The sequence below is a fragment of the Sorangium sp. So ce131 genome, from assembly GCF_051519095.1.
GTDB lineage: Bacteria > Myxococcota_A > Polyangia > Polyangiales > Polyangiaceae > Sorangium.
In genome coordinates, this window is record NZ_CP150455.1 from 4,015,515 (window position 1) to 4,246,200 (window position 230,686).

General features: G+C 72.9%; 154 protein-coding genes, 2 tRNA genes and 2 pseudogenes (2 of these 158 only partly in view). 78 read left to right on the forward strand and 80 right to left on the reverse strand.

Annotation, left to right across the window (positions count from 1 at the left end):
* The 3 genes from WMF43_RS14870 to WMF43_RS14880 form a co-directional block, all read left to right on the forward strand.
* Positions 1 to 1,064, forward strand: partial view of a hypothetical protein gene (locus tag WMF43_RS14870; RefSeq protein ID WP_437680861.1) — the 3' portion only. Its footprint begins 154 nt before the window's first position; 1,064 of the gene's 1,218 nt are visible here — the last part of the coding sequence; the start codon falls outside the window, past its left edge; its stop codon occupies positions 1,062 to 1,064.
* A complete protein-coding gene (locus WMF43_RS14875) occupies positions 1,061 to 3,808 on the forward strand; it encodes a hypothetical protein (protein ID WP_437680863.1) in 2,748 nt (915 codons plus the stop codon). The genes WMF43_RS14870 and WMF43_RS14875 overlap by 4 nt, the downstream gene beginning before the upstream one ends.
* Positions 3,809 to 4,227: 419 nt before the next feature.
* A complete protein-coding gene (locus WMF43_RS14880) occupies positions 4,228 to 6,246 on the forward strand; it encodes a hypothetical protein (protein ID WP_437680864.1) in 2,019 nt (672 codons plus the stop codon).
* A 32-nt stretch (positions 6,247 to 6,278) separates the two neighbouring features.
* Here WMF43_RS14880 and WMF43_RS14885 read toward each other — a convergent pair whose 3' ends face one another.
* The 3 genes from WMF43_RS14885 to WMF43_RS14895 all read right to left on the reverse strand — a co-directional run bounded on the left by WMF43_RS14885 (position 6,279) and on the right by WMF43_RS14895 (position 8,023).
* On the reverse strand, positions 6,279 to 6,983 hold the full coding sequence (locus tag WMF43_RS14885) for a TetR/AcrR family transcriptional regulator C-terminal domain-containing protein (RefSeq protein ID WP_437680866.1): 705 nt from the start codon (positions 6,981 to 6,983) through the stop codon (positions 6,279 to 6,281).
* Between the two features lie 127 nt (positions 6,984 to 7,110).
* Positions 7,111 to 7,458: an antibiotic biosynthesis monooxygenase family protein gene (locus WMF43_RS14890; protein WP_437680868.1), complete on the reverse strand. Its 348-nt coding sequence runs from the start codon at positions 7,456 to 7,458 to the stop codon at positions 7,111 to 7,113.
* Positions 7,459 to 7,543: 85 nt separating this feature from the next.
* Entirely contained in the window at positions 7,544 to 8,023 is a 480-nt protein-coding gene (locus WMF43_RS14895; RefSeq protein WP_437680870.1) for a hypothetical protein, read from the reverse strand.
* Between the two features lie 562 nt (positions 8,024 to 8,585).
* On the opposite strand from WMF43_RS14895, the gene WMF43_RS14900 reads away from it, so the two are divergent.
* Positions 8,586 to 10,043 carry a choice-of-anchor Q domain-containing protein gene (locus WMF43_RS14900; RefSeq protein ID WP_437680871.1) on the forward strand — a complete coding sequence of 486 codons (1,458 nt, stop codon included), beginning with the start codon at positions 8,586 to 8,588 and terminating at the stop codon, positions 10,041 to 10,043.
* A 109-nt stretch (positions 10,044 to 10,152) separates the two neighbouring features.
* On the opposite strand, the gene WMF43_RS14905 is transcribed toward WMF43_RS14900, so the two are convergent.
* The 3 genes from WMF43_RS14905 to WMF43_RS14915 all read right to left on the reverse strand — a co-directional run bounded on the left by WMF43_RS14905 (position 10,153) and on the right by WMF43_RS14915 (position 20,907).
* Positions 10,153 to 12,093 carry a metallophosphoesterase gene (locus tag WMF43_RS14905; RefSeq protein WP_437680873.1) on the reverse strand — a complete coding sequence of 647 codons (1,941 nt, stop codon included), beginning with the start codon at positions 12,091 to 12,093 and terminating at the stop codon, positions 10,153 to 10,155.
* Positions 12,093 to 19,046, reverse strand: a complete 6,954-nt coding sequence (locus tag WMF43_RS14910) for a pentapeptide repeat-containing protein (protein ID WP_437680875.1) — start codon at positions 19,044 to 19,046, stop codon at positions 12,093 to 12,095. Before WMF43_RS14910 ends, WMF43_RS14905 begins: the two co-directional genes overlap by 1 nt.
* 205 nt (positions 19,047 to 19,251) lie before the next feature.
* Positions 19,252 to 20,907 carry a metallophosphoesterase gene (locus WMF43_RS14915; protein ID WP_437680877.1) on the reverse strand — a complete coding sequence of 552 codons (1,656 nt, stop codon included), beginning with the start codon at positions 20,905 to 20,907 and terminating at the stop codon, positions 19,252 to 19,254.
* 412 nt (positions 20,908 to 21,319) lie between these two features.
* On the opposite strand from WMF43_RS14915, the gene WMF43_RS14920 reads away from it, so the two are divergent.
* Entirely contained in the window at positions 21,320 to 22,204 is an 885-nt protein-coding gene (locus tag WMF43_RS14920; protein WP_437680878.1) for a hypothetical protein, read from the forward strand.
* A gap of 327 nt (positions 22,205 to 22,531) precedes the next feature.
* On the opposite strand, the gene WMF43_RS14925 is transcribed toward WMF43_RS14920, so the two are convergent.
* Positions 22,532 to 24,127: a DUF4214 domain-containing protein gene (locus tag WMF43_RS14925; protein ID WP_437680880.1), complete on the reverse strand. Its 1,596-nt coding sequence runs from the start codon at positions 24,125 to 24,127 to the stop codon at positions 22,532 to 22,534.
* A 442-nt stretch (positions 24,128 to 24,569) separates the two neighbouring features.
* On the opposite strand from WMF43_RS14925, the gene WMF43_RS14930 reads away from it, so the two are divergent.
* Entirely contained in the window at positions 24,570 to 25,316 is a 747-nt protein-coding gene (locus WMF43_RS14930) for an RNA polymerase sigma factor (RefSeq protein ID WP_437680882.1), read from the forward strand.
* On the forward strand, positions 25,313 to 26,239 hold the full coding sequence (locus tag WMF43_RS14935; RefSeq protein WP_437680884.1) for a hypothetical protein: 927 nt from the start codon (positions 25,313 to 25,315) through the stop codon (positions 26,237 to 26,239). Before WMF43_RS14930 ends, WMF43_RS14935 begins: the two co-directional genes overlap by 4 nt.
* 31 nt (positions 26,240 to 26,270) lie before the next feature.
* Here WMF43_RS14935 and WMF43_RS14940 read toward each other — a convergent pair whose 3' ends face one another.
* From WMF43_RS14940 to WMF43_RS14950, 3 genes are all read right to left on the reverse strand, one after another.
* Positions 26,271 to 26,732, reverse strand: coding sequence for a hypothetical protein (locus tag WMF43_RS14940; protein WP_437680886.1), 462 nt, complete (start codon positions 26,730 to 26,732; stop codon positions 26,271 to 26,273).
* Positions 26,733 to 27,298: 566 nt separating this feature from the next.
* Complete coding sequence (locus tag WMF43_RS14945) at positions 27,299 to 28,354, reverse strand: phosphotransferase family protein (RefSeq protein WP_437680888.1); 1,056 nt, start codon at positions 28,352 to 28,354, stop codon at positions 27,299 to 27,301.
* A 38-nt stretch (positions 28,355 to 28,392) separates the two neighbouring features.
* Positions 28,393 to 29,073, reverse strand: a complete 681-nt coding sequence (locus tag WMF43_RS14950; protein ID WP_437680889.1) for a hypothetical protein — start codon at positions 29,071 to 29,073, stop codon at positions 28,393 to 28,395.
* Positions 29,074 to 29,181: 108 nt separating this feature from the next.
* On the opposite strand from WMF43_RS14950, the gene WMF43_RS14955 reads away from it, so the two are divergent.
* A complete protein-coding gene (locus WMF43_RS14955; RefSeq protein ID WP_437680891.1) occupies positions 29,182 to 30,147 on the forward strand; it encodes a DUF4423 domain-containing protein in 966 nt (321 codons plus the stop codon).
* Between the two features lie 58 nt (positions 30,148 to 30,205).
* On the opposite strand, the gene WMF43_RS14960 is transcribed toward WMF43_RS14955, so the two are convergent.
* The 4 genes from WMF43_RS14960 to WMF43_RS14975 all read right to left on the reverse strand — a co-directional run bounded on the left by WMF43_RS14960 (position 30,206) and on the right by WMF43_RS14975 (position 36,320).
* Positions 30,206 to 30,673 carry a hypothetical protein gene (locus tag WMF43_RS14960; protein ID WP_437680893.1) on the reverse strand — a complete coding sequence of 156 codons (468 nt, stop codon included), beginning with the start codon at positions 30,671 to 30,673 and terminating at the stop codon, positions 30,206 to 30,208.
* A gap of 61 nt (positions 30,674 to 30,734) precedes the next feature.
* Complete coding sequence (locus tag WMF43_RS14965) at positions 30,735 to 32,396, reverse strand: LamG-like jellyroll fold domain-containing protein (RefSeq protein WP_437680895.1); 1,662 nt, start codon at positions 32,394 to 32,396, stop codon at positions 30,735 to 30,737.
* A 255-nt stretch (positions 32,397 to 32,651) separates the two neighbouring features.
* Positions 32,652 to 34,697: a protein kinase domain-containing protein gene (locus tag WMF43_RS14970; RefSeq protein ID WP_437680897.1), complete on the reverse strand. Its 2,046-nt coding sequence runs from the start codon at positions 34,695 to 34,697 to the stop codon at positions 32,652 to 32,654.
* 57 nt (positions 34,698 to 34,754) lie between these two features.
* Entirely contained in the window at positions 34,755 to 36,320 is a 1,566-nt protein-coding gene (locus WMF43_RS14975) for an amidase family protein (RefSeq protein WP_437680899.1), read from the reverse strand.
* Between the two features lie 106 nt (positions 36,321 to 36,426).
* On the opposite strand from WMF43_RS14975, the gene WMF43_RS14980 reads away from it, so the two are divergent.
* On the forward strand, positions 36,427 to 37,392 hold the full coding sequence (locus tag WMF43_RS14980) for a matrixin family metalloprotease (RefSeq protein WP_437680900.1): 966 nt from the start codon (positions 36,427 to 36,429) through the stop codon (positions 37,390 to 37,392).
* A gap of 580 nt (positions 37,393 to 37,972) precedes the next feature.
* Positions 37,973 to 39,313 carry a cytochrome B6 gene (locus tag WMF43_RS14985; protein ID WP_437684012.1) on the forward strand — a complete coding sequence of 447 codons (1,341 nt, stop codon included), beginning with the start codon at positions 37,973 to 37,975 and terminating at the stop codon, positions 39,311 to 39,313.
* 196 nt (positions 39,314 to 39,509) lie between these two features.
* Here WMF43_RS14985 and WMF43_RS14990 read toward each other — a convergent pair whose 3' ends face one another.
* A complete protein-coding gene (locus WMF43_RS14990) occupies positions 39,510 to 39,875 on the reverse strand; it encodes a DUF1428 domain-containing protein (RefSeq protein WP_437680902.1) in 366 nt (121 codons plus the stop codon).
* Between the two features lie 624 nt (positions 39,876 to 40,499).
* On the opposite strand from WMF43_RS14990, the gene WMF43_RS14995 reads away from it, so the two are divergent.
* Both WMF43_RS14995 and WMF43_RS15000 read left to right on the forward strand, forming a co-directional pair.
* Positions 40,500 to 42,068: a hypothetical protein gene (locus WMF43_RS14995; RefSeq protein ID WP_437680904.1), complete on the forward strand. Its 1,569-nt coding sequence runs from the start codon at positions 40,500 to 40,502 to the stop codon at positions 42,066 to 42,068.
* 385 nt (positions 42,069 to 42,453) lie between these two features.
* On the forward strand, positions 42,454 to 43,860 hold the full coding sequence (locus WMF43_RS15000) for an ATP-binding protein (protein WP_437680906.1): 1,407 nt from the start codon (positions 42,454 to 42,456) through the stop codon (positions 43,858 to 43,860).
* Positions 43,861 to 44,055: 195 nt separating this feature from the next.
* Here the strand turns inward: WMF43_RS15000 and WMF43_RS15005 are convergent, their stop codons facing one another.
* Complete coding sequence (locus WMF43_RS15005) at positions 44,056 to 44,463, reverse strand: hypothetical protein (RefSeq protein WP_437680908.1); 408 nt, start codon at positions 44,461 to 44,463, stop codon at positions 44,056 to 44,058.
* Positions 44,464 to 44,670: 207 nt separating this feature from the next.
* Between WMF43_RS15005 and WMF43_RS15010 the strand changes: the two genes are divergently transcribed.
* A complete protein-coding gene (locus WMF43_RS15010) occupies positions 44,671 to 45,609 on the forward strand; it encodes a YkgJ family cysteine cluster protein (protein WP_437680910.1) in 939 nt (312 codons plus the stop codon).
* 4 nt (positions 45,610 to 45,613) lie between these two features.
* Here WMF43_RS15010 and WMF43_RS15015 read toward each other — a convergent pair whose 3' ends face one another.
* The 4 genes and pseudogenes from WMF43_RS15015 to WMF43_RS15030 all read right to left on the reverse strand — a co-directional run bounded on the left by WMF43_RS15015 (position 45,614) and on the right by WMF43_RS15030 (position 50,982).
* The gene (locus WMF43_RS15015) at positions 45,614 to 47,116 is read right to left on the reverse strand and encodes a DUF1552 domain-containing protein (RefSeq protein WP_437680912.1); all 1,503 of its coding nucleotides are present in this window, start codon (positions 47,114 to 47,116) and stop codon (positions 45,614 to 45,616) included.
* Between the two features lie 4 nt (positions 47,117 to 47,120).
* Positions 47,121 to 48,785: a DUF1592 domain-containing protein gene (locus WMF43_RS15020; RefSeq protein WP_437680913.1), complete on the reverse strand. Its 1,665-nt coding sequence runs from the start codon at positions 48,783 to 48,785 to the stop codon at positions 47,121 to 47,123.
* Positions 48,786 to 49,215: 430 nt separating this feature from the next.
* Positions 49,216 to 49,359 (reverse strand): annotated as a pseudogene (locus tag WMF43_RS15025) (PhzF family phenazine biosynthesis protein); the annotation flags it as partial.
* A gap of 69 nt (positions 49,360 to 49,428) precedes the next feature.
* Positions 49,429 to 50,982, reverse strand: a complete 1,554-nt coding sequence (locus WMF43_RS15030; protein ID WP_437680915.1) for a xylulokinase — start codon at positions 50,980 to 50,982, stop codon at positions 49,429 to 49,431.
* A gap of 98 nt (positions 50,983 to 51,080) precedes the next feature.
* On the opposite strand from WMF43_RS15030, the gene WMF43_RS15035 reads away from it, so the two are divergent.
* A complete protein-coding gene (locus tag WMF43_RS15035; protein ID WP_437680917.1) occupies positions 51,081 to 52,115 on the forward strand; it encodes a zinc-dependent alcohol dehydrogenase in 1,035 nt (344 codons plus the stop codon).
* Between the two features lie 60 nt (positions 52,116 to 52,175).
* Here the strand turns inward: WMF43_RS15035 and WMF43_RS15040 are convergent, their stop codons facing one another.
* Positions 52,176 to 53,723 (reverse strand): glucose/sorbosone family PQQ-dependent dehydrogenase, encoded by a 1,548-nt coding sequence (locus tag WMF43_RS15040; RefSeq protein ID WP_437680919.1) that lies wholly within the window; start codon positions 53,721 to 53,723, stop codon positions 52,176 to 52,178.
* 640 nt (positions 53,724 to 54,363) lie between these two features.
* Positions 54,364 to 54,747, reverse strand: coding sequence for a hypothetical protein (locus WMF43_RS15045; RefSeq protein WP_437680921.1), 384 nt, complete (start codon positions 54,745 to 54,747; stop codon positions 54,364 to 54,366).
* A gap of 196 nt (positions 54,748 to 54,943) precedes the next feature.
* Here WMF43_RS15045 and WMF43_RS15050 point away from each other — a divergent pair, with 196 nt between their 5' ends.
* Positions 54,944 to 56,146, forward strand: coding sequence for a DTW domain-containing protein (locus WMF43_RS15050; protein ID WP_437680923.1), 1,203 nt, complete (start codon positions 54,944 to 54,946; stop codon positions 56,144 to 56,146).
* A gap of 153 nt (positions 56,147 to 56,299) precedes the next feature.
* Here the strand turns inward: WMF43_RS15050 and WMF43_RS15055 are convergent, their stop codons facing one another.
* The 5 genes from WMF43_RS15055 to WMF43_RS15075 all read right to left on the reverse strand — a co-directional run bounded on the left by WMF43_RS15055 (position 56,300) and on the right by WMF43_RS15075 (position 61,047).
* Positions 56,300 to 58,114 (reverse strand): hypothetical protein, encoded by a 1,815-nt coding sequence (locus WMF43_RS15055; protein ID WP_437680924.1) that lies wholly within the window; start codon positions 58,112 to 58,114, stop codon positions 56,300 to 56,302.
* Positions 58,115 to 58,189: 75 nt separating this feature from the next.
* The gene (locus WMF43_RS15060) at positions 58,190 to 58,831 is read right to left on the reverse strand and encodes a DUF4382 domain-containing protein (RefSeq protein WP_437680926.1); all 642 of its coding nucleotides are present in this window, start codon (positions 58,829 to 58,831) and stop codon (positions 58,190 to 58,192) included.
* Positions 58,832 to 59,098: 267 nt separating this feature from the next.
* Positions 59,099 to 59,863: a hypothetical protein gene (locus WMF43_RS15065; RefSeq protein WP_437680928.1), complete on the reverse strand. Its 765-nt coding sequence runs from the start codon at positions 59,861 to 59,863 to the stop codon at positions 59,099 to 59,101.
* A 95-nt stretch (positions 59,864 to 59,958) separates the two neighbouring features.
* Entirely contained in the window at positions 59,959 to 60,387 is a 429-nt protein-coding gene (locus WMF43_RS15070; protein ID WP_437680930.1) for a hypothetical protein, read from the reverse strand.
* Between the two features lie 354 nt (positions 60,388 to 60,741).
* On the reverse strand, positions 60,742 to 61,047 hold the full coding sequence (locus WMF43_RS15075) for a hypothetical protein (RefSeq protein WP_437684289.1): 306 nt from the start codon (positions 61,045 to 61,047) through the stop codon (positions 60,742 to 60,744).
* Here WMF43_RS15075 and WMF43_RS15080 point away from each other — a divergent pair.
* From WMF43_RS15080 to WMF43_RS15090, 3 genes are all read left to right on the forward strand, one after another.
* Complete coding sequence (locus tag WMF43_RS15080) at positions 60,956 to 61,228, forward strand: FHA domain-containing protein (protein ID WP_437684013.1); 273 nt, start codon at positions 60,956 to 60,958, stop codon at positions 61,226 to 61,228. The two genes, WMF43_RS15075 and WMF43_RS15080, sit on opposite strands and share 92 nt — an antisense overlap.
* On the forward strand, positions 61,228 to 61,353 hold the full coding sequence (locus WMF43_RS15085) for a helix-turn-helix domain-containing protein (RefSeq protein ID WP_437680932.1): 126 nt from the start codon (positions 61,228 to 61,230) through the stop codon (positions 61,351 to 61,353). The genes WMF43_RS15080 and WMF43_RS15085 overlap by 1 nt, the downstream gene beginning before the upstream one ends.
* Before the next feature lie 477 nt (positions 61,354 to 61,830).
* On the forward strand, positions 61,831 to 62,754 hold the full coding sequence (locus WMF43_RS15090; protein ID WP_437680934.1) for a hypothetical protein: 924 nt from the start codon (positions 61,831 to 61,833) through the stop codon (positions 62,752 to 62,754).
* Here the strand turns inward: WMF43_RS15090 and WMF43_RS15095 are convergent.
* Positions 62,685 to 65,270 carry a polynucleotide kinase-phosphatase gene (locus WMF43_RS15095; protein ID WP_437680935.1) on the reverse strand — a complete coding sequence of 862 codons (2,586 nt, stop codon included), beginning with the start codon at positions 65,268 to 65,270 and terminating at the stop codon, positions 62,685 to 62,687. The genes WMF43_RS15090 and WMF43_RS15095 overlap by 70 nt on opposite strands.
* Positions 65,267 to 66,832 carry a 3' terminal RNA ribose 2'-O-methyltransferase Hen1 gene (locus WMF43_RS15100; protein ID WP_437680936.1) on the reverse strand — a complete coding sequence of 522 codons (1,566 nt, stop codon included), beginning with the start codon at positions 66,830 to 66,832 and terminating at the stop codon, positions 65,267 to 65,269. The genes WMF43_RS15095 and WMF43_RS15100 overlap by 4 nt, the downstream gene beginning before the upstream one ends.
* 512 nt (positions 66,833 to 67,344) lie before the next feature.
* On the opposite strand from WMF43_RS15100, the gene WMF43_RS15105 reads away from it, so the two are divergent.
* The gene (locus tag WMF43_RS15105) at positions 67,345 to 68,622 is read left to right on the forward strand and encodes an expansin EXLX1 family cellulose-binding protein (RefSeq protein ID WP_437680938.1); all 1,278 of its coding nucleotides are present in this window, start codon (positions 67,345 to 67,347) and stop codon (positions 68,620 to 68,622) included.
* Positions 68,623 to 68,712: 90 nt separating this feature from the next.
* Here the strand turns inward: WMF43_RS15105 and WMF43_RS15110 are convergent, their stop codons facing one another.
* The 7 genes from WMF43_RS15110 to WMF43_RS15140 all read right to left on the reverse strand — a co-directional run bounded on the left by WMF43_RS15110 (position 68,713) and on the right by WMF43_RS15140 (position 87,493).
* The gene (locus tag WMF43_RS15110; protein WP_437680939.1) at positions 68,713 to 70,608 is read right to left on the reverse strand and encodes a vanadium-dependent haloperoxidase; all 1,896 of its coding nucleotides are present in this window, start codon (positions 70,606 to 70,608) and stop codon (positions 68,713 to 68,715) included.
* A gap of 452 nt (positions 70,609 to 71,060) precedes the next feature.
* Entirely contained in the window at positions 71,061 to 76,706 is a 5,646-nt protein-coding gene (locus tag WMF43_RS15115; RefSeq protein WP_437680941.1) for a kelch repeat-containing protein, read from the reverse strand.
* 43 nt (positions 76,707 to 76,749) lie between these two features.
* Complete coding sequence (locus WMF43_RS15120) at positions 76,750 to 78,552, reverse strand: PEGA domain-containing protein (protein WP_437680943.1); 1,803 nt, start codon at positions 78,550 to 78,552, stop codon at positions 76,750 to 76,752.
* Positions 78,553 to 78,592: 40 nt separating this feature from the next.
* Entirely contained in the window at positions 78,593 to 80,221 is a 1,629-nt protein-coding gene (locus tag WMF43_RS15125; RefSeq protein WP_437680945.1) for a protein kinase domain-containing protein, read from the reverse strand.
* Between the two features lie 433 nt (positions 80,222 to 80,654).
* Positions 80,655 to 81,830: a hypothetical protein gene (locus tag WMF43_RS15130; RefSeq protein WP_437680947.1), complete on the reverse strand. Its 1,176-nt coding sequence runs from the start codon at positions 81,828 to 81,830 to the stop codon at positions 80,655 to 80,657.
* A 171-nt stretch (positions 81,831 to 82,001) separates the two neighbouring features.
* A complete protein-coding gene (locus WMF43_RS15135) occupies positions 82,002 to 84,563 on the reverse strand; it encodes an RCC1 domain-containing protein (RefSeq protein ID WP_437680949.1) in 2,562 nt (853 codons plus the stop codon).
* Between the two features lie 338 nt (positions 84,564 to 84,901).
* Complete coding sequence (locus WMF43_RS15140) at positions 84,902 to 87,493, reverse strand: RTX toxin (RefSeq protein ID WP_437680951.1); 2,592 nt, start codon at positions 87,491 to 87,493, stop codon at positions 84,902 to 84,904.
* A gap of 1,030 nt (positions 87,494 to 88,523) precedes the next feature.
* Between WMF43_RS15140 and WMF43_RS15145 the strand changes: the two genes are divergently transcribed.
* From WMF43_RS15145 to WMF43_RS15190, 10 genes are all read left to right on the forward strand, one after another.
* On the forward strand, positions 88,524 to 89,696 hold the full coding sequence (locus WMF43_RS15145) for an STAS domain-containing protein (protein WP_437680953.1): 1,173 nt from the start codon (positions 88,524 to 88,526) through the stop codon (positions 89,694 to 89,696).
* Positions 89,697 to 89,940: 244 nt separating this feature from the next.
* Entirely contained in the window at positions 89,941 to 90,402 is a 462-nt protein-coding gene (locus WMF43_RS15150) for a hypothetical protein (RefSeq protein ID WP_437680954.1), read from the forward strand.
* A gap of 384 nt (positions 90,403 to 90,786) precedes the next feature.
* Entirely contained in the window at positions 90,787 to 93,513 is a 2,727-nt protein-coding gene (locus tag WMF43_RS15155) for a protein kinase domain-containing protein (protein WP_437680956.1), read from the forward strand.
* A 119-nt stretch (positions 93,514 to 93,632) separates the two neighbouring features.
* Positions 93,633 to 95,144: a pyridoxal phosphate-dependent decarboxylase family protein gene (locus tag WMF43_RS15160; RefSeq protein WP_437680958.1), complete on the forward strand. Its 1,512-nt coding sequence runs from the start codon at positions 93,633 to 93,635 to the stop codon at positions 95,142 to 95,144.
* A 255-nt stretch (positions 95,145 to 95,399) separates the two neighbouring features.
* On the forward strand, positions 95,400 to 96,263 hold the full coding sequence (locus WMF43_RS15165; RefSeq protein WP_437680960.1) for a hotdog fold thioesterase: 864 nt from the start codon (positions 95,400 to 95,402) through the stop codon (positions 96,261 to 96,263).
* A gap of 47 nt (positions 96,264 to 96,310) precedes the next feature.
* Positions 96,311 to 96,448 carry a hypothetical protein gene (locus WMF43_RS15170; protein ID WP_437680962.1) on the forward strand — a complete coding sequence of 46 codons (138 nt, stop codon included), beginning with the start codon at positions 96,311 to 96,313 and terminating at the stop codon, positions 96,446 to 96,448.
* Between the two features lie 136 nt (positions 96,449 to 96,584).
* The gene (locus WMF43_RS15175) at positions 96,585 to 97,028 is read left to right on the forward strand and encodes a hypothetical protein (RefSeq protein WP_437680964.1); all 444 of its coding nucleotides are present in this window, start codon (positions 96,585 to 96,587) and stop codon (positions 97,026 to 97,028) included.
* Between the two features lie 25 nt (positions 97,029 to 97,053).
* Positions 97,054 to 97,158 (forward strand): helix-turn-helix domain-containing protein, encoded by a 105-nt coding sequence (locus WMF43_RS15180; protein ID WP_437684015.1) that lies wholly within the window; start codon positions 97,054 to 97,056, stop codon positions 97,156 to 97,158.
* A gap of 5 nt (positions 97,159 to 97,163) precedes the next feature.
* Positions 97,164 to 97,598: a hypothetical protein gene (locus tag WMF43_RS15185; protein ID WP_437680966.1), complete on the forward strand. Its 435-nt coding sequence runs from the start codon at positions 97,164 to 97,166 to the stop codon at positions 97,596 to 97,598.
* A gap of 239 nt (positions 97,599 to 97,837) precedes the next feature.
* Complete coding sequence (locus WMF43_RS15190) at positions 97,838 to 98,845, forward strand: endo alpha-1,4 polygalactosaminidase (RefSeq protein WP_437680968.1); 1,008 nt, start codon at positions 97,838 to 97,840, stop codon at positions 98,843 to 98,845.
* A gap of 160 nt (positions 98,846 to 99,005) precedes the next feature.
* Here the strand turns inward: WMF43_RS15190 and WMF43_RS15195 are convergent, their stop codons facing one another.
* Positions 99,006 to 99,788 carry an alpha/beta fold hydrolase gene (locus tag WMF43_RS15195; protein ID WP_437680970.1) on the reverse strand — a complete coding sequence of 261 codons (783 nt, stop codon included), beginning with the start codon at positions 99,786 to 99,788 and terminating at the stop codon, positions 99,006 to 99,008.
* Between the two features lie 401 nt (positions 99,789 to 100,189).
* Between WMF43_RS15195 and WMF43_RS15200 the strand changes: the two genes are divergently transcribed.
* On the forward strand, positions 100,190 to 101,668 hold the full coding sequence (locus WMF43_RS15200; protein ID WP_437680972.1) for a glycosyl hydrolase family 8: 1,479 nt from the start codon (positions 100,190 to 100,192) through the stop codon (positions 101,666 to 101,668).
* A 204-nt stretch (positions 101,669 to 101,872) separates the two neighbouring features.
* Here WMF43_RS15200 and WMF43_RS15205 read toward each other — a convergent pair whose 3' ends face one another.
* Both WMF43_RS15205 and WMF43_RS15210 read right to left on the reverse strand, forming a co-directional pair.
* Entirely contained in the window at positions 101,873 to 103,474 is a 1,602-nt protein-coding gene (locus WMF43_RS15205) for a PAS domain-containing protein (RefSeq protein WP_437680974.1), read from the reverse strand.
* 150 nt (positions 103,475 to 103,624) lie between these two features.
* On the reverse strand, positions 103,625 to 104,182 hold the full coding sequence (locus WMF43_RS15210) for an N-acetyltransferase family protein (protein WP_437680975.1): 558 nt from the start codon (positions 104,180 to 104,182) through the stop codon (positions 103,625 to 103,627).
* 47 nt (positions 104,183 to 104,229) lie between these two features.
* Here WMF43_RS15210 and WMF43_RS15215 point away from each other — a divergent pair, with 47 nt between their 5' ends.
* Positions 104,230 to 105,039, forward strand: coding sequence for a protease inhibitor I42 family protein (locus WMF43_RS15215; protein ID WP_437680977.1), 810 nt, complete (start codon positions 104,230 to 104,232; stop codon positions 105,037 to 105,039).
* 327 nt (positions 105,040 to 105,366) lie between these two features.
* Here WMF43_RS15215 and WMF43_RS15220 read toward each other — a convergent pair whose 3' ends face one another.
* Together WMF43_RS15220 and WMF43_RS15225 are read right to left on the reverse strand one after the other, a co-directional pair.
* Complete coding sequence (locus tag WMF43_RS15220) at positions 105,367 to 106,710, reverse strand: FecR domain-containing protein (RefSeq protein WP_437680979.1); 1,344 nt, start codon at positions 106,708 to 106,710, stop codon at positions 105,367 to 105,369.
* On the reverse strand, positions 106,703 to 107,341 hold the full coding sequence (locus WMF43_RS15225) for an RNA polymerase sigma factor (RefSeq protein ID WP_437680981.1): 639 nt from the start codon (positions 107,339 to 107,341) through the stop codon (positions 106,703 to 106,705). Before WMF43_RS15225 ends, WMF43_RS15220 begins: the two co-directional genes overlap by 8 nt.
* Before the next feature lie 409 nt (positions 107,342 to 107,750).
* Here WMF43_RS15225 and WMF43_RS15230 point away from each other — a divergent pair, with 409 nt between their 5' ends.
* Positions 107,751 to 112,913 (forward strand): AAA family ATPase, encoded by a 5,163-nt coding sequence (locus WMF43_RS15230; RefSeq protein ID WP_437680983.1) that lies wholly within the window; start codon positions 107,751 to 107,753, stop codon positions 112,911 to 112,913.
* Between the two features lie 53 nt (positions 112,914 to 112,966).
* On the opposite strand, the gene WMF43_RS15235 is transcribed toward WMF43_RS15230, so the two are convergent.
* Together WMF43_RS15235 and WMF43_RS15240 are read right to left on the reverse strand one after the other, a co-directional pair.
* On the reverse strand, positions 112,967 to 113,851 hold the full coding sequence (locus tag WMF43_RS15235; protein ID WP_437680985.1) for a hypothetical protein: 885 nt from the start codon (positions 113,849 to 113,851) through the stop codon (positions 112,967 to 112,969).
* Between the two features lie 391 nt (positions 113,852 to 114,242).
* On the reverse strand, positions 114,243 to 114,608 hold the full coding sequence (locus WMF43_RS15240) for a hypothetical protein (RefSeq protein WP_437680987.1): 366 nt from the start codon (positions 114,606 to 114,608) through the stop codon (positions 114,243 to 114,245).
* Between the two features lie 283 nt (positions 114,609 to 114,891).
* Between WMF43_RS15240 and WMF43_RS15245 the strand changes: the two genes are divergently transcribed.
* Complete coding sequence (locus tag WMF43_RS15245) at positions 114,892 to 117,174, forward strand: PilZ domain-containing protein (RefSeq protein WP_437680989.1); 2,283 nt, start codon at positions 114,892 to 114,894, stop codon at positions 117,172 to 117,174.
* A 668-nt stretch (positions 117,175 to 117,842) separates the two neighbouring features.
* On the opposite strand, the gene WMF43_RS15250 is transcribed toward WMF43_RS15245, so the two are convergent.
* From WMF43_RS15250 to WMF43_RS15260, 3 genes are all read right to left on the reverse strand, one after another.
* Positions 117,843 to 119,231 carry a PAS domain S-box protein gene (locus WMF43_RS15250; protein ID WP_437680990.1) on the reverse strand — a complete coding sequence of 463 codons (1,389 nt, stop codon included), beginning with the start codon at positions 119,229 to 119,231 and terminating at the stop codon, positions 117,843 to 117,845.
* A 395-nt stretch (positions 119,232 to 119,626) separates the two neighbouring features.
* Positions 119,627 to 120,268, reverse strand: coding sequence for a LysE family translocator (locus WMF43_RS15255; RefSeq protein WP_437680992.1), 642 nt, complete (start codon positions 120,266 to 120,268; stop codon positions 119,627 to 119,629).
* A 92-nt stretch (positions 120,269 to 120,360) separates the two neighbouring features.
* Complete coding sequence (locus tag WMF43_RS15260) at positions 120,361 to 120,729, reverse strand: cytochrome P450 (protein ID WP_437680994.1); 369 nt, start codon at positions 120,727 to 120,729, stop codon at positions 120,361 to 120,363.
* Between the two features lie 26 nt (positions 120,730 to 120,755).
* On the opposite strand from WMF43_RS15260, the gene WMF43_RS15265 reads away from it, so the two are divergent.
* From WMF43_RS15265 to WMF43_RS15275, 3 genes and pseudogenes are all read left to right on the forward strand, one after another.
* Positions 120,756 to 121,379, forward strand: a complete 624-nt coding sequence (locus tag WMF43_RS15265; protein WP_437680996.1) for an acyltransferase domain-containing protein — start codon at positions 120,756 to 120,758, stop codon at positions 121,377 to 121,379.
* Complete coding sequence (locus tag WMF43_RS15270; protein ID WP_437680998.1) at positions 121,376 to 121,966, forward strand: phosphopantetheine-binding protein; 591 nt, start codon at positions 121,376 to 121,378, stop codon at positions 121,964 to 121,966. The genes WMF43_RS15265 and WMF43_RS15270 overlap by 4 nt, the downstream gene beginning before the upstream one ends.
* Before the next feature lie 448 nt (positions 121,967 to 122,414).
* A pseudogene (locus tag WMF43_RS15275) lies at positions 122,415 to 122,903 on the forward strand (zinc-binding dehydrogenase); the annotation flags it as partial.
* A gap of 241 nt (positions 122,904 to 123,144) precedes the next feature.
* On the opposite strand, the gene WMF43_RS15280 reads toward WMF43_RS15275, so the two are convergent.
* Entirely contained in the window at positions 123,145 to 124,431 is a 1,287-nt protein-coding gene (locus WMF43_RS15280) for a patatin-like phospholipase family protein (RefSeq protein WP_437681000.1), read from the reverse strand.
* Positions 124,428 to 128,867, reverse strand: a complete 4,440-nt coding sequence (locus WMF43_RS15285; RefSeq protein WP_437681002.1) for a serine/threonine-protein kinase — start codon at positions 128,865 to 128,867, stop codon at positions 124,428 to 124,430. Before WMF43_RS15285 ends, WMF43_RS15280 begins: the two co-directional genes overlap by 4 nt.
* 570 nt (positions 128,868 to 129,437) lie before the next feature.
* Between WMF43_RS15285 and WMF43_RS15290 the strand changes: the two genes are divergently transcribed.
* From WMF43_RS15290 to WMF43_RS15335, 10 genes are all read left to right on the forward strand, one after another.
* Positions 129,438 to 131,171 carry a fumarate reductase/succinate dehydrogenase flavoprotein subunit gene (locus WMF43_RS15290; protein WP_437681003.1) on the forward strand — a complete coding sequence of 578 codons (1,734 nt, stop codon included), beginning with the start codon at positions 129,438 to 129,440 and terminating at the stop codon, positions 131,169 to 131,171.
* A 29-nt stretch (positions 131,172 to 131,200) separates the two neighbouring features.
* Positions 131,201 to 131,485 (forward strand): 4Fe-4S dicluster domain-containing protein, encoded by a 285-nt coding sequence (locus WMF43_RS15295; RefSeq protein ID WP_159396972.1) that lies wholly within the window; start codon positions 131,201 to 131,203, stop codon positions 131,483 to 131,485.
* A 20-nt stretch (positions 131,486 to 131,505) separates the two neighbouring features.
* A complete protein-coding gene (locus WMF43_RS15300; RefSeq protein ID WP_437681006.1) occupies positions 131,506 to 132,489 on the forward strand; it encodes a HEAT repeat domain-containing protein in 984 nt (327 codons plus the stop codon).
* Between the two features lie 4 nt (positions 132,490 to 132,493).
* Positions 132,494 to 133,954, forward strand: coding sequence for an ABC transporter substrate-binding protein (locus WMF43_RS15305; RefSeq protein ID WP_437681008.1), 1,461 nt, complete (start codon positions 132,494 to 132,496; stop codon positions 133,952 to 133,954).
* Positions 133,951 to 134,889, forward strand: coding sequence for an ABC transporter permease (locus WMF43_RS15310; RefSeq protein ID WP_437681010.1), 939 nt, complete (start codon positions 133,951 to 133,953; stop codon positions 134,887 to 134,889). The genes WMF43_RS15305 and WMF43_RS15310 overlap by 4 nt, the downstream gene beginning before the upstream one ends.
* Entirely contained in the window at positions 134,886 to 135,722 is an 837-nt protein-coding gene (locus WMF43_RS15315; RefSeq protein WP_437681012.1) for an ABC transporter ATP-binding protein, read from the forward strand. Before WMF43_RS15310 ends, WMF43_RS15315 begins: the two co-directional genes overlap by 4 nt.
* 164 nt (positions 135,723 to 135,886) lie before the next feature.
* On the forward strand, positions 135,887 to 136,318 hold the full coding sequence (locus WMF43_RS15320) for a DoxX family protein (RefSeq protein WP_437681014.1): 432 nt from the start codon (positions 135,887 to 135,889) through the stop codon (positions 136,316 to 136,318).
* Between the two features lie 466 nt (positions 136,319 to 136,784).
* Positions 136,785 to 138,512: an ATP-dependent zinc metalloprotease FtsH gene (gene ftsH, locus WMF43_RS15325; protein ID WP_437681016.1), complete on the forward strand. Its 1,728-nt coding sequence runs from the start codon at positions 136,785 to 136,787 to the stop codon at positions 138,510 to 138,512.
* Between the two features lie 553 nt (positions 138,513 to 139,065).
* Positions 139,066 to 140,211, forward strand: coding sequence for a D-alanine--D-alanine ligase family protein (locus tag WMF43_RS15330; RefSeq protein ID WP_437681018.1), 1,146 nt, complete (start codon positions 139,066 to 139,068; stop codon positions 140,209 to 140,211).
* Entirely contained in the window at positions 140,208 to 141,542 is a 1,335-nt protein-coding gene (locus tag WMF43_RS15335) for a methyltransferase domain-containing protein (protein ID WP_437681020.1), read from the forward strand. The genes WMF43_RS15330 and WMF43_RS15335 overlap by 4 nt, the downstream gene beginning before the upstream one ends.
* 128 nt (positions 141,543 to 141,670) lie before the next feature.
* On the opposite strand, the gene WMF43_RS15340 is transcribed toward WMF43_RS15335, so the two are convergent.
* Positions 141,671 to 142,711, reverse strand: a complete 1,041-nt coding sequence (locus WMF43_RS15340; protein ID WP_437681022.1) for a serine/threonine protein kinase — start codon at positions 142,709 to 142,711, stop codon at positions 141,671 to 141,673.
* A gap of 161 nt (positions 142,712 to 142,872) precedes the next feature.
* Between WMF43_RS15340 and WMF43_RS15345 the strand changes: the two genes are divergently transcribed.
* From WMF43_RS15345 to WMF43_RS15355, 3 genes are all read left to right on the forward strand, one after another.
* Positions 142,873 to 143,292: a tellurite resistance TerB family protein gene (locus tag WMF43_RS15345; protein WP_437681024.1), complete on the forward strand. Its 420-nt coding sequence runs from the start codon at positions 142,873 to 142,875 to the stop codon at positions 143,290 to 143,292.
* A gap of 92 nt (positions 143,293 to 143,384) precedes the next feature.
* A complete protein-coding gene (locus WMF43_RS15350; protein ID WP_437681026.1) occupies positions 143,385 to 144,308 on the forward strand; it encodes a diacylglycerol/lipid kinase family protein in 924 nt (307 codons plus the stop codon).
* 486 nt (positions 144,309 to 144,794) lie between these two features.
* A complete protein-coding gene (locus WMF43_RS15355) occupies positions 144,795 to 145,814 on the forward strand; it encodes a serine/threonine-protein kinase (RefSeq protein WP_437681028.1) in 1,020 nt (339 codons plus the stop codon).
* Positions 145,815 to 146,239: 425 nt separating this feature from the next.
* Here WMF43_RS15355 and WMF43_RS15360 read toward each other — a convergent pair whose 3' ends face one another.
* On the reverse strand, positions 146,240 to 147,445 hold the full coding sequence (locus tag WMF43_RS15360) for a hypothetical protein (RefSeq protein ID WP_437681029.1): 1,206 nt from the start codon (positions 147,443 to 147,445) through the stop codon (positions 146,240 to 146,242).
* A gap of 573 nt (positions 147,446 to 148,018) precedes the next feature.
* Here WMF43_RS15360 and WMF43_RS15365 point away from each other — a divergent pair.
* The 3 genes from WMF43_RS15365 to WMF43_RS15375 all read left to right on the forward strand — a co-directional run bounded on the left by WMF43_RS15365 (position 148,019) and on the right by WMF43_RS15375 (position 151,929).
* Positions 148,019 to 149,131 carry an S-(hydroxymethyl)glutathione dehydrogenase/class III alcohol dehydrogenase gene (locus WMF43_RS15365; protein ID WP_437681030.1) on the forward strand — a complete coding sequence of 371 codons (1,113 nt, stop codon included), beginning with the start codon at positions 148,019 to 148,021 and terminating at the stop codon, positions 149,129 to 149,131.
* 202 nt (positions 149,132 to 149,333) lie between these two features.
* Positions 149,334 to 150,890: an aminopeptidase gene (locus WMF43_RS15370; protein ID WP_437681032.1), complete on the forward strand. Its 1,557-nt coding sequence runs from the start codon at positions 149,334 to 149,336 to the stop codon at positions 150,888 to 150,890.
* A gap of 379 nt (positions 150,891 to 151,269) precedes the next feature.
* Positions 151,270 to 151,929, forward strand: a complete 660-nt coding sequence (locus WMF43_RS15375; RefSeq protein ID WP_437681034.1) for a type II toxin-antitoxin system RatA family toxin — start codon at positions 151,270 to 151,272, stop codon at positions 151,927 to 151,929.
* 67 nt (positions 151,930 to 151,996) lie between these two features.
* Here WMF43_RS15375 and WMF43_RS15380 read toward each other — a convergent pair whose 3' ends face one another.
* The 4 genes from WMF43_RS15380 to WMF43_RS15395 form a co-directional block, all read right to left on the reverse strand.
* On the reverse strand, positions 151,997 to 153,697 hold the full coding sequence (locus tag WMF43_RS15380; RefSeq protein WP_437681036.1) for a right-handed parallel beta-helix repeat-containing protein: 1,701 nt from the start codon (positions 153,695 to 153,697) through the stop codon (positions 151,997 to 151,999).
* A gap of 45 nt (positions 153,698 to 153,742) precedes the next feature.
* Positions 153,743 to 154,636, reverse strand: coding sequence for a LysR family transcriptional regulator (locus WMF43_RS15385; RefSeq protein WP_437681038.1), 894 nt, complete (start codon positions 154,634 to 154,636; stop codon positions 153,743 to 153,745).
* 77 nt (positions 154,637 to 154,713) lie between these two features.
* A complete protein-coding gene (locus tag WMF43_RS15390) occupies positions 154,714 to 155,919 on the reverse strand; it encodes a choice-of-anchor L domain-containing protein (RefSeq protein ID WP_437681040.1) in 1,206 nt (401 codons plus the stop codon).
* A 115-nt stretch (positions 155,920 to 156,034) separates the two neighbouring features.
* On the reverse strand, positions 156,035 to 160,669 hold the full coding sequence (locus WMF43_RS15395; RefSeq protein ID WP_437681042.1) for a DUF2339 domain-containing protein: 4,635 nt from the start codon (positions 160,667 to 160,669) through the stop codon (positions 156,035 to 156,037).
* A gap of 311 nt (positions 160,670 to 160,980) precedes the next feature.
* Here WMF43_RS15395 and WMF43_RS15400 point away from each other — a divergent pair, with 311 nt between their 5' ends.
* Complete coding sequence (locus WMF43_RS15400; RefSeq protein WP_104980416.1) at positions 160,981 to 161,247, forward strand: hypothetical protein; 267 nt, start codon at positions 160,981 to 160,983, stop codon at positions 161,245 to 161,247.
* Positions 161,248 to 161,308: 61 nt separating this feature from the next.
* Here WMF43_RS15400 and WMF43_RS15405 read toward each other — a convergent pair whose 3' ends face one another.
* The gene (locus WMF43_RS15405) at positions 161,309 to 162,196 is read right to left on the reverse strand and encodes a DNA adenine methylase (RefSeq protein ID WP_437681044.1); all 888 of its coding nucleotides are present in this window, start codon (positions 162,194 to 162,196) and stop codon (positions 161,309 to 161,311) included.
* Positions 162,197 to 162,740: 544 nt separating this feature from the next.
* Between WMF43_RS15405 and WMF43_RS15410 the strand changes: the two genes are divergently transcribed.
* A complete protein-coding gene (locus tag WMF43_RS15410) occupies positions 162,741 to 163,709 on the forward strand; it encodes a hypothetical protein (RefSeq protein ID WP_437681046.1) in 969 nt (322 codons plus the stop codon).
* Here the strand turns inward: WMF43_RS15410 and WMF43_RS15415 are convergent.
* The 5 genes from WMF43_RS15415 to WMF43_RS15435 form a co-directional block, all read right to left on the reverse strand.
* Positions 163,701 to 164,075, reverse strand: a complete 375-nt coding sequence (locus tag WMF43_RS15415; protein ID WP_437681048.1) for a hypothetical protein — start codon at positions 164,073 to 164,075, stop codon at positions 163,701 to 163,703. The genes WMF43_RS15410 and WMF43_RS15415 overlap by 9 nt on opposite strands.
* 67 nt (positions 164,076 to 164,142) lie before the next feature.
* Entirely contained in the window at positions 164,143 to 164,838 is a 696-nt protein-coding gene (locus WMF43_RS15420) for an NUDIX hydrolase (protein ID WP_437681050.1), read from the reverse strand.
* A gap of 42 nt (positions 164,839 to 164,880) precedes the next feature.
* Complete coding sequence (locus tag WMF43_RS15425) at positions 164,881 to 166,572, reverse strand: glycosyltransferase family 4 protein (RefSeq protein WP_437681052.1); 1,692 nt, start codon at positions 166,570 to 166,572, stop codon at positions 164,881 to 164,883.
* Between the two features lie 306 nt (positions 166,573 to 166,878).
* Positions 166,879 to 166,953: transfer RNA gene (locus tag WMF43_RS15430), tRNA-Glu, on the reverse strand.
* Between the two features lie 39 nt (positions 166,954 to 166,992).
* Positions 166,993 to 167,066, reverse strand: a tRNA-Gln gene (locus WMF43_RS15435).
* A 549-nt stretch (positions 167,067 to 167,615) separates the two neighbouring features.
* Here WMF43_RS15435 and groES point away from each other — a divergent pair.
* From groES to WMF43_RS15455, 4 genes are all read left to right on the forward strand, one after another.
* Positions 167,616 to 167,921 (forward strand): co-chaperone GroES, encoded by a 306-nt coding sequence (gene groES, locus WMF43_RS15440; protein ID WP_436617414.1) that lies wholly within the window; start codon positions 167,616 to 167,618, stop codon positions 167,919 to 167,921.
* Positions 167,922 to 167,989: 68 nt separating this feature from the next.
* A complete protein-coding gene (gene groL, locus WMF43_RS15445; protein WP_437681054.1) occupies positions 167,990 to 169,681 on the forward strand; it encodes a chaperonin GroEL in 1,692 nt (563 codons plus the stop codon).
* A gap of 222 nt (positions 169,682 to 169,903) precedes the next feature.
* On the forward strand, positions 169,904 to 170,560 hold the full coding sequence (locus WMF43_RS15450; RefSeq protein WP_437681056.1) for a Crp/Fnr family transcriptional regulator: 657 nt from the start codon (positions 169,904 to 169,906) through the stop codon (positions 170,558 to 170,560).
* Between the two features lie 16 nt (positions 170,561 to 170,576).
* Positions 170,577 to 171,332: an MBL fold metallo-hydrolase gene (locus WMF43_RS15455; protein ID WP_437681057.1), complete on the forward strand. Its 756-nt coding sequence runs from the start codon at positions 170,577 to 170,579 to the stop codon at positions 171,330 to 171,332.
* A 279-nt stretch (positions 171,333 to 171,611) separates the two neighbouring features.
* Here WMF43_RS15455 and WMF43_RS15460 read toward each other — a convergent pair whose 3' ends face one another.
* The 3 genes from WMF43_RS15460 to WMF43_RS15470 form a co-directional block, all read right to left on the reverse strand.
* Complete coding sequence (locus WMF43_RS15460; protein ID WP_437681059.1) at positions 171,612 to 172,430, reverse strand: PP2C family protein-serine/threonine phosphatase; 819 nt, start codon at positions 172,428 to 172,430, stop codon at positions 171,612 to 171,614.
* A gap of 230 nt (positions 172,431 to 172,660) precedes the next feature.
* Positions 172,661 to 174,301 carry an FAD-dependent oxidoreductase gene (locus tag WMF43_RS15465; RefSeq protein WP_437681061.1) on the reverse strand — a complete coding sequence of 547 codons (1,641 nt, stop codon included), beginning with the start codon at positions 174,299 to 174,301 and terminating at the stop codon, positions 172,661 to 172,663.
* A gap of 4 nt (positions 174,302 to 174,305) precedes the next feature.
* The gene (locus WMF43_RS15470) at positions 174,306 to 175,898 is read right to left on the reverse strand and encodes a polyamine aminopropyltransferase (RefSeq protein ID WP_437681063.1); all 1,593 of its coding nucleotides are present in this window, start codon (positions 175,896 to 175,898) and stop codon (positions 174,306 to 174,308) included.
* Between the two features lie 76 nt (positions 175,899 to 175,974).
* Between WMF43_RS15470 and WMF43_RS15475 the strand changes: the two genes are divergently transcribed.
* The 6 genes from WMF43_RS15475 to WMF43_RS15500 all read left to right on the forward strand — a co-directional run bounded on the left by WMF43_RS15475 (position 175,975) and on the right by WMF43_RS15500 (position 185,497).
* On the forward strand, positions 175,975 to 177,444 hold the full coding sequence (locus WMF43_RS15475) for a DUF4178 domain-containing protein (RefSeq protein WP_437681065.1): 1,470 nt from the start codon (positions 175,975 to 175,977) through the stop codon (positions 177,442 to 177,444).
* Between the two features lie 301 nt (positions 177,445 to 177,745).
* On the forward strand, positions 177,746 to 178,054 hold the full coding sequence (locus WMF43_RS15480) for a hypothetical protein (protein ID WP_437681067.1): 309 nt from the start codon (positions 177,746 to 177,748) through the stop codon (positions 178,052 to 178,054).
* Positions 178,055 to 178,294: 240 nt separating this feature from the next.
* On the forward strand, positions 178,295 to 179,395 hold the full coding sequence (locus WMF43_RS15485) for a hypothetical protein (protein ID WP_437681068.1): 1,101 nt from the start codon (positions 178,295 to 178,297) through the stop codon (positions 179,393 to 179,395).
* Positions 179,392 to 181,404 (forward strand): hypothetical protein, encoded by a 2,013-nt coding sequence (locus WMF43_RS15490; protein WP_437681070.1) that lies wholly within the window; start codon positions 179,392 to 179,394, stop codon positions 181,402 to 181,404. The genes WMF43_RS15485 and WMF43_RS15490 overlap by 4 nt, the downstream gene beginning before the upstream one ends.
* A gap of 263 nt (positions 181,405 to 181,667) precedes the next feature.
* Complete coding sequence (locus WMF43_RS15495; protein WP_437681072.1) at positions 181,668 to 184,007, forward strand: ATP-binding protein; 2,340 nt, start codon at positions 181,668 to 181,670, stop codon at positions 184,005 to 184,007.
* Complete coding sequence (locus tag WMF43_RS15500) at positions 184,004 to 185,497, forward strand: sigma-54-dependent transcriptional regulator (RefSeq protein ID WP_437681073.1); 1,494 nt, start codon at positions 184,004 to 184,006, stop codon at positions 185,495 to 185,497. Before WMF43_RS15495 ends, WMF43_RS15500 begins: the two co-directional genes overlap by 4 nt.
* A gap of 27 nt (positions 185,498 to 185,524) precedes the next feature.
* On the opposite strand, the gene WMF43_RS15505 is transcribed toward WMF43_RS15500, so the two are convergent.
* The 4 genes from WMF43_RS15505 to WMF43_RS15520 form a co-directional block, all read right to left on the reverse strand.
* Positions 185,525 to 186,826, reverse strand: coding sequence for a UDP-glucose dehydrogenase family protein (locus WMF43_RS15505; RefSeq protein ID WP_437681075.1), 1,302 nt, complete (start codon positions 186,824 to 186,826; stop codon positions 185,525 to 185,527).
* A gap of 201 nt (positions 186,827 to 187,027) precedes the next feature.
* Positions 187,028 to 188,734: a L,D-transpeptidase gene (locus WMF43_RS15510; protein ID WP_437681077.1), complete on the reverse strand. Its 1,707-nt coding sequence runs from the start codon at positions 188,732 to 188,734 to the stop codon at positions 187,028 to 187,030.
* Between the two features lie 326 nt (positions 188,735 to 189,060).
* A complete protein-coding gene (locus WMF43_RS15515; protein ID WP_437681079.1) occupies positions 189,061 to 189,819 on the reverse strand; it encodes a CDP-alcohol phosphatidyltransferase family protein in 759 nt (252 codons plus the stop codon).
* A 96-nt stretch (positions 189,820 to 189,915) separates the two neighbouring features.
* Positions 189,916 to 190,596 (reverse strand): Uma2 family endonuclease, encoded by a 681-nt coding sequence (locus WMF43_RS15520; RefSeq protein WP_437681081.1) that lies wholly within the window; start codon positions 190,594 to 190,596, stop codon positions 189,916 to 189,918.
* 238 nt (positions 190,597 to 190,834) lie between these two features.
* On the opposite strand from WMF43_RS15520, the gene WMF43_RS15525 reads away from it, so the two are divergent.
* Entirely contained in the window at positions 190,835 to 194,731 is a 3,897-nt protein-coding gene (locus WMF43_RS15525) for a M36 family metallopeptidase (protein WP_437681083.1), read from the forward strand.
* On the opposite strand, the gene WMF43_RS15530 is transcribed toward WMF43_RS15525, so the two are convergent.
* Positions 194,728 to 195,999, reverse strand: coding sequence for a serine/threonine-protein kinase (locus WMF43_RS15530; RefSeq protein ID WP_437681085.1), 1,272 nt, complete (start codon positions 195,997 to 195,999; stop codon positions 194,728 to 194,730). The two genes, WMF43_RS15525 and WMF43_RS15530, sit on opposite strands and share 4 nt — an antisense overlap.
* Positions 196,000 to 196,657: 658 nt before the next feature.
* The gene (locus WMF43_RS15535) at positions 196,658 to 197,860 is read right to left on the reverse strand and encodes a hypothetical protein (RefSeq protein WP_437681087.1); all 1,203 of its coding nucleotides are present in this window, start codon (positions 197,858 to 197,860) and stop codon (positions 196,658 to 196,660) included.
* 324 nt (positions 197,861 to 198,184) lie between these two features.
* Here WMF43_RS15535 and WMF43_RS15540 point away from each other — a divergent pair, with 324 nt between their 5' ends.
* The 3 genes from WMF43_RS15540 (at position 198,185) to WMF43_RS15550 (ending at position 207,577) form a co-directional block, all read left to right on the forward strand.
* Positions 198,185 to 202,573: a DEAD/DEAH box helicase gene (locus tag WMF43_RS15540; protein WP_437681089.1), complete on the forward strand. Its 4,389-nt coding sequence runs from the start codon at positions 198,185 to 198,187 to the stop codon at positions 202,571 to 202,573.
* Between the two features lie 390 nt (positions 202,574 to 202,963).
* Positions 202,964 to 204,268, forward strand: coding sequence for an efflux RND transporter periplasmic adaptor subunit (locus tag WMF43_RS15545; protein WP_437681091.1), 1,305 nt, complete (start codon positions 202,964 to 202,966; stop codon positions 204,266 to 204,268).
* Positions 204,269 to 207,577, forward strand: coding sequence for an efflux RND transporter permease subunit (locus WMF43_RS15550; protein ID WP_437681092.1), 3,309 nt, complete (start codon positions 204,269 to 204,271; stop codon positions 207,575 to 207,577).
* A gap of 67 nt (positions 207,578 to 207,644) precedes the next feature.
* On the opposite strand, the gene WMF43_RS15555 is transcribed toward WMF43_RS15550, so the two are convergent.
* Positions 207,645 to 208,037 (reverse strand): DUF423 domain-containing protein, encoded by a 393-nt coding sequence (locus tag WMF43_RS15555; RefSeq protein WP_437681094.1) that lies wholly within the window; start codon positions 208,035 to 208,037, stop codon positions 207,645 to 207,647.
* A gap of 81 nt (positions 208,038 to 208,118) precedes the next feature.
* Here WMF43_RS15555 and WMF43_RS15560 point away from each other — a divergent pair, with 81 nt between their 5' ends.
* Both WMF43_RS15560 and WMF43_RS15565 read left to right on the forward strand, forming a co-directional pair.
* Positions 208,119 to 208,505 carry a hypothetical protein gene (locus WMF43_RS15560; RefSeq protein WP_437681096.1) on the forward strand — a complete coding sequence of 129 codons (387 nt, stop codon included), beginning with the start codon at positions 208,119 to 208,121 and terminating at the stop codon, positions 208,503 to 208,505.
* Between the two features lie 89 nt (positions 208,506 to 208,594).
* On the forward strand, positions 208,595 to 209,788 hold the full coding sequence (locus tag WMF43_RS15565) for a DivIVA domain-containing protein (protein WP_437681098.1): 1,194 nt from the start codon (positions 208,595 to 208,597) through the stop codon (positions 209,786 to 209,788).
* An 85-nt stretch (positions 209,789 to 209,873) separates the two neighbouring features.
* Here the strand turns inward: WMF43_RS15565 and WMF43_RS15570 are convergent, their stop codons facing one another.
* Positions 209,874 to 210,428: a hypothetical protein gene (locus tag WMF43_RS15570; RefSeq protein WP_437681100.1), complete on the reverse strand. Its 555-nt coding sequence runs from the start codon at positions 210,426 to 210,428 to the stop codon at positions 209,874 to 209,876.
* A complete protein-coding gene (gene epmA / locus WMF43_RS15575; protein ID WP_437681102.1) occupies positions 210,425 to 211,690 on the reverse strand; it encodes an EF-P lysine aminoacylase EpmA in 1,266 nt (421 codons plus the stop codon). Before epmA ends, WMF43_RS15570 begins: the two co-directional genes overlap by 4 nt.
* Before the next feature lie 249 nt (positions 211,691 to 211,939).
* Between epmA and WMF43_RS15580 the strand changes: the two genes are divergently transcribed.
* Complete coding sequence (locus WMF43_RS15580) at positions 211,940 to 214,174, forward strand: MYXO-CTERM sorting domain-containing protein (protein WP_437681104.1); 2,235 nt, start codon at positions 211,940 to 211,942, stop codon at positions 214,172 to 214,174.
* Here WMF43_RS15580 and WMF43_RS15585 read toward each other — a convergent pair.
* The 7 genes from WMF43_RS15585 to WMF43_RS15615 form a co-directional block, all read right to left on the reverse strand.
* The gene (locus WMF43_RS15585) at positions 214,171 to 214,605 is read right to left on the reverse strand and encodes a hypothetical protein (protein WP_437681106.1); all 435 of its coding nucleotides are present in this window, start codon (positions 214,603 to 214,605) and stop codon (positions 214,171 to 214,173) included. The genes WMF43_RS15580 and WMF43_RS15585 overlap by 4 nt on opposite strands.
* Positions 214,606 to 214,649: 44 nt before the next feature.
* Positions 214,650 to 215,306: a CDP-diacylglycerol--glycerol-3-phosphate 3-phosphatidyltransferase gene (gene pgsA, locus WMF43_RS15590; protein WP_437681108.1), complete on the reverse strand. Its 657-nt coding sequence runs from the start codon at positions 215,304 to 215,306 to the stop codon at positions 214,650 to 214,652.
* Positions 215,296 to 217,038: a tetratricopeptide repeat protein gene (locus WMF43_RS15595; protein ID WP_437681110.1), complete on the reverse strand. Its 1,743-nt coding sequence runs from the start codon at positions 217,036 to 217,038 to the stop codon at positions 215,296 to 215,298. The genes pgsA and WMF43_RS15595 overlap by 11 nt, the downstream gene beginning before the upstream one ends.
* A gap of 18 nt (positions 217,039 to 217,056) precedes the next feature.
* Complete coding sequence (gene hisA / locus WMF43_RS15600; RefSeq protein WP_437684017.1) at positions 217,057 to 217,782, reverse strand: 1-(5-phosphoribosyl)-5-[(5-phosphoribosylamino)methylideneamino]imidazole-4-carboxamide isomerase; 726 nt, start codon at positions 217,780 to 217,782, stop codon at positions 217,057 to 217,059.
* A gap of 71 nt (positions 217,783 to 217,853) precedes the next feature.
* Entirely contained in the window at positions 217,854 to 218,849 is a 996-nt protein-coding gene (locus WMF43_RS15605) for a tetratricopeptide repeat protein (protein WP_437681112.1), read from the reverse strand.
* Between the two features lie 65 nt (positions 218,850 to 218,914).
* The gene (locus WMF43_RS15610) at positions 218,915 to 220,729 is read right to left on the reverse strand and encodes a protein kinase domain-containing protein (protein ID WP_437681114.1); all 1,815 of its coding nucleotides are present in this window, start codon (positions 220,727 to 220,729) and stop codon (positions 218,915 to 218,917) included.
* 103 nt (positions 220,730 to 220,832) lie between these two features.
* Positions 220,833 to 221,933 carry a formylglycine-generating enzyme family protein gene (locus tag WMF43_RS15615; protein ID WP_437684019.1) on the reverse strand — a complete coding sequence of 367 codons (1,101 nt, stop codon included), beginning with the start codon at positions 221,931 to 221,933 and terminating at the stop codon, positions 220,833 to 220,835.
* A gap of 600 nt (positions 221,934 to 222,533) precedes the next feature.
* On the opposite strand from WMF43_RS15615, the gene WMF43_RS15620 reads away from it, so the two are divergent.
* Together WMF43_RS15620 and WMF43_RS15625 are read left to right on the forward strand one after the other, a co-directional pair.
* Positions 222,534 to 224,459: a response regulator gene (locus WMF43_RS15620; RefSeq protein ID WP_437681116.1), complete on the forward strand. Its 1,926-nt coding sequence runs from the start codon at positions 222,534 to 222,536 to the stop codon at positions 224,457 to 224,459.
* A 117-nt stretch (positions 224,460 to 224,576) separates the two neighbouring features.
* Positions 224,577 to 225,995 (forward strand): STAS domain-containing protein, encoded by a 1,419-nt coding sequence (locus tag WMF43_RS15625; RefSeq protein ID WP_437681118.1) that lies wholly within the window; start codon positions 224,577 to 224,579, stop codon positions 225,993 to 225,995.
* A gap of 37 nt (positions 225,996 to 226,032) precedes the next feature.
* Here WMF43_RS15625 and WMF43_RS15630 read toward each other — a convergent pair whose 3' ends face one another.
* Positions 226,033 to 226,455, reverse strand: a complete 423-nt coding sequence (locus tag WMF43_RS15630; protein ID WP_437681120.1) for a MarR family winged helix-turn-helix transcriptional regulator — start codon at positions 226,453 to 226,455, stop codon at positions 226,033 to 226,035.
* 163 nt (positions 226,456 to 226,618) lie between these two features.
* Here WMF43_RS15630 and WMF43_RS15635 point away from each other — a divergent pair, with 163 nt between their 5' ends.
* From WMF43_RS15635 to WMF43_RS15655, 5 genes are all read left to right on the forward strand, one after another.
* Positions 226,619 to 227,386 carry an SDR family NAD(P)-dependent oxidoreductase gene (locus WMF43_RS15635; RefSeq protein ID WP_437681122.1) on the forward strand — a complete coding sequence of 256 codons (768 nt, stop codon included), beginning with the start codon at positions 226,619 to 226,621 and terminating at the stop codon, positions 227,384 to 227,386.
* Between the two features lie 107 nt (positions 227,387 to 227,493).
* Positions 227,494 to 228,336, forward strand: a complete 843-nt coding sequence (locus WMF43_RS15640) for an SIR2 family NAD-dependent protein deacylase (RefSeq protein WP_437681124.1) — start codon at positions 227,494 to 227,496, stop codon at positions 228,334 to 228,336.
* A gap of 12 nt (positions 228,337 to 228,348) precedes the next feature.
* The gene (locus WMF43_RS15645; protein WP_437681126.1) at positions 228,349 to 228,891 is read left to right on the forward strand and encodes a non-canonical purine NTP pyrophosphatase; all 543 of its coding nucleotides are present in this window, start codon (positions 228,349 to 228,351) and stop codon (positions 228,889 to 228,891) included.
* A gap of 125 nt (positions 228,892 to 229,016) precedes the next feature.
* Positions 229,017 to 229,736: a SanA/YdcF family protein gene (locus WMF43_RS15650; RefSeq protein WP_437681127.1), complete on the forward strand. Its 720-nt coding sequence runs from the start codon at positions 229,017 to 229,019 to the stop codon at positions 229,734 to 229,736.
* Between the two features lie 167 nt (positions 229,737 to 229,903).
* A protein-coding gene (locus tag WMF43_RS15655; RefSeq protein WP_437681129.1) for an aldo/keto reductase crosses the window boundary here: on the forward strand, positions 229,904 to 230,686 show its 5' portion. It continues 255 nt past the right edge of the window; 783 of the gene's 1,038 nt are visible here — the first part of the coding sequence; its start codon is at positions 229,904 to 229,906; its stop codon lies beyond the right edge, outside the window.

The window sequence follows — 230,686 nt, forward strand, 5'->3', positions numbered from 1 at the left end:
AGCGCCTCGAGTCTGCGGAGGGCGGGGTGACTCCGGTCACAACGCTCTTCCTCGACGCGGATGCGGTCCTCGACCGGACCGACGTGGATCTCGAGGACATCCTTGTTGCTCTCTGGGGCCTCGTTTACCAGAAGGCGCCGGCCGCCGCCGCGAAGACCCTCGGTGTGGTGTGGAAGAAGCAGATCTCTGACACCATCAGCGCGGTGATCAAGAACCTTCCGGATACAGCGCCAGAAGCGGTGAGCAAGTTGCTCGGCGACGTCCGCCTCGCGGGACTGGAGCAGAAGCAGAAGGTGCGGGCTGCCCTGGGCTCGGTGACCACCGCGCTGATCGAGGGGCTGAATCTTGCGTTCGAGGCAATTCGGAGCACGCCACCGAACGATCCTGCCGGCCCCCTCGTGGTGCTGATCGACAACCTGGAGAAGCTGAGCGAGGGCCAGCGCGCCAACGTCGAGCGCCTGTACCTGGACCGTATGGTGGCGTTGAAGCGGCTCGAGGCGCACCTCGTGATCACGGTGCCGCTCTACCTTTGCTATGCGGCAGCGGGGGCCAGCCTCATCGGCTTGTACGGGGGCAAGGTCGTCGTCCTGCCGATGATCGAGGTGCGAAAGCGCGCTGCAGAGGGCGACGGCGACAACGCCGCCGGGCTTGCTGCGCTGGCCCACCTTCTCCAGAGGCGAGTGCAGTTCGACCTCCTCTTCGAGGAAGGGCCCGTCGCCGCAGAGCGGATCGCGCGGTACAGCGGCGGGTGCATCCGCCACGCGCTGCGCCTCGTGCTCGACGCCGTGAATGAGCACGACCAGCCTAAGGTGACCACCGCCTCGATCGAGCGTGCGGCCGGCGGCATCCAGGCCGACTTCGAGCGGGCGCTCCCGGAGGCCTATGTACCGATCCTCAAGCAGGTGGCGCGGGACAACCGCTTCCCTGATAGCTGCGACGATCAGGTGAAGCGGGAGCTGCTCCGGCATCTCTACGTGCTCGAATACCAGAACGGCGCGCCTGATCCCTGGTGGGCTGTCCATCCGCTCGTGGAGCGGTGCCGCAAGTACCGCGAGCTTACGTGATCCAGGAGGGCCACGGACCGCTCGCGCTGCTCACTGCCGAGTCGGAGCACAACCTCGATGTGCTCCGGCGTGGGCTGCGCCGGTCAACGACATTCTCGCTGTACGTTGTCCTCGCCGCAGATGCGGCGCGGGCCGAGGTGTTGCGGCGCCTTCGTGCGTGGAGGGGCGCGGAGGGTGTTCCGGAGTTGCACTTCTTCGCGGATGGGGTGGCAGGGGCGGCGGAGATCGAGCGGTTCCTCGCCGTCTCGGAGCGGAGCCGGCCGCTCGCTGGCGCGGTGATCCCGGACGGCGCTGTGCTGCTGGACGCGAACGGCGGCGCCGCGCTCGCGTCGCTCAACATGGCGCGCGATGTCCTGGGAAAGCTCATCAGGGGGCCGCTCGTGGTGGTGATCGCGGCGGCGCGGGCGGCAGACCTCTCGCGGATGGCCCCGGATCTGTTCGACGTGCGTGCAGCAACGCTGGAGATCGCGTCGGTGCTGATCAGTCCTCCTCCGCTGGCGGCTCCAGAGCCTGGCGAGACTGAGGAGATGCTCCGCCGTTCGCGCGCGGAGCTTCAGGCCGAGGCCGCGCGATTGCGTGCTCTTGCTGACGACGATATTCCTGACGGCGCGCTCGCCGACGCTTGGATACGGCTTGGTGGTGCATTCTTTGACCATGCAGAGCTGGGCGAAGCCAGGGCAGCCGCAAAAGAGGCACGCCGGCTCGCGGAGCGCGCCGGCTACACCAGCGGCGTTGGCGATGCGCTAGTGCTTGAGGCGCGCGTTCTGGAGGAGACGGGACCAGCCACGCCGTGGGAGGAAGCTCTACGATCGGCTCTCGCGCTGCATCGTGAGGCAGGGGATCTCGGGAGGGTCTCGAGCGATCTGTTCTGGCTTGGCAAGGCTGTGGCGCGTCTGGGTCGCCCGCAGGAGGCCGAGCAACTCTTCCACGAGGCGATTCATCTGGATGAGCAGCTGGGCGATGTGCGGTCCCGTGCTGTGACGTTTGGCCAGGTGGCCGACATCCTTCAGGCCCGCGGCGAGCTGGACGAAGCGCTGAGGATTCGTCAGCAGGAACAGCTGCCCGTGTACGAGCGGCTGGGTGATGTGCGGTCCCGTGCCGTGACGCTGGGCAAGGTGGCCGACATCCTTCAGGCCCGCGGCGAGCTGGACGAAGCGCTGAGGATTCATCAGCAGGAAGAGCTGCCTGTGTATGAGCGGCTGGGCGACGTGCGGTCCCGTGCCGTGACGCTGGGCCAGGTGGCCGACATCCTTCAGGCCCGCGGCGAGTTTGACGAAGCGCTGAGGATTCGTCAGCAGGAAGAGCTGCCCGTGTATGAGCGGCTGGGCGATGTGCGGGCCCGTGCCGTGACGCTGGGCCAGGTGGCCGACATCCTTCAGGCCCGCGGCGAGCTGGATGAAGCGCTGAGGATTCGTCAGCAGGAACAGCTGCCCGTGTATGAGCGGCTGGGCGATGTGCGTTCCCGTGCCGTGACGCTGGGCAAGGTGGCCGACATCCTTCAGGCCCGGGGCGAGCTGGACGAAGCGCTGAGGATTCGTCAGCAGGAACAGCTGCCCGTGTACGAGCGGCTGGGCGACGTGCAGTCCCGCGCCTTGGCGCTGGGCAAGGTGGCCGACATCCTTGAGGCCCGAGGCGAGCTGGACGAAGCGCTGAGGATTCGTCAGCAGGAACAGCTGCCCGTGTACGAGCGGCTGGGCGATGTGCGTTCCCGTGCCGTGACGCTGGGCCAGGTGGCCGACATCCTTCAGACCCGCGGCGAGCTGGACGAGGCGCTGAGGATTCGTCAGCAGGAAGAGCTGCCCGTGTACGAGCGGCTGGGCGATGTGCGGTCCCGTGCCGTGACGCTGGGCAAGGTGGCCGATATCCTTGAGGCCCGGGGCGAGCTGGACGAGGCGCTGAGGATTCGTCAGCAGGAAGAGCTGCCCGTGTACGAGCGGCTGGGCGATGTGCGGGCCCGTGCCGTGACGCTGGGCAAGGTGGCCGACATCCTTCAGACCCGTGGCGAGCTGGACGAAGCGCTGAGGATTCGTCAGCGGGATGAGCTGCCCGTGTATGAGCGGCTGGGCGATGTGTGGTCTCGTGCCGTGACGCTGGGCAAGGTGGCCGACATCCTTCAGACCCGCGGCGAGCTGGACGAGGCGCTGAGGATTCGTCAGCAGGAAGAGCTGCCCGTGTATGAGCGGCTGGGCGATGTGTGGTCCCGTGCCGTGACGCTAGGCAAGGTGGCCGACATCCTTCAGGCCCGCGGCGAGCTCGACGAAGCGCTGAGGATTCGTTGGCAGGAAGAGCTGCCCGTGTATGAGCGGCTGGGCGATGTGCGGTCCCGTGCCGTGACGCTGGGCAAGGTGGCCGACATCCTTCAGGCCCGCGGCGAACTGGACGAGGCGCTGAGGATTCGTCAGCAGGAAGAGCTGCCCGTGTACGAGCGGCTGGGCGATGTGCGGTCCCGTGCCGTGACGCTGGGCAAGGTGGCCGACATCCTTCAGGCCCGCGGCGAGCTGGACGAAGCGCTGAGGATTCGTCAGCGGGAAGAGCTGCCCGTGTATGAGCGGCTGGGCGATGCTCGCAACCGACTCGTGTGCCAGGCCAATATGGCCCTAAGCCATCTCGTACGTGCTGCCCCTGGCGATCGCGAGGCCGCTGCCGAGCTTCTCCGTACCGCCCTCCGCAACGCCGAGCGCCTTCAGATCTCGGAGGCTGAGACGATCCGCCGAATCCAGCAGAAAGCTGGCCTGGAATCTTGACTCTACACTCCCGTTGTTGCTGTCCGTGACCAGATGCCTGGCTGCGCTGGCGCCGCTCGTGGCGCTTGCTCGAACACGTGCAACACCCGCTGTCGATGCACTCGTTGTTTGCCCCCTCCCCACCGATCCTGCGCGCGGCGCTGTCCTCCTGGTAGGCACCCACGACGACCGTCTCGCCGGAGACCGACGCCGCGAACCCGAAGAGGTCGTCGGCGTCGCCGTTGAACAGCTTGAGGTTCCTCGTCCCATCAAGCATCGGCGGTCGGCGATCGCCTTTCAACGGCCAGGCTCATGAGGTCGAATCCGGCGTTATTGGGCCCCTCAGGGGCCTACCCCGTCCACCTCGTCGCCACGGCAAACACTATGGAGGCGTCGCTCCACGGCGTGATCCGGTCGGCGGGGCCTGATAAAGGTGAAGCATGCGCCTCTCCCTTGATGTGGCTCATCGGCTCTGGCCCATGGCGCTCGCGCTGCTCACGGCCTCGTGTGTCGCTGCGTCCGAGCCGGCCCCGGCGGCGCGCGCGCCGGCCTCTGTTGTCGCTATCGCGCCTATCCCGCTACAGGCGCCAGCGCCCGCCGCCGCGCCCCCCGTCGACCCCTCGGCCCCGCTGGAGCTGCCGGCCGCCGCGATCCCGCCGGCCGCCTGGATCGAAGCGCCCCTCGAGAACCACCAGCGCGCGCTGGTCGATCGGAGCCTGTTCGGCGAGCACCGGGAGATCGCCCTCGGCACGCGCGTCGCGGTCCTCGCCGCGGAGGGAGCCGGCGCCGGCGCCGCGGGCGAGGCCGGCATCGGCGCCTTCGCGGTCCACGAGGAGCTCGGCGTCGTCGGCCCATTGAAGCTGCCGGCGCGCTTCGCGTGGGTCGGTATCGCCGGCCCGCAGGACGATGCCCTCTACGTCGCCACGCCGGAGGGCGCGCTTCACCGCGCCGCCGGCGTCCACGGCGCGCTGAGGCCGGATGGCTTCGAGCCGCGCGGCAGCGTCCCCGGGGCGACGGCCTGGGACGCCGCCGGCGGTCTCGTCGCGGCGGCGGCGGGGGAGCGCGTGAGCGTCTCCGCGGATGAAGGGCGCAGCTTCACCTCGACCGTCGTCGCGCCCGGCAAGACGGTGCGCGCCGTGCTCGTGCGGCCCGACGGCGCGCTCGCGGCCGCGGTCGAGGGGCCGGCGCGCGGTGGGCGCCCGGCGGCGCTGGAGACGTTCCTCTCGTCGGATCGCGGCCAGACCTGGAAGCGATCCCCGTTCCAGCCGCGCACGATCGAGCGCGCGGGCTCCTGGATCTGGAACGGCGACGCGGCCTGCCCCGCCGTGCTGAGCCGCAACGGCCGGGACTGGACCCGAGCCGCGGCCGCCAATGCGCTGTACCGCGCGCCGCCCCTCGGCGACGCGCTGTACCTCTCCACGTCGATCCGGGCCACCGCGGCCGGCTCGTTCCGCTCGGCCATCGTCCCGCCGGCGCCCGAGCCGCCTGCGCGTGGCGCCGCGGCCGTGGGACGGGAGCCGCCGTGCAAGGACGACGACACGTCCGGCGGCGTCCTGGGCGGCATCATGGGCGGATACGGCCCCTCCTGCGAGGGCGCGCTCTGCCTGCTCGCGGGCGCCCCGCCGCGGCCGCCGCCGACGCGCACGTGGATCGCGACGTTCGGCGACGGCCTCTGCACTCCGGCGAGCGCGCGGCCGACCGGCAGCGCCTGCGCCGCGCACCTCACGCGGCCGCCCACGTTCGCGGTCGTCGACCACGTCGCGAGCACGGTGACGCCCGTAGCGGCGCCGGCGGGGTGCCCGCAGCCCGTCGCGCTCTACAACGCGGCCGGCATCGGCGTGCTGCTCTGCCGCGGCGCCAGCGGGAGCGCGGCGATCTTCACGCGCGGCGCGCAGGGCCCGTGGCACGCCGAAGGGAGCCAGGTGATGCCGGCGGAGGGGCTCGAGCCGATCGCGGCGTCCGACGGCACGCTGGTCCTGCTCGGGCGGACGCTGGCCGCGAGCGCCCAGCAACACGCGCCGCTGCTGGCGCTCGTGCGCAGCCCGCTGCCGCTCGGCACGGCGCAGGCGTGGCGGCGCGTCGTGGTGCCGGCAGGCGTCGCGGTGCTGCCGGCTCCCGGCGGCGCGGCGCTCCTCGCGAGCTCGCCGGCGGCCTCGGCGGGCTGGCGCCTCGATCTCGCGCTCGATCGCCCAGGCCACCCGGCGCTCGCCCTGGCGCGCGGCGTGGAGGTCGACCAGCACCTGATGCGGATGGAGGTGCGGGACCGGCGCGTTCGGTTCCGCGTGCTCCCGAAGCCCGCACCGGAGGTCCCGGGCCGGCCCAGGCCCGCGCCGCCCGAGCCGCGCGACGCGCGCTGGCATGTGCTGACCCACGGCGGCAAGCTCGTCCCGGAGGCCCCCGCCGCGGCGACGACGCCAGCCGAGGAGCGCCGGTACGGGTTCGGCTCGGCGGGGCGCTAGCCCATCGCCGCCGAAGGGCGATTTCCCCGGCGTCAGCCGCTCCGGCGAGACGCGCGGCGCTTGTCGTCGGCCTGCGTCGGCCTCGTGCGCGCCTTTGCCGGCGGCGTCGCTTCAGGCTCCGCTTCCAGCCCCTTGAGGAGGAGCTGAAGCCCGTACCGGAACCGCGCGTCGAGATCGGCGCTCACGAGGTGCGGAAGCGTCGCCCCGAGGTGCGGGTAGGCCCCTCGCTCCAGCGCCTCGCGGAAGCGCTCTGGATCGCCCTTGCCAGGGCCCTTGCCCGGGCGCCCGGCCAGCGCCTGCTCCTCCAGGGTGAAGCCGATCACGTAATAGACGATCGTCCAGCACCCCCACGCGGCGGCGCGCGCCGAGAGCCCGCCATCCCTCAAGGCGCCGACCAGCGTGTCCGAGAACCGCAACGTGTTGTCCTGCGCGACGTAGGTGCCCGCGAAGACCCGCGCCCCGTCACGGTGCGCGAGGAGCGCCCGGCGGAGCCGCTCGGCGAGCTCGGCCGCGCGTTCCACCCACGAGAGCCCCTCCGGCGCGCCGTCCGCACAACCCGCCAGCATGGCCTCGGCCATCGCGTCGAGCAGCTCCTCCTTGTTCTGGACGTGCCAGTAGAGCGTCGCTGCCTGGACGTCCAGCTCCTGGCCGAGCCGGCGCATCGTCAGCGCATCGAGACCGACATCGTCCAAGAGACGCAGCGCCGTCGCGACGATCTGCTCGCGTCGTAGTCGCATCGCCGATTCTTCCCTTCTTCGCGCCCGGAAGGCGAGTCACGACGTTGACTCTAACACGGTTCAATTGACTCTACCGGCGCTGCGGGGAGGGGAGGCCCGCGCCGTCGGGGGCGAGGCGTCTCGTTCGTCAGCCCCCGGCCACGGGCCGACCGAGGCTCGCGCTCTCCTGGACCTCGCGGAGCTCGTAGTGCTGCGAACGGGCGTCATAACGCGCGAGGACCTCGCGCGCCTTCGCCGGCACGTACGCGGTCTCGTGGTCCTCGCCGGCGAACGCCTTCACGGCCTCGATCGAGTCGAACCACATGATCGTGACGAACTCGACCTCAGCGCCCAGCGGGCGCCGGAGCAGCTCGATGCGGCGGAAGCCCTGCACCCGCTTCGCCAGGATCGCCGGGAAGATCTCCGTCTTCAACAGGGCCTCGTAGGTGTCTGCGTCCTCGGGTGTCGTCCAGCCGTGCCAGATACGTCGGATCATGGGACCTCCTGCGACCGCGCGAGCAGGGCGCCGGATCCACGCGCCGCGCTGCGAGGCGTACGAAACCCGAGGACGTTCGCTGATGTCAAGCGCGCGGCCGAGCCCTCGCGAACATCGCGACGATCCTCGCCCCGTCCCCCGACATCGTGATGTACGCCGCCTCGGCGCCGAGCACGTCCCCCTGCTGCGCGAGCCCGTGCACGGCGCTCGCCGCGTTCCGGAGCTGCAGGCCCACGGCGCCGCCGCCGATCCGCACCGGCATCCCGCGCTTCAGCTCGATCACGTAGGAACGCCGCCGCGCCGGCCAGGGACTCGACATGTCGACGGCGAGGAAATCGCCGCAGTAGGCGCGCTGGTTGGAGCGGAAGAGCCAGAGCTCGGTCCGGCGGTCCATGAGCTCGCGCGCGAATCCATCCTCGTCAGCCTTGAACGCGAACGCATGAAAGGCGAAGGCGGCGTCAGCCTGGCACGGCCGGACGGCCTTCTGCACGAGCTCGCAGAAGAGGTCCCGCCGCGCGACGGCGCGGCGGGTGAGCTTGATGGAGAGCGGAAGACGGGGCGCCATGAGGCACGGCTCCGGGGCCACGCGCGGCTCGTCCGAGCGTCGCCCGAGCAATGAAGGTCGAGCACACGCCGCTCCGCCGGCGCCAGGAGAGCGCGGGACGGAGGGCGACGGAGCGCCCGGACGCGAGCAACGCGGGCGGCGAGGAGGACCCGCCCGGCGCAGGGGACCGCGTTGCTACCGGAAGACCTTCATGGCGCCACCTCGGCAGGCCAAGGGTTACACGAGCGCCCGGACCTCGCCAGGGAGATCGAAAGGTGCGCGCCGCTCGCCCGGACCTCGCCGCGCGCCCGCCGCTCGTCCGGACCTCGCCAACGGAGATCGAAAGGCGCGCGCACGCTCGCGGGCCGAGCTGCCGTCCGTACGCTGCGCAGCTGTACGATCGTTGCGCAAGGCCTCGCGATGGACCCGAAGCCTCGAGGGGCTTTTGCGGCCTTCGCCCCGGCGCCCTCGCGCGACAGGCGGCGTGGCCGCGAGCTTGCAATGTCCTCGCGTCGAAGCACCCAGCGCTCGCGCCGGGGCCGCGACTTCAACGTGACAATCCACCCATCGAGGACAACGAACCATGAACCGATCGCGCAGAGACCGAACGCCGCATACGACGCCTCGCCTCGCCACGCCGAGCCTCCTGCTGCTCGCCGTCGGGCTGTTCCCCGCGTGCGCCGCGCAGCCCGGTCCGGACGACTCCGGCGTGGACGCGCTGGAGGCCGAGCTCACCGCGGCGCCCGGGCCGTGCGGTGAGCGCTCGAGCGGCAAGATCATCACCGTCGCCCCCTCGGGCGGCGACCACAGGACGATCCAGGCCGGCCTCAACGCGGCGGCCGCGGGCGACACCGTGCTCGTGAAGGCGGGCACCTACAACGAGAACGTGTCGTTCAAGAGGGGCGGCTCGGCCGCCGCCGGCTGCCTCACCCTGAAGGGCGAGGCAGGCGCCATCCTCGACGGGACCGGCAAGAACGGCGCCGGGATCGACATCTCCAGCAAGAGCTACGTCAGGGTCGCCGGCATGACGGTGCAAAATTTCAAGGGCGCTGATACGCCGATCGGCATCAGCGTGAGCGGGAGCTCGAGCGTCCTCGAGATCCGCGACAACGTCGTGCACCACATCGAGAGCTCCGACGACGCCCACGGCATCGCCCTCTACGGCACGTCCGCGACGCCGATGACGGACATCCTCGTCGACGGCAACGAGATCCGAGACTGCAAGCTCGGATCGAGCGAGTCGCTGGTCCTCAACGGCAACATCACGAACTTCGTGGTCTCGCGCAACACGGTTCACGACAACGACAACATCGGCATCGACTTCATCGGCTTCGAGGGCGTCGGCCCCTCGGGCTCGGATCAGGCGAGGAACGGCGTGTGCGTGGACAACGTCGTCTACAACATCACCTCGGCCCGGAACCCCGCGTACGACGGCGAGCGGTCCGCCGACGGCATCTACGTCGACGGCGGCAGGGACATCGTCATCGAGCGGAACAGGGTCGACACGAGCGACATCGGGATCGAGATCGCCAGCGAGCACCGGGGCAGGACGACCAGCAACATCACCGTGCGGAACAACTTCGTGTCGCGGAGCTACCAGGGCAACATCATGATCGGCGGCTACGCGACCAACGTGGGCAACGCGGCCAACATCTCGGTGCTCAACAACACGCTCTACCAGGCCACCGGCGGCGAGATCATCATCCAGAACAACTCGGACGGGGTGTCCATCCAGAACAACATCCTCTATGGCAAGACGGGGAACGACTATGTGAGCAGCGGCAGCAACAACAGGAACGTGCGCGTCGACAACAATATCTTCTTCGGCGCGAGCCGCAGCTCGGCAGGCGCGTTCGCCGACCCGCGCGGGAGGTTCGTCGATCCGCTGCTCGTCGGGCCCCCGTCCGACCTCCACCTGGCGAGCGGCTCGCCGGCCGTCGACGCGGGCGTCGATCTGGGCAACCAGAGCGGGACGTCCGATATCGACGGCGCCGCGCGGACGAGCGGGGCGAGCATCGACATCGGCGCCGACGAGCGCTGAGCGGCGCCCCTCGGGCTGCTCGGCGCGGGGAGCTCGGTCGGGAGGAGGCGTCCGGGCGTCCCACCGCGGCGGCGCCCGTGACGCGCGGCCGGAGGGGGCCGGTCCGCCGCTACTTCCCCGGCGCGAACGGCCCCATCGACGCCCTGCGGGTCCAGACCCCGCCCTCCCTCACCACCCGCTTCACCTCGATCCCGTAGGTGACCTCGCCGCCCACCCCGTCGCGCGCGATCTCGATCTCGTTGAAGCCGTTGTGCTCCTGCACCTCGCGGCTCGAGAGCGACGGCGCCGCGGCGATCCGGAACGTCCAGCCGTCGTGCCGCTCAAGCCATTGCTCCTTGCCGAACCAGCCCGCGTGGCCGTGGCCGTGGAGCACCAGACAGAACCTCTTGTGGGCGAGCACGTCCTTCACCTCACCGGCATTGATCAGGCCGCCGAAGCGGGCGACCTCGGTGGACGGGAGCGGGGACACCGGGTGATGGAGGACCGCGATCCGGATCGGCGCCAGCCACTGCGCCTTGCGCACGCGCTGGAGATCCGCGTCGTGGACCAGCCCCGGGTCGATGCGCGCCACGTGGTCGCGCAGCACCGCCGCCCGCTCGGCGTCCGGCTCCGCCATGGCGTCCCGGCGCAGGCGGCCGATCAGGGCGAGCAGCTCGTCCCGCACCGGATCCGCCTCGATCTGGCCGCCGAACTCCGCCGAGCCGAGCAGCGCGAACTCGACCCCGAGATCCGGATACCGCGCCACCGCGAGCGCCCGCGTCTCCGGCGGCTCGTCGAGCCGCGGCCGCGCGCAGCGCGGGTGGTCGTCGAACGCCCGCGCGAAAGGCAGGTGGCGCGCGCGCAGGCCGGCCTCCGCCGGGGCGCTCGCCTGCCGCCAGTCGACGTCGTGGTTGCCGCCGACGAGCAGCACGTGAGGCTCGTCAGGGCGGAGGCGCGGGTGATCCGCGAGCAGGCCGGAGAGCTCGGAGAGCCAGGCGCGCGCGTCGGCGTACTGCGCGTCGTCGGCCCACTCGGCGACGTCCCCCGAGATGACCAGCAGGTGCGGCGCCCGGCCGGCCGCGGCCAGCGCGGCGACGTGCCCGAGGTAGTGATCGCAGACGCGCGCGCGGCCGAGGCCCTTCTTGATGATCTCGCCGTGCTCGCCCCGCTCCTTGGCGTCGATGCGCTCGGCGGACTTGGGGCCGAAGTGCAGATCGGAGACATGGTGGATCCGCAGCGGGCACAGGTTCGCCTCGAGGATCGGATCGGCGAGCACGGGGCGGCCGCCGCGCTGCTGGACCAGGCCGCAGCGCTCGAGCAGATCCACGTCCTCGCCGTGCGGCGACGCGCCGCGCGCGATCTCGCGGAGCACGCCCCGCTGCCCGTCGGTCAGCCCGTCGTCGAACACGGCCCGGTGGTAGGCGAACTCCCGGAGCTCGCTGCGCACGCGCGTGATCCGGAGCAGCGTCCACGGGTCGCGCGCCAGATCGGGGGACTGCTCCGCGAGCTCGAAGACCAGCTCGAGCAAGAAGGGGTTCCGGCGCCAGATCTCCGGCAGATCCGGCAGCAGCGCCCGGGCCGCGTCGGTGCGCGCGAGCCGCTCCGCTTCGGCGGACGTGAGGGGATCCAGGAAGCGCATGTCCCGCGGGGACAGGAGCCAGGCGTCCGCGGCGGCCGCGCGCTCGAGCGCGATCCACTCGGCGGGGCTCATCGCCAGGAGGACCTTCGTGCCCGACCGGTAGAGGTCGTCGCACCACCTCAGGAACGCGACGGCGTCGCGCGGGGCGCCGCCCGTGTCGGCGAGCTGCGGCTCGTCGAGCAAGAGCGTGGTCCCCGGCGGCACGCTCGGCAGCGCGGGGCCGCACCGGCGGAGATCCATGTACACGGCGCGGGCGCCGCCGAGGTGGTGCTCGATCGACCGGAGCGTCCACGTCTTGCCGGCCCGCCGCGCGCCGACGAGCGGCCAGAGGACGCCGTGCGCGGGGAGCGACTGGAGCATGTCCAGGAGGTGCCCGTGGCTCCGGACGTCGCGATCCGGCGAGTAGGGTCTCTTCACATTGAACGCGCCCATCACGATTCCTTCCCTGATCCCTTGGCCACCCGCCTGATCCAGTCGAAGAACGGCGGGTCCGCGAGCCACGTCCCGAGCGCGTCGCAGAGCCCCGCGTCGCAGAGGACGGCGACGTCCTCGGAAGGCAGCCGGCGCACCTCGGGCAGCGCCGCCTCGGGCGCGCCGCGCAGCCCGCCGAGCACCACCCGCGCGCGCTCCGGCAGCTCGGCCCAGCGCGCCCGGAAGAACGCGGCGTCGCGGTCGAGCAGCAGCCGCTGCTCGTAGAGCTCGCGCACGCCGGCGCGCTCGACCAGGGCGCGGCGCTGGCCGGCGCGGACCGCCTGGACGAGCGCGTAGCCCATCACCTGGAGGTAAAACGGCCACGGGCCGCAGAGCTCCACGATCCAGCGGGCCGTGCGCTCCGCCTCCACCGGGACGTCGGCAGGGGCGGTGTCGACGAGGAAGCGGACCGCGTCCGCCTCGCTGAGCGGGCCGAGGTTCACCGGGGTGACGTCGTTGCCGAACGACGAGCCCGGGGCCGTGGCGAAGGCGAGCTCGACGACCGAGACCCAGTCCCAGTGCGAGCCGACGAGCACCACGCTCGTCTGCTCCTGGCCCACGGCGCGCAGCCACGCGAAGAGCGTGGCGTCGGCCTCGTGGAGGTTCGCCACCTCGTCGAGGAGCAGGACGGCGTTGCGCGCGCGGGCGAGGCGCTCGCGCAGGGTGAGCGCCGGGGCGGCGTCGGCCGCGAGCGACGGATCGAGCAAGACCGCGAGATCGTCCGCCGTGCGGATCGGCTCGGCGCGGCCCTCGAGCGTCTTGTGGTGGACCTCGCGGGTAGGGGAGAGGCGCGCGGCGAGGTGGTGGAGGATCGACGTCTTGCCCGAGCGGCGCGGCCCGCGGAGGATCGCCGGGCTGCGGCTCTCGATCAGGGCGAAGAGCTCCGCGAGCACGGGATCGCGGCCCGGCAGGGAGGGGGCGTCGATGAGCGCGGGGCCGGGGCGGAAGGGGTTCGGGAGGTCGCCCGGGGACCCCCCCTCGAAGCTCGGCGGGGAATCCAGGCTCGGCGGGGGATCCGTGTTCGCCTTCTCGGCCGGGTGGACGTCGCTCCGGAGCGCCCGCGCCCCGGGGTCGCCAGGGAGGAAGTGCTCCTCGCCGTCCCAGGGGACCCCGCCCGCGTACCCGTGCTGCGCGAGCTCCTCCTCGACGTCGTCGCCGCCGAGATCCCCGCCGAGGGCCGCGGCGACCTTGGAGGGGCGGCAGAGGACGTCGCGGAAGCCGCCGAGCGGCAGGTAGAGCGTCGTCCTCGAGTCGGGGCGGCGCAGGGCGAGGCGCGCGCGATCGGGCTCGGCGTCGTCGAGCAGGCAGAAACCGCCGGGCGTGCGGGCGAGGGCGGTCAGGCCGGCGGACACGAAGGAGGCGAGGAGCCTGCGCTGCGCCGCGCTCCAGATCCGCACCGCGCCGTCGTGCCCCGCGCTCGCCAGGCGGTCGCCGCCGGGCTGCCAGGCCATGGCCATCACCCCGCGCGAGTGGCCCTCGAGCCGCGCGAGCTCCGCGCCCGTGGCCGCGTCCCAGAGGCGCACCGTGCCGTCGTGCCCCGCGCTCGCCAGGTGGTCGCGGTCCGAGGACCACGCCACCGCCGTGATTCCGCGCGCGTGGCCCTCGAGCCGGGCGAGCTCCGCGCCCGCGACCACGTCCCAGATCCGCACCGTGGCGTCGTCGCCCGCGCTCGCGAGGCGCCGGCCGTCCGGGTGGAAGGCCAGCGCCTTGACGTCGCGCGCGTGGCCCGCGAGCCGCGCGAGCTGGCCGCCGGTGTCCACGTCCCAGATCCGCACCATCGTGTCGTGGCCGGCGCTCGCGAGGCGCCGGCCGTCCGGGTGGAAGGCCAGGGCCAGGACCCAGTTCGAGTGGCCCTCGAGCCGCGCGAGCTCCGCGCCCCTGGCCGCGTCCCAGAGGCGCACGGTGCCGTCGTGGCCGGCGCTCGCGAGGCGCTCGCCGTCCGGGTGCCAGGCCAGGGCGAGGACGCCGTTCAGGTGGCCCTCGAGCCGGGCGAGCTCCTTGCCGCCGCCCGCGTCCCAGATGCGCACCGTCTGGTCGTCGCCGGCGCTCGCGAGGCGCCGGCCGTCCGGGTGGAAGGCCAGGGCCAGGACCCAGTTCGAGTGGCCCTCGAGCCGGGCGAGCTCCTTGCCGGCGCGCGCGTCCCAGATCCGCACCTTCGGGTCGTGCCCCGCGCTCGCCAGGCGCTCGCCGCCGGGGCTCCAGGCCACGGCCAGCACGGCGTTCGCGTGGCCCTCGAGCCGCGCGATCTCGTTGGCGGTGCCCGCGTCCCAGATCCGCACCGTGTTCACGTCGCCCGCGCTGGCGAGGCGCCGGCCGTCCGGGTGCCAGGCCACGGCCCGCACCCAGTTCGTGTGGCCCTCGAGCCGGGTGATCTCGCTGCAGGCGTCGACGTCCCAGATCCGCACCGTGCTCCCGGCGCTCGCGCTGGCGAGGCGCTTGCCGTCCGGGCGCCAGGCCACCGCCCGGACCCCGTTGGCGTGGCCCGCGAGCCGCGCGAGCTCCTGGCCGGTGCCGACGTCCCAGATCCGCACCGTGGTCCCGTCGCCCGCGCTGGCGAGGCGCTTGCCGTCCGGGTGCCAGGCGACGGCCGTGACCCCGCGCGCGTGGCCCTCGAGCCGGGCGAGCTCCTTGCCCGTGTCCGCGTCCCAGATCCGCACCGTGTTGCCGTCGCCCGCGCTGGCGAGGCGCCGGCCGTCCGGGTGCCAGGCGACGGCCGTGACCCCGCGCGCGTGGCCCTCGAGCTGGGCGAGCTCCTCGCCGGTGTCGGCGCGCCAGATCCGCACGGTCTGGTCGTACCCCGCGCTGGCGAGGCGCTCACCGCTCGGGTGCCAGGCGACGGCCCTCACCCAGTCGGTGTGGCCCTCGAGCCGCGCGAGCTCCTTGCCCGTGCCGGCGTGCCAGATCCGCACGGTCTGGTCGTACCCCGCGCTCGCGAGGCGCGCGCCGTCGGGGCGGAAGGCCACGGCGAGCACCCAGTCGGTGTGGCCCTCGAGCCGGGCGAGCTCCTGGCCGGTGTCGGCGTGCCAGAGGCGCACCGTCTGGTCGTAGCCCGCGGTGGCCAGGCGCCTGCCGTCCGGGGACCACGCGAGCGCGTTGATCGTGCCGGTGTGCCCGGAGACGAGCTCCGGGTGCACGAGGGGCGGGGCCGCGGCGATCGGCTGGGCGCGCTCCAGGGGCGCGCCCTTGCCCACGATCACGCAGGCGCTCAGGTCGGCCCCCTCGGCCTTCGCGCCCTTCCAGTGGCACCCGGTCCAGGTCGATTGCCGGAGGACGGCGCCGGTGAGGTCCGCGTGGCCGAGCGCGGCCCCCTTCGCCTCGGCCTGGGTGAAGTCCGCCCGGTGCGCGGCGGCGCCCCGGAGGATCGTCCCGTCGAGCTTCGCGCCCGAGAGCGTCGCGCCGCTCAGCGCGGCGCCGGAGAGGTTGGCGCCGGAGAGGTCGGCGCCGGCGAGGTTCGCGTCGCCGAGGTTCGTGTTCCTCAGGACCGCGCCGCGCAGGTCCTCCCCGGGCAGCTGCACGCCGTGGAGGTCGGCGCCGTCGGGGATCCACCCGGCCGCGTCCTCGGCCCACCGCCCGAGGCCGAGCAGCAGCCGGAGGGCGTTCTCGGCCGGCTCCCGCGTCGAGTCGGCGAGCTGCCGGTCCATCTCGAGGAACGACTGGACCGCGCGCACCGCGGCCGCGCGCCGCGGCTCGCCCCGGGTCCTCAGGATCTCGCCCACGAACGCGGCGACCTCCTGGGTGATCGGCTTGGTGCGGAGCGCCTCGAGCGGGCGCTCGGCGAGCGTCGCGACGAGGGCGCGGGCGAGGAAGTACTCGAGGAACGACTTGTGCGCGAAGCGGTACCCGTCGCCGCCCTCGTGGACGAAGAACGTGCCGCCCTGGACCTCGAGGAAGGCGGCGCCCGCCGGCATGCCCTCGGGCAGGAAGCGGAAGAGCCGCGCGCGCACCGACTGCTGGAGCTCCTGCCACGTGCAGGCCGGCCGCCCCGAGCGCCAGAGCTGCTCGGCGAGCGCCTCGGCGAACTCCTTCTTCTGCTCGTCGGTGAAGCACTCGGGGTCGGCGGTGCGCGTGTTGTCGAGCCACCGCTTCAGGTACGCCTCGTAGAGGTCGGCGCGCCCGACCTTCGCCCCCGAGGCGATGTCGTCCAGCGTGGCGAGCACCATCCCGAGCAAGAGCGGCCGGTGCACGAGGTCCTTGAGGTCGTAGATGCCGGCGATGCGCGCGAGCGCCGCCGCGGCGCCGCCCTCGCCCCGGATCTGGCGCACGAGGTCGCGCACCTGGGCGTCGTTGAACGGCTGGACCGCGAGGCGCCGGATGCCCGCGGACGCGCCGAGCGCCTGCGAGAGCGCGTGCTCGGTGGTCGTCGTGAGGTGCGCCTCGGTCGGGAAGTAGTTGTCCCGCGACGAGACGACGACCTTCCCGCCGCCGGCCGCGACCTCGAGCAGGCCGGAGAGCCGCCCGGCGAGCTCCGAGGCCTCCAGGCGCGTCGCCATCTCGTCGAAGCCGTCGAAGCACGGGACGAGGTGCCGGAGCCGGACGAGCAGGCGCAGGGCGGCGCGGTTCGCGGGGAGGTCCTCGAGGCCGGCCGCCTGGAGCAGGAGCTGCTCCGGGCTGACGTACGGCGAGGCGCCCGCGAGGTTGACGAGCAGGGGCATCGGGCCCTCGCCGGAGGTCCATCGCCGGTCGGCCCACGCGGCGAGCGCGGTGGACTTCCCGAGGCCGAACTCGCCGAGCACGAGCGCGGTCTGCTCGCCGGAGGAGAGCCAGCCGTCGAGGGCGCCGAGCAGGGGCGTCGGCGCGTCGCGCCCGTCGACGCAGGCGTCGGGCTCCACGAACTTGCCGGCGACCTCGCGCAGCCGCTGGTCGCGGAGCGCCGCGACGATCGCGCGCGCGCCGCCGAAGCGGGGCGGCAGGCGCGCGATCCGCGCGGCCAGCGCGTCCTGCGAGATCGGCTCGAGGGCGGCGCCCTTGAGCCCCGCCTCGGCGGCGGCGGAGAGGATGGCGTCCGGGGCGCGCCGCTCCCCGGCCCAGCGCTCCTGGCCGTCGATCCACGAGAGGCACCACGCTTCGTTCCGGAGGGACACGACGAGCAGCGTGGCCGCGCCCGGGCGGCCCTCGGGCCAGGCGCCGACCGCGGCGGCGTGCTCTCTCCCCTCCGCGATCGCGAGGAGGAAGGTGGTCTCCGCGGCGGCGATCTGCTGCTCGGAGAAGCGCGGGGCGCTCCCGTCCTGGTCCAGCGCGGCGAGCGGGCCCTGCGCCTCGGCGGCGGCGCCGCCGCGCTCCTTTCGGTCCTCCAGGCCGGCGCGGAAGTCAGCCGGCTGCCTCCGGAACGAGAGCGCCCACCCCGCGTGCCGGCGCGCGCCCAGCGCCGCCGGGTCGAGCCGCTTCGGCACCTCGACCCGCACCTCGGGCGGCCTGGAGATCTCGCGCGCCTCGCCGTGCTCCTGCGCGCCGCGCACGGCCTGCGCCACGGCGCCGAGCGCCGCCATGCCGCCGCTCGTCCACTCGCCGTCGCCGCGCTTCGCGTCGACGGCCTTCCGGAGCCGCGCCTCGATCTCCGCGAACCCGGACTCGCGGGCGGCCCGCTGGGTCATCCAGGCGAACACCACGTCGGCGGCCGCGCCCGCGGTGGCGGCCCGCAGCGCCTCGAGCGGCAGCGCCTCGGCCGGGACGACCACCTCGCGCGTGAACTGCCGGATCTCCTCGACGCGGGTCACCTTGTCGAGCTCGCCGTAGAGCCGCCGGAGCCGCCGCCCGCGCGCGGCGGCCCCGGACAGGGCGCCGGCGTTCAGCAGGACGTCGCGCGCCTCCTCGAGCCGCGCGACGAGCGCCTCCAGGGCCTCGTCGTCGTCGCGGGCGAGCAGGTCCCGCGCCCCGTCGAGCCACCGCGCGTAGGTCTCGCCGGCGGGGTGCCCCCGGTAGACGAGCGTCGCCTCGGCGATCGGCACCACCGGCCGCGGCGCCGCGCGGCGCGCCGATCGCGCGGCGCCGGCCCGGTCGTGCCCGAGGTCGACGTCCGCGACGATCACGCCCTCGTCGCCCGGCTCGAGGTACCCCGCCCGGTCCGGGAACCTCCGCAGCTCGTGGGCCTGCGCCTCGTCGACGTACACCGAGGTGCCGCCGCCCTCGGCGCCGTCGCAATAGAGCACGGGCCGGCCGTGGCGGCGGGCCTCCTCCCAGGCCTTGCCTGAGAGCTCCGGCGGGGTGGTGTGCGGGGACGCGCTCGGCACGGCGAGGAAGCGGCACTCCCCGAGCCGCTCGGCGACGCGCGCGCGCGCGCGGTGGGGCTCGGCGTCCCGGAGCAGGAAGTCGAGGCAGGGCAGGACGCCCATGGGCCCCGGGATGCCGTCCGGCATGTCCACGGGCGCCCACGCCTCGCCCGCGCGCATCGAGCCCCGCTCCACGGGCGCCGGGTTCAGCTTGGCTTGCAGCGCGAGCAGCCGGCCGCCGTGGAGGACCGGGCACACCGACTGTCCGACGGCGGGGAGGGCGGGGGCGGCGAGGCGCTCGTAGGCCCCGGAGCGGCGCGCGGCGCGCTCCACGGTGTGTGTCCCTGCGACGACGACCATGTCGCCGGCGGCGTCGGCGACGCCGCCGAGGATCTCCCACGGGACGCTGTACTCGGGGAGGACGACGATCCGCGCGCCGTACTCCCGGCAGGCCGAGAGCACGGCCCGGATGCGCGCGAGCAGCTGCGCGTCGTAGGCCTCGCGGATGCGGCGGCGGAGCGCGTCGAGCTTCGGCTTGATCGCCTCCGGCACCTCGCCGCGCGGCGGGAGCAGCGAGTCCGACGGCACCTTCGGGTCGAAGAGCGGGTCTTCGAGGGGCGACCTCCGATCGAGGATGATCGCCGGGTAATAGGCAAGCTGCACGACGGCGACCCGGGTGTACGTGGGCAGGACCGACGGGGCTCTCATCGCCTCTTTCTCTTACGCACCTGGACCGGCAAGGTTATCGTGCGACCGCGGCGCGTGGAAGCGAAAGCTGCGCGCCAGGCCGTGCGTGGGCAGACGTCTGGCCGTGCGTGGCCGGACATCGGGTTCGTCGCTGTCGCGGGCGAGCGAGGTGTCCGTCTCGCTTCGAGCTCTCATCGCACAAGCGAGCTCGCCGCCGCGGCCCCGGCTACTTCTTGCCGAGCCGCTCGATGGCCATGCGCAGCTCCCGCGCGACCTCGGTGAAGGCGCTGTCGAGATCGCGCCCCGACACCGGCTTTCCGTCGCGCGGCAGCCCCTGGAATGCGGAGATCGGGTTGTTGTCCCAGAGGGGATTGTCCGTCCGGTCGAACGGCTTGAGATAGATGGGGATCATCATCGCCTCGCGCTGGGCGACGCGCTCGAGGGCCCGCGTCATCTCCGGGCCGTCGAAGTGATCGGACGCGATGAACGACGGGCTGAGCAAGGCGAGGAAGATGCGGGTCGTCTCGATGCGCGCGAGCACCTCCTCCCGCACGGTCGCGCCGACCTCCACGGACTGTCCGCTGAAGTCGCGGATGACCTTGGTCTTGCGCAGGAGCGCGAGGTGGGTCTCGAGCTTCTTGCGAAGATCGTCGTCCTCCGGCGAGTAGAAATAGAAGAGCTCGACCGGGCCCGTCGCCGCCGCGGCGGGGCGCCCTGCCGCGGCCGCGGCCGGCCGCCCCGCCGCGGCGGTGACGCCCGCTGTGCCGCCCGGAGGAGGCGCCGCGCCGGCGGCGCTCGCCGCGCCGGCGCCTCCGATCGGCGGCGCCGGCGGGAGCGCCACGTCGAGCGTGTTGTCCACCGAGACCGCGCCGTCGTCGAGCAGGTCCGCGTCGACCCGGAACACCTTGCTCGAGTGGGCCCACCGGCGCGGCCAGACGCGCAGGATCGCCTCGCCGCCCGCCCCGCGGACCACGGCGGCGAAGTTGTACCCGTGGCTCGCGGGGATGTCGCGCGGCAGCTTGTCGGAGTGCGCGGCGCCCGCGGTGATCCGAAGTGCATTTCTGCCGGCGCCGCGGCGCGCCAGCTCGAAGTTCGCCTCGTGCACGTGCCCGGACAGGTGCACCTGCGCGCCGCTCTGGAGGTACCGCTCGGCCTCGGCGCCGTCGGAGAGCCACCCCGCGAGCGGGTGATGGCTGAGCGCCACGATGACCTCGTTCGGCTGCCGGCTCGGGTGCAGCGCGAGGTGGAGCTGCTGTTTGCCGAGCTGGAGCCTGCCCTGGTCCTGGTCGTCCGCGGCGAGCAGGGCGGTGTTCAGCCCGACGAACCGGACGAGGAGGCCGCCCCGCGCGGCGATCGTCTCCTTCCAGAAGAGGCGCTCCTCGGGCGGCGGCAGCGGCGTGCGGCCGCACCACGGGGCGAACTCGGCGGCGAGCTTCAGGTACCCCTGCATGCGTCCGGCGAGCAGCGCCCGGTCGCCGGCGTCCTTCAGGGCCTCATCGATCGCGGCGTCCGGCGATTGCCCGCCCGACCGCAGCGCGGCGAGCAGGCGCGCCACCTGGCGCCCCTTGTCGCCCGCGCGGCTCACGTCGTGATTGCCGGGCACGAGGAAGATCCGTTCGGGGCCCAGCCCCACCGCCGCGCCGGCGGAGAGCAGCCACGCCTTGGCCTCGTCGTACTCGGTCGGCGAGCGCGAGGCCCCGCTGAAGGCGATGTCGCCGGTGACGACGATGGCGTCAGGGCGCGGCGCGCCGAGCGCCATCGCCTTGGGCAGATCCTCCCTCAGCCGGTCGAGCACGAGCTTCTGATCCCACCGGTGCTCCTCGTCCCCGTGGCCGATGTGGATATCCGATAGCTGGACCCAGCTGAACAGGACGTCCGTCATGCAAGCCGGAGGATAGCAGGATCGCCGTCATGCAGGTCGAGGGATATGACGGCCCGAGGAGGCGCGTCCGCGTCGAGGAGCGGGCGCGAGGGGCCCGCGCGGGTCAAGCGGCGTGGCGGCGACGTGGTGGGGCGCGATGCGACGCGGCGACGCGGCGACGCGGTGACGCGGTGGTGGGCGGCGGCCAGACATCTGGTTGTGTCCGCAGGGCTGACGTCTGGCTGTCCGTGGCCAGACGTCTGGCCATCGGACGAGCAGCGGCGCGCTGGCAGATGATTCGTATGCAGAAAGTGAGCACGTCGAGGCGCGATGCACGTAATGGCGAAGTCGCTCTCATGCAGGTGAGCCCGTGTCACCGAAGAGTGCTTTTTCTTTTCATGTTCCCCGCGCGACGTGCCAGTCTGCGTCCGCGATGCGAAACCGATTCGACCGGCTGGCAAAGGACATCGCCCAGGAGGGGCTGGGGCCGACTGGCAAGGTCGTGACGGATGCGGAGGTCGCCCCGGAGACGCAGCGCGCGGACGTGTGGTATGAGCCCGACCCGGCGTGTGCATCGGGCCGGGCGCGGCTCGGCTTGCTCGGGCGCATGGCCGAGACGGCCTGCATCATCGAGGCGTACAGCGACACGCCGAGCGCGGAGGAGGCGCGAGCGTGCTTGCAGAAGCACCTCGGCGTATGGCGGAGCCGCGTGGCCCGGGACGGCGCGGCCGAGGCCCCGTTCCTGTGGATCCTCTCGACCGGCCGCCCCGCGGCCGTGCTCGACGGGCTGCGTACCGAGCCGATGGCGGGCTGGCCGCCGGGGGTGTACGAAGGCCCCGGCCTGCTGCGGACCACGGTCGTGGTGCTCGGGGAGCTGCCCCGCGACCGCTCCACGCTCCTGCTCCGCCTGATGGGCGGCGGGCGCGTGTTGCGCGAGGCGATCGAAGAGCTCCGCCGGCTGCCGGAGGATGCGCCGGAGCGCGCCATCGCGCTCGGCCCTCTGCTACGCTTCCGTGCGGCGATCGCGGAGCCGGGGCCGGCGACGCCGGAGGAAGAGGAGTTCGTGATGACCACCCAGGAACTCGTCGAGCAGTTCATCGAGCAGGGACGCAAGCAGGGGATGGCGAAGGGGATGGCGCAGGTGACGATCGAGCTGTACGAGGCTCGTTTCGGGGCCATGCCGCCGGCGCTGCGGTCCGTCGTGGAAGCCATGCTCGATCTGCCGACGCTCCGGAAGTGGCACCTGCTCGTTGGTACCGGCACGCGCGAAGAGGTGGACGAGGCCCTCTCCGCCGAGCCTGTCGGCAACTCGTCCTGAGCCCAGGACCGAGCACGCTGCCGGAAGCTGGCCCGCAAGCTCGATGCTTCCCCGGCACCACGACCCGCAGCGAAGGTTAGCGTCGGAGGAAGAGGAGTTCGTGATGACCACCCAGGAGCTCGTCGAGCAGTTCATCGAGCAGGGACGCAAGCAGGAGGTCGCGCTACGGACCATCGAGCTGTACGAAGTGCGGTTCGGCCCCATGCCGCCCGCGCTGCGATCCGTCGTTCTGCCCTGTCCTGGTAGAGAGGCCCGCAGGCGAGCGTCGCCTCGGAGGAGACCAGCCCGTGCACTTCGATCCAGCGGCGCCGCCCGGCGCAGCGATCCTTACCACGGCGGCGGCCACGCGAACGGCGGCACGCAGCCGTCGGCGGGGAAGTGGACCCGCACGAAGCTGCCCCCTTGCACGGAGGCCGGAGCATACGCGCTATCATCATCCATCGCCGTGCCCGCCACTGGACACGTCCGCGGATCGACGCTCGACGGGCGCGCAAACGGGACGCCGTAGAACGCATTGTCCTCGACCACCGTCGGATCGCTCAGGCCGGCCGCGGCGATCAGGATGTTCGCGTTGGTGACCAGCGCCGAGCTGCCCGTCCCGTTGCGCTGGACCGTCGCGCCGTCGGCGTAGTTGGCGTAATCGCCGAACCACGGGCGTGTCCCGACCGAGAGCGCCACCTTGATGTAACCACGGCTGCTGGTCCAGATCGTGTTGCCTTCCACCAGCGTGCCCGCGAAGGAATAAAACACGCGCTCGGCCGGCGTGGGCGCCGGGAGCGGATCGAGGACGATCCCGCCTCCGGCGGCATTGCCGCCGCTGAACACGGTGTTGTCCGTGATCTGCGAGCGCTGGGCCTTCCCGGCCTCCGCCCTGAAGAGGACCATGTGCACGTCCGTCAGGTCGACCAAGGTGTTCGCCGTGATCCGGGTGTTCTGGAAGGCGGCGCTGATCCCGTCCTGCGTATAACTCGTGTCGGGGCTGGCATAACCCGTGATCAGGTTGCCGGCGATGGTGGCGCGGGTCGTGTCCGACGCGCAGCCGGCGGCCGGGTAGGAGGCGCCCGCGACGTACATGTTGGTCCAGCCCGCCGCGTCCCCGATGCGCGTCTCGGAGATGGTCACGTCGCAGACGGCCTGGACGTTGTACCCGGCGGCATCCCGGATCCCGGTCGGAGGTACGATGTACCCGATCTCCGAGCGGCGGCCGTCGATCCAGACGTGCTCGAGGGCGCCCCGCGACGCGACGGACACGAGCGGCGCATTGAAGCCGGAGGCGCGCACGATCCGCCCCATCTCGGCATACCGGCGAGGGCCGGGGTTGCCCTCGGTCATCAAGGTCACCCCGCCGGGGATCGTCAACGTGGCGGTCGCCCTGACCACCGCGCGCTTCTTCAAGAACACGACGCCGCCGCCCGCCGCCGCCCGCTCGTCCAGGAGCCTCTGCAGCGCGGCGCCGCTGCCGCCGCCGAAACCGACGGCGCCTTCCGTCGGCACGTCCAGCACCGGCGCGGCGGACCAGCCATACCTCGCGCTGCAGGCGCGGCCGACGTTCGCCGCGAACTCGCCGCTGGAAAAGACGCTCTCGACGACGGTCGCCCAGGGCGCGCCGCGGTCGAGCTCGCGCTTCCACGACGCGAAGCCGGCGCTGTCCGGCTCGCGGCTCAGCGCGCCGCGGTAGAGCGTGATCAGCCGGGCCTCGTTGCTGTATCCGAGGCTCGTGTACTCGCCGGAGGTGTAGAACGACACGCCGAGGCGCTTCAAGCTCTCGACGGTGCACCCGCCGGCGAACGCGCCGACGACCGCCGGCCACGACGCTTGATCCGGGGCGCGGCCCAGCGCTTCCGTGTAGAGCTTCGTGATGTACTGGGTCGGGACGCTCCCCGTCGCCTGCGCTCTCGCGCCGGACGGGGCGAGGGCGCCCATCGCTATCAGAAGAAACGCAAATGTCCGTCGCATCACCATGAAGGCTCCTGGGGAAGGGGACAGTCGACCGTGGGAGAGGACAGTCGCTGCCGGCGTTCTCAGGGTGGTTCGCCGCGCGCGCCGGGCGCCTGACAGGACCTCCCGAAAAAAGATCGCATGGAAGCGGCGACGGCGCCGATCGATCCGGCCGCAGGAGCGCTGTCAGAGACCGGGGCCGCGCGGCGTAGGGATCTGGAACGAGATGACGCCCGCACCGCAGACCGCCTGCCGTATGCCCCCGAGTCCCGTCCAGCGGGCCCGTCCAGCGGCGCGGCCCGAGCCTCGGCGCCGGGACAGCGGGATCGCGGGGCTCGACCCGCGCGGCGGGATCGCGGGGCTCGGCCCGCGCGGCGAATCCCTGCCTCGATTGACGGGCGTGCCGAGCGCATCTATCTGTGCGCCGATGCCGCCCAGCTCTCCCTCGCCAGCGCAGCCGCGGACGACCTCCGACGACGCGCGGCGGGAGCCGTCAGGCGCCGCGGCCCCGGGGCGCGACGCCGCGCTCATCGCGCGCGCCGTGGCCGGGGAGCCGGCGGCGGTCCGAGCGCTCGTCGACCTGCTCACGCCCACCATCCAGGAGCGGGTGATGCGGCCGCTGCTCCGCCGCCGCCGGGCCGCGGGGCACCGCGACGTCAGGCAGGAGGTCGAGGACCTGACCCAGAGCGTGTTCCTCGCGCTCTTCGCGGACCGGGGGCGCACGCTGCGCCAGTGGGACGCCGGCCGGGGGCTCTCCCTCGCGAGCTTCGTGGGGCTCGTGGCCGAGCGCGAGGCGTGCTCGATCCTGCGCAGCCGCCGCCGGAACCCCTGGACCGAGCAGCCCACCGAGGACGACGCCCTCGAGCGCGTCGACGGCGCGTCCGTCTCGCCGGAGCCCGCGGCGATCTCGCGCGAGCTGCTCGCGGCCATCGCCCGCCGGCTCCGCGACCGGCTGAGCGAGCGCGGGCTGGAGCTCTTCTATCTCCTGCTCGTGGACGAGCGATCCACCGAGGACGCCTGCGCGATCACCGGCATGACGGCGGACGCCGTGTATGCGTGGCGGAGCCGCATCGCCCGGCTGGTCCGGCAGATCGCCGCCGAGCTCGCGGCGGAGGCCGAGCCGCTGGGGCGCGGCGCGCCGCCCCGCGCGACGAGCCCGGAGGGAGGACAATGACGGACGACGAGCTGCTGAAGGCGCTGGGGCGCGCCGCGCGCGAGGAGGATCGGGCGAGCGATCCGCGCTGGTCCGCGCGGGCGCAGGGGACGCTCGCGCCGGGCGACCGCGACGCGCTGGAGGCGCAGGCGCAGCGCTCCGCGGAGGACCAAGGAGCCTGGGAGGCGTCGCGCCCGCTGGACAGCGAGGCGCGGTCGCGGATCGCGGACCGGATCCTGGCCGGGCTGGAGGCGGACGCAGGCGAGCGAGGCGCGGAGACGACCGGATCACCCTCGCGGGCGCAGGGCACCTCGGCGGCGGGTGAAGGCCGCGTGATCCCGCTGCCGGCGAAGCGGGGCCGGGCGCCCTGGATGATCGCCGCGGCGGCCCTCGCCGCGGCGGCCGCGGCGCTCGTGTTCGTGCGGCTGTCCCCGGAAGGGGACGGCGATCGCCCGCGCGGCTTGCTCGGCGATCCGGGCGCGCTGGCCCTGCTGCCGGTGCCCGCCTACTCCGTGGAGGTGGCCGGCGGCGAGCTCGAACAACGGACCACGAACCACGGCGCCGGAGCGCCCGGGATCGCGCGGCTCGGCCCTGGATCGCGGCTCGAGATCGCCCTGCGGCCCACGACCCGGGTCGAAGGCCCCGTCGCGGTGCGAGGCTTCTTGATCCAGGGCGGCACGGCGCGCCCGTGGGACGTGCGAGCCGACGTGTCGGAGCAGGGCGCGGCCCGCATCGAGGGCGACACGGAGACGCTCTTCCGAGGAGTGCCCGCGGGCGAGTGGGAGATCGCGCTCGCGATCGGGCGGCCGGAGGCCCTGCCGAGCGAGCCGGCCGACGTCCTGCGCGCGCAGCAGCAGGAGGCCCCGAGGGCGAGCGCGCTCCGCCTGATTCGCCTCAAGGTGCTCCTCCTGCCGCGGTCTGCCCCGCCGCCGGCGACGACGTGACGCGCCGCCGGGCGCGCGGGGTCAGCCGGCCTCAGGAGACCAGACAGCTCAGGTAGTTCGCGAGGCATACGGCGTCTCGCGCGCGCTGGGGGCGCTCGCACTCCGCGTAGCAGACGGAGACGTCGACATAACACACCCCGGTGGTGGGGTTGCAGAACCGCCGCTCGCAGTCCAGGCGGCATGCGCGGAAGGCTGCCTGGTTCGCGGCCCGGCACACAGCGAGCGTGGCGTCACACACCGCCACGCTCCGGTTCGCGGCGGACGTGTCCTCGCCGGGCAGCTCGCCTGGCCCGTCCGACGCCTCGACGGGGGTGCCCAGCGCGACGGCCTGCGCAGCAGGATCGCCCGCGTGCGAGATCTCCTCCTCGAGGGCGTCCGGCTCCAGGTCCGTCGATGGTCCGGCCTCCGCCATGCAGCCGGCGAGCGTGGCAGGGACGATGCCCGTGAGCGCGACCGCGATGAGGCCCGTGGCCTTGTACAGATGCGAGAACATGTACTCCTCCTGTGGTTTCCGTGGTTGTGCAATCAACGGTGCAGTAGCCGAGCGGTTGCGCGCGCGTCCGTGTTCCGTGAGCGCGCGCGTCCCGAGCGGCGCCCGTCCTCCCGTCTCGCGTGAGCGCGCGGCGGTACGGACGTGCGCAGACGCGCACGGCGACGGAACACCGGACATCGAAGGCAGAGGAGGGGTCGCCCCTCGCTGTGGTTCTGCCTGCCACCTATTGTTTCGCCGCGACCACCCGGCTCCTGACATCGCGCGCGAACAAAGAAGCGCGAGCAGCCACGGCGCAGGGCGCCCGGGCCGACCATGCCCCGGCTCGGCGCGCGCTCATGCCGCGAGGTGAGGTGACGCCGCGCCGCCGGAACACACCGCGGCTCCGCGGCGCGCCCTGCTAGGACACCGATCATGTTGATCGAGCGAGAAATCAAGCGCCAAGGACGCCAAGGCGCCAAGGACGCCAAGATATTCTCTTCTTGGCGTCCTTGGCGTCCTTGGCGTCCTTGGCGTCCTTGGCGCTTCGAATTCTGCTCGTTTCAGGCTGGTTCAACCCGTTTGTCGCTTTAGCGCCGCAGCCGCTGCAGGGCCTCGACCGCCTCCCGCAGCTCGCGCTTGCCCCGGAGCACCATGTCGTCGTGGCCGTGGCGCGCGGCCCAGGGCAGCGCGATGCCCACGTTCATCACCTCGTAGACGGCCGCCCGGAATGTGCTCGCCCGCGTCGGCTCCGGCCGGCCGTAGGCTCGCCAGAAGCGGTCGTAGAGAGGCTGCGTGTCCGGAGACGCCGACTTCGACAGCACGAACATCGTCCAGTCGGCCATCGGGTCGCCCCAGGAGGCCCGATCCGCGTCGATGACGCCGACGATCGAGGCCCCGCCCGGCCCGCGCTCGATCAGGAGGTTGAACAGCCAAAGATCGCCGTGCAAGAGCCGCGGCTCCCGGATCTCGTCGAGCACGGCCGTGTGCGCCCGGATGATCTCCAGCGCCGCCGTCATGTCCGTCACGTCGAGCTTCCGCCCGGCCATCGTCTCCAGCGAGCGCTCGAGGCGGTACAGCACCGCCCCGCTCCACGCCGGAAACTCGGGCGCCGGGTGCGGACCGCCGAACGCGGCGCCGGCCGTGTCGTGGATCGCCCTCGTGACGAGGCCGAACTGCTCCCAGAGCGCGCCGGCCTCCTCCGGCGACAGCACGTCCGCCGTGTGGTCCCAGCGCTCGCCGGGGAGGTAGGTCTGGAACATGTAGTCGCGGTCGATCAGCTGGCGCGTGAAGTCCGCCGCGAGGATCCGCGGCATGCGCGCCGCGAGCGCGGCGAAGTAAGGCTGGATGTGGAGCTCGCGGCGCATGAGCGCCGCCTCGTCCCACGAGAGATCAGCCCCCGGCGGCGGGGCGACGCGCAGGACGACCCGCTGATCGGCGAGCGCGACGAGGTAGGTCGTGTTGAACGTGCCGCCGCCGAGCTCCCGGGCGGACGTGACGACGACGCGCTCTCCGAACACGCGCCGGCACAGGGCGAGGATCTGATCGGCCGTCAGCGAGCGACGCGCGGAGTCCGGCCCCCGCTCGATCGTGATGAGCTCCATGGGGTGGTCCTCGCGCTCGTACACCACGCCGGCGCCCGCCATCAAGGCGTCCGCGCGCGCCGGCGCGGCCCGGCGCTGCCTCAGAACGCCGCGACGTCGAAAGGCCGCGCGGAGACCGACGCGTCCGGTCCGCTCCCGACCGGGTGGCTCTCGGCGATTCCGCTGATGTCGCCGGCGACGGCGTCGCCGGTCAGCGTGCCGCTCAGGTAGACGTACACCTCCCTGAACTCCGAGGGATCGACCTCGGTGACCTCGTACGTGCCCTCGAGCGCGTCGAGGTCGAGCCTGTGGTGAATCGTCGCGAGGTCCGCCTGCGAGGCCGTGAGCGTCGCCGGGAGCAGCTCGGCGAACGCGCCGTCCCCCGTCAAGAAGCCGAGCGGGACGTCGATCTCGAGGTGATCGGGGCATTGCTCGACAGGGAGCTCGGTGATGCCCGGTCCGCCCATCTCTGGCTCCGTGGATCGGACGAAGCGCGCGGCGAGCGGCGCGCCGACCGAGAAGGTCGCCGTCGTGCTGCCGCCCTTCGCCCACTCGAGCTCCGCGGAGCGCTCGCCGGCGACGGTGGCCAGCACGTCGTTCGCCGAGATGCCGAGCGGCGAGGCCTCATCGAGCGCGATGTCCTTCTTCTCATAGTCGCATCCCTCCTCCCCCTGGCTGACTCCGCCGATCTGGCCGCCCGCCGCGGCGCCGTCGTCGCACCCGGCCAGCGCCGCGCACATCGCGGCCGCGATCACCCAAGAAAGCCACCGTCGCTCGCTCATTGCAGGACCTCCTGCGGCCCACCTTGGGTCCGCCCCCGGGGGCGCGCCAGCTCGGATTCGCACATTCCATACCGCGTAAAGACCCTCGGATGTGCGAACCTGCGCTACGTGGACCATGAATCCCTCGCAAAGGACCTGATCCGCGCCCTGCGCGGGCGGCGCTCGCAGGTCGCCTTCAGCCGCCGGCTCGGCTTCCGCACGAACGTGCTTTACACGTGGGAGTCGGGGCGACGCTGGCCGACCGCGGCCACCTTCCTCGTCGCGGCGCGGCGCGCGGGGCGCGACGTCGCGGCCGCGGTGGGGCGCTTCTTCCCCTCGCTGCCCGCCTGGCTCGCGCGCACGGATCCGGCGTCCGCCGAGGGCGTCGCGGCGCTGTTGACGGAGCTGCGCGGGATGTCGCCCATCGTCGACGTGGCCCGGCGCGCGGGCAGGAGCCGCTACGCGGTCGCGCGCTGGCTCTCGGGGGCGGCCGAGCCGCGGCTGCCGGATTTTTTGCGCATGGTCGACGCGTGCTCGCTGCGCCTGCTCGACTTCGTCGCGCTCTTCGCGGACCCGGCGGCGCTCCCGGCGGCGAGCGCGGCGTGGCGCACGCTCGAGGCCCAGCGCCGCGCCGTCTACGAGGAGCCGCTGCTCCCCGCGATCCTGCTCGCCCTGGAGCTGCCGGCGTACCAGGCGCTCCCGCGGCACGAGCCGGGGTGGATCGCGCGGCGGCTCGGCTTCCCGGTCGAGGACGAGGCGCGCTGCCTGCACCGGCTCGCGGAGGCCGGCCAGATCCGGAAGCGCCGCGGGCGGTGGAGCGTCGCGCCGATCCGGACGGTGGACACGCGCCCCGACCAGGACGCGGAGCACCGGCTCAAGTGCTTCTGGGCCGGCGTGGGCCTGGAGCGGCTCACGCGCAAGGCGGAGGGGCGCTTCTCGTTCAACGTCTTCACGATCTCCGAGGCCGATCTCGCGAAGCTCTCGGAGCTCCACGTGAGCTATTTCGAGAGCATGCGCGCGGTGATCTCCGAGTCGTGGCCCCCCGAGCGTGTGGTGGCGGTGAACCTGCAGCTCTTCCCGCTGGACGGGGGCTGAGCCGCGCCGCCGCCCGCGGCCTCCGGGGCGCGGGCGGCGGCGCGGCTCACCGGGCGGCTCACTGGGCGGCGCGCGGGACGCGCTCGGCGACGCACTGCCCTGCCGAGCAGCGAGCGATGGAGTCCTCCTTCGGCGCCATGCACTTGGCGACCGGGCAGCTCGCGGCCGCGCAGCGCTCGGCGCGCCATGACTCGAGCGCCTTGAGCGCCTCGCGGTGGAACGCCTGGTCGCACGGCGGGCAGAGCTGGTCGCAGCAATCCCCCTCCCGGGCGCAGGAGACGACGCAATCGGCGTCCGTCGCGCAACGGGGCCCTTGCGCGGCGTTGCTGCCGCTGCCGCTGCTGGTGTCGCTGCCGCCGGCGGTGTCGTCGGCGCCGCTCCTGCTGTCGCCGCCGCTGGGTGTGCTGCCGTCGCTCGGGGCGGGCCCCGGCGCCGGCGGCGCCTGCGCCGGCGCCTCCTTGTGACAGCCGGCGAGGGCGAAGGCGGCGGCGAGCACGAGCGAGCGTGTGATCCACGAGGTCTTCATGCGCGCGATGGTGGCACGGAACGCGCCGGCGATCTCGCCCCGTCTTCAGGGATCTCCGTCTTCAGGGATGGAAGTTCACGGGGACCTTGTTGCTCGCGCCCGCGCCGTTGCGCACGCGGATGTACCCGGGGCCGAGGCCGCTCGGGACCTGCACCGTGAGGCTCGTGGCGCCGACGCTGATCGCGCTGCGGACGGTGGTTTGCGCGGCGTCCACGAACTCGACCTGCGCGCCGGACCCGAAGCCGGAGCCCGTGAGGGTCACCGTCGTGTTCCAGTGCATGACGTCGGCGTTGCCGAAGTCGAGCCAGAGGCCGCTGCGCACGAGGACGCCGGACGACAGCATCGGGCTCTCCTGGAGGATCATCTGCTCGTGATCGAGGAAATCGGTCTCCGGGTAATCGCCGTGCCAGGCCATGATGGTGGTGCCGGAATACCCGTCCGGGTGGTGCAGGCCGAACGAGTGCCCGAGCTCGTGCGCGACGGTCCCCTTCGGCACGCCGCCGCTGCACTGCCAGGTGGCGTATCCGCAGTGGATCGCGAGCGGCTCCCGCACGCCGGAGAGGGGCTCCAGCACCCAGTCGCCCACGAGGGCGAATCCGGTGTAGTCGCCCTGGAGGTTGGCGCCGGCCCAGCCGCCGCCGCCCTGCGCGAAGACCAGCGTGGATTGCCGCGCCGGGAAGCCGCCGACGGCCTGGGACACCGCGCCCAGCCAGTTCGGGAGATCCTGCGGGTTGGTCCGGCAGGCGGTCGTCGGCGCCGCGCCGCAGCGCATGGTCAGGTAATCCTGGGACGAGCGCACCGGCTGGACGAAGCCCACGAGGTGGAACGAAGCGCCCGACTCCTGGCGATACCAGCCGCGCAGCTCGTCCAGGTAGGTGTTGATCGCGTCGACGTACTCCTGGTGATACGGCTGGTCGCTCGGATAGACGTAATAAGCCCTCACCGGGTAGACCTCGCCTGCGGCCAGCTGCGCGACCTGCGCGGCGCTCAGGGCGTTCTGGTAGAGGCGGACCTCGTCGATCAGGCCGTTGTAAGCGTTCCAGGTCGGGTGCCCGCCGATGACGATCGGCCGCGTCGACTGCTGCAGCGCGCCCGACGCGGGGGTGGACGCGCGGAGCACGCCGTCGACGTAGAGCTTGAGCGCCGCGCCGTCGTACACGCCGGCGACGTGCGCCCAGGCGTTCGCGACGGCGGGGGCCTCGACGGTCACGTGCCGGCCGAAGCCGCCGTCGGGGAAGGCCACGGAGAAGAAGTAACGGCCGTTGTAAATGCCGAGCAGGAACGAGTCCTTGGCGTACCACTGGTTCACGATGGTGCGGTTCCCCGTCACGCTCCGCGGGTTGACCCAGGCCGCCGCCGTGATCTGGTCCTGAAAGTGGAGGTAGCTCCGCCCCTCGCTGCTGATCTCGACCTGATCCGCGACCCCGTCGAAGTCGCCGGCCGAGAGGAAACGTCCCGGGCTGCAGAGGCGGCGGCCGGACATCACCCCGAACGCCCCGCGGCCCGAGTCCTCCCGGACGCGCGTGAGCGCGCCGGCCGCGCAGGTGTCGAAGCTCCAGTAGGCCGCCGGCGTGGGAAGGCTGGCGCGGTCCGCCACGAGCGCGCCGGGCGCCGCGCCGACGGCTTCGTCCTGAGCTTCGGGCTCCTCCGCGAGGTCGGTCGCGACGCAGCCGGCGAGGCTCGCCGCCAGGGCGAGCACGAGGGAACGAGAGGACGTGTGCATGGGAGTCCGCATGGAAGTAATCCCTTTCTTGCCTGGCGCGCGCTCGAGAGCGCGCCGGCAGGCCAGCGCCGTGGATGCGGCAGCGCCCAGGGGGTGGTCCCGAGCTGTCTGCCTGCCTCTTTCTTCGCCGCGATCCCCCGGCGCCTGACACGGGCCGCGAGAAAAAACGCCGGGCCGGGCTGGCGTGTGTGGCCAGACGCCTGGCTGCGCGTGGACAGACGTCTGGCCACGCCGCGGGAGTCCCCGCTGACCGGCTCAGGCCATCCCGCCGGCCTCGTCCAGCGTCCGCGCCCACACCCGCTTGCCGTCGAACGCGATCGCGATCTCGTGGACCAGCGACGCCCCCGCCGCGCGGAGGTCCTCCAGGACGAGCACGACCGGGCGCGCCGCGCACTCGGCCTGCAGGAAGTCCACCCACGCGCGCCGCGTCTGGGCGCCCATCAGGATGGGGTCCTGCCGCGCCGCGCGCAGGTGCGCGCTCTCCTCGTCCGGGAACGGCGTGCCGACGAGCTCGCCGAGGAACTCGGTCACGCGCTCCCGGGCCGCGGCGTCCACGACCCGCGCGACCCGCGCGGCGAGCTTCTCCCGGCGGCGCGACACGGGCTCGCCGTCGGCGAGCTGCGCCGCGCGCCGCACCATCTGGCCGAGCAGCGTGAGCGGCGCGCCCGCCCGCAGCGCGTCGCCGTGCGCGATCCAGATCTCGGGCGGCGACGCGCCCTCCCGGAGCCGCCGGACGAAGTCCTGGCGCAGGCGCGACTTGCCCACGCCGGCCGCCGCGGTCACCAGCACCGCGTGGGCGCACGGCTCGGCGACGCAGTCGTCGAACAGCTCGCGCAGGGTGCGGAGCTCCCGATCCCGCCCCACGCAGGGGATCGGCCGGCCGAGCAGCGTGCGCGCCTCCTCGAGCGGCTCGCGCTCGCCGAGCAGCAACGGGAACCGCTCGTCCTCCCGGACCTCGAAGCGGGGCCCGAGCAGGGCAGCGGTCATGGGGTCGAGCAGGACCGGGCGCGGGGCGGCGTCTTCCGGCATCGCGGCGAGCTGCACGCCGGCGCGGTCGATGACCTGCCCGAGCGGCTGCGTCCCGTCGAGCTCGTCCCAGCCGGTCGCGAGCGCGACGCACGAGTCGAAGAGCAGCTCGCGGACCGCCAGCGCGCAGCGGGCGGCCCGCGCGGTCAGGTCGGTGACCGCGCCCGCGCCCGCGAGGATGGCGACGACGGAGCCGTCCCGCAGGACCTCGAGGCGCGCGCCGTGGGCCTGCGCCGCGTCCCGCAGGCCTTCCAGCCGCTGGGCCGCCCACGCGACCTGCACGGTGTCGCTCCCGGCATCCATCGTGGCTTCCTGGTCGCGCGGCGTGGAGGCCCGGAAGCGCTCGGCGCGGACGCCCTCGCCGCCCCCCTTGGCCCGGGCCAGGACGACGCAGGCGAGCCGCCGCTCGCCCTTCGTCAGGGCCTGCGCCCGCGACGTCGCCGGGCCGCTCGCGCCCGCGCCCTGCGCGCGCAGCAGGGCCACGACCTCTGCGGCGTCCGCGGGGCGCAGGGCGCGGTCCTTCGCGAGCAGGAGCTCCACGAGCGCGTCCACCCAGACCGGCAACCCCGGGCGCAGCGCGCTCGGGCGCGGCGGCTCCTCGAAGACGACCTTCGCCAGCACGGCGACGAGCTGGTCGGCGACGAACGGCGGCCGGGCCGTGAGGCACTCGAGCAGGAGGCAGCCGAGCGCGTACACGTCGGCGCGCGCGTCGATGTCCGGCTTGCTCCGGACCTGCTCGGGCGCCATGTACGCCGGCGTCCCGAGCGGCACGCCGGGGCTCGTCAGCGCGGAGGTGGCGTTCGCCAGCCGCACGATCCCGAAATCGAGCACCTTGACCTGCGCCAGGCTGCCGCCCACGAGCAGCAGGTTGTCCGGCTTGAGGTCCCGGTGGACCGACCCGCGCGCGTGCACGACCGCGAGCGCCTCGGCGACCCGACCCACGAGCGAGAGGCTGTCCTGGACGCCGAGCGGCCCGCGCGCGAGCCGGGCCGCGAGGGTCTCCCCCTCGAGCCACTCCATCGCGAGGTAGTACCGGCCGTCGTCCGTCGCGCCGTGGTCCACGTACCGCGCGATGCCGGGGTGCTGGAGGTCGGCGAGGACCCTCGCCTCGCGCTGGAACCGCGCGATGTAGTAGTCGCTCTGGCGGCGGATGACCTTCAGCGCGACCGGCTCGCTGGTCCGGCGGTCCAGCGCGCGCCAGACGACGCCCATCCCGCCCTCGCCGACCAGACGCTCGAGCTCGAAGCGGTTGGCGAAGAGGTCGCCAGGCAGCATCGAGCGCGAGTATCCCGGCACGGGGGCGGTCGCGTCCAGGGGGAGCGGGCCCGCGGCTCAGCGCGCCGCGCGCGCCTTCTGGAGCGCGGGCGACAGCGCCCGCTCGATCGCCGCGCCCGCGGTGAGCACACGCCGCTCGCCGAAGCGGCGGCCGACCACCTGCACGGACGTGGGCAAACCGTCGCGGCCGAGTCCGCTGGGGACGGCGAGCGCCGGGTGGCCGGACGCGTTCACGGGGCAGGCGGCGATCGTCTCGGGGAAGGCGCGTGACATCAGCTCGGCCTGCGTGACGCGGCCTTCGGCGAGCGGGACCGCGACGCGGGGGGTCGTCGGCGTGAGCAGCACGTCGCGGCGCTCTAGGGCCTCGTCGATCGCGCGCCGCAGCGCGAGCCGCTGGTTGTGCGCGCGCGCGACGGGCACGCCCATGTAGCGGTCGTCGAGGTAGCTGCTCGCGAGCAGCAGCATCTTGATGGTGGGCGGCAGGAGGTGCGCCTCGGCCCGCCGCGCGACGCCGGCCGCGTGCACGCGCCCGACGTCGATGTACCCGAGGTGGGGGTAGCCGGCGCCGTTCGAGCGCAGCATCAGCGGCAGCCCGCTCAGCAGCACGCCCGCCCAGATCGCGAAGCCGTGCCGCCAGAGCGGGATCGACGCCTCGTCGACGTGCGCGCCCGCGCGCTCCAGCGCGTCCGCGGCGGCGTACACGCCGTCGAGGACCTCCGGCTCGCAGAGCGCCGGGTCGAGCGACTCGCGGAGCACGCCGACCCGCAGGCCCCGCGCCCCGTCCTCGACGCCGGCCAGGTAGTCGTCCAGCGCGATCTCGCCGCGGACCCACTGCGGATCGCGCCAGTCGTCGCCCGCGAGCACGGCGAGGAGCTCCGCGACCTCGCGCACCGTCCGCGCGATCGGCCCGATCGAGTCGAGCGTGTGGTCCATGTACGTGACCCCGAACGACGGGATGAGGCCGCTCGTCGCCTTGAGGCCGACGACGCCGTTCGCCGCCGCCGGCATGCGGACGCTGCCGCCCTGATCGACGCCCACGGCGAGGTCGACGAGGCCGCCGGCGACCGCGGCGCCCGAGCCGCCGGACGAGCCGCCGGGCGAGTGCGTCGGCCGCAGCGCGTTCCGCGGCGCGCCGAAGGCGCTCGTGTCGCCGTAGTCCGACGCCGAGAGGTCGTCGAGGTTCGTCTTGCCCACGATCGTGGCGCCCGCGTCGAGGATCCGCTCGACCACGACGGCGTCGACGCCCGGCGTGTAGGAGAGGGCGCGCGAGCCGTTCGAGATCGGGATGCCGGCGACGGCGATGTTGTCCTTGATCCCGACGGTGCGCCCGGCGAGCGGGCCTCCCGGCGCGCCCTCGATCCTGCAGACGCGGACGAACGCGTTGAGCGGATCCTCTTCCCTGGTCGGCCGCCGCCCGGGGTCGCGCGCGCCGTGCCGCACCGGCGGCAGGAGCTCGGGCAGGTCCTCGACCTCGTCGAGCGTCTGGAGCATCCCGGCGATGCCGGCGGCGAGGATCTCGGCCTCCTCCCGCGAGAGGTCCAGGAAGTCGCGCGGCGCGAGCCGCCGCAGGTCCTCCGGCGTCGGCGGCTCGAGGTAGCCCATGTTCCGCGGGTAACGGGGCACCGGGCGAGGAATATCTGCTCTCCGGAGGCGCGTCGAGCGGCGGGGCGCCCCGCCCGCCGCGGGCGCTGGTACCGTCGCGTGCTGTCGCGTGACCGTGGAGGAGTCGATGTCGATCAACGCTGGTAGGTCTCTCTGCGCCGCCCTCGCCCTCGCCGTCCTCGCCGGCGCGCCAGAGGCCTCGGCCTACTGCCGCTCCACGACGTGCACCCAGAACGGCCCGTGCCTGGAGGGCGATCAGCCGATCGGCGACTGCAAGCCGCTCCGCTGGCCGGGCGACTGCATCGGCTTCGCCGTCCAGGAGGACGCGTCGGATGAGGTCACGTACAAGCAGATCTCCGACGCGCTCGACACCGCGTTCAGGACGTGGACGGAGGCGCCCTGCGGCGCCGGGACTCCGGGCATCCGCGTGCAGAACCTCGGCCCCGCGTCGTGCGACAAGGTGGAGATGAACGTGAGGGACAAGAAGACCAGGATCGTCGACGGGCTTGTGCCGGGCAACGTCAACGTGATCACGTTCCGCGACATGGGCTGGCTCGCGCTGGGCGGCAGGCACGAGGCCGACCAGCTCGCGCTCACCACGGTGCATTTCGACCCGAAGACCGGCGATATCTGGGGCGCCGACATGGAGATCAACACCGACCTTTACGATTACTCCACCGAGGAGACCGTCCCCGCGCCGAAGAACGATCTGCACTCCGTCGTCACGCACGAGGTCGGGCACTTCCTCGGGCTCGACCACACGCCGGTCAGCCCGGAGGCGACGATGTTCGCGACGTACGACTGGAATGACCCGATGGCCTTCCGGACGCTGCACGCCGACGATATCGCGGGGATCTGCCAGATCTACCCGCCTCGGGATCTCTCGACGTCGGCGTGCAACCCGCTGCCTCGGTATGGGTTCGCGCCGGACTGCGCGGCGGACCAGAGGGTCCGTTGCAGCGCGGCGCCGCTCGCGGGCGGGGGGCCGGGGTGGGGCGGCAGAACGGGGTGGGGCGCGCCGCTCGCGGCCGTCGCGGCGCTGGGCGCGGCCGCCGCGCGCCGCGCCCGGCGCCGCGGGGGTTCAGGCCGCTAACGCCTTCGGAAAGTTTCCGGTGTCCACATCGATGCGTGATGCCACGGCGCGTGGCGATTTGCCTCATCTTCGGGCTTCAGGACGCGACGGTCCGAGCTGGTGCGACCGGCCCGCCGCGGTCGGCCGCACGGCCCGCGAGCCGCGTACCTCGGCGGCGCGCATGCGCCCGGCGTGCCCGTCCTGACGAAGGCTGCGAGGTCTCCCGCGCCCGGCGCCTCGCTCCGCGCCTCGGCGAGATCGAGCGCGCAGCGAGCGCGACCGTTGGCACGGGACTGGCCTGGCCGCGAGCCGAACTGCGCAACACGCCAAGCGTCTGCGCTCGGCGAGCTGACATCTTGAATGGCCGGACAGGAGCTTACTTGCCGAACAGGAGCGGCCCCTGGCTGGCCACGCCAAAGGAGCCGCTTGTATGTCTGGAAAAAGGATGGATATCTCGTGCCTCGTCGCGTGCACCGCGGCGCTCTCGCTCGGCCTCGTGCATTGCGGCTCGGCGCCTCCCGCGGGGCCCGAAGCGCCGACCGGCCCGCAGGGGGCGCCGCCCGCGGCCGCGTCCCCCGCGCCGGCGGGCCCGCGCGAGGCGATGAACGCGAACCCGCCGCCCGGACCGGAGACGCCGCGCACGAGTTACCTGCCGGTGGTCGACAAGGAGCCGTTCGCCGCGATGCTCGCGCGGATGAAGGCGGACAAACCCGCGGTGATGAAGCGCCACCAGGCGCTGCTCGAGGAGCGGTACGACCTCGCCGACCGCCCGGCCAAAGGCGTCAGCATGTCGCGCGGCAAGCCCGTGCAGGCCGGCGTCCGGGTGAAGCTCCCGAAGGGCACGACGTGGGAGGCGCTCGCCGCGCTCTCGCCCGACGCCATCCAGGCGCAGGGGCTCTGGCCGAGGGGCTTCCTGCCGCTGCCGCACCCGAACCACCCGGAAGGAGGGATGGTCTTCCCGAAGTTCCACATCGACGAGCTGAAGCGCCAGACCGGGCGCGATCTCACCCGCTTCGACCTGGACTTCGATCTGCCGGACCACATCGTCTCCGAGTTCCCGGCGCCCATCTACCTCACCACGCGGCCCGACCTGGGCGACGTCTCCAAGGGGCAGCTCGTCACGATCGACAACTTCTACGAGCTCTTCAACGGCATCCTGACCCCGAAGCAGCTCGAGGGGCTCCGGCTGCTCGTCACGCCGTTCCCGCAGATGCAGTTCAACGCGACGTCGGACCGGCGCTCGGAGCGGGCGAGCCTCGGCGTCGCTTGCTTCGACTGCCACGCGAACGGGCACACCAACAACGCGACCCACCTCGTCGGCGACGTGAGGCCGCAGGAGTTCCGGCACCGGGTCGACACGCCGACGCTGCGGGGCGTGAACATCCAGCGCCTCTTCGGCTCGCAGCGCGCGCTCAAGACCGTCGAGGACTTCACCGAGTTCGAGCAGCGCGCGGCGTACTTCGACGGCGATATCGTCATCGCCGTGAAGAAGGGGGTCAACGTCCTGGAGCGCGGCACCCAGGTGCACGCGATGTCCGAGTTCCAGGAGATCCTCGACTTCCCCCCGGCGCCGAAGCTCGGCATCGACGGGCGGCTCGACCCGGCCAAGGCGACGCCCGAGGAGCTCCGCGGCGAGCAGGTGTTCCACGGCAAGGGCCGCTGCGCGACGTGCCATGTGCCGCCGTATTACACCGACAACCTGATGCACAACCTGCGGACGGAGCGCTTCTTCAAGCCCGAGCTCATCGCCGGCCGGATGGCCACCGCCGACGGGCCGATCAAGAGCTTCCCGCTGCGCGGCATCAAGGACAGCCCGCCTTACCTGCACGACGGGCGGCTGCTCACGCTGGAGGACACGGTGGAGTTCTTCAACCTCGTGCTCGGCGTGAAGCTGACGGCGCAGGAGAAGGCCGATCTCACGGCCTTCCTGCGCGCGCTCTAGAGCGGCGGTCACCCGCTTCGGATACGGGCCCACCTCGACGTTTTCGGTGCTCAGCGCACAGGAGCGCGCTTCCGCGCCGAAAACGCCGATCTGGGCCCGTCTCCTGTGCGGGTGACCGTCGCTCTGTGTTGTGTTGCGCGTGTAGCAGAGGCGGAGGAGAAGCGCTCCAGGCAGCGCTCGCGGCCTCCGCGCTCGCTCAGCCCTGCTCTCCGTCCGTGTCCATGAGGACCTCGAAGCCGCCCCAGATCATGCGTTTGCCGTCGAACGGCGCATCCTCGCCCATCTGCATGCGCGGGTCGTTCCTCATCTTCTCGTTCGCCTGGTCGCGCACCTCCTTCGAGGGCCACACGATCCACGAGAACACGATGTTCTCGCCGGGCTCGGCCTTCACCGCGCCCTTGAAGTCGGTGACCTTGCCATCCGGGACGTCGTCGCCCCAACACTCGACGACGCGCGTCGCGCCGTACTCCTTGAAGATCTGGGCGGCCTGCGCGCAAACCTCACGATAGGCTGCCTTCTTGCCCACGGGCACCGGAACAACGAATCCGTCGATGTAGCTCATGGGCGCGATTATGCGGACCCGCCGCGCGCGGCGTCAAGCGCGGCGGCCCCGGGGCGAACGGCGGCGCGACGGGCGGAGCGACGTTGTTCGCCTCACGAGATCCCTGCTGAGCGGGCCGGGGGGCGATCTGACTCACCTGCGCGCGGCGGAGGCTCGCCGCCGACCCCTCGGCCCGCCGCGCCTGCGCCCCGCCGCCGAGAGAGGACGGTCATCTGCCTTGTCAAGAGCAGTGTGGTCATGCGCGCGTTAAGAAGATGAGCAGCATCGTTAAGAACTATTGAGTTGGTCCGCGCCTCATGGCGCGATCAGGGCGTCGCGCCTTCCGCGCGTGGACATCGTGCTCTACGGGCATGGCTTTTTACAAAGTAGGTTGACGCTGAGGGAAGCCCTGATAACCCTCCTGGGCACACCGGACTTCCACGCTCCGGCGCTGTGCGCCGGCGGCGATCCCGCCGCGCCTGCAGCGGCGAGCGCGATCGGCGACGTGTGCCCGGCGGCCGGGGCTGACCCGCCTGCCGGGCGCGCGGCGCGCCGGCGGCGGCCTGCACGCGCGCCGCGCGCGGTGACGCGCAGAGAACAACCAACGAGGGAGAGAACGACATGCCTATGAATTGGTCCAGGCTCTTGGGCCTAACCCCCGCTCTGGCGACCGCATTCCTCACCGCGTGCGGCGAGCCCGCGCCGGGCGGCGACGCCGAGGCCGTGGAGCGCGCGTCGAGCGCGCTCACCGCGCAGGATCGGCTCAACCTCTGCGCCCAGGATCCGCGCGTGATCGCGGGGCTCGTCTCCGCGCAGGTCTGCGCGGGCGCGGACATCTTCTTCCGGGAGACGTTCGAGGGCAACGGCCGCTCCTGCGGCACCTGCCACCCCGTCGCGAACAACTTCACGATCGACGTCCCCTTCATCAACGCGCTCGACGCGAGCAACCCGGACGATCCCCTGTTCGTGGCCGACAACGACGCCGACCTCGCGGGGCTCGAGACGCCCAGCCTGAGGGCGTTCGGCCTGATCCTGGAGAACGTCGACGGGTTCGAGGATCTCGACAAGAAGTTCTCGCTGCGCAGCGTCCCGCACACGTTGTCCCTGGCGCTCACCATCACGCCCGATCCGGCGGACGGCTCGTCCAATCCGCCCGTGCACCGCACGGGCTGGTCGGGAGACGGCGCCCCGGGCGACGGCTCGCTCCGCTCGTTCCTCACCGGGGCGATCAAGCAGCACTACCCGACCGATCTCGCGAGGGATCCCGGGGTGGCGTTCCGGCTCCCGACCTCGCAGGAGCTCGACCTCGTGGATAGCTTTCAGCGGAGCCTCGGCCGGCTGAACGAGCTCAATCTGCAGCAGGTCAACCTCGCGGATCCCGACGCGAACGACGGGCGGCTGGCGTTCATGGACCCGGCGCGGGGCCGCTGCAACGTGTGCCATTTCAACGGGGGCGCCAACCACCAGACCTCGGGCTTGAACCGCAATTTCGACACGGGGACGCGGCTCGCCCCGCTCTCCCCGTTCGACCCGGAGGGGGACGGGGTCTTCGACGGCGGGTTCGGCGACCAGAACCTGACCACGCCCACCTTCGACGTCCTCGGCGATCTGGACCCCGCGACCCTCACCGGCTTCGGCAACGGCGAGTTCAACACGCCGCCGGTCATCGAGGCCATCGACAACCCGCCGTTCTTCCACACGAACGCCTTCGGGTCCGTCGAGGCGGCGATCGCCTTCTACACCGGGCCGCAGTTCCTCGCCTCGCCGGCGTCGGACGAGCTCATCGCGCAGTTCGGCACCCCGATCACGTTCGGCTTCAACGACATCAACAACATGGGGCGGTTCCTCCGCGTCCTCAGCGCCGCGTTCAACCTCGACATCGCGAAGCAGCGCCTGCAGGCGGCCCACACGCTGGTCAACCAGTTCCACGACACGAGGGCCGACGTCCAGTACGGCCTGCTCAATCTCGCCCGGGTCGAGATCGACGACGTGCTGGAGCTCTTCAGCGCGCCCGAGCTGGCGACCCCGCTGCACCCCGTCGCCGCGACCCGGCTCCAGGAGGCGAAGAGCGAGATCGCGGCGGGCCTCGCCGCGACGAGCTGGTCGCAGCGCCAGAGCCGGATCTCGACGGCCCTCTCGCGGGTCCAGAACGCGCGGGATCAGTTCGGGTCCAACATCAACTTCCAGCTCGGACAGGGCAACCTGATGTATTGACGCCGCGCCTGCCGCGCTCGCGGCGGGGAACTTACGGTCTCTCCGCGGTCCTCACGATCTCGCGGCGCTGACACGCTCCGGCCCGCCGCCGGGCGCGCTCGACGGTATTCGGCGCGCTCCGGCGGCGCCTTGCTCTCCACGCCACGCGGCGTAGTCTTCGAGAGAGGGGCGCTCATGGTGGGGCGAGGTTCATCACGTCAGCATTCCGGCGTCCGAGCTCGGCGCCGAGGGGCGCGACTGGTCATGCAGGGCAAGCGCTCGGGCGCTCACGAGGGCGCCCGGGCGACGCGCGCTCGTCTCGTCGGCTCGACCGGCGCTGCAGCTCGGAGGCCGCGGCGCCGGCTCGACCGCTCCGGTCGTTGACCGCGGGGGAGGGACCTCGGCGATGCCGACGCGGACGCGCTTCGAGGCCACGGCGAGGATAGGTTACGCCGCGCTCACCCTGCTCCTCGCGGTCGGCATGGCGTTCTCGATTCGACGGTTCTCGTCCGTGACCGACGAGCAGATCGCCTGGATCCGCAACAAGGAGAACGATATCTCGCTCGTGGAGCGCCTCCGGTGGAGCGGCGAGCTCATCGTGTCTCATGGCAGGGGCTATCTCCTCTCCGGAGATCGCGAGCTCCTCGCGGAGGCCCACGGAGCGCGGGCGCAGTTCGAGGAGAACGTCCGCGCGCTCCGCGGCAGGGCGCTCAGCCCGACGTCTCTGGAGCTCGTGGGGGAGATCGAGCGGGAGGCCAGGAATTTCATCCGGCTCCAGGACGAGCTGTTCGCCGCCCGGCAGCGGTCCGAGGACATGCGTCCGCTCGTGCGTCGGTTCGACGCGGAGCTGCGGCCGCGTCGCGGCGAGCTCGACGTTCACGTCGCGCGCCTCGTCGAGCACAAGCAGGACGTCGTTGAGCAATGTTATGACATCGCGAAGAGCGAGCGGGTCCGGCTGGAGAGGCGGCTGTACGGCGTGCTGGGCTTGCTCGTGCTCACCGGCGTCGGGATCGCGTGGTACTTCACGAGGCGGCTCGGCGGCTTGTACCACCAGGTGCGGGAGGCGCGCGAGGCGGCGCGCAGGGCGGTGGCCGCCCGCGACGAGCTCATGGGCATCCTGGCGCATGACCTGCGCAACCCGCTCGGCGCCATCACGGTGAAGGCCGCGATGATGCGGAGGGGAGCCGACTCCGAGCGGACACGGCAGCACGCGGCGTCGATCGAGAACGTCGCGATGCGCATGGAGCGCCTCATCAGGACCATGCTCGACGTGGCGATCATGGAATCTTCCAGGTTCTCCGTGACGCCGGCGCCGTGCGCGGTGGACGACCTCGTGCGCGAGACCGTCGAGATCTTCGGGCCCCTCTCCGAATCCAAGCAGATCCGGTTCGAGCAGCGCGTGAGCGAGCCCGGGCTCGCAATCCACGCGGAGCGGGAGCGGGTGCTCCAGGTGCTGTCGAACCTGCTCGGGAACGCGCTGAAGTTCACGCCGCAGGGAGGTCACGTGACCCTCTCGGTGGATCGGGAGGAGGCCATGGTCCGCTTCTCCGTCGCCGACACGGGGCCCGGGATCCCTCGCGAGAACCTCGCGAGCCTCTTCGAGCGGTTCTGGAAGGACGAGGCGCCCGGGGAGAAGGGCACCGGGCTCGGGCTCTACATCGCGAAGGGGATCGTCGACGCGCACGGCGGCCGCATCTGGGTGGAGAGCGAGGTCGGGCGCGGCACCCGGTTCTACTTCACGCTCCCGATCGCCGATCCTGCCGCGCGCGAGGCTCCCGCCGCGGAGGTCGGCGCGCCGCTGCACCCGGCGTGAGGGCGCGTTGTCCTGGTTCCGCCTGTCAGGATTCTTGGCAGGGATCACGGTGAGAGAAGAGAGATTTCAACCCGAAGGCGCAAAGACGCAAACCAGAATTTTCTCTGTATTTTTGCGCCTTTGCGCCTTTGCGTTGAAATCTCTCGAGATCCCTGGCCAAGCTTGTGAGCCACGGAACTCCACCCGAGACCGCGACTAGCCGAGGCGCAGCGGCGCGGCGGTGACGTAGGCGAGCAGCTCGTCCTCGTCGTCGCTGACCAAGCGATGGACGCCGTCCTCGCGGCCGTGGCGCTGGACCTGCAGCGCGCCGGCGGAGGTCCGCACGAGGACGGCCACGCGCGCGAAGCCGCGCACCGCGGCCGTCCGGAGCCGCAGCGTCGCGTCTTCGAACCTCCGATCGTTTCGCCCCGGGGCCGCTCGAATGTCCAGGAGCAGCGACAGCGCGCTCCGATCGAAGAAGGCGAGCGCCTCGGCGATCTCCTGGCACTCCTGCTCGATCTGCTCGATAGAATCGAACGGCTCCGCGGTCCGCGCGACCCTCACGAACCTCGCCGTGTGATCGACGGTCACGACGAAATGAGCGTTGCGCAGGACCTCGGACATGAGCGCTGCACCATTGTAGCGTGGATCCCGGGCGCTCGGGATGACCACGCACGAGAAGACCCCGTGAACCTGGAGGCGCCCGCGTGCAGGTCGCTCTGAAAGGGGCGGCTGCGGACCGCGGCGGTGCGCGGCCTCAATGGCCGATGGGCGTCAACGATCCCCACCCAGTTCGCTCTCGATGTTGGTATGCTCCAGGAAGTCGCGACCATGAGCCAGAGGAACAGCAAGGCGCGCCCAGCTCGCCCCGCGGCCGGAAAGAAGGGCCGACGAGACGCCCACAAGGACGCCGCGGGGCGCGTGCACCTCGCGGTGCATCGCGACCCCGCGAGCGGGAACGAGCGCGTGGCGCTCAGGAGTCCGGTGTTCCGGGAGGCGTGGCAGAACGACGTCGCGACGGCCGCGGCCAATACTGCCTATGCCGTCCTGCGCGGGGAGCCGAGCGTGGAGGGCGCGATCGAGCTGGCGCGGAACGCGATGGAGGCGACGTCGCGGCTCGCCGCGGGGCTCCTGGCGCGCGCGCCCGGCGGCTCGGTGGCGTGCAGGGCGGGATGTGACCATTGTTGCCATCAAGCGGTCGGGGTCACGCCGCCGGAGGCGCTCGCGATCGTCGACCACCTGAGGACAACCTTGTCGAACGCAGCGCTCGCGCATGTGGCTCGTCGCGTGGCCGAGCGTCACGAACGGACGCGAGGTTTGCCGTCGGCAGAGCGGTTTTCTCCGGACCACCCTTGCCCTTTCCTGGAGTCGGGGCGGTGCTCGATCTACGAGGTTCGACCGCTCGCCTGTCGAGGAATGAACTCGCTCGACGCGGCGGAGTGCGCGACCAGGCTGCGGGACCCCGAGGCGCGGGCGGCGTTCCTGGCGGGCGGCGCGGGGAGCCGCTCGTTCATGGAGCCCATCCGCGCTTTCCACGCCATCAGCGCCGGTCTGCAGCTCAGCCTCTCCGAGCTCTTCCGCCTCGACATGCGCCCCTTGGAGCTGACGGCGGCCGTACACCTGCTCCTGACCGGGCCGGGCTCGCTCGCCGACGCGTGGATGCGCGGGCAGCGGCCCTTCGAGCCGGCGCGCGGCGCCGACCAGGGAAAGGATCCCGGCCTGGGCGAGCCCAGCGGAGCGCTGGGCCTCGCGCCCGGCCGGGATCCGTGAGCGCTCAGGCTTTGAGCTCGGTGAACTCACCCGGCTTGGTGATGCCGGCGTCCGCGTTCCTGCTGTCGAACTGCCCCCACCTCTCGACAGGCCCGCCGCCTGGAGCCGTGCACCCGACGGCGTTCATCAGCGTCACGTAGAGCTTGTTGATGGGGACGTTGCCGGTGTTCGAGCCCGTGCCGAAGCCGACGCTGGTGTCGTTGCCCGTGCAGTCCGCCTCGCTGTTGCCGGTGCCGAGCCTCCCGCCCTCGAGATTCACGACCTGGCCCTGCTTGAGGTAACCCCCCGCGCTGCCCGCGATCACGATCGGCAGGTTGTTCGTGTTGTGGGCGTTGCCGTCGGCCAGCTCCGGGAGCCACATCGTGGCGGTGTTGTCGAGCAGCGTGCCGTCGCCCTCCACGATGCTGTCGAGCAGGGTGACGAGCCGCACATACTTGCGCGCGTACCAGGCGTCGATCTCCGCGATCATGTCGAGCACGCCGTTCTTGCAGGTCCCGCCCACCTCGAACGACCCGTTCCGGTGCGAGAGGCCGTGGTGGTCGGCGTCGTGCTCGATGCCGTCCCACCCGAAGGTCACGTAGCCGGGATATGCGAGGATGATCGACCGGTTGATGTCGCAGATCATGCTCAGCGCGATGAGGTTCATCATCATGTCCCCGCCGGCCGTGAACGAGGTCGCCTGGCCGCCGCCGAACCCGCCGCCCGAGCTGGCGGCGTCGACCGCGCTGGCCGTGACGCCGTTCGCGACCGCGGTCGCGTCGTTGCACGCCGCGGGCGTGAGCTTCTGCTCGGTGTCGCGGAGCAGATCGAGCCAGTCGCTGATCCGGCGCTGGTCGGCCTGGCTCATGTTGAGCGACTGGTAGCTCCGGAGATCTTCCCGGACGAGATCGATGGCGCTCTGCCCGCGGCGGACGCGGTAGTCGCCCTCGGTCATCGCCCCGCCCCCGAACAACCCGGTGAGCTGGTTGTAAACCGTCTTCGGGTTGACCACGGCCGGGAAGGCGGTGTTCGGCGCCGAGAAGGACAGCACCTCCTTGATGCTGGTGCTCGCCCGGCCTACCGAGAGCACCAGCGGGCTCGCCCCGCCGGGGTTGATCTGCTTCGCGATCTCGTGGTCGAGCGAGTGGGACGTCGCGTACCGCGTCGTGTCGTCGTTGATGAGCGCGCAGGTGAGCTTCGAGCCCATGGCCTGATCGTGCGGGTCGATGGTCTGGATCTCCGCGTAGGAGTTGAACATCTTCAGGCCGCGCGGGAACAGCAGCTTCGACACGAACGGGGTCAGCCCCGCGAGCGTGGTGCCCGCGAGGTGCTCGGCCGCGAGGGGGCCGTTCTCGATGGTCGGGAACCAGCGGTTCGTGAGGCACCCGTTGTGCGTGTAGAAGATCACGAGGCGCCTGGGCGCCGGCGGCGCGGACTGCGCCTTCACCTCCCGCTCGTGCACCGAGCTCAGGAACGGAGCCGCGAGCGCGGCGCCTGCGACACCCTTCAGAAAGACTCTGCGCTTCATTGGCTTACTCCAGTTCGACGGCTCGGGTTCGGAACGACGGAGACTGCGTGAGGTCCGTGACGAGATCGAGCACCGTGTATCCTCCGGCGGTGATCCTCTCGGCCAGGTCGTTCACGGTGCACGAGTCCAGCGGGTGACCGTCGCGCTCGTAGGCATACGAGACCCACTTCTGCGCGTAACGGCGCTGCGCGTTCGGGGAGGCCGCGAGCCTCGCCATCAGGTCGGCCGGGCTCGCGACCTTCACGGGCTCCCCGTCGATGCGCACGTCCGCGACCGTGTCGATCGGCGCGCCGGTGGACGCTTCGTGCGTCTGCCACCGCCCCACGGCGTCGTACGCCTCCATCACGAAGCCCGGCGGGTTGATGTAGGTGTGATGGCACCCGGCGCAGCTGGCGCCCGCCGTCTGCGCGTCCACGCGCTTGCGGTTCGTGTCGAGATCTGCGCCTTCCGGCAGCGGTGTCTCGAGCGCGCCGGGAGGTGGGGTGCCCGGGTCGATGCCGAGCACGTCCTTGGTGATGAACACCCCGCGGAGGATCGGCGAGGTGCGGTTGTACGACGAGTACGCGTTGAGGAAGCCCACCCGCGTGAGGAACCCCGGCCGCTGCGTCGCGTCGAGCTTGACCTCCTGGAGATCGGACCCGAACTCCGCGGGGTTGAGCCCGTAGAGCGGCGCCGTCGCGGCGTTCACGAAGGCGATCGGGCTGAGGAAGAGCTCCTGGAATGTTCCGCCGCGCGCAAAGACCACGTGATCGAAGAACCGCTCGGTCTCTTCCGCCATGATCGGGATGAGCGAGCGATCGAACACGGGGAAGAGCGCCGTGTCCCTCTGCGCCGAGTCCCAGCGCGTGTCCGCCCCCAGCTCCAGGTAGTATCGATGGAAGGCAGCCACCATCTGCCGGGCCCTGGGGTCGTCCAGCATCCGCTGGGCCTGCGCGAGGATCTGCTCCGGGGTCGACAGCTGCCCCTGATCGGCGGCCTGGTCCAGGGCCTCGTCCGGGATCGTCCCCCAGAGCATGTACGAGAGGCGAGACGCGACCTCGTGGCTCGAGAGGACGAAACGCCCGGCGCCGTCCGATGTCTCCGTGATCTCCGCGCGCTGGATGAACGAGGGGGAGATCAGGAACATGTACAGCAGCGCCTCCGCGACCTCCTCCGGAGCTCCGCTCGGGGTGATCTGGGGGCCCTTCGCCACGATCGCGTCGAACCTCGCCACCTCCGCTTGCGTCAGCGGCCGTCGGAACGCGCGCCGCCCGAACTCGAGGATCGTGTCGTGCAAACACGCGGCGCCGTCACCGCTGGGCGTGCACTTCAGGAATTTCCTCTTGAGCGCGGGGTCGGCCATCACCTGCGCGGCGATCATCTCGGCCACGGACCTGTAGGCGCTCCAGCCCAGATCCGTGAGGCTGCCTGCCTGGTCGGTCGCCAGCAGCGTCGAAGGCGCCACGTTGCCAGAGGCGGTCAGCGCCGTGACGCCCAGGAGATCGCGGATCGTCCTGTCGTACTGCGCGTTCGTCAGGCGCCGGATCTGAGAGGTCGACGCAAGCCCAGACGTGCACTCCGTGCCTCCGCCTGGAGCGCCGGGAGAGCCGCCCGGCGTGTCGCCCGTACCGCCGGTGGGACCGTCTCCGCCCGGCCCCCTGTCGGCCGGATCGTCTCCCATGGAACCCATACAGCCAGCCGCGAACATCGCGGCGACAATGATGCCGCTCCTCCAGGTGTACATCGCGCTCACCTCGGGTGTTTATGTCCAGCTCAAAGAACCCAGACGGAAGCAGCGAGGGCGGTATTTGCGGCCATCACGCGAAGGCCGAACGACGCCATGCTCCTCGCGTCAAGGTTATCTCATGCCTGCGCGATGAATGGCAATCCCGTGTCGGGGGCTGTTCTCCTCTTTCCTGCGTTCAGCACTCGAATTTTCCATCGAGGCATCCGGGGACGTTTACGCGTTCAGCCTCGGAAGACATCCGGGGACATTCCGACGTTCAGCCTCGAAGGCAGCCGGGGACATTTCGACGTTCAGACTCATGAGTGGACCCCCCTCTGCGACCGCGCAGCGCCGCCCCGCGCGCGCTGTTGTAGACGACGCAATCGCAGCTCGACGTCTCGGACAGGTTCATCTCGCGCGCCAGCGCCTGCATCGCCGCGGAGCCCAGCCAGGCAGCCTCGGTGAACACCGCGAGCGGATTGCCAGCGAAGGGCCGGTCCGTGAACACATCACAGAGCCGGTAGCGCAGCGTGCGCATGCTCAGGAGGGTTGTTGTCGTGGGGCCGCGGAGTGAATGCGGCGCCTTCAATGCGTGAATCAGGCCGCGCTACGCCTTGGCGAAGGCCGACAGGCGGCGCAGCAGCCCGGAGAGCTGGGGATACATGTCCCGGTAGATCCCGAGGAGCGCCGCGTAGCGCCGCCGGCGCTCGGGATCCGGCTGGAAGGTCGCGGTGGCAGCCCCGCGCATCGCCTTCGCGGCCGCCTCGATGCTCCCGGCCAGCCCGGCGCCCGCGGCCGCGCACATGGCGGCGCCCAGGCAGGCCGCCTCGACCGTCTCCGACCGCTTCAGGGCGACGCCCGTCGCGTCGGCCATGACGGCGCACCAGAGGTCGCTCTCGGCGACGCCCCCGACCGCGGCGAGCTCCGCGACCTCGACCCCCGCCGCGCCGCGCATCAGATCCAGCACCAAGGCCTGCTCCAGCGCCACGCCCTCGATCAGGGCGCGGTAGACGTGCCCGCGCCCGTGCGCGTCGGACAGGCCCAGGATCGCGCCGCGGGCGTCGGGGTCCCAATAAGGGTTCATGGCGCCCTCCCAGTAGGGCAAGAGCAGCAGGCCTTCGCTGCCGGGCGGCAACGACGCCGCCTCCGCCTCGATGGCGGCCATCGCGGCCCGATCGCGCGGGTCGACGCCGAGCTGGCGGCGCAGGTACCAGTCCGAGAGCAGGGCCCCGCTGCGCAGGCTGCTCTCCAGCACGTAGCCGCGGCCGGAGGCGCTGATCATCGTGCGCCACGCCGGGTCCTGCCGCGGCTCCGGGCTGAAGACGCCGAAGACCACGGCCGTGCCGAGGTTCAGGTAAGCGCGCCGCGGGTCCAGGGCGTCGACGCCGAGCCCGGCCACCTGGCCGTCGCCGCCGCCGGCGAGCACCGGCGTGCCCGCGCAGAGCCCGGTGGCCGCCGCCGCGGCCGCCGACACCACGCCGAGCGGCGCGCCGGGGGGAAGCGCCTCCGGCAGCCGGTCGGGCGTGACGCCGACGGCCCCGCAGAGCTCCTCCGACCAGCGGTGCGCGACGATGTCGAAGAGCGCGAGCGGGTCGGCGCTCGCCCAGCTGGTGCGGGCGCGCCCGGTCAGGGCCAACACGAGGTAGGCCTGCACGTCGCAGAAGAGCGCGGTGCGGCGGTGCGTCTCCGGCTCCTCCTCGGCAAGCCAGGCGATCTTGGGCAGCGCCGGGCCAAAATCCGCGGCCTTCCCGGACAGCGCCCTCAGCCGGCCCTCCCCGATGCGGCGCACCAGGGCGCCGAGCTGCCCCCGCGCGCGCCCGTCCAGCCAGAGCATGGCGGGGCGGAGCGGCGCGCCGTCCGCGTCGAGGCAGGCGAACGTCTCGCGCTGGTGTGCGATCGCGAGGCCCGCGATGCGGCCCGGGTCCACCGCGGCGGTGACGTCCGCGACCGCCCGGCACAGGGCGCCCCACCAGTCCCGGGGATCCTGCTCGAACCGGTCGGGCGCCGGCCGCGCCAGCGAGAGCGGCGCCCGGCCGGCGGCGTGCAGGCGCCCCCGCGCGTCGAAGGCGACCGCCTTGGCGGCGGTGGTGCTCAGGTCGATGCCGAGGACGAGATCGGCCCGCATGGCGCCCGTCAGCGACCCGGAAGGTGTGATTGACAAGCGATCACCGGCGCAGCTTACATGCGGCGTCGCGCCGGCACAATCTTCGGTCCGGCGCGACGGACAGCGGCGGGGCGGCGAGAAGAGGAGCATCCAAGGTGCGCGCAACGTTCATTCACGGCATCCGCGACGTCCGGCTCGGCGAGATCGAACCTCCCGCGCCGCGCGACGGCATGGTGACGATCAAGGTCGCAGGCTGCGGGATCTGCGGCAGCGACCTGCATTATTATCTCGAGGGCGGGATCGGCGCGGCGCAGGTCCGGGACCCCTTCGTGCCGGGGCACGAGTTCGCCGGCTGGGTCGCCCAGGACTACCCGGCGCTGGGCCTGTCCAGGGGGCAGCTGGTCGCCGTCGACCCCGCGCACGCCTGCGGCGGCTGCGAGTGGTGCCAGCGCGGCCACATGAACCTGTGCCCCTTCGTGGAGTTTCTCGGCGCGCCGCCGCTCCATGGCGCCATGGCGGAGCGGCTGTCGGTGCACCCCGAGCAGGTCGTGCCGCTCCCCCCCGGCTTCTCGGTGCGCCGGGCCGTGATGCTGGAGCCGCTGGGCGTCGCGGTCCACGCCATCGACCTGGCGCGGCCGCGCCTGCAGGAGACGGTGGTGGTGCTGGGCTGCGGCCCGATCGGCCTGTGCCTGGTGCAACTCGCGCGCCTCTCGGGGGCCGACCGCGTCTTCGCGGTCGACCCCGTCGCGTACCGGGCGGAGGCGGCGCGCCGGCTGGGCGCACACGACGTGGCGCCGACGTTCGCGGCCGTCATGGGGTGGACCGGCGGCCGGGGCGTCGACCTCGTGCTCGAGGCGACGAACTCGCCCGACGGCTTCCACCACGCGGCCGAGGCCGCGCGCATCGGCGGGCGCATCCTGCTCGCGGGCATCCCCGAGGGCGACCGCTACGCGCTGCCGGCGGCGCTGTGCCGGCGCAAGGGGCTGAAGGTGAAGTTCTCCCGGCGCATGGGGCACGTGTACCCGCGGGCGATCCGGCTGGTCGCCGAGGGGGCGGTGGACGTCGACTCCATCGTCACCCACCGCTTCGACCTGTCGGACGCCGCGAAGGGCTTCAGCCTGCAGGCGGACTGCCAGGATGGCGCGCTGAAGTCGATCATCGTTCCGGAGGACGGCGACACGCCGTTCTGATCCGGGCCGCCCCGGGGCGCAGCGCCCCGGGGCGACAGGCCCGGATCATCGGGCGCTGGCTCAGGGCGTTCCGGTGTACGTGAACTCGAGGATCGCTCCCGGGTTCTCCAGGGCCGTCGTGGCCCCGCCGGTCGGTCCGCTCGTGTTCCCCGCGGTGTCGGTGATCACATAGAGTGTCTTGCGGTCCGGGCTCATCGCGAGGTCGCGGTACCGGTTCGTGCTCTTGAAGAGGACGGCGGGCTCACCGACCACGGACTTCCCGTTCGGGCTCAGCTTCACCCGGTACAGCGCGCCCTTCTTGAGGGTGGTCATCAGGAGAGAGTTCCCCCACCCGGGGATGCCGTTCCCGGCGCGGTAGTAGTGGAGCGAGGAGGGCGCGATCGTCGGCCAGCAGATGTACTGGAGGAACCCGCACGCCGGATCGAAGTACTCGTAGTCGTTCGGGACCGTGAAGAACGTGATGAGCGGCTCCTTGAAGGGGAGGGTGAAGGCGCTCTCCAGCTGGCGCGGGACCGAGGGAGGGGGCGAGTAGTCGTCCCACACGAGCGACTCGCAGGACTCCGGGCTCGAGGCCGACCAGTTGTCGTACGTGTAGGCCTGGTCGTCCTGGTAGCCTGCCACGTGGGGCCAGCCGTAGTTCTTGCCGGGCTTGATCAGGTTCAGCTCGTCGTCGCTCTTCGGCCCGTGCTCGTTCGCATAGAGCTTGCCACCCCGGCCGAACGTGAGCCCCTGCGGGTTGCGATGGCCGTACGAATAAATGTGGCTGCGGACGCCGTCGATCCGCGGGTTGTCGTACGGGATCGAGCCGTCGAGGTTCAAGCGCAGGATCTTGCCCTGGTACGTCTGCCAGTCCTGCGCCGCGACCTGGGCCGCCGTGGGCAGGTCCTGCGCGCGGATGGGCAGGCACTTCCTGCCGAACTGGTTGTTCCCCTGGTCCCCGATCGTGTAATAAAGCTTGCGATCAGGGCCGAACAGGAGCCGCGCGGAGTTGTGATCGTCGCTCCCCGGCAGGCCGGTGATGATGTCGACAGGGCTGCCCAGGCTCTGGGTCGCCGCGCTGTACGTATAGCGGCGGATCTTCGTCCTGCGGTCCACGGCCGCGCTGGGATCGACGTCGTAGGTGAAGGAGACGTACACGTAGTCTCTGCCCTTGCCCTCGAGCAGATCCGGGTGCAGCGCCAGGCCCAGCACCCCGTCCTGTCCGCCGGACTGGAACGCATCCGCGATGGCGACCGCGGGCGTCAGCGCGCCGCTCGTCGGGTTCACGCGAACGATCCGCTTCGCCGTGCGCTCGGTCAGCCACAGGTGGCCGTCCGGCCCCCAGATGATCCGCATCGGATACGACAGGTCTCGCAGGATCTCGCGCGAGGTAAAGGCCTCCTCGCCGGCCGGGCTCGCGGGCCCCTCGTCGTCGAGCTCTCCGGTGTCGAGGTCTTCCGCGTCTTCCGCGTCTTCCGCGTCTTCCGCGTCGAGCGCCTCGCCGTGGGCGTCGACCGGCTCGACCAGGGGATCGACGGGGGCGCACCCGGCGAAACACCACGAAGCCGCGGTGAGCAGACCAACCTGAGCCAGGAAAACAGCTGGGTCGCGTGAGATGAAGAGAGACATAGGACTACCTCACTGTTTCTTTCAAATGACGGCCGTGGACGAGCCCCACCGATCCAGGGCACGGCGGGCGTGCTGGAAGAGCTCTCAGACTAAAACCGAGGATCACATGGCATCCCGGTAAGTTGTGTCCTGGTTAGGCCAAGGTCTTAACTATAACAAACACGGAGGGGGGCCGTACTGTCAAGTTGAATCGGTGTTGGAGCACGGATGACACGGCGCGAGCGAGGCGCTCATTTCATGGCACATCGTGGCACGGACATTGCGGCGGTTACGGGCGCCTGTGGAGCGTCGTTGGTCGGGTGCGTCGGTGCGTCGAGTGCGTGAGGTGCGTCAGGTGCTCCGCGCCAGGGCGCGAGCGGGCCGGCGTCGCCCGGCGCGTGGGTGAACGTGTGCGCTTTGGGGGAGCCCGGCCAGGCGACGCAGCCACTCCCGAAAGCTGTCGCCGGCCCGCGGGGGCGCGCTATGGCGGCGCAGCAGCTCGTCAGAGAGCCTAGAGCGACAAACGGGTTGAACCAGCCTGAAACGAGCAGAATTCGAAGCGCCAAGGACGCCAAGGACGCCAAGGACGCCAAGAAGAAGAGAATATCTTGGCGTCCTTGGCGCCTTGGCGTCCTTGGCGCTTGAGCTCGCGATCGGTGCCCTAGGAGGCGACCGAGCCGCGGCGCGCCCCTGGGTTGCCCCGCCACAGGGAGGTGGCCTCGGTCTCGAGGCCTTGCAGGTTCCGCTCCTGATCGCGGAGGTCAGCGCGCATCGCGGCGACGTTCCTGGGAAGCTGATCCAGCGGCGCCGGCACCTGATCGGCGGGGCCGAGCCGGCGGAGCCGCTCCTCGGACTCGTCGAGGTAGGCGCCGGCGCGCCGGTGCGCCGCGCGGGCCGCGGCCAGGAACTGGAAGCGCCAGGTGGACGAGGAGGCGGTCCGGGCGCTGGCGAGCCACGTCTTCATCGCGGCGAGCTGGCTCGATCCGCCGCGGATCGCCGCGAAGATGGCGTCCAGGTAGTCGGTACCCGGCATGTCGAAGCTCACCGCCGAGCTCCCCGCACGCGAACGCCGCTGTTCGGTATCCTGGCTCTCATCCGGGGGCTCCGCCCATGGTCAGGGGGCGCTCGCTCCGGCCCGGGGGGCGGGAGGAGTCGAGCGCTGGACGAGCCTAGCATGGCGTGTGGCCCCTGCGCCGCGGGGGCGGCGTGGATCCCGCGGCCAGCGCGGCTAAGGTGCCCCCATGCGCGACGTCTGCTGGCGCTGCCGGCGCCCCCGCCCGGTCTGCTACTGCGCGCTCCTGCCCTCGCTCCCGACGAGGACGCGGGTCGTGCTCCTCCAGCACCCGCGCGAGCGCCGGGTGGGCATCGGCACCGCGCGCATGACGCACCTCGCGCTGCCGAACTCCGAGCTGCACGAGGGGGTGGTGTTCGAGGACGACGCGCGCATCGCCGCGCTCGCCGGCGATCCGACGACGGCGGTGCTCTTCCCCGGCGGAGACGCGCCCCCGGCGGGCCGCGCGCCGGCGCCGCCGGTGCGGTCGCTCATCGTCATCGACGGCACGTGGTGGCAGGCGAAGAAGATGCTCGCGCGGAACCCGCGCCTGGCCTCGGCGCGCCGCATGGGCGTGATCCCGCGGGCGCCGGGCAACTACCGCATCCGCAAGGAGCCCCGGCCCGAGTGCCTCGCCACGGTCGAGGCCGTGGCGAGCGCGCTGGCCGCGCTGGAGGACGAGCCCGCGCGCTTCGAGCAGATGCTGCGGGCCTTCGTGTTCATGGTCGACCGGCAGATCGACTACCAGGCGAAGAACGACGCCCCCCGGCGGCGGCGCGCGAAGGCGACCTCGCCGCTGTCGCCGCTGCGCCCGTATCTCGACGGCCCGGCCGAGGTGGTGCTGGTCGAGGGCGCGGCCAACCTCGGGCCGCCGGCGGCCGGCGGCGCGGCGCGGCCCGAGCTCGTGCACCTCGTGGCCAGCCGCGCGTCGGGGGAGCGCTTCGAGGCGTTCCTCCGCCCGCGCCGGCCGCTGGGGCAGGGGGTTTGCCACCAGATCGAGGTGCCCGCGCCGCGTTTGATGGAGGAGGGCGAGGACGCGGGCGCGGCGCTCTCGCGCTTCCGCGCGTTCGTCGGCGAGGGGAGCGCGCTCGGCGTGTGGGGCTCGTTCGTGGTCGAGCTGCTCGATCAAGAGGGCTTTTTTCAGGGGGGCTCCGCGCGTGTGCCCCTCCTCGACCTGCGCACGCTGGCGGCGCGGCACCTCGGGCGGCGGCCCGGCGGCATCGACAACGGGGCGCGGGCGCTCGGGGCGCCCGGGGGCGACGCGCCGCCGGCGCGGGGGAGCGGGCGGGCCGGGCGCACGGTGGGGTGGCTGGAGGTCGTCCTCGCGCGGCTTATCGCGCTCGCGCGGGAAGAGGTGGTATCAGCCGGCCACGAGGGGGCGGGAGGAGGCTGAAGGGGGAAGAGGCGGTATCGGCCGGCCACGAGGGGGCGGGAGGTGGGCTGAAGGGGAGCTCGCTGTGCGCGGCCCGACGGTCTCGCCTTGGACGTGTCCGACGTACGGACAGAGCCTCACGCCCCGCGGGCCCGGTCGATGAGGACGTGGTCGCTACTGGCCTGCGACGTAGAACACGCCCCGCAGATCCTCGGTCGCCGAGATGGGTCCGGGGTTGCCACCCGGGGAGCGCCAGGAGGTGACGCGGAACTGATAGTACATCCCAGGATCGAGGGGACCGCCGTACTCGACCGAGACCTCCTCGACGCCGCTCGCGCCCGGGATGCTCGGGCCGTCGCACTGCTCGTCGTCCGCCAGACACCACACGAGGTCGCCGTAGGCGTTGTAGACGACGACCGTATAGAAGTCCTCGCTGGAGTCGTCACCCCACCGGAGCGTGGGCGCGCTCGTCACCGGCTCGGGATCGGTCGCGCCTGGGCCGATCACCGGGAGCGCCTCGGTGATCTTGAATGCGTCCGGCAGCGATGTCTCCTTGCCGGGGCTGGGCATCTCCACGGTGACGAGCTGCGTGCCGGCGATGTTCGGATCGGGATCGCGGACGAGATCGTCGTCCTCGAACGCCGCCAGCACCACGTAGTTCCCTGCGGGGACGCCCGTGATGCTGAACTCGCCGCTCACGCTGGGCGGCCCGCTGAGCGGCGTGCGCAGCCCTCGCGGCACCTCGCCGCGCACGAAGGTGTCGTTGAAGGTGGACGCCACCACGAGCACGACGCTGGTGGTCGCGCCGCCTTGCGCGTTGACGATGTTGATCATGCCCGACACGGCGCCCAGCGCGGCCTCCGAGCGCGCCAGATCCACGCCCGAGAGCGCCGCGCCGCTCACCTCCGCGCTCGCCGGATCGAGCGAGAGCCCTGCCGCATAGCCGCTCACCGTGTAGCTGCCGGCGGGCACGTTGAAGATGGTGTAGGCTCCGCCGCGATCGGTCACCGCGCTGAACCCGGCGCCGCCGTCGTCCTCGGCGACGACGAGCACGCCGCCGGACGACCCGCTCGCGAGCACGGTGCCCGAGATGCTCGGCAGTCCTCGCTGCTCCTCGGGCAACGCGATCAGCGCGATGTCCGTCAGCGTGGTCTCGATGCTCCACCCCTCATCGCCGGAGGTCGCCTCGCTCGACGCGATCGGGAGCGCGGTGCGGAGCCCACCGGGGAAGGGCTGGTAATCCTGCGCGCTCGCCCGCAAGGTGAAGACGAGGTCCTCGATCGGCGCTCCGTCCTCCGCGCGGGGCACCGGCACCTCGAGCACGTAGCTCCCCGCGGCGTCGGTGATCGTCACGTCGGTGAGGGCTGACGCTTGATCGTCGAGCGCGAGCACGCGCGCGCCCTCGACGCCCGCGGTGGTCCCGGAGTCGAAGACCTTCCCCTTCGCCAGCACGGGCGGGTAACACGCATGGCCGCCCGCGACCAGCTCGGCGCAGGTGAGCCCGCCGGCGCACAGCGGCTGCTCCGGATCACACGCGCCGCCTTCGGCGATGCCGCAGAGCCCCGCGCCGTCCCGCGTCTTGCCGCAGACCGCGTCGTCGAGGCAATGGTCCGGGCCCGCCGGATCACACGCGCCGCCGGGCGGGATCTGGCAGGTGCCGTCGGCGCCGCACACCGCGTCGGTCGCACAGAAGTCCTTCGCGTCCCCGGCGCACGAGCCGCCGGGCGGAACTCGGCAGGCGCCGTCCTCGCCGCAGACGGCATCGTCGAGGCAGTAGTCGGTGCCGGCCGCATCGCAGGCGGCGCCGGGCGGCGCGTAACAGATGTGGTCTTCGCCCCCCGGCGCACACACGAGGCCGCTCGGGCAGCCGTCGTCCGGATCACACGCATCGCCGACCTTCTCCGGGTCAGGCCCGCAGCCAGACGCCCCCAGCGGGAGGGCAACGGCGACGAGCTGCGCAGCCAGCCGGGCGAACTTGGCAATCTTCATCGATGTGTACTCCATTCCGTGAAGAGATCGGTGGTCTGGTCTGAACACGACGCGCGGCGCGGCCGCCAGCGCGGCTCAGCGCTCCTCGGCCGCGATGATCTTGATCACGGGATCGAGGCGATAGCCGCTCTCCTCCTCGGTCAACGACCCCGCCTGATCGAAATCGAGCGTGAGGTGCAGCGTGTCGCCGGGGCTCACCTCGACTGCGCCCCGGGTGACGATCTTGAGCCCCGACTCCGAGCAGGAGGGGCAGGCGACCGGGCTCGTGACGTCGCCGTCGACGAGCTCGACGTCGGCGAGCACGAGCCGCACCTGCGTGATCTTGCCGGCGGGGATCTCGCCGGAGCCGAGGAGCTGCTCGGTCGCCGCAGCGTCGAAGAGATCCACCTTGGTCGCGCCGCTGAAGACCGTGACCCAGCCCTGCTCGTCCGCGAGCGTTTCCTCGGCAGGCTCGCCGTCGTCCGCCGGCGATCCCTCGTCGGCGTCGTCTTCGGCTTCCGCTCCGTCCCCCGCGACGTGGACGTTCACCTCGGTGACCGTGACCGAGAGGCGCCGCTGTGCGGCCGTGTCCGTGGTCCCCTCGGGCTCGGACGGGGCGGCGACCTCGAGGGGCTGCGCAGTGACGCCCACTTCGACGGTCGCATCGCCGCCGCCGCACCCCGTGATGGCGAGCGCGAAGAAGCCGAAGAGGACCACGTGCGATGAGAGAGCTCGCATACCAATCTCCTTGAGTAAGGGCGAAGACCGTGATTGTCGGCATCGCCTCTTCAGAGCAGCCGTTCCCCGAGCGGCCGCGGTTGCCCCCTACAGTGCTCGGGCGATTCCCCGACGGCTCAAGTTTCTTCAGGACCTCAGCCGCTCGCTCCCACGGCCCTGCCCGCCCGGTTTATTCCACTCTCGGCGGTGATGGGCAGCACGGTGCTCCACTGTGCTCAAGGCAAGGTAGGCGGTCTCCACCGTGGGGCCCCAGCCCCCGTGGGCTGCTCAAGGATCGAGATCGATGATCTCTGGACCGAGCGGGGTGCCCTGGCACGTGTTGTAGCCCTTGCGCAGGTCTCTCAGGCACTCGAGCCCTGGCTCACACTCGACGTCGCTCCTGCAAGGACCTTCGCCCGGGCCACACGAGTGCAAGACGACGCAGCGCAGGTCGAAGTCGGGGTCCGGCTGGCAGACGCCGTGGCCGTGCGCGGCGGAGAACGTGCAGATGCCGCCGCGGCACTCGAAGTCGTTGTCGCACGGGCCCCCGCCCACGCCGCAAGGGTTCGTGCTCGTGCAGATGTCCGAGGGGCGCATGCAGACGCTGACGGACTGAGGGAATCCGAACAGCGGCCCCGCGTTGCGCGCGCACGAGAGGCCGGCGCTGCACTCGCTCGTGGAGTCGCAGTGGCCCTCGCCGCGGTTGCAGAGGAAGTCGGTCGAGCAGAAGCTCGCGTGGCCCGGCGGGGGCAGGCAGACGTCCATCGCCGGGCTGAAGCCGAGGCGCGCACCCACGTCGGCCGTACAGAGCAGGCCGGACGCGCACTGCGCATTGCCATCGCAGTCGCCCACGCGGGCAGGGCACGAGCCCCCGTCGCAACGCTCCGCGCGGCCATCGCGAGGAGCACCGATGGTGTCCAGGATCCAGGTCGCGCCGTGGGACACGCGGGCGAACACGGTGATGCCCCCGCACCCGGTCTGCCCCCAGCTCGTCACGCCGGCGAGCGCCGCCGGCTTGTTTCCGAGCGGGAGCCGCAGGCTCGCGACGTTCACCCGGCGTCAGGGAGCGAGACCGCTCGTGGTCGACTCATGGGCTCGGGAAGGGGAACGGACGAGGAAGACCAGCTTGCGGCTCCCCGCCGGCGCCGTCACGGATCCGGCCACTCGAGCCGCATCTCTCCCCGGTAGGGCGTCGCCTTCCAGTGCCCGAGCAGGCGGCGCATGTGCTCCTGCACGCGCTCGACGAGCTCCACCGTCAACCAGCCGGGGGGCGTCCAGCCCGTCGCGGGCGCGTAACTCACGAGCTGCGCGACGAGCTTCTCCGCCGTCATTCCCTTCACGGCGCCGGTCAGCACCGAGACGACCCGCTCGACGAGCGCGGCCTCCTCGCTCTCGGCCGCCATCATGGCCTCGCCGGTGCGGTCGTTCAGCTCCGCGAGCGTCTTGCCCTTCGCCAGGTTCCCCCAGAACCCGCCGTGGAGCCCCGCCTCGGACTCGACGGCGAAGTGCAGGAGATCGTGGACGAGGAAGCTCCGCGTCTCGCACTCCACGCGGTCGCGCTGCCCGTTGTTTCGCACGATTTCGAGCTCATGCCGAGCATCAGAGATCTTCCGGAGCACGATCTGCATGCGCCATGGATACCACGCTGGGAGACGGGGACCCCTCGCCGGCAAGCCTTCGTCGGCCACCGGCGCGCGGACCCCGCGGGGCGCACGCCGCGCCGCACGTGCCGCTCTTGCCGGCCCCATCGGAGCGCTCCGCGAGCGGGCGCGCGCGGAGCGGTGCCGATCTCGACAGTGGAGCGGAGCAGGGTTGAGGCGACGTGGGCCTCGGGCGCGGGTGAGCGCCTGTAGGAAGGCGGGGCGCGGCGGGAGGGCCGGCTCCCCCTTGGAGCGCACGGTGAAGCCTGGTATCCAGTGCGCGGCGGTCCCTCACATGCTTCCAGGTCGAGCGTCGTCCAGCGTCGAGGCCAGGACCGTGACCGGCTCGGGCCTCGTGGACTCGGCCTGGCACAAGCGCACGCAGCTCCACGTGGCCCTCGTCGCCAGCCACCGCGAGAAGGCCGTGGTGTTCGTCCTTTCGCCGGACACGCCGATCGTCGTGGGCCGCGCGCCCCCCGCGGACCGCTGCATCGAGGACCCGACGATGTCGCGCGAGCACGCCCGCTTCACCCTCTCCGAGGGGCAGGTCTGGGTCGAGGACCTCGGCTCGAAGAACGGCACGATCGTCGGCGGCATCGCGTCGCGCGCGCCTCGCTCCAGATGGGCGACGAGGTGGTGCTGGGGAGCGTCGTGGTCCGGGTGCAGGTGCTCGGGGCGCAGGGGCAATCGCTCGGGCTCGTGGGAGAGGAGGCGTTCCGGCGCCAGGTGGCCGAGGAGCTCGCGCGCGCCCGGCAGTTCCGCCGTCGGTTCGCCCTGATGCTGGTGGACACACTCGAGGCGGCGGGCTGGAACCGGACCGAGGCGGCGAAGAAGCTGGGCATTCCGGTGCGGACGCTGTCGTACCGGATGCAGGTGCTGGGAGTGAAGAAGCCGGAGCCTTAGCCGGCGCCTGCGAGCAAGGCGGACGAGGAGGCGACCGGCCGAAGCTCCGGGATCGCCGGCAAGCGCTTGCCCGCCCTCGATGGCTCCGCGCCGGCAATCCTTTGCCCATCGGCAAGATCTTGCCGTGACCGCGACCGCTGATCTGGCTGCGTAGCCCGAAGCTGCGTGAGCCCGACCTCCCTGTGGTACCTGTCTACGCCTCCGATCTGCGCCCGTCGTTCCACGCATCTCGACGTGGGCGGTCGCCCGCACAGGCATGAACGGTGCAATGGCCCTCGGGTGCCGTTCAGCGTCGCGACCGTCGCGAGCCGGTGCGCCGGGACCTGCTCCCCGGAGACTTGCTCTTCGTCGCGTCACCGCCTCCCGATCGAAAGAGTCGAGGCCGCGGGGGGCCTTGAAGAGGCGGCCCACAGGAGCCTCGGTGTCGCCATCCGCCATGCGCGCGTCAGCGCATATCTACAATAGATCAGGAGAACCATGAATCGACAGCCTTTCCGCCAATCAGTGCTGCCCTCCCTGATCGCCGTGGGGCTGGTTACAGCACCGCTGGCATGCACGGGACGAACCCAGGAGCAGCGGCTCGCCGCGCCGTCCTCCGTGTCCTCGCAGCCGTCGCCTCGGCCGCGAGCCCTGGGTGACCGCTGCGAGAGAACGCAAAACAGCTGGATCTCGGAGGACGTCGCGAAGAAGATCCCGCTGCAGGAGGATCCCAGTAACCCGTACATCAAGATGACCATCCTCACGAGCGCGAACGACAACAACCGCAAAATCTTCAAGCCCGGAGTGTACTGGCTCGTCGCATTCCATGTCTCCTCGAAGGACACGCCGAACTGGGTCTGGGCCACCGTCGAGCACGTCAATAACCCGGGCCGCTGCGACTACACCGGCTGCAACGACTCGTACGGCTATACGACCCCCGACGGAGTGGAGCCTCATCAGGCCAAGAACTACACCGAGCCCCACACCACGTGCGACGACCTCCCTATACCGAGCTACACCTTCGACAACGGCAAACCTTACCCGGGCGGGGCGATCACCCCACAGCTGAAGGAGCTCCTCGACGGGCTCGGCATCGGGGGCGGCCAGCCGACGAGGTGCGCCCCGCAGCTCGGCGGGCATCCCCCGCGCTGCACGCCGTCCCCGGCGGACAGCGGCTGGCGCAGTTACCGGCTCAAGGGGTCGCAGGTGAACTTCACCGACTCCATGGGTCAGCCGACCAGGTTGGGCAACTCGGTGACGGAAGGTCGCACCGGGGCGGTGAGCTCGCGGCCATCCCCCGCTGCTCCCCGGGCACGTGTAGCGGACGGCCCGCCGGGAGTCGGGCCGCGCCGTCACAGCCGTGGATCGATGGGCTCGCTCTCCAGCGCGAGCACGCCGAACACGCACTCGTGCACCCGGTAGAGCGGCTCGCCCTCGACGAAGCGGTGGAGCGCCTCCAGCCCGAGCGCGTACTCCCGGAGCGCGAGCGCGCGCTTCGCCCCGAGCGCGCGGCTGCGCAGGCGCGCGACGTGCTCCGGCATCAGGTACTCCGGGCCGTAGATGATGCGCAGGTACTCCGGCCCGCGGCACTTGATCGCCGGCTGCACGAGCCCGCGCGGGCCGCGCACGACCCACTCCCACGACTTCACCACCATCCCCTCGCCGCCGCGCTCGACGAGCTCCGTCCAGAAGGCCACCGCCTGGGCCTCGCTCGCGGGATCCGACAGGTCGACCACGCGGTGAGGCGTCGGCGCGAAGAGCGCCGGATCCACCTCGCAGAGGCGCCCGAGCAGCCGCAGGTGGAAGCCGTGGTCCCGCGCCGCGTGCACCGCGCCCTCGCTCGCGAGCAGGTGGAACGGCGCGACCCGGATGTCGGCCAGCGACCGCACCGGCCAGCAGTAGCGCCGGTAGGCCGCGACATACCCCTCCATCGCCGCCCTGCGCGCGGCGTGCCGTTGCAACAGCGGCCGCGCGGACTCGTCCCGCGCCGCCGCCTGCTCGAGCGCCCGCACCGCCGCGCCGAGCGACGCGCGGCCCGACGCGCCCACGGCGGCGTACTGCCCGCGCAAGAGGTCCTGCGCCTTCGCCGACCAGGGCAGGATCTCCGCGTCGAGGCACGCCCAGTCCGTGTTGAGCTCGGCCCACAGGTCCGCGCGGTCCATCGCCGCGCGCACCCGGTCGACGAGCTCCCGGGTCCGCGCCTCGTCCGCGAAGAACGGCCTGCCCATGCGCGTCACGCACGCGCCGAGCGGCCCCTCGGCCACGCGGAAGCGCCTCGCTCGCGCCGCCTCGTCGCGGCACACGACCAGCACCGCGCGCGAGCCCATGTGCTTCTCCTCGCACACGACGCGGCCCACGCCGTTCTGCCGGAAGTAAGCGAACGCCTCCCGCGGGTGCTCGAGCAGCCCGCCGTCCTTCGCCGTCTCGCTCGGCGACATCGTCGGCGGCAGGTAGATGAGCCACCGCGGATCCACCGCGAACCGGCTCATCGCCTCGAGCGCCGCCGCCGCGTTCTCCTCGCGGATCGTCACCATGCCGTGCACCCGCGTCCGGATCGCGCGCCGGCCCCGGACGTCGTCGATGTCGAGCTCGTCGTGCGCCCGCGCCTCGGTCAACGCCCCGCTCCCCCCGCTCGCCCCGCGCGCGGGCGCGAGCGGCCGCTGCGGCTCGTAGTACACCCGGCGCGCCTTGACCTCGACGAGCTCGCGCTCCGGGTAGCGCAGCGCCGTCAGCGCGCCGCCGAACACGCACCCGGTGTCGATGCAGATCGTGCGGTTCTCCCACTCGGCCACGGTCGTCGGCGTGTGGCCGTAGACCACCATCGCCTGGCCGCGGTACTCCGAGGCCCAGTTGAAGCGCACCGGCAAGCCGTACTCGTCCGTCTCGCCCGTGGTCTCGCCGTACAGGCAGAAGTCGCGCACCGCCGACGAGCCGCGGCCCTGGTAGGCCTCCTTCACCCCCGCGTGCGCGACCGCGAGCTTGCCGTCGTCGAGCACGTAATGGCTGACGAGCCCGTCGATGAACTCCGCCGCCTTCGCCTTGAACGTGTCGGTCTCCACCTCGAGCTGCGCCAGCGTCAGCTCGAGCCCGTGGCTCACCCGCACGTCGCGGCCGCGCAGCTTCTTCAGCAGCTTCACCTCGTGGTTGCCGGGCACGCAGATCGCCGCGCCCGCCTCGACCATCGCCATCGCGAGGCGCAGCACGTCGGGCGAGCGCGGCCCGCGGTCGACGAGGTCGCCGAGGAAGATGACGCGCCGGCCCTCGGGGTGCGCCGCGCGCGGCGCGTCGGGCAGCCCCGAGAGCCGGTAGCCGAGCGCCTCGAGCAGCTCCACGAGCTCGTCGAAGCAGCCGTGGACGTCGCCGATGATGTCGAACGGCCCGTGGTCGTCGCGGCGATCGGTCCACAGGCGCTGCCGCTCGATCGTGGCCGCCGCCACCTCCTCGGGCGAGGAGAGCACGTGCACGTAGCGGAAGCCCTCGCGCCGGAGCTCCCGCAGCGAGCGGCGCATGTCCCGGGTCTGGTTCCGCACGACGTGGGGGCCGAACTGCCGGTCCGGCCGGGCCGCGTTGCGCGCGTGGCAGAGCTTCTCCGGCAGGTCGAGCACGATCGCCACCGGCAGCACGTGGTGCTGGCGCGCGAGCTCCACGAGCGGCCGCCGCGCGTCCGCCTGCACGTTGGTCGCGTCGACGACCGCGAGCCGCCCGGCCGCGAGCCGCTTGCCCGCGATGTACCGCAGCACGTCGAACGCGTCGGCCGTGGCCGACTGGTCGTTCTCGTCGTCCGCGACGACGCCGCGGTAGTGGTCGGACGAGAGGATCTCGGACGGCTTGAAGTGCGCCCTCGCGAACGTGCTCTTGCCGGAGCCGGACGCGCCGACGAGCACCACGAGCGACAGCGCCGGCACGACGAGGGGCTTCTGCTCGCGCGGCTCGCTCACGACGCCACCTCCGCCGCGCCCGGCCCATCCGCCGCGCCGGGCCCATCCGCCGCGCCCGGCCCATCCGCCGCGCCGGGCCCATCCGCCGCGCCGGGCCCATCCGCCGGCCCAGGCGCTCCCGCCGCGCCTGGCCCCTCCGCCGCGCCTCCCCCGGGCGCCTCCGCGTCGCTTCGCGTGAAGACCGCCATCTGCGTCGGCGCGCCGACCGCCGGATCCATCGGGCCGACGGGCAGGTGCTCGACGGCGTAGCCGTGCGCGGCCGCGACCTCGCTGCAGAAGGCGTGGAACTCGGCGCGCGTCCACTCGAAGCGGTGGTCGCCGTGGCGGAGCGCGCCGGCCGGCATCCCCTCGAACCGGACGTTGTACTCGGCGTTCGGCGTGGTCACGACGACGACCCGCGGCCGCGCGCTCCCGAAGACGGTGCGCGCGAGCGCGCCGAGGCGCGGCGGGTCCACGTGCTCGATGACCTCGACCAGGGTCGCGGCGTCGTAGCCCGCGAAGCGCGCGTCGCGGTACGTGACCGACGCCTGGAAGAGCTGGATGCGCCGCTTCTGCTTGTCCGGCAGGTCGTCCAGGCGGAGCCTCTCCTTCGCGATCTCGAGGCTGCGCACGGACACGTCCGCGCCGGCCACGCGCTCGAACACGCGCTCGTCGACGAGGCGCTTCAGCAGCTTGCCCTCGCCGCAGCCGAGGTCGATCACGCTCCGCGCCTCCGCCCGGCGGAGCGCCGCGACCACGGCCGCGCGCCGCGCCTCGTCGAGGCTCATCCGGGCCTCGACCTTGTCCTCGGGGGCCGCCTTCTCGTCCTCGGCCTCCTCGGGGCTCGGGTCCTCGTCGGCGACGAGCCGGGCGAGCGCCGCGCGGAAGAGCGGCCGGCTGTGCTTCAGGTACCTGAGCGCGATCGCCTCGCGCTCCGGGTGCGCCGCGAGCCAGCCCTCGCCCTTGTGGAGGAGGTTCTCGACCTCGGCGTCGCCCACGTAGTAGTGCTTCTTGTCGTCGAGCACGGGCACGAGCACGTAGAGGTGCGCGAGCAGCTCCCGGAGCCGGCACGTCCGCGCGAGCGCGACGCGCAGGTACACGCTCTGCCCCCACTCCGGGAACACCTCGTCGAGCGGGAGGCGCTCGGCCGCGACCTCGTAGCCGAGCGGCTCGAACAGCCGCCGGAGCAGCGCCTCGCCGCCGCGGCACGGCAGCGCCTCGATCGTCGCGACGAGCGGCAGCGGCTCGTCGGCGAGCTCCGGGCGGTCGCGGCACTTGCCGCCGAGCGCCGAGCCGAAGACCTGCGCGATCGCCACCGAGAGGAACGACGACGCGACGTAGGGCCGGTCGTTCACGTACTGCGCGAGCGTGCCCGGATCGCCCGGCCCGCGCCCGCGCACGAGGTCCACCGGGTCGACGTCGAGCAGGAGCGCCGCGGTGCACCGCGCCTCGGTCGCCTCGGGGTAGAACACGTGCGCCTTGCCGAACGAGAGCGGGAACGACTGCGTGTGCGCAGGGTTCTTGACGAGGAGGTAGCCGAGATCGGTCGCCGGCCGGCGCGTGGTGGTGAGCGTGAGCAGCATCGGGGAGCGGCAGTCTACGTGAACGGGCCCAGCCGCCACAATCCGCGCTCCTCCGCGCGCGCCCGGCCAGCGCGACCGGCGCGCGCCCGAGGCGGCCATTGCGCCGCTCGCGCACGGCGTCGCACTCCCCATGTGACAGGCCCTCTCTCTCGTCGACTGCGCGCGCGTCGCGCGGCGCGCGGCGGGCTCGCTCAGCGCCGGGATCACGAGGCGCGCCGGTGGTGGCAGATGCCCCCGCGGAGCTTCATGTGGTCAATCCACCCCGGGGCGCGAGCTCGTGTGTTCCTGGTGGAAAGTTCGATGAGGGCAGGGCTCCGCTCCGGCCAGGGGCGAACATTCCAGAGTCCTTGTCTGTCAAAAAGCGCTGTCTCTCACATGAGCGATGGCCAGATTGCGACTCTGCGTATACTTAGTACTCGGGCGCGCCCTCTCGGCGCGCCCCTAACTTGGAGATCATGATGCCTGGAGCTTATCGATCCGCTGTTGCGCTGTCTTTCCTTGGCTTATTCGCCGTGGCGTGTACGGTCGCGATGGAGGGCGAGGAGGACCTCGGCGCGCTGTCCAGCGCCGCCACGGCCGACGGGGTCGTGTCCGCCGCGCTGACGCTCCAATCGGAATGGTCGAGCGGCTACTGCGCGAACGTGAACGTCACGAACCTGAGCACGACGCAGGTGACGTCGTGGAGCGTCGTGCTCGACCTTCACCAGTCCTCCGTGAGCAGCCTGTGGGAGGCCAACCGAGGCGGGACCGGCTCGGTCCTGATCGCGGGATCGGTGAGGCCTCTGGCCGGGAGAGGCTCGGCGACCTTCGGGTTCTGCGCGAACAAGACCGGGACCAACTACCGGCCGGAGATCACGTCGGTGAGCCATACGGGCGGGAGCAGCACGTCGTCGAGCAGCACGTCGTCGAGCAGCTCGTCGTCGAGCAGCTCCGCGAGCAGCTCGTCGTCGAGCAGCTCGGGCGCTGGCGGCGCTGGCGGCGCGGGCGGCGCTGGCGGCGCTGGCGGCGCGGGCGGCGCGGGCGGCGCGGGCGGCGCGACCTCCAGCAGCAGCGCCAGCTCGGGGACCGGCGGGGGCGGCGCCACGTGCCCGATCCCCCTCCCGAGCTACGAGAACGGCAACGGGTCGGCGACCTGGTACACGTTCAGCCAGGGCTCCGCCGAGGTGAACTGCAGCTATGCGATCCAGCAGCGCAACCCGGACCGCGTCGCGCACGTCGCGACCGGCGGCGGGCGGTATTTCGCGGCCATGAACACGACGGATTACAATAACGCGGCCGCGTGCGGCGCCTGCATCGAGGTGAGCCGCGACGACGGGCGCAAGGTCGTGGCGACGGTCGTCGACCAGTGCCCGCAGGCGAGCAACCCGAAGTGCAGGGCCGGGCACGTGGACCTCAGCCAGGAGGCCTTCCGGCAGATCGGGACCACCGAGGAGGGGTATCTCGGGACGGGCAACGGCGGCGCCCGGGGCAGGATCTCCTGGAAGTACGTCCCGTGCCCGGTCGCGGAGGACGTGTCCATCCGCCCGAAGGAGTCGAACCCCAACTGGAACGAGTTCCTCGTGCAGGGCCATCGCAACCCGATCAAGCGGGTCGAGGTCCTGGTCGGCGGGCGGTGGCAGGCCGCCACGCGGCGGCCGTACAACTACTGGGGAATCGACGGCGGCACCGGCGTGGGGCGGGCGCCGTGGACCGTGCGCGTGACCGACATCTTCGACGAGACGATCCAGCTCACGGTCCAGAACAACGTGGCCGACCAGTCCACGTCCGCGCAGTTCCCCGTCTGCGAGTGACGCCGCGGCGGCCGCCGGCGGTGCAGGTCGCCGGCGGCCGCCTCCCGCGTCACCGCGCCTGCCGGCGCGAGGACGCCCCTCCGGGGCGGCTCAGATCGTGATCCTCGTGCCGTCGAACCGGGTGAACGTGAACCCGCCGAACGGCTCGCGGAACGTCCGGCGCTCGTCCCGGAGGATGCTGATCGCCACCTCCTCGCCGAGCGCCAGCGACGCGGCGGCGTCCGTGCGCCAGTGGATGCCCGCCCAGTTGCGCCCGAAGGCGGCGTTGGTCGCCAGCTTGTTCAGCTCACCGCCCACGGTCAGGGGCGGTCCGACGTAGGGGATGAGCCGGGTCGGATCGGCCGGATCGGGGACGAACGGATCCTGGATGACGTGGTCCTCGTCGAAGAACGCCTTGATGAGCGTCACGTTGATCCCGGCGATGGCGGCGGCGCCGCCCGGGTACGACCCGTGGAGCGGGGCGCCCTCCGGGTAAGCCTGCGGCAAGAGGTAGCTGCCGAACAGGTCGTACGTCAGCTCGACCACCTGCGACTCCAGGATATCGCGGTGCAGCGGGTAATCGCGCGCGTCGTTCGCGAGGCGGTGGTGCACCAGCCCGCCGTACGCCTCGGGGCGGAGGTTGTTGTGCACGAACCACTTCTGCCAGTAGGCGGCGCGGATCTCGCGCGACGTCCCGTAGGGGAGCAGGCTCTGCAGGTAGCCGAGCGAGAAGGTCGCGGCGGCGGAGGCCTGCGTGCGCGACGTGAGGTAGGGGTTGGTCGGGCTCAGGGGGGCCGCGATGCCCCCCGGCACGGCCGGGTTCCTGCTGCGCGCCGCGGCGAGGAGCAGCGCCGCGCCCCAGTAGAGGGGCGCGCCGCCGTGAACGAGCTCCGCCAGATCGCGCCCCGTCGAGACGTAGCGGGGGACCGGGTCGTACGCGATCGACCGGGTGGGGCTGATCCCGTTTTGCACCGCGAGCCACTCGTCGTACTCGGTCTGGAAGTCGTTGCCCGGCAGCGCCGTGCGGATCTTGCCCCCGAGCACCTGCGGGCCATAGGGGATGTCTCGCAGGAGGAACTGCGAGATGTAAGGGCCATTGAGCACGCCGGGAGGAATCACGTGCTTGGCCGTCCTGCCCGAGCGATCCCGGGGATCGGCGTAGGTGACGCTGCCGCGGAACAGCGTCCCCAGCGTCACGCGGCCGCGAGAGCGCGGGCCCGTGAAGCCGGAGAGCCGGTTGATCTCGTCGACGGCGTCCGCCACATCGCTGCTGTCCGCGTAGCTCTCGAACGGCAGGTCCCGCAGCAGCGCCTGCCAGTAGACCTCGACCGCCTCGGCGGCCTTCTCGGCGCTCGCCAGCGCGGGGGCCGGGGGCAAGCCGATCTGGGCCGGGGTCGTGCCGATGAGGCTGACCGCGAGCGTGCCGATCGGACTGACGAGCTTGCGGTCGCCGCCGAGCGGGATGGCCTCGAAATCGTCCCATTCGCGCGACGCGAAGGCCCTCGCCGCGACGCGGTACGCCGCCGGATCCACCTCGCCTCGCTCGTCGTGCGGCAGGCCGCGCGTGTTCGTCCCGATCTTGTTGGGATAACGCTCCTCGTCGCCGTTGTTCGGGTGCGGCGCGATCGGCTCCTCGAACTGGTCGACCGCGGCCTCCACGCGCACGCGCAGGGCGCGCAGGCGGAGCTCGTGATCGAGCGGCGAGGCGCGCGGATCGCGGCGCAGCGACCCGAGGCCGTCGAGCAGATCGTCGACGCCCCCCCGGCCGGGCGCCGCGTTGGCGGCGCCGGGGTCCGCGGCGAGCACGCCTCCGACGGCGAGCGTGCTGGCCGCGCCGAGGAAGACGCGCCGCCCCGCCGCCTTCTCGCGGCTCGCGCGCGGCGTGGACGACGACGACGACGACGACGACGACGACGACGACGACGCGGCCTCGGGCCCCTGCGGGTTCTGGGCGTCGTTGGCCTCCGCGGCGCTCGGGCGGTCGGGATGATGGGAATCGATGGTCATGGCGTTCAGCTCCGTGGGTTGCGCAGGCCGTCGCCTCCGGCTCGCTCGCGGTCTCGGCGGCGGAGCCAGCGATGGAGTCCTGCTGGTGAGCTCTCGTGTCGTCTCGTCTCTCGCTCTCGCCTCTCGCGCAGCCTGCGGCCCTCCGCGCGGGAGCCGCGGCGCCCTTTTCGCCGGCGCGGCGGCGCGCAGCGTCAGCCCACGTCGCGATGTCGCCCCGCGCGATCATCGATGCGACGAACGCGAGGAGACGGCGCTTCGGAGAGCCGCGCGTCGAGGGGTAGGGGGCGCGAGGGAGAGAGGAGAGGAACGATATCCGTTATGTTAGATACGTATCTACTATAGCGGATGAGGCCGAGCAAGCGATTTGTTTCGCGGCAACGTCGGCGGCATCTCCGGTGCACGTGCGCCGGGTTCAGCGCGTTATCGCGATCGCGAGAGAGCGATACCGAGGTTCACGAGGTGGGACAGGAGCGCCGCTGTCGCGGTCCGGCGAGCGCTCGCCGCCGGCGCCGCCGGCGCCGCGGCCGCCGCAGCGCCAGCGCGCCCGCGGCGAGCAGCGCCGCCGTCCACCGGCCGGCGGCTCCGCCGGCGCGGCTCGCGGCGGCGCTGCAGCCCGGGTCGCTTCCCACGGCGATCTCCGGCGGCTGCACGCAGCGGCCTCCAGGATCGCAGGCCCACCCCGGCGCACACTCGGCGACCGAGCGGCAGCTCGAGTAACAGGCCCCGAGGGCCGGCGCGCAGCGGTAGCTCCCGCAGTCGAAGGCGACCCGGTCGGCGGTGGCGCACGCCGCGCCGTGGCTCGGGCAGTACGCGGGCCCCTCGCCGTGGCTCTCGTCGGTGCAGCGCGACGCGGTGCACTGCGTCCCCGGCCCCGCCCCGATGCAGCGGCCCCCCGGCCCGCAGGTGCTCAGGCACGTCCCTTCCGCGCCGCAGTCCTGGTGCAGGTCCACGCCGGTCGGCTCCGGCATGCACCGGCCGATGTGCCCCGGCAGCACGCACGAGGTGCAGCGGTCGGCGCACGGGGCGTCGCAGCAGACGCCGGACACGCAGAACGAGCCCTCCGCGCAGTCCGCGGCGACGGCGCAGGTCTGGACCCACGCCGGGATGCTCGCCGGTGCGGCCGGGGGGTCGCTGTCGACCTCGCCCGGGTCGCAGTCCGGGGTGACCGGGAACAGGCACTCGCCGGTCGCCGGGTCGCAGACGCCGTCGTGGCAGGCGTCGGGGGCGGCGCAGAGGACGGGATCGCTGCCCACGCAGGCGCCGTCCTGGCAGGTGTCGCTCCGGGTGCACGTGTTGTGATCGTCGCAGGCGGCGCCGTCGACGACCGGGCCGCAGACGCCGGCCGCGCGGCCGAGCTCCGCTGTTGTGCAGACCTCGCAGGGGCCTGTGCAGGCGGTCGTGCAGCAGATGCCGTCGGCGCAGAAGCCGGTCTGGCACTCGCCGGGCTCTGCGCAAGCGGCGCCGAGGGGCAGGGGGCGGAAGAGCTCCGTGGTCGCGAGGGGAACGAACGGATCCTCGTTCCCGCCGCCGGCGATGAGCACCCGCCCGTCGCCCAGCAGCGTCGCGGCGTGGGCGCCGCGCGCCTCGGCCATCGCGCCGGCGGGGATCCAGGTGTCGGTCGCCGGATCGTAGAGCTCCGCGCTCGCGAGGTACCCGTCGCCCTCGGTCCGGCCGCCGACGACGAGCACGCGCCCGTTCGCCAGAAGCGTCGCGGTGTGCTGGCGGCGAGGCTCGAGCATCGGGGCGGCAGGTCGCCAGCTGCCCGTCGCCGGATCGTAGAGCTCCGCGCTGCCGAGGGCCGTCTGCGCGAAGCCGCCCGCGACGAGCACGCGCCCGTTCACCAGCCGCGTCGCGGTGTGCTCGCTGCGACCCTCGTTCATCTCGGTAGGGAGCCAGGCGTCGTTCGCCGGGTCGTACACCTCCGCGGCGGAGAGGAAGACGTCCTCGCCCCCCCCGCCGCCGGTGACGAGGCCGCCCGCGACGAGCACGTGCCCGTTCGCCAGCCGCGTCGCGGTGTGTTTTCTGCGGCCCTCGGGCATCGAGGCCACCTCGAGCCAGGAGTCGCTCTCCGGATCGTAGACCTCCGCCGTGTCGAAGTTCTCACCGGCGTTGTACCCGCCGGCGGCCAGCACCCGCCCGTCGCCCAGCAGCGTCGCGGTGTGGTCCATGCGAGGCCAGCCCATGGGGGCGGCGTCGGCCCAGGTATCGGTCGCCGGATCGTACCGCTCCACGGTGATGTCGATCCCGCCCGTCACGAGCACCTGGCCGTCGCCCAGCCGCACCGCGGCGGCGGCGAAGCGCGCCGTGCGCATCGAGGCGGCAGGGGTCCACGCGCCGCTCTCCGGGTCGTACAGGTCCGACGTATCGTTGATTCCGCTCTGTTCGGCGCCCGCGACGAGCACCCGCCCGTCGCCCAGCAGCGTCGCGGTCTGGGCGACGTGCCCCGTGCGCAGCATCCCGGCGGCCGTCCACGCCGGGTCCACGAGCACCACCTCGCCGTCCACGTCGACCCAGAGCTCGATGTGATCGCCGCGCGCCGCGAGCCGCGCCGCGACCGGCCGGCCGTCCGCCGCGTAAGCCCGCGGCGCCGTGACGCGCAGCCGGGCCGACCCGCCCTCGTCGCAGAGCTCCACCGCCGCGCCGCGCTGCCGCAGCGCCGCGCCCTCGATCGCCCACGCCGCGGCCGGGCGATCGCGAAAGGCGACCCCCGCCTCGAGCAGCAGCCACTCCTCGTAGCCGCCCGCCGTGGCCGTCCAGTACGACGTGCCCCCTGGCCGCGCGTACGCGACGGTGCTGCCGGCGACGGTCCCCTCGCCCGAGGCGCCGAGCTCGCGCACGTGGACCTCGAAGCCGGCCGAACCCGCGGCGCCGCGGCCCGCCGCGTCGGCGCCGCCGGCGAGGCGGAAGCGCAGCGCGTCCTCGCCGCGCCTCGGCAGATCGGCGCGGAGGCCGCCCCGCCGTCGCAGGGAGAACGCCTCCCCGCGGGCGTCCGGCCGCGCGCCGAAGCCCTCGCCGGTGGCGACCAGGGCCTCGTGCCGCTCGAGGATCTCGGCCTCCTGCGCCGGGAAGCGGCCGCGCAGGGCAGCGGCGCCGGGCGGCGCGGGCTCGGCGCCGCAGCCGAGGAGGACGCTGGCGGCGACGGCGAGCACGGGCCGCAGGAGGCGCCCCGCGCCCCGCGACGCCGCGCGCCGGGACCTCCGCAGCGCCGCGCGCCGGGACCTCCGCAGCGCCGCCGCCGCGGCCACGAGGCCCGCCGCGAGCCACCCCGCGCCGCGCCCGCCCGGCGCCCGCGCGGACAGGCTGCACCCGGGGTCCTCGCCCGGCGTCCGGTCCGGCGGCCGCACGCACGCGCCCTCGGGATCGCAGACCGACCCCGGCGCGCAGTCGTGCACCGACTGGCAGCGCGTGAGGCACGCGCCGAAGGCCGGCGCGCAGCGGTAGCGCCCGCAGTCGAACGGCAGGCTGTCGCCGCTCGGGCAGGGGAAGCCCACGTCCAGGCAGTAGGCCGGGCCCACGCCCTCGCTCGCGCCGGTGCACCGGCTCGCGGCGCACTGCGCGCCCTTGTGCGCGCCGATGCACGCGCCGTCCGGCCCGCACGTCTGCAGGCAGTCCTCGGCCGCTCCGCAGTCCCCGCGCAGATCGACGCCCAGGGGCTCGAGCGTGCACACGCCCAGGTGGCCGGGCAGCGCGCACGAATGGCACGGCGCGGCGCACGCGCTGTCGCAGCAGACCGAGTCGACGCAGAACTGGCCGTCCGGGCAGTCGCCCGGCCCGGCGCAGAGGCGCACGCCGGGCGGGACGGTCGGCGCGGCGCTGGCGACGCCGGTCTCGTTCGGCTCACACTCGGGCTTGAGCGGCGTGGAGCACCGGCCGGTCCGCGGGTCGCACGTGCCGGGCTCGTGGCACACGTCCGCCGGCGGCGGGCAGGCCCTCGGGGAGCCGGCGCAGACGCCGCCTTGGCAGGTGTCCACGTCGGTGCAAGCGTCCTCGTCGTCGCAGGGGGCGCCGTCGGCCCTCGCGGCGTCGACGCAGTCGCCGGTGCCCGGGTCGCAGACGGCGTCGTGGCAGGGGTCGGGCGCGCGGCAGACCTTCGGATCGGCGCCGGTGCAGGCGCCGGCCTGGCACGTGTCGGAAAGGGTGCACGTGTTGCCGTCGTCGCACGCAGGGCCGGTGAGCGGCGCGCAGGCGCCGTTCGAGGGGGAGCCCAGGTTCGTCGAGCAGGCGTCGCACGGGCCTGCGTCGCAGGCGGCCTCGCAGCAGACGCCGTCGGCGCAGAAGCCGGTCTGGCACTCGCCGGGCAGCGCACACGCGGCGCCGAGGGGGAGGGGGCTGAAGAGCTCTGCGCCCACGCCCTCGAGCCCGCCCACGACGAGCACCCGCCCGTCGCCCAGCACCGTCGCGGTGGAGCTGTCGGTGCGCGCCGTGCTCATCGTGCCGGCCGGCCACCAGGCGTCTCGCGCCGGGTCGTACAGCTCCGCGCTCGCGCGGGTCCCTCCCTCCCCGTTGCCGCCGGCGACGAGCACCTGCCCGTTGCCCAGCAGCGTCGCGAGGTGCACGGTGCGCGCCACGCTCATCGACGCGCCGCTCGTCCAGGTGTCGGTCGCGGGGTCGTACAGCTCCGCGCTCGCGAGGATCCCTCCCTCCGTGCTGCCGCCGGCGACGAGCACCTGCCCGTTGCCCAGCAGCGTCGCCGAATGGTAGGTGCGCCCCGTGGTCATCGCGGCGGCGGGCGCCCAGGTGTCGCTCGCCGGGTCGTACAGCTCCGCGCTCGCGAGGTCCGCGCCGGTGACGGAGAGGCCGCCGGCGACGAGCACCTGGCCGTTCGCCAGCAGCGTCGCCGTGTGGTCGCTGCGCGCCGTGGTCATCGCGGCGGCGGGCGCCCAGGTGCCGGCCTCCGGATCGTACAGCTCCGCGGTCCCGAGGTTCCCCGCGGTGCCCTTGCCGCCCACGGCCAGGACCTTGCCGTTGTGCAGGCGGGTCGCGGTGTGCACGATGCGACCCGTGTTCATCGGGGCGGCGATGGCCCAGGCGTCGCTCGCCGGGTCGTACAGCTGCGTGCTCATCGCCGTGAAGCTCTCTCCGCCCGCGGTCAGCACCCGGCCGTCCGCCAGCAGCGTCGCCGTGTGGATGGCGTACGCTGCGGCCATCGTGCGGGTGGGCGTCCAGGTGTCGGCCTCCGGATCGTACAGCTCCGCGCTCAGGGTGATGCCGCCCGGACCCATGGTGAGGCCCCCCGCGACGAGCACCCGCCCATCGCCCAGCAGCGTCGCGCTGTGGCTGACGCGCTGCGTGCCGATGGCCGCCGCGGCCGTCCAGGCCGGGTCCACCAGCACCGCCTCGCCGCCCGCGTCGACCCAGAGCTCGATCGTCCGGCCGCGGGCCGCGAGCCTCGCCTCGACCGGCCGCCCTCCCGCCGCGTAGGCGCGCGGCGCCGTCACGCGCAACCTCGGCGCCCCGCCCTCGTCGCACAGCTCGACCACCGCGCCGCGCTGCCGCGGCGCCGCGCCGTCGACCTCCCACGCGGCCGCCGGACGGTCGCCCGCGGCGGCGCCCTCCTCGAGCAGCAGCCACTCCTCGTAGCCGCGCTCCGTCGCCGTCCAGTACGAGGTGCCGCCCGGCCTCGCGTACGCCACGGCGCTGCCGGCGACGGCGCCTTCGCCGGTGGCGCCGAGCTCGCGCACGTGGACCTCGAGGCCGGCGGAGCGCGGCAACGCGCCGCGGTCCGCGGCGCCCGTGTTGCCTGCGGCGCCCGTGTTGCCTGCGGCGCCCGTGTTGCCTGCGGCGCCCGTGTTGCCTGCGGCGCCCGCGAGGCGGAACACCACCGCGCCCTCGCCGCGCCTCGGCAGCTCGGCCGAGAGCCCTCCGGGGCGCGGCGGGCGCTCCTCCCCGCCGTCCGCCGCGCGCAGCGCGAAGCCGCCCTCCACGGCGACGAGGGCCTCCGCGCGATCGAGGATCTCCGCGGCCTGGGCGGGGAAGCCGCGGCGCAGCGCGGCCGCGTCGGAGGGCGGCGGATCGGCGCCGCAGCCCGGGAGCGGCGCGGCGAGGAGCAGCGCCAGCGCGGCGGCGGCGGAGCGAGTGCGCAGGGGTCCGAGATGCATGACCAGTCCTCCTCGGCGCGGGCACCCGCGCCCCTCCTCGCGGTCAGAAGTCGTAGCGGGCCCCGAGCCCCGGCAGCACGGCGACCACCACCGGGCTCGTGAGCGCCTCGGCGTCGAACCGGCCGTAGCCGTCGCCCGCGGCGTTGATCGCCTGGTCTTCGTCCCACCGCGCCGCGCCGCCGATCAGGACGAGCACGTCGACGCCCGCCGAGAGCTCCACGCGCTCGCCGAGGCGCACGCCGACCCGGACCTCCGGGTCCAGGTAGAACCACGCCATCGAGGGCGCCTGGACGGCGGGGCCGACGTCGTAGCGCTCGCCGCGGCTCGTGGTGAAGGTCCCCGTCCGCGCGTCGGCGACCGACCCGATCACGGCGCCCGCGCCCAGGCGGAGGCGCACGGGGTACCGCCCGCCGAAGCCGAGGCCGGCCCACGCCCCCGCGAGCGCGCCGCGCAGCTGGATCGCGTCGTCGGCCTCGCCCACGTTGGGGGCCGCGATCCCGACGGCCCGGATCTCGGCGCTCCGCCCGCGCGTCGACTGCCCGAGCCGCACGTAGCCCGCGGCGAGCCCGAAGCCGAAGCGCGTGCCGAGGTCGACCTCGTAGCCGCCGCGGAAGACGCCGTAGCCGCCCGCCGCGAGGCCCTGGCTGCACCGCGCGCCGCAGCGCTCCGCGATGTCGCCGCCGAGGGTGGGCGAGAGCGCGAGCGCGCCCCCGAGCTCGAGCGTGAACCGCGGCGGGTCGCGCCAGCGGGGCGCGCCCGGATCGCGCGCGAGCGCGACCGGGACGAGCGCCCACCCGCCGCGGTCGAGCGCCACCTGCCGCTCCGCCTTGAAGTAGCCGTCCGCCACGAGCTCGATCCGGTGCGCGCCCGGCCGCAGGCGGCCCTCCCAGGTGCCCCGCCCGACGAAGATCCCGTCGACCGCGACGCTCGCGTCCGCGGGCGACGGCGCCACGCGGATCGCGGCGTCGAGCGGCTCGGCGGCGAGCGAGAGGGCGGTCGTCTGCGCGCGCCGGATGCTGACCGGGGCCGGCAGCGTCCCGAAGCGCTGCGCGCTGCGCAGCATGACGGTGTGCTCGCCGACCGCGATCGGCCCTTCCCAGGGCGTCGTGCCCACGGTGTTGCCGTCGACCACCACGTCGAGCGCCCAGCCGCTGCGCTCGGTCACGCGGAGGCGGCCCGCCACGATCAGCGGGCGGAGGCGCGCCGCGACGCGCGCCGTCTGCCCGCCGGCGACCGTGACGCCGGCCTCGAACGGCTCGAAGCCCTCCTTGTAGACGCGGACGACGTGCTGGCCCGCCGCGACGCGCAGGGGCGCGACCGGCGGGTGCTCGCCCCGGCTCCGGCCGTCGATGGAGAGGGCGGCGCCCGGCTCGGCGCCCTGGATCTCGATCGTGCCGACGCGCTCGCGCAGCGCGACCACCTCCCGCTGGGCCGCCTCCTTGGCCCGCGCGGGGAGGGTGTCGGGGAAGTCGCGCAGGAGGATCTCGAACAGACCGAGCGCCTCGTCGAGCTGCTCGAGCTGCTTCAGGCAGTAGGCGGCGTTCGTGGTCGCGCTCCAGGTCGGGTACAGGCGCCGCGACGCGAGGAACTCGGCGAGCGCGCCCGACCAGGCGCGCTCCCGGAGGAGCTCCAGCCCGCGCTGGAAGCGCGCGGCCGCCTCGGCCTTCGCCGCCGCGGCGCCGTCGGCGACCGGCGGCGCCGTGGCGGCGGGGCTCCCTGCGGCTGGCGGCGTCGCGGCGGCGGGGCTGCTCGCGACCGTCGGCGGTTCGGCGGCGCTCCCCCAGCGCGGCGCGAGCGCGGCGGCGACGAGGGCCCAGGCCCGCAGCGACACGGCACGTCGACGCATCGGGCGGCCCGGCGCCTGCTCTTTCCGCGGCCGGCTCACCTTAATCGAACTCGTCCGAGATCAGCGGGTTGTCCGCGTCGGCGCGCGCCGGCGGCGGCACCTTCGCCCGGGCGGGCGGCGGTCTGCTCGGCGCGAGCTCCATCTTCGGCGGGAGGGCGCCGGACTCGGTGATCACCACCTCGCCTTGTACATCGTCCTTGCCCCGGAAGAGGCGCACCGTGTGGACGCTCCCGATCCGGCCCACGATATCGAGGATCCCGTCCTGGACCCGCGCGGGCGCTCCGTCGACCTCCGCCGACACGCCGCTCGGCATGACCACGAGCTTGACGCGCCGGGACGCGCCGTCCGGGGGCGCGTCCGGCGAGGGCCGCGCCGCGGTCGGCTGCGCCGACGCGGCGGCGGGCGGCTGCGCTGACGCGGCGGCGGGCGGCTGCGCCGACGGGGCCGCGGTCGGCTGCGCCGACAGGGCCGCGGGCGCGCTCGCCGCCACGGCGCCCGCGGGCAGCTCGCCGCCCCCGGGGGGCGGGGGCGCCTGCACCGCCCTCGACAGGCCGAACGCGCCGAGCCCGAGCGCGCAGGCGGCGCCGACGAGCCACGCCGCGACCGCGCGTGGCGCGGCGCGGCCCCGGTCGGGCGGCGAGCGCGGGGCGCTGTCCGGCGGGGCGGAGCTCGGCGTGGCCGCGCCGCGGCGAGGTCTCCTCGCGGGGGTCGCCCGCTCGCGCGCGGCGCCGCGGTACCGGGGCGCCACGACGGATCGGGCCGACTCGGGCAGGGGCGCGAGCATCTCCTCGCGCAGGGCCCAGCCCTCGGGCAGGAGCGGCTTGATGGCGTCCAGCATCGCGGCCGCGTCGGGGAAGCGCCCGTCGGGCGAGATCCGGAGCGCCCCGTGGAGGATCGCCGCGACCTCCGGCGGCACCCAGGGCGCCACGTCCTGGATCGGCGGCGGCGGCTCGTCGCAGATCTGCAGGATGAGGTCATAGAGCGACCTCGCCTTCTCGTAGGGGTTGTGCCCCGAGATGGCCCGGTAGAGCACGACCCCGAGCGACCAGAGATCCGCGCGGCGATCGATGCGCTTGACGCTGCGCGCCTGCTCGGGGGACAGGTAGAGCGGCGAGCCGAGCAGCCCTCCGGTCTCCGTCAGGCTGGACGCCTCGCCTTGCTCACCTGCGCTCGGCTTGATCTTGGCGATGCCGAAATCGAGGATCTTGACGATCACCTCGCCGTGGTCGCGCCGCGCCAGGAACAGATTGGCTGGCTTGATGTCCCGGTGCACGATGCCCGCCTCGTGCGCCTTGTGCAGGCCGACGCACGCCTGCGCCGCGATGCGCAGGACGACCTCGGGCGGCAGGGCTCCGGCGCGATCGAGGAGCCTGGCGAGGTCCTCTCCTTCGAGGAGCTCCATCACCATGTAGGGAGCGCCCATGCGCAGATCGGTCCCGGCGTCGAGCACCTGGGCGATGTGCTGGGTGTCGACCGAGCCCGCCGCCTTGGCCTCGCGCTGGAAGCGAAGGATGTTGTCCTCCGAGTCCCGGCTGTGCCTGGTGTTGACCACCTTGACGGCGACACGCCGGCTCGTGCCCGTGTGCTGCGCCTCGTAGACGGACCCCATCCCGCCCCGGCCGAGGAGCCGGATGATCCTGTAACGTCCGTCGAAGACCTCGCCGATCAAGCTGATGCGCCAATCTAGATGGGCAGCGGCGGCCGAGGCAACGGCGGCAGGCGGAAGCGCCCGGGGGCCTCGATGGCTGCGCCAGGAATGTGCTGAAGGGGGTGGGAACCGTGCTGCCGAGATCGGACGTGGTCTCGGCCGGTGAGCGGAGCGTCGCGCGGAGACGGGTCGCGGTCTCATGAGGGGTCCGACCCGTGCCGCCGAGATGGGCAGCGGTCTCGAAGAAGGCTCGGGTGATGCCGTTGAGATGGGCAGAGGTCTCGGAAGAAGGCTCGGGTGATGCCGTTGAGATGGGCAGAGGTCTCGGAAGAAGGCTCGGGTCAGCCGTCGAGACGGGCGGTGGTCTCGGAAGAAGGCTCGGGTGATGCCGCCGAGACGGGCGGCGGTCTGGCAAGGGCAAGTCCGGTCCGCGCGATGGGCTCCGCGCGCCGCCTCATGGCCGCACGAGCAACCCCAGGAAACCTGCGAAGGTCGGCCTCCCCGCCGTGCCGAGCCGCTCCCCGCCGAGCGTCACCACGGCGCGAGGCTGCGCGAAGATCGCGTGCACGTCGAGGAGGAGCGCCGCGCGATCGGTGACGCGCACCCCGGCGCCCGCGCCCAGGGCCGCGGCGATCGACCAGACCTCGCCCGTCGCGCTGCGGAGCGGGGGGAGGGGATCGCCGCTGATGAAGAGGTGGGCGCCGCCCACGCCCGCCGAGAGCACGGGCGAGACCGCGCCCTCGGTCTCGAGCGCCCACACCGCCTCCAGCAGCGCCATCTCCTGCCGCACCGAGACCGTGCCGAGCTCGCCCTCGAGCGCGGGCCCCAGCGCCGGCCCCGCGAACGTCAGCCGCGCCGCGAGGCCCGAGGGCAGCCCCGCGCCGCCGGCCCCGGCGCTGCCGCCGGCCCCGGCGCCGCCGTCCGCCCCGGCGCCGTAGGACAGCCGCAGCGCGGGCCCCAGCGCCGGCCCGATGCCGCCCGCGCTCAGGAGCGCCGTGACGCCGGCCTCCACCCCGAACCCCGCGAACATCCCGATCCGCGGCGCCGCCGGCGCCATTCCGGCCTGCCGCCGCGCCGGCTCCATCCACCGCGCCACGTCGTCGGGGACGTCGACCCTGCCGGCGTCCGCCGCGCCCGCCGCGCCGTCCGGCGGCGAGCGCGCCGCGAGCAGGTTCGCCTCGAGCAGGCTCGCCTGCAGGAGCTCGACCGCGCGCACCGCCATCACCGAGGGCGCCGCCGCGCCCGCGACCTCGACGGTGCGCACCACCGTCTTCTGCGTCACGCGGTCGACGATCCAGAGGTCGGCCGTCGCGCCCGCCCGCGAGCGGGAGATCGCCGCCGCCGCGAACGCGCCCGCCTCCTCCGCCGCGCGATCGAGCGCCGCGCGCAGGTCGCCCCCGGGCGGCCGCGGGATGTGCACCACCTCGAACCCCGCCGCGCCGAGCTCGGCCCGGAGCCGCGTGGCCGCCTCGCGGACCAGCGCGTCGTCCGCGTCGACCTCGACGATGGCGACCCGCGACGCGGCCGCCGCGGTCTTTGCCGGAGGGGCGTCGGGCGGCGCCGCCCCGGCCCGCGCCGGGGCGAGCGCCGCCGCGAGCAGGAGCCAGATCGGAAGAGCGAGGGAACGCACGCGCCAGGGCTTTATCAGATCGCGAGCGAGGCCGGGCGGGCGTCACGGCCCCACACATCCGATCGCGGGCAAGGGCGGGCGTCACGGCCCCACGCGGTCAGCTCCTGTGCGCGGCGCCCGTCCCGTCCGCCCGAGGTCCGGCGAGGGCTGGCCGGACCGAGGCGAACGTCGTCAGTTCGGCAGCGAGAGCCAGAGCCGGCCTTTTTGAGCCCACCCCCAGCAGTGCACCGTGCCGTCGGTCTTCATCCCGCAGTTATGCATTTTACCCACGCCGAGCTTCACGAAGGTCCCCTCGGGGGCGGTCGCCTGGCCCTCGTCATTGCGCCCCCAGCATTGCACCGTGCCATCCACCTTGAGCCCGCACGTGTGGCCGCCGCCCACGCCGATCTGGGTGTAGCTGCCCGCCGGATCGGTGGGCTGGCCATAGCTGTTGCTCCCCCAGCAGTGGACCGTGCCGTTCGTCCTCACCCCGCAGCTGCGAGCGCTGCCCGCGCTGACCTGGCGGTAAAGATCAAGAGCAGAAGGAGCGTCGGACTCACCGTGGCCGTTGAATCCCCAGCAGCGCACGGCGTGGTCCGTCCTCACCGCGCAGCTGTGACCGTCGCCCGCGCTGACGCTGAGGAAGTCGCCTTCCTGATCCTCGGCCCTGCCGTTCTGGTTGTTCCCCCAGCAGTCCACGCCGCCGAACGCCTTCACCCCGCAGCTGTGCTGGGCGCCCGAATCGATCTGAGAGAAGGTCCCAGCGGGCGCCGTCAGCTGGTTGTGCGTGTTGTCCCCCTTGCAGTACACCGTGCCTCCCGTCCTCAGCCAGCAGGTGTGGAGGTCGCCCGCGCTGACCTGGGTGAAGGTGTCGAGGGTGGGCGCCGCGCCCCAGGACGAAGACGTGTTTCCCCAGCACTCCGCCGTGCCGTCCGCCCTGACGCCGCAGCCGTGATCTTCGCCCACGGAGACCTGGGAGAACGTGTTCGTCGGCGGCGCGGTCCGCCCTAACAAGGGATCTCCCCAGCAGCCCACGGAGCCGGACTCCGCCACGCCGCAGATATGGTCTTTCCTCGCGTTGATCTGGAGGAAGGCGGCGGGGGGCGGCGAGGCCTGATCCGCGGTGTCCCTCCCCCAGCAGTGCGCGATGCCGTTCGTCTTCAGGCCGCAGCTGAAGTCACGGCCCAGGCTGACCTGGGTGAAGGTGTAGATGCCGGCCGGATCCTGTGCCTGGAAGTAGGTGTTGCTCCCCCAGCAGTGGACTGCCCCGTTCGTCCGAACCCCGCAGCTGTGGTGATCGCCCACGCTGACCTGGGTGTAAGTGTACGGGGGGTCCGTGCTCTGTCCCTGGCCGTTGAGGCCCCAGCAGTGGACGCTGCCGCTCGTCATCACCCCGCACGTGTGGAAATCGCCCGCGGCGACCTGGGTGTAGGTCCCCGGCGGATCCGTGGCCTTGTCGTACTCGTTGTTTCCCCAGCAGTGGACGGTGCCGTCCGTCCTGATCCCGCAGTTGTGGTCGTGGCCCGAGCTGACGTGGGTGTAGCTGCCCGGCGGATCCGCGTCCTGTCCATGGCTGCTGCTCCCCCAGCAGTTGACCGCGCCGCTGGCCGTCACCCCGCAGCCATGGCGGGTGCCCGCGCTCAGCTGTCGGTAGGCGCCGGGCTGCTGCGTGGCCTGGCCGTAGGTGTTGTCCCCCCAGCAGATCATCGTGCCGTTCGGCCGGAGCCCGCACGTGTGCAAGGTGCCCGCCGCGACCGCGGTGCGCCCGAAGATCTTTCCGCTCGCCGGCTCCGCCTCGTCGATTCCCCAGCAGTCCACCGTGCCGTCCAGCTTCAGCCCGCAGGTGAGCCCGCGCTGGGTGCTGATCTGGGAGAACAGGTCCGGAGGATCGATCGCCCCGCCATGAGCGTTGCTTCCCCAGCAGTCGACCATGCCGTCCGGCTTCAGCCCGCAGCTGTGGTAGACGCCCACGCTGACCTGGACGAAGGTGTCCGGGGGGGCGTCGAGCTGACCTTCATCGCCGCGCCCCCAGCAGTGGACCGTCCCGTCGGTCCTCAGAGCGCAGTTATGATACGTGCCCGCGCTGACCTGGGTGTACGTGCCCGCCTGGTCCAACCCCTGTCCATCGCTGTTGTTGCCCCAGCAACGCATCGTGCCGTTCCACCGCACCGCGCAGTTGTGGGAATCGCCCGCGCTGAGCTGTATATACTGCTGCGTCTGGTCCGTGCCCTGGCCGTGGTTGTTGCGCCCCCAGCAGTCGATCGTTCCGCTCGTCCGCAGCGCGCAGGTGTGCTCCCGGCCAGCGCTGACCTGGACGAAGGTGTAGTCGGGACCCGGGAGACCCCCGGGGCTCGCCGAGGGATCCACGGGGTCTATCGCCTGACCGTAGGTGTTGCCTCCCCAGCAGTGGACCCTCCCGTCCATGCGGACCGCGCAGCTGTGGGCGTAGCCCGCGCTGACCTGGAGGTACGTGCCCTCGGGGTCGTCGGCCTGGTGCTCGTCGTTGAGACCCCAGCAATCGACCGCGTTGTTCGGCCTCAGCCCGCACGCGTGGCGACCGCCGGCGCTCACGATCGACTCCCCGGAGGCGGCGTGGAGCGGCGTGTCGTCGTCGCGGAGGGGTTGCGGGATCGCGGCGAGCTCGTCGCTGACGTCGCCGCCGGGCGCGCCGGGCATCTCGCCGGCACACCCGAGCATGGCGAGCGCCACGGCGCCCGGCGCGAGCCAGCGGCCCCGGCTCACGCGCGAGCTCACGGCCGCCGATTTTTGGGACGGATGGTGCAACATGGTTCCTCGAGGGTGGATCGTTGGAGGTACGGAAACACAAGCGGCAGGTGCTCTCGTTGCGTCTGTCAGCTGCCTGGGCAGGGAGCACGGCGAGAGAAGAGAGATTTCAACGCAAAGGCGCAAAGGCGCAAAGGCGCAAAAATACAAAGAAAATTCTGGTTTGCGCCTTTGCGCCTTTGCGTCTTTGCGTTGAAATCTCTCGAGATCCCTGGCCGGATTCGTGACGCTCGGAACTAGCCGACCGCGCGGCGCGAGCTCCGCGCGCCCCGGTCCGGCGAGGGCTGGCCGGACCGGGGCGCGCGTCGTCAGTTCGGCAGGGGGGGCCAGAGCTGGCCGTGGCTGGCGAGCCCCCAGCAGTAGGTCGTGCCGTCGGTCCTCACCCCGCAGTTATGCTCCAGGCCCACGCTGATCTCCACGAAGGTCCCCGGGGGGTCGCTCGCCACGGCGGAGCCCTCCCGCCCCCAGCAGTTCACCGTGCCGTCCGTCCTCAACCCGCAGCTGTGGACATCGCCCGTGCCGACCTGGGTGTAGCTCCCCGCCTGATCCGCGGCCTGGCCGTAGTCAGTCTCATTGGCCCCCCAGCAGTCGATCGCGCCGCCCACCCTCACCCCGCAGCTGTGCCACGTGCCCGCGCTGACCATTGTAAATTGACCTGAAGGAGCCGTGGCCTCGCCTTCCTCGTTCTTCCCCCAGCAGTACACGGTGTGGTCCTCCCTCACCGCGCAGGTGTGAGATGTGCCCACGCTGACGCTGAGGAAATCCCCTGCCTGATCGGTGCTGCCGCCAAAATAGTTTGCCCCCCAGCAGTCCACATTGCCGAGCGTCGTCACCCCGCAGGTGTAGTTGTAGCCCGAGTCGATCTGGACGAAGGGGCCAGCGGGCTCGTCGAGCTGTCCGTGGTTGTTCTCGTCCCCGAAGCAATGCACCGTGCCGTCCGCCTTCAGCCAGCAGGTGAAGAAGGAGCCCCCGGTCACCTGGGTGAAGGTGCCGGCGGGCGCCGTCATCGGGTAAAAGTCCCGGCCTCCCCAGCACTCCGCCGCGCCGTTCGCCTTGACGCCGCAGCTGTGGGCCTGGCCCGCGGCGACGTGGGAGAACGTGTTCGTCGGCGGCGTGGTCCGCCCTGACCCGGGATACCCCCAGCAGGCCACGGCGCCGGTCACCCCCACGCCGCAGGTGTGGTCTCTCGCCGCGTTGATCTGGGAAAAGTAGGCCTCGGGCGGCGAGGCCCGGTCGTCGGTGTCCCTCCCCCAGCAGTGCACCTTGCCGCCCGTCTTCAGGCCGCAGCTGAAATTGCGGCCCAGGCTGACCTGGGTGAAGGTGCCTTCTGGATCCGTGGCCTCGCCGTAGGAGTTGCTCCCCCAGCAGTGGACTGCGCCGTTCCTCCGCACCCCGCAGCTGTGGTAATCGCCCACGCTGACCTGGATGTAGACGTTCGGGGGGTCCGTGCTCTGCCCATAGTTGTTGAGACCCCAGCAGTGCACGGCGCCGCTCGTCATCACCCCGCACGTGTGGAAATCGCCCGCGGCGACCTGGGTGTAGGTGCCGCTCGGATCCGTGGCCTTGTCGTACTCGTCGTTCCCCCAGCAGTGGACGGTGCCGTCCGTCTTGATCCCGCAGTTGTGATTGTCGCCCGAGCTGACGTGGATGTAGCTCTCCGGCGGATCCGCGCCCTGTCCATGGCTGTTGTCGCCCCAGCAGTTGACCGCGCCGGTCGCCGTCACCCCGCAGCTATGACGGGTGCCCGCGCTCAGCTGCCTGTAAACGCCGGGCTGCTCCGTGGCCTGGCCGTCGGAGTTGTCTCCCCAGCAAATCATCGTGCCGTTCGGCCGGAGCGCGCACGAGTGCAAGGTGCCCGCCGCGGCCGCGACGCGCCCGAAGACGCTGCCGCTCGGCGGGTCCGCCTCGTTGTCACCCCAGCAGTCCACCGCGCCGTCCTGCTTCAGTCCGCAGGTGATCGCGCGGTGCGTGCTGATCTGGGAGAACGAGCCCGAAGGATCGATCGCCCCGCCATAAAGGTTGCTTCCCCAGCAGTCGACCGTGCCGTCCAACCTCACCCCGCAGCTGCTATAGACGCCCACGCTGACCTGGACGAAGGTGTCCGTGGGGGCGTTGAGCTGACCTTCCGTGCCGCGCCCCCAGCAGTGGGCCTTCCCGCCGGTCGTCAGCGCGCAGTTATGATACGTGCCCGCGCTGACCTGGGTGTACGAGCCCGCCTGGTCCGCGGCCTGACCATAGTTGTTTCTTCCCCAGCAGTTGATCGTGCCGTTCGACCGCACCGCGCAGTTGTGGTATTCGCCTGCGCTGACCTGCGTGTGGTACGCCGACTCGTCCGCGCCCTGGCCGTAGTTGTTGAGCCCCCAGCAGTGGATCGAGCCGCTCGTCCGCAGCCCGCAGGTGTGCTCCAGGCCAGCGCTGACCTGGACGATGGTGTCGTCGGGATTCTCGGGGTCCTCGAAGGGAGGCACGGGGGCAAACAGCTGACCATAGGTGTTGCGGCCCCAGCAGTAGACCCTGCCGTTCAGCCCGACCGCGCAGTTGTGGGCGTCGCCCGCGCTGACCTGGACGTAGATGCCCTGGGGGTCGTCGGCCTGGTGTTGGTCGTTGAGACCCCAGCAATCGATCGTGCTGTTCGGCCTCAGCGCGCAGGCGTGGGCGCGGCCGGTGCTCACGATCGGCTCCTCGGAGGCGGCGTAGAGCGGCGTGTCGTCGTCGTGGAGGGCCTGGGGGATCGCGGCGAGCTCGTCGCCGACGTCGGCGCCGGGCGCGCCCGGCATCTCGCCGGCGCAGCCGAGCATGGCGAGCGCCGCGGCGCCCAGCGCGAGCGCGGCGCCGAGCCTCCGGCCCCGGCTCGCGCGCGAGCTCACGGCCGCCGGTTTGTCAGACGTAGGGTGCAACATGGTTCCTCAAGGATGGTACGTTGAAGGTTAGGAGAGACGATCGGCAGGAGCTCTCGCCGACCCTTGTCGTGACGGAGGCAGGAGGTCGCCGCCGGCGCAGGCGCGCCCTCCGAGATCGGCGTGCCCCGGAGCGGGGGATCTCGCCGGACCGAGGCGAACGTCGTCTGCTCGGCAAGGGGGCCAGCGCTGGCCGTGGTCGCTGAATGCCCAGCAGTGCACCGTGCCGTCTACCTTCAACCCGCAGCTGTGGGCAGAGTCCGTGTCGACCGAGGAGTAGTCCGGGCCTCCGGCCTGGCGCGCGACGAGGCTCATGGCAAGCGGTGTGCCCGGAACGGTCGCTGGGCGCTCCTGGGCGGCGCGGAGCGGCGCAGGAGGCGGCGTCCGCGGCGCGCGCCGCTCGAAGGGCGGCGCTCACGGCGCGGCGGTCCCTGCCCGAGAGCAAGCCGGCGGCGCCGGACGAGTGGCACATGGCACGTGGCACCCGGCACGTGCCACGTCGGCGCGTGCCACGCGCTCGGGGGAGCCGGCGGCTCACGACAGGACACGTGGGTCTTGAGATCGACGCCAAGGGGACCGCGATCTCGTGTCGTCCGCCGCGCAGGTCATGCGCGCAGCGCCCGGCGCGGCGCGAAGCCATGCAGCTCCAATGCGCTATGCGACAAGATGCCTCAGAGGCAATCTGTCGCACGGGCGAGCGCGGGGCCGCGAGTCATCTCGTGCGCAGGAGACGTCGAGGCGTGCTGCGCTGGACCGCCGCGAGCGCGGCGCATCGAGAGACCGAGCGATCCCGGCGGCGCTCGGCGCGTCCCCCCACCCACATCCGCGCCGCGCGCTGCACTCCCGCGGCGAGGTGCACACGCCGATGAAGACCCCGGCCGGTCGCCATCGGAGGCGGACAGCAGAGGAGAATTGACATCACGAATCGCCGCCCTGCATACTGAACCTCTCACGGATCACAGCCGACCCGCGTGGGTGGAGCGTCGCGCGCAGCCATGTCGAGCGCGAGGATGAGATAGAGGGAAGCTCTTTCATGGCTCAATCTGTCGGAACCGCGCTCGAGCTCGAGCGGCTTTTCGATCTGTCGAACGACCTCCTCCTCGTGCTCGACAGAGACGCGCGGCTCCGGCGGATCAACGCTGCCTTGCGCAACGTCATCGGCGATCCGGACGGGGAGGTCGAGCGCCGGGATTTCCTCGATCTCCTCCACGCGGACGATCGCGAGCCGGCGAGGAGCGAGCTCCAGAGAATCCTGAGGGCCGGGGGCACCGCGCACCTCGCGGCTGGCCTGCGCGACCGGTGCCAGGGCTTCCGGACGATCCGGTTCACGCTCCACGCCAGCGCCGAGGAGGCGACCGTGGTCGGCGCGGGGCGCGAGCTGACCCCCGGGCCGGGCGCGGACGACACGGCCTGGCGCAGCGCGGCGCTGCTCCAGAAGATCCAGTCCACGGCGAAGGTCGGCGGCTGGGAGCTCGACTGCCGCACCCTGGAGCTGCTCTGGACCGAGGAGGTCTACCGCATCCACGAGCGCCCGCTCGATCAGAAGCCCAGCCTCGAGAACGCCCTCCGGTACTATGCTCCGGAGCACACGCCGCTCATCCGCGGCTCGGTCGAGGCCTGCATGCAGCGGGGCGAGCCGTACGACATCGAGCTGCAGCTCATCACCGAGAAGGGGCGGCGCGTCTGGGTGCGCGCCGCCGGCGGCGCGATCTGGGAGCAGGGCAAGGTGATCCGCATCTTCGGCTGCTTCCAGGACATCGAGGAGGTCAAGCGGCGCGAGCTCGACCTCGCCGAGAAGCTCGCCATCATCGAGCAGCAGCGGACGGCCATCCAGTCCATGTCGACGCCGATCATCCGGGTGTGGGATCAGGTGCTCGCCTTGCCGGTCGTCGGCAAGCTCGACTCCGCCCGCGCTCAGGACATGACCGAGCACCTGCTCGACGAGGTGGCGAAGAGCAGCGCGACCCACGTCATCCTGGATCTGACCGGCGTCGAGACCGTCGACGAGGCGACGGCGGATCACCTCGTCCGGATCGTCCGCGCGATCCGGCTGCTCGGCGCGAAGAGCCTCGTGACCGGGATCCGGCCCCAGGTGGCGCAGCTCTTCGTGGCGCTCGGCGCGGAGCTCGCCGGCACGACGACCGTGAGCAACCTGCGCGACGCGATCAAGGTGTGCATGCGCGCTTCAGCCCAGACGCTCGCCTGACGACGAGCGGCCGGCGCCGCGGCGGGCCGAGTCCTCGTCGCAGGCGCGACGGGCGGACACACACGTCCAGCGGCGCGGCGTCGCGCCGTGTGTGCATGTCCTGTACGGCGTGCCCTTTGCACGACCTCGTGGCTCGCCCATCCGCGTGGACCGAGGGCACAGCGGCCTCGGCGGCGCGCGCGTGAGCGGCGGTCCATGAAGAGGATGGGAGCGGGAGAAAATACATCGTGAAAGGAGGCTGGCGATGAATGACACCCTGACCTTGTTGAGGCGAGCGTCGCTGCCTGCGGCGAGCCTCGCCGTCGTCCTGGGGCAGGCCGCGGATGTGAGCGCTCAGCCGGTGAAGCCCGTCTGGGCCAGCAACACCCAGCAGTCCGACCAGCACTGCGATCCGCAGACCAAGGTCCTCGGAGGCCAGTACATGGCGCGCGGGACCTTCATCGACTCCGCCAACGGCACCTACAGGCTCAGCATGCAGGACGACGGGAACCTCGTACTGTACCGCCAGGGACCGAATCCACAGCCCCTGTGGGCCACCGGCACCGACGGGGTGGCGATCCGGCACGTCATCATGCAGACGGACGGCAACCTCGTGCTGTACGACTACGCGGGCAAGTCCAGGTGGGCATCCAACACGAGCGGGAAGCCGGGGGCGTTCCTGGTGCTCCAGTGCGACGGCAACCTGGTCATCTACGCGCCGACGTGACGCCGAGATCGGCCCGGGAGCGCGAGGCGAACGGGCCGGCGTGAGGCCGGCGAGGACGCGGCGCGATCGCGCCGCGTTCGCTGCTGCCATGGGTTGTCAGGAGGGGTGGCGCAGGCTCCCTGGTGAAACCGGCGACACGGAGCCCGTGAGGATCCGGACGCCGTTCACGCTGTGAGGGCGCTGAGCCCCATGCTCGCTCTCCGCCGGCGCGGCGCCCCCGGGTCGTCCGCGCCGCGTGGTGGAGGTCAGGGCCCCTTGGCTGAGGGTGTAAACCTCCACGCGTGTCCTCCTGGAATGCGAGAGCTCGCCTCGGCGACTTGGTCTGGACCAGGCAAACGGGGGCGGGTAATGTAGGCTACCGTGCGCACCCCACCCGGAGGGAGTTTGACGCTGGGCCTCGAGGCGACTCGGCTCGCCGCGGGAGAGGGCGCTCCGGCGGGCGAGGGCGACGAGCGCGCCGAGGGCGGCCGGCAGACGTGGCATGAGGGCGCCATCGTCGCCGGCCGATACCGGCTCGACCGGCGGCTCGGCGAAGGGGGCATGGGCGTGATCTGGGCCGCGCGCCACACGACGACCGGCAGGCCGGTCGCGCTCAAGTTCGTGAAGGGCGGGTCGGTGTCCGGCACGGTGGGCATGCGCCTCTTGCGCGAGGCGAAGCTCGCGAGCGCCGTCCGCCACCCCAACGTCATCGAGGTATACGACATCGAGCTCGAGGGCGGAGCGCCCGTGATGGTCATGGAGCTCTTGTCCGGCGAGTCGCTCGCCAGCAGGCTCTCGCGCGGGCCGAGGATGCCGCTCGGCGAGGTCGCCTCGATCTTCCAGCAGGTCATCTCGGCCGTCGGGGCGGCGCACGCGCTGGGCGTCGTCCACCGCGACCTGAAGCCGGAGAACATCTTCCTCGTCGACGGGTCGAGCCAGCGGGTCAAGGTCCTCGACTTCGGCATCGCGAAGCTGACGGCAGCGAACGGGCAGGATGCGCAGACGACGGGGCTCACCGAGAGCGGCGCGAGGCTCGGCACGCCCTGCTACATGTCGCCGGAGCAGGCGTTCGGAGAGCGGCAGATCGACCATCGGACCGACATCTGGTCGCTCGGCCTCCTGCTCTACGAGTGCCTGTCGGGCGTGCTCCCCACGCGAGCGGACAACGCCGGTCAGGTGTTCAAGATCATCGTGACAGGCGCCATTCCCCCGCTGGAGGAGGTCGCGCCCGACGTGCCCCGGCAGCTCTCCGGCCTCGTGAACAGCATGCTGTCGACGTCCCGCGACGCACGCCTCTCCGACCTGCGCGAGGTCGACCGCGCGCTCGCGCACCTCGCGCAGGCCGAGGCGCCGCGCTCCGATGCGCCGGCGCCGCGCTTCGATGCGCCGGCGCTGGGAGCTGCCCGCTCCGGGCCGCCCGCGGCGCTGGATGACCAGGCGGCGAACGGGGACGGGGTGGACCCCATGGCGGCGACCGAGCGCCCCGGCGCCGCGGCGCCCCCGGCGGAGGGCCGCTCGACCGGGGGACGCACCGGCCTCCGGGCGGCCGCCTGGAAGATCGGCGCGGTCACGGCGCTCGCGGCGGCCGTCGCGGGGGGGCTCGCGTTGTGGAGACGGCCTCCTCAGGTCGCGGCCGTCCCCGTGCTCACGGCAGATCGGCGGGCGCTCGACCTGTACAACGCCGCGCTCCAGGCCGCCCGCGACGCGAGCGAAGGCAAGGCGCTGGAAGGCCTGCGACAGGCGATCTCCTTCGACGGGGACTTCGCCGCGGCGCACCTTCGCCTCGCGATGTACACGCCGGACCTCGCCGAGGCCCGGGCGAGCTACACGCGCGCCGAGGCGCTGCGCGCCGGGCTCGGCCCCGAGGATCGAGCGCTGCTCGAGGCGATGGAGCCCGCGATCGTCCGCGATCCCCCGGACATGGCGCTCTGCGCGGCGCGGCTGCGCGCGCTCACGGCGCAGCGCCCGCACGAGGCGGAGCCGTCCGCCCTGCTCGCGCGCTGCGCGCTGGAGCCGGACATCCACACCAGCGTCGCCGCGGCGGCGCGGGCCGTCGAGATCGACCGGCATTACGCCCAGGGGTGGGCCGCGCTGGCGCAGGCGTCGCTGCGCCTCGGGAGGTTCAGCGACGCCGCCGCCGCCCTCGATCGGTGCCTCGCGAGCTCGCCCGGCGCAGCCAGCTGCCACGAGATCCAGGGCGAGTACCACAGCGCGCTCGGCCGGTGCGCGGACGTCGAGCAGGACCTGCGGCTCGCGCTGGGGGAGAAGAGCGCCAAGGGCCACCTGATCCACCGCAAGCTCGCGTCGTCGCGGCTCGCGCAGGGACGGCCTCGCGACGAGGTCCTCGAGGTGATGCGGCAGAGCTGGGCCTCGCTGCCGGAGTCGGAGTGGCGTTCCACGTCGCTGATCGACGAGTCGAGCCTGAACGCGATGGCGGGCAATTTCTCGCAGGCCGAGGAGCAGCTGCGGAAGGCGCTCTTCTGGATCGGCCCGGACTCCAGGGCCCACGTCGATGTCGTGCGCGCGCTCATCGACATCTACCTCGAGACCGATCGCAAGCTCGAGGCGGCGAACGCCGCCCAGATGTGCCTCAACCACCACAGCGCCTGCGCCAGCGGCTCGCCGGACCTGCTGCGCGTGATGATGCGCGCCGGCCTCCTCTCCAGGGCCGCGTTCCAGGAGAAGCGAGCCGAGCACCTGGCCCGGTCGAGCGCTCCGGGCGCGGCCGATCTCACCGCCCTGGTGAGGGAGCACGCGCGGTGGATCGAGGGCCCCGAGGAGGCGGCGGAGGCCGTGCCCACGCTGCCTCAGACGGCGCTGATGAGCCATCAGATCGGTCATGAGGTCCAGGCGGACATCGGCGCGGTCTTTTATCTCGCGGGCATGCCTCACCACGCGCTCCCCGCGCTCCGCCGGGCGGTCACGACGTGTGATGTCCTCGACTGGCCGGTGAGGTACGTCCGGTCGTTCTGGTTCCTCGGTCAGGCCCTCGAGCGGACGGGGAACGTCTCCGGCGCCTGCGAGGCCTACACGCGCGTGATCGAGCGCTGGGGGAACGCGAGCCCACGCTCGGTGACCGCGGAGCAGGCGCGGGCGAGGGCGAGGGCGATCGGCTGCGGATCGACCGGGTGAGCAGGCCCCGGCGAGGCGGAGTCGCGGGCGAGCAGGCCGGCCTGGAGGCGCAGGACCTCCCGCCGGCGCCTCGTCCCGCGGGCCGACCCGGAGCGCGCGATGGCGTAGGATGGCGGGCGTTGGCCCGCCCGAAACCTCCGCTGTCAGGCCCGCACCCGCTCGAGCTGTCGGGCGACGTCATGCGCGAGATGGTCGCGCTCGCGATGGATCACATCGTGCCGCACATCGAGAGCCTGCCGGAGCAGCCGATGCACGCGACGCGGGGGGGCAAGCGGCTCGCGCGTTTGCTCCGGGAGCGCCTGCCGGAGCGCGGGACGCCTTATGAGAAGCTCCTCCGGCGGCTCTTCGGGAAGGTGATCCCGATGAGCCTGAACACCGCGTCGCCCGGCTACATGGGGTACATCCCGGGCGGCGGGCTCTTTCACGCGGCGGTGGCCGATCTGATCGCCGACGCGGTGAACCGGTATGTGGGCGTCTTCCAGGCCGCCCCGCTGCTCGTGCAGATCGAGGCGGACGTGATCTCCTGGTTCTGCGCCATGCTCGGCCTGCCCGAGGGCTCGGGGGGGATCCTGACGACGGGCGGCTCGCTCGCGAACCTCGTCGCGGTGATCACCGCGCGCCGCGATCGCCTGCCGCCGGACTTCCTCCGGGGGACCCTCTACGCCTCGGAGGAGGCGCACCACTCGGTGAAGAAGGCCGCGCTGCTCGCCGGCTTTCCGCCGGAGGCCGTGCGCGAGATCCCGGTGGACGGGCGCTTCCGCATGCGGCCCGACGCAGCGGCGGAGGTGGTGGCGCGCGACCGGGCGCGCGGCCTGTCGCCGTTCCTGCTCGTCGCGTCCGCGGGCACGACGGGCACCGGCGCGGTCGACGACCTGCGCGCGCTCGCCGACCTCGCCGTGGCGGAGCGGCTCTGGCTGCACGTCGACGCGGCCTACGGCGGGTTCTTCGCGCTCACCGAGCGAGGGCGGGCGGCGATGCGCGGGATCGAGCGCGCCGACTCGGTGACGCTGGACCCGCACAAGAGCCTCTTTCTGCCGTACGGGACGGGCTGCCTCGCGGTGCGCGACCGCGAGGCGCTGCGGCGCGCGCACGCGGTCTCGGCGTCGTACATGCCGCCGATGCAGGCGGAGGACGACCTCGTGGATTTCTGCGAGCTCGGCCCCGAGCTGTCGCGCGACGCGCGCGGGCTCCGGGTGTGGCTGCCGCTGAAGATGCACGGGGCCTCGGTGTTCCGGGCCGCGCTCGACGAGAAGCTCACGCTGGCGCGCGGCGCGGCGGACGCGCTCCGGCGGACGGCGCACATCGAGGTCGCGGCGGAGCCCGAGCTGTCGCTGCTCGCGTTCAGGGCGCGCCCGCCGGGGATCGAGGACGGGCCGCCGCTCGACGCGCTGAACCGGCGCCTGCTCGCGCGGGTGAACGCGAAGCAGCGGGTGCTGCTCACGGGGGTGAGGGCAGGGGGGCGGCTGCTGCTGCGGATGTGCATCCTGAGCTTCAGGACCCACGCGGACCGGGTGGACGCGGCGATCGCCGACATCGCGGCGAGCCTCGCGGAGGTGCTCGAGGAGAGCCGCGACGGAGGGCTGGAGCCGGCGCGCGGGCAAGAGCAGCCCGGGGGAGAAGACGACGATTGAAGGCCTCGCGCGACGGTACGCCGGGGGACGGCAGCAGATTTCTGGCGGCGGAGCTAGAACACTGATCATGTTGATCCGACCGAGAGAGGAACCGCCAAGGACGCCAAGGACGCCAAGAAGAGAATAAGATCTTGGCGCTCTTGGCGCTCTTGGCGCTCTTGGCGCTCTTGGCGCTCTTGGCGCTCTTGGCGCTCTTGGCGCTCTTGGCGCCCTTGGCGGTTCCTCACCCTTGCCGGCACGTATCGAGGAGCACCCATGACGAACGAGATCTCCCCGTCAGCAATCGACGCGCCGTACGCGCAAGACCTCGCGGTCACGCTGCAACCCGGCGAGGCGGCCGTGACCGTCGCCCTGCCGTTCGAGGAGCGCAACACGATGTACGGGCACATCCACGGCGGCGCCCTGGCGTCGCTGGTTCCGATCGCCACGTCCTCGGCCATGCGCGCGCGCGGCGCGGCCGCCGCGGAGCTCTGCACCGTATCGCTGCATATGGAATACGTCCGCGCGGCCCGGAAGCCGGTCGTGGCAGAGACCCGGTCCGTGCGCCGGGTGCGTGAGCTCGAGTTCTTCGAGACGCGGATCGCCGACGCCGACGGCAACGCGATCGCCCTCGCGTCCTCGGCGGTCAGCCAAAACATCTCGCCGGGCGCGGCGGAGGTCGCCGGACCCTCCCGCGGCCCGCTCGACGGCGCGCCGCCCGAGGTCGTGCGCGCGATCCAGGAGGCGATCGCGGCCAGCCCGTACCTGTCGCGCCGGCGCGTGGCCCTCGCCGGCGCGGCGCGCGGCGCCGTCGAGCTCTCGCTGAGCGCGGCGCCGGTGAACCTCGATTGCAGCGGCGGCGTGCACGAGGGCGCGGTCCTGTCGCTGCTCGACGCCGCGGGGGCGACCTGCCCGTGGACCGTCGTCCCGGCGACGGCCGGGGCGGGGGGAGCCACCATCGCCTTGCACGCCCAGATCCTGGGGCCGCCGCCGGCGGCGGATCTGGTCGCGCGCGCCGCCACCCGCGCGCGCAAGGACCGCTTGCAGTGGGTCGACGTCACCGTCATGAGCGCCGCGACGGGGAGCGTGCACGCGCTGGGGACGGTGGTCTATCGCTTCAACGAGGCGAGCGTCCTGTAATCGAGCAACAACACGAGTTCTGGCTCGACAGCATCGATGAGGGCGACGTGCGCCTCCTCGACAACACCGCGACCGTCTGGCTCAAGCAATGCTCGGACGGCAACCGCTGCAACCTCAGCGACGAGAGCAACCCGCCGCTCATCAGGGACCCTGGAGGGTTCACGGCTCTTCGGGCGAGCGGCTGATCGTCGCTCGCTCCCCGCAGGAGTCCTCGATGCGCTCGACGAGGCGCCCGCACGTCCACCGTGGGTGAATATTTACTTGCCATGGCGCCTTCACTCTTTTTAACGAACCGGCAACCTGCTCGGGGGCCCCCGGGACATGGTCGGGTATCGCATCTGGCCGAACGGGTACAACTCCGGCGACGACTACTCGAACGCGAGCATCATGTTCAAGCAGGAGGTCGACGGCTCCGACATGCGCAAGCTCCACAACATCCTCATCGAGAACAACTTCCTCTGGGGGGCGGTCGCGGGCATCAACCACCACTACGTCGCGAGCAGGGGGAACGATTTCGCGAGCTCCACGATCCGCAACAACTTCTTCATCCAGCGGCAGGTCGGCTGGGGCAACCCGCTCACCGCTTCGGCGGACGATCACAAGGTGGGCGTGGAGGCCCAGGCGAGGCCGTCGGCCGGCTGGTACATCGTCCGCTCTCCGGAGATCAAAGCGATCTACGAGAACAACCGCATCATCACCGTGCGCGAGGACGGCGGCTTCGACATCCTCGGCGACGTCCCCATCTCGAGGGGATCGAGCAGCTGAGCGCCTCCGGACCCCGCGCGTTCACCTGACGCGCAGCTTCACCCGTGCCGGACGGACGCTCGGCGTCGGCCGGCCGGCGGTGAGCGCGCGTGTCGGCGCGCTCGAGGCCGAGGTCGGCGGCCTATACTGAAAGGCATGACGCCACCCGATCGCGCGCTCGAGCAGCGGATCACCGCGCTCCTCGCAACCCTCGTCGTCTTCGATCTCACCCTTTCTATCTGGGCGTTCTTCTTTCCACAGGGGTGGTTTGACGCCTTCCACGGGACGACGTATGTAGACCCGGAGGCGCTCCTGCCCCGGACGGCCGCCCAGTGGGCCGGTTTCCTGCTGGTGCAGTCCATGGCCGTCGTGCGTTGGCGACGGGAGACATGGTGGCTGCTCCTCGTGGCGGGCGTGCGCCTCTGCGATGTGTTCACCGATCTCGTGTACTTCCTCATGGCGGACCACCTGACGTGGTTCGCCATGGCCACGCTCCCGGGCATGGGCCCGGTCAACGCGCTCCTGGGCTGGTGGTTGATCCGCGCATGGAAGCGGCTCGGCGAGCCGCGCGCCGTGACGTCGACGTCATGAGGCGCGACCGGGAGGCGATCCGCGACGTCCGCGCCTGCGCGACGAGCACAGGTTTCCTGCGCCGCCATCCTCCGCTTTTTTTGTCGCGTCGAGCTTTGCCTTTCTTCACCGATGTACACCTTATGTCGACGGGCCGGATCGCATAGAAGATGGTTCCGTCAACCCGGGGCAGGTCCCGCGGCTCACGGTTCGACGTTTCCGGCACGCTTGAATTTTCTTTTCCCTGGAGGAGCGCCATCATGAATCGGTCCTGGCCCGCGGTGCTGAAGTCGTTGGTCGCCGTCTTCTCGGCAGTGCACGTCGCGTGCGGCGACGCCGGCTCGGATCAGGGCGGAACAGGGGGCACGGGCCGAGGCGCGCCGGACAGCTCGGGCACGCCGGCGTCGGCGGCGGTCTCATCGACGTCCGCCTCGTCGACGTCCGCCTCGTCGACGTCCGCCTCATCGACGTCCGGCGGAGGGGGTTCCGAGCTCTGGATCCCGGCGCTCGAGACGTCATGGCACTGGATGATCGACCACCCCCTGGATCTGGACGATCCCAAGGACATGGGCCTGGTCGACCCCACCGGAGCGCCGATCGCGTCGTCGCCTCCGACGGTCTACGACATCGACTGGGAGTACACGCCGGCCGAGACGGTGGCCGCGCTCCACGCGAGGGGCGCCAAGGTCATCTGCTACGTCGACGTCGGCGCGTTCGAGGACTACCGGCCGGACGCCGGCGACTTCCCGGAGTCGGTCAAGGGCAACCCGGACTACCACTGGGAGGGCTCGTTCTGGCTCGACATCCGGCAGATCGACGTCCTCGGGCCGATCATGCAGGCCCGGTTCCAGGCCTGCAAGGACAAGGGCTTCGACGCGATCGAGCCCGACGAGGTCGACGGCTACGCCAACGACTCGGGGTTCCCTCTCACCTACGAGGACCAGATCGCCTACAACCGGTTCATCGCGGATCTCGCCCACGAGATGGGCATGTCCGTCGGGCTCAAGGGCGACATCGAGCAGGCGGAGGACCTGTGGCCGCACTTCGACTGGACGCTGAACGAGCAGTGCTTCGAGTACGAAGAGTGCGAGATCCTCGTCGATACCTTCCTGGCGAACGGCAAGGCCGTGTTCGAGGTGGAGTACGACGATCCGTTCTCCGGTCACATGACCGATCGGTCGCTCTTCTGCGATCAGGCGAACGCCTGGGGCTTCAACAGCATGGAGATGCCGCTCGACCTCGACGGCGGCCGGTGGCCCTGCCGGTGACCTCCGCGATCTCCGGCGTTGAGGCCGCGATCATCACTGGGTCGTCCCCTGGTCGCTCACCGCGCCCTTCGAGCAGGAGATCCTGCCGCACCCTACGCAGAGCGGTGCGCGGCGGCGCGGTCGAAAGGCGGATCCCCCGGCGCGACGGGGTGACGATGGATTACTGCTTCAGAAAACGCGAGAGCACGGGCAGCAAAGCCTTCGCGCTCACCATGTGGTCTTGACCCGCAAGTCGCTCGAGCCTCGCGTTCGGGATCGCCTTCGCCAGCTGGCTCGCGACCTCGTGAATACCGGCTGGGCTCTTTTCGCCTACGATGACCTGCGTCGGTACGGTAACTCGAGCGGCCCGGTCGACCGGCGGGAGGTCCTTGGTCAGCGCGATGTCGTACGCGAGGGTCGGCGCGAGCGCAACCATGGTCCTCCAGCCAGGAAACAGGGGCAGAAGCCAGACGAAGATGCTCGGCATGCCGATGCCCTTCAGAAAGGTGATCATGGCTTCTTTGTTTTTACCGTTGTCGAGCAGCCTCTGTACTGTTTGGCTCAGCTGGCCGTACGCAACCTTCTCTGCTTCGTCGTGCACGTAGGAGGGGTCGTACATCGACACCCTGTTCACCTTGTCGCCCAAGCGCAGGGCGGCCTCGAGGGCGAGCACGGCACCAGAGGAGTGGCCGTACAGGTTGGCCTTGCCGCCAGCTGCGTCGATCATGGCCTCGATGTCGTCGACTTCGCGCTCTATCGAGTACGGCGGCGTGTCGCCGCTATCGCCGCGCCCCCGGCGGTCGTAGTTGTAGACGGTAAACTCCTTGGCGAACCCCTTGGCGTCCTGCAGGACGGGCTTGAACGACCGGAAGCAGCTGGCTCCGGTGATGTAAATAAGCGCGGGTCCGCTGCCGTAGACGTCGTAGGCCAATGTCGTGCCGTCCTTTGAACTTGCGGTCTTCATGCTTGTTCATCCTTTGACGTTCACAGTCCGTGGCGTGAGCCGCGCGCAAAGCACGCCGCGACCACCCCCGCGAGGCAGGCCGAGAGGGCGAGGCGGGCGCATCGGGCCGGAGCATAGACAAGTTCTTGATTCAAGGTTATTTTTCCAGGAGCGCCGGATCCCATAGAAGCAGGTCCCGTCGATCCGGGGCAAATCCCGCAGTTGGTGCTTGACATCTCCGAAGCGTTTGGATTTCCTTCGCCGTCGGCAGCGATCATCTAGATCGCGGCCTCCTGCGTCGCTCGAGAGCGGGATCGTCAGCCCGAGCAGGATAGCCGATGGACCCACGAGCAACGCCAGGTTTGCACGAATCGAGAACGCCGGATGCGAGCTCGGTAATGAGGACAGCGATGAACTTGCGAATGATAACGTCTCCGGTCGCATCGTCATGGTTTGCGCTCGCGGTGATCGCCTGCGCGCCCAGCAACCAAGGCAGCCAGGTCGGCTCTCCGAATCAGGCGAGCGCCGCCAGTCAAGCCGGCAGCGCCGCTCCTTCGGGCACCTCGAGCCAGGACGGCGCGGCTCAGACGGCCCCAGCGACGGCTCAGCCGTCCAGCGCGGCGGAGCCTGCGCCCCTCGGTCCGCCGCTCCGGCCTGCCGCCAAAGGAGCATACGTCACCGGCGAGTATCGCAATCTGTTCGCCGAGCTGGGCCACAAGCCCGCCGAGATCGACGCCAAGGTCGCGAAGGCCTACGCGCAGCTGTTCCACGGCGATCCCAAGGAGCAGGCCGTCCTGTTCGCGGCTGGGAAGAACGCGAACGGCCCCAAGGCGTACATCATGGACATCGGCAACAACGACGTCCGCTCCGAGGGGATGTCGTACGGCATGATGATCGCCGTGCAGGTCGACCGGAAAGACGACTTCGACGCGCTGTGGAACTGGGCCAAGTCTCACATGTACCACGCGGAGCCGCGCCACCCCGGCTTCGGCTATTTCTCCTGGCAGATGCGCCCGGATGGCACGGCCATGGATGAGAACCCCGCCCCCGACGCGGAGGAGTACTTCGCGACGGCGCTGCTGTTCGCGTCCCACCGCTGGGGTAACGGCAAAGGCATCTACGACTATCGGAAGGAGGCCTTCAACCTGCTCGACGTGATGAAGAACCGCAAGTCCATCACCGGGACGGTCAACGCGGACAAGCGCAAGACCACGCTGGTCTCGCTCTTCAGCCCCGAGCACAAGATGGTGCGGTTCACGCCCGATTCGGACAACTTCTCGAAGAACGGCGATCACACCGATCCATCGTACCACCTGCCTGCGTTCTACGAGCTCTGGGCGGCCTGGGGCCCCGAGGCGGATCGCGCGTTCTGGGCCGAGGCGGCCAAGGTGAGCCGCGATTTCTTCGTCAAGACGACCCACCCGAAGACCGGGCTCTCTCCGGATTACGCCAACTTCGACGGCACCCCCAAGGCCGCCTCCTGGGACGCAGGGACCGTCAACTTCCGCTACGACGCGTTCCGCACCGCCATGAACTGGTCGGTGGACGCGGCGTGGTGGGCGAAGGACCCGCGGGAGACCGAGCTGAGCGATCGGCTCCTCGCGTTCTTCGAGGCGCAGGGCCCCAAGTACAAGGCCAACTTCAGCCTCGACGGCAAGCCCCTCGTCGATCACGAGTCGCTCGGGCTCGTGTCGATGAACGGCGTCGCGGCCCTGGCTGCCACCCACCCGCGGGCCTGGCGTTTCGTCGAAGACGTGTATCAGCGTGAGCCGCCCACCGGCAAGTGGCGGTACTATGACGGCATGTTGTACACGATGTCGCTGCTGCACTTGAGCGGGAAGTTCCGCGTCATCACGCCGTCAGCGCAGCCCGCGGCGCCCGCCGCCGCAGGCAAGCGCTAGCGCGACAGACGGGTTGAACCAGCCTGAGACGAGCACAAGTCGAAGCGCCAAGGACGCCAAGACGCCAAGGACGCCAAGAAGAAGAGAATATCTTGGCGCCTTGGCGCCTTGGCTCGCCGCGCTCGCGGATACCGGAATCCATCCACTGCGGTTCTGCGCTGCTTTCCTCGTCACCATCGCGCAGGATGGGAGCGCCGGCAGCGCTCAGCGCCGCGCGGGCAGCGCGCGGAGGCAGACCTCGATCCCGGCGCGGAGGTTGCCGTGCGTGGTGACGCCGGAGAGGTCGACCCCGACGCCGCACATGGATTGGGCGACGGCGGGCCCGATGCCGGTGAGGACGCCGCGCGCGCCGAGCAGGCGGATCGCGCGGACGATGCGGACGAGGTGGTCGGCCGTCGCGGCGTCGACGCTGTCGATGCCGGTGACGTCGATGATGGCGAAGCGAGCGCCCGTGCGCACGACCTCGTCGAGGAGCTTGCTGGTGACGTCGGCCGCGCGCGCGTCGTCGAGCGCGCCGATGAGCGGCACGGCGAGCACGCCCTCGGCGACCTGGAGGACGGGCGTGGACAGGGCGCGGATGAGCGCCTGCTGGCGCTGGATGACCGCGAGCTGATCGGCGATGGCCTGCTTCTGCCGCTCGAGCTCGACGATCGTGGCGGCCATGTGCTCCTCGTGCTCCCGCTGCGCCGTGATGTCCGTGCCGATGCCGAGGATGTGCGCCGTGCCGTCCTGCTCGACGAGGGGCACCTTGATGATCGACATCCACCGCACCTCGCCGTTCGGGCGCGTGATGGGTTGAACCCTCGAGACCCGCTGCATGCGCGCGAGCACCTCCCGGTCCATGTCGCTGATGGCGGAGCGCTCGGGGCGGGAGGGCGGCAGATCGGCGATGTTCGTGCCCACCGCCCGCTCCGGCGTGGTGCCGTACATCTCGGCGTAGCCCTTGCTGACGAGCTCCATCGTGCCTTCCCGATCCTTGACCGTGACGATGCTCGGGATGGAGTCGAGCACGAGGCGGATGAACTGCCGCTCGCGCTCGAGGGCGAGCTCTGTCTTCTTGAGCTCGGTGGTGTCGATCCGCAGGCCGACGAAGCTGCCGTCGGCGAGGCGGTCGCTCTTGAGGGTGAGCCAGCGGTCCCCGAAGCGCCGCACGTAGACCTCCCCGGGGCGGCGATGGTCCGCGAGGCGAGCGGCGACCCACTCGTCTTCGCTGAGGCCGCTGTGGAGGTGGATCCCGTGCCGGCAGCCCTCGCGGACGACGTCTTCGAACGTATTGCCTATCTCGATGGCGGCGGCACACTCGGGGTAGAGCGATTTGTACGCCGTGTTGAAGAAGCAGAGCCGCTCCTCGGCATCGTAGATGACGAAGCCGACGTCGAGCGCCTCGGCGGCCGCGTGCAGGCGCGCTCCTTGATCGCGCGCCGCCTGCTCGGCCCGGCGTCGCTCGGTCACGTCCCGCAGCGCGAGGAGCACGGCGGCGCACGCGCCCGCGGGGTCGACGAGCGGGCTGAGGCTGCCCTCGGCGAGCACGACGCGCTCGTCCGCGAGGTGGAGGGTGAAGTCGGGCGGCAGGGCGCGCGAGGCGCGATCGCGGAGCACCTGCTCGAGCAGCGCGCCGAGGGGCGGATCGGGCCGCAGGAGCTCCTCGACGGGCCCTCCGCGCTCCGTCGCCCCGGCAGTGGAGCAGAGGCGCTCGGCGGCGGGGTTCAGCGCCAGGATCCGACCGCTTTCATCGAGCAAGAGCAGCGGGTCGACGCTGCAGGTGAAGGCGAGCGAGTAGAGATCGACAGGAGCGTCGCTGGGCATCGGGGGGAGCGTAGAGCAAGATCTCCTCAGGGTGTCGGCCTCGGCGACCCTATGGCGCATCCGAAGGCAGCGGAGCCGCCGGCGCAGGCCTTCCTGGCGTTGTCCGCCGATGCACCCACACGCTCGTGCAGCGGAAGGGGGCGGGCTACATCAGAGCTTGCGGCACATCCACACGCTGGAGATCTCGACGTCGAACCCCGCCTTTCGGTACGCGCGCCGCGCCGGGGCGTGGCTCGGATCGCCGCCGGTGCCGACGGTGGCGACCTTCATCCCTGCCTGCTTCATGCACGCCACCGCGAACTCGTACATCGCGGTGCCGATCCCCTTGCCGGCGTGCGCGGGGTCGACGGCATTGAGGCCGATCTCGCCCACATGGGTCTCCGGATCGAGCTGAAGCGCCACGAAGCCGACGATCTCGTCGCCGGACTGCGCCACGTGCAGCTCCCAGCGCGAGTCGGCCGCCATCAGCGACGTCAGCAGCCCCTCCTGCGCTTCGTCTCCCCGCCGCTGCGCGAGTTCGTAGATCTCGTCGCCGAGGATCGCGCGGAATGACGCGAACACGGGCGCAAAGGCCGCGCGCCGGATGGCCTGAAGGCGGGCCGCGTCCTCGGGACGGGCAAGGCGGAAGTGGAGCTCAGGCAATCGTCTATCGTGACTCTCCCGCTGCCCTTCAGCGGCGCCGGGCGCGCCGGGGCTCCTCGCATCCATGGTTCGACCCTCCAGGCGAGGAGGTATACCATGAACCGAGCGACGACATGACCAACGACAGAACGGCGGGGACCACGCCCCTCTCGATGCGGGACAGCGGCCGGGCGATCGCGCTGCTGCTCGGGGAAAAGCTCCACATCACGCTGCCGTCCAACCCGGCCACGGGGTACTGCTGGACGATCACCGCCGTGGACCGGCAGGTCCTGGGCTTTTCGGGTCATGCCTTCTCCCGGGAGCTGCCGCCGCCCGCAACCTCGACCGGCGGCCACGAGGCCTGGGAGCTCGCCGCGCTCGCGCCTGGCCGCGCGGCGCTGCGGCTCGAGTACCGGCGGCCGTGGGAGGACGGCGCAGCCCACGCGGCGTTCACCCTGATGGTGACGGTGCTCCCGGGCAGCGCGCTCGTCGACCCCAAGGCCAACCTGCACCCGGACGGGTATTTCGCCCTGGTGCTCTCGGAGGCGTCCTCCCGCGCGCTGAAAGAGCGGTTCGCGACGCTGCCGAGGCGCTACGCCCATCACTGCACCGTGCGTTATGGCAGCCAGGATCCGGCCGATCTGCCGCCCCGGTTCACGGCGGCCGATCTGGGACGGACCTTCACGCTCAAGGTGATCGGCCACAAGACGCGGGCAGACAACGGGATCCAGGCGGCGGCGGTGGCGCTCGTGGGCGAGGACGGGGCGCTCGTGAGAGAAGGGTTCTCGTCGAACAAGGTGGCGCATATCACGGTGGCGACGAACGGCGTCGTCTCCGCGGTGGAGTCGAACGCGCTCCTGGAAGAGGGCTTCACGGGCATGGATGGGGACGGGCCCGAGCTCGAGGCGACGCTGGTGCACACGTGGTTGACCGGGGAGGAGTGAGGCAGCCGATGGAGCCGGCGCCCCGCGCCGCGCGATGGCACGTCATGTCGGCGCGGACGCGTGGTGCGTCTCCGCGAGATCGCGGTCGTCGAGCAAAGCTTGGCTAGTTCGGCCTGTCAGGAGTCTTGGCGGGGATCACAGCGAGAGAAGAGAGATATCAACGCAAAGGCGCAAAGGCGCAAAGGCGCAAAGGCGCAAAGGCGCAAAGGCGCAAAATACAGAGAAAATTCTGGTTTGCGCCTTTGCGTTGATATCTCTCGGGATCCCTGGCCAGGCGAGGAGGGGAGGAGGAACGTCAGAAGGCCAATCTCATGCAGTCAAGCGATGTCACGGCTTCAGGAGATCGCGCGCCACGGGCGCGTGCGCGCCGCGCGGGTGGCGCTTCAGGTAAAGCTCCGCGATCGGCCGCGCCGCCGCGCGGCCGCCGGTGCGCTCGACTGCCACCATCTTGCGGCCGAGCGCCTCGGCCGCGAACGGGCCGCCCGGCGCCTCGGCGAGGTACGTGTCGTACCAGGCCACGGCCGCCCCGGGCGAGCCGCCGTCGTCCACCATGCGCCCGAGCAGGAACGCCGCCGCCTTGCCGTGGGTCGTCCCGGGGAACCGCTTGCGCGTCGCGGAGAGCGCGCGCTGCGCGACGTCGCCGCGCCGCGCGTACCGCGCCGCGTCCCCCAGCGCGACCAGGTCGTCGAGCGAGGCGCGCTCGACGACCTGGGCGACGCCGCGCTGCTCGGCCTCGGCCAGGACCGACCGGAAATCGCCCGCCGCCACCCGCTTCGCCCAGCTCGGCGCCGCGGTCCCCGGACCGTCCGGCGGAAGGCTCGCGGGCGCCCCCTCTGCCCGCGAGCCCTCCGGCCGTGCGGCCCCGGCGCCGCCCTCCACGGCGCCGGGTCCGGTGGTCTTCTCTTCTCCAGGCAGCGCCCCCGCTTCCGCGGACGGCGGCTCCGCCGGGGCCGCCGCGCTCGGGCCGTCGGCGCTCGAGATCTGCATGTCGCCCTCGGACAGCCGCGCGACGAGCCGCTGCCCGGCCCGCAGCGGCAGCCCCTCGGGCGCGAGCGGCCCGCGCACGGTCACGCTGCCCTCGTGCAGGTCGACGCGCAGGGTGCCATCGCCGCGCGTCCAGGCGACGTCGAACGCCGTCCCGGTGACCACGACCGCGTACGGCCCCGCCTCGACGGACCAGCGCGCCGCGGGCCGCTTCGTGACCCGCAGCGACGCCTTGCCGTGCTCGAGCAGCATGCGCGCCCCGGCCGCGTCGACCTCCGCCACGCGCAGCGCGCTGCCCGGCGCGAGCGCGACGCTCGTCCCGTCGGTGAAGCGGAGCCGCGCCTCCTCGCCCGCCGCGGCGACGTAGCCGCCCGCGGCGCCCGGCGCGCCCTCGACCGCGTAGTCGAGCCGCTGCGCCGGCCAGAGGGCGACGAGCGCGAGCGCGAGCGCCGCGGCGCCGGCGAGCGCGAGGCCCCACCGCGGCCCCGCCGCCGCGGGGAAGAGGCGGAGCGACCCGAGCCGCCCTTCGACGACGCGGCCGAGGGCGCCGCGGCGCGAGGCGGCCCCGCGGCTCACCGCCGCCACGAGCCGATCGCGCTCGGCGGCGTCGTGCGCCGGATCCACGTCGGCAGGGATCCCCTCCCGCGCGAGGGCAGCGAGCCGGCTCAACTTCTCCGCTTCATTCATCTTGCTCTCCTTCGCGGGCGAGGCTCCCGTGCAGATCGATCGCTTGCGGGGCCTTCGTGAGGTAGGTCGAGAGCGCGGGATCGCGCTCGGCGGCGGTGAGGATCCGGTGCGAGGCGCGCGCGAGGTGGCGCTTCGTGGTGGCCAGGGAGCAGTCGAGGGCCGCGGCGATCTCGGTGAGCTCGAGCCCCTCGATGAAGCGGAGGACGAAGAGCGTCCGGGACCGGTCGTCCACCTGGTCGAGGATGCGGTAGAGCCGCGCGAGCGCCGCGCGGCCCTGCGGATCCTGCTGCGCGCCGCCGACGTCCGGGAGCTCGCCCGACGGCGACAGCTGGAGCCAGCGGCGCAGGCGGCGGCGCCTGAGCTCGGCGCGCGCGACGCGCACCGCGATGCCGACGATGAAGCTCGAGAGCAGCGACGGGTCCCGGAGGTCCTTGGCCACCCGGAAGAAGCGCAGGAACGTGTCCTGCACGTGATCGTCGACCTCGTCGCCCGGCCCGAGCGTGCGCTTCAGGATCCTGCGCACGAGGGGCGCGAACCGCTGCCACACGACGGGCGCCGCGCCCGGGTGCCCCTGCGCCGCGGCGCGCGCGAGCGTCTCGTCGTCGGACGCGGACAGCGGCAGCGGGTGCACCGAGCCCCTTTGCGCGGCAGGCGCTTCCCCTGTCAAGGGGGGGACGGTCGATCGGCGCATCGGGGTCACGCCCAGCAGTGTTCTCCAGGGGGCGCCCGCGGCTCAAGATTCGGCGCGCGCGCCGCGAGGTCCGCGGGAGAGCCCCCGGGGCTGCTCCGGGCCGCGCCGGCCGCGCCGGCCGCGCCCCGCCGAGGGGACGCCGCGAGGCCCCGGCCGGCTCGGGCGCGGGCGAGCGCATCGCGGTCAAGGCCTCACGCGCCGCGGGATGAACCGTGGAACCTACTTCCGGACATGTGAGATGACCGCTGGTGTCGCCGTCGCCGGTGCGCGCCGTGCGCCACGGCGGCTGAGCGCCGGGCGCCAGGCCTCGACGAAGTTGGCGCCACGGCGGCTGGTGTATACGTGCCGGATGAACACGGGTGCGGCCACAGCCGCCGGGGCCGCTGGCGTGCCGCGAGGTTATGACGCGGACGAGGTCCTTCAACAGGGGCGTGAGATCATCGTCCGCCGCGCGCGCCGCGCCTCGGACGGGCTGGCCGTCGTGCTGAAGGGACCCGTCGCCGAGCGCGCATCGCCGCGCACGATCGCGAGGCTCCGCCACGAGCAGGCGATCACGCGGGAGATCGCGCACCCGGGCGTCCTGCGCGTCCTCGACGTCGAGGAGAGCGAGGGGGCGCCCGTGCTCGTCCTGGAGGACTTCGGCGGCACGTCGCTCGATATCCTCCTGCGCGGCGAGAGGCTCAGTCTACCCAAGCGTCTGCGCATTGGCATCCACGTCGCGGACGCGCTCGCGTCGCTGCACCACGCCGGCGTGATTCACAAGGACGTCAAGCCGCACAACATCCTCGTCCGGCTCGACCCGCTGGAGGTCAAGCTGGCGGACTTCGGGATCGCCACGCGGCTGTCGCACGAGGCGCCGAGGGCCGAGAACCCGGACGCCGCCGAGGGGACGCTGGCGTACATGTCGCCGGAGCAGACCGGCTGGATGAACCGCAGCCTCGACTGCCGGACAGACCTCTACTCGCTGGGCGCGACGCTCTACGAGATGCTCACGGGCGGCCCCCCGTTCACGGCGCCCAGCGCCATGGAGCTCGTGCACTGCCACCTCGCCAGGACGCCGACGCCGCCGCACGCCGCGTCGGCCGAGGTCCCGCGCGCGCTGTCCGATATCGTGATGAAGCTGCTCTCCAAGGCGGCGGAGGACCGTTATCCGTGCGCGGAGGCGCTGAGAGCCGATCTGGAGGAGTGTCTCCGGAGGTACGAGGCCGACGGCCGTATCGATCCCTTTCCGCTCGGCGAGCGCGACGCGGGCGGCCGGCTCTGGCTGCCGGAGAAGCTCTATGGCCGCGAGGCCGAGGCGCAGGCGATCGTGGCCGCGTGCGAGCGCGCGGCGGCCGGCGCCGCCCTGCTGTTCACCCTCTCCGGCCACGCCGGCACCGGCAAATCCGCCCTCGTCCACGAGGTCTACAAGGTGCTCGCGCAGCGGCCGGGGTACTTCGTCTCGGGGAAGTTCGGCCAGCTCGAGCAGCGCACCCCTTACGCGGCCATCGCGCAGGCGTTCGGCGAGCTGTGCGAGCGCCTCCTCTCGGAGGGCGAGGAGGCGTTCTCGCGATGGAGGGTCCGCCTCACGGCCGCGCTCGGCTCGATCGGGCGGGTCGTCGTCGACGTCATCCCCGAGCTCGCGCGCGTCATCGGGCCCCAGCCTCCGGTGCAGCCGCTCGGGCCGAACGAGTCGAGGAACCGCTTCAACCTGGCCTTCCAGAACTTCGTCCGCGCGGTGACGGAAGAGCACCTCCTCGTGCTCTTCATCGACGACCTGCAGTGGGCCGATCCCGCCTCGCTCAAGCTCCTGGAGCTGCTGATGACCGACCCCGAGGGGCGGCGGATGCTCGTGATCGGGGCCTACCGCGACAACGAGGTCGACGGCGCCCACCCGCTCGCGCGGCTCCTCGGCGACGTGCGCGCGGCGGGCGCGCCCGTCGGCGAGGTGTGGCTCGGGCCGCTCGAGCCCGGCGACATCCGCCGGCTGCTCGCCGACGCCCTGCGCTGCCGCCTCGACGACACGGACGCCTTCGCGGCGCTGATCCTGGAGCGGACCGCGGGCAACCCGTTCTTCCTCCACCAGCTCCTGCGCGCGCTCGCGGAGGAGGGGATCGTGCGCTTCGATCCGGCCGCGGGCGCGTGGACCTGGGATCTCGAGCGCGCCCGGGGCGCGGCGGGCGCGGAGGGCGCGGTCGAGCTGATGGCCGCGAAGATCCGGCGGCTCGCGCCCGACGCGCAGCGGGCGCTCCGGCTCGCGGCGTGTGTGGGCCACCGGTTCGACCTCCGGACGCTCGCGCTCGTGGACGAGCGGCCCCCGGCCGAGGTGGCCGCCGCGCTCTGGGAGGCGCTGCGGGAGGGCCTGGTGGTGCCCCTCAGCCCCGACTACCGCTTCGTCCACTCCGGCGACGCGGCGGTGGCGGCGAGGCTGCTCGAGGACCCCTCGTTCCGCGTGTCGTACCGGTTCCTGCACGACCGCGTCCAGCAGGCGGCGTACGCGCTCATCGGGGCGCCGGAGCGAGCGCGGCTGCACCACCGCATCGGCCGGCTGCTCGCGGCGAACCTCGGCCGGGACCCGAGCGACGAGGAGCTGTTCGCGATCGTCGGCCACCTGAACCTCGGCGCGGCCCTGGTGAAGGAGCCGGCCGAGCGCGGCGAGCTCGCGCGGCTCAACCTCGCGGCCGGCCGGCGAGCGCAGGCCGCGACCGCGTACGACGCGGCGTTCGGCTACCTGAGCGCCGCGGCCGCCGCCCTCGGCGCGGAGCTCCTGGCCGGCGAGCCGGGCCTGGCCTTCGACGTCCAGGCCGCGCAGGCCGAGTGCGCGTACCTGAGCGGCCGCTACGACGACGCGGAGGCGCTCTTCGACGCCCTGCTCGACCGCGCCGCGTCGGACCTCCAGCGCGCGCGCGTGCACTGCATGCGGATGGTCCTCTACAACGCGCAGCGCCGCCTGACGGACACGCTCGCGGTGGGGCTCCGGGGCCTCGGCATGCTCGGCGTGGACCTCCCGACCGAGGGCGCGGCGTTCGACGCCGCGCTCCGCGCCGAGGTCGCCGAGGCCGAGCGCCTCCTCGAAGGCCGCGCGATCGAGGACATCGGCGCGGGCGCGCAGCTCACCGATCCGCACACGCTGGCGGTGCTCGAGCTGCTCGCCCACCTCGTGCCGGCGGCCCATTTCCTCAATCCCCTGCTGACCAAGCTGCTCGGCTTCAGGATGACGACCCTGTCGCTGCGGCACGGGAACTCGCCGTTCGCCTGCGTGGCGTACGTCCACTACGGCTTCTACCTGGCCGCGATCGCCGGCCAGCCGCGCGAAGCTTACCGGATGGCGCGCATGGCCGTCGCCCTGAACGACCGGTACCAGGTCGCCGGGATCAGGGCGCGGCTCGACTTCCTGTTCGCGACCATCATGAGCTTCTCGCGGCCGCAGCGCGAGGCGCTCGAGTACTTCCAGCGGGCGGTGACGGCCGGGATGGAGACCGGCGACTTCATGTTCGCGGCGGCGGCCTGCAACACGCTCGCCCAGATGAAGCTCAGCCTGGGAAGCGAGCTCCGGAGCGTGCGCGAGGAGGTCGGCGAGTTCCTGCGCTTCACCTCGCGCACGAGGGACGCGATGTCGACGGCGGTCCAGACCGCCGCGCGGCAGGTGGTCCTCAACCTGGAGGGGCGCACGCTGGGCCGCGACACGCTGAGCGACGCCGGCTTCGACGAGGCGGCGTTCGCGCCGACGCTGGACGCCCCGGGCTTCGCGAGCGCCGGCTGCTTTTACTACACGCACAAGCTCGCGCTCGCTTTCCTCTACGGGGATCACGAGGGCGCGCTCCGGATGGCGCGCCTCGCACACGAGCGGTCCGCCGCCGCGGTGGGCCAGTACGTCGCCGCCGTCGATCTGCCGCTCTACACGTGCCTCGCGATCGTGGCGCTCGGCGCGGGGGCGGAGGGGGACGTGGAAGGGAAAGGGGAAGGGGAGGGCAGCGGCGGGCTCGCCGGGATGCTCGCCGCGAGTCACGACCAGCTCGCCGCGCTGGCGCGGGACTGCCCGGAGCTCCGGCACCTGGAGCTCCTCGTGCGGGCGGAGCGCGCGCGCGCGGCCGGCGAGGCGCTCGAGCCGGTCCTCAGGCTGTACCAGGAGGCGAGCGACGCGGCGGAGCAGGCGGGCTACGTGCGTTACCGGGCGCTCGTCAGCGAGCTCTGCGGCAGGTTCCTGGCCGCGAGGCGCGTGCAGCGCCTCGCGCGGCCGTGCCTGCTCGATGCCTACCAGGACTGCGCGCGCTGGGGCGCCACGGCCAAGCTGCGGCAGATGGAGGAGGCGTACGTCGAGCTGCTCCCCCGCGCGGGGACGCGGCAGCCCGCGTCCGCGGGCGTGCTGTCGAGCCTGACGTCGGTGGCGTCGTCGACCACGGAGATGGTGGCGCGGCGCCTTGCGCTGCTCGACGCGGCGGCGTTGATCCGGGCCGCGCAGGCGGTGGCGCGCGAGATCGACCTCGATCGGGTGATGTCGCGGCTGCTCCGGCTGGCCATCGAGAGCGTCGGCGCGCAGCGGGGCGCGCTGATCCTGGAGCGCGAGGGCGGGCCGCGCGTGGAGGCCGTCGCCGAGGACGAAGGGGAGGTCCGCGTGGGCCCGTCCACGCACGTGCGCGACAGCGGCGCCGCGGCCCTCTCGGTGATCGAGCTCGTGATGCGCACCGGGAGCTCGGTCGTCGTGGGGGACGCGGCGCAGGACGCGCGGTTCGAGGGGGATCCCTACGTCGCGGCGCGCCGGCCGCGGTCGGTGCTGGCCTTGCCCATGGCGAGCCAGGGGGACCTCTCGGGCGTCCTCTACCTCGAAAACAACGCCGCGCCCGACGTGTTCTCTCCGGCCCGCCTGGACGTGCTCGAGCTCGTCGCGGCGCAGGCGGGGGTGGCCGTGAAGAACGCGCTGCTCTACGCGCGGGTGCAGGCGGCGAGCGACGAGCTGCGCCGGGCCAACGACGCGCTCGAGGCGGCCGTGGCCGACCGGACCGCCGAGCTGTCCGCGGCGAAGGCGAGGCTGGAGGAGGAGCTCGCGGAGCGGGGCCGCGCCGAGCAGGAGCGCGCCGCCTTGCAGGAGGACCTCATCCGGATGCAGCGCGAGCGGCTGGCGGAGCTGTCGACGCCGCTGATCCCGATCTCCGACCGGATCATGGTCATGCCGCTGATCGGGACGATGGATGCCGAGCGGGCGGATCGGGCGCTCGAGGCGGCGCTGCGCGGCGTCTCCGAGGCGGGGGCGGAGGTGGTCATCCTGGACATCACGGGCGTGCGGTGCGTGGACAGCGGGGTGGCGGCGACGCTCCTGCGGACGGCGAGCGCGCTGCGGCTGCTCGGCGCCGAGGCGGTGATCACCGGGATCCGAGCCGACGTGTCGCAGACGCTGGTCGGCCTCGGGATCGATCTCGGCGAGACGGTCGTCCAGGGGACGCTCCAGCGCGGGATCGCGTACGCGCTCCGGAGGACGGGCCAGGCGCGGCAGAGCGCCGCGCTGGCCTCTCGCGGCCGGGGTGGCCTGCGCTGAGCGGCGCCTTCAGCCCGCGGCGCGCTGTCCGGCGCCGCGCCGAGCGGCGCCGTTCAGCCGTCGGCGAGCTGCCGGCGCTCGTCGAGGAGGCGCGCGCGGGCCAGGCGGAACGCGGGCAGGAGCACGAGGGCGCCTGTCGCGGCGACGATGAGCGGCAGGAGGAGACCCAGGAGGCCGCCCGGGAACAGGCTCGCGAACACTGCGATGCCGAGCGCCCGGGCGCCGCCCGGGGGAGGGGCCGCGACGAGGGTGCCCGTGGTGCCCTCGTGGAGCGCGCGCGCATACTGGAAGCTCAGGTACGCGACGATGGCGTGCACGTGGCCGACCAGGATCAGGCTGAGGACGATCCAGCGGTCGAACTCGGCGATCCAGCGGTCGAAGGCGATGAGCGGGTGGTTCATCGCGGCGGTCGCTCCGTACCGGACCGCGTGGAACACGAGGTGCAGCGAGAGCGGCGCGAGCACGACGAAGCCCGCGAGCGGCAGCGCGATGCTGAGGTGCTCCTCGTCGTCGAGGAGGGCGCGCACACGCGCCTCGGGCGCCGCGGCCTCGAGGCGCGCGTGGTCGCCGTGGACGTCGCCGCTCCGCCGCACGTCACAGGCGAGCGCGTCGTGGAGCTTCGCGCGGGCGAGCCGCGGGCCGAGGGCGTACGCGATCGCGACCGCCGCCCACGCCGCGAGCAGCGCGACCATGCCGCCGCTGCTGCGCCCGGCGAAGGAATTCATCACGTCGTTGAAGACGACGCCGATCGCGGAGACGGCCGCGACGACGAGGGCGCCGGCGAGCGCGACGGCGCCGGCCAGCGACCGGGCCACGCGGCGGCCATGGATGCGGCGGAGGTGCTCGGGGAGGGCGTCGACCTGCGCGCGGTGCCGCTCGATCAGCGACTCGATATGAAGGCGGGCGACGTCCTCGTCGTCTCGGTAGGTGGCTCTCATGGCAGGTCCCCTTGGAGGCGCAGCGCGCCGGCGGCGCCCGGCGCTCCGTGGTCTTCGCCCTGCCGCTCCAGCAAGGCCGGTGCCGCGCCGGATCCCCCGGCTCACCAGCATCCCCGTGAGGGCTGCAGATCCGCCGGCGCCCACCCCGTGGACGGCCCCTGTCCACGCCGTGGACACCCCACCTCGCGGCGGTCGTCGGGTACGTTGCCCCGGCGTGGTGGGGCCGGCGAGGCGCGTCGTCCGTGATTGAGGCGCTGGATCGGCGGGAGTGTGTAGGACTGGAGCAGGACCGGCTGGTCGCCGGTGCGCTCGTAGATCCTGCTGGCGCGGCCAGCTGGACACGCGATGAGGCTAGCCCTTCATCAACGTAGAAGAGCTTCGCTTGGATCGCTCAGTTGGAGAGCTTCTTGTTCTCCTCGCGCCCGCCGAAGATCGCCTCCCAGTTCGAGCGGTAGGTGTCGGTCGCGACCTGCGCTGGGCCGGAGCGCTGCGCCTCGGGCGCGCGCTGGGCCGGGAGGACCACCTCCACGTCGAAGAGCCGGGCGTGCTCCGTCCGCTGCGTCAGCTTCACGAGCTCTCCGTTGAGCGGCCTCCCGTGCTCCGCGGGCCGGAGCTCGCCGATCTCGATCCGGTCCTCGCGGCTGCGGATCACGCGGAAGCCCTCGCCGTGCTCCACGGGGCTGTGGATGAAGACGACGTCCTGCGTCGGGGTCGGCGCGGGCGTGTCGCGTTTCTGCGGCGGCTCGTCGTTGCCCATTCCCGTGAGCTTCCCACGTCTGCCCCCTGGCGCGCCAGGTGAAGCGAGCGGCCGCGTCGCGTCAGGTTGTTGCGCTTGCCCTACCCGCGCGCGACGACCCGCGCGGCGCGCCCTCCAAAACTTGGCCAGCCGGAGGGTTAGGCCGTACTGCCGGCCCGAGGGTCCTCTGCTGGTCGGAGGTCCCGCGATCGTGGGCGCGGCTGCTTCGCGGCTCCAACGGAGGAATGGGCGTATGAGCGTTCGAGGCGCAGAGGGAGATGGCGTTCGCAGGGCGCCGGAATCCGTGGAAAGGGATCGCGACGGCGGCGGGGAGCGGCGCGCCGGCGCCGGGCAGCGGGTCCGCATCGAGGCGCTCGTCGCGGTCGGCGAGACGTCGGGCGGCGGCTTCGAGGCCGAGTCGATCGACATGTCCCCGGAGGGGATGCGGCTTCGCACGGCGTACCTGCCGCGGGTCGGCGACGCGCTGATCTGCCGCTTCGACGGGCTCGGCAAGGAGCTCGTCGTCGAGGGCGAGGTCTGCTGGCGGGCCGAGCAGGCGCGGGGCGGCGAGTTCGGCCTGCGGTTCACCGGCCTCGACGCCGAGGCGGAGGAGGCGGTGCGCGCGATGTGCGCGGGCGTCTCCGGCGACGGCGGGCCCGCGGCCTTCGCGCCGGCGGCCACGGTGCCCTCGGGCGCGGCGCGCGGGGCGGCGGAGCTCACGCAGCGGGGCGCGCGCGTGCGGCTCCACATCGACGGGCTGGGCTCGCCGATGAAGGCGCGCGTGCGCGCGTGCGGGCTGGACGACGTGGAGGTCGGCTCCAACCTGGAGTTCCTCAAGGTGGGCCGCTCCCTCGAGCTGGAGGAGGTCGAGCAGGGCGCGCGCCGCGAGGCATACATCGACCACGTGAAGGTCGAGATCGACCCGGCGACGAGCGTGCCGCAGCTCGTGGTGACGCTGCGCTACGACGCGCCGCCCGCGGTCGCGGTCAAGGCGAAGCCGCGGGGGGCGTCCGCGAGCCTGCCGCCCGCGAGGCCCGCGGCGGCGCACGAGGGCGGCGCCGCGGCGCGGAGGAGCGAGGCGCCGGGGCGGCCGAGCGAGGCGCCGGGGCGGCCGAGCGAGGCGCCGGGGCGCGGCCATGCCGAGGGCGCGGCGCCGGGGCGGCTGAGCGAGGCGCCGGGGCGCGGCCATGCCGAGGGCGCGGCGCCGGGGCGGCCGAGCGAGGCGCCGGGGCGGGCGCAGGGCCACGGCGCGGCGGCGCGCGCGAGCGAGGCGCCGGCGCGCGGCCAGGTCGAGGCCGTGGCGGCGCGCGCGAGCGGCGGCCCGGCGGCGGAGGGGGACGACGACCAGGAGCCCCAGGACGTGGACGCGTCGCCGGTGCTCTCTGCGCGAGAGCCGCGCGAGGCCGGCGCGACGCTGGCGTCGGCGGAGGACATGGTCCCGCCCTCGGCCGGGCCGGGGGAGCCGGAGGAGGCGGGCGCGGAGCGGGCGGAGGGCGCGTCGTCGGGCCGCCTGCGCGACGTCGGCGAGAAGGCGGCGCGGGCGGGCAAGGCGGTGGCGGGCACGGTCGGGCCCGCGCTCGCCGGGGCCGGGGCGCGCGCGACGACGGCGATGGCCGGCATCCTCGCGCGGATCCGGAAGCGGCGCGCGGCGATCGCGGAGGGGTCCGGGAAGGACGGGGGTCCTCGCCGCAAGACGGCGCCGCCGCCGGCGGGCGCGCTGAAGTCGGAGGGGCGCCGGCTGGTGCGCGAGGACGCCGAGGAGGCGGGCGAGCCCCCCGCGGAGGCGCCGGCGTTCAACAAGAAGGCCGCCGCGCTCGGGAGTTTCCTGGGCCTTGCGGCGGTGCTCGTGGTGTTCGGCGCGGCGCGCCTGCTCGGCCTGCGCGGCGGCGCCGAGACCGCCGCGGAGACGACCGAGGCCGCGCCGGCGCTGCCGGCGGCGTCGGGCGCGCCCGCCCTCGCGGCCGCCGGGGCGCAGGCGCCGGGCGGCGCGGCGCAGGCGGCGCCCGGCGGCGTGTTGACCGCGGAGGTCCCGCTGTTCGGCGCGACGCCGCTGTCGACGACCGAGCCCGTCCCGCCGACGCCGCCGCCGGATGCGAGCGGGCGCGCCGGCGATCCGCTCGCGGAGGCGGCGGGCGCCGCGATGCCGGGAGGGCCCGGGGCGGACGAGGACGACGAGGCGAGCGGGGGCGACGAGCAGGAGGACGCGCGGGAGTGGGGCCAGGGGGTCGTGCGGAACCCCGTCGTGCTGAAGCTGAAGATGGATGGTCCGATCGAGGAGCTGAACGGCGCGGCCGGCGCGATGGGCTTCACGGTGTCGCTGCCCGACCGGCGCGCGCTCTCGTCGGGGAGCGGGCTGGCTCGCAAGGACAAGCGCATCGCGTCGGTGCGGGTCGTCAATACCGCGCACGGCGCCGAGGTGACCCTTCAGTTCAAGGACGGAGTGCCGGCCTACAAGGCGAGGGCGAAGGGGGATCGCCTGGAGATCGCGCTGGGGAAGGACGAGCCGAAGAAGGTCGCGGCGAAGTCGAAGAAGGACAAGAAGAAGGGTGACGAGAAGAAGAAGGGCGAGAAGGACAAGGAGCGCTGAGGCGCTCGTCTGGAGGCTCGGGGGCGCGGAGCGAGGCTCGGCGCCTTCGGCGTGTGTGCGGGGGGCTTCGCGATGAGGCCCGCCGCGATGGCCAGGCGGTCCGCGCGACGCGGGCGCCGGTGGTCGGCAGAAGTCGGAAGACGTCCCTTCAGGTGATCGGCTGACACGCGAGGCTGAAAGCCGCTGAGCGAAGCGTGCTCGGTGAGCGAGGACAAACCCCTGCTCTCTCGTCTCTCGTCTCTCGTCTTTCGTCTCTCGTCTTTCGTCTCCCGTCTCTCGTCTTTCGTGCTCGTCTTTCGTCTTTCGTGCTCGTCCTCGTGATCGTGATCGTGATCGCTCCATCCTCTGTCGCATCTTGTCTAACGCATTGAACTGGTTGGACTCTTGTTCCGGGTCCAAATGCGAGCAGTCTCAATAGGTTAGGGGAGGTGTGACGGAATCTGAGGCGTGTGTAAGTCTGCGCGCTCGCCGTGCCGTCACACGATCATCCGCGAGAGGGAAGACGGGATGGAGCGAGCACGATCACGATCACGAGGACGAGCACGAAGACGAAAGACGAAAGACGAAAGACGAAAGACGAGAGACGGGGGCACCCGAACGACGCCGCGTCCGCCCTCCGTTGCATCGGGCGGGCGGCCCGCCGCGGTAAGCCTCTGCCACCGGCCGGCTTACCGCCGGATCGGTGATCCTTCTCTCCTCCCCGCTGCCCCGTTCGCCGACGCCGTGCGGGGCGCGGCCGCGGCGGCCCGTGTGGCCTCGCCGATCGTGTAACGGAGCGCGTCCTTCAGGGTTCCGAACGTGACGAACCCCTGCGTCTCGGCGCCGAGCTCCGTCATGGTGGCCGCGATCTGCGGCGAGATTCCCGACACCACCCCGCGCGTCCCGAGCAGATTGACGGCCCTCATCATGTCCAGCAGGTGCTTCGTCGTCGCCAGGTCGACGCTCTCGATGCCCGTCAGATCCATGATCGAGAACCGGGCCTGCGTGCGCACGATCTCGTTGAGCAGCGTCTCCGTGATGCGCGACGCGCGGACATCGTCGATCGTGCCGATGAGCGGCAGCGCGAGCACGTGATCCCAGACCTGGACCACGGGCGCGGACATGAGCCGGATCGCCTCGTTCTGGGCGCGCAGGCTCTCCTCGCTGCGCATGCGCTCGATAATCTCGCTCTCGAGGCGCTGGTTCTGCAGCTCGAGCTCCTCGGCGGCCGCCTTGAGCTGGACCATCGACTCCCGCACCTGCGCCTCGAGCCGCCGCTGCTCGGTCACGTCCGACGCCGCGCCGACGACCCTGAGCAGCGCGCCGCTCGCGTCGCGGACGATGACCCCGTGATCGATGAGAACGGCGTAATCGCCGCTCGCTCGCCGGAGGCGGTACTCCGCGGTCCAGGCGCTCGCGCCGGAGCTCATCGCCGCCTCGAGCGCATGGGTCGTGTTGTTCACGTCGTCCGGGTGGATATGCTCGCGCCACCAGCTCGCGTCCGCATAAAGCTCCTTGGGCGCGCCCGAGATCTTCTCGAACGAATCGCTGCGCCACACCGCGCCGGTGACGACGTCGTAATCGTAGATCGCCTCCTGGACGGCGAGGGTGACCAGGCGGAAGCGCTCCTCGCTCTTCCGGAGCGCCTCGCTGGCCGCCGGCTGCTCGGCGGCCCCCGCGCCCCGCCCGTCGCGACCCGCCGTGATGACCGCCATCACCCCGGCAGCCGCGCCCGACGCGTCCCGCTCCACCACCGCCGGCATGACCGTTACGTCCACGCGGGATCCGTCCTTGTGTACACCTTGCGCCGCGAGCGGCGTCCCCTCGTCGCCAGGGCGCTCCCACCACGCCTCGACGTCGCCGCGGCGCAGGCAGGGCAGCTCTCTGCCGATCACCTCCGCTTCCGTCCACCCGAACAGCCGCGATGCCTCTCGGTTCCAGAAGCGCACGACGCGCTCCCGATCACACACGACCATCGCGACCGGCGCCACCTCGGCCATGGCCGCCAGCCGCGCGTCGCTCCAGCGGGGGCGGTCCAGGTGCGCGACAGAAGGATCGACCGCCTGTTCGGTTGTCATAACCTCTCGGTGTGGAGCTGCCCGCTCCTCGGCGGCGTGCGTCGGGCGCGCGCCGGAGCCCCAGGACAGTATCCTGCCTGCTGAGGCCGCGAGAATGCAAGCGGTATGTAAGTAGATTTTACGTTCGGAGCCACGAACGTAGAAGAGCGGTCTTTGTCACGGGTGTCTCGGGTGAGCACCCCATTCACCGGAGTGGGCCGCTCTGTCGTGTCGTGCGGCATCGTGCGATACCGTATGTCCACAGGCACCGCCCGCGCGCGCAGGCGCGCAGCTGTGCCCCTCCTGCGGCGATCCCGCGGGCACATGCCTCTCGATCACAAAGGCCCCGAGTCGCTCACTGGCCTATCGAGCTCCTGGCGCCCAGGCTTCGACTCGGCCCTGGTGCGTCGCGCAGCCTATTTGCGCCCCACCAGCGCGAGCCGGACGCCGAGCAGGATGAAGACGGCGCCGGTCGCCCGATCGAGGGTGCGCGCCCAGCGGGTCCGTCGCTCGAGCACGCCGCGCAACGACCCTGCGAGGATCCCCACAAGGCCGTTCACGAGCGTCCCCGTGATGCAGAATGTCGTCCCCAGCAGGAGGAACTGAAGCGCGATCGGGCCACGGTCGGCGCTGACGAACTGGGGAACGAACGCGAGGAAGAACAGCGCGACCTTCGGGTTCAGCACGCTGGTCACCACGGCGCGCCAGAGCACGCCGTCCCTCGGTGGAGCAGCGAGGCTCGACGACGAGGGCGCCGCGGACGGGTCAGCGGGCGAGAGCAACGCCCTGACGCCGATGTAGACCAGATAGGCCGCGCCGGCGTACTTCACGACGGAGAACGCGAGCGCCGACGAGACCAGGAGGGCCGACAGCCCCGCGGCGGCCGCCGCCGTGTGGACGAGCCCCCCGGCGCCGATCCCGAGCGCCGCGAGCACGCCGCTCCGTCGACCCGCGCTGGTCCCCGCGGCGAGGACGAACATCATGTCCGGCCCCGGCGTGAGGTTGAGCGCGAGCCCGGTCACGACGAACAACCCGAAGAGCGTGGGATCGACGAGCATGCGGGTCTTCTACCAGGAATACCCCGCTTCTCCACGTCGCCCCCGCCGAGGAGGCGGCCGAGGCCGCGCCGGCGCTGCCGGCGTCCCGCCCCTCAGGCGGGCCTGAACCGCAGCGGGAGCTCCAGCACGCCGTTCGTCTGGTTCGACGCCTGGGGCACGACCTCACCGGCGATCTCGAAGCTCTCCCAGCGCTCGACGAGGGCCGCAAGGGCCTCCTGCAGCTCGATCTGCGCGAGGTAGGCGCCGATGCAGTTGTGCCGGCCGGTGCCGAAGTTCAGGTTGGGGCGCACCGGCTCGCGCGTGATGTCGAAGCGATCGGGGTCGCTGAACACGCGCTCGTCCCGGCTCGCCTCGGCGACGACGCTCACCACCCAGCTCCCCGCCGGGATCGGGACCCCCCGCAGCTCGGTGTCCTGCGCGGCGTAGTGCGTCAGCCGGAGGACGCGGGGCCGGTAGCGCATGCAAGCCGGCGATCTTCGCTGTGCAGGTGGCGCTCGCGAGGCTCTGGGCGTCGTGGGGAGTCTCGCCGGGCGCGGTGGTCGGCCACAGCGTCGGCGAGGTGGCGGCAGCGCACGTCGCGGGCGCCCTCGGCCTCGACGAGGCGGCGCGGCTCGTCGTGCTCCGCGGGCGTGTCATGCAGCAGGCGACGGGCCGGGGCAAGATGGCGCTCGCCATGTACAGCACGGTCACGCAGGCGCGCGTCGCCGGCGAGGGCCTCGACGCCGCGTACTGGGCGAAGAGCCTTCGAGAGCCGGTGCGCGTCGCGGGCGCCGTCGCGAGGGCCATCGCGGATGGGCGCCGCGATTTCCTGGAGGTCGGGCCGCACCCGGTGCTCACGGGCAACATCGAGCAATGTCTGCTCGGCCGCGGGGAGGAGGGGACCGCGTTGCCGACGCTGCGGCGAGGCCAGGACGAGCGGCGTTGCCAGCTGCAATCGCTCGGGGCCCTGTACACCCGCGGCCACGCGATCGACTGGAAGCGCCTCTATCCTGCGGGGGGCGGTGTGTGCCTCTGCCGGCCTATCCCTGGCAGCGACAGCGCTACTGGATCGAGCCCTCGGAGTCCGCGCCGCGCCCGGGGCCGGCTCGGGCCGAGCCTCGGCCGGAGGTGACGGCGCCCGCGATCATCGCGCAGCTGAACGGCGCCCGTCCGTTCGAGCGCCGGCGCGTGCTCGAGCGGTGGTTGCAGGAGACCGTCGCAGAGACGCTGGGGTTCGATGACCCCGCGCGCGTGGATCGCGCGGCGAGCCTCTCGGACCTGGGGATGGACTCGATGATGAGCCTCGAGCTTCGCGGGCGGCTTTGCGCCGCGCTCGACGTCAAGCTCTCGATCAACTGGAGCTTCAGCTGCCCGACGCTGGCGTCGCTCGCCGATCACGTCGCGGACTCGCTGGAACTGCCGGTGGAGGCCGAGGGCGCTCGCGAGGCCGCGCGATCGCGGCTCCACCCTCTCCTGGCCCCGCTCCAGCCTGCCGGCCAGGGGACGCCCTTCTTCTGCGTGCATCCGGCGAGCGGTCCGGTCCTCTGCTATGCCGACCTCGCGCGCCACCTCGGGAAGGACCGCCCTTTCCATGCGATCCAGGCCAGGGGTCTCGACGACGACGGCGAGCCGGACGACCGCATCGAGATCATGGCGGCGCGTTATCTCGAGGCGCTCCGCGCCGTCCAGCCGACGGGCCCTTATCTCTTGGGCGGCTGAGGTCCTCGCTGCGAGGCTCAGGCGCTGCTTGCTCGCGGCTGACGCCGCACGAGACTCGGCATGAAGGTGCTCGGATGCTTGACGCATGCATTGGAGTTCAGAATAACCGCGACGCTTTGTCTGCGTGACGCGCTCCGCCTTGTGGGCAGGCACTTCCTCTGCGGAGGCGCCGACGCGGAGCGCGAACTCAATCGACGAGCCTCAGGAGAGCGCGATGGCGGATGGATCATATTGCGAGGGCGCCTCGTATGCAGAGAAGGACGTGTATGAGCTGGGCGAAATGCCTCCGCTCGGACACGTCCCGCGGAGCATGGTCGCGTGGGTCATCCGGCGCGATCGCCACGGCGAGCCGATCACCGCCATGCAACTAGAGGTCGTGCCGACGCCGCGCATCGGCCCGGATGAGGTCCTCATCGCGGTCATGGCGGCCGGGATCGACTACAATGGCAACCGCACCCAGTTCAGGTGCTGGGGTCCGCTGCGTTCGCTCGACGACGCGGCTTACGCGGAGTACATGAGCGAGGTCCGTCGCTTCGGAAAGGCCATCTGGTCGATCACGGGCCAGAAGACCGACGTCGATCTGGTGCTCGAGCACCCTGGCGAGTCGACGTTCCCGGTGAGCTGCTTCGTGGTGAAGCGCGGCGGCATGGTGGTGTTCTGCGCCGGTACGACCGGGTACAATTTCACGATGGATGCGCGTTTCGTCTGGATGCGTCAAAAGCGCATCCAGGGGAGTCATATCGCGACCTTGATGCAGGCGAGCCAGGCGCACCGCCTGGTCCTGGAGGGCCGCATTCGCCCTGTCCTCTCGGAGACGTTCTCGTGGCACGAGATCCCGAAGGCGCACATGAAGATGCGGCAGAACCTCCACGAGCCGGGGAACATGGCCGCGCTCGTCCAGGCCAGGTCCCCGGGCATGCGTTCGCGCGAAGGATGAGCCCCCACCGCAGCTCACCTGTCTCGAGGTGCCCCTCCGGTCCTCTCCAGCGACGTCTCCGGTCCTCTCCGGCGACGTCGGTAGGCCCTCGGAGGGGGTGTTCGTGGCGCGGTGTGGGGATGGGCCGATGTCTGAGCCTGGGCCATGGTCCCTCCGGCTCCGCCGGAGGGGCCATGGCCCAGGCGAGTTCGGCGGGGCCCCACACCGCGCCACGAACACCCCCTCCGAGGGCCGGTCAGCTCTAGATGGACCCCCCGGGCCCCACTGGCGGCGGAATCGACCACTCCGCGCTGTCCGACAGCCTGGGCTCCACGTCCTCCCCCGCGCTCCCGAAGAAGTCCGCGATGTCGTGCCGCCGCGCCTCCGCGTCCGCCCTCCCGAGCGAGATCAGCTTGCTCGTGAACGACCCGTCGAACAGGAGGTAGCTCGCCAGATCCGCGTCGTTGTCCTGCCCGACGTCCACCAGCGACAGCAGCCGCCGCATGATCGCCGTCCCCCCCTGGACCTTGCCCGCCTTCACGTGCTCCGCCGCGAGCCGCCCGAGGTCCACGCTCGGCCGTACCACCAGCGTCTCCACCCGCCGGTACGGCAGCGCCCCCCGCTCCGCCGCCGCGTCGTTGATCGCCCGCAGGAAATCCGGGCCGAACGCCCGCTCCCCGTCCTCGATCATGTGGTTGACCCGCGTCAGCACCTCGAAATCCGTCTGGATGTGGTCGAGCAGGAACGCGTTCAGGACCTTGCCGAGCACGAGTGCCATCCCCGGCGGCTTGCCGCTGTCGCCCGCGTCGATGCTGCGCACCTCCCGCGACAGGCCGATCGCCAGCACGTGCGTCGCCCCCAGCCGGAGCGCCGGCGCGATGGGCGTGTTCTGCCGCACCCCGCCGTCCATGTAGAGGTCGCGCCCGATGCGGACCGGCGGGAACAGGATCGGGATCGCCGCCGACGCGAGCGCGTGCGGCGGGCCGATGAGCGCCCCGCGGATCACCGTCCGCGGCGGCGCCGTCGAGGGCAGCGCGCCGTCCGGGCCCGTCTGCATGAAGATCACCGTGCGGCCCGTCGCGATCTCCGTCGCCGACACGCTCACCGCCGAGAGGTAGCCGTGGCGCAGCGTGCGCGCGATCGCCCGCCACGGGATCTCCTTCTCGACGAGCCGCTGCATCGGCGACACGTCGAACAGACCCACCCCCTGCGAGCCGCCGCCGAGCAGGAGCCGCGGCAGCGAGACCGCCTGCCGCACCCCGAAGCCGAGCACCGTCTCCAGCCGGAGCTGCGACCACAGGTTGACCAGGCGCCGCACGCCCAGCGTCGGATCGTCGAGGTGCGCCGCGAGGTAACACGCGTTCACCGCGCCCACCGACGTGCCGCAGAGGATGTCGATGCGCGGCGGCGCCCCGCGGAGGCGGGCGAACTGGTCGAGCACGTACGACATCACGCCGACCTCGTACGCGCCCCGCGCGCCGCCGCCCGAGAGGATCACCGCCACCTTGCGGCGCGGCTTCGCCGAGGCCCTTGCTCCCGTCCCGCTCATGCCATCTCCCCGCGGCGGAGCGGGTCCTCCCCGGCCGCCGGACCCTCCGCCTCCCCGGCGAGCAGGCGCCGCACCACGGCGCGATCCAGGAACAGCGCCCTCAGCCGCGCGTCGCGGATGTAGCCCGCCACCTGCCGCACGTGCATCGCCGCGCGGTGGTACGCGTCCGCCGCGCTCGCCGGCGCGCCCTTCTGCAGCGCCTCGCAGCAGAGGTCGCGCACCTCGATCCCGTACTCCGAGCTGCCGGCCTCCACCGCGCCGAGCGCCGTCCGCGCGAGCAGCACCCCCGAGTGCACCTCGCCCGCCTCCACCCGCGCCGACGCCTCGATCGCCGTCGCCATCGCGTGGTAGCTCATCAGCCCCTGCGACTCGGCCAGCTGCCGGGCCTCGGAGGCGTTCGCGATCGCCCCGTGGACGTCGCCGCGCGCCCTCGCCAGGAGGGCGCGAACGTTGCGCTCGTGGATCATGTCGTAGACGCTCCCGGTCACCGCGATGAGCGCGCCGGCGTCGGCGCAGAACGTGTGCGCGGCGTCGACGTCGCCCGCCTCGAGGAGGATGCCCGCCGAGCAGAGGAGCGTGTCCGCCCTGGCGTCCTGATCGTCATAGCGCTCGTGCGCCTCCCGCGCCCGCTTCATGTACGCGAGGCTCCGCAGAAGATCCCCGAGCTTCGCGTACGCGTGGCCGATGTTGCTCAGCGTCTTCGCGATCTGGAACCGCCCCCCGATCGCGAGATCGATGGAGATCGACGAGAGCCCGACCGCGATCGCGTCCTCGAAGCGCTCGAGCACGAACATCGCCACGGCGAGCGAGTTCTTCGCGCGCGCCTCGCTGCGCCGCGCGCCCACCGCGCGGAACACGGCGATCGCCTCCGCGTGCGCCTCGACCGCCTCCTGCAGGCGGCCGACCCGGCGCAGGAGCACCCCCTTCGTGCGCAGCACCTCCGCGCGCGCCCGCGGCGTCAGCCCGCCCGTCTGCGTCACCCGCAGCGCCCGATCGGCCGCGCTGATCGCGCCCTGGACGTCGCCGAGCTCGCGCAGCACCTCGGACAGGATCGTCAGCGCCTCGACCTCGAGCGCCGGGCGCCGGGCGATGCGCGCGATCTCGGCGGCGCGCTGCGCGACCGGCAGGCCGCGGGCGAGGTGGCCGTCGTCGAGGTCGAAGCGCGCGGTGCGCACGAGCGCGAGCGCCGCCCAGCGCGCCTGCGCGCTCTCCTTCGCGAGCTGGCGCAGCGCCGCGAGGTGCTTGCGCCGCTCGCGGCGGCGGCCGAGGTGGCGGAAGATCGCCTCGAGCGCCTCGTGCGCGATCATCCGGCGGGTGTCGCCGGTCGGCAAGAGGGCGAGCGCGCGCTCGTAGTAGCGGCGCGACAGCTGCGCCTGGTGCGCCGCGCGCGCCGCCTTCGCGGCGTCCAGGTAGAGCTCCGCCGCCGGCCCGGGCGCCTCGCCGCGCGCGAGGTGCTGCGCCACGATCGCCGCCGACAGCCCCTGCGCGAGCGGCGTCGTCGACAGGTGCTCGCCGAGCCGCCGGTGCATGCGCACGCGGCTCGCGCTGTCGAGCGCGAGGTAGGCCACGTCGCGCGCGAGCGGGTGGCGGAAGTCGACGGCCCCGGCGCGGCGGTCGCACAGGCCTCGCGCGCAGAGGCGCGTCACCGCCTCGTCGTCGGCGAGCCGCGTCAGGTTCAGGATGTCGTCCTTGAGCAGCGGGCCCCCGGCCACCGCGAGCCAGTTCACGACGTCGTGCTCCGCCGGCGGCAGCTCGCGCAGGCGGTCGCCGATGAGCTGCTCCAGCGTGGAGGGGAGCGGCTCGCCGCGATCCCCCGTCCGGTCGTGGCGCACGAGCTCGTGCCGGCCGCCCGGGTGCTCGACGATCTCCAGCGTGCCCCGCTCGAGCAGCGCGTCGACCATCTCGAGCAGGAAGAACGGGTTGCCGGCGACGCGCGGCACGAGCTCGCCGCACACCGCGGCGACGCCCTCGCGCACGCCGAGGCGCGCCTCGACGAGGCGCATCTGCTCCTCGGCGCCGAGCCCGCGGAGCTCGATGCGCACGAGCCCCTCGATGAACGGGGTCACCCGCTCCTCGGGGCGCGTGAGCAGGAGCACGAGGATCGGCAGCCGCTCCGACGGGCGCTTGAGCAGGTCCGAGATGAGCTCGAGGCTCGGGCGGTCGGCCCACTGGAGGCCGTCGATCACGACGACGAGCGGCTGGTGGCGCGCCAGCGAGCCGAGCAGGTACTTCACGCCCCGCGCCACCATGTCGCGGCCGTAGGTCGTCGCGTCGTCCTCGGGGTGCTCGATCTGCTTGCCGGTCACGAGCTCGGCGAGGCGCGCGACCACGCGCCCGCCGAGGGGCGAGCGCGCGATCGGCCCCAGCATGGCGCGGATCACGTGCGCGGCGTCGTCGATCGAGTGGTCGAGCCCCATCCCGGTGACGTCGCGGAGCACGTCGCAGATCGTCGCGAGCGGCAGCTCGCTCTTCACCGGCGAGCACTCGACGTGCAGCACGCGCGCCTCGCCGGGCAGCTCGGACAGGAAGGTCGCGATGAGCGCGCTCTTGCCGATGCCCATCTCGCCGACGATGACGCGCGCGACCGACTGGCCCCGGAGAGAACCCGGCGGGGTCGGCGGCTTGCTCGGCCGGCTCGCCGGCGGGTCGCTCTCGCCGAGGCGCGCCTCGGCGAGGGCCTTCGCGGGCGGCGAGACCGCGCGGTGGTAGGCCGCGTGCAGGTCGGCCCGCTCCGCGTCGCGGCCGACGAGGTCGTTCGGCGACAGCGCGATCTCCGCCATGCGCTCCTCGCGCGTGAGCGGGCGCTGGAGGGCGTAGAGCCGCATCTGGTGCGGCACCTGGATGTGGCCCGCGTCGTCGAGGTCGAGCGACGGCGCGTCGCCCCACCGGAAGTCGCGCCGCACGAGGCGGTAGACGCCGCCGGCGACCCAGGTCCTGCCGAACGGCGTGCGGCTGCCGAGGCGCTCGGCGAGGAAGTTCGCGGGCTCCTTGAGCACGTGGTGGATGAGGTGCCCCTGCTCGTCGCGCTCGCCGTAGGCGATGCCGCGCACGATGCCGATCGCGGCGCGGACCTCGACGGGCAGGTCCTCCGACGCGCCCGCGAGCGCCTCGTGCACGTCGACCGCGAGCGAGGCGGCGTCGGCCGCGGCGCGCGAGGGGTTCGCGAGCAGCCCCACGACCGCGCGCGCGCTCGCCTGCGACTCCCACGACCAGATCGCCCCGTGCTTGAACGCGATCGCGTCGAGCGTCGTGCGGATCGAGCGCCCGCTGCGCTTGCCGGCGAGGCGCCCCTGCGCCCCGAGCAGCTCGTCGACGCCCTCGAGCCGCAGCGTCACGACCGCGACGTGGCGCACCTCGCGCACCACGCGCGGCGCGCCCGTCCCGGCGCTGTCGGACTCGCCCCCCGTGCGCGCGGCCGGCACCGCCGCGAGCGTCTGCGGCTGCGCCGCGGAGCCGCCGTCGTCCCCCGCCTTCGCGCCGTCCGCCCCGCCCTCGCGCCCCTCCTGCTCCCGATCCCGCCCGAGCAGGTGGGCCACGGTCTGCTCGACCGACGCGTTGTCGACGAGCTCCTGCTTGGCGAGCAGGACGCGCGCGATCGCCCCCGCCAGGTCGCGCGCGGTCTGGAAGCGGTCCTCGGGCGCGTGCGCCATGGCGCGCATCACGATCGCCTCGAGCTCGGCGGGGATGTCGGCCGCGTGCGTCGACGGCGGCTCGAAGGCGCCCTCCTTCACGGCCTCGAGCAGCGCCTCGTCGTCGAGCTTGCCGTAGGGCGAGCGCATCGCGAGCAGCTCGTAGAGCACGACGCCGAGCGCGTAGATGTCGCTGCGCCGGTCGACGCGCTCGCCGCGCGCCTGCTCGGGCGACATGTACCCGAACTTGCCCTTCAGCACGCCGGGCTCCTCGCGGAAGAGGTTCGCGCTGGCGATGCCGAAGTCGGCGATCTTCACGACGCCCTCGAACGAGAGCAGGATGTTCTGCGGCGACACGTCGCGGTGGACGATGGCGAGCGGCATGCCGCCCTCGTCCTTGCGCTCGTGGGCGTAGTGCAGCCCCTTCGCCGCCTCGGAGACGATGAACGCCGACACGAGCGGCGGGATGCGCGACTCCTTCTGCTGGGCGGCCCGCATCAGCTTGCCGAGGTCGAAGCCCTCGACGTACTCCATCGAGAGCAGCAGGCCGTCCTCGCCGTGGTCCGAGAACTCGTAGACCTGGACGATGTTCGGGTGGTTCAGGCGGGTCGCGAGGTGCGCCTCCTCCACGAACATCGCGCGGAAGCGCCGCGAGGCCCCGTGCGCGGGGAGGATGCGCTTGACGACGAGGAGCTTGTACGTCCCCTCGGCGCCGCGCTTCTTGGCGAGGAAGACCTCCGCCATGCCGCCGGCGCCCAGGCGGCGCTGGATCTCGAGGTCGGCGAGCTGGGACGGGTGCTTGGCCATGCAGCGAAGCGGCGCGCGCGCGCCGAGGCTGGGGGCGCCGGGCGCGGTGGATCGAGGTGACCGAGGAGGATCACGCGCGGCTCCCCCGATCCACGGGAAGACTACGGGTTGCCCCGCATGGTAGCGTCCCGGCCGCGCCTTCGGGGAGACAACCACGGGTGGAAAGGCGAATCTTTCTCGGCGGGTCGGGGATCCGCCGGGAGGGTGAGCCTCCCTGCGCGCCGCGGCCCCGAGGTGGCGCGCGGCGCCTGCCGGACGCCGGCGCGACGCGCGGCGCCTGCCGGACGCCCGCGCCTCGCGGCGCCTGCCGGACGCCCGCGCCTCGCGGCGCCTGCCGGATCCGGCGCCCCGCGCGGCCCGACCCCGCCCCGCCAGGGCCGCCGGTCGGAGCTCGCGCCGCGCGCCGATCGTGAGCATCGAGAAAAGCGATTGCCCAGGAAGTTCGCGTCTGTTAGAGCGGATCCCGCGTCTGCGATAGAAGACGCTCGGCGCCCGAACCCGCCCGCACCGGATCCGTCCGTGGAGGGGCTGTGTGTGTGTGCGTGCGCGCCTGAAACGTTGAGGATGGCAATGGACATTCGCGTGACAGAGGCGGACGTCGTCGTCGTGGGCGGCGGCAGCGCCGGCTCCACGGCGGCCGTGGAGGCGCAGCAGCGGTTGCCGAGGGGGAGGGTCGTCCTCCTCGAGAAGGCGCATATCAAGCGCAGCGGCGCGATCGCGATCGGCATGGACGGGCTGAACAACGCGATCATCCCCGGCCATTCGACGCCCGAGCAGTACGTCAAGGAGATCACGGTCGCCAACGACGGCATCGTGAACCAGCGCGCCATTTACGAGTATGCGCGCAACAGCTTCGCGATGCTCCAGGAGCTGGACTCCTGGGGCGTCAAATTCCAGAAGACGCGTTCGGGCGACTTCGATGTCAAGAAGGTCCACCACAACGGGAGTTACGTGCTCCCGATGCCGGAGGGCTACGATCTCAAGAAGATCCTCACGCGCATGGTCAAGCGCGCCGGGGTGCGCGTGGTCAACCGGGTGATGGCCACCCGCGTCCTCGTCACCGACGGGCAGGTCGCCGGGGTGATGGGCTTCGACACCCGGGAGGGCCATATCGAGATCATCAAGGCGCGCGCGGTGATCCTCTGCTGTGGCGCCTCCGGGCGGCTCGGGCTGCCGGCGTCGGGCTACCTCCACGGCACCTACGAGAACCCCTCGAACGCCGGAGACGGCTACTCGATGGCGTACCACGCGGGCGCGGAGCTCACCGGGATCGAGTGCTTCCAGATCAACCCGCTCATCAAGGACTACAACGGTCCGGCGTGCGCCTACGTGACCGGCCCGCTCGGCGGGCACACCGTGAACGCGAAGGGGCACCGCTTCATCGAGAGCGATTACTGGAGCGGGCAGATGATGCTGGAGTTCTACCGGGAGCTCCACTCCGCGAACGGCCCCGTCTACCTGAAGCTCACCCACCTCGCCCCGGAGACGATCACCGAGGTCGAGCGGGTGCTCCACCAGACGGAGCGCCCGAGCCGCGGTCGCTTCCACGAGGGCAGGGGGCACAGCTACGCGAACGACCTCGTCGAGATGCACATCTCCGAGATCGGCCTGTGCAGCGGCCACAGCGCCTCGGGCGTCTGGGTCAACGAGAAGGGCGAGACCACCGTGCCCGGGCTCTACGCCGCCGGCGACATGGCGTGCGTGCCGCACAACTACCTGCTCGGCGCGCTCACCTACGGGAAGATCTGCGCGCAGAACGCGCTCGACTACCTCGATCGCGCCCCGGCGCTCGAGCCCCGGAGCGACGCCGTGGACGCCGAGCGCGAGCGCATCCTCGCCCCGCTCTCCCGCGGGAGCGGGGTGCCCCCCCACCAGTACGAATACAAGGTGCGGCGGCTCGTGAACGATTACCTGCAGCCGCCGAAGACGGGCAACCGGATGGCGCTCGGGCTCGAGTATTTCATGCGGGCCAAGGACGAGCTCGAGCAGGTCACCGCGTCGAGCCCGCACGAGCTCATGCGGGTGATGGAGTGCCATTTCATCCGCGACTGCGCCGAGATGGCCGCGCGCGCCTCGCTCCACCGGACCGAGAGCCGCTGGGGCCTCTACCATTACCGGCTCGACTACCCCGAGATGGATGACCGCCGCTGGTTCGTGCACGTGAACCTGAAGAAGGGCGACGGCGGCGAGATGGTCTGCCTGGAGAGGCCCGTGGAGCCGTACCTCTTCCCGATCGACGACGGCGAGGTCAAGGCCTACGACAAGCTGCGTATCCCGGCCGGGGAGCAGCGCGCGGCGCTCTGACGGCGCGGACCGAAACGACGAGGAACAGAATGGGTCACCTTCCGAACCGAGAGTCCATCAAGGCCCAGCGCGCCAAGACCGCGGGCCACGCCGAGGCCGTCGTCCGGCTCGATCTGCCGGTCGTCGTCGACGAGGCGTCCTGCATCAAGGGCTGCCGGATCTGCATCGACTCGTGCCCTGTCGACTGCCTCGCCATCCACCCGGAGACGAAGAAGGCGCACATGGCCTACGACGAGTGCTGGTATTGCCTCGCGTGCGAGATCGACTGCCCCAAAGAGGCGATCACGGTGAAGATCCCCTTTCTCCTCCGGTAGCGGGCGGAGGCGGAGACGACATGACAGAGCAGTCGCTTGCGCAGGATCTCGCGGGCGTCCTCAGGGACCCCGACCCCAACGCCCGCCAGCTCGCGCTGATGGAGCTCGACGACCTCTCGGACCCGGAGCTCGTGAGGCCGCTCATCGAGGCCGTGAAGGACGCGGACCCCACGGTGCGGGCGCTCGCGCTCGGGCACCTCGAGGACCTCGGCGACCCGAGCGCGGTGCCGGCGGTGCTCGGCGCGCTCGAGGACGAGGACGCGCACGTGCGCGAGGCGGCCGCGACGGCGCTGCGCGAGTTCCGCGGGCCGGAGGCGGCGCGCCACCTCATCGCGGCGGTCGCGCACGCGCGCCCCTTCGTCCGCGCGTCGGCGGTCGTGGCGCTCCGCGAGCTCCGCGACGGCCGGGCGGTCGCGCCCCTCGAGGGCGCGCTCGGCGATCCGGAGCCGGAGGTGCGGCGCGAGGTGGTGCTCGCCCTGGCCTACCTCCGGCGGCCCGAGACGGCGCCGGCGCTCCGCGCCCTCCTGCGCGACCCCGACGCGGGCGTGCGGCAGGTCGCGGTCGGCGCGCTCGAGGCGGTCGGCGCGCTCGGCGAGCCCGAGACCGTGGACGAGATCGTCGCGCTGCTCTCCGACCCCGACTGGCGTGTCCGCGTCGAGGCCGCGATCGTGCTCGGCCGCTCGGCGCACGGCCGCGCGGCGCCGGCCTTGCGGCGGGCGCTCGACGACGCCGCCTGGCAGGTCCGCAAGGAGTCGGCGCTCGCGCTCGGGCGGCTCCGGGCCGCCGCGGCCGCGCCCGACCTCGTGACCATGCTCGCGAGCCCCACCCCGGATCTCCGCAAGGCGGCCGCCCAGGCGCTCGGCGAGCTCCGGGCGGCGGCCGCCGAGGCGCCGCTCCGCGGCCTGCTCGCCGACATCGACGTCGAGGTGCGCAAGGCGGCCGCCCGCGCCCTCGAGGCCATCCAGACAGGAGCCGGACGACATGAGACGTTGGCGAGGAACTGAGCCGATGAAGCGGCCGACTACCCGGGCGACGTCGCAGGCGCTGCGCGCGCTCCTGCTCCTCGCTGTCGTCCTCGCGTGCGCGGCGTGCAGCTCGCAGGACAAGCAGAAGATCCGCATCGCGATCGGGACGCAGGACACGACGATCAACTGCGCCGCCGGCGGGCTCCTGATCCGCGAGCTCAAGCTGCTCGAGAAGCACCTGCCGCGGGACGGCAAGTACAAGGACGTCGAGTTCGAGATCGTCTGGAAGGACTTCACCTCGGGGCCGCCGCTGACGACCGAGATGGTCGCCGAGAAGCTCGACATCGGCGCGATGGCCGACTTCCCCGGCGTGCTGAACGGCGTCGCGTTCCAGAAGCAGGGCAGCCGCAGCCAGTTCATCGCCACGCTCTCCGGCAGCCCGCTCGGGAGCGGCAACGGCGTCGTCGTGCCGCTCGACTCTCCGGTCACGAGCCTGAAGGACCTGAAGGGCAAGCAGATCTCCGTCCCCTTCGGCTCGTCCGCCCACGGCATGCTGCTCCGGGCGGTCCGCGATCTCGGCTGGGATCCCGACAAGGACGTGACGCTCGTCTCGCAGTCGCCCGAGGTCGGCGGCTCCTCGCTGAAGGCGAACAAGATCGACGCCCACGCCGACTTCGTCCCCTTCGCCGAGCTGTTCCCCTTCCGCGGCTTCGCGCGCAAGATCTACGACGGGGCCAGCGTCAAGGTGCCGACGGCGCACGGCGTCCTCGTGCGCGCCGCGTACGCGGAGCAGCACCCGGAGATCGTCGTGGCCTTCCTCAAGGCCTCGCTCGAGGCGGATCGCCTGTTCACGGAGGAGCCCGAGAAGTACAGCGAGCTCATCGAGAAGGTGACGGGCGTCGACGCCGAGGTCGCCTACATGTTCCACGGCCCGCTCGGCATCCAGACGCGGGATTTCACGATCAAGCCCGAGGTCCGCCGCGCCCTCCAGGTCGCCGTGGACACGCTCACGCTGCTCAAGCGGACCGACACGGCGCTCGACGTCGGCGCGTTCGTGGACGAGCGGTACATCCGGCGCGCGGCGGAGGAGCTCGGGATCGACTACGAGGCGCGGCTCCAGAGCTACGCGAAGCTCCCGCTGTCCGGCGGCGACGCGCTCACCGGCGAGCCCATCGACGACCCGGCCCTCGCCGCGCAGCTCTGGGTCGCGGGCGAGCCGAAGGTGCGCGCGTACCGGAGCCCGGCGAACGCGCTCGCCGCGCGGAGGAAGCTCCTCTCCGAGGGCAAGGAGATCCGCGCCGCCTTCGTGCACGACCGCGCGAGCGGGGTGAAGCTGCTCGCCGACCGCGCGTGGTACACGAGGCGCCCCGACGGCAGCGTCTCGGCGTTCCTCGGGAAGGAGGACGCCGAGGCGTGGGCCGCCGCGGCGTCGGGCGGCGCGGCGGTGCTCGACCTCGCGTCCCTGGAGCGCGACCTCGCGAAGGTCACGGCGGCGGCGCCATGAGCGCGCTGCGGACCATGGCCCGGCGCGGCGCGCCGGCGGACGCGCCGCTCGGCGGGCGCGTCGTCTTCGAGCGGGCGCCCGCCGCGGAGCGCGCCGCCCCCGCGAGCGCGCCCGGCCCCCTCCTGACCGACCGGCTCGCCGACGGGCGCCCGCGGCGCGATCCCCGCCGCGCCCTGCTGCGCGCGCTCTCCGTGGCCGTGTGCATCGCGCTCTGGCAGTGGGCCTCGACGGCGCGCGTGCACCTCGGCATCGTCAACTTCGTCAACGTGCCGGCGCCGACCGAGGTCATCGTCGCGGCCCGGGATCTCGTCAGCTCGCCGAAGCTCTGGCTGCACCTCCAGAACAGCCTCTTCCGCGTGCTCGCCGGGTTCGCGGCCGCGGGCGTCACCGGCGTCGTGCTCGGGCTCGTGATCGGCAGGTCGCGGCTGGCCGAGGACACGCTGCTCGCCCCGCTCGAGGTCCTGCGCCCGATCCCGGGCGTCGCCTGGCTGCCGCTCGCGATCCTGATGTTCCCGTCGGCCGAGCTGAGCATGGTCTTCATCACGTACATGGGCGCGCTGTTCCCGATCCTGCTCGCGACGATCCACGGCGTGGTCTCCCTCGACCCGCGGCTCATCGCGAGCTCGCGCAGCCTCGGCGCGCGCCCGTTCCGCCTCTTCGTCGAGGTGGTGCTCCCGGGCGCGCTGCCCAGCATCATCACGGGGATGAGCCTCGGCATGGGCACTGCCTGGTTCTGCCTCGTGACCGCCGAGATGATCGGCGGGCAGTACGGCATTGGCTACTTCACGTGGGAGTCGTACAACCTGCAGCGCTACCCGGACATCGTGCTCGGCATGCTGCTCATCGGCCTGCTCGGGATGCTCAGCAGCGCGGCGGTGAAGCGGATCGGCGCGTGGCTCACCCCCTGGCAGCGCCCCGAGGAGAAGGGCCGATGACGCCCGCCGCGCGCCCGGGTGGCCGGGTGGAGATCCGCGGGCTCTCGGTCGTGCTCGGGGCCGGCGCCCGCCGGACCGAGGCGGTGCGGGACCTCGATCTGACGGTCGAGAGCGGCGAGTTCGTGAGCCTGCTCGGCCCCTCCGGGTGCGGCAAGTCGACGATCCTGAACGCCGTCGCGGGGTACGTCCCGCCCGCGCGCGGCGGCATCGTGGTCGGCGGGGAGCGCGTCGACGGCCCCGGCCCGGAGCGCGGCATGGTGTTCCAGCAGAACACGCTGCTCCCCTGGAAGACGGTGCTGAACAACGTCGGCTTCGGCCTGAAGATGCGCGGCGTCCCGGAGCGCGAGCGCCGGGAGGCCTCCCGGCGCCTGCTCCAGCTCGTGGGCCTGTCCGGCTTCGAGGACGCCTACCCGGCGCACCTCTCGGGCGGCATGCAGCAGCGCGTCGAGATCGCGCGCGTCCTGATCACCGAGCCGCGGGTCGTGCTGATGGACGAGCCGTTCAGCGCCCTCGACGCCCAGACCCGGCTCGCGATGCAGGAGCTGCTGCTCGACGTCTGGGGCCAGGTGCGCACGACCGTCCTCTTCGTCACGCACGACATCGACGAGGCCATCTTCCTGTCCGACCGCATTGCGCTCATGACGGGCCGGCCCTGCCGCGTCGGCGCCGAGATCGCGATCCCGTTCGAGCGCCCGAGGAGCGCCGCGATCGTGGGATCGAGCGAGTTCGCGGCGATCAAGCGGGAGTGCCTCGACGCCCTGGGCTACGAGGGCAGGGGCGCCGCGACCTCCGCGCGCGCCGCGCGCGCCGATCAGCAGCCCGTCGGCGCGTGAGGCGGGCGCGCGGCGAACCGCCGACCGGCGCGTGACGTGAGGCGCGGGCGCGCCGCGCGCCGGGGCTCTCTCCCCGGCCGCGCGAGATTGTACGAGCAGCCGAGCTCTTCAGCTTGCCTGTCAACGGTTTCTTCCATATGACCGGGCCGAGAGGAGAGAGCCTCATGCTCAACAGATTCCTGCGGGTGCTCGACCAGCCGTTCGCGGCCTCGGCCGCGCTGCTCGCGCTCCGTGTCGTCGCCGGCGTCGCCTTCATCTTTCACGGCTTCGGGAAGATCCAGGCCCCCTTCTCCTGGATGGGGCCGACGGCGCCCGTCCCGGGGTTCTTGCAAGCGCTGGCCGCGCTCTCGGAGTTCGGCGGCGGCATCGCGTGGATCCTCGGCCTGCTCACGCCGATCGCGTCGCTCGGCATCGCGAGCACCATGGCCGTCGCGGTCTGGATGCACGCGGTGGTGCGCGGCGATCCGTTCTTCGCCAAGGGCGGCGGCGGCTCCTACGAGCCGGCCGCCGTCTACCTCGTCGTCGCCCTGGTGCTCTTCTTCGTGGGCCCCGGGCGGTTCTCCGCCGACGCGGCGATCTTCGGCCGCAAGACCTGAGCTTCCGCGCGCGCTCGCGCGCGAGCGTCACCGGGCCCCCGCCCGGGGCCCCCGCCCGGGGCCCGAGCCCGGGGCCCGAGCCCGAACACGTCCGCCCGCGGCCCCGCGCGCGGCTTGATCAACACGTCTCTCCCGCGGATACCTCCCCCTCCACGAGGGCAGATCGTGTGGCGAGCTCGGCAGTTGTCCCAAGCGAGCTCGTCAGTTGATCGAGAGAGTTTCGTTACATCGATCTCCCTTCTCCGGATTCGATTTTGCGGCCCCATCATCCTTTCACAGTATTCCCTGTTCAGGCCGCTCAGAATGTTTGAAGAAGGAACTTCCTGAGGCCCTTATCCGCGCTACACCTGAGATCCGCTCCGGCCCGACGTCGGGGCAGTGAGGTGGCGCAGCAGTGAATTCCTGGATCTTGCAGGTGGGTAAGCGGTTGGGGCCCGCGGGGCGCCGGCTCTGGGCCCTTGGAATCATGGGGGCGTTGCTCGCGGTGGTGCTCGGGTTCGCGCTGCGCGCGGCCCCCCGGGAGCGCGCGGCGACGTACACCGAGCTCCTCCGGATCGCGCAGACCGGACAGGCGCTCTCGGTCGAGGTGAGCGGGGACCGCTTCTTCGTGCGCCAGGCCGGCGCGGAGACGGTGACGGCGGTCGTCGACGAGCCGACGCTCCGGCAGGAGCTCGTCTCCCGCTTCGCGGGCGCCGGCGCCTCGGTCGACTTCGCCTCTCGCGAGGAGCCGTCGCGCGCCGCGTCCGCCGTGATCCCGCTCGTCGTCATCGCCGCCGTGGGCTTCGCGCTCTTCTCGGTGAACCGCCGGCGCAGCCCGAAGATGTTCTCCGACGCCAAGGCCGGGGTCACGCGCGCGCCCGTGCGCTTCGCCGACGTCGCGGGCATGCACGAGGTCAAGCAGGAGCTCGCCGAGACGGTCGAGTTCCTGAAGAGCCCCCAGCGCTTCGCGCGCCTCGGCGGCCGCCCCCCGCGCGGCGTGCTGCTGACGGGCGAGCCCGGGACGGGCAAGACGCTGCTCGCGCGCGCCGTCGCCTGCGAGGCGGGCGTGCGCTTCCTCTCGGCGTCCGGCTCGAGCTTCCAGGAGATGTTCGTCGGCGTCGGCGCCTCCCGCGTCCGCGCGCTCTTCGCCGAGGCGCGCAAGGCCGCGCCTTGCATCGTGTTCATCGACGAGATCGACGCGGTCGGCCGCGCCCGCGCGAAGGGCAACGGCGACTCCGCCTCGGCGGAGCACGACCAGACGTTGAACCAGCTGCTCGTCGAGATGGACGGGTTCGACCACGCGAACGGCATCGTCGTCATCGCGTCGACCAACCGCGCCGACATGCTCGACCCCGCGCTGCTCCGGCCGGGCCGCTTCGATCGCAAGGTCACCGTCCCGCTCCCCGACGTCCGCGGCCGCGAGGAGATCCTGAACGTGCACGCCGGCCCGATCCCGATGCAGGGCGCGGTCGACCTCGGCACCATCGCCCGCGGCACGCCGGGCTTCTCGGGCGCCGACCTCGCGAACCTCCTGAACGAGGCGGCGATCCTCGCGGCCCGCGAGGGCGCCGAGGCGGTCGACCCGACGCACATCGACCGCGCGCGCGACCGGGTGCTCATGGGCCTCGAGCGCAAGGGGGTGCTGGTCGACGAGGACGAGCGCTACGCCACCGCGGTGCACGAGGCCGGCCACGTCGTGGTCGGGCTGCTCGCGCCGAACTGCGACCCGGTGCACAAGGTGTCGATCCTGCCGCGCGGCCGCGCGCTCGGCGTGACCCAGGCGCTGCCCGAGAAGGATCGGCTCATGTACCGCAAGGAGTACCTCGAGGATCAGATCTGCATGCTGATGGGCGGCCGCGCCGCCGAGATGGTCATCCTCGGCACGATGACGGCCGGCGCCTCGGACGACATCCAGCGCGCCTCGACGCTCGCCTGGAAGATGGTCGCGGAGCTCGGCATGAGCGAGCTCGGCCCCATCTGCGTCGGCGACGGCCACCCCGCGCGCAGCCCGGCCCTGCTCGACCGGGTCGACGAGACGGCGCGGGCGCTCACGGACGCGCAGCTCGCGCGCGCCGTCGCGATCGTGAAGTCCCGGCGCAGCCAGATCGACGCGCTCGTCAAGGGCCTGCTCGAGAAGGAGACGCTCGGGATCGACGAGATCGAGGCCTGTTTCCCGGAAGACCGGCGCAAGCGCGCCGCGCCCCAGGCCGCCTGAGCCGCCAGGATCGGAGGCGCGGAGAAGGGAAGTCCTTTCTTCGCGCCCCGGGCGCCTCCCCCGCGACGCGCACCCGAGCGCCGCCTCTTCTACCGTGGCAGCGGAGCGGAGCCCTCACCGCCCCGCTGCCCGATTCGACCCCTCCTGTCGCCATTCCCCCCCTGCATCCCCTCTCCGCCGCGGGGCCCGTCCCGGGCGCCGGCGCGCGGCCCCCGCGCTGGACGCGGATTCGCATCGACGAGCTCGCTTGTGCGGCCCCCTGCGAGCCGCCGCGGCCCCTCGACGCGTCGTGCGTCGGCGCGCTGACACCTTGCGCGTTGCGTCTCCGTTTCCGTCCGGAGAGCGCAAATCTCCCCTTGCGATTGCCCCCCAAGCTGGTGAAGTGGGGCCACTTGCATGTACGGATTCCGTCATGTCCCCGTGTCCGCAGCTGGGACGTCTTCTCCGTTCTCTCGCCACCTGAGGCCTGACCCGCGCTGCTCCGGGAGCGCTGCGCCGGGGACGTCCGCTCCGTCCGGAAGGGGCGCGCGGCGCTGCGGCCCGGAGGCGTTCGGTGGCTGACCCCAGGATCCTGATCCTGTCCAACAGAGATCCGGAGGAAGCGGTCGACGAGCCGCCACTGCTGCAGCGGGTGGGCAGCGGCCGGCTCCGGATCGGCCGCGAGGACGGGAGCGCGGTGGCCGCCGAGAGCGTGCTCGCGACCCTGGCCGCGACCCCCGGCGTGCGCGTCGCGCACCGTCCCGTGCTCCGGCCGAACGAGGTGCTCGCGGCGATAGGCGATCACCGCCCCGACGTGATCTTCAACCTCTGCGAGGCGCTCGACGGCGACAGCCGGCACGAGGTCATGTGCGCGTGGCTGCTCTCGGGGCTCGACCTCCCCTTCACGGGCAGCGATCACGTCGCGCTCCGGAGCTGCCTGCACAAGGCCGAGGCGAACCGGATCCTCGCGCGCGCCGGCGTACGCGTGCCGCAGACGGTGCGGGTCGAGGGCCCGGATCACCTCCCGGAGGTCGTGTTCCCGGTCATCGTCAAGCCGGAGCGCGAGGACGGCTCGACCGGGATCGACCGCGGCTCGGTCGTCCACGACCGCGCCGCGCTGCGCGACCAGGTCGCCGCGGTCGTCGCGCAGTGCCGCCAGCCGGTCGTGGTGCAGCGCTACGTCCACGGGCGGGAGCTCTCGGTGTCGCTGCTCGGCTGGCCCGTCCCGCGCGTGCTGCCGCCCGGCGAGATCGCGTTCCAGGGCCTGCCCGAGGGGCACCCGCACGTGGTCACGTACGAGGCGAAGTGGCGGCCCGAGACGGCCGCGTCGATCGGCACGCCCGCGGTGGCCGCGGTGCTGCGCCCCCTCGAGCTGCGCCGCGTCGTCGCGATCGGCCGCCGCGCCTTCGAGGTGCTCGGGCTGCGCGACTACGGCCGCGTCGACGTGCGGCTCGACGAGCGGGGCACGCCGTACGTCATCGACGTCAACCCGAACTGCGACCTCTCGCCGGACGCCGGCTTCGCCCGCGCGGCCGCGCGCGCCGGCCTCTCCTACGCCGACTTCATCTGGGAGATCCTCCGCTCCGCGCTCGGCCGCGGCGCGCGCCGCGGCGACCTGCTCCGCGCGCGCGGCCGCGCCCCGGCGCACGCGGCGCGCGGCCGCGCGGCCGCCTCCTCCGCCGCCCGCGGCGGCCTCGCCGCGGCGCCCGAGGCCCCGTGATCACGCAGCGCGGGCTCCGCCCCGAGGACCGCCCCCTCATCGCCTCGCTGCTCGCGTCGGTGCCCGCGTTCAGCGACGAGGAGCGCGCCGTGGCGCTCGAGCTCGTCGACGTGCAGCTGGCCCAGCCCTCGGCGGACGGCTACCGGTTCGTGCTGAGCTTCTGCGGCGAGGCGCCGCCCGCGCTCGCGGGTTACCTCTGCTACGGCCGCACGCCGATGACGCGGTCCACCTACGATCTCTACTGGATCGCGACCTCGCCGGAGTTCGCGCGGCTCGACGTCGCGCGCGGGCTCGTCTCGACGATGGAGCGCGAGATCGCGCGCGAGGGCGGCGGCCTCGTGCGCGTCGAGACGGGCAGCCGCGAGCGCCACGGCGCGGTGCGCTTCTACGACGCGCTGCAGTTCACGCGCGCGGCGGTGATCCCTGACTTCTACGAGCCGGGCGACGACCTCCTCCTCTTCACGAAGCGGGTCGGCGCGCTCCGCGCCTCGGCCGCGCCCCCCGAGGCGTCGCGCGAGGCGCCGGCGCCGGCCGAGCCGCCCGCGCCCGCCGACGCGCCCGCGCTCTACGACGCGGCCTTCGGCTACCGCGACTACGTCGCCGAGCGCGATTTCCTGCTCGCGTGCGCGCGCCGCTTCGGCGCCCGCCCGGTGCAGCGGGTGCTCTCGTGGGCGTGCGGCCCCGCGCGCCACCTCGAGGCGTTCGCGGAGCTCGGCGTCTGCTGCGCCGGCGCGGACGGCTCCGCCGCGATGATCGCCTACGCGGAGCGCACCGCGGCCGCGCGCGGCGCCGGCGCGGCGATCCGCTTCTCCTGCGCGGAGCTCGACGAGCGCCCCGCCGTCCCCCCGGTGGATCTCTCGTTCGTCTCGCTCTCGGCCATTCACCAGCTGGCGACGCCTGCGGCGCTCGAGCGCCACCTCCGCCTCGCCGCCTCGCTGCTCCTGCCGGGCGGCGTGCACGTCATCGAGGCGACGCACCCGGCCGATCTCACGCCGTCGGGCGTGAACCGGACCGAGTGGACCGAGCTGCGCGGCGACCAGTCGATCGACGCCCGCTTCCGCATCCACATCGAGCGGGCGACGCCCGACCGCGTCGTGCCCGTGAGCCTCGAGGTGGTGTGCTCGGCCCGCCGCAACGGCGGCGCGCCGCGGGAGCTCTCGTCGATCCGGCAGGAGTCGACCTGGCACATCCCGGATCTGGCCGGCTGGCGCCGCGTCGCCGAGCGCGTGCCTGAGCTCGCGCTCGTCGCCACGCTCGGCGACTTCAACGTGGATGTCCCGTTCGAGCACGCCGCCGCGTGGCGGCTGATCCTGGTGCTGAAGCGCCTCTGACGCTGCGCGCGCCCCGCGCCCGGGCCTGCGCGCGCCGCGCCCCGCGCCCCGGCGGCGCGCGCCGCGCCCCGCGCCCCGGCGGCGCGCGCCGCGCCCCGCGCCCCGGCGGCGCGCGCGCTGCTCGGTCGTCAGTTGAGGTCCCAGAAGTACTTGGTCCCGCTCGGCGGCGGCGCGTCGTCGCCTCCGCCGTCGCCGCCGGCGTCGCCGGCGCGGGTCAGCTGGAGCACCTCCTCGAGCGCGCTCGCCTCGTCGCGCCAGTACCCTTCGGTCCCGAAGTGCGGGAAAGTCCTCGGGAAAATGGGATCGTGCCACCGCCGCGCGATCCAGGCGGCGTAGTGGATCATCCGGAGCCCGCGCAGCGGCTCGATGAGCGCGAGGGTCGCGCGGTCGAAGCGGCGGAGCTCCTCGTAGGCCTCGATGAAGATCTCGCGCTGCCGCCGCGCGTCCCGGTCGCGGCCGGGGAGCAGGAGCCAGAGGTCCTGCACGGCGGGGCCGACCACCATGTCGTCGAAGTCGAGCACGTGGAGCGTGCCGTCGCGCAGGAGCAGGTTGCCCGGGTGCAGGTCGCCGTGGATGCGGTGCACCTCGACGCCGCGGAGGCGCTCCTCGGCGGCGTCGGCGACGGCGCGCGCCGCCGCGAGGTACCGCCGCTCGACGCTCGGGGGGATGACCTTGCGCTCTGCGAGCCAGCCGAGGTCCTCGCGCGCGTACGTGTCGGCCGAGAGCCGGACCCGGTGCGCGGCGGTCCCGGCCGCGCCCACGTTGTGGATGCGCGCGGCGAGCCGGCCGAGGCGGGCGAACAGCGCGTCGTCGAGCTCGTCGGGCGCGCGGCCGCCGGTGCGCTCGAAGAGGCAGTACTGGATGTGGTCGATCTGCTTGAGCGTCTCGCCGTCGGGGAACGGGCGCGTCGCGCACACGGGGATCTCGGCCTCCGCGAGCTCGGCGAGGAACCGGTGCTCCTCCAGGATCTGCGCGCGCGACCAGCGCCCCGGCCGGTAGAACTTGGCGATGACGCGGGTGCGGTCCTCGCGCTCGACCTCGTACACGCGGTTCTCGAAGGAGTTCAGCGGGTAGCAGACGCGGTTACAGAGGACGCCTGCCGCCTCGACGGCCTCGATCACCTTGTGCGGGGTCAGCGACAGGAAGAGATCGGTCGGTGTGGAGCTCATCGTAGGGAGGGTGTTATGCACCAGCCGGCGCCGCGCCCGCCGAGAAGTTTCGCCGCGCTTCCCGGGCGCGGGCGTGGGCGTGGGCGTGGGCGCGCGGCGTGGGAGAGAGCGCCGGGCTCGGTCGTCCGGGCGCCGTCGTGGTACGCTGGCCCGAGGAGCTCATGGAAGACACGCATATTTCCCTCGACAGCCTCGAGCTCGGCAAGCTCGAGGCGATCGTCGAGGTCATGTTCCTCGCCGCCTATGCCGACGGATCGATCAACGAGGCTGAGCGCGCCGCGCTCGCGTCGCACCTCGGGACGTTGACGCAGGGCCGCCTCGGGGCCGACGTGATCCAGCCGCTCCTCAACTTCATCGAGCGCTCCGTGCGCGAGCAGGGCAGGGGCGGCCGCTTCGCCTCGATCCGCGCCCGGCTGCCCGACGTGCGGATGCGCGAGGCCGCGATCGAGTACGCGACCCTGCTCGTCGCGGCCGACGGCGTGGTCCACGAGAGCGAGCACGCCCTGCTCGTCGAGGCGGCCACCGCGCTCGAGGTGCCGATCGCCTCGAAGGGCCGCGTCGCGCCCGTCTCGACGAGGTGAGCGCCGGCGCCGCGGGCGGCCCGCGGGGGCCCGCGCGCGGCGCGACGTTGGGGCGGGACAGCCTGCGCGGGCGGCGCTAGCGTAGCGCCACCGTGCGCATCTCGATCATCGTCAACCCGGCCGCTGGCAACGCCGCCCAGGCCGCGCGGCTCCGCGACCTCGCCGCGGCGCGATCCGGTGTGGATCTGCTGGAGACCGGGGGCCCGGGTCACGGCCGCGAGCTCGCCCGCGCCGCGATCGAGGCGGGCGCCGACGTCGTGGTCGCCGCCGGCGGCGACGGCACGATCAACGAGGTCGTCCAGGGGCTCGGCCCGCACCGCGACCGCGCGCGGCTCGCCCTCCTGCCGCTCGGGACAGGCAACGATCTGGCCCGCACGCTCGGGATCCCGCTCGACCCGGCCGAGGCGTTCGCCCTGCTCGACGCGGACCGCGTCGAGGCGCAGACGCGCAAGCTGGATCTCGTGCACGTCGAGAGCGCGGGGCAGACGCGGTATTGCCTGAACGTCGCCGCCGGCGGCTTCAGCGGCCAGGTGGACGAGGCGCTGACCGACGACATGAAGGCCACCTGGGGGCCCCTCGCGTACCTGCGCAGCGCCATGAAGGTGCTGCCGGACCTCACCGGCTACGAGACGACGATCGCCTGGGATGATCAGGAGTTCGAGCGCGTCGAGGCGCTCAACGTGATCGTCGCCAACGGCAGGACGTGCGCCGGCGGGATGCGGGTGGCCTCGGGGGCGAGCATGGAAGACGGGCTGCTCGACGTGGTGATCGTCCGGCATGCCTCGCTGCTCGATCTCGCCGCGGTCGCGGCGCGCCTCCTCGCGGGCACCTACCTGGCCAGCGACGAGGTGATGCACCGCCGCGCGTCGCGCGTGCGCATCGCCTCGAAGCCGGGCATGTGGTTCAATGTGGATGGAGAGCTCCTGAGCAACGCCCCCATCTCGTTCTCTGTGGAGCACCGCGCGCTCAGCGTGCTGGTCGGCCCCGGTTATTCGGCCGAGGGCGAGGCGGGCTGACACCCGGTGTAGGCGCGGCGCAGCGCGGCGCGCAGGCCATGCGCCGCCGTCCATGATTTGCGCCTGCCGGGGCGGCCTGGGGCTGTCCGGGACCGCGCGGCGGGCGGCGTCCCTGAGGGGGACAGCCCGCAAGCGCGTCGGTCCTGAGGGCTCGGGCCCGCACCCCGGCGCCGCGGCGGGCGCGGAAGAAGCGCATTTGCGGCGGCCTCGAGCGGCCTGCTCCTTGCTAACACTCCATGCAAGGTCATGGACAGCCGACGAACTGACAGCCCCACGACGCCCAGCGGCGCATCGATGGATCCTGTGTCGAACCGTTCCCGTCCTGCGAGCGGGGGGAGAGCCTCCTCGCGCGCGTACCGCTCGCCGCGCTCGCCGCGCTGGCCAGCGACTCACCGTCCCCCGTTCGAGCCTGTCGATCTCCGGCCCTCGGTCAGGCTGTCGCGCCCGTCCGGCACGACCTACCGTCATGGCGGGGATGTCGCGCCCGTGGACCCTGCGGGCGACGCCTCGCCACCAGCGAGCGCGCCGCCGGCCACGCTGCGGGCCGGCCTGGCCGGCCTGCCGTCCACGTCTCCGCCCGCTGCGCCCAGCGCGCCGGGCCTCCAGCTGCGGCGCTACGCCCCAGGCGACGTCCTCGCCGAGCGCTATCGCCTCATGGAGCTGCTCGGCGAGGGGAGCATGGGGGCGGTCTGGCGGGCCCGGAATCTCGCCCTGGATCTCGACGTGGCGTTGAAGCTCATCCGTCGCGACTGCGGGGTGCCGGAGGCCTCGACGCGGCTGCTCCGGGAGGCGCAGGCGGCGGCGCGGGTCTCTCACCGAGCCGCGGTGCGGGTCTTCGACCTGAGCGTCACCGAGTCGGGCGAGCCGTTCGTGGTGATGGAGCTCCTGAGCGGGCGGTCGCTGGCGCAGGCGCTCTCCGAGTCGGGGCCGATGCCGCCGCTCTCCGCGGTCCAGCTGCTGCTGCCGGTGATCGGGGCGCTGAGCGCCGCGCACGCCGCGGGGGTGGTGCACCGCGACGTGAAGCCCGCGAACATCGTCCTCGTGCGGGACGGCCGCAGGACGGTGCCCAAGCTGATCGATTTCGGGATCGCGGCCACGGCGGCGTGCGCGCCGGACGACGTGCCGAAGGACGTGCTGGTGGGCAGCCCGGCCTACATGGCGCCGGAGCAGGTGCGCGGCGGGCAGGAGGCCGACGCGCGCACCGACGTGTGGAGCGTGTGTGTGGTGCTGTACGAGATCGTGAGCGGGCGTCGTCCGTTCGGTGGTCCCGGGAGCATCTCGATTGTGCACGACGTGCTGCGCGTGGATCCGCCGCGCCTGGAGGTCTTCGAGGCGCACCCGCGGCTCTGGGACATCATCGAGCGGGGGCTCTCGAAATCGTCGGAGGGGCGTTTTCCGACGATGCCGGCGCTGGGGCGGGCGCTGGCGCAATGGGCGATCGCGAGCGGCGTGGCGCACGACGTGACCGGGGCGTCGCTCGTCGACTACTGGCTTCCCTGGGCCTAGGCGAGGCCGGGACTCGACGGGCGAGAGAGGGCATTCTGTAGGGGGGGCGCCGGCGGGGGGCGCTGCGCGGCAGGGCGCGGGTGGGCGCTCGCCATCCGCCAAGACTGGGGCGAGGGGGCTTGCGCTGGGAACACCGCCCGGCATGTCTCACTTCGGGCCTTGCTGGCTGGGACGTTATGGTGCGCGCCACACAAGGCGCGCCTGAGGCGTGGAGCCACATGGGAGCTTATGGCACCTCGTTCGGTGCTGGATCGCGCCCACCCGCGCCCTGCCGCGCAGCGCCCCCCGCCGGCGCCGGCCTCAGGAGGTCGTCTCGGAGCGGTGGAGATTGATGTGGGGCTTGCGGGCGGCGTGGGGGGCGAGCGGGCGATGCGGAGCGGCGGCGAGCTGCGGAGCGGCGGCGAGCTGCGCAGCGGACGAGCTATTCAGTAGGTTACCTTGCAGGCCTTCTCGTCGGCGAAGGACTTGATGGTCTCTAGCTCGGTCGGGGTGGCGCCGTTGTAGGCCCAGCTGAGGGCGCCCGCGTAGCCTTGCGTGTACCAGCTGGCGAGGATGTCGGGAACCGGGGTGGTGGCGAGGCCGGCGATCGGGAAAACGCCCATGACGACGGGTTTGTCGTCGACATGATAGTCCGCGGGGGACTGGTTGTACGGCCAGTATTCGTTCACCCAGTCGTAGATGTGGAACGTGTAGAAATCGATGTCCGCGCGCGACCAGGCCTTCGACCACTTCATCGCGCGCGAGCCGATCGTGACGAGCGCGGTGCTCTCCGAGCGCAGCACCCGGATCGTGTCGTTGACGAAGGTCTCCATCTGCTCGTGCGTGACCGATTGCACGGAGTTGTCCGGAATGTAGTCCGGGTCGCCGTGAGGGCTATGGCCGTTGATGGCCAGCTCCGGCTCGTTGATCACGTCCCACGCGGCCATCCGGTGGCCGTAAGGGCTCCGCTCGACCGCGCGGGCCAGCGGCCTGACGACGTTCTCCATCAAGAGCGCGCGGCGCCGCGGGTCGGCCATGATGGGCTGGAGGCCGACGATCTTGACGCCCGCGTCGACGCGGGTCGGGTGGAAGGCGTCGTAGGAGAAGAGACAGAACATGAGGTGGACGTCGGCGCGCTCGGCGAGCTCCAGGGCCTTCTCGACGTCGAGCAACGTCCTCTCCCCGAGGCCGATCGGATCCTCGCTCGCGTCGAACAGGACGCTCTCGCCGCGGAACTCCGGCAGCATCCACCACCGCACGACGCTCGCCCCGTGGGCCCGCATCGCGGCGAGGCTCTCTGCGTGCGCCTGCTCCTCGGCCGCGACGCCGCCCTGCCCCCACGCGGCGATGCCGCCGAAGTCACCGCCGAAATGGCGCCACGCGTAGTTGATACCGTACATGAAGCGCGTCTTGCAGCCGACCTTGATGCCGTTCTCCGCCGGACACTCGTCAATACACTCGGCGCCGCTGCCGTCGCCGCCAAGGCCGCCTCCTTCACCTCCATGGTCACCTACCTCGGGCGGAGACCCCCCGCCGCCGCCCACGCCGTCCTCCGCGTCGGAGCGCGGCTTCAGCTCGATGCAGGCAGCGAGCGTCGAGGCGATTGCAGTCACGAACGCGAGGCGGCCGAGTGGAGAAGGAGGGGTGTGCATAAGGAGATCGGGGCGATGGTACGCCCGCCGTCACACGATTGCCATCTCATTGCACTGAGACACCGACGGAGAGCACCTTTTCGCAGAATCACCAGCGCTCGATACAGCCTGGCTGCTCCAGGCCGAGCAGCTCGGTGTGGGGTGGAGTAGGGGAGTCTACGAGCGGAGAACGCTGGGAGTTGGCAGCGCAGGAGTAGGGCAGTGTAGGGGGTGAAGCAGCGTGCAAGTGGTGCAGCGCACGGGCTGGGCAATGTACGCGTGATGCAGCGCACGAGCTGGGCAATGTGCGCGTGGTGCAGCGCACGAGCTGGGGGAATGGTGCGTGGTGCAGCGCAGGGGGAGCGGTGCTGGGGCGCTTCGTGCGGGCCTGGCCGGGGGCGGCGGCAGCGGCGGCGGGCAATGCGGGCGGACGACGGGGCCGGCGCTGCCCGGGCCGGGCGGCGCAGCCTGGGCGGAGGTCCCGCGCGCGGCGGCCGGGATCCCCTTGAAACCTGCTTCGCCGGCCGGCTATGGGAGGGCTCGGGCGCCGCTCGCGCCCCGAACGCCCCGCTCGCGGGAGGAGAACCACCGATCATGCAAGCGCGCGCAGCCGTCGCCCACAAGGCGGGCGAGAAGCTCACGGTCGAGGCCGTCCAGGTGGAGGGCCCTCGCGAGGGCGAGGTCCTCATCGAGATCAAGGCCACGGGCGTCTGTCACACCGACGCCTTCACCCTCTCGGGCAAGGACCCGGAGGGGCTCTTCCCGGCCATCCTCGGGCACGAGGGCGCAGGCGTCGTGGTCGACGTCGGGCCGTCCGTGAAGAGCCTCAAGAAGGGCGATCACGTGATCCCCCTCTACACCCCCGAGTGCCGGCAATGCTCCTATTGCACGAGCGGGAAGACCAACCTCTGCCAGGCCATCCGCGCCACGCAGGGGCGCGGCCTCATGCCGGACGGCACGAGCCGCTTCTCGATCGGGAAAGAGCGGATCCACCATTACATGGGCACGTCGACCTTCTCGAGCCTCACCGTGCTCCCCGAGATCGCCGTCGCCAAGGTCCGCGAGGACGCCCCCTTTGACAAGGTGTGTTACATCGGCTGCGGCGTGACCACGGGCATCGGCGCGGTGATCAACACCGCGCAGGTGAAGCCCGGCGACAACGTGGTCGTCTTCGGCCTCGGCGGCATCGGCCTCAACGTGATCCAGGGCGCCCGCATGGCCGGCGCCGACCTCATCGTCGGCGTCGACATCAACCCGAAGCGCCGCGAGCTCGCCGAGCGGTTCGGCATGACCCACTTCGTCAACCCGAACGAGGTCCAGGGAGACCTCGTGCCCTACCTCGTCGACCTGACCCGGGGCGGCGCCGATTTCAGCTTCGAGTGCATCGGCAACGTCAAGGTGATGCGCCAGGCGCTCGAGTGCTGCCACAAGGGCTGGGGCACGAGCATCATCATCGGCGTCGCCGGCGCCGGCGAGGAGATCTCCACGCGGCCCTTCCAGCTCGTCACCGGGCGCGTCTGGAAGGGCACCGCGTTCGGCGGCGCCAGGGGGCGCACCGACGTCCCCAAAATCGTCGACTGGTACATGGAGGGCAAGATCAAGATCGACGAGCTCATCACGCACACGATGCCGCTCGACGACATCAACCGCTCCTTCGACCTCATGCACTCGGGCGAGTCGATCCGCAGCGTCGTGCTCTTCTCCTGATACGCCCCGCGGCGTCGTCGGACGGACGCCCGCGGGCCGCGATGTCGTCGGATGGACGCGCGCGCGGCCGCGGCGTCGTCGGGCGGACACGCGCGCGCTCGACGCCGCCTGGCCGTCTCGATGTCCCGGCGCGATCGGCGCCTCCCGGCGCGATCTGCGCCCGTCGCCGACTGCGACGGACGCTGCCAAAATTCTGACCCGTGTGACATCATTCGCCGCCATGGTCCATGTCACCTCGCTCGCGGGTCTCCCCCTCAATGCCCTCGCGGAGCCGACGGCGGCGACCGCGGCCTGCGATGCCGTCGTCCTGGTCGCTCCCTCGCCGATCGTGAAGCACGTCGGCGGGCTCGGGCCCGCCGTGGGGGCCGTGGTCGAGGCGGCGGCGCGCGCGGACGGCGCGCTCGAGGGCCGGTGCGCGCCGATCGTGCTGCCGGCGCCCGGGGTGCCGGGCGGGCGGCTCGTGCTCGCGCCGATGGGCGCGCTCACGGAGGACGTGGACGACGTCCGCTCGGTGGCGGAGGCGGCGGCGGCCGGGTTCGCGCGCGCCATCGACGCGGGGGCGAGCCGGCCGCTGCTCGTCGTGCGCGCGCCGGACGCGCCGCGGTTCGCGCGGGCGATCGAGGTGGGCGCGCTCGCGGCGCTCGGGAGCCAGTGGACGCCGCTCGAGGCGCGCGAGGCCGAGATGGCGCCGCGCACGGCCGAGTCGGTCGCGGTGCTCGGGCTGCCGGAGGCGCGCGCCCGCGAGCTCGCCGCGATCGAGGTCGGCCGCGCGCTCTGCCGCGACATCACCGGCACCGAGCCGGAGCGCATGGCGCCCCGCCGCGTCGCCGAGATGTGCGAGGCCGCGTTCGCCCGGACGGGCGTGCTCGTGAAGGTCGAGCGCAACGTCGACGACTACCCGCTCATCAGCGCGGTCTCGCGGGCCTCGCGCGTGGTCGAGCGGCACCGGCCGTGCGTCGTCCGGCTCGACTACCGGCCTCGCGGCGAGATCCGGCGCACGGTGCTGCTCGCCGGCAAGGGCGTCACCTACGACACCGGCGGCGTCGACCTGAAGACCGACGGCCACATGGCCGGGATGTCGCGCGACAAGGGCGGCGCGGGCGCGGTCGCCGGGCTCGTGCGCGCGGCCGCGGCGCTCGGCCTGGAGGGCGTGCGCATCGTCGGGCTGCTCGGCCTCGTCCGCAACAGCGTCGGCGAGGAGTCCTATGTCAGCGACGAGATCATCCGCAGCCGCGCCGGCGTGCGCGTGCGCATCGGCAACACCGACGCCGAGGGGCGCCTCATCCTCGCGGATCTGCTCGCGCTCGCGCGGGAGCTCGCCCAGAGCGGCGCCGCCGATCCCATCCTGTTCTCCGTCGCGACGCTGACAGGCCACGTCTACCGCGCCCACGGCCCCTACACCGGGGCGATCTGCAACGGCGCCGCGCAGCCCGAGCTCGATCGCCTCGACGTGCTCGCGGAGCGCTGGGGCGAGCCGCTCGAGCGCGTGCGCCCGCGGCGCGAGGACTACGCCTTCGTCGCGCCGCGCTCGAGCGCCGAGGACGTGGTCTCCTCGAACCGCCTCGCCTCGGTGAACACCCCGCGCGGCCACCAGTACCCCTTCGCCTTCCTCGACATCGCGTCGGGGCTCAAGGGGTCGACCTTGCCGTTCATCCACCTCGACATCGGCGGCGTCAGCGTGGAGTCCGCAGACTGGCAGTTCGGCCGCCCCACCGGCGTCCCGATCCCGAGTCTCGCCGCCTACCTCACCCCCGATTGAGCGACGGTCGCCCGCTTCGGATACGGGCCCATCTCGACGTTTTCGGTGCTCAGCGCACAGGAGTGCGCTTGCGCGCCGAAAACGCCGATCTGGGCCCGTCTCCTGTGCGGGCGACCGCCGCTCTGTGATCCTCGGGGGGGCGGAGAGGGGGGCCTCGCGTGGGGAGGGGGCTGCCTTTGATTTCCGCGCTCCTCGGATCGTCCGCATCTCCGGGTCTGGTGCGGAGTGGGGGATCCGTCCTTGTCGTCGACGGGGGGCGGGGGGTCGGGGGGATGTGTCCTGGGGTGACATGGGGGCGGGCACGGGGCTGGCAAGCTCGGCGGTTATGGGGGGAGATCGCTCGACTCGGACCGTTCTTTACGCACGGGTACGGCCAGCGATGGCCGGAGGGCTCGCCTTCGTGGCCGCGGCGTGCGGCGCGGGGGAGCGGCGGGGGAGCCAGGATAGGGCGCTCGAGGGGGCGCCGCAGGACATGGGCAGTGAGCTGTGCCTGGCCTCGTCGGGGGGAGAGGTGCGGAGGGAGGCGGCGGATACGGCGGGGATCGTGAGCGAGGCGGTGCCGATCGGGGCGACCGGGTTCTCGCGCGGGCGGTCGACGACGGTCGTCAAGGCGCCGATCGAGCGCGTGCGCGCGGCGGTGCTCTCGTTCGATCGGTATCCGGAGTTCATGCCCCACTACAAGCAATGCCGCCTGCTCGGGCGCACGCCGAACGGCGGGTGGGACGTCTACATGGAGGTCTCGGCGCTGCAAGGCGCGGTCACGATGTGGGCGCGCATCGAGATCCAGAAGCCGGTCGTCGCGGACGGCGTCGAGACCTATACGTCCAGGTTCGTCTCCGGCAACGTGCGAGATCTCCAGGCCACCTGGCGGCTGGAGAAGATCGACGCCCGGACGACACGCCTGTCCCTCGAGGTCTTCCTGCGGCCGAAGCTCCCGCTGCCTAAGCGCCTCGTCAACGCCGAGAACCTCGAGGGGTCGTCGAGCGCGATCGCCGCCATGCGCGCGCGCCTGGAGCAGAGCGACGCCACAGGGCGATGACGAGCGGCCGGGACGACGCGGCGGCGTCCGGCGCGGGCGGCCGGCCCCACGCGACGCGCCGCCGCGCTCAGGGCAGCCGGATGCTGACGTTGTCGAGGCGATCGGCGGGGCTGGCGAGGGGAGGGGAGCCGAGCGTCCACTTGCGCACGGGCGTCCCGGCGGGCAGGCCGACGTAGTTGTCGCGGTGGCGGGATCCGTTGAGGTGCGCCACGTTGCCCGCGAAGGCGCTCGGGCCGCGGGGATCCTCGTCGTGGACGCCGGATAGCGTGTTCCGCGACAGCGTGTTTCCCTCGATCAACGCGCGCCGGCAGGCTCTCAGCCAGATGCCTTTGCCATGGTTGTTCGCCGCCTGGCAGCCGACGATCCTCGCGTCCTGCTGGCCGTCGAGCAGGAAACCCGCCGCCTTCTGCGGGTCGCCGCGCGACAGGCCGGCGTCCACGGGGGGCGCCGGCGGCTGCACGAACAGCGGGATCCGGTCGACGGTGGTGCCGTCGGCGATGCAGTCGATGAACGCGTTCTCCTCGCCGCCCACGAAGCCGCCCTCGGGATCCGGGAGCGGCGCCGACGCGAGGAACCCGGCCGCGAGCCCGCCGTTCTGCGCGGCGCCGCTCGCGTTCCTGTTGCCGATGGCCGCGCAGCCCTTCAGCACGACCTGGGTGGTCGAGTGGAGCGCGAAGCCGCCCGCGGGCGCGTTCACGCCCACGCTGTGGTTGCCGATCGCGCGGCAGCGCTCGAGCAGACCGCGGTGGACCGCCCTGCCGATGCGGAAGCCCAGCGCCGAGAAGTCCCTGACCGCATCGGCGGAAGCGGCCGGGTTCGCGTTGTAGTTCCCGTCCGCCTCGCACTCGACCATCTCCAGGTTGCTCGTGGTCGAGATGTTGAATCCACACGCCCGGTTGCCCGTGAGCGTGAAGTTCCGGTTGGCCCGGCACCGCAGGAACTTGTAGTTCTCACCCCAGGCGAAGAACCCCGCGGGCTCGCCGCCGGACGTGTTGTCGTGCGCCTCGCAGTCCTCGACGAGCACGTTGCGGCAGATGACGAAGTCGACGCCGACCACGTTGAACTGCACCCCGCTCGGCTGAGCGCTGGTGTTCGCCGTGTGGTTGAACACGCACCGCCGGACCTCCACGTTGTCGCAGAACAGGACGAGCGCCCCCAGCGTCACGACGAAGTCGAGGCGGCTCGTGTTCTCCGAGCACACGCAGTTGATCATCCGGACGTCCGACGCGAAGGTGACGTTGCCGCCCGCGTCCTTCGTGCCCATCACGAAGATACCGCCGTTGCGGCGCAGGAAGCTCGTGTCGATCACCCCGTCGCCGCCGCACCTCCTGACCGCGAGATCGAGCAGGTCCACGTGGCGGCAGTCCTTCACGACGATCCCCACCCCCTGCACGGAGGCCACGCTCCCGTTCTTGATCGCCAGGCGCCGCCGCCCGTCGGCGAAGATCCCGACGTTCCCGGAGACGACCTCGCCCCGGCCGGGCGCCGCGCCCGAGCCCGGGTCCACCACGGGCGCGGGGTGGTTCACCTGCCGCAGCGTGCGGCCGCGCAGGTCGAGCGTGACGTCGTCGCTCGCGATCGTGATGGCCCTCGCGCCCGCGTCCCTCGCGACCCACGCGACGTCCTCCGCCAGCGCGTACTGGCCGGGCGCGGTGATGACGAACGGGACATGGCGGTCCGGATCAGGCCCGCCGTTGATGTCCCGGGCCGTGATCGGCGTCCACGCGCCGCGCGCCCTGCCCTCGTCCTCGTGGCTCGTATCGCTCATGGTGCCTCTCGGGAGGCAGTCTATGCCGCCCGCGCGCCGTGGACCTCACCGGATCGGCTCCGCGCGCAGCGACTCGGCGAGCTTCGCGTAGAGCGAGCTCCGCGGATCGTCGCGCCGGTAGATGAGGCGGAAATCGTCGCGCGCCAGGGGGGCGGACGGGAGCAGCCGCTTCAGCTTGCCGCCGCGGAGCTCGGCGGCGACCATGTGCAGCGGCAGCACGGCCACGCCCTCGCCGGCGAGCACCAGCGCCTTCATGGCGGCGCCGAGCCCCACCCAGCGGTGGCGCGCGAAGGCGAAGCGGGAGGCGCCGCCCGCCTGGTCGGCGAGGTACCGGAACAGCGGCATGGACGGGTCGATGTCGAGCAGGCAGTGCTGCGACGCGTGCTCCGGGCGGGAGAACGCCGCCCGGCGGAGGAGCTTCGGGGCGGCCACGAACACGTACCGCTCCTCGTGCAGCGTCTCCGCGGCGAGGGTCGCGGCGCTCCAGCGGGCGCTGGTCACGACGCAATCCACGCTGCGATCGTGGAGGCGCCGCAGGAGGTCGTCGGAGGCGCCGAAGTAGAGGTGGAGCGTCACCTCGGGGCGCCGCCGCGTCAGGCCGCTGAGCTGGGGCACGAGCCAGGACATCCCGAGCTCGAAGCGGGTGCCGAGCGTCAGCTCGACGGGCGCGGGCGCGGGGCTCGCCGCGCTGCGCAGGCAGTCCTCGGCGAGCGCCAGGCACTGGCGCGCCCGCGGCAGCAGCGCGAGCCCGGCGGACGTCAGCTGCACCCGGCGCGTGGTGCGCTCGAACAGCGGCGCGCCGACCTGCTCCTCGATCTGCTTGATGCGCTGGCCGAACGCGGCGGGGCTGAGCGCCACGGCGCGCGCCGCGGTCCGGAAGTTCAGCGTCCGCGCCGCGACCTCGAAGCAGGCCAGGTTCTCCAGGGATGGAAGCTGCATGGCAACATGGTATCGCCCGGCGCAGCCGCCGTGGGGCCGCCGCGCGCCGGCCGGCGCGCGGGCGCCGCCTCCTTCGCCTAGCGCGGGTCCTCGATCGGCCCGGTCTCGACCGCGACCGTGCCGCCGTTCGCGACCCACTTGAAGCCGTCGATGAGCACGGTCGAGTCGAGCATCTCGTCGCCGGTGTCGAAGATCATGAACCGCAGCGTGAGCTCCTCGCCGCCCTTCACCGGGGCCTGCGTCCTCAGCCAGCTCGTCGCGCCGGCGTCGTTCCAGAGCCCGAAGCCGGTGCCCTCGAGCTCGTCCGCGCCGAGCGCGCACCCCTCGCAGACGTTGAAGAAGGCGATGTTGACGCTGACGGGGTTGCCCAGGCTGTCGAACGAGAGGTTGCCGTCGACGGAGCCGGGCGGGGCCGGCGTGGCCAGCGCGAGGAACTGGTCGTTGAAGGCCTCGCAGACGAACTCCGGGTACTCGAACGTGTAGAACTTGAACGCGAACTCGTAGCCGGTCGCGTTCGTCGGCGCGCGGAGGACGAGCTCGAGGCCGATGTCGTCGTTGATGTCCGACGAAGGAGGGCAGTCCGGGTTGTCCTGCGGGAAGCCGTGCGGCGCGTCCCCCGGGCCGTAGTTCGAGCAGGTCGAGTTGTTGCACGCGCCCGGCCAGCCGGCGAGCCGGGCGTTCCCCGAGGAGAGGACGAGCATGCGCTGGCCGCCTTGCACGTGCACGTTGGGCCCGAACCCGTCGAGCACGCCGACCGCGGCCGTGGGACGCGCGGGCGAGCCGTCGCCGCGCACGTACCGCGCGCTCAGCACGCCCCACCTCCTGTCGTCGGGCGACGCCACGGCGCAGAGGTCGACGGCGTTGGCCCCGTGCATCGCGTCGAAGTCGGCGGGCGCGATGTTCCTGTCGCAGGTCGGGGGCACGTTGTCGACGATGCCATCGCAGTCTTCATCGGCCGGCTCGGGCACGTTGCCCTGCCCGTCGGGCTCCAGGTCCTCGACCTCGATCGCGCCCGGGTTGACGTTCCTGTCGTCGTCGTTGCAGTCGCCCTCCGCGACGGTGAAGCCGTCCGCGTCCGCGTCGACCGGGGGAATGGGGTACTCCGGCCCGCCGCCGCCGAACTCGGCGGCCCCGGAGCTGGTCGTCGCGACCGCTCCGCCGCCCGAGCTCGCCCCCGCCGTCGTGGAGCTCGCCGCGCTCCCGCCGCTGCCCTCGCCGAGGGCGACGTCGCGCGGCGCCGCCGAGCACCCGCCGGCGGACCAGAGCGCCGCGCCGACGCTCACGCAAAGACCGAAAACCGAATAGCGCCGGCCTCTCATGATGCATTCACCTCGGTGCTGGCTCGAGGCGACCGAGGAGCACCCTTGTTCCTCGCGTCGCCCCGGCACCTGCAGCACATCATGAGGGCGGCGGCTTGTCTGCGCTCCCCTCGGGCGGCGGCGCGGCGTCGTCGGGCGGCGCTCCCTGCCAGAGCAGCCGCGCTGCCCACAGCGACATCCCCAGCAGCCCCAGCGCCAGGACGACCCCGATCGAGGCGCGGTGTCGCTCGGTGAAGGGCAGATCGCGCCCGACCCGGGCGGCGCCGAATGCAGGGTTGCTCTGGGCGGCGCCGAGCCGCGCCGCGCCCGGCGGCCGCTCGCGCTCGACCCGGTCGAGCACGTCGGCCAGATCGTAACGCGGGCGCTCGCTGAGGGGGTCGCCCACGTAGAGCCGGTGCGGGCCCGCGTGGCCGGCGCGGAACACGAACTCGCGGGCCCGCACCTCGCCGCGCGCGCCCGTGATGGAGAGCGGCGCCGAGTCGCCGTCGTGGATCGTGAGGCGAAGGAAGCGCTTGCGGGTCGGGCTCACCGGGATACGCGTCAGCGACAGCGCAACACCCGTGTTTCCGTGCGGACGTATGTTGTAGATGAGGCCGCCGCCCACGTGTGGCCACACCGCGCGGTAGGTGGTGGAGGCGACCTCGACCTTGCGGCTGAACTCCGGTGTGGCGACGTCGAGGTGGACGGCCTGCAGCGGCACGCCGTCCGCGCCGGCGTCGAGGGTGACGACGGTCGTCTTCGCCTCGGCGTTCCGCTGGGTCTCGACGATCGCGAGCGGCAGCGCCGCTCCCGGCGCGGCGGCGGGCGGCTCACAGGAGACGGCGCCGCCCGTGATCCGGACGTCCGCGGCCGCGCCGCGCGCGGGGGTGCCCTCGCCGAGCAGGCGGATCCGGACCAGGGCGGCGCGCGAGACCGGGTAGGAGACCGAGAGCTGCTCGATGGTCTCCGCGCCCTGGGGGATCCGGTACACGTAGGCCCCGCGCGCGACCTCGGCGAGCGACCTCATGTCCGCGCCCGTGTCGACCCGCGCCTCGCGGAGGAAGCTGCCGCCGAGCACGCTGAGCTCGACCCGGCAGTGGCGCGTCCCGGGCGCGTCGAGCGCCCAGGTCGCGTGCGCCCCGCCGGCGGTGTCGACGCCGGGATCGAGCATGGTGGCGGCGATCCGCCCGGGGGAGGCCGCGGCGCCTGCCTCGTGGAGCACGTACGGCACCTCGGCGCCGTCGGGGCCGGCGATGCGGACGTCGGCGAGCAGCTCCTCGGCGCGGCTCTGGCGGTAGAGGTCGAGATCGACCGCGAGGGGGTGGTCGCCGGGCGCGTCGACACCGTCGATCGGCCGGACGAGCGCGTGCCGTTCGGTCGGCAGCGGCGCGGCGACCTGCGCGTCGGCCGGCCGCGCGCAGGTCGCCGCCGCGAGCAGGACGAGCGCGCCGGCCGCGCCGCCGGGGCCGGCGCGCAGGAGCGTCACGAGGCGCCGGCCGAACCGCGCGTAGAGGAAGCCGCCGCCGACGAGCAGCGCGCCGACGCCCGTGAACAGGGCGATCTGGTAGATGCGCTCCACGTGCCACACGTCCCACGCGAGGAGCTTCGCGATCGTGACGGCGAACAGCAGGAGCCCCGCGTAGCGGTGGAACACGTCGCGCGCCGCGAACCCCGCGGTGAGCAGCGCGATCGCGGCGAGGGCGAGCACGAGCGTGGTCGCCATGGCGAGGCTCCCGCGCTGGGCGGCGAGGGCGGCCTCGTGCTGCGCGGCCAGCTCGGCGAACTCCGCGGCGTCGAGCGGGACCGGGGGCGCGGCGGGGAGCTCGACGATCGCGCTCCGCACCTCGACGACCAGGGTCCCGATCAGCAGGGCGTAGCCCGCGCCGAGCGCCGCCCACGAGGGCGCGCGCAGCGCGGCGCGGCCGCGCGCGGCGCCCGCGGCCGCGCCGCGCGAGAGCATGTGCCCCGCCGCGAGCAGGGCGGCGCCCACGCCGGCGAGCGCGTAGGCCCTCGCGTTCCGGCCGACGGGGACGGCCATCAGCCCCTCGCGGCCGCGCGTCTCGAGCCAGGTCGTCACGAGCGACTCGGTCTCGACCCAGTCGACGGCGAACGCCCGCGCGATCGCGGCGAGGAAGAGCAGCGCGGCGACGGCGAGCCACGCGCGCTCGGCGGTGCGCGCCGCGATCGCGGCCGCGACCGCCGCGAGGATGCCCCAGACGACCGTGACCGTCGCCCCGCCGAGCCCGAACGCGACGGCCGCCGCGAAGAGGGCGAGCGCCTGCCCGAGGAGCAGCGCGATCCGATCTCCCGGGGCCGCGGCCGCGCCGCGGCGCGCGCCGGGGCCGAGGAGCGCCGCGCCGAGCGCGAGATCCAGGGCGCCCGCGCCGGCGGTGAGCAGCGCGCGGAGCGTGGGCGTCTCCTCGGGGGTCGCGCCGAGCGCGACCGCGACGAACCCGAGCGTCGCGACGCTCGCGGCGAGCGCGCCGGGCCACGAGAGCGCGGGCGCGCCGGGCTCGGCGCGGCGCCGCGCGGCCGCGCCCGCGGCGCCCAGGAACACCAGCATCACGAGCGCGGACGCCCCGAGGAAGAGCGCGTCCACATGCGCGCCGGCGTGTGCGCCGACCGCCGCCGGCGCCCTCACGGCGTCCGCGGCGGCGTCCGCGGCGAGCGCGCCGGGCGCCGCGGCGAGCGCGCCGGGCGCCGCGGCGGCGAGCGCGCCCGCCGAGGCGACCGCCGCGGCGAGGAGCAGGGCAGGGAGCTCGGCGCGCGCGGCGAGCCACGCCACGAAGCCGGCCGCGAGCGCGAGCGCGAGCGCGAAGAGCGCCGCCTCGGTCCCCAGCAGCAGCATGCCCGCGACGCAGGCGAACAGCGCCGCGCCCGCGGCGCACTCGATCGCGGTCTTCCGCTCGAGGGGGCGCGCGCGCCCGGCGCCGCGGAGCCAGCCCGCGACGTAGACGAGGGCCCAGGCCGCGGTCATGGCGACGAGCGCCGGCCGGTGCGGCGCGGGCGCGTCGGCGAACGATGCGGCGAAGGCGAGGAAGGCGGAGCCCATCGGGGCGATCAGCCAGCCGCTGGCCCCGAGCGCGCGCAGCCCGAGGGTCGACGCGACGGCGAGCGCGATCGCGGCCGCGGCGAGCGCGCGCGGGGCGTCGAAGAGCAGCGCGCCCGCGCCCGCGTGGGCGAGCGCGAGCGCGACGGCGCCGAACGCCTTCGCGCTCGCGGGCGCTGCGGTGGTCGCGTCGCGGGCCGGCGCCGCGCCGCTCGACGGGGCAGGGGCGGTCGCGACCCCGTCGGGCGCGGCCGCCGCGGCGCTCTCGCCCGGGCCGGGCGCGCGCGCCCACAGCGCGCGCAGGATCGCCTGCGCGGCGGCGAGCGCGACGAAGGCGAGGGGCACCGCGCGGGCGGCGAGCGGGAAGTAGGGGCCCGAGGCCGCCTCGGCCGGTCCATCCGTCGAGGGCGCCGCGAGCGGGTCTCCGCCGAGCGGCGATGCGCTCGCGTCGAAGTGGCGATCGTACCACCCCCAGAACAGCGCCGCGTGCCCGGCGAGCGCGAGCCAGGGAGCGACGCGGAAGCCGAGCTTCGCCGAGATGGCGTGGACGACGCTCGTCATGAGCAGGAGGTAGCCGAACAGGAGCAGCGGCCGATCCTGTCCGGTCGACAGCACGACCGGGTTGAGGAAGCTGGCGACCAGGGTGAGGATCAGGATCACCTCGCCGCGGTGTCGGAGCGCGAGCGCCGCGCCGAGCAGGAGGATCGCCGTGTTCGCGGCGAAGGCGGCGGCGATCGGCACGAGCTCGTACAGCACCGCGCTGGTCCACACCGACGCGATGAGGATCGCGAGCCCGAGCCCGAGGAGCGCGTGGACGAACCGGCGCTGCGTTCGCCGGCGGATCACCTCGGCGCCCGCGAGGAGCGCGGCGCCGGTCGCCGCGCCGATCGCGACGCGCCCGGTCGGTCCGATCCAGGCGTTGTCCGCGGCGTATTTGAAGAAGAAGAGCGCGCCCAGCAGGAAGGTGGCCGCGCCTGCGCGGGTGAGCCACGTGAGGCCGAGCCGCTCCTCGATCGAGGGCGTCTCGACGGCGCCCTGGCGCGCGGCCGAGCTGGCAGCCGAGGCGCCGGCGTCGAGCGCCGCCGCGGGGTGGAGCTGCGCCGCGGCCGCGGCCGCCGGCGGCGCGGCGATGGCGTCGGTGGTGACCGGGTGCGCAACGGCGGCGGCGTCGGCGAGCGCCGCGGGCGCCCCGGCCGGCATGGCGGCGTCGGCGAGCGCCGCGGGCGCCTCGGCTGGCATGTCGGCGTCGGCGAGCGCCGCGGGCGCCCCGGCCGGCATGGCGGCGTCGGCGAGCGCCGCGGGCGCCCTGGCCGGCATGGCGGCGGCGTCGGCGAGCGCCGCGGGCGCCCTGGCCGGCATGGCGGCGGCGTCGGCGAGCGCCGCGGGCGCCCTGGCCGGCATGGCGGCGGCGTCGGCGAGCGCCGCGGGCGCCTCCGCTGCGGCCAGGGCTGGTGCTTCCGGCGCCGGTGCGACCTCGCCGCGCGCGCCCTGCGCCGCGGCGGGCAGCTCGGCGTGGCCGCGCTGCCGCGACAGCTCGGCCACGCGGCGCTCGAGATCGTGGATCCGCAGCAGCAGGTCCTCGTTGCGCCGGCTGGCCCGGACGGCGAACACGAAGGCCGCGAGGGGGGCAACCAGGAGGTATCCGGCGAGCGCGAGCCCGAAGAAGTAGAGGATCCCTGCCCCCATGAGGCGCTTCGTAGCATGGGGCTGGCAGCGCTGGCGCCGTCCGGCCGCGCGTCCCTTGTGCTGTTCATGCGGCTCGCGCTGCCCGCTCGACCTGCGGGCGAGTACTTTTGGGCGTGCGCTGGGACTGAGGTAAGGTGTCGCCTCATGAGGAACACACGCCTGCCTGATGCGCCTCGCGCCAGGCGCCTGCTACCTTCCCCGTGTTCCCGGACGGCGGCGTTGCTCGGGGGGGAGCGCCACCATCCGGGAACAACCTCTTTGTCCTCGTCGTCCGCCGGTTCCGCTGCTCTCACCCGACAGGAGATGTCGCGATGCTGAAGCACCCGACCGTCTCCGCCTGGCAGCGAGATCACGAGGAGGGCGGTTACCAGGCCGAGATCCGCGGCTGGACCTTGCGCGTCCGCTGGATCCCCGAGCGACCTGGCGAGCAGCGCGGCTTCGTGTGGGAGGCCGTCGATCCGGCGGGAAAGAAGATCACCTCGAGCGAGGTGTACGAGGAGATCGAGGTGGCGATGGCGAACGCCGAGGAGCGCGTCGCCCCCGATCCGGAGAAACACGAGTCGAAGACCGTCGACTGAGCCGCTCTCCGGCGACGGCGCGCGGCGGCGCGCCTTTGCCCGCCTTGTCGGCCGGCGCGCCTCAGCCCGCCTTGTCCGCCGGCGCGGCCTTGCGGCTCCGCCGGGTCGTGTAGTTCCGGATCACGATCTCTCCCACGCGGCCCCTGGCGTCGCTCTTCGCGTTGATGCTCCGGAGCGCCGCGACGCGGTCGACCCGGAACTTGCTGTAGAGGGGCGGGATCTCGGGGACATCGGAGTTCGAGAGCATCACCAGGACGCCCTTCTTGTCGAGCGCCGCGAAGAGGGCGGCCAGGCGCTCCTGGTCGCGGAAGCTGAAGCCTCCTGCGCTGTAGGAGGTGAAGTTGGCGGTCGACGACACGGGCGAGTACGGCGGGTCCAGGTAGACGAAGTCGCCGGCCTCGGCGTGGTCGATCACGCGCTCGAAGTCGCGGACCGCGAGCTCGACGCTCTGGAGCGCCGCCGAGCAGGCGCGGAGCTGGGGCCGGTTGCAGATGGACGGGTTCACGTAGCGGCCGAAAGGCACGTTGAAGCGGCCGGCGCTGTTGACGCGGTACAGCCCGTTGAACCCGGTCTTGTTCAGGAAGATCGTCCGCGCGGCGCGCGCGGGCAGCGAGAGCGAGGCCGGGTCGAGGTCGCGGACCCGGTAGTAGTGCGCCTCGTCGTAGGTGTGGTGGCTCAGCGCGGCGATGACCTCCTCGACGCTGTCGCGCACCGCCCGGTAGCAGTCGACGAGCTCGGAGTTGACGTCCGTCAGGGTCGCGCGCGCGGGCTGCAGGCTGAAGAACAGCGCGGCGCCCCCGACGAACGGCTCGAAGTAGCGCCCGTAGGACGCGGGCAGCAGCGGCTGGAACTGCCGGAGCAGCTGGCCCTTGCCGCCGGCCCACTTGAGGAACGGACGTGGCAGCGGGGGCGCGGCGCTGTCGGGTTCGGTGACAAGGGCGGTGGTCATCGCGCAATACTGGACGCCAACCTACCAGGGCGCGCGATCGTCCTCAACCGCCGTCTCGCCGCGCGTGTACCCCCGCGCGAGGCGCCTCGCTCGGCCGACTTCCTCGCCCGCGACCCCCGCAGCCACGGGCTGCTCCATTCGTCGCGCCGAGCTAGGTCGTTCTATGTCCATCTCCCCGTCCGCGACGTGCGGCAAGATGCCTTGTGGACGAAATGGTTCCTGGCGGGTTTGCTGAGTAGTTTCGCGGTCTTGTGTCGCATTGTCGGGGCGCGTGACGTGGTCTCGGCGCTCCCCGGATCACGGCATGTCGGCGCTTGCACGGCGGCGGAGCAAGGATAAGTTGAAGTCTCGTCACGCGGGTTGATCAGCCGCTCCCGGAGCGGTGTTCTCCCGCCTTTGCACACCGCCGCCTCGGGCCATCTCGCCGGTTCGTCCGAGCGGTGCGGCAGGGTCTCGCGCGATCGACGCGCGATGAGCGCCCTGTTGCCTGTGGCGCGGCTCGCGCAGGAGCCGCCGTGTCCGGTTTGACTGGAGGAATGCCGCCATGACGCTTGCCTTCGACCTCAATCGCGACGACGCCCTGCAGCAGCGCCGCGCCGCCCCGGCGGACGGCCCGGGCTGCTTCGGCGACGCGGCGGATTACCGGGCTCAGCGGATCCTCTACGCCGCGCGCGGCTGGATCGCGGAGCAGGACGGCATCACCACGGACGGGCGCTCGCTCATCGTGCTGCACGCCCACGAGACGCCGCCGGACCGGCGGGAGACGCTCGTGCGTTGCTTCGAGCGCGTGCTCCTGCACGCCCCCCGGCCGGAGCTCCCCGCGCTGGCCGCGTCGCTGCGCCAGGCGGGCCTGTCCGTGGACGAGGCGTTCTCGGTGATGGGCGCCCCGGCCGGCGAGGTGTACGCCGCCGTGCAGGGGCTCGGCCGGTTCCGGTCGTTTCCGGCGGGGCTCCGCCTGGCGCCGGTATCGCCGGACGACGACGAGGATGCGGTCGCCGCGATCCAGGAGCTCCAGGCCGAGAGCGGCCACGCGCCGCTCCCGGGCTGGACCCTGCGCGGCGGCGAGGGGCGCTCCGTGACGCTCGCCTTGTGGGACGCCGGCGGCGCGCTGATCGGCTGCACCACGCTGTGCGTCGTGACGCGGCCGGCTGCCGTCGGCGGCGGGCGCGAGGCGGCCGCGCAGCTCGGGCTGCTCGGCGCCCCGCCGCTCTGGATCTCCGACGTGGGCGAGGCGCCCTCCTGGACCGGGATGCCGATCTGCACCTGCCTGCGCGAGGACTACCGGGGCCGCGGGCTCGGGGCCCCGCTCCAGGCCTCGGCGCTGCGGGAGGGGCACGAGCGGTTCGGGATCCGCTGGTTCTACGCGCTCGTCAGGGCGGGCGACGAGATCGCGAAGCGCATGAACGCGCGCTGCGGGCTCGCCCCGCACCGGGCCGAGGGCTTCCTCCTCGCCTCGGCGGGCCCGTCCGAGCGCCCCCGGCGGCCCGCGGAGGGGCGCCGCGGCTCAGGCTGACAGCACGGGCGCGAGGATGCGGCCGAGCTCCGCGGCGACCTTGTTCTGGCGCGGCACACGCGCGCCGATCGAGGCCAGGTAGAACGTCCGGTCGCACACGGTGAGGCGCGTCGCGTAGAAGTCGTCTCCGCCGGCGACGGCATCGACGATCTCGTCGAGCTCGGCGTAGCCGGAGATCTTGTCGGCGCAGCCGGCGCCCAGCGCGGCGAGCAGCGCGAGATCCTCGTCGCCGCCCGCGCCGCCGAGCAGCGTTCCTTGCTCGCCGGCGAGGGCGACGGCGCGCACGCCGCTCCCCAGCGTCGCGTTCTCCAGGCAGCGCCCCACGGCGTCGCGGGGGACATCGGTCGGAGCCTTCGGTTGCTTCATCGGGGTGCCTCCGGCCGCGACTCTGCCTGGCCCGGCGCAGGCGCCCAAGAAATCGGCGAGCGACGCCTCAGCCGAGCGTCCAGAGCGCCGGCGTCTCACCGGCGAGGCGCCGGCGGATGGTCTCGAGCGCGCGCTCGTAGTAGCCGTCGCGCGCGACCACGAAGTCCTCGAGCCGCACCTCGCGCGGAGCGATCTCCACGGCGCCCGACGCGCCCACCGTGCGCCGGACGAGGCCGGTCGCGCTGGGCACTTCGCCGCGGGCGAGGCGCAGCGCGGCCCCGAGCGGGAGCGAGATCAGCGCGGCGATCTCGTCCGGGTGGGGGCGGAACGCCGCGAGCGCGCGGCGGGTGGTCGCGAGCAGCACGTCCTGCAGCTCGCAGTCCACGATGGGCGGCGCATGGTCATCGCGCTGGCGGCGCGTGCCGAGCCGGAGCACGTCGCCCGGCGCGAGCGGCAGGCCGATCTCCTCCTCCGCCTCGCGCAGCACTTCCGCGAGGTCCTCGCCGGCGCGGTAGTGCCCGCCCACGGCCACGTCGAGCGCGCCGGGCCAGGTATCCTTCTCCGGGCTGCGCTGCTGGAAGAGCACCCACGGCTCCGCGTCGCCCCGGCGGGCGTCGGGCTCCCGCTCGAGGATCACCCAGACGTGGACGCTCCGGTGCCAGTCGCCGTCGCGGTGGACCAGCCGGCGCGCCTTGCGCATGCCGAGCGGATTGCCGCTGCGATCGAAGACATCGAAGAGCTCGTCCTCGTCCTGTGCCGCCATGCTGCGCGAGCGTAGCGCAAGTCGAGCGGCGGTGCGCCTTCGCTACCCCGCGTGCTCCTCGACGAAGTCGTACTTCATGAGGAAGAGCACGTGTCGGGCGACGACATCCCGCGCCGCCGGCTCGCCCGTGCCCTTCGTCAGCACCGCGAGGATCCTCCCGAGGCTGAGCGGCGCGCCCGTCGCATCGGCGCGCACGAACCCCTGGAGGACCCGCTTCAGCAAGCCGAGCTCCAGGTACTGCCACTCGGCCGCGTAGTGCCCCGGCAGGGTCGCGGCGCCGCGCACGAGCTCCCGCCCGCGCGGCGAGAGCCGCAGGAGGGCGCTCTCGTCGAGCGTGCGCGACGCGTAGTGCCCGAAGCACCCGCCGTAATCCAGCGTCGCGTAGGACGTGCCGCTCCGCTGCGGCTCCGGGGCGCGCCGCGCCTCCTCGGCCAGCTCGCTCCACAGCGCCTCGTACCGCGCGATCACGGCCGGCCACGCGTAGAGCTCCTCGGCGCGGCGGCGCGAGCGCCGCCCCATGTCGTCGCGGAGCGCGGGCTCGTCGATGAGCCGCTGGACGCTCGCCACGAGCGCGCGCATGTCGACGACGACCGACTGGGCGAGCGCGAGGTGATCGTACGCCGAGTCGCTGAGCAGCGCCCCCGCGCTGATCTCTCCCTGGCAAGGGGCCCACAGGGTGGGGACGAGGAAGCCGGTCTCCCCGTGGACCACCGTGTCGCGGTAGCCGTCCCAGTCGGACACGACCTGCGGCACCCCGCAGGCCATCGCCTCGATCGGCGTGAGGCCGAAGGTCTCCTGGATGTTGTCGACCGGCGACACGAACACGTCGGCGGCCCGGTAGAGCTGCTCCTTCCAGGGCATGAAGCGCGCGCCCTCGGTGATCACGCGGACGTCGTCGCCCACGCCCACGTGCCTCGCGTAATCGGCCACGGCGGCGCCGAAGCGCTCCCCGGCGCGCTCCGTCCCGGCGCAGACGAGGCGCAGCGAGCGGCCCGTGTTCCTGGCCTTGAGCTCGGCGAACGCCTGCACGAGCGGGAGCAGATCGGCCTTGTCGATGAGGCTGAGGCGGCCGACCCAGAGCAGCACGAAGGCGTCGTCCTCGAGGTCGAACCGCGCGCGCGCCGCGGCGCGGTCGCCCGCCGCGCGGCCCGCGGGGAGGTAGCGGTCGACGTCGACGCCGAGGGGGATGAGCTCGTAGCGGCCGCGGTAGCCGAGCTGCGTCCCGTGCTCCTCGTTGAAGCGCCCGGCGACGTGCTCGATCAGGCGCTCCAGCGCGCGCTGCGCCGCCCGCGACGTGCAGACGAGGGCGTCGTAGCTGTGCGGCTTCGCGAGCAGCAGCCGCAGCACGTTGTGGAGCAGCTCCCCGTAGCTCAGCGTGTGATGGACGAGGGTGACGGGGTACGGCGCCTCCGCGCGCGCCCGCAGGGCGAACGGCGTGAACGTGTCGAACTGCGCGTCGTGCCAGGCGGCGAACCGGAAACCGTCGAGGTTCGTGAGCTCCCGCCGGTCGTGGAAGCTCGCGCGCGCCGCGCCGTCCGGGAGCTGCCCCTCGCCCGCGGCCCGCTGCCGCCCCGGATGGAAGAGCGCGTACCGGTGGCGCCGGCCGTGGTGGAGCAAGCCCTCGACGAACCCATCGACGGCCACCTGCCGGCCGACGACGACGCCGTCCTGTTCCGGCGCGTGGTGGAACATCCCGACGGTGGAGGCGGGCAACTCATCCAGAGGATTCATCATCCCCGCGAGTGTAGTCCTCCCCCCGTCCGTCCCAGCTTGTGCATCCGCCGCCGCACAGGAACGATGAGGAGCACGCAGCGGGGGGCCAGCGCCAAGGGGCAGCACGGTGCGCGGCCAGGTCCTGACCGACGTGCTGCTGCGCGACGTGATCCGCGGGTCGAGCCCGCTCCCTCCAGGCTCAGGCCGCCCGCGGCGTTCGCCGGAAATAGCCTGACGCAGGAGGGGCTGCGCGGGCGACGTGGTCGGCGACCTGATCGATCGACGACCGCTCGTCGCGAAGCGCTGGTAAGGAAACTCGTTTGAGGCTGGCGATCCCAGCGGGAATCGAACCCGCGTTACCGGCGTGAGAGGCCGATGTCCTAACCGCTAGACGATGGGACCTTGTTCTGTCGAGAGGGCCGGCAGCTACGCTGATCGGCCTGGCTGGGGGACAAGGATTCGAACCTTGATAGCAAGAGCCAGAATCTTGCGTCCTGCCGTTAGACGATCCCCCAAGGGGTGAGCGCTCTGCATCAGCGCCACGGGCCGCGGAATCTACTCGGGCTGCCCTGGTTGTCAAGCGATCAAATCGGAGGCCGGCGAAGAAAACGTTTCGGGGCGGAAAATCCGCTGCATTTCGCGCAGGGTCGTCGCCGTCGCGCCTCCCGCCCGGCCGCGCCCTCCCACCCACCGCCGCCCAGGACGACCTCCCGCACCTCGCACACGCGCCACGACGCGGCCTTGTCTCTCCAGGACGTTCTGTCTCGCCGCGCCGAGCGACATCCTCCAGAAAACTCCAACAATTCTAGCTTCCGGCCGCGGTCGCTGGCGCGTCGAAAAGTCGTGCCGGCCTGCTTTCGACCACTTGACGCGCCGGGCGCCTGATTTACTTTCGGCCGCGGTTTAGCCACCGACCTGGGAGAGTGCCAAGCGCCTGTGATCCCGGGCACTTAGCTCTCGTCCTGTGCGTTCTGCGCGCGGGCAGGCGCGCGGAGCACGCCTGCGGGGGCGCACGGGATGTCCGGCGGGCCGGTGGTCAAGCAACCGATGACGAGGGAGCCACCATGAAAATCAGGCCGCTGCAGGATCGGATTGTCGTCAAGCGTGTCGAGAGCGAGACGAAGACCAAGGGGGGCATCATCATCCCCGACGCTGCGAAGGAGAAGCCGATCGAGGGGCGCGTCGTTGCGGTCGGCAACGGCAAGGTCCTGAAGGACGGCAAGGTCCGCCCGCTCGAGGTCAAGGTCGGCGACAAGGTGCTGTTCGGCAAGTACAGCGGCACCGAGGTGAAGCTCGACGGCGAGGAGCACGTGCTCCTCCGCGAGGACGACGTGCTGGCCGTGACCGAGTCCGCCTCGGCCGCGACGTGATCCGGGTCGCGAGGCAACCGAACGCAAGCGTTGCAGATGCGGCCGCGCGGCCGCGAGGGGATTGAGACATGGCTGCGAAGCAGATCGTTTTTAGCCGCGGCGCCCGCGCCGCGATCCTGAAGGGCGTCAACACGCTCGCCGATGCGGTCAAGGTGACCCTCGGGCCCAAGGGCCGGAACGTCGTCATCGAGAAGAGCTGGGGCGCGCCCGTCGTGACCAAGGACGGCGTCACGGTGGCCAAGGAGGTCGAGCTCGCCGGCAAGCTCGAGAACATGGGCGCCCAGATGGTGCGCGAGGTCGCCTCGAAGACCAGCGACAAGGCGGGCGACGGCACGACGACGGCGACGGTGCTCGCCCAGGCGCTCTTCGGCGAGGGCCTGAAGCTCGTCGAGGCCGGCCATAACCCGATGGACCTGAAGCGCGGCATCGACGCGGCGGTCGCGAAGATCATCGAGGCCGTGCAGCAGGCCGCGAAGCCCACCAAGGACAAGGACCAGATCGCCCAGGTCGCCACCGTCAGTGCGAACGGCGACAAGGAGATCGGCCAGATCCTCGCCGACGCCATGGAGAAGGTCGGCAAGGAGGGCGTGATCACGGTCGAGGAGAACAAGCGCATGACGACGGAGCTCGAGACCGTCGACGGCATGCAGTTCGACCGCGGCTACCTCTCGCCCTACTTCGTGACCGACCCCGAGAAGATGACCGCGGTGCTCACGAACCCGCTCATCCTCGTGCACGAGAAGAAGATCTCGGCCATGGCCGACCTCCTGCCGCTGCTCGAGCAGGTGGTGAAGCAGGGGCGCGAGCTGCTCATCCTCTCCGAGGACATCGAGGGCGAGGCGCTCGCCACGCTCGTCGTGAACAAGCTGCGCGGCACCATCAAGGTCGCGGCCGTCAAGGCGCCCGGCTTCGGCGATCGCCGCAAGGAGATGCTGAAGGACATCGCCATCCTCACCGGCGCGACGGCGTTCATGGAGGACCTCGGCCAGAAGCTCGAGAGCGCCACGGTGCGCGACCTCGGGTCGGCCAAGCGGGTCGAGATCGACAAGGACAACACCGTCATCGTCGACGGCGCGGGCGACAAGACCGCGATCAAGGGCCGCATCGAGGCGATCCGCAAGCAGATCGCGGACACCACGAGCGACTACGACCGCGAGAAGCTCCAGGAGCGGCTCGCCAAGCTGGCCGGCGGCGTGGCCGTCGTGAAGGTCGGCGCGGCGACCGAGACGGAGATGAAGGAGAAGAAGGCGCGCGTCGAGGACGCCCTGCACGCGACCCGCGCGGCCGTCGAGGAGGGCATCGTGGTCGGCGGCGGCGTGGCCCTGCTCCGGGCCGCCTCCGCGCTCGAGGCGCTCAAGTTCAACGACGAGCGCGACGCCGGCGTCCGGCTCGTGCGCCGCGCCGTCGAGGCGCCGATCCGCCAGATCGCCCAGAACGCGGGCGTCGACGGCACGGTCGTCGTCGAGAAGGTCCGGACGGGCGCGGCCACGTTCGGCTACAACGCCGCGACCGACGCCTACGAGGACCTGCTCGCGGGCGGCGTCATCGATCCGGCCAAGGTCGTGCGGCACGCCCTCTCCAACGCGGCCAGCGTCTCGGGCCTGATGCTCACGACCGAGGCCCTCGTCGCTGACAAGCCCAAGAAGGAGAAGGCGTCGGCCGGCGGGGCCCCCGGCGGCGGCATGGGCGGCATGGGCGGCATGGGCGGCATGGGCGGCATGGGCGGCATGGGCGGCATGGGCGACTTCGACATGGGCTGAGCGCTCGCCCGCGCCGCGCGCGCCCGCGCCGGGTCACGGCGCGGGCGGCGCCGCCGCGCTCCTGGCGGCGGCGCCGGACCAGAGGGCGCGCGGCGCGCCCGCTGAATCAGGTGAGGGGTCCTCCAAAGCATGCTCGCTTGGAGGGCCCCTCGCGCTTTGTGGGCCAGAGCATTTGGCCTGGCTTTTTGACCCGCCGTCACGGGGGGCGCTAGACTCCTCGCAATGTCGGAGTCGTCGTTCGCCCGCTATGGCCGCGAGTACGTGCCGGGCGACGTGCTCTTCCGCGAAGGTGAGTCCGGCGACGTCATGTTCGTCATCCAATCCGGCGCTGTTCGGATCACCAAATCGGTCGCGGGCGAGGACAAGCTGCTCGCCGTGCTCGGGCCCGGCGAGTTCGTCGGCGAGATGGCGATCCTCAACCAGAAGCCGCGGAACGCGACCGCCACGGTCACCGAGCCGTCCCGCTGCCTCGTGATCGAGGCGCGGAAGCTGGAGACCATGCTGCAGAGCAACGCCGAGATCGCGTTCCGGCTCATCAAGAAGCTCGCGAAGCGGCTCGACGCGGCGGACGCGCTCGTCGACATCCTCATGCACCGGGACCCGAAGGCGCGGGTGATGCTCGCCCTCGCGCGCCACGCCGAGGCGTTCGGGCAACACACGCCGGAGGGCATCCGGATCCGCACCTCGGCCGCGGACCTCGCGCGCGAGGTGGACGTCGACCTCGCGATCGTCGACGAGGTGATGGCCCGGCTCCGCCGGCTGAAGCTGCTCGCGGACGGGCCGCCAGCACGCGCCGCGATCGTGGTGACCGACCTGCAGCGTTTCCTGGATTTCATAGAATTCCTGGAGACGCCGCAGAAGTTCGGTGGAGAGAGCTGAGCCGGTGGAACTCCGGGTGGTTGGCTGCCACGGGGGGGAGACCCCCAAGCATCGGACGTGCGCGTTCCTCGTGGACGACGTCCTCGCCATCGACGCGGGGTCGCTGACGAGCGGGCTCGAGGTGAAGGAGCAGATGCGGATCGAGGCGTGCCTCGTGAGCCATGCGCACCTCGATCACATCCGCGATCTGGCCACGCTCGCGGACAACCGCTGCCAGCTCGAGTGCCCGCCGCTCGTGGTCGCGGGCACGCGCGAGACGCTGCGCACGCTGAAGAAGCACTTCTTCAACGGCGTGCTCTGGCCCGATTTCGCGGTGATCCCGACCCCGGCGCGCCCGACCATCCAGTACCTCGAGCTCAAGCCGGAGCGCCCCACGCCGGTCGCCGGGCGCGTCGTGCGCGCGGTGCACGTGTCCCACACCATCGACGCGTCGGCGTTCGTGATCGAGGGCAGCGGCGGCTCGATCGCGTACAGCGGCGACACCGGCCCGACCGAGCGTCTCTGGGAGGTGCTGAACCAGCAGCAGGACCTCCGCGCGTTGCTCATGGAGGTCAGCTTCCCCGATCGCGAGCAGCGGCTCGCCACGGTGAGCGGCCACCACACGCCGCAGACGCTCGCCACCGAGCTCAGGAAGTACCGCGCGCCGAAGGACCTCCCGACGATGCTCTACCACATCAAGCCGGTGTTCCAGGCCGAGGTGGAGCGCGAGTGCGCCGCGCTGCAGGGCCTGAACCTCGAGGTCCTCCAGCTGCTCGACCACTTCGTCCTGTAGCCGCGCCGCGCGCGCTGTAGCCGCGCCGCGCGCGTGTAGCCGCGTCGCGTGCTGTGGCCGCGCCGCGCGCGCTCGGGATCACGTCGCCGGCGCCGGTCGCCACCGAGCGAGCCCGCTCGCCGGCGTCGCCGACCCTCGTCCCGGCTTCGCGGCGACGTGCGACGGGCCGCGAGGGCGCCCGCTCGCCGGTGTCGCCGACCTTCGCCGCGGCTGCGCGACGTCCGCCGCGCCCGCGAGGGCGCGCGCCGCGCCCGCGAGCAGGCGCCCGGCCGGAGCGCCCTACCGGCTCTCTTGCGTCGGCTCGTCGGGGAAGTTGCGCTTGCCGTCGGGGACCTCCTCGACGCGCGCCAGGACGACCGTGATGTTGTCCGTGCCGCCGAAGTAGTTCGCCCGATCGATGAGCGCCTTGCACGCCGCGTCCAGCGAGCCGCTCGACATCACGAGCTCGAGGATCTGATCGTCGCTCACGAGCCCGGACAGCCCGTCCGAGCACAGGAGGTACACGTCGCCGTGGCGCGTCTCGTCCGTCACCAGATCGACGAGCACGTCCTCGCGGATGCCGAGCGCGCGCGTGATGACGTTCGCGGGCAGCTGCCGGACCTCCTCCTCGGTCATCCACGGCGCCATGTGCGCCGCGTCGCTGACGAGCGAGTGATCGCGCGTGAGCTGCGTGATCTGGCTGTCGCGCAGCCGGTAGCAGCGGCTGTCCCCGACGTGGCCGACCGTGACGTGCTCGGCGTCCTTGGAGAACATCGCCGCCACGATCGTCGTGCCCATCCCGAAGTCGGCGAGCGTCTTCAGCGAGCGATCGAAGATGCGCCGGTTCGCGAGCCGGAGGCCGGTGACGACGTAGTTCTCCTCCTCGGTGAGGTTCGGATCGGCAGGGAACGGCCAGGTCGCGTCCCTCCCCACCGTCACGGACAGGAAGTCCGAGAGCGTCGACACGGCAAGCTGGCTCGCGACGTCGCCCGAGCGGTGTCCGCCCATGCCATCCGCCACGGCCACGACACGGTACTCCTCGCTGACGAGGAGGTTGTCCTCATTGTGGTCCCGGAGCAGCCCGGTATCCGTCATCCCGGCAAACCGGGTCCGCAACATGGGCAGAGAGTAGACGCGGAGCAGGGGGGCAGCGCAAGTTCAAGGCGAGGGCAAAGCGGAAATCCTGGGCCGAATCTCCCGGCGAGGCCGCCCTCCGCGGCCAAGAACCGGCCGGCGGCGGGGCGACAGACCCTCCCGGAGGCGCCCGACCCCGGCGCGCACTTTGCTCTTGAAAGATGGGAGGGGACGTGGATTTCCCCGCCGCGCTCCGCCGCGACGGGCGCGCGAGCTCAGAGCCAGCTCTCGCCGATCGCGATCCCGAGCGCGCCCGCGACCGCCTCCGCGGCGCGGACGCCGCACGCCTGCGCCTCCTCGAACAGCGCCATCCCCGGCTGATCCACGTGCGCCCAGGCGACGCGCTCGTCGAGCAGGCACAGCGGCTCGAACGGCCGCGGGCCGAGGAAGCCCGGGCGCGGGCGCGGCATCGCGTGCCCCCAGATCATGACGTCCATCCGCGCGACGTCGTCGCGCAGGTGCGGGTGCGCCGGCGCGAGATCGCGCAGCACGCCGTCGGCGAGCGCCTCCCACGGCGCGCCGAGCAGCGCCGCGCGCGCGGCCGCGACGTCGGGCCCGCCGAACGCGCGGTAGTAGGTCAGCACGGTGCGCTGCATCGGCGTCGAGAGGCTCGAGCGCTGCGCGGTCCCCGCGGCGAGATCGGTGAGCTGGTGGCGCGCGTCGACGTAGCCGAGCCCCTCCGCCTCGTAGAGGACCGAGTCCCACGCGTGATCGGGATCCACCGGCCGCTCGACGTGCAGGTTCGCCACGAGCCACGCCGACGCGGCCCGCTCGGGCAGCGCGCGCGCCGCGCCGGCCGCGAAGATCCGGCGCGCCACGAACGCCGGCGCCGCGAGGATCGCGGCGCGCGCCTCGACGCGGCGCGCCTCGCCGCGCGCCACGTCGAGGTAGCCGACCTCCACGCGCCCGCCCCGCAGCGGGCGCACCGACGTGACGAGCGCCCCCAGTGACACGCGCGGCGCCGCGCGCTCGAGCAGCTCGCGCGCGAGCCGGCCGTTGCCCTCCGGCCAGACGAGGTAGTGGCTGCCCGCGAGCTCCGGCGCGCGCGCCTTGCGCCCCGCGAAGTAGTGCAGCCCCGCCCACGCCGAGATCTCCTCGGGCGCGCCGCCGAAGTCGTCGAGCATCGCGTAGCGCACGTACCAGCGCAGGAACGGCGTGTGGTACCCCTCGCGGTCGAGCCACGCCGCCATGCTCATCCGGTCGAGCTCGAGCAGCGCGGGGTCGCGCGACGAGCGCTCGAGCGGGATCTGGAACGCCGCGCGGCCGTCGTTGCCGGTGCGCTCCGTGAGCTCGGCCTCGAGCGCGTGGAACCTGTCGAGCTCGCCCTGCTCCTCGGGCGAGAGCGCGTCGATCGGCGCGAGGCCGGCGTGCCACGCGCCCTTGTAGAACAGGCGCTCGCCCGGCGCGTGGCAGAGCCTCCGCGGATCGAACCTGGGGCGCCCGGCCGCGTCCCAGCCGGTCACGACGCCCATCTGCTCGAGCAGCCGCAGCGTCGCGCGCGCCTCCACGTTCGGCGCGGCGAGGTAGTGCGCGCCCCACGGGTACGGCACGACCCCGTCGTCGCCCCACGCGCTCGTGCCGCCGGGCCGCGGCTCGAGCTCGAGCACGCGCAGGTCGAGCCCGGCGCCGGCGAGCCGCCACGCGGCCGACAGCCCGCTCACCCCGCCCCCGACGATGACGACGTCCGCGCGCTCGACCGGACCGCTCGCGGCGCCCGGCGGAGCCGCGCCGCGGAGCAGGTGCCCCGCGCCGTGCGCCGCGCCGACGATCCTGCCGCCGAGCGGCGGCCGAGCGGGCGCGGCCGCGTGCACGAGCCAGCCCGCCGCGACGGAGCTCAGGAAGCCGCGCCGGTCCACGGGGCTACCGCGACCACTCCGCCCACTCGCGCGTGTACACGGCGACGAGCTTCTGGTCGTTCAGCCGGTTGACCGGCGCCTCGACGCGGCCGATGTCGCGCGGGAACCGGAACAGCTCCGGCACGCCGCTCGCGTCGAGGAAGCGCAGCCCCGCCGGATCGATCCGGAGCGCGCCGGGCGCGGTGAGCCCCTCGCCGCCGGCGAGGATGAAGCCCCACTCGCCGAAGCTCGGCACGTAGACGTGCAGCGGCGCGGTCGTGAAGCCGGCCGCCTCGAGCGTGGTCACGACGCACCAGAACGACTCGCGCGCGTACTGCGGCGACGTCGCCTGGATCACGGCGACCCCGCGCACGGACAGGCGCTGCCGGAGCAGGTGGTAGAACGCGTCCGTGTACAGCTTGCCGACGGCGTAGTTGCCCGGATCGGGGAAGTCGACGATCGCGAGGTCGAACGACTCGATCGACTCCTCGAGGTACTTGAACGCGTCCTCGTTGCGGACGGCGACGCGCGGATCGCGCAGCGAGCCGCGGTTCAGATCGGCGGCGAGCGGCAGGTCGCGGAAGGCGGTGGTGACCGCGGCGTCGAGGTCGACGAGCAGGATCTGCTCGACGGACGGGTAGCGGAGCAGCTCGCGCGCGGCGAGCCCGTCGCCGCCGCCCAGGATCAGCGCGCGCCGAGGATCGCGCCCGAGCGCGGCGACGGCCGGGTGCACGAGCACCTCGTGGTAGCGGTGCTCGTCGTCCGACGAGAACTGGAGGTTGCCGTTGAGGAAGAGGCGCGTCGTGCGCGGGCTCTTCGTGATGACGAGCCGCTGGTAGGGCGACTGCGCCGCGTAGACGATCGGCGCCCCGAAGTAGAGCGCCTCCGAGCGCTCGATGAACCGCGAGACCAGCGCGAACGCGACCCCGAGCCCCGCGATGACGACGATGCAGAGCGCCCGCAGCCGGGCGACGACCGCGCGCTCGAGCGGGAAGAGGAACGTGCTCGTCAGCGCGACCGCCGCGTTCAGCAGGCCGAAGAAGAGGCTCGTCCGGTGGATGCCGAGGCGCGGCAAGAGGAGCGAGGGGAAGAGCAGGCTGGCGGCGAGCGCGCCGATGTAGTCGAGGGTGAGCACCCGCGCGACGAGCCGCTTCAGGTCGAGCGAGAAGTTGAGCAGCCGGATGAGCAGCGGGATCTCGAGCCCGACGAGCACGCCGATGAGCAGCACGAGCCCGTAGAGGAGCGCGCGGAACGCGCCGAGCGCGGTGTAGGCCCGGAACAGCATCGGCGCGGAGAGCCCGCCGACGAGCGCGAGGCCGAGCTCGATCTCGACGAAGCGCTCGAGCAGGCGGGCCTCGACGTACTGCGAGAGGTACGAGCCGATCCCCATCGCGAAGAGGTAGAGGCCGATGACGAAGCTGAACTGCGTCACCGAGTCGCCGAGGACGTAGCTCGCGAGCGTGCCGGTGATGAGCTCGTAAACGAGCCCCGACGTGGCGATGACGAACACGCTCGCGAGCAGCGCCGGGTGCACGAGCCGCGGCATCGGCTGCGCCGCCGGCGCGCCCTCGGCGGTGGCGCCCTCGGCGCCGGTGGAGCTCACCTCGGTGGCCGGCATCGGCGCGGTCCTAGCACTGCTCGCGCGGGACAACAGCCTCGCTGTGCGGGCGCGGAGCTTCTAGTATGTTGCTCGCGTGAGCACGCCCTTCGACCGCGCAGCCGCGTGCCCCTCGTGCGGCGCGCCGATCACGTTCCGCTTCGCGGGCGCGATGGCCCAGGTGTGCAAGCACTGCAAGTTCGTGGTGGCCCGCACCGACCGGGACCTCCGCGCCGTCGGCCGCGTCGCCGATCTGGTCGAGATCCCCACGCCGCTCCAGCTCGGGGTCACCGGCCGCTGGGGCAACGAGCCGTTCGTGGTCGACGGCCGCGTGCAGCTCGACCGCGCCGGCGCGCCGGGCGCGCCCTGGCAGGAGATCTTCATCGCGTTCCCGGCCAGCGGCCGCTGGACGTGGGTCGCGTACGCCCAGGGGCGCTGGTACGCGACCAGCGAGGCGCCGCTCCCGCTGAACGGGCTCCCGCCGTGGACCTCCCTCCAGCCCGGCGGCCGCGTCCACCTCGAGGGGCACGGCGTGTTCACCGTCGTCGAGGTCGGCCGACGGCGCGTGATCTCGGCCGAAGGGGAGATGCCCTACGTCGCCGCGCCGGGCGTGGTGACCGGGTTCGCCGACATCGCGGGGCCGAGGGGCGAGTTCGGGACGCTCGACTACGGCGACGGCCGGAGCATCCCGCCGAAGCTCTACCTGGGCCGGCAGATCGACCCGGCGGTGATGCAGCTCGACACCGGCGCGCCCGTGGAGACGCCCACGGCGCAGGTGACGGCCGTGGCGTGCCCGAACTGCGGCGGCAACCTCCCGCTCGCCGCGCCCGGCACCGCGGAGCGCATCGTCTGCCGCTACTGCGGCACGGCGAGCGACCTCGCGAACGGCGCGCTCGTCGCGCTCGGCAAGGCCCCCCGGCCGCCCGAGGAGCCGTACCTCCCGCTCGGCGCCGAGGGCCAGCTCCGCGGCATGCGCGTCCTCTGCATCGGCTACGTCATCCGTGGCTGTACGGTCGAGGGCGAGCGTTACCGCTGGCGGGAGTACCTCCTCTATGGCGGGCCGCGCGTCGGCTACCTGTGGCTCATGGAGGAGGACGGCGCCTGGCAGCTGGTCACGCCGCTCTCGGCCGGCGAGGTGCACGTGAGCGGACCGACCGCGCACTACCAGGGGCGGACGTACACCTGGAAGCAGAGCGTCCAGGCCCAGGTGGAGTACGTGATCGGCGAGTTCTACTGGAAGGTGGAGATCGGCGAGTCCGTCCAGGCCACGGAGTACCAGGGGCCCGACGGCACGCTGAGCATCGAGCAGGCCCCGACCGAGGTCAGCACCTCGTTCTGTGCGCCGCTGCCCGGCAAGGAGCTCGCCGCCGCCTTCCACCTGGCGCCGCCGCCGAAGCCCGGCCTCGGCGGCGAGGGGACGAGCTCGCGCGCCGTCCTTCTCATCGTCGTCATCGTCCTCGTGCTCATCGCGCTCGTCCTCTTCAGCGATTGCGGGAGCGGCGGCGGCTCCGGCGGCGTGATTTTCGTCCCAAGCGTCGGCGGCCCGAGCTTCGGCGGCGGGAAGTGATCCAGCCGAGCTGTTGAATTCGGCTGCTCTTGAATTGACCGCGTTGCGCTGAGGAAGGCGTGTTTCCGGCTCGTATCGAGTCCGGTGCACTGGACGCGGCGATGTCCACCCTCGCGGTGAGGGCGCTCTCAGAAAGCACGGAACGGTCGAATCCGGGCATGGGATGGTCGGTTTCGGGTACCGCTCGGCGCCGTTCGCCCGCTGGGGTCGAGTAATTTCAATGGGTTAGACGTTGGCTGGCGGCGGCCCGCGACGTGCAATGGGGCGCGCCGGTGCCGGCGCGGACCGGCGAGGGAACGCCATGCAAACCACGCATTCGATCGATCCGCACGCCCAGCTGCGCGCGCTCTACGTCTCGCTGCTCCGTAACCAGGAGTACTTCGACGAGTTCAAGCAGCTGCTCGCCCTCTACATCGTGTCGCCGGAGGCCGACGAGGAGCCGGAGGACGCCGCGAGCGTCCGCGCGCAGCTGAACAGCCGTATCCGCGCCTGGATCGGCGGCTTCTTCGACGGGCTGAGCGCCGCCCAGGTGCTCCAGTGGCGGGCGATCGTCGTGGAGGAGCGCTTCAACGTGTGCCTGTCGCCCTGGAAGGAGTCGAACGTCTATTGATGCTGCGACGAAGGAGTCAGGCGGGGTCCCACCGCCATCGTCGTGCGCCCCACCGGCGCGGCTCCGCCCCGGTGCCACACGCCGGGGCGCGCCCACACGCCGGGGCGCGCCCACACGCCGGGGCGCGCCCACACGCCGGGGCGCGCCCACACGCCGGGGCGCGCCCACACGCCCGCATGCGGCGGACGCCAGGCGCGCCGTCGCGGCGCGCCCCGCTCCGGCCGATGGAGGTGCCCGCCCATGGATGAAGCCCAGTGGGTGGATGAGCTCTACAAGGCGTTCTGGCGGACGCTCCCCGGGATGCTGCACGCCGAGGCGCAGGGGTTGGCCTACACGCTCGGCCTGTCGCCCTCGCGGGACGTGCCCTGGAGCGCCGTGTTCAGCAACGAGATCACGCTGGCCGCGCCCGCGCTGCTCGCGGAGGCCATGCCGAACGTCCGGGGGGCCACGGTGCAGGACGCGCTGCTCGCGCACCTGCTCGCCGTGATCGAGGCGTTCGGCACCGATCGCATCAAGGACGCGCAGGTCCGCCCGACGTGGCAGCTGGAGGCGATCCTCGCCCACGCGCGGCGGGCCCGCGACGCCGCCCTCGCCCGCGTGGCGCCCGGCGTCGACGACCCGGCCATCGACTTCGCCAGCGCCGACGACGAGACGCTGCGCGCCATCGAGGCCGAGCGCAGCCTGCTCGCGAGCGGCGAGCCCGCGGACTTCAGCCGCTACTACGAGCTCTCCCTCCGGAAGCAGCGCGTCGGCTTCCCGGCGTCGATCGCCCTCGCCCACGCCGCGGGCTGGACGGCCGCGCAGCGCGCGGCGCTCGAGCGGCTGCTCTCGTCGGTGTGGCTCGGGCTGCAGCTCCACGATGACGTGATGGACTGGCAGGACGACTACCAGCGAGGCGGCGCCTGGGCCGTCGTCCTCGCCTCGGAGCTCCGCGCGCGCGGGCAGGGGGAGCCCGAGGAGCGCGCGCCGGACCGCGCCTCCGGGTCGCTCCACCGCGCGACCGGCGCGTTCGGCCCGTTCGCCACGCCGCCCTGGGGCATCGAGGCGACCCCGCGAGCGCAGAGCGAGCCGCCGCCGGCGTCCAGCGCGCCCTCGCCCCTGATCCCCGTCCGCCGCATGGTCTTCGACTCCGGCGTCCTCGCGGCGATGCTCGACGGCGAGCGCCTGTGCTTCCGCGCCGCGCGGCGGCGGGCCGCCGTGCTCGGCGCCCGCCGCGTCGCCGCGTGGGCCGAGGGGAGGGAGGCGCAGGCGCGGGAGCTCGCGCGGTGCGAGGCCGAGAGCCCCGGCTTCGCCAACCGCGCCCACGGGCTCAACGCCTGGGCCAAGGCCGTGCTCGCGTGAGCCGTGGCCGCGGCGCGGCCACCCGGGCAGCCCTTCAGCGCGCGGCCGCCGGGGGGGAAGCTCCGCCCGCGGCCGCCAAGGGGGAAGCTCCGCCCGCGGCCGCCAAGGGGGAAGCTCCGCCCGCGGCCGCCGGGGGGGCCCCGCGCCCGCGGCGAAAGCCCTGGGACTTCGGGTATGCCCCCGTTCCCACCGCCGCGGGCGACGACGACGGTGGTCCCCTCGATCTGGTCGTCGCCGCGGCCGACCCCGTGGCGCCCGGCGCCGTGGCCGCGGCGCTCGCGGCGCGCTGGCCCGACACGGCGGTCGAGCCGGTCCTCTACCGGGCGCCGATCTTCTGGCTCCGCGTTCGCTCGCCCGCCCCCGGGCGGCGCGCCGAGGTCGCCGCGGCGCTCGCCGCCGCGGCGATCCCGGTGCGGTACGTCGCCTCCGCGCTGCGCCCGAGCGCCGCCGTCGCCCCCCGGTTCGACGCCGCCGCGGCCGCCGCAGCCCGGCCCGACAGCGCGTGGACGACGCGCTCCCCGTCGGAGGGGGACGAGCCCGAGACGCCCGGCCGCTGGTTCCTGCGCGCCGAGGGCGGCGGGATCGGCGTCGATCGCCGCCGCTCGGGGAGCGGCGCCGGGACGCGCCTCGCGGTCATCGACGACGACGCCTGGGCGGCCGACGATCTCGGCCTCGACCGCGAGGTGCTCGTCATGCTCGAGCACCCGCCGCGCAGCCAGGCGCACGGCGCGTTCATGGTCGCCTGGGCCGTCGGGGGCCGGCGCCCCGGCGGGTTCCGCGGCGTCGCGCCGGACGCCTCGCCGCGGCTCTACCTGATCCCGAAGCCGGGCTCGTGTGTGCTCGCCCTGCCGGTCGCCCTCGTGCGTGCGGTCAGCGACGGCGCCGACGTCGTGGTCTGCGCCGCCTATGTCGAGGGCTCGACCACCCCCATGCTGGACGACGCGATCGAGTTCGCCGTCCGCCTCGGGCGCCGCGGGCGAGGCTGCCCCGTCGTCTTCCCGACCGGCCGCGAGGCCTCGAGCCCCCCCGAGTCGCTGCACGCGAGCTTCTCCCTCGGGTTCGGCGAGCCCGCGAGCGACCCCCGGGTGTTCTGCGTCGGCCCGAGCGGCCACGACGGCGGGTGGTTCCTCTGGCGGGACCGCCGGGGGCGCAGCCGCCCCTTCGCGAACCGCGGCCCGGCGGTGCGCTGGCTCGCGCCCGGCGACGATCTCGCCCGCCCGATCCCGCCGGCGCCCGGCGCCGATCCCGCGGTCGAGCGGCTCTGCCACGCCGAGTCGAGCGGGGCCTCGGCCCTCGCCGCGGGCGCCCTGCTGCTCGTGCTCTCGCGGAACCCCGCGCTCCGCTTGCCCGAGCTCGACGCCCTCGTCACGCGCACGCTCACCCCGGTGCCGCCGGCGGCGCCCGCGTGGGCCGCGCCGGTCGCCGATCCCTGGGATCTCCTCCCGGACGCGCGCGACCGCGACGGACACAACGCGAAGCACGGCTACGGCCGCATCGACGCGGGCCGGGCCTGCCTCGCGGCCGGCGATCCGATCGCGCTCGCGCTCGTGCTGATCGGCGAGGACGGCGCCGCGCGCGCCTTCCGCGGCGCCCGCGGCCTGTACTCGCGCCGCCTCGCGCGCTGGGCCGTCCGGGCGCTGCTCGCCGATCCGAGCCTCTGCCACGGCGCCTGCGCGCTCGCGCGCCACGCCCGCCTCGTCGCGGGCGACGCGCGGCGCCGGCGCGCCCACGGCCCAGGCACGGTGCTGCGGCAGCTGTCGGTCCTCGCCCGGGGCTTCGCCGCGAGCCGCCTGGCCCCGCCGCCCCCGCCGCGCGTGCGCGACGAGCTCACCGCCCTCGTCGACCGGCTCGTGCGAGCGGCGACCGACCCCGCGGCGAGGGACGCCGTCGAGTCACACTTCGGAGACCTGGTCGACACGATGTTTGCAAATACCGTCGACACGGACGTGAACACGGACGCCCAGACGGACGTGAACACGGGCGCCCACGCGGACCCGACGCCGACGTGACCGCCGCTACCAGCGCCGAGCCCCGCGCGTGAACAGGCGGTGCGCGCCGGGCGACGTGTCGGGCCGCAGGTGGCGTGATCCCCCTCGCATCTCCGGGAGGAAACGTAATGAACCTCGCGGAACATCGCCGCGGCGAGGCGCCGGCCGCGCGGGAGAACGCGGCGTCGTCGCCGCGGCCGGCGCGCGAGCCCCGTTGGTTCACCCGGGGTTCCAGCGTATCGTGAGTGGCTCGGGGCGCAATTTTCGCGCTGCCGTAGCTCGCGATGCCAGCTATCGAGAATCGGCGTTGGCTCTTTGCGGCGGTCGTCCTCGCGGCGCTCGTGCTGGGCGGCTTCGGGATGCGCAACGCCTTGATCTGGTACGAACGCCCGTTTCCCGGCGTCCTCGTGGATCCGGACGGCGTGGTGTCGAGCCTCGGGCGGCCGTCCTGGGAGGGGTTCCAGAAGGGCCTCCGGTTTCCGGACCGCATCGTCGAGGTCAACGGCTGGCGCCTCGAGAGCACCGTGGGGCGCTACCGCGCGAGCGCGTGGGACGCCGCGGTCGAGCAGGCCGCGCGCGAGGGGCAGCGCTCGGTGGTCGCCCGCGTCGAGACGCGGGAGGGGCTGCGCGACGTCGAGCTCGCCCTCGTGCCGCTCGACCCGCTCGCCTGGTGGTTCTACGCCGGCGGCCTGATGGTCGTCGCCGCGCTCCACGTGGGCGCCGCGCTCATCGCCCTGATCGCCAGCCCGCGCGGCAAGCTCGCCCGCGCCTTCGCGAGCACCGCCCTGTTCGCCGGGCTCTTCCAGTTCACGCTGTTCGACTACCACAGCTCGCGCGACCTCGTTCCGTTCTTCCACGTCGCCTACGCGCTCGTCCCCGTGAGCTTCTTCATCCTGCCGCTGCGGCTGCCGGACGACGTCGGGCTCCTCGCGCGGCGCCCCGCGGCCGTCCGGATCGCCGGCGGGCTCGGCGGGCTGCTCGCCGCCGGCATGCTCGCGACGCACGCCATCGGCTGGACCACCGTCGCGCTCCGGAACATCTGCGCGCTCCTGTTCGTCGTGTCGTTCTTCTTCTTCGTGATCACCCTGATCGTGCGCTACGTCGCGGCGTCGGGGGACCGCCGCCGCGCGCTCGGCGCGATGCTCCTCGCGATGGCGCCGCCCAAGGTCGTGCTCGGCCTCGGCTTCCTCCTGGCCATGCTCGGCGCCTCGGCGTCGACGCTCGCGTGGTTCGCCGTCCCGGCGCTCGCCTTCACCCCGGTCGCGAGCGTCGTCGCGTTCATCCGCTACGATCTCTGGGGGAGCCGCGCGCTGCTCTCGCGCCCGCACACGCGCGTCATCCTCGGCGGCATGATGGTCGCGCTCACCGTGATCCTCTGCTCCGCCTGCGCGGGGTACGCCGGCCTGCCGCTGCTCGGCGCGATCAAGGTCGCCGCGCCCGCCGCGGTGATCGGCGCGGGGCTCGTGGTGTTCGCGCTCGGCGCGGGCGACCGGAAGCTGTTCCCGGCGCGCGCGGAGTACAAGCCCACGATCGAGCAGCTCAGCGAGGAGCTCACGCTCGTCACCGACCCCGAGGACGTCGCGGACGCGGTCGAGCGCACCGTGGCGCGCTGGCTTCCCTGCGAGCGCGTCGTCTTCCGGCGCGTCGCGGTCGACGCGGGCGACGGCGCCGGCGAGGCGGAGCCCCGGGACGCCGAGCCGAGCGGCGAGCGGCTGATCGGGCTCGGCGGCCCCGACCCCAGCGCGAGCGAGCTCTCGCTGACGGTCATGTTCCGCGGCCGGCTGCTCGGCGTGCTCGAGGTGGGCAGGAAGCGCGGCGGCGCCCTGTTCACGAGCGAGGACCTCGACCTGCTCCGCACGATCGGCAACCAGGCCGCGCTCGCCATGGCGCACGCCCACAGCTACGCCGAGCTGGAGCGGCGCCGCCGCGAGCAGGCCGCCGCGTGGCGCGACGAGCGCGCGGCGCTCATCGAGACGCTCGCGGCCGAGATCACCCACGAGGTGCGTTACCCCATCAACTTCTTCCGCTCGGTGTTCAAGCGGGGATCGAGCGGACAGAGCCTCGACGCCGAGGAGGTCGAGATCGGCTGCGAGGAGGTCGAGCGCCTCGAGCGCCTCGTGATGGGGCTGCGCCGGGTGACGCACCGGCGGCTCGAGCGCCGCCGCCTCGCGGTCGAGGAGCTCGTGAGCCGGGCGGAGATGCTCCTGCGCGATCAGCTCGGCAAGCGGCGGATCGAGGCGCGGGTGAGCGGGGCGGCGCTGCTCAGCTGCGACCCCGACCAGGCGACGCAGGTGCTCGTGAACCTCCTCTCGAACGGCCTCGACGCGGCCGGCGAGAAGGGGGCGGTCGGCGTCATCTGGGAGCCGCCCGCGTCGGCCGAGGGCGGCGCGGAGCTCGTCGTCTGGGACTCGGGGCCGGGCGTCGCGGGAGACGCCGCGCGGATCTTCGCGCCCTGGTACACTACGAAGCCGCGTGGGACCGGGCTCGGGCTCGCGATCACGCACCGGATCGTCCGGGCCCACGGATGGTCCATCAACCCGGAGCGGCGGGACGGCAGGACGTGGTTCGTCATCTCCGTCCCGGCCGCCGACGTCGCCATGAGCGCAGAGAACGAGGTCGCGTGAAGATCCTGGTCGTCGATGATCAGCGGAGCGGTCGCCGCACGCTGCGGCAGATCCTCGCGGCGCTCGACGGGGTCGAGGTGCTGGAGGCGGCCGGCCTGGACGACGCGCTCTCGGCGGTGGAGCGGGGCGCGCCCGATCTCCTGCTGCTCGACGTGCGCCTCTCGGACGACCCGCGCGACCGCGGGGGCCTCGAGATCCTGCGGCGGGTGCGGGCCTCCGGGCGCAGCACGCCGGCGGTCATGGTCACCTCGATCAGCGAGCTGTCCGAGATCCGCGAGGCGATGCGGCTCGGCGCGCAGGACTACGTGCTGAAGGACGAGCTCTGCCCGGAGATGCTGCTGCCGATCATCGAGGGCCAGCGCGAGCGGCTCTTGCTCAAGGGCGAGGTGGTGCGGCTGCGCGAGCGGGTCGAACGCACGTTCGGCACGAAGGCGATCCTCGGCTCGTCCGCGGCGATGGAGCGCGTGCGCCGGATCATCGAGCGGGTGGCGGAGTCGAGCAAGACGGTGCTCATCCGCGGCGAGACCGGCAGCGGCAAGGAGATGGTCGCGCGCGCGCTGCACGAGATGAGCTCGCGCCGCGGCGAGCCGTTCGTGGCGGTCAACTGCTCGGCGCTGCCGGGGACGCTGATCGAGTCGCTCATCTTCGGCCACGAGCGCGGCGCGTTCACGGGCGCGGAGAAGCGCATGCGCGGCCAGCTCGAGCTCGCGGGCGCGGGCACCATCCTGCTCGACGAGATCGCCGAGATGCCCGGCGAGCTCCAGGCGAAGCTCCTCCGCGTGCTCGAGGACCGCCGCTTCCGCCCGCTCGGCGCCGAGTCGGAGATCCCGCTGCGCGCCCGGGTCCTCGCCGCGACCCACGTGGACCTCGAGAAGCGCATCAGCGAGGGGCGCTTCCGGGAGGACCTCTTCTACCGGCTCAACGTGGTGACGGTGCACGTGCCGTCGCTCGCCGAGCGCGACGCGGATCTCATCGAGCTCCTGCTCGCCTTCACCGCGGAGCTCCCGCGCAAGCTCCGCTACACCGACGACGCGATCGCGTGGCTCGTCCGGCGGCCGTGGCCGGGCAACGTGCGGGAGCTCCGGAACGTGGTCGAGCGGCTGGCGCTGCTCGCGGACGAGGACCTCATCGACGTGCCGACGCTCGAGGAGCTCGCCCGCGAGCGGCCGGTGGTCGACGCGACCGCGGAGATCGACCGGCTGGCGCGCGCGCTGCTGGCGCTCCCGGAGCGGCTCGGGTCGAAGCTCCGCGTGATCGAGCGGGCGGTGCTGCACCACGCGATCGAGAGCTGCGGCGGCAACAAGGCGGCCGCGGCCCGGCTCATCGGCGTGGACCGGAAGATGCTCGAGCGGCGCTGGGACCGGCACACCGGCGAGGACCCGCCGAGCAGCAGCCGCCGGCTCGCGATGCCGCCGTCGCCGCGGCTGTTCGGCGAGGAGCCGCCGAGCAGCCGGCGGATCACGATGCCCTCGGACCCGAGCGACAGCTGAGCGACGGCTGCGCGGGGGGGCGCGCCGCTACTTCCTGCCGATGCCGGTGTAGAGGAAGCCCATGCCGCGGAGCTCGTCGGGCTCCCAGACGTTGCGCCCGTCGAAGAGCGCCGGGGAGCTCAGGATGCGCTTCAGCCGGTGGAAGTCGGGGCGGCGGTACTCGTGCCACTCGGTCACGACGACGAGCGCGTCCGCGCCCTCGGCCGCGCCGTACATGCCGTCGCTCAGGAGGATCCGGTTGCCGTAGATGGCGCGCACGTTCGGCATCGCCTGCGGGTCGTGCGCCTGGACCGTGGCGCCCGCCTCGAGCAGCTCGTCGATCAGCGTGAGCGCGGGCGCCTCGCGGATGTCGTCGGTCTGCGGCTTGAACGCGAGCCCCCAGACCGCGATCGTCTTCCCCTTCAGCGCGCCGTCGAAGTGCGCGCGCACCTTGGCCGCGAGCACGCGCTTCTGCCGCGCGTTCACCCGCTCCGTCGCGCGGACGATCTCGAGGTCGTGCCCCACGGTGCCCGCGGTGTAGAGGATGGCCGAGAGGTCCTTCGGGAAACACGAGCCGCCGAAGCCCGGGCCGGCGAAGAGGAACTTCGTGCCGATGCGCGGGTCGGCCCCGACGCCCTTGCGCACGAGCTCGATGTCGGCGCCGACCTTCTCCGCGAGCAGCGCGAGGTCGTTCATGAACGAGATGCGCGACGCGAGCAGGGCGTTCGCCGCGTACTTGGTGAGCTCGGCGGAGCGGGCGTCCATCAGCTGGATGCGGTCGCTCGCCCGGACGAACGGGTTGTAGAGGTGGCGCAGGATCTCGCGCGCCTTCGGGTCGTCCGAGCCGATGATCACGCGGTCGGGCTTCATGAAGTCGTTCACCGCGTCGCCCTCCTTGAGGAACTCCGGGTTCGACGCGACGGCGAACGGCTGCGCGGTGTGCGCGCCGATGATCTGCCGGAGCCGGTCCGCCGTCCCGACGGGGACGGTGCTCTTCGTGGCGATCACCTTGAAATTGTTCAGGTTCTTGCCGATCGTCTCGCCGACGGCCTCGACGGCGGACAGGTCCGCGGAGCCGTCCTCGGCCTGCGGCGTGCCGACGGCGATGAAGACGATCTCGGCGTCGCGGATCGCGCCCGCGACGTCGGTGGAGAACCGCAACCTGCCGTCGCGGGTGTTCTTGGCGATGAGCACATCGAGGCCGGGCTCGTAGATCGGCATCTCTCCGCGCTTCAGCATCTCGATCTTGGCGGCGGACACGTCGACGCACGCGACGTCGTTCCCGAAGTCCGCGAACCCCGCGCCGGCCACGAGGCCGACATACCCTGTTCCCACGACGGCAAGCTGCATGCGCGGGACGCTACCACGACTCGGCCATCGTTCACGCCCGTTCACGCCCGTTCACGCGGCCAGTCGCGCGAAGTGTGATCCTCGATCGATCTGTCCCGCTCCTCGGGAGTGCGCGCCGGGTCGGCCCGCGCGCGCTCGCGCTTCCCCCGGCGGCGGCGCGGGGGGCTGCCGGGCGCTTGACGCCGCGGGGCGTCCCGTGGATCAGGGGTGCACGAACACCACGGTTCCGGTGAGCGAGCGCGCGGCGCCGTGCCACCCCGGCGGGACCGCGGGCTCGGTCCAGAAGAACAGGCGGCGCGCGTCCTCCGGAGAGAGGTTGATGCAGCCGTGGCTCTTCGGGCGGCCGAACTTGTCGTGCCAGTAGGCGCCGTGCAGCGCATACCCGTCCTCGAAGTACTGCACGTAGGGGACGTCGCGCAGCTCGAACTCCTCGCCCACCGCGTCGGAGTCCATGGTGATGGAGATGTACTTCGTGTGGATACGGAAGATCCCGCGCTTCGTCGCGGTGGTGGTCTCGTGGTCGCCGAGCCCCGCCTCGCCGCTCGAGATCAGCGTGGCGTAGACGGGCTTCGTGCCCTCGTACGCGACGAGGATCTGCTTCGTGAGGTTGACGTCGAGCCATTTCTCGCCGTTCTTCCCCCAGGCGGGCATCTTCTTCGCGGGCTCGACGCGGCCGGCGTGGCGGTCGTCGATCCAGGCGCCGTCCTTCGTCTCGTAGTGGAGCTTGCCCCCGAAGAACTGCTGCTTTCCGGTGAGGGGCACGGCCGCGCGCCACTCGAGCTCTCCGTCGTCCACAAGCTTCTTGCCCTCGGTGCGCCACCGCTTGCCGCCGGCGCGGCGCACGAGGGCGAAGGGGAAGTCGATGTCCTTGCCGATCTCGACGCCGTGGAAGTCGGAGCCGCGGATGGGGCGGAAGCGATCGGCGGGGACGACGCGGAGATCGGTGGTGACGTTGTAGCGGCGGCCCTCGTGGAGGAAGGACTCGAGGAAGGCCATGCCGTTGCGCCGGGAGATCTCGTCGATCCTGACGGCGTCGTCGGTCTTGATGAGGCCGGAGAGGTTGGGGGCGCGGCGGCCGTCGCGCAAGAACCAGGGGATGTCCGGGTCGGTGACGCGCTGCGCGAGCGCGTCGAGCGCGGGCGGCGCGGGGCGCTGGCTCCACTTGAGCCAGACGTCGAGGCCGTAGGTGGCGCCGCTCTCCTCGTCCTTGGCCCAGCGGTCGAGGTGCTTCTTGAGGCTCGGCTCGTGCCGCGCGAGGTCGTCCTCGGTGGGGATGCGCGCGTAGGCGGGGCCGCCGCGCGTCACGATGCCGTACATGTACGGGAGCTTGTGGGTGACGTCGGGGCGGCGCGCCGCGGCGCGGACGATCTCGTGGTCGAGGTCGAGCGTGGCGTCGGGGCCGAGGCACACGTAGCCGAACGGCTTGATCTTGCGGAAACCTCCGGGGCAGCCGTCCGTGCCGGCCGGCTCCGGATCCATCTCGACGACGGCGCCGGCGCGGAGGAAGCCGACGCGCTTCGCGCCGGCGCTGGGCCGGGCGTAGACGCGGGTGAGCATCGCCATGCTGGCGAGCCGCGGGCTGCCCTCGGGCGGCGGCGGCGGCACGTTGGCGACGCCGCCCAGCGTGACGAGCGGCGCGCTCGCGGGCTGGCCGGGCGGGGGCTCGTCCTCGGCCGGGGCAGGGGAGGAGGGCGAGGAGGCGCCGGGAGGGGAGAGTCCCTGGGCGGTGTCCTTCGCGCCCGCGGCGCCCTGGACCTCGACCGGGGATTCCGGGGCGCTGCCGCGCTCGCCGCAGCCCGGCAGGAGCGCGGCGAGGGCGAGCAGCGCGAACGCAGGGCGGCTCGCCGCGGGCGTGGCTCGAACGCGCGTTCGGTGCAGCGTGGGCATGGCGGGGAGACGGTAATGCACGGGAGGGGGAGAGAGGCTAATTTTCGGCGGGCGGGATCGGCGAGCGGCGCGGCCCCCCGGCGATCGGGCGCCGCGCGACGGGGGCGCTGGAGGGCGCGCCACGTACTGCGGGAGGGCGGCTGTCGGGGAACGGGAGACAGGGAATCAGACGGCCTGCGATCAGAACGACAGGAACTCCTCCGTCGAGGCCGATATCGCCCCTCCCGGAGCGCGTCGTCGCTTCATCCATCCTCAGCTGGCGCGGACTCTGCGCCTTCGATCGACCGCCGCGCAAACCCCGCGGTCAGCAAGGACGCCCGCACCTCGCCGGGTCCCACCCCGGGTCGCTACGCGCGCCCGAACCTGAGGAGCAGGCCGAGCCAGCCCCTCGCGAGGTAGAGGCCGTTGATCAGCACGTAGATCCAGAAGAACACGTCGAGCCGGCCCGCGAGCGCGAATGCCCAGATGTGGCTCGGGTAATGGTTGAGGAAGCGGAGGAACGTGGTCACGAGCGCCGCGGCCCGGGCGGCGGGCGTCTCGGGCCGACTCTCGGCGACGGTCTCGTAATAGGCAGAGACGGTCGTCTCCCTGCCGCTGATCTCCGGGCGGCGGACGAAGTTCGTCAGCGAGATCGCCGAGGCGATCACCGCGACGCCGACGACGCCGGCGAGCAGGAAGCGCGGGTCGCCGGCGGGCCAGAGGGCGGCGTCGAGCCCGAGGCCGCCGCCGCGGAAGAAGCGCACCGAGAGCGCGCCGGAGAGGAGCACCGCCTTGAGCTCGTCCGTGAAGAAGTCGAAGAGGTGGCCCTCCTTCGACGCGAGCTGCTTGTGGCGCGCGAGCATCCCGTCGGCGCAGTCGAGCAGGTAACTCAGCTCGAGGACGCCGACGGCGAGCAGGCCGCCCGACGTGGTGGGCAGGGCGACGAGCAGCGCCGCGGCGACCACGAACACGGCGAGGTTGAGCAGCGTCACCTGGTTCGGCGTGACCGCGGTCCGCGCGAGGAGCGCGACCGCGCCGGCGGCGAGCGGGCGCATGACGTAGGTGTTGAAGAGCTGATCGTGCTTCTTCCGCGTGGCCAGGTAGATCCGCTTCGCTTCGCCGAGCATGCGGGGCGCATCCTAGTACAGCGCCCCTCCGATGCCCCACGGCATCCGCCTGGCCGGCGCGACGTTCCGCGCGCCGCCGGAGCGCCCCGGCCGCGCTCAGCCGCCGCGCTGCCGCCGGAGCTCGGCCTCGAGCTCGGCGATGCGGCGCTCCGCCGCCTTTGCCCTGGCCTCTGCAGCTTCCTCGGAGGTCAGCACGAGGTCGCGGCCCTGGGGATCGCGGGCGAGACGGAGCGCCGCGGGCATCTCCTCGAGCGGCACCACCACCCAGTGAAGGCCGAGGACGTCGCACGCGGCGTGATCCGCCTCGACCTCGCGCTCGACCAGATCGCCCTGGAGCCGGTCCCACACCCGGAGCCGGTGCCCCTCGGGGGCCGCTGGATCGAAGCGGACGAGCTCGAGAACGCCGAGCTCGTGGTAGCGGTCCAGCTTCTCGTCCCAGTCGGTCGCGTCGTCGTCGCTCTCGCTGACGATCTCGACCGCGAGCTCGGGCGCCCCGCGCTCCCACGTCTTCCACGAGCGGAACGTCGTGTCCGGCGTCCCGAGGCGCACGAAGGCGTCTGGGGCCAGGCACCGCCGCGGGTTCGAGGCGAGCCAGTACACGAACTGATCGCTGCCGATCGTGTGCCGGTCGGCAAAGGTCTTGAGCACGAGGTAAAGCAGCGTTCGCAGCTCGAGGTGGCGCTTGGTCTCGGGCACGGTGGCGTGATCGGGGAAGTGCAGGGGCGAGGGGGCGCGGCGGTGTCGCCGCAGCGCTGCCGGCTTTCCGGTGGCGAGCATCACGGCCATGATAGCGCCCGGCCCCGCCCGGGTCGACAGCGCGGCGCGGGCGCGCGGACGGCCCGCGGACGGAGCGCGAGCGAGCCCATCGGAACGAGCCGGCCGAGCGGCTTCCCTCGCGCGATAAGAACGATTATTCAGGGACCTTCGCCTGCAAGGCCGGTAAGGCCGGTTCCCCCGGAGCCACATCGATCCGGCGGCATGACCGCTGTATTCAGTCACGCACGGAGAAGATCGGATGAAGCGTTCCCTTCGCTGTCTCACGCTCTCGCTCGCGCTCCTCGCCGGCGCGCACGCGCACGCCGCCACCCGGCCCGACGCCAAGGCGACCCTGCGCGCGAAGGCGCCGGCCGCCCCGGCGGATCCGCTCGCCCGGGCCGGCGCGCTCGCCGCGCGCGCGGGCGGGATCGTCACGGCCGTCGACGAGCGGCGCGGCGTCCCGACCTTCCTCTGGGCGGCGCGCGGCGCGGCGCAGACGCTCGCCGCCGGGACGACCCCGGAGGCGGCCGCGCGGCGCTACCTGGACCGCTTCGCCGAGGCCTACGGCCTGCCCAGGGCCGCGCTGGACACGGCCGAGGTGGTCCACGTCCACGACCTCGGCCAGGGGCCGATCATCGTGATCCTGCGCCAGCGCGTGGACGGCGCCGAGGTATTCCAGAACGACGTGAAGGTGCTGCTGCGGCAGAACCTCGATCTCGTCGCCATCTCCGGCAACCTGCACGCGGCCGCCGTGCCCGCGAAGCCCGCGGGCGGCGGCCGCGCGTTCCGCCTCGCGCCAGCGCACGCGCTCGCGCGGGCGCTCGAGGAGCTCTACGGGATCCACGCGGGGCCGGGCGACGTCGTCGACGCGCAGCGCACCGCCGGCGACTACCGGGTCTTCGATCTCGCGCCGGGCGGCGCGCTCGCGGCCGCGGGCCTCCACCTCGTCGAGCCGGCGCGCGTGAAGAAGGTCTTTTTCCCGACGGCGGACGCGCTGGTGCCGGCGTACTTCGTCGAGTTCATCTCGGGCCGGGGAACGTCTCTTTCCTCGGACGCGTACGATTACGTGATCGCGGCGGACGACGGCCGCGCGCTCTACCGGCGGGATCTCGTCGAGAGCGACGTGTTCACGTACCGCGTCTGGGCCGAGCCCACCGGGAACGGCCGGCCGCTCGACGGGCCGCAGGCGGACTTCACGCCGCACCCGAGCGGGACGCCGGACCGGTCTCAACCGGAGTTCCTGCCGGCGCAGCTCGTCTCGATGGAGGGCTTCAACAGGAACCCGGACGGCGCGGCCGATCCCTGGCTGCCCCGGAACGCGTCGCAGACCCTCGGCAACAACGTGGACGCCTACGCCGACCACCGGAGCCCCGACGGCTACTCGAACGGCGACCTCCGGGCGACGACCACGTCGGAGCGGACGTTCGACCGCGTCTACGACCCCTCGCTCGAGCCGCTGTCGAGCGAGGAGCAGACCATGGCCTCGGTGACCCAGCTGTTCTACGTGAACAACTGGCTGCACGACTGGTACTACGACTCGGGCTTCGACGAGGCCGCCGGCAACGCCCAGCAGGACAACTTCGGCCGCGGCGGCCTCGGCGGCGACCCGATGCACGCCGAGGCGCAGGACGGCGCGCTGAACCCGGAGGGCAAGCGCAACAACGCGGACATGACCGCCATGTCCGACGGCGCCTCGCCGCGCATGCAGATGTACCTCTGGAACAGCCAGGACCTCCGGCGCTCGCTGACGATCGCGCCGGGCGGCGCGAGCCTGACCACCAACTTCGCGACCTTCGGCGACGCGCATTTCAACGTCACGGGCGAGGTCGTCCTCGTGGACGACGGGGAGGACGCGACGCCCGACGACGCGGTGGACGGCACACGCGACGGCTGCCAGGCGCCGCTCTACAACGTCGCCGGCAAGATCCTGCTCGTGGACCGGGGCAGCTGCACGTTCAAGCAGAAGGCGGTGAACGCCGAGGCCGCGGGCGCGATCGGCCTCCTGCTCGCCAACAACGCGGCCGGCGCCGCGCCCCCGCCCATGCCGAACGGCGCGCCCGAGGCGGCCGTGGTGACCATCCCGGTGCTCTCCATCCCCTTCGAGGAGGGGGCCACCCTGAAGGCCGCGCTCCTGGAGGGGACGGTCACGGCCACGATGGAGCGCGAGGCGGGCATCGTGCGCGACGGCACGATCGACAACACCATCATCGCCCACGAGTGGGGGCATTACATCCACCGGCGACTGACCCGCTGCGGCACGGACCAGTGCAGCGCGCAGAGCGAGGGGTGGGGCGACTTCATCGCGCTGCACATGGCGATGCGCGATGGGGACGACCTCGAGGGCACGTTCGCGCTCACGATTTACGCGGACGAGGAGAACGGGGACAGCGGCTACTTCGGGGGCCGGAGGTCGCCTTACACGGTCAACTTCGAGAAGAACGCGTTCACGTTCAGGCACATCTCCGACGGGGTGGAGCTCCCCCACCACCCGCAGCTCCCGAGCCCCGCGGTGGAGAACTCCGAGCAGCACAACGCCGGCGAGGTCTGGGCGCTCATGCTGTTCGAGGGCTACGTCGCGCTGCTCACGCGGGAGGAGGGCGGGGAGCGCGTGTACACGTTCGAGGAGGCGCGGCGGCTCATGTCCGACCTCATCGTGGCGGGGATGAAGCTCGCGCCGATGGACGCGACCTACACGGAGCAGCGGGACGCGCTGCTCGCGGCGGCGGCCGCGCGGAGCGAGGCCGACATGCTGGCGCTCGCGGGCGGCTTCGCCCGGCGCGGGGCGGGGACGTGCGCCGCGTCGCCGCCGCGCGACTCGGAGGACTTCGCCGGCGTGGTGGAGGGCTTCGAGCTGAAGCCGTGGGCGGCCGTCTCGGTGGCGCAGGTGGGCGACGCCGCGAGCTCCTGCGACGAGGACGGCTTCCTCGACGGCGGCGAGCGCGGCGCCGTGACGTTCGAGGTGCGGAACGCCGGCCCCGTGCCGCTCGCCGGGGCCCAGGCGACGGTCACGTCGAGCAGCGCCCGCGTGACCTTCCCGGGCGGGGCGACGGTCCCGGTGCCGGAGGTCCCGCCGTTCGGCGCCGCGACGGTCGTGGTCGACGTGAACGTGGACGACGCGGTGCAGGAGACCGAGACGGTGGAGCTGCGCGTGGAGGTCGCCGCGCCGGAGGCGTGCGAGGCGACGGTCGCGGCGGTCGCGGGGGCGCGGCTCCACGTGGACGACGTGCCGGAGGTGTCCAGCGTCGATTCCGTCGAGAGCGAGGCGCCCGTGTGGACGAAGGACGGCGTCGAGGCGGACGCGATCTGGTCGCGCGAGAAGACCGATCTGACGAACCACGCGTGGCGCGGCGTCGACTACCCGAGCCTCTCCCAGACGCAGCTCGTGTCGCCGCCGCTCTCGGTGGGCGAGGGCGAGCCGCTCGTCCTCGAGTTCAACCACCGCTACTCGTTCGAGATCACGCCCGCGGCGGACGACGTCGCGGCGATCCACTGGGACGGCGGGCTCATCGAGATCAGCGGCGACGACGGGGCGACGTGGGAGGACGTCTCCGTCTACACGGACGCCGGGTATACCGGTCCCATCGGGAACACGGTCGACGAGCCGTCGGTCAATCCGCTGGCCGGGCGCCAGGGGTACATCGGGGCGAACGAGGCCTGGCCGGCGCAGCAGCAGGTGACGCTCGATCTGGGCACGTCGTTCGCGGGGAAGACCGTGCGGGTCCGCTTCCGCATCGGCACGGACGCGTACGCGGGCGATTTCGGCTGGGAGATCGACGACATCGCGTTCCGCGGCATCACGAACACGCCGTTCGGCGCGCTCGTGCCCGACGAGGGCCGCTGCGGGGATACGCCGGCCGGCGAGGGCGGCGCGGGCGGCGCGGGCGGCGCGGGCGGCGCGGGCGGCGGGGCCGGTGGGGAAGGCGGCGAGGGCGGCGCGGGAGGCGCTTTCGGGGGCGCGGGAGGCGCCGGCGGTAGCGGCGGGGTCGACGTGCCGGCCGACGGCCCCGGGCTGGTCGTGGACGACGACGGGTGCGGCTGCGAGGTCGCCGGCGGCGCGGCCGGGAGGACCGCGGGGCCGCTCGCGTCGGTGCTGGGCCTGGCCCTGGCGGGGCTGCGGCGGCGCCGGAGCCAGGGGCGAGGCCGGCGCTCGCGCTAGCGCGGCACGGGACCGGAGGCCGGGCTGCCGGCCTCCGGGTCATCACTCCAGTCGACGGCGATGGAGTCTTCCCGTTTCACGGTACCCGGGCCGTTCCACTCGACGGTGATGGAGTCGTCGTTCGGGGGCGCCTCATCGCTCCAGTCGACGGCGATGGAGTCGGCGTGCGTCGGGCCGCTCGCGGGGACAACGTCCGCCGGGGCGCCGCTCGCGGGGACGACGCTCGCGGCGACGGCCCTCACGGGGACCGTGCTCGGCGGGAGCGTGTCGGCCAGGCTCCCCGCGTCCGGGACAACGGGCGATCTTCGCCCCCGCAGCGTGATCGCCTCCGCATCGCGGGCGAACCGCGACGCGTAGGGGGGCGGCTCGCCGCGCAGGAGGGCGCGCACGTCCCCGAGCATCTCGCGGGCGTCGGGGTAACGCTGGTCGCGATCGAAGGCGAGCGCGCGATCGACGACGAGGCACACGTCGCGCGGGGTGGTGGGCGATCGCGTCGCGAGCGGCGGCGCGGGCTCCTTGCCCATCTTCAGCAGGAGATCGAAATCGGTGCTCGCCTCGTGCACGTGGTGGCCGGCGATGAGGCGGAACATCGTGGCGCCCACCGCGAACAGGTCGGCGCGAGGGTCGATGTCGCGGCCCTTCGCCTGCTCCGGCGGCATGTACGGCGTCGTGCCGAGCACGAGGCCCATCTTCGTGAGCTCCCCCTGGAGGCTGGAGTCCTGGCGGATGCGCGCGAGGCCGAAATCGAGCACCTTGATGCGCTCGCCGCGGTCGGGCTGGGCCGCGCGGGCGAAGGGCGCGCCGGCGCCGTCCTCGTGCACGACGTACAGGTTCGCCGGCTTGATGTCGCGGTGGATGATCCCCTGCGCGTGCGCCGCGGCGAGGGTGTCGAGCACCTGGGCGGTGACCTGGAGCACCTCCGCGAGCGCGAGGCCGCCGAGGCGGCGCTCGCGGTCCGCGAGCGACTCGCCCTCGAGCAGCTCCATGACCAGGAACGGCGCGCCGTCCTCGGCAACGTCGATGTCGCGGATCTCGACGGCGCCCGGGTGACGGAAGCGGTTCGCGGCCTGCGCCTCGCGCTCGAAGCGGTCGCAGATCTCCTTGGATTTCGCCGCCTGGGGGTGCAGGATCTTGAGGGCGTCGCGGCGCCCGATGCGGTGCACGCCGACATAGACGGCCGCCATGCCGCCGGCGCCGAGGAGCCGCTCCAGGGTCCACTTGTTGCGGACCGTGGTCCCCACGCGTCGTAAGGCGGTGTCGCGGCTCATGGGGTCCTTGCGCTCGGTCCTCGCGTTCATGGAAGCGGCCCGGGGGCACGCGGTCAAGCCGGAGGCGGGCGGCGCGGCATGGCGGACGGCGGTCGAGGCGTGCGGGCTCTGCTGCGCCGCGCGTGGGTGGTGATAGGTCCACCCGGTGCGCCGGGCACGCCATGTTCTCCGAGGAGCCTCCACGCGACGCACCCTGGTCCGGGGTGCGCGCCGGGATCTCGCGAGCGCTCCAGGCCTGCCTGAAGGGCGCTCGCATCGCGTCGCAGGCGAGAGCCGAGCTCGCCGCGGCCCCACGGCGGCAGGAGCGAACGCGGCGCGGCCCATCCAGGCGCCTGTTCGATGACGGGGGACCAGGCGCCTGGAGCGCTCGAAGCGGCGTCCACACGGGGGCCCTCAAGGTCGTCCTGGACGCATCGATGGCTCGTCGCTGACCTCGCCGCGATCCCGTGCCTCGGCTCATGGGGCATCCGAAGAGGCCACCGCCTCAAGCGGTGATTCCCCTGCTGCTCGGGTGTGAACGCGGCCGAACGTCATCGGGGCTTGCCAGGGGAGTAGGTATGGACTGAATCGCTCTTGGGTGGGCCAGCTCGAGCTCCGCTGTGTGCGACAAAATCCGGCCGCGCTCGGAGTGCGTCCTCTCACGAATCCGTACAGCGCGTCACCGGCTCACCGGCTCCGAGAGCCAGCGCACCAGCGCATCGCCCTCGAGATCGAGCAAGGCGTCCTCGACCTCGCCCGGGCCGACCGCCTTGGCGCGCTCGACGATGGCGCGCTCTTCCTTTCGCGTCGGCGTTCGCCCGACCCGCCGCGCGAAGAGGCGTCCGAGCAGCTCCGCGATCGCCTGCTCCTTGCCTTGCTGCTCTCCTTTCTGCACTCCCCTCAACTCTCCCCGCTGCTCCGCCTCCCGCGCGAGCTGCTGCGCGCGCTCCTGTGCGAGCTGCTGCGCGCGCTCCTGTGCGAGCTGCTGCGCGCGCTCCTGTGCGAGCTGCTGCGCGCGCTCCTGTGCGAGCTGCTGCGCGCGCTCCTGCGCGAGCTGCTGCGCGCGCTCCTGTGCGAGCTGCTGCGCGCGCTCCTGTGCGAGCTGCTGCGCGCGCTCCTGCGCGAGCTGCTGCACGCGCTCCTGTGCGAGCTGCTGCGCGCGCTCCTGCGCAACCTTCTGCACGAGCTCTTTGATGCCCGGCAGCCTCAGGATCAGCTCTGTCTCCATCTCCCGTGTCAGCATCCTGATCTCCTCCAGCAGATTGTGTCTCCAGGGATCGACGGTCGCCATCACCAAAAATGCTGTGAACAGATCGACTTGCTCCTCGTAATTCGCCGCCCCAGCGCGGATCTCCGCGGCGACATCCCGCATCTTCGCCGCCGTCGCGTCTCGGGCGAGCGGGGCGAACACCAGCCAGAGCAAGCTGCCGCGCGCCCGGAGCTCGGCGACCGTGCGCTGGTAGACCGCGTCGATTTTGAAATGAACGCCGCTGAACCGCCGCTCCGGCCAGGCGGTGCGGCGCGCGCCCGTCGGGGGCAGGCGCCGCCTGCCGCCCGTGAGGACCACGACGACGCTCTCGATGGGTGGCACTCGCTCCCTGGGCGATTCCCTGCGAAGCGCCGTGAACAGGAAGCCGAGGTACTCGAAGATGCGATCCGGCACATCGTCGCGCAGCGAGAAGCAGAACTCGACGTGGAGCACGCGCTGCTCGCCGCCGACGCGCAGGCGCAGGGCCTTGTCGAGGCGACGCTCGAGCGCCGTGAGCTGGGTGTCGATCCAGCCGATCGCCTCGACAGAGCGGCCCTCGGGGACGAACGTGCGCGCCAGATCCTCCGGGCGTCGGCGGGTGATGTGCCGCAAGCTGATGTCGGCGTCTCTCATGCGGCGCGCCCCTCGCAGATCGCGTGCCGGGAGGCGCAGCCGCGAAAACCGCGGGGCTCTCCGGGGAAGCGCACACCTCCCGAGGTGGCGGCGCCATGGCGGCCCCGCGCTCGGTGGCGCCTTGGCGGCCCCGCGCTCGGCGGCGCCACGGCGGCCTCGCACGTGCATCAGATTTCAGAAGAACGCGGCGGCGCCGTCGCTCGCACGAGATGTCCCACGGAGCGCCCGCGTCTCCGCGCCGCGCCCCGCACCCCGTCCGCCCGCGCCCTCCCGCTTCCGGCCCCCCGCCGCGTCGGCTACCCTCGCCCGATGTTTCACCCCGTCGTGGACCGTTGGTTCCGCGGCCGCTTCGGCGCCCCTGCCCCGGCGCAGGAGCGCGCCTGGCCGGTCATCGCGGCCGGTCGCGACACGTTGATCAGCGCGCCCACGGGCGCCGGCAAGACGCTCGCCGCGTTCCTCTTCTGCCTCGACCGCCTCGTCCGCGACGCGGCGCGCGGCGCGCTCGCCGATCGCACGGACGTCCTCTACATCTCGCCGCTGAAGGCGCTCTCGCACGACGTCCACCGCAACCTGGAGCAGCCGATCGCCGAGATCGCCGCCGCCATGGAGGCCGCCGGCCTCCCGCCGCCCGGCATCCGCGCGCTCGTGCGCACGGGCGACAGCCCCGCCGCGGAGCGCCGCGCCATGGCGGCTCGCCCGCCGCACGTGCTCGTCACCACCCCGGAGTCGGCGTTCATCCTGCTGACGAGCGCGTCCGGGCGGCGCGCGCTCTCGGGCGTGCGCACCGTCATCGTCGACGAGGTCCACGCCGTCGCCGCCGACAAACGCGGCGCCCACCTCGCGCTCACGCTCGAGCGGCTCGAGGACCTCGTCGCGTCCCAGGGCGGCGCCCGGCCGCAGCGCGTCGGCCTGAGCGCCACCGTGCGCCCGATCGAGGTCGCCGCGCGGCTCTTCGCCGGCGCCCGCGCGCTGCCGGAGATCGTCGACGTCGGGCAGCGCCGCGATCTCGACCTCGCGATCGAGGTGCCCCGCGACGAGCTCGGCGCCGTCTGCACGAACGAGCAGTGGTCCGAGATCTACGACCGCCTCGCGGCCCTCGCCGGCGAGGCGCGGTCGACGCTCGTCTTCGTCAACACGCGCCGCCTCGTCGAGCGGGTCGCGCACGCGCTCGCCGAGCGGCTCGGCGAGGACGTGGTCGCGGCCCACCACGGCAGCCTCTCGCGGGCGCGGCGCCTCGCGGCGGAGAGGCGGCTCAAGGCCGGGGAGCTCCGCGTCGTCGTGGCGACCGCGTCGCTCGAGCTCGGCATCGACGTGGGCGCGGTCGACCTCGCCTGCCTCGTGGGCTCGCCCCGGTCGATCAACGTCGCGCTCCAGCGCATCGGCCGGTCGGGCCACGCGCTCGCCGCGACGCCGCGCGGGCGGCTCTTCCCGCTCACCCGCGACCAGCTCGTCGAGTGCGCGGCCATCGTGCGCGCGGCGCGGCGCGGCGAGCTCGACCGGATCGCCGCGCGCGAGGGGCCGCTCGACGTGCTCGCCCAGCAGATCGTCGCCGCGTGCGCGTGCGAGGAGCGCGACGAGGAGGCGCTCTACGCGCTCGTCCGCCGCGCCGCGCCCTACGCCGACCTCTCGCGCCGCGACTTCGACGCGGTCGTGGCGATGGTGTCGGGCGGCGCCGCGGGCCCCTCCGAGGAGGGCGCCTCCGCCGCCCGGGGCGCGCGGCAGCGGCCCGGGGCGCTCGTCTACCGCGACGCGATCGGCGGGCGGCTGCGCGGGCGGCGCGGGGCGCGCCTCGCGGCGCTCACCTCGGGCGGCGCGATCCCGGACATCGCCGCCGTCGACGTGGTGCTGCAGCCCGACGGCACGAAGGTCGGCTCCCTCGACGAGGACTTCGCCATCGAGTCGTCCGCGGGCGACGTGTTCCTCCTCGGCAACACCTCGTGGCGCGTGAGCCGGCTGGAGGGCGGCCAGATGTGGGTCGAGGACGCCCACGGCGCCGCGCCGACCGTGCCGTTCTGGCTCGGCGAGGCGCCCGCGCGCACGCCGGAGCTCTCGACCGAGGTCGCGGCGCTCAGGCGCGAGATCGCGGCGCGCCTCGCCGAGGAGAGGGCCGAGGCCGGAGGGGGCGGCGCGCGCCTCGGCCGGTCGAGCACGGCGCGCTGGCTCATGGAGGCGTGCGCGCTCGACGAGCGCGGCGCGCTGCTCGTGCGCGACTACATCGAGGCGGGGCGCGCGGCGCTCGGGGCGGTCCCGGACGGCGCGACGATCGTGGTCGAGCGCTTCTTCGACGAGGCCGGGGGGCAGCAGATCGTCGTGCACACGCCGCTCGGGGGCCGCGTGAACCGCGCGCTCGGGCTCGCGCTGCGCAAGCGCTTCTGCCGCTCGTTCGATTTCGAGCTCCAGGCGGCGGCGACCGACGACGGCGTGCTGCTCTCGCTGTCGGCGGAGCACGGGCTGCCGCTCGAGGACGTGCTCGAGCTGGTCCGCCCCGAGGGGCTCGAGGAGGTGCTCGTCCAGGCGGCGCTCCAGGGGCCGATGTTCCGCACGCGCTTCCGCTGGGCCGCCTCCCGCGCGCTCTCGCTCTTGCGCTTCCGGGGGGGCCGGCGGGTGCCGCCGGCGCTCCAGCGCATGCGCGCGGACGACCTCTTGCTCTCGATCTTCCCCGAGCAGCAGGGCTGCCAGGACAACCACGGGCTCTTCGCGCACGTCGATCCGCCGGACCACCCGCTCGTGCGCGAGGCGCTGCGCGACTGCCTGACCGAGCTCATGGACGTCGAGGGGCTGCGCGCCCTCCTCGTCGGCCTGCGGAGCGGCGCGATCCGCGCCGTGACGCTCGACACGCCGGAGCCGAGCGTCTTCTCGCACGAGATCCTGAACGCGAACCCCTACGCCTTCCTCGACGACGCCCCGCTCGAGGAGCGCCGCGCCCGCGCCGTCCGGGTGCGGCGCGGGCTGCCGGCCGAGGTCGCCGAGCGGCTCGGCGGGCTCGATCCGGAGGTCATCGCGGAGGTGGTCGAGGAGGCGCGGCCGCGTGCGCGGGATGAAGACGAGCTGCACGAGCTCCTGCTCGACCGCGTGGCGCTCCCGGCGGCCGAGGGGGCGCAGCGCGGCTTCGCGCGGCTGTTCGCGGCCCTCGCGGCGGCGGGCAGGGCCGCGGAGGTGTCCGCTGCGCCGGGCGCGCCGCCGGGCGCGCCGCGCTGGGTCGCGACCGAGCGGCGGCCCCTCGTCGAGGCGATCTGGCCGGGGGCGGTGTTCACGCCCGACGTCGTCGTGCCGCCCGCCGTGCGCGAGGCCGCCGGGGCCGACCGGGGCGCCGCGATCACGGCCCTCGTGCGCGGCTTCCTGAGCGCCGCGGGGCCGACCACGACCGAGGAGATCGCGCGGCGGCTCGACGTGCCCGCGGACGAGGCCCTGGCCTCGCTCGCGCGGATCGAGCTCTCGGGCGGCGCGATGCGCGGCCGCTTCCGCGCGGGCGGGCCGCAGATCGCGCGGCCGGGCGCGGGCGGGGCCGCGGGTGATCTCTCGACCGAGTGGTGCGATCGCCGCCTCCTTGCCCGCATCCACCGCCGCACCGTCTCGGGCTTGCGCAAGGCGATCGAGCCGGCGACCGCGGCGGAGCTCATCCGGTTCCTCCTCGGGTGGCAGGGCGTGCGGCCGGGCACCCAGGCGCGCGGGCCGGGGGGCCTCGGGCGCGTGATCGAGCAGCTGCAGGGCTTCGAGCTCGCCGCGGGGGCGTGGGAGCGCGAGGTGCTGCCCGCGCGCGTGGCCGGCTACGACGAGCGGCTGCTCGACGCGCTCTGCCTCTCCGGCGAGGTGGCGTGGGGCCGCGTGGTCCCGCGCGAGGCGGCGGGGCCCACGCGCGCGGCGCCGATCACGCTGGCGCTGCGCCGCGATCTGCCGTGGCTGCTCGCGCCGCGGGAGCCCGAGGGCGAGGCGTCGCCGGCGTCGCTGTCCGAGGCGGCGCGGGGCGTGCTGTCGTTCCTGTCGCGCGCGGGCGCGTCGTTCTTCGACGACATCGCGGCGGGCGCGGGCCGATCTCGCGCCGAGGTCGAGGAGGCGCTCTGGGAGCTCGTCGCCGCCGGGCTCGTGACCGGCGACGGCTTCGCGGCCCTGCGCGCCCTGCTCGGCGGCGGGGCGGCCCTCGGGCTGGGGGAGGGGCGGCTGCGAGGCGGCCGCCGGGCGGGCCCCGTCGCGGCGGGCAGGTGGTCGCTGCTGCGGGCGCACCCGGAGGCGGCCGCGCTCGCCGCAGGCGCAGGCGCGGGCGCGGGGCGCGAGGGCGGCGACGGCGCAGACGTGGTCGAGGCGCTCGCGCTCCAGTACCTGCGCCGCTACGGCGTGGTCTGCCGCGAGCTGCTCGCGCGCGAGCCGCGGCCGCCGGCGTGGCGCGACCTCCTCCGGGTCTACCGGCGGCTCGAGATGACCGGGGAGCTCCGGGGCGGGCACCTCATCGCCGGCTTCGTCGGCGAGCACTTCGCGCTGCCCGAGGCGCTCGACGCGCTCCGCGCCGTCCGCCGCGAGCCGCCGTCCGGCGAGATCGTCGAGATCTGCGCGTGTGACCCGCTGAACCTCGTCGGCATCGTCACGCCGGGGCCGCGCATCCCCGCCGTCCTCGGGAACGTCGTCATCTACCGCGACGGCGTGCCGCTCCTGCCGATGGCCGCGGCGCCGGTCGGGCGGGGGCGGGCGGTGGCCGCCGCGCCCGAAGCGGTGGTGTGAGCGGCGCGGCGGCAGCCTCATCACTTCATTGCGCTTGCCACGACAAGGGGGGGCCCATCGGGCGGATATCACCCGCATCGGCTCACCGACGCTCAATGAGCCATGATGACGCGCCAGGCGCCCGAGCCGACGACGGTGCCCGTCATTCGACGAAAAGTCAGCCCACGCCGCCTGCGTCATGTGCTCGCCGGGCATCGCGCCCTGAGCGCTGACCGCAGAGATCGTTGACACGCGCGGTCCGCAGCCCGCCCGAGAATACGCGCCCAGGGGCGCCCGTGCGCGCGCCGCGCCTCGCCCGTATCCACGTTGCGCTCCAACGGTGATGCGTCAATATCCCTTCACAAACAAGGCGCTCGGGGGGGCGTTCCTGGTCATCTGAGGCCGCCATCCATGTGGATCCCCCAGCTCGCGCTTCGCTGTCCCCGGATCTTCACGACACACACACCGGCCACTTCCAGAGCGTCTTGGACACTCTGGATCGCGGTCTTCGCCGTCTTCCAGTGCCTTGCGTGCGGCAAGGACTCAGCGCCTCGACCTGAAGGCGCCAAGGCCGAGAACGCTGCGGCGCCCGGCGCCAAGGCGGAGAACGCCGCGGCGTCCGGCGCCAAGGAGGTGACGCTGGTCCCGGTGACGGAGGTCGTGATTGAACAAACCATCGACATCTCGGGCACCCTGGACGCCGATGAGCAGGTGACGCTTGGGGCCAAGGTGCCGGGGCGCCTCGCCTCGATCGCGGTGGACCTCGCGAGCCCCGTGACGCGGGATCAGGTGATCGCGCAGCTCGAGACAAGGGACTACGAGCTGCGGATAGAGCAGGCCGCGGCCGCGCTGGCGCAGAGCCGCGCCCAGCTCGGGTTGCCTCAGGACGGGCCGGACACCGAGCTCGACGTCGAGGACACGGCCATCGTGCGGCAGGCCAGCGCCACGCTGAAGGAGGCGCAGGCGAACCAGGTCCGGGCGCGCAACCTCGCCAAGGAAGGGCTGATATCGGGCATGGACCTCGACGCGGCCGAGGCGGCCGCGGTCCGCGCGGAGAGCGGTCTCCAGTCGGCGCGGGAGGAGGTGCGCATCCGCGAGGCGACCGTGCGCCAGCGGCGCTCCGAGCTGCGCATGGCGCGGCAGCAGCTCGCGGACGCCGTGGTGCGGTCGCCGATCGACGGCGTGGTCCAGCTGCGGCGGGCGAGCGTCGGCCAGTACCTCGCCGCGGGCGCGCCGATCGCCGACATCGTCCGGATCGACCCGCTGCGGCTGCGCGTGGCCATCCCGGAGCTCGAGGCGGCGGGCGTGCGGCAGGGGCAGGTCGTGCGCGTCACCGTCCCGGGAGACCGCGCGACCTACCCCGGCGCGGTCGCGCGCCTCGCGCCCGCGCTCGACCCGCAGAGCCGGACGCTGCTCGTGGAGAGCGACATCAAGAACCCCGGCCACCTGCGGCCGGGCAGCCTCGTCACCGCGCAGATCGTCGTGGACGCGAAGCCGGCGCCCACCGTGCCCGCGAGCGCCATCGTCCGGTTCGCCGGGCTCTCGAAGCTGATCACGGTCGAGAACGGCAAGGCCAAGGAGAAGCCGGTGACGACCGGGAGGGCCGCGGGGGATCGCGTCGAGATCGTCTCCGGGCTCGCGGTGGGCGAGCTGGTCGTCGCCGAGCCCGGATCGCTCCAGCAAGGGCAGCCCGTCCGCGTGAAAGAGGGGGGCTAGATGCAGACGCTCGCCAGGATCTGCATCCAGCGGCCGGTGTTCGCCGCGATGCTGGGGCTCGCGCTCGTCGTCGTCGGCGCCGCGGCGTACTTCAACCTGGGCGTGGACCGCTTCCCCGCGGTGGATCTGCCGACGGTCTCGGTCCGCACGACGCTCCCCGGCGGCGCGCCCGAGGACGTCGAGGCCGAGATCTCCGAGGAGATCGAGGAGGCCGTCAACACCGTCGAGGGGATCACCGAGCTCCGCTCGGTCTCGTCGAGCGGCACCTCCGTCGTCATCGCCACCTTCAACCTCGACCGGGACGTCGACTCCGCGGCCCAGGACGTGCGCGACCGCGTGCAGGCGGTCCTGCGCAACCTGCCCGTGGGCACCGAGCCGCCCATCATCGCGAAGCAGGACAACGACGCGACCCCGGTCATGTCGATCGCCGTCACCGCCGACCGGTCGATCCGGGAGCTCACCGAGGTCGCGGACAAGCTCGTGCGCGTGCAGCTCGAGCGCTCGTCGGGCGTCGGCGAGGTGCGTGTCGTCGGCGGGCAGGAGCGCGCCATCAAGATCTGGCTGAACGCCGACCGGCTCGCCGCGTACGGGCTCGCGGTCACCGCCGTCCGGGAGGCCATCGTCGAGCAGAACGCGAACATCCCGGCGGGGAACGTCACCGGGCGCGAGCAGGAGCGCACGCTGCGCACGATGGGCCGCGTCAAGAACGCGGGCGACTTCAACAACCTGGTCGTCGCCAGCGTCGACGGGAGGCCCGTCCGGGTGCGCGACATCGGCTACGCCGAAGACGGCACCTACGAGCAGCGGTCGCTGGCCCGCCTCGACGGTAAACCCACGGTCGTCCTCGACGTCGTGCGGCAGTCGGGCGCGAACACCGTCGCGGTGATCGAGGCCGTGAAGGCCAACGTGGCGAAGCTCTCGGAGCAGCTGCCGAGCGACGTGAAGCTCGAGGTGATCCGCGACCAGTCGGGGTACATCTACACGGCGCTGCACGAGATCAACGTGCACCTCGTCCTCGGCAGCATCCTGGCGTGCGCGGTGGTGCTGCTCTTCATGCGGTCGTGGCGGTCCACGATCATCGCCGGCGTCGCGATCCCGACGTCGGTCGTCGCGACCTTCGGCATGATGTGGGCGCTCGACTTCACGCTGAACAGCGTGACGATGCTCGCGCTCGTGCTGATGGTGGGCATCGTCATCGACGACGCGATCGTCGTCCTCGAGAACATCTTCCGCTTCGTCGAGGAGAAGAAGATGAGCTCGTTCGACGCGGCCCGGGCCGCCACGCAGGAGATCGGGCTCGCGGTGCTCGCGACGACGCTGTCGCTCGTCGTCATCTTCGTCCCGGTCTCGTTCATGTCGTCGATCTCCGGGCGGTTTTTGTTCCAGTTCGGGATCACGTCCACCGTCGCGATCCTCGTGAGCCTGCTCGTCAGCTTCACGCTGACGCCGATGATGAGCGCGCGCCTGCTCCGCAAGGAGGCGGACCGGGCGCACGGCGCGGGCGGGAGCGGCGGCGAGGGCGCGAGCGAGTCGTCGACCTCGCGCGGCGGCTTCTACGCGCGGCTCGACGCCTGGTATACGCGCGCCCTCTCGTTCGCGATGCGGCACCGCGCGCTCGTCGCCGTCTCCGGGCTGGCGGTGGTGGCGTCCGCGGTCCCGCTCTACGGGCTCGTGAAGCAGGAGTACATCCCCTCCGGCGCCGATGACGCCGAGTTCGAGATCCGCGTCACCGCCCCGCTCAGCGCGAGCATCGGCGCGATGGACGACGTGATGCGGCGGATCGGCGACGACGTGCGCAACGTGCGCGGGGTGCGCAGCGTGCTCGTCTCGGCGGGCGGCAGCTTCGTGAGCGGCGTCAACTCGGGGGAGGTGTTCGTCCGGATCGCGCCGCACGACGAGCGCACGTTCTCGCTGACCCGGCTGTTCCGGGAGACGATCCTGGGCAACCCCGTCCGCGCGTTCCGGGGGAATTACTCGCAGAACGACGTGATGCAGGAGGTGCGGCGCGCGCTGCGCAAGTACCCCGACCTCCGGATCTCGGTCCGCAACGTGCCGTCGTTCAACATCGGCGGCGGGAACTTCGAGATCGATTTCGCCATCCAGGGGCCCGAGATCGAGGCGCTCGAGCGGTACGCGAACGAGCTCCGGGAGCGCGCCATGAAGCTCGGCGGCATCGTGGACGCGGACGTGACGCTGAAGATCGACCGGCCCGAGCTCCGGGTGCTCATCGATCGCGAGCGGGCCGCGGATCTCGGGGTCCGGACCGAGGACATCGCGACCGCGCTCCGCCTCATGGTGGGCGGAGACCAGGAGGTGTCGCGCTTCCGGGACGAGTCCGTCAACGAGAACTACAACGTGCAGCTGCGGGTCATCGAGGAGGACCGCGATCGCCTCGGGGCCGTGAGCCGCCTGTACGTGCCCCGGACGGCGCGCCCGGCGGCGGCGCCGGCGCCAGGCGGCGCCACGGGCGCGGCCGCGCCGCTGCTCCGGGGCGATCTCGTGCGCCTCGACAACCTGGTGACGATCGAGGAGGCGAAGAGCCCGTCCCGCATCGACCGGCTCGACCGCCAGCGCGTCTCGAGCCTGCGGGCCGGCGTCGCGCCCGGCTACGCGCTCGCCGATCGGCTGGAGGCGCTGCGCGGCGCCGCGCGGGAGATGGACATGCCCGCCGCGTACTCCACCAGCGTGCGCGGCCGCGGCGCCGAGCTGGAGCGCACGTTCGCCGAGTTCATCTGGGCGTTCCTCCTGTCGATCGTGCTCATGTACATGATCCTCGCGTCGCAGTTCGAGAGCCTCGTGCACCCGGTCACGATCCTGCTCTCCCTGCCGCTGTCGGTGCCGTTCGCGCTGCTCAGCCTGTGGGCGACGGGGAACACCCTCAACCTGTACTCGGCGCTCGGCTTCCTCGTGCTGTTCGGCGTGGTGAAGAAGAACTCGATCTTGCAGGTCGACCACATGAACAAGCTCCGCGCCGAGGGCATGCCGCGGGCGGAGGCGATCCTCCAGGCGAACCGCGACCGGCTGCGGCCCATCCTGATGACCACGCTGGCCCTCGTCGCGGGCATGTTGCCGCTCTGGCTGGGCACGGGGCCCGGGGCCGAGGAGCGCCACGCGATCGCGGTGGTGGTGATCGGCGGCCAGTCCCTGAGCTTGTTGCTCACCCTGATTGTGACGCCGGTCTCCTACTCGCTGCTCGACGACCTCGCGCACAGCGAGCGCTGGGGGCGCGCCCGGGCCCGCGTGGGCTCCTGGGGCTCCGCGGTGTTCGCGCAGATCGGCCGGCTGCTCTCCTCGCGCAGGGCGACGTAGGTGAGAGGCCGCCTTCCCGGGGTCGCCGCGCGAGGAGGCGAGCCCCGGTTCGCCTCCTCGGCTGCTGTCAGCCCTTGCCGAGGCCGAGCGCGGCGACCCCCACCGCGCCCCAGCCGGCGAGCAGGAGCAGCCCGCCGAACGGCGTGACCGCGCCGAGCACGCGGACGCCGGTCAGGGTCATGACGTAGAGGCTGCCCGAGAAGAGCAGCGCCCCGCCGGCGAAGCAGAAGCCGGCGGCGGTCGCCGCCGTGCCGCCGGTGCGCGCGGCGAGGTGGGCGGCGAGGGCGAGCGCGAGCGCGTGGGCGAGGTGGTACTGGGCGCCGGTCTCCCACCAGGCCATGCGCTGGGCGCCGTCGGGCCGCGCGGCCAGCCTGGTCTTCAGGCCGTGCGCGCCGAAGGCGCCGAGCGCGACCGCGAGGAAGCCGTAGGCGCCCGAGAGCAGGAAGAAGAGACGTTCCATCGGGCGCGGAGCTTAGCCGATGGCCGGGGTCGTCACGAGCCGCGTTCGGCCGCACGGCTTTATACCGAGTGGACGCTGGCCATGAGCGAGGTGATGCCATTCCGCGTCTTCGAGTACAACTGCCTCACGGCGCTGGCGATGGCGGACGAGGCGCGCGCGAACAAGGGAGAGCCGGTGCCGATCGACAGTGTGGTGGTGATCCTGTCCGGCCGGGAAGAGCCGTGGCCGACGCATGGCTCCTACAGGACCTCGGCGCCAGGTGAGCCGTTCTCCGGGGTGCATTTCCGCCTCGAAGCGGTCTGTCAGCGGACGGTGGCTGAGCTCGAGGCGCGGGGGAGCGTGTTCTGGCTGATCATGCTGGATCTGCCGCCCGACGTCCACGAGCACGCATGCCGTCAGCGAGCCCGCTCCAGCGTCCGGCGTGAATCGAGCCCGCTCCGGCGCTCGCGAGCAGGACTTCCCGCCTGAACACCGCCATTGACGGCCTCCACGCCGTACGCTCTCGTAGAGCGCTGGGGAGCAGCGCCCGGGGGAGCTCCTGTCGGAGGCACAGGGACATGGCGAGCGAGCCCGAAGGAAACCAGAGCGCGAGCCACGGTCTCGAGACCCTGCAAGAGATGCTCTCCGCGCGCCAGCGGGAGCTCTCCGGACAACACGGGACCGACCTCCACGCCTTGCGCACGAAGGTGTGGTTCTCGGTCGCGCTCGGCATCCTCGGCGTCGGCCTGTACGCCGCGCACTTCGGCTCGTGGGCCGTGTTCGCGGAGGTGTTCGCGGCCGGCATCCTCGTCACCGGCGCCGCGGCGCTCGTCGGCACCCTGCTCGGATTCCTGTTCGGGATCCCGCGCACGCTCGTCGACGAGGGCGGCTCGCGCCAGCCACGGGACACCCAGGGCGGCGCCGCCGCGACCCCCGGCGCCGTGGACCGCGTGGTCGCTGTCTACTCTCCGAACACGAACCTCGAGCAGATCTCCGACTGGCTCTCCAAGATCCTCGTGGGCGTCGGGCTCACCCAGCTCAACGATATCCCCACGGCGCTCGTGCGCTTCTCCAATTGGCTCGGCTCAGGCATGCCGCACCACCCGGAAGCGGGGAAGTTCGCCCTGGGCGCCATCGCCTATGCGTCGGTGTTCGGGTTCCTGTACGGCTACATCTGGACGCGCGTGGTCCTGAGCCCGATGTTCCGGCGCGCCGACGAGCAGCTCCGCAAGGCGATCGTGGAGCTCGCCATCGCCGAGCGCTCCGTGAGCAAGGCGATCGCCAAGGCCGCGGTCGTCGAGCGCTCGGCCACGGAGACCGTCGAGCGCGCCCAGGCCAGGGCCGAGCAGGTCCTGCTCGAGGCGCAGCAGCGGGCCGAGCAGCTCGAGGACACGCTGAAGCGGATGCTGGACCGGCTCCACGAGCCCCCCGAGCGCATGGGGTACGCGGACGCGATCCGCATCGCCGAGGAGTACGTCGAGCGCGAAGGCGAGCCGAGCAACTTCCTGTTCTGGCTGCGCTACGCGGCGGCGCAGGGCCAGCGCGCGATCCACGAGCCCAGGGCCTACGAGGACGCGAAGAAGAGCGCCCTCGAGGCCGCCCGCAAGGTCCTCCGCCACAGCCCGGAGATGGGCCGCTACTGGCTCTCGCTCCTCTGCCACCCCGAACACCCCCAGCGCACCGCGGGCGCAGCGGACCTGCAGGTGTTCTTCAAGGAGCCCGAGTTCGTCGCGCTGATCGGCAGCGAGCCGTACGTCCCCGCCAGCAAGTAGCGATACCACGCGCCGCGCGCCGCGCGCCGTGCGCGGGCGGGGGGGCAGCGGGGCCATGAGGGCGGGCGGAAGGCGGCCAGAAAGATCAACGATCTTCCAGACTTCGCCCCGGGAAGAGCGCGCCCCGGATCTCCGCGGGCGACGCGCCGAACATCGCGGAGAGGCGCCCGAGCACGAGCCGGTTCAGCCGGCCGTCCGGCGGCGACCTCACCGCGAGCACGAACGCCGCGTCGACCGCCGCGCCGGCGTGCGCCGCCGCCCGCTCCGCGAGCGACGCCGCGTCGCGCTCCGTGAGCTCCGCCCGCCGCGCGACGCGGATCTTCGCGTAGAGCGCCGCCCGCATGAGCGTGTGGTAGCCGTGCATCCACGCCATCCAGGGCTCCTCCGGGCCGCCGGCGAGGGCGCGCGCGAGCGCGGCGCTCCGGCGCTCGATCTCGGCGAGGGGCAGGTTGTCGAGCTCGTTCAGCGCGCCGGGGAACTCCCCCGCGAGGGCGCGGAACACCTCCTTGGCCGGGATCGGCTCGCCGGCCGCCCGCGCGGCCCGGAGCTCGGCGAGCCGGCGGTACTTGCGCGCGAGCCCCGAGAGCGCCTCCGGCGAGAGCCGGGCGCCGCCGCCGGACGCCGACCCGGGGGCCGTCACAGCCAGCCGTGGGGGAAGGCGAGGACGTCCCCGATCGCCTTCGCGCCGAGGCACAACGCGACGAGGCGATCGACCCCCAGCGCGTTGCCGGCCGCGGGCGGCATGCCCTCCTCGAGCGCGTCGAGGAACCGCTCGTCGATCGGGTAGACGGGCTTGCCCCGGGCCGCCCGCGCCGCCTGATCCGCGGCGAGGCGCGCGCGCTGCTCGACCGGGTCGGTCAGCTCGCCGAAGCCGTTGCAGAGCTCGACGCCCGCGACGTAGAGCTCGAACCGCTCGCACACGCGCGGATCCCCGGGCTTGAGCCGCGCGAGCGACGCGAGCGGCGCGGGGAAGTCGACCAGGAATACCGGGTGCGGCAGCGCCGCGATCGCCGGCTCCACCTCGTCCACGAGCAGGCGGAAGAACCGCTCCTCGTCGCGTGACGCGAGCGCGATCGCGTCGTCCGCGGGCACGCCCGCCCAGCGCGCGAACGCGTCGCCGACCGCGATCCGCGGGAACGGCGGGCGCAGGCTCACCCGCGCGCCCGAGGCCGGAGGTGCGAGCGTGTCCCCCGCGCCGAGCGCGGCCGCGACGCGCTGCACGATCACCTCCGTGTCCGACATCACCTCGTCCACGGAGGCGAAGGCGCGGTACCATTCGAGCATCGTGAACTCCGGGTTGTGCCTGTCCCCGAGCTCCCCGCGGCGAAAGCACCGCGCAAGCTGGAAGCAGCGCGCGACCCCGCCCGAGAGCAGCCGCTTCATCTGGTACTCCGGGCTCGTGATCAGGAACGTCGGGCGCGCCGCCTCGACGGCGAACGCGTCGAGGTGCAGATCGAGCCCGGGGGAGGGGACCAAAGTCGGCGTCTCCACCTCGAGGAACCCGCGCTCGGCGAACAGCTCCCGGATCGCCGCGAACGCCGCCGCCCGCCGCGCGAGCGCCGCGCCGCGCCCGCGGTGGATCGCGCGCTCGGTCTCGCTCGACGGCGGCGACGCCGCGCCGGAGCGCCCGCGCGGCGGCCGTCGCGGCGCGATGCGCTCCGCGAGCCGCGCGGCGGCGAGCGCGCCGCCCGCCGGTACCCCGACCACGACCGCGAGGTCGCCGACCTCCAGCGCCGGCGCGCCGCCGTCGAACGCGACGCGCAGCGCGCCGAGCGCGTCGCCGAGGACGACCGCGCCCTCGGCGACCTCGAGCACGCGGCCGCCGACGCGCACGCGGCCGGGCAGCGGCGCCCCGGCGGAGGTGATGTCGCTCGGAGCGAACGTCTCCGGGAACCTGGTCAAGGAGTTTGTTTCAACGTGGGTCACGGGAGCCTGTGTGGGAATGTCCAGGAGGCATACCACGCATGTCGATCAAGGAGGTCAGGCAAGAAGCCAACGGGGATCACAACTGCCTGCTTTTAGGGCGCGAGCTCCCCGCGCGCCGCCTTGAACACCCGACGTAAGTCGATAAGTTGGTCGCGCTCGTCGGTCCGGCCTCGCCGCGCCTCACGCGAGCGTTTGCCCGAGCAAACCCAGCCGGAGATGGAGAACATGAGACGACCGCTGCTTCTGCTTTCGCTCACCGCGCTCGCCACCCTGGCCTCCGCGAGGCCCGCCGGTGCGTCCGAGTGGCACGCGGTCCGGCCGGGCTCGCCCGCGGCGGATCTGTCCTTGCGCGGCGCGGCGGACGCGCGCGGCGCGGCGGAGGTGTACCTGAAGCGCGCGGCTTCCGAGCTCCGGCTGGAGGGCGTCTCGCTCGGCTACCGCAACGAGCTCCAGGCCGGCGCGCACCGCACGATCCGGTTCGCGCAGACCCACGCCGGGCTGCCCGTGCTCGGCGCCTCCGCGGCGGTCCGCGTGGGGCCGGACGGCCGCGCGGAGGTCGTGGTGCTCGACGTCGCGCGGGATTTGACCGTGCCGACGGCGCCGAAGGTCGGCGCGCAGGCCGCGGTCGCCGCGGTCGAGGCGGCGTTCGGGATGACGCTCCTGCGCCGGCCGAGCCCCTCGCTCGCCGTGCTCCCCGACGCGGAGGCGGGCGGCAAGCTCGTGTGGATCGTCGATGTCCCGTCCGCGCGCGGCGGCGACCGTTACCTCGTCGACGCGCACGCCGGCGGGGTCGTCCACCGGCGGCCGCTCGCCGTCGACGTGCGCGGGCGCGTCTACCCGATAAGCTCCGTGGTCACGCCCGAGCTCGCGGACGTCGAGCTCACCGACCTCGACGTGACGGATCCCCAGACGCTGAGCGGCTGGAGCGGCAACTTCAAGGTGGCGAACTACGTGGAGGGCGACGCCGCGGACCAGTCGCTCGTCCTGGAGCAGAGCGTCGGGCCGAACATGGGAGAGGACTTCCTCTATGATCCGCCCGCCGAGGTGCACGACGTCGAGGACCAGTTCGCGCAGGTCGGCATCTATTACCACCTCACGCGCATGCGCGATTACTTCGCCGAGGCGCATCAGCTCGACATGAGCTCGCCGGACTGGAAGCTCGTGGCCGTGGCCAACGTGCTGGACCGCGGGCGGCCGCTAGAGAACGCGTACTTCGCGCCGTACGGCGCGGCCGATCCCTTCGGCGAGTGGAACCTCATCGCCATCGGCCAGGGCGACTCCTTCGATTACTCGGGCGACTCGGACGTGTTCCTCCACGAGTTCACGCACTACGTCTCCGCCAACGCGATCGACTACAACGAGGGTCAGTTCGCGATCAACGAGTACGGGCTGTCGCCCTGGGGCGGCAGCCTCGACGAGGGCCTCGCGGACTACTTCGCTTGCTCCGTGAACGGCGACCCGTCGCTCGGCGAGGCGTCGCTCGCGATCCTCGGCGCCGGGCGCGACCTCTCGGACAGCGCCATGAGGTGCCCTGACGATCTGCTCGGGGAGGTGCACGAGGACGGCAAGATCATCGGCAGCCTCGCCTGGTCGCTGCGCGAGCAGCTCGGGCAGGAGCGGGGCGACCGGCTCGTCTGGGGCGCGATGACGCTCTTGACCCGCAACGCCTCGTTCGACGACTTCGTCCGCGGGCTCCGGACGACGGCCGACAGCATGGCCCTCGCCGGCGAGCTCACGGCGGCGGACATCGGCGCGCTCGAGGCGCTCATCGAGAGCCGAGGGCTCGACGACTGCGGGGAGGTGCTCGACCTGAGCGGGGGCGAGGCGCGCCGGACGACGATGTTCGGCATCAACGCGCTGCTCGGGGGCGGGGACCGGGCGTGCATGGCGGTCCGCGGGCAGATCAGCCTCCAGAGCCTCTTCCACTTCAAGAGCACGCCGGCGCCGGGCGCGAAGGGCCTCCGCTTCACCGTGGATCTCGACGCCCGCGGCGGAGACGACCTCTCGTGGAACATCTACGTGAGGGCCGGCAAACACGTGAGGTTCTCGGCGCCGCCGGGCGGCCTGCCAGAGGCCACGACGTACGATTACAGCGTCGAGGGGATCACGGCGGCTCAGGGCGAGATCGTCATCGACGATACGTCCGATCCGCCCTTCGACCCGGCGCTGACCTATTACATGGTGATCGGCCACGAGAACTGCCCGATGGCCATCGCGACCGTGAGCAGCGCCGACGTCGTGCTCGAGCCGGTGCCGGAGCCGGAGGTCCCCGTCGAGCCGGAGGTCGACCCGCCCGGCAGCGCGACGCCCGAACCCGCCGAGCTTCCCGAGGACACCTCCGCGGTGGGCTGCGCGTGCCGCGCCGCCGAGCCGAGCGCGCCGCTCACCCCGTGGGCCGCGCTCGCGGGGCTCGCGCTCGCGGGTGCAGCCATGCTCAGGAGGCGGAGGAAAACCGCTTAATCCGCGGTGCCGCCGCTGCCGCCCGTACCGCCGGCGCCGCCCGTACCGCCGGCGCCGCCCGTACCGCCGGCGCCGCCATCGCCACCGTTCCCGCCGCCGCCGTCACCGCCGGCGCCGCCGCCGCCACCGTTGCCTCCGGCGCCGCCCTCACCGCCGCCGTTGCCGCCCCCACCGTCGTTGCCGTTGCCGACCGCCGGGCCGTCGGAGACACCGCAGGTCGTGCCCTCGGCGCAGCAGCGAGACTGGTTGAGAGAGCGGATCTGCGTGCACACGAGGTTGCTCGCGCAGTCGTTGCTGCCGTTCGCGAGGTCGCAGGGCTCGCCTTCGCTCTGCTGGCTGCAGCTCGCGGCCGAGGCGACGATCGCCGCGGCGAGCGCGGCCAGGAGGAGCGCGGGGCGCAGGGCGTTGCGCGACGTCTTCAGGGCTTTCACGCGCGCTGGTCTAGCAGAACCACGCGGGCTTGCCTATCAGCCATCTACTGCGGCGGAGCGGCCCGGTTCTTCGCGTCGATCGCGTCGATGAACAGGCCCATGTACTGCGCGGCGCTCGCGAGCGAGAAGACGAGCGACAGGTAGATGAGCAGCCGGCCGACGTGCACCACGTCGACCACGCCGAAGTCGACGCCGAGGTGGATGCGGTACGGGTAGCCGAGGATCAGGCACACGATGCCGATCATCTGGAGCGCCGTCTTGATCTTGCCGCCGTCGCCCGCCGCGATGACGAGCCCCTCCGTCGACGCGATCGAGCGGAGCGCCGTGATCGTGATCTCGCGCGAGATGAGCAGCACCACCGCCCACGCCGGGATGCGGCCCATCGGGACCAGCCACACCAGCGTCCCGGCGACGATGAGCTTGTCGGCGAGCGGATCGAGGAACTTGCCGAGCACGCTCACGAGGCCCTGCCGCCGCGCGAGGTAGCCGTCGAGCATGTCGGTGAGCGCCGCGAGCGAGTAGACGCACGCCGCCCAGAAGCAGTCCCGCGGCGCGCCCCGCGACAGGAGCAGGAGGACGGCCGGGATCATCAGGATCCGGGCGAACGTGATCAGGTTCGGGAGGTTCCTTGCGTCCTCCCAGAGCGTCCTCCGCCGCTGCGCCTTGAGGCCGCGCAGGGAGGTGTCCGCGCTAGCGACCATCGACAAGAACCATCCCCTCTCCGCCGAACGTCACGAAGCCCTGCGCGCCCGCCGGCGCCTCGCTGGCGGGCAGCGTGCGCGGCAGGAGCCGGCCCGTCCACCCGAGCACCGCCGTCGCGCGCATCGACGTCGGGCGCGACGGCGTGATCTCCACCGCCGCGGCCCGGTCCGGGAGCGAGACCACCATGTGGCCGCGGCCGCGGAGCTGCACCATCGCGATCGCCTCGCCGTCGCCGGCCGGAAGGCGGCCGTTCTCGTAGCCGATCGGCAGCTCGAAGCCGACGAGCACGTCCTCGCGCACGTAGAGCGGCTCGTCCGCGAGCGCCACGGCGTGCAGCCGCCGCCCCTCCGGCGCGCCGAGCACGAGCTCGCAGCGCCCGCCGATCTCCACGAACGGCGTGCTCGGCCCGCCGAGCGGCTCGTCGAAGACGCGGCCGCGCGCCTGCCGCTTCAGCACGTGCGTCGGGGTGCCGGGGTGCACGCTCATCGTGCGCAGGCCGTCGAGCCGCGCCACGAAGCCCTTCGCCGCCTGCACGAGCACGACGCCGGTCGCGTGCCGCGCGACCGCGATGTCGCGCGGGAAGATGAGGAGCCGCTCGCGCGCGAGCGCGAGCAAGCCCTCCGGCGGCTGCGTCGCCGTCGTCGTCGCCGGAGCCGTCGTCGCCGGCGCCGTCGTCGCCGGCGCCGTCGTCGCCGGAGCCGGCGTCGCCGGCGGCGGCAGCGACGACGACCGCGCCGCGATCTTCCTCGCCGCGTTGATCGCGCTCGCCGCGTCCGCGGGCGCGGGGGCGGCGTTCGGCCGGCGCGCGGAGGCCGAGGGCTCCTCGGGCGGCAAGGTGCTGCGGCGCCCGGTGTGCTGCGCGCCGCCCGCGGGCGGCGCCTGCACCGCCGGCATCGACGGGACGGTCGGCGCCGCGTTGCCGCGCGGGCCCGGCGCCCGGATCACCGCCGTCGCCTGAGCGGACGGGCGCACGTCGACCCCGAGGCTCCGCACCGACGGCGGCGCCGGGATCGTCGGCATCGTCTCGCGGCCGGGCTCGATCGCCGACCAGGTGCCGGACGGGATGCGCGGCAGATCCGAGTCGTGCCGGAAGCCGGCGCCGGTGCGCTCGAGCGCCTGCACCGCCTCGCCCGCGGCGCGCTGCATCTCGGCGCGCGCCTCGGTCCGCGCCTCGATCGGCGGCTGGTCCTCGGTGTCGGGCGCCTCCATCGAGTACCGGCCCGCGCCGCCGCCGGTCATGTCGAGCAGGCGGCGCGCCATCGCGTCGTGGCCGCCGGCCGCGAACGCGTGGCTCGCGCGCTCGAAGTCGCCCATGCGCTGGAACGCGAGCCCGAGGTAGCCCCAGGCGCGCTGGTGCTTCGGGTTCTGCTCGAGCGCCTTCTCGAGCTCGGCCCGCGCCTGCGCCGGCTGGCCGGTCTTGAGGTACGAGAGCGCGAGGTTGATGCGCGGCTCGACCGCGTCCGGGTGGGCCTGGATCAGCCGCTCGTAGATCGCGATCGCGCGCGGGTAGAGCCCGAGCCGGAAGTACACGATGCCGAGCAGGTCCTGGCCTTTCGGATCGCTCGGCTGGAGCGAGAGGGCGCGCTCCAGCTCCGCCTTCGCGGCGTGCACCCGGTTGTCCTGCAGGAGCTCGCTGCCCCGGTGCAGGTGGAACAGGAACTCCTCCGCTGCCACTTCGCGGGTGGAAGGCCGGGGATCGTCGCGCTCGGGCATCGGAGCTGAAGGGTACACGAAAACGCCGAGGCGCCGTCAGCCGCCGGCCGCCTCGATCGCCTCGGCGAGCGTGAACGCCCCCTCGTACAGCGCGCGCCCGACGATCACGCCCGCGACCCCGGGGATCTGCGCGAGCGCGCGGAGGTGGGCGAGCGAGCCGACTCCGCCGGAGGCCAGCACGGGGAAGCCGCACGAGGCCGCGAGCTCGCGGGTGGCCTCCAGGTTGGGGCCGACCTGCGTCCCGTCGCGGGAGACGTCGGTGTAGAGCAGCGCCGCGATGGGGGCGCCGGCGAGCGCGCGGGCGACGTCGAGCGCCGTGACGGAGGAGACCTGCTCCCAGCCCTGCACGGCCACGCGCCCGTCCTTGGCGTCCACGGCGACGACGACGCGCCCCGGGAAGCGGCCGGCGAGGTCGCGCACGAGCGCGGGCTCGTTCACCGCGGCGGTGCCGAGCACGATGCGATCGGCCCCGAGCGCCAGGTACCGCTCGGCGGCGGCGGCGGAGCGGATGCCGCCGCCGACCTGCACGCTGCCCCCGTCCACGCCGAACGCCGCGACGACGGCGCGCACCACGTCGGCCTGCACGGGCAGGCCGGCCCGGGCCCCCTCGAGATCGACCACGTGCAGTCGGTCGCAGGCGCGGCGGAGGCGGGCGGCGAGCGCCGCCGGGTCCTGGTCGTAGACGGTGACCTGATCGTAGCGCCCCTGGTGGAGGCGCACGGCCTGGCCGCCGAGGAGATCGATGGCGGGGATGAGCTGCACGCGCCGCATGTAGCGCGCCTCCGCGCCGGCGGGTAGAGGCCGGCGACGGCGCGGGTCATCGCGTCACGACGTCACCACGCTCCCTTGGCCCCGAGCACCACCCCCGAGGGCCCTGCCTCCAGCACCCCGACGTGGATCCGCCGCGCGGCCGCGCCGGCGGCCGGCGCGGCGGGCTTCGGCTCGGTGAGGTAGAGCACCGCCGCGGTCCCGAGCCCGGCGAGCCCCACGCCGAAGCCGATCGTGCTCACGAGCCCGGTGGTGCTCGCGCTCTCTGCGGCCTCGAGCCCGGTCGGATCGCAGGCCGTCTCGTCGGTCGAGCCGATCGCGCTGCCGCAGTGCTTGTCGACGACGCCCTGCTTGCCCAGCGTGAGCGCGCCCATGACGCCGCCGAGGATGAGCCCCGCCGCGCCGACGCCGCCGGCCACGAACATCGCCGCGCGCCGGCCCGAGCCGCCGTCCGCGCCGGGCGCGCCCGCGCCGTCCACCTCCAGCACGAGCTTCTTCTTCTCGCCCTGGGCGAGCCGGATCCGCGTCTCCCGGGGGCGCCCTCCCGGCGGCTCGGTCGAGACCACGTGCTCGCCCGGATCCACCGGCACGCTCACGCCGAGCACGGCGTCGCCGAGGACGACGCCGTCGCGCTTCACCACGGTGCCGGCGGGGGCGCCGGACGGCAGCGACAGCGCGAGCTCGGGCACGAGCGGCGCGAGCTTCTCGCGCTGCTGCTTCGCCACGGTGGGCCGCTCGCCCTGCCGGCGCTGCTGGTCCGGGGTGAGCCGCTGGTACAGCGACAGGTAATCGCCGTAACGCGTCACCGCGGTCGCGATGCGGCCCCAGCGCGCCTCGCACGTCGCCAGCGTGAAGAGCGTGCCCGGCCGCGGGTCGAGGCGGTGGCTCTCGGCGAGCGCCTTGCAGCCCGTCTCGTACCGGCCTGCCTCCATGTCGGCGAGGCCCCGGTTGAAGATCGCCTCCGCGGTCGCGATGTCGCCCTGCGCTGCGGCGGGAGCCGCGACGGCGAGCGGGCAGAGGACGAGGGCGAGCTGGGCGATTTGGCGAAGGCGACGGGTCATGTTCTGGCGCGCTGGACGGGCGAGGGGCTCGGGGGGGCAGACCGGGTTCGTGGCGGGCATCGTGATCAGTCCCGCCCGAGCAAGGGGACCGTGGGGGTGCCCTTCCGCCCGCTCGCGGCGGGCTTCGGCGCTCCTCGCGCCGGCGAGGTGGCGCGCGCGGGCGTGGTCGGCGCGCCGCGCGCGGGCGTGGTCGGCGCGCCGCGCGCGGGCGTGGTCGGCGCGCCGCGCGCGGGCGTGGTCGGCGCGCCGCGCGCGGGCGTGGTCGGCGCGCCGCGCGTGCTGGGCGCCGAGGGCGTGGCGCTCGCGCTGGGCGCGGGGGCGCTCGCGCTGGGCTCGGGCGGAGTGGGCTCCGCGTCGGCCGTCGGCGCCGCCGGCGCCGGGACGGAGGGCGCTTCCGGCGGAGCCGCCGCGCTCTCGGGAGGGGCGGCGTTCGTCGCGCCGGCGTCGAGCGTCGCGGTCGGCGCCGGCTCGGCCGCGGGGCCGAGCACCAGCCAGCCCCCCACGCCCAGCAGCCCGAGCCCCGCGGCGGCGGCCGCCGCGGCGACGAGCGGCTTCCGGTTCGGCTTCGCCGGCTGCGCGGAGGACACCGAGGTGACCATCAGGGTGGCCGCGAGGGGGGCGCCCTGGAGCCGGGACGGGTGCTCCGGACCTTGCAGGGCGACGTTCGTGACCGTGGCCGTCGCCACGGGCGCGCCGGGCCCGTGCATCGCGCCTGCCGAGGTCGCGGGGCCGTGCATCGCGCCTGCCGGCGGGGCGGGCGCCGGCGTGGTGATGTGCGCCGGCGCGGCGGCAAGCGGCGTCACGGGCGGCTGCGTCGCGGACATCGGCGTCGCCGGCGGCTGCGTCGTGCGCATCGGCGTCACGGGCGGCGGCGCGGACGTCGCCATCGCCGGCGGCGCCATCGCGGGCATCGGCGTCGCCGCGGGCGTCGCCGGGAACGAGCTCGCCCCGGGCCAGGCCGGCGCGCTCGGCGGGCGCCCCGGCGCGCCGGTCACCGGAACGCCGAGCGCGTCGGCGAGCCCCTGCACCGCCTCGGTCGCGGCGCGGAACCGCGCCGCCGGATCGACGGCCGTGGCCCGGGCGAACCACGCATCGAAGCCCGGCGGCAGCGCCACGCCCTGCGCGAGCGCCCGCTGCACCGGGGACTCCTGCGGGCCGTGGACGGCCACCAGCGCGAACGCGATCACGTCGCCCGCGCTGAGCGCCTCGCGGCTCCAGTAGGGCGTCCCCACGAGCAGCGTGTACGCGATCATCCCGAGCGCGTAGATGTCCACGGCGCCGGTGAGCTTCGTGTCGACCCGGAACTGCTCGGGCGCCATGTAGATCGGCGTCCCGAGGCTCCGCGTGGCGCCGGCCGAGGTCGCGCCCTCGGCGATCAGCTTCGCCACGCCGAAGTCGAGGATCTTCATGCGGGGCGTCCCGTCGTCCCGCAGGGTCACGAACAGGTTGTCGGGCTTCAGGTCCCGGTGGATGATCGACGCGGCGTGCGTCCGATCGAGGGCCAGCGCCGTCTGGTGGAGGTACGTGACGACCTCGGTGGGCGGCAGCCGGCCGAGGCGCTTGAGGCGGTGGCCGAGCTCCTCGCCCCGGAGCAGCTCCATCACCAGGAACGGCATCCGGGTCGCCTCGTCGATGCCCGCGTCGAAGACGTCGACGATGTACTCGCTCTCGATCTCCGCCGCGATCTGCGCCTCGCGCTTGAAGCGGTCGCGCATCTCCTCGCTCTGGAAGAGGTACGCGTGCATCACCTTCAGCGCGCGGCGGCGGTTCGTCTCGATGTGCACCGCCTCGTAGACCGACCCCATCGCGCCGAGGGCGAGGAGGCGCACGACGCGATAGCGGTGCGCGAAGACGGTCCCATCGACGAGCGTGGCCGACACGGCGGGAGGGTCGCGCGCGGCGGCGGTCGCGTCAAGGATCCAGGGAGCCGCGAGGGCATCGCGCGCGGCGTGCGCGCCACACGCGCGCCGCGCGCGCGAGCGGTCACGGATCCCTGGCGCACCGCAGGCCGACGCCCGCGAGGTGGTTGCCGCGCCCGCGGGGCTCGCGGTACGACGGGAGCAGGACCTCCGCGGCGCTGCGCCAGCCCCCGCCGCGGATCGTGCGGTCCGTGTCCGACAGGATCACGGCGCAGTCGTCACATTCGGCCGGATACTCTTCCACGTACGAGTCGAGGAGCCAGTCCCACACGCTCCCGGCCATGTCCGCCTGTCCCCACCTCGAGTCGCCTCGCGGCGATCGCGACCCGACCCGCGGGAGGTCCGCGAGCTCGCACGTGCCATCCATGCCGCAGCCGTACACCGCGTAGCTCGGGTCGAGCGTCGCCGAGCTCTCCGAGGTCGTCCACGGGTACAGCCGCTGCTCGTCCCCGCCGACCGCCGCGTAGTGCCACTCTGCCTCGGTGGGCAGTCGACCGCCGTCCCACGCGCAGAACGCGAACGCGAGATACCAGCTCACGCAGTTCAGCGGCAGGACCTCGTTCGCGCCCGCCTCGTCCGTCCAGGTGGGGAGCTCCTCGCACACGAGCGAGGCCATCAGCTCTGCCTGCGCCGCCGGCAGGTGCTCGTCCCACGCGACGTCCCATCCGCTGCCAGGGGTCCGCGGGTGCTCCGCCGCGCCCTCCGCTGGCCAGCTCGCCGGGTACTCGTCCACGAACGTCCGGAACCTCCCCACGGTGACCTCGAATCGATCCAGCAGAAAGTCGCTCACCGTCGCCGGGAACGTGCCGTCGTCGCCCCGATGGAACGAGCCGCCCGGCACCGCCGTCGTCGCGCAGCAGCTCTCCTCCTCCCGCAGCCCGCAGGTCGCGGGCAGCGCGGCGCAGCTCGGCGGGTTGACGCAGGCCCCGCCGCGGCACACGGGCGCCTCCGTGGTGCACTCGGCCTCATCCTGCCAGCGGCCCGCTTCATCACATCGCTGAGGTCTGTTCGCGCGGCACCGCACCTCCTCGGGCGTACACGGATCCTCGACCGCGCCGCCGCCCGCGCCGCCGCCGCCTGTGCCGCCGTCCGCCGGGTGGTACGGCTTGTCGATCCCGGCGATCGTCGTGCACCCGGCGGCCGCGAGGCACGACACCGCCCACATCCATCGCACAGACCTGCTCTCGTTCATTTTTCTCTCCCTACGGCACTCGCCGCGCCTCTCCCGGGAGGTGCGCTCTCCGAGATCGAGCCGCGGCGCTGCGAGGTTGACGCTGTCTCGTCGCGTCCGCTAGACACCGCTTCGCCCGAGGAGAAAAGAGCATGCGTTCGGGGCGGCGCTCTCTCGCGACAGCCTCTCTGCGCCGTCCATCGATCGTGTCCCGCGGCGCCTCGACGGCGACATCGGATCTCACGACCGAGCACGCGCTCGCTCCCGCGGGCCTGGATCCGCCGCGCGGTAGCTCCTGCGTCTCCGAGTTGTGACCGCCGCGTCGCCGCCGCGACCCCCCGCGCGGCCCGCGCTTGCAGAGGGCGCCCGTCCCCTCGCGGGCGCGCCGCGCCGCCGCGCGTGGCGGGCTGAGCCGCGCCGGATCGCGGGAGTTGGCGCCGGCCAGCGCGTCGCGCAGGCGTGGAGCGGCGCGGATCGAACGGCGTGGCGGAGGACCGATCCGTGCTGATAAGCTGCTGGCCGGCTCGACGTCGAGGTCGGCCGGAGCGGCGAGCAGGCGTGACGCAAGACGGGCGCGGCGGTGTGGATGAGCCGATGGTTCGACGTCCCGGCGCCGCCGCGTTCGCTGCGGAGCGCGAGCGCGGCGCGCACACGAATCCCAGGGTGGACAGGCCGCGCGGGCCCGGCGTGGGGGCGGAGCGGCAGGTCGAGCCGATGAGGTCGAACGGCGCGGCCGAAGCTCGAGCGGACACCCTCCTGATCGTCGACGACGTGCCCGCCAACCTCGCCGTGGCGATCGCGCACCTGGAAGATCAGGGCTTCGACGTCGCGGTGGCGCAGGAAGGGGAGGAGGCGCTGGAGCGGGCCGAGCTCCTCCAGCCCGATCTGATCCTGCTCGACGTCCTGCTGACGCCGGCGATGGATGGCTTCGAGACGTGCCGGCGCCTCAAGGCCGCGGACGCCACGCGGGAGATCCCGGTCATCTTCATGACGGCGCTCGCGGACACGGCGGACAAGGTCGCCGGGTTCGAGGCAGGCGGCGTCGATTACGTCACCAAGCCGTTCCAGCTCGACGAGGTCGTCGCGCGCGTCCGGACGCACCTGTCGATGCACGCGATGCGCAGGAAGATCGCGGCGCAGAACGCCCAGCTGCAGCAGGAGATCGCCATGCGCGAGCGGTTCGAGGCCGCACTGCAGCGCGCGCACGACGAGCTGGAGGGGCGCGTCGGGGAGCGCACGGCCGAGCTCGCGGCGGCGAACGCCACCCTGAAGGCCCAGATCGCGGAGCGCGAGCGCGCCGAGGCGGAGCGGGAGGCGCTGCTCGCCAGCGAGCAGGCGGCGCGCTCCAAGGCCGAGGCCGCCGATCGGCTGAAGGACGAGTTCCTCACCGCGCTCAGCCACGAGCTGCGGACGCCGCTCACAGCGATCGTCGGTTGGGCGCAGCTCCTGCGGACGGGCATGCTGGACGCGGCCACGATGCAGCGCGGCTTCGACGTCATCGAGCGCAACAGCTGGGCCGAGCTGCAGATCATCGAGGATCTGCTCGACGTCTCGGCCCTCGTGAGCGGCAGGATGACCCTGAAGGCGCAGCCGGTCCGCCTCGCCACGGTCGTCCGCGCGGCGTTCGACGGCCTGAAGCTGGCCGCCGACGCGAAGCGCGTCAGCGTCTCGATGGCGCTGAGCCCGAGCGGCGGCAGGGTCTGGGGCGACGGCAGCCGCCTCCAGCAGGTCGTGTGGAATCTGCTCAGCAACGCCATCAAGTTCACGCCGCCCGGCGGCAGCGTCGCGGTGTCGCTGGAGCAGGCGGGAGCCGTGGCGCAGATCCGCGTCAGCGACACCGGGGAGGGGATCAGCGAGGAGTTCCTGCCACACGTGTTCGAGCGCTTCCGCCAGGCGGACAACGCTGTCGTGCGCCAGCGCGGCGGGCTCGGCCTCGGCCTCTCCATCGTGCGGCACCTCGTGGAGATGCACGGCGGGACGGTGCGGGCCGAGAGCGACGGCGTGGGCAAGGGGGCGACGTTCACTGTCCGCCTGCCGCTCATGCCCGCGGCCGAGGAGGTCGCCGCGCCGGCGCGCGCCGGCGCGCGCGAGGGCGGCGAGGGCGCGATCTCGCAGGCGCTGTCCGGGCTGCGTGTCCTCGTGATCGACGACGAGCCCGACATGCGGGAGCTGATGACGAGCATCCTGGAGCGGACCGGGGCAGAGGTCCGCGCGGCGGCGACGGCGTGGGAGGGCTTCGAGATGGTCGAGCCGTGGCGCCCTGACGTCATCGTGAGCGACATCGGGTTGCCGGGCGACGACGGATACGCGCTGATCCGCAAGATCCGCGCGCTCCCGACCGACCGCGGCGGCAAGACACCCGCGGTGGCGCTGACCGCGCGGGCCGGCCAGCGCGCGCGCGAGCAGACGCTCTCCGAGGGGTTCGAGGTGCATGTCTCCAAGCCTGTCGAGCCGTCCGCGCTCATCGAGGTGATCGCGAGGCTCGCGAGCGGGCGCGCCCACGGCGACTCGCCTACATGACGCGCGGGCGCTCGGCGGAGCGCCCTGCGAGCAGCGCGCCGCGGCAATCGGGTGGGGCAGGCGTCTTCATCGGGTCATCGCGCCCCGTTCGGAGGTATCGTGAAAGTACGCGCCGATATGACGACTCTCGACATGATCCGCGCCCTCGAACAAGCGCGAGCGAACCACGCGTTCGACATGGATCGAGGTGTGTTTTACACCTACGGTATTCCCTCGGTCATCTTCTGGCTCAATCCGTCGCTCTTCCGGATGCTGGAGCCGCTGGTCGAGGAGGTCGGAGTCCCGCTCTTCCGGATGCTCGTGGCCCAGCACTCCAGCCTGGGGACGGAGGAGGACTACCACTCCATGGTCACGACGTTCGGCAAGACCTTCGAAGAGGGATTCCTCGCCTGGGGCCTCGCGGTCGCCACGGGCGGGTGGGGCCGATTCGAGCTGCCGGTGTTCGACAGGGACGCTCGGCGCGCGGTGGTGATCGTCCGGAATCCGTGGGAGCTCGAGATGCAGCGCGGCGCGGAGGTGCGCTGGGGCTGCCCGTTCCTGCAAGGGAAGATCATCGGCCTGCTCTCCCATGCGCTCGGGGTCAACTGCTGGGCGGACGAGGTGCCGGGCGACGGGGGCGATCAGGGGTCCTCCGTCGAGTTCCACGTCTATCCGTCCGACAAGACGATCCACGCGGAGCTCCTGCGGCTGCGCGCCGCGCACCACGAGGAGGCGAAGCGGAGCCTCGAGCAGCGGACTCAGGCGCTCCTGCAGAGCGAGGCGAAGCAGCGGGCGATCCTGGCGTCGCTCAGCGAGGTCGTCTTCACGCTCGACGAGCGGGGGCACGTCACGAGTTATCACGTCCCGAAGGAGCAGGCGGCGTTCCACGGCGCGCCCGAGCGCGCGATCGGCCGGCACCTCCGGGAGGTGATGCCGGAGGCGGTCGCCGCGCTGCTGCTCGGGGCGATCGAGGGGCTCGCCCGGGACGGCGCGCCGCGCGAGGTGAGCTACGCGCGGGAGCGGGACGGCGAGGTGCGGTTCTTCAGCACCAAGCTCTCGATCCTGCGCGATCCCGTGTCGGAGCGCGACGGCGTGACGGCGATCGAGCGGGACGTGACGGAGCGGGTGCGCGCCGAGCAGGCGCTCGCGGAGCGGCTCGCGGTGATCGAGCGGCAGCAGCAGGTGATCCAGGAGCTGTCGACGCCGATCCTCCAGGTGTGGGACGGGGTGCTGGCGCTGCCGCTGGTGGGGCTGATCGACGGCCGCCGCGCGGCGGCGATCACCGACAGCCTGCTCCGGGAGATCGTGAGCACGCAGGCGCGGGTGGCGATCCTCGACCTGACGGGGGTCGAGGTGGTGGACACGGCGATCGCCGACCATTTCCTCCAGATCGTGCGCGCGGTCGAGCTCCTCGGCGCAACGTGCCTGATCTCGGGGATCCAGCCCGCGGTGGCGCAGGCCGTGACCCAGCTCGGGACGGGGATCGAGAACACGCGGACGTTCGGCACGATGCGGGGCGCGTTGATGTCGGTGATGCGCAGGCGGCTCCGGTCCTGAGGCGCCGCCCTTCGGTCGCGCCGGCTCATCCGGAGCTTCACCCGGAGCGCTCCAGGTTCGCCCGCATCTTCCTGGCGAGCTCGGTGAGGGCGCGTTGGTCCTCGGCGCTCAGCCCCGCGACGGCGCGCGCCTCGAGCTCGGCCCAGATCGCGGTGACGGGCTCCCGGAGGCGCTTGCCGCGCGGGGTGAGGTAGACGCGCGAGACGCGGGCGTCGCTCGGATCCCGGCGGCGGACCACGAGGCCGGCCTTCTCCAGGCGGCCGAGCGCCTTGGTGATCGTCGGGGGCTCGACGCCGAGGCGCTCGATGAGCTCCGACTGCGACTGGCCATCGCCCTGCCAGAGCTGACGGAGCAGCATGTCCTGCCCGGGCTGGAGTCCGTGCTCGAGGAGGCGCGCGCCCATGACGCGAAGGTGGGCCTTGGCGGCCCGGATCACGGCGTAGGTGACGTAGTGTTCCATGGGCACGTTCATCCCCCCACTTCTGCCCGTAGCCGGCGTGCCGTCAAGGCGGGCGCCGATCGCGGCGCTCCCGCCCTTGACGAGGCCGGGGCGCGGACGTATTTAGCCGGCTAATCAATTCGCCTCCGAGGCGCGCTCGCGCGCCGGGGCAGAGGAGTGTCTCATGGATCTCGGACTCGAAGGGCGCGTCGCGCTCGTGACGGGGAGCTCGCAGGGGATCGGCCGGGCCACGGCCGAGCTGCTCGGGCGCGAGGGGGCGCGCGTCGTGGTCACGTACCGCAACCACCGCGACAAGGCCGAGGCCGTCGCGGCGACGATCCGCGAGCAGGGCGGCGACGCCCTGGTCGTCTTCTTCGATCTCGCGTCGGACGACTCGATCCGCGCGGCGGCGGCCGCCGCGCTCGAGCGATGGGGGCGCATCGACGTGCTCGTCAACAACGCGGTTCAGTGGGGCTCGGTCGCTCCGGGGAGCGCTCCGCCCTTCGAGGCGCTCCCGGGCGACGAGTGGCGCAAGGTGCTGCGCGCCAACATCGAGGGGGCTTATGCCGCGATTCAGGCGGTGGTGCCGTCGATGCGCGAGCGGCGCTGGGGCCGCATCGTCAACGTGTCCTCCGGCCTCGCGGTGAACGGCATGCCCGGCTCGTCGGCGTACTCGGCGGCCAAGTCGGCGCTGCACGGGCTCACCCGCTCGCTCTTCAAGGAGCTCGCGCCGGCGGGCATCCTGACGAACGTGGTCATGGCCGGCCTGACGCTCACCGATCACGCGCGCGACGCGATCCCCGCGGCGATGCTCGACCACGTCGCGCAGTCCTCGCCGATCAAGCGCCTGCCCACGCCGGCGGAGGTCGCGACGACGATCGCTTTCCTCGCGTCCGCCGCCAACACGACGGTGAATGGGGAGATCCTCCTGTCGAGCGGCGGACACGCGTAGCGATCGGACGGACTCCAGCGGCACGCCTCATCGCGGTGACGCACCGCGTCCTCCGGGCTGTCGCCGGTTGCGCGATCTCGAGGCGCGAATACCATCGCTCGCCGACGATGGCGGTGCTGACGATCGAGCAAGCGGCGGGCCCGCTCCGGGAGGTGTACCGGGAGGGCCGACTCATCCCTTTTCTCGGCGCCGGCTTCTCTGCGCCGCTCCAGCTGCCGATGTGGAGGGAGCTCATGGGCTGGATGGGCGAGGCGCTCGGCTTCGAGCCAGCGCTCTTCGAGCTGCACGGCCTGCCGTCCCAGCTCGCCGGCTTCTTCGCGCGGGAGCGCGAGGGCGGGCTCGTGAGCTTCATCGCGGAGATGCGCGCCCAGTTCCACGCGCGCGAGGTCGACGAGCGCCGCCGGAGCTCGCCGCAGCACAAGGCGCTCGCGCGCCGTCACTTCCCGACGATCTACACGACCAACTTCGAGCACCACATCGAGGAGGCGCTGCGGGACGCGGGCAAGGAGGCCATCGCGCTCTCCACGTTCGACGACTTCGCGCGCTGCCCCGCGAGGGGCGCGTGCCAGGTCATCAAGTTCCACGGCGACCTCGAGTGGCCCGAGACCCTGGTGCTGACGGAGTCTCAGTATTTCAGCCGGCTCCGGCTCGAGGCGGCCCCCGATCAGCGCCTGCGCGCCGATCTGCTCAGCAACAGCTTCCTTTTCCTCGGCTACAGCTTCAGCGACGTGGACATCCGGTACGTGTGGTATCGGATGGAGCAGATGCGGATCGAGGGCGCCCCGCCCGGCGCGAAGCGGGCGCCGCACCGCCGCTGCTTCTGGGCGACGTTCGGCGCCGGGCTCGTGCAGCCGGCGCTCCTCGAGGACTGGCACATCGACGTGATCGAGCTGGATCCGAACGACAAGACGAAGAGCGTGGTGGAGCTGCTCAACGCGCTGGACGGGTGAAGGGCGGTGGCGGTGGTGTATTTCGTCTCCTCGAACGAGCGCAAGATCGAGGACATGGCGCATGTGTGGAAGGGCGGTGAGACGCCGCTTCGTATCCTCCAGCTCGACGTGCCCGAGGTCCTGTCCTCGGATCTCGACATGGTCGTGCGGGAGAAGGCCATCGCCGCCTACCGGCTGGCGCTGGTGCCGCTGTTCGTGGAGCACGGCGGGCTCTTCATCGATCACCTGAACGGCTTCCCCGGCCCGCTGGTGAAGCCCTTCTGGGAGCGGCTCCAGGGCAGGATCTGCGCGCTGATCCCCGCGGGGCTCTCCCGCGCCGCGCGCGTCGTCCAGAAGGTGTGTTACTGCGACGGCCGGACGCTCCGCGTCTACTCGGGCACGAGCCTGGGCGAGATCGCGTGCGAGCGTCGGGGCGACGCGGGCATCGACTGGGAGCCGATGTTCATTCCGGCAGGGCACACGCGGACGCTCGGGCAGATGCCGCGCGAGGAGCGGCTCCGCTGCTCGGCGAGCGCGGAGGCGCTGAGGGCGTTCCGGAGCGACATCGGGCTGTGAGCGCGCGGGGGGCGCGGGGCGGGGGGAGCGTCCTCTGGGGGAGCGCCGTCTCGGCGCGGGATCGGCCTCTGGGCGTGGGCGCGCCGCTCCAGAATACATGCGCCGGGCGGGGCGTTGAGGCGGGCGTGATCCCGTTGCCTCGCCTCGCGTTTCCGGCGCCCGGGCGCGTCGTTCGTCTCACGGTGATGACCCTGCTGCTGCTCGTGCTCGCGGGAGGCGCGGCGCTCGGGGGGGCGCGGCTCTGGGTCGGTCGGTCGGCCGAGATCTACCGCGATGCCGGCGCCGTGCCGCCGCGCGAGGTCGCCATTGTCCCGGGCGCGCTCGTGTGGCCCGACGGCACCCCGTCGCCGGTGCTCGCGGATCGCCTCGCCGCGGCGCTCGAGCTGCACCGCGCCGGCAAGGTGCGGCGCATCCTGGTCTCGGGAGACCACGGGCGCGTGGATTACGACGAGCCCAACGCGATGCGCGCCTGGCTCGTGCGCCGCGGCGTGCCTTCCGGGGACGTGTTCATGGACCACGCAGGCCTGCGCACCCTCGACACGATGCAACGCGCCGCGCGCGTCTTCGGCGTGCGCGACGCCGTGGTGTGCACGCAGGCGTTCCACCTGCCGCGCGCCCTGTACCTCGCGCGCGCCGCCGGGTTCCCCGCGGTGGGGTACGCCGCCGACCGGCGCGTCTATGCGAACGCCGAGCGCGACGCTCAGCGCGAGCTCCTGGCCACGGCGCTGACGCTCCTCGATACCTTGTCGGGCCGGGGCCCGCGCTTCCTCGGGCCGCCGGTGCCCATCGACGGCGACGCGCGCGCCTCGCACGACGCGTGGACTCGCGGGCTCGTCGCGCGGTGACGTCGTGACTCGCGCGTTCGCCTGGATTGGGCGAGGCGCTTGACTTCCAGAGAGCGCTGGAGTTCCTACGCTGGAGCGGGCGGGCCGAGGGGGCGGAGATCTCGATGTCGGAGTCCGCCCCTTAGTCTCCCAGGTTGTCCCCGGTTGGCGGCGCGTGGAGGAGAGTCATGGAGTTCAGGTTGCTTGGCGGGTCAGGGTTCAGGGTTCCGGTGCTGAGCCTCGGGACAGGGTCGTTCGGCGGAGCCGATGAGTTCTTCAAGAGCTTCGGGTCGAGCGACGTGGCCGAGGCGACGCGGCTGGTCGACATCTCGCTCGAGGCGGGGATGAACATGTTCGATACGGCCGATGCTTACTCGGGCGGGCTGGCCGAGGAGATCCTCGGCCACGCGATCAAGGGCAGGCGGGATCAGGTCATCATTTCGACGAAGGCGACCTTTCGAGTCGGCCCGGGCCCGAACGACGTCGGCTCCTCGCGGTATCATCTGATCCGCGCGGTGGAGAGGAGCTTGCGCCGGCTGCAGACGGATTACATCGATTTCTTCCAGCTCCATGCCTTCGACGCGCTCACGCCGCTCGAGGAGACGCTCGGGACGCTGGACGACCTCGTGCGCGCGGGGAAGATCCGCTACCTCGGTTGCTCGAATTTCTCTGGCTGGCACCTGATGAAGTCGCTGGCTCTGGCGGAGAAGTACGGTCTATCGCGGTTCGTGGCGCACCAGGCGTATTACTCGCTGATCGGGCGCGATTACGAGTGGGAGCTGCTGCCGCTGGCGATCGACCAGAAGGTGGGCACGGTGGTCTGGAGCCCGCTCGGCTGGGGGCGGCTGACGGGGAAGATCCGGCGCGGGCAGCCGCTGCCGGAGGTCAGCCGCCTCCGGAACAAGCAGGTGATCGACGCTGGGCCGCCGATCGACGACGAGTACCTCTACCGCGTGGTCGACGCGCTCGAC

Excerpts from the sequence above, each read along its gene's own strand:
- WMF43_RS14920 (WP_437680878.1), top strand. The coding sequence starts at position 21,320 with ATGCGAAACCGATTCGACCGGCTGGCAAAGGACATCGCCCAGGAGGGG.
- WMF43_RS14880 (WP_437680864.1), top strand. The coding sequence starts at position 4,228 with ATGCGCCTCTCCCTTGATGTGGCTCATCGGCTCTGGCCCATGGCGCTC.
- WMF43_RS15110 (WP_437680939.1), bottom strand. The coding sequence starts at position 70,608 with ATGACCATCGATTCCCATCATCCCGACCGCCCGAGCGCCGCGGAGGCC.
- WMF43_RS15055 (WP_437680924.1), bottom strand. The coding sequence starts at position 58,114 with ATGAAGATTGCCAAGTTCGCCCGGCTGGCTGCGCAGCTCGTCGCCGTT.
- WMF43_RS14980 (WP_437680900.1), top strand. The coding sequence starts at position 36,427 with ATGTCGATCAACGCTGGTAGGTCTCTCTGCGCCGCCCTCGCCCTCGCC.
- WMF43_RS15545 (WP_437681091.1), top strand. The coding sequence starts at position 202,964 with ATGTGGATCCCCCAGCTCGCGCTTCGCTGTCCCCGGATCTTCACGACA.
- WMF43_RS15605 (WP_437681112.1), bottom strand. The coding sequence starts at position 218,849 with ATGACCCGTCGCCTTCGCCAAATCGCCCAGCTCGCCCTCGTCCTCTGC.
- WMF43_RS15420 (WP_437681050.1), bottom strand. The coding sequence starts at position 164,838 with ATGGCGGCACAGGACGAGGACGAGCTCTTCGATGTCTTCGATCGCAGC.
- WMF43_RS15285 (WP_437681002.1), bottom strand. The coding sequence starts at position 128,867 with ATGGCCAAGCACCCGTCCCAGCTCGCCGACCTCGAGATCCAGCGCCGC.
- WMF43_RS14925 (WP_437680880.1), bottom strand. The coding sequence starts at position 24,127 with ATGGGCGCCCTCGCCCCGTCCGGCGCGAGAGCGCAGGCGACGGGGAGC.
- WMF43_RS15365 (WP_437681030.1), top strand. The coding sequence starts at position 148,019 with ATGCAAGCGCGCGCAGCCGTCGCCCACAAGGCGGGCGAGAAGCTCACG.
- WMF43_RS15635 (WP_437681122.1), top strand. The coding sequence starts at position 226,619 with ATGGATCTCGGACTCGAAGGGCGCGTCGCGCTCGTGACGGGGAGCTCG.
- WMF43_RS14905 (WP_437680873.1), bottom strand. The coding sequence starts at position 12,093 with ATGGGCGCGTTCAATGTGAAGAGACCCTACTCGCCGGATCGCGACGTC.
- WMF43_RS15410 (WP_437681046.1), top strand. The coding sequence starts at position 162,741 with ATGACGCTTGCCTTCGACCTCAATCGCGACGACGCCCTGCAGCAGCGC.
- WMF43_RS15625 (WP_437681118.1), top strand. The coding sequence starts at position 224,577 with ATGACGACTCTCGACATGATCCGCGCCCTCGAACAAGCGCGAGCGAAC.
- WMF43_RS15280 (WP_437681000.1), bottom strand. The coding sequence starts at position 124,431 with ATGAGCGGGACGGGAGCAAGGGCCTCGGCGAAGCCGCGCCGCAAGGTG.
- WMF43_RS15165 (WP_437680960.1), top strand. The coding sequence starts at position 95,400 with ATGACGAACGAGATCTCCCCGTCAGCAATCGACGCGCCGTACGCGCAA.
- WMF43_RS15320 (WP_437681014.1), top strand. The coding sequence starts at position 135,887 with ATGCTCAACAGATTCCTGCGGGTGCTCGACCAGCCGTTCGCGGCCTCG.
- WMF43_RS15255 (WP_437680992.1), bottom strand. The coding sequence starts at position 120,268 with ATGCTCGTCGATCCCACGCTCTTCGGGTTGTTCGTCGTGACCGGGCTC.
- WMF43_RS15060 (WP_437680926.1), bottom strand. The coding sequence starts at position 58,831 with ATGCGAGCTCTCTCATCGCACGTGGTCCTCTTCGGCTTCTTCGCGCTC.
- WMF43_RS15210 (WP_437680975.1), bottom strand. The coding sequence starts at position 104,182 with ATGGATGCGAGGAGCCCCGGCGCGCCCGGCGCCGCTGAAGGGCAGCGG.
- WMF43_RS15300 (WP_437681006.1), top strand. The coding sequence starts at position 131,506 with ATGACAGAGCAGTCGCTTGCGCAGGATCTCGCGGGCGTCCTCAGGGAC.
- WMF43_RS15085 (WP_437680932.1), top strand. The coding sequence starts at position 61,228 with ATGCTGGTGGACACACTCGAGGCGGCGGGCTGGAACCGGACCGAGGCG.
- WMF43_RS15425 (WP_437681052.1), bottom strand. The coding sequence starts at position 166,572 with ATGATGAATCCTCTGGATGAGTTGCCCGCCTCCACCGTCGGGATGTTC.
- WMF43_RS15190 (WP_437680968.1), top strand. The coding sequence starts at position 97,838 with ATGAATCGGTCCTGGCCCGCGGTGCTGAAGTCGTTGGTCGCCGTCTTC.
- WMF43_RS15640 (WP_437681124.1), top strand. The coding sequence starts at position 227,494 with ATGGCGGTGCTGACGATCGAGCAAGCGGCGGGCCCGCTCCGGGAGGTG.
- WMF43_RS15150 (WP_437680954.1), top strand. The coding sequence starts at position 89,941 with ATGAATGACACCCTGACCTTGTTGAGGCGAGCGTCGCTGCCTGCGGCG.
- WMF43_RS15360 (WP_437681029.1), bottom strand. The coding sequence starts at position 147,445 with ATGCACACCCCTCCTTCTCCACTCGGCCGCCTCGCGTTCGTGACTGCA.
- WMF43_RS15145 (WP_437680953.1), top strand. The coding sequence starts at position 88,524 with ATGGCTCAATCTGTCGGAACCGCGCTCGAGCTCGAGCGGCTTTTCGAT.
- WMF43_RS15345 (WP_437681024.1), top strand. The coding sequence starts at position 142,873 with ATGGAAGACACGCATATTTCCCTCGACAGCCTCGAGCTCGGCAAGCTC.
- WMF43_RS15140 (WP_437680951.1), bottom strand. The coding sequence starts at position 87,493 with ATGTTGCACCCTACGTCTGACAAACCGGCGGCCGTGAGCTCGCGCGCG.
- WMF43_RS15015 (WP_437680912.1), bottom strand. The coding sequence starts at position 47,116 with ATGAAGCGCAGAGTCTTTCTGAAGGGTGTCGCAGGCGCCGCGCTCGCG.
- WMF43_RS15080 (WP_437684013.1), top strand. The coding sequence starts at position 60,956 with ATGTCGCGCGAGCACGCCCGCTTCACCCTCTCCGAGGGGCAGGTCTGG.
- WMF43_RS15295 (WP_159396972.1), top strand. The coding sequence starts at position 131,201 with ATGGGTCACCTTCCGAACCGAGAGTCCATCAAGGCCCAGCGCGCCAAG.
- WMF43_RS15005 (WP_437680908.1), bottom strand. The coding sequence starts at position 44,463 with ATGTCCGAGGTCCTGCGCAACGCTCATTTCGTCGTGACCGTCGATCAC.
- WMF43_RS15450 (WP_437681056.1), top strand. The coding sequence starts at position 169,904 with ATGTCGGAGTCGTCGTTCGCCCGCTATGGCCGCGAGTACGTGCCGGGC.
- WMF43_RS15580 (WP_437681104.1), top strand. The coding sequence starts at position 211,940 with ATGAGACGACCGCTGCTTCTGCTTTCGCTCACCGCGCTCGCCACCCTG.
- WMF43_RS15040 (WP_437680919.1), bottom strand. The coding sequence starts at position 53,723 with ATGTCTCTCTTCATCTCACGCGACCCAGCTGTTTTCCTGGCTCAGGTT.
- WMF43_RS15375 (WP_437681034.1), top strand. The coding sequence starts at position 151,270 with ATGGCCGGAGGGCTCGCCTTCGTGGCCGCGGCGTGCGGCGCGGGGGAG.
- WMF43_RS15215 (WP_437680977.1), top strand. The coding sequence starts at position 104,230 with ATGACCAACGACAGAACGGCGGGGACCACGCCCCTCTCGATGCGGGAC.
- WMF43_RS14930 (WP_437680882.1), top strand. The coding sequence starts at position 24,570 with ATGCCGCCCAGCTCTCCCTCGCCAGCGCAGCCGCGGACGACCTCCGAC.
- WMF43_RS14940 (WP_437680886.1), bottom strand. The coding sequence starts at position 26,732 with ATGTTCTCGCATCTGTACAAGGCCACGGGCCTCATCGCGGTCGCGCTC.
- WMF43_RS14895 (WP_437680870.1), bottom strand. The coding sequence starts at position 8,023 with ATGGCGCCCCGTCTTCCGCTCTCCATCAAGCTCACCCGCCGCGCCGTC.
- WMF43_RS15100 (WP_437680936.1), bottom strand. The coding sequence starts at position 66,832 with ATGCTGCTCACGCTCACCACCACGCGCCGGCCGGCGACCGATCTCGGC.
- WMF43_RS15630 (WP_437681120.1), bottom strand. The coding sequence starts at position 226,455 with ATGGAACACTACGTCACCTACGCCGTGATCCGGGCCGCCAAGGCCCAC.
- WMF43_RS15195 (WP_437680970.1), bottom strand. The coding sequence starts at position 99,788 with ATGAAGACCGCAAGTTCAAAGGACGGCACGACATTGGCCTACGACGTC.
- ftsH (WP_437681016.1), top strand. The coding sequence starts at position 136,785 with ATGGGGGCGTTGCTCGCGGTGGTGCTCGGGTTCGCGCTGCGCGCGGCC.
- WMF43_RS15310 (WP_437681010.1), top strand. The coding sequence starts at position 133,951 with ATGAGCGCGCTGCGGACCATGGCCCGGCGCGGCGCGCCGGCGGACGCG.
- pgsA (WP_437681108.1), bottom strand. The coding sequence starts at position 215,306 with ATGGTCGCTAGCGCGGACACCTCCCTGCGCGGCCTCAAGGCGCAGCGG.
- WMF43_RS15560 (WP_437681096.1), top strand. The coding sequence starts at position 208,119 with ATGAGCGAGGTGATGCCATTCCGCGTCTTCGAGTACAACTGCCTCACG.
- WMF43_RS14960 (WP_437680893.1), bottom strand. The coding sequence starts at position 30,673 with ATGAAGACCTCGTGGATCACACGCTCGCTCGTGCTCGCCGCCGCCTTC.
- WMF43_RS15260 (WP_437680994.1), bottom strand. The coding sequence starts at position 120,729 with ATGCGCTACCGGCCCCGCGTCCTCCGGCTGACGCACTACGCCGCGCAG.
- WMF43_RS15120 (WP_437680943.1), bottom strand. The coding sequence starts at position 78,552 with ATGCGTCGACGTGCCGTGTCGCTGCGGGCCTGGGCCCTCGTCGCCGCC.
- WMF43_RS15250 (WP_437680990.1), bottom strand. The coding sequence starts at position 119,231 with ATGACAACCGAACAGGCGGTCGATCCTTCTGTCGCGCACCTGGACCGC.
- WMF43_RS15505 (WP_437681075.1), bottom strand. The coding sequence starts at position 186,826 with ATGCAGCTTGCCGTCGTGGGAACAGGGTATGTCGGCCTCGTGGCCGGC.
- WMF43_RS15385 (WP_437681038.1), bottom strand. The coding sequence starts at position 154,636 with ATGCAGCTTCCATCCCTGGAGAACCTGGCCTGCTTCGAGGTCGCGGCG.
- WMF43_RS15400 (WP_104980416.1), top strand. The coding sequence starts at position 160,981 with ATGCTGAAGCACCCGACCGTCTCCGCCTGGCAGCGAGATCACGAGGAG.
- WMF43_RS14935 (WP_437680884.1), top strand. The coding sequence starts at position 25,313 with ATGACGGACGACGAGCTGCTGAAGGCGCTGGGGCGCGCCGCGCGCGAG.
- WMF43_RS15175 (WP_437680964.1), top strand. The coding sequence starts at position 96,585 with ATGGTCGGGTATCGCATCTGGCCGAACGGGTACAACTCCGGCGACGAC.
- WMF43_RS15240 (WP_437680987.1), bottom strand. The coding sequence starts at position 114,608 with ATGGGCAACGACGAGCCGCCGCAGAAACGCGACACGCCCGCGCCGACC.
- WMF43_RS15530 (WP_437681085.1), bottom strand. The coding sequence starts at position 195,999 with ATGAGCCGCGACACCGCCTTACGACGCGTGGGGACCACGGTCCGCAAC.
- WMF43_RS14970 (WP_437680897.1), bottom strand. The coding sequence starts at position 34,697 with ATGCTGCCTGGCGACCTCTTCGCCAACCGCTTCGAGCTCGAGCGTCTG.
- WMF43_RS15460 (WP_437681059.1), bottom strand. The coding sequence starts at position 172,430 with ATGTTGCGGACCCGGTTTGCCGGGATGACGGATACCGGGCTGCTCCGG.
- groES (WP_436617414.1), top strand. The coding sequence starts at position 167,616 with ATGAAAATCAGGCCGCTGCAGGATCGGATTGTCGTCAAGCGTGTCGAG.
- WMF43_RS15115 (WP_437680941.1), bottom strand. The coding sequence starts at position 76,706 with ATGCATCTCGGACCCCTGCGCACTCGCTCCGCCGCCGCCGCGCTGGCG.
- WMF43_RS15550 (WP_437681092.1), top strand. The coding sequence starts at position 204,269 with ATGCAGACGCTCGCCAGGATCTGCATCCAGCGGCCGGTGTTCGCCGCG.
- WMF43_RS14950 (WP_437680889.1), bottom strand. The coding sequence starts at position 29,073 with ATGAGCGAGCGACGGTGGCTTTCTTGGGTGATCGCGGCCGCGATGTGC.
- WMF43_RS15515 (WP_437681079.1), bottom strand. The coding sequence starts at position 189,819 with ATGCTCGGCGAAGCGAAGCGGATCTACCTGGCCACGCGGAAGAAGCAC.
- WMF43_RS15185 (WP_437680966.1), top strand. The coding sequence starts at position 97,164 with ATGACGCCACCCGATCGCGCGCTCGAGCAGCGGATCACCGCGCTCCTC.
- WMF43_RS15230 (WP_437680983.1), top strand. The coding sequence starts at position 107,751 with ATGAACACGGGTGCGGCCACAGCCGCCGGGGCCGCTGGCGTGCCGCGA.
- WMF43_RS15075 (WP_437684289.1), bottom strand. The coding sequence starts at position 61,047 with ATGCCGCCGACGATCGTGCCGTTCTTCGAGCCGAGGTCCTCGACCCAG.
- WMF43_RS15485 (WP_437681068.1), top strand. The coding sequence starts at position 178,295 with ATGGATGAAGCCCAGTGGGTGGATGAGCTCTACAAGGCGTTCTGGCGG.
- groL (WP_437681054.1), top strand. The coding sequence starts at position 167,990 with ATGGCTGCGAAGCAGATCGTTTTTAGCCGCGGCGCCCGCGCCGCGATC.
- WMF43_RS14900 (WP_437680871.1), top strand. The coding sequence starts at position 8,586 with ATGAACCGATCGCGCAGAGACCGAACGCCGCATACGACGCCTCGCCTC.
- WMF43_RS14965 (WP_437680895.1), bottom strand. The coding sequence starts at position 32,396 with ATGCACACGTCCTCTCGTTCCCTCGTGCTCGCCCTGGCGGCGAGCCTC.
- WMF43_RS15020 (WP_437680913.1), bottom strand. The coding sequence starts at position 48,785 with ATGGGTTCCATGGGAGACGATCCGGCCGACAGGGGGCCGGGCGGAGAC.
- WMF43_RS15200 (WP_437680972.1), top strand. The coding sequence starts at position 100,190 with ATGATAACGTCTCCGGTCGCATCGTCATGGTTTGCGCTCGCGGTGATC.
- WMF43_RS15495 (WP_437681072.1), top strand. The coding sequence starts at position 181,668 with ATGCCAGCTATCGAGAATCGGCGTTGGCTCTTTGCGGCGGTCGTCCTC.
- WMF43_RS14885 (WP_437680866.1), bottom strand. The coding sequence starts at position 6,983 with ATGCGACTACGACGCGAGCAGATCGTCGCGACGGCGCTGCGTCTCTTG.
- WMF43_RS15220 (WP_437680979.1), bottom strand. The coding sequence starts at position 106,710 with ATGAATGAAGCGGAGAAGTTGAGCCGGCTCGCTGCCCTCGCGCGGGAG.
- WMF43_RS15205 (WP_437680974.1), bottom strand. The coding sequence starts at position 103,474 with ATGCCCAGCGACGCTCCTGTCGATCTCTACTCGCTCGCCTTCACCTGC.
- WMF43_RS15415 (WP_437681048.1), bottom strand. The coding sequence starts at position 164,075 with ATGAAGCAACCGAAGGCTCCGACCGATGTCCCCCGCGACGCCGTGGGG.
- WMF43_RS15305 (WP_437681008.1), top strand. The coding sequence starts at position 132,494 with ATGAAGCGGCCGACTACCCGGGCGACGTCGCAGGCGCTGCGCGCGCTC.
- WMF43_RS15235 (WP_437680985.1), bottom strand. The coding sequence starts at position 113,851 with ATGAGAGCCACCTACCGAGACGACGAGGACGTCGCCCGCCTTCATATC.
- WMF43_RS15010 (WP_437680910.1), top strand. The coding sequence starts at position 44,671 with ATGAGCCAGAGGAACAGCAAGGCGCGCCCAGCTCGCCCCGCGGCCGGA.
- WMF43_RS14985 (WP_437684012.1), top strand. The coding sequence starts at position 37,973 with ATGAACGCGAACCCGCCGCCCGGACCGGAGACGCCGCGCACGAGTTAC.
- WMF43_RS15050 (WP_437680923.1), top strand. The coding sequence starts at position 54,944 with ATGCGCGACGTCTGCTGGCGCTGCCGGCGCCCCCGCCCGGTCTGCTAC.
- WMF43_RS14990 (WP_437680902.1), bottom strand. The coding sequence starts at position 39,875 with ATGAGCTACATCGACGGATTCGTTGTTCCGGTGCCCGTGGGCAAGAAG.
- WMF43_RS15470 (WP_437681063.1), bottom strand. The coding sequence starts at position 175,898 with ATGCCGGCCACCGAGGTGAGCTCCACCGGCGCCGAGGGCGCCACCGCC.
- WMF43_RS15555 (WP_437681094.1), bottom strand. The coding sequence starts at position 208,037 with ATGGAACGTCTCTTCTTCCTGCTCTCGGGCGCCTACGGCTTCCTCGCG.
- WMF43_RS15380 (WP_437681036.1), bottom strand. The coding sequence starts at position 153,697 with ATGAGCGATACGAGCCACGAGGACGAGGGCAGGGCGCGCGGCGCGTGG.
- WMF43_RS15340 (WP_437681022.1), bottom strand. The coding sequence starts at position 142,711 with ATGAGCTCCACACCGACCGATCTCTTCCTGTCGCTGACCCCGCACAAG.
- WMF43_RS15525 (WP_437681083.1), top strand. The coding sequence starts at position 190,835 with ATGAAGCGTTCCCTTCGCTGTCTCACGCTCTCGCTCGCGCTCCTCGCC.
- WMF43_RS15290 (WP_437681003.1), top strand. The coding sequence starts at position 129,438 with ATGGACATTCGCGTGACAGAGGCGGACGTCGTCGTCGTGGGCGGCGGC.
- WMF43_RS15405 (WP_437681044.1), bottom strand. The coding sequence starts at position 162,196 with ATGACCACCGCCCTTGTCACCGAACCCGACAGCGCCGCGCCCCCGCTG.
- WMF43_RS15480 (WP_437681067.1), top strand. The coding sequence starts at position 177,746 with ATGCAAACCACGCATTCGATCGATCCGCACGCCCAGCTGCGCGCGCTC.
- WMF43_RS15565 (WP_437681098.1), top strand. The coding sequence starts at position 208,595 with ATGGCGAGCGAGCCCGAAGGAAACCAGAGCGCGAGCCACGGTCTCGAG.
- WMF43_RS15315 (WP_437681012.1), top strand. The coding sequence starts at position 134,886 with ATGACGCCCGCCGCGCGCCCGGGTGGCCGGGTGGAGATCCGCGGGCTC.
- WMF43_RS14915 (WP_437680877.1), bottom strand. The coding sequence starts at position 20,907 with ATGACGGACGTCCTGTTCAGCTGGGTCCAGCTATCGGATATCCACATC.
- WMF43_RS15620 (WP_437681116.1), top strand. The coding sequence starts at position 222,534 with ATGGTTCGACGTCCCGGCGCCGCCGCGTTCGCTGCGGAGCGCGAGCGC.
- WMF43_RS15520 (WP_437681081.1), bottom strand. The coding sequence starts at position 190,596 with ATGCTCGCCACCGGAAAGCCGGCAGCGCTGCGGCGACACCGCCGCGCC.
- WMF43_RS15615 (WP_437684019.1), bottom strand. The coding sequence starts at position 221,933 with ATGTGGGCGGTGTCGTGCCTCGCGGCCGCCGGGTGCACGACGATCGCC.
- WMF43_RS15395 (WP_437681042.1), bottom strand. The coding sequence starts at position 160,669 with ATGGGGGCAGGGATCCTCTACTTCTTCGGGCTCGCGCTCGCCGGATAC.
- WMF43_RS14890 (WP_437680868.1), bottom strand. The coding sequence starts at position 7,458 with ATGATCCGACGTATCTGGCACGGCTGGACGACACCCGAGGACGCAGAC.
- WMF43_RS14910 (WP_437680875.1), bottom strand. The coding sequence starts at position 19,046 with ATGAGAGCCCCGTCGGTCCTGCCCACGTACACCCGGGTCGCCGTCGTG.
- WMF43_RS14945 (WP_437680888.1), bottom strand. The coding sequence starts at position 28,354 with ATGGCGGGCGCCGGCGTGGTGTACGAGCGCGAGGACCACCCCATGGAG.
- WMF43_RS15090 (WP_437680934.1), top strand. The coding sequence starts at position 61,831 with ATGAATCGACAGCCTTTCCGCCAATCAGTGCTGCCCTCCCTGATCGCC.
- WMF43_RS15535 (WP_437681087.1), bottom strand. The coding sequence starts at position 197,860 with ATGAGAGACGCCGACATCAGCTTGCGGCACATCACCCGCCGACGCCCG.
- WMF43_RS15000 (WP_437680906.1), top strand. The coding sequence starts at position 42,454 with ATGCCGACGCGGACGCGCTTCGAGGCCACGGCGAGGATAGGTTACGCC.